Source organism: Pseudomonas sp. DWP2-2 (assembly GCF_049897065.1).
Classification (GTDB): Bacteria; Pseudomonadota; Gammaproteobacteria; order Pseudomonadales; family Pseudomonadaceae; genus Aquipseudomonas; species Aquipseudomonas paracarnis.
This window is the reverse complement of the sequence record NZ_JAFCVN010000006.1, coordinates 57,672-285,653: the sequence shown is the minus strand read 5'-3', so window position 1 is coordinate 285,653 and position 227,982 is coordinate 57,672. Positions and strand designations below refer to the sequence as shown.

Here is a 227,982-nt window from a genome sequence, read left to right as displayed (position 1 = left end):
GCGCAGGTCTAGCCCCTGGGTTTGCATCCGTTGCCTGGACAGGTAAGCCAGGCATGCTGCATGCTCGACCGGGTTGAATGATCAAGGAAGACACCCGTGCGACCTAATGGCCAACCCGATAAGAAATCGCCCATGCTGCCCGAGGATATGCACCGCTTGCTCGATACCGAGCTGAGCCGCCGTGGCCTGGGACACTTCGAGGTCTACCAGTGTGGGCCGACGCTGGACCAGGCGCAGATTGTGTCCAATTACCCCGAGGCCATGGAGCCTTCCGACACGGCCGACGATTTCTACCGGCGTGGCGAGCTGGTTTCATTGACCCGTACGCGGATCAAACCATTTTTCTGGAGTGATGAACACCTGCTGGCCGTGGCCGATGAGGCGGTGCCGGTGCCGGGCCCCTACAAACCCGTTGGCGAGGGCGCCAGTTTTATCGTGCATGGCAATCGCGGCTTCTACTCGGTGCTCAATCTGTGCAGCTTCGGCGAACATCGGCAATTTCGCGAGACCGTGCTGGCCCATCAAAGTGAACTGCAGATGCTGTTGGTCTCGATCTACGACGAGGCCCTGGAAGATCACGCGGCGCCTGTCGAACAACAGACGGTGCTGACCCCAAGGGAAACCGAAGTATTGTCCTGGGTCAGCCTGGGCAAGACCTACAACGAAGTGGCACTCCTGACGTCGATGACCTCCCATACGGTCAAGTTTCATATGAAGAATATCTTCGGCAAATTGCAGGTCAGCAACGGCAAATCAGCAATCGGCAAGGCCCTGCAATTGGGCTATATCCGCCACCCGGCCTGAGGCCGCAATCACCGCCTACCTGTCCAAATGGGTAGCTTGTTCGCCGCACAGTGCTGCATTAGTTTGCCCAGCTATGGAGTTTGGCGCCGGACACACCGGCGCCGCCATTGCGAAAGGACATCCGGATGAGCCGCTCTGCAGCTTTGCTCCACACCTGTGCCAGCGTGCTGCGCTGATGGGTACTTTTCACGCCTTGCGCGGCCTTAATGCGCGGTTGCAAGCATTGTTCATGATCACGCTGATGTTCCGCACGGGCACCCTGGCGTTTCCTTTTTACGCGGCGTACCTGATTCATCAACACGCGATATCGGCAGGTACGGCAGGCCTGTTGGTCGGTGTATATGGCGCGGGCGCCCTGTGTACCGACCTGATCATCGGCGCCGTGATCAAGCGGTTTTCGGCCAACCGGGTCATTCTCGGTTCGTTGTTGTTCAACGCGGTGTTGCTGCTGGTCATTCCCTCGGTGGATAACCTGCTCGCGCTGTTCCTGTTGTCGTTTCTCTGGGGGGCCTGTTACGAAGCCTTCACACCGGCCGCGTTCTCCGAGACAGTGGCTCACAGTAATCTTGAGTCACGCAAAGTGGCGTTTTCCTGCAACCGATTGGCGATCAACATCGGCATGGCCATCGGGCCGCTACTGGGCAGCTTGATCTTCCTCAGCAATGCCGACGCGGTCTTCTACATCAATGCCGTGCTGTCCCTGCTGGCCTTCGCCGCCTGCCTGCGGTTTGGTCGGTCTCGGCAGGCCACCCAAGGCGTACCTGTCGCCGTCAAAGGCGAGGGCTTGCCCGAGGTGGCGGCTCATGAGCGTTCGCGACTGCTGGTGATCCTGTTGGCAGCGCTGCCGGTGCACGTGGCTTACGCATTACCGCCGACTTTTCTGTCGGCGTACATCATCAACTACACCCAATTGCCGGCCTATTACGTGGGCATCATCTTTTTTATCAATGCGTTGCTAGTGATTGTGTTTGAAGTGCCGATCAACCTGCGCATGGCGCACTTGTCGAGCAGTCGCTCGCTGATCATTGGCCTGTTGCTGGCAGGCTGCGGTTTCTTCTTGATGGGCTTTGGTCAGGTCGGCGCGCTGTTGGTGCTTGCTACGGTGTTGTGGAGCCTGGGCGAGATGATTGTGTTCCCCGCGATCACCCACTACGTCAGCAGCATTTCCAGCCGCGACAGCGTGGGCCGCAACCTTGGCTACTACTCGGCGGGCGTCAACATCGGCGTGATGATCGCGCCCTCGTTGGCGTTCATGTTGCTGGCCCGGCCAACCTTGCCGTCACCGTGGCTGCTGGCAGGCTGTGTGTTGTTGCTGTTCGCAATCGCCGTGGGGATGATGAAAAGCTCGGCGGTGTTGTGGAATAAAGAGGCGTAGACGGCAACCGGCGCTGCGCCTTGCGCGCGCGCCTGGTTGCGTCAGCTACTTACTGGGCGGCGATGGCGTAGCCGTCAAAGGCGCTTTGCTGTTGCAGCGCGGTCACGATGCTCTTGCGCGTGACCGGTTGCTCGGCGCCGCTGTTGTCGATGAAGGTTTCGCTCGCAAGTTCCGCCTCGCTGCCTTCGCCCACAAAGGTGAAACCCAGGAACTCCAGCGCTTCGCGGTCCACATTGAGCTTGGAGCGCGGCGTGCGCAGCGGCAAGGTGACGCTGATGCCATCCTTGCTGATCACAAACACTTCGGTGTCTTTCTTGGCGCGTGCAGCCTTGCCCTTGCCGGCGCTCGGGTTGCTGATGGCCTGGTGCGACTGGTTAAGCACTTTGAGGGCCAGGCCATAGACCAATTCCTGGAACTCGGGATCGTCCTTGAAGCTGGACAGGATGCGGCTGATCGAGAACTGGCTGCTCAGGTGTTCCAGGGCGGCGTTGTCTGCGGCTTCGGCGTCTTTCAATTGTTTGAGCTGGCCCATCAGGTCATAGGCTTTGTCATCGTCGAAGGCATCGTGGGCCTGGCGGATGGCAACGCGTAGCTCGCGGATCTGGTCGCTTTCCTTGGAGGTATGAAACGCGTCCAGCACCATCTCGCTGATGATCTTGGCGGCTGGCACATGCTGTGAAAGATTGATGGCGTTTTCGTATTCGGCTTTGGCGTACAGGGCGACTACGGATTCTTCGGCGGATTTTTCGGTGTAGGAATCAGACATTAAAATTTCACTGCGTAGTATGCGGAGAGACAAAAAAACGTCGGGCATTTTCAGCGGGTGAGGGGATCAGGTCAAGGCAGCCCGCTATTCGTCCAGCTGTGTGAGGCACGCCTGGAAGATATCCAGGCCTTCCTCCAACACCGCAGGTTCAATGGTCAGCGGGGCCAGCAAGCGCACGATGTGCCGCGACTTGCCGCTGGGCATCAGCAGCAAGCCAGCCTCTCGCGCCAGCTCCAGCAGTTGCGCCAGTTGCTTGGGAGCGGGTGTGCCGTCGGCGTGGGCCAGTTCAATGCCCCGCATGGCGCCGACACCGGTGAGGCGGCCCAGGTAGGGCGACAGTTGCTGCGCGCGCCAGGCTTCATAGCGACCCACAATCGCGGCCTCCTGCGCGACGCCCCAGGCGTGCAGGTTTTTGTCGCTCATCACCTCAAGGGTCGCCAGCGCCGCCGCGCAGGCGACGGGGTTACCGGAGTAGGTGCCGCCCAGGCCGCCTTTGGGCAGGTTGTCCATCAGCGCCTTGCGCCCGACCACTGCCCCCAGCGGCATGCCGCCGGCGATGCTTTTGCCGAGCAGCAGCAGGTCCGGCTCGATGCCCAGGCGCGAGAAGGCGAAACGCTGGCCGGTGCGACCAAAACCCGACTGGATTTCATCAATGATCAGCAGGATGTTGTGCTGGTCGCAGAAGCGTCGCAAGACTTGGGCAAACTCAGTGTCCAAGGCTAGAAAACCGCCTTCGCCCTGCACCGGCTCGATGATGAAGCAGGCCACATCGTTTATGTCGATTTCCACGCTGAACAGACGCTCCATCGCCTTCAGCGCGTCGGCGCAGGTCATGCCGTTATCGGTACTGGGGTAGGGCAGGTGATATACAGGGCCGGGCAGTACGCCGACCTTCTGCTTGTAGGGCGCGACCTTGCCATTGAGGTTGAGGGTCGCCAGGGTGCGCCCATGGAAGGCACCGTCGAAGGCGATCACCGCCGTGCGACCAGTGGCACCACGGGCGATCTTCAAAGCGTTCTCTGCCGCTTCTGCACCGCTGTTGGTGAGCATGCCGCTGACGGGGTAACCCACCGGGATAAAGGCGCTGAGGCGTTGCATCAACTCGATGTAGGGCGTATGCGGTGCGGCGTTGAACGCGTAATGGGTGAGCCGGGCCGCTTGCTCGCAAATGGCCGCCACCACGGCCGGGTGGCAATGGCCCAGGTTGAGCACGCCGATACCCCCGACAAAGTCGATGTAACGCTTGCCTGCAGCGTCCCAGACCTCGGCGTTTTTACCGTGACTGAGGCTGATGGGGTGAACGATGGAAATCGACTGGCTGATGCTAGCGTGACTCATGGCTCTGGGACTCGGCAGTGGTGGGCGCAGCGCTATCTAAGCCGCGCGCCCGGCCTTGCCGCAAACGAAATAAAGTCGCCGTGTCATTCCACCTTGGAAGGAGCTGCGACTATTCCGACACCCCATCCTTGCCCGCCGCCTTGGATCGGTACAAGGCTTGATCGGCCCGCGCCATCAGCGCAGCCGGGGACTCGCCCATGCGCCGCTCCACCACGCCCAGGCTCAGGGTAACGTTCAAGGCGCCCACGGGGGCCGCCTCCTTGATTTTATGGCGAATCCTTTCGGCCAACTCTTTGGCCTCGTCCAGGCTGCTTTTGGGCAGCACCACCATAAACTCATCGCCGCCCCAGCGCGCCAGCAAGTCGCTTTTGCGTACGCAGGCTTCCAGATGTTCCACTACCCGTATCAGGGTCTGGTCGCCGACGCCATGGCCGTATTGGTCATTGATCGGCTTGAAGTCATCGACATCCATGGCCACCAGTGCCAGGGGCAGGCGGAAGCGTTCGGCGCGGTCGCATTCCTCCAGCAGCACTTTTTCCAGGCGGTACCGGTTGGCGATGCGCGTCAGGGCGTCCCGCTCGGCCAAAGAGCGGTTTTCGTCCAGTTGCAATTGCAGTTGCTGGTTGACGCGCGACAACTCAAGCGTGCGCTCCGCGACCAGCGCTTCCAGAGACTGGTTGCGCTTTTGCAACTGTTCGATGGAGCATTTGCGCGTATGGATATCGCGGTGTGCGCCGACCATGCGCGCCACTGAACCGTCGGGGTTGCGGGCAATGACGTAGCCGCGGTCCTCGATCCAGAGGTACGTACCGTCTTTTTTGCGACAACGGTATTCGGCCCGGTAATGAGCGGCGCGTAGGCTGATGTAGTCATCGAACACCGTCATCACGCGAGGGTAATCCTCGGGGTGGATCACGTTCTCCCAGGTGAAGACGCTGTTTTCCAGGGAGTGGTGGGAGTAGCCAAGCATTTCGTACCAGCCGGGATTGCGGTAGACGAAGCCGGTATTGGCATTCCAGTCCCAGATGCCATCACTGACCAACTCCATGATGGCGTGCAACAGGTCGACGTTAAGGTCGGAAACCTCATGGCGTAGCGGTTCTTTGCCGGATGTATCGTCCATCTGCACGCTTCCTGCGGGGGCTGGCGCCCAAGGCCAGTCATGGTTGACGCCGATACTCCGTGGCTGGCGCTACTGTACATCGGCGCTTGCGCGCTTTGAATAGGGCAGGTGTGCTGCTTTTGACGAGTGGCGAAACGCTATTTTTCTGGCGCCATCATCTTTGTTCGAGGCTTCCCATCCGCGTTGTGCTGGTAAATGGCTTGCGGTTGGCCCTGCTCATTGAAAAACAACTGGCCAATGCCCGCCGAGTTCCACAGCCGCTCACCCGCTTCGGCGTGCTCTGGAATATAGGGCACCACCTGCATGGTGCGGCGGCGGGTAAACCAGTTAAGCGGCGAACGCGGGGAGTAGAGCCAGCGGTTGAGGCGGTCGAACCATTCCAGCAGGCGCGGCGGGAACTCGTTCTTGATGCCGCTGCTGGTGATTTGCCAGATATTGGGGCCGCCGTTGCGGTGGCGGATCAGCACTTGGTAGACAAACGAGTAATGCACATCACCGGAAAGGATCACGTAGTTACCCGGCGTGCGCGAGTGGCGGAAGATATTCAAAATCACTTGGGCAGCGCCGCGGTGGGCCATCCAGTTCTCGGCGTCCACCAGCAGTGGGAAGCCACACCAGCTGAAAACCTTCTGCACCGTCTCGATCAGCTTGACGCCAAAGACCGGCGCGGGCGAGACAATGATGGCTGACGGGTGGTCCAGTAGCGCTTGTTGCAGTTCGCTCAAGGCTTCCCAGTCCAGCAGGCCGGAAGGTTGCTTGAGGGTGAACTCGCTGCGCCAGCGTCGGGTGCGGGTGTCGAGTACCACCAGCGCCGGTGTGGTGGGCAATACGTAGTGCCACTGCTGGAATTTCAGCAGCGTGGTGACTAGCTCATCCTGCTGTGTGGCGTCCAGGTGGTTGTCTTGCGCCTGGTTGGCAAGTGCCTGGGTTTGGCTCACCAGTTCGCCAAACACCGTGGGCTGGTTGCCCCAGCCCTGGCATAAAAGATAGGCCATCAACGCATTACCGATGATGCGTTTGGAGAAGGGATGGCCGTAGGCAGTTTCTTCCCATTGGGCGCTGAGGTTCCAGTCGTCGGTGATGTCGTGATCATCAAAGATCATCAGGGTCGAGAGGTGGGCGAATACCCGGGCGACCCCTGGAAGGCCACTGCGAAATTGATCGATCTGTGTCTGTTCGCGGGCATAGCGCTGCTGTTCTTGCGCGCTCAGCTGCGGCGGTTGGGGGGAGATCAGTGTCCACGGTGTGGGCGACCAGGCCAGCAGGTACATGGCGATCACTTCGGCAAAGGTCACCAGGTGATTATCGGCGGTGCTGCTGGTGAAAATCGGTTTCTTCACGCCGCCGAAAAAGCGCTCACGCAAGGTCTCGTTACTGTCCAGCGCGGGGAGCAGGTCGGCGCGATGGTAATAGCTGGCGCGATGCCCGTAGAGGGCGGCACTGTCGTCAACCACGGCCCCTTCCAGGTATTCGTCGAACAGGCCCAGGCGCGCGATTAATTCATGAATTGCCCGCAGCATGGGCCCCGCGACGTCGTCGGCGTAGACCTGGTCGCCGCTCATCATCAGCAAGGCGGGGCGTTGTGCCACGGTGGGAGCTTGCGCCAGCAGACGATCAATGCACAGCAACCCGTCATCAGCGCGATGGTGAGGCTTGCGGCAGGAGCCGTGGACCAGTTGGTGGATGCGCCCATGCACGACGAAATCGGGCAGCGTGGCGCCTGCGTACAGCAGATGGGGTGCCCACTGGGCTATTCCGCAGCCGTCAATAAACAGGTCATAGTGGATGTTTACATCCAGAGGCAGGGCGTCAGTCAGGGGCACATCGATCAAGTGGATAAACGAATGGCGCCCGACGGGAACGATTTGACAATGTGCATGAAGGTGAATATCCAGTGTTGATCCCTGAGCGTGCTGCAGCCTCATAACCAGCTTCAGTTCCCGGCTCGCCACCAGCCATAGCACCACACGCTTTGGTTCCAGGCGGCGCAGCAACGGGCCGGCAAGTACGGGGGGAAGTGACTGCAGTTCAGGCATGACGCGATCGGCTCACTAATAAGACAAGCACTCAGTATAACGCTGAAAATGTCGGCATTTCGTCAACGAACGTCAGACAGTAATATGTTGTGGCTATTAATGAATAAGCAGCGCCCTGGGCGCTACTTATTTAGTAGTTGCGCTTAAGTAAGTTTACTCAAAGAACATGGCCTTTGCCGAGACTGTCCAAGCCACCACCATTACGTCTGCCGCCTCTGTCTGCGGTGACCCCATTGTCATTAATCGAATTATCGGGAGCGATTTGATCGAGGCTTCGTTTCGAGCGTGAGTTGACCTTCTCGCTGGCTTGGGTGTCTTGGTCGGGGGCGGATTGGGAAATGTAAGTATTGACGGGATTAAAGCCGGTAGAATTGAACACGGTAACGCCTCACTATTAATGGCATGGTTTACATGGCATGTTCTTCCCTGTAACAGTGCTCGGCGTAAGTTAGTGGAGTTCGGTGTTTTTTGCGAGGTGTTCTATGTTTCTGTTTGTGATGGCTGAGTTGGTTTTATTGTTGAATTTTGGTTGTTTTATTTTGAAACTTTTTTAAAGAAATGCAATGTTGTATGAGTATATGTTTGGTTTTCCGTCCTCGGTTATGGGGCAGCAGGGGCAATATGGTTGCCCCTGCCGGCAAATGGCTCAGTTGTTTGCCTCAATCGTCACCTTCGGTACGGTAAATCGAAACTCGCTGCCCTGACCCTGCTTGCTCTCGGCTTCGATCCTGCCGCCATGCGCCTTAACGATGCCTTGGGTGATATACAGCCCCAGCCCGCTGCCGGTGGGGTTGTTTTCAGTCTGGGTCCAATAGCGATCGAACACATGGGGCAAATCGTCCGGCGCAATGCCCTCACCGGAGTCGCGCACCGAAAATACAATCTCCTCGCCGGCGCTCATGGCGCTGATGCCGATGTTGCCCTGGCGCGGAGTGAACTTGATCGCATTGCCGATCAGGTTCGACAGCACCTGGAACAAGCGCTCCGGGTCGGCCTTGATTTGCAGGCCAGGCTCGACATTGAACGACAGGTCGATGCCCTTTTCCGAGGCCAAGGGCGCCAGCAGCGAATACGCCTCTTCAAAAATCTGGCTGACGTCCAGCGCCACCGGCTTGACCACATAGCGCCCGGCTTCGATTTTCGAGGTGTCGAGCAAGTCTTCCAGCAACACGTTCATGCGCCCGGCAGCCTGTTGCATGGTGTCAATGGCGGAAGATATGCGCCGTGAAGTGTGGGGACCATCGGAGCTGAAGGCTTTTTGCATCATGCCGCAGAGCATGGAGATGACGGTCATGGGGTTGCGCAGGTCGTGGGAAACCACCGCGACCAGCTCGTCCCGCGCACGCACCGCTTGTTGCTCGCGCAGCACTTGGCGGGACAGGTCGTTCTCCAGGGCCGAGCGGCGCAAATCGTTGGCGGCAAACAGGTCGCCATGGCTCCACTTGGTGGAGATACCAGCCATTTCCACTTTCCAGATTTCAAACGAGGTGCGTGGGCGAAGGCGCATGCCCGCGTCGCAGGTTTCCAGATTCAGCGGCTTCTGCGGGTCGCCACTCCAGTGGATGTTCTCTTTGACTTCCGGGCGAAACCACAGCACCCCGTTATCCACAGGCTTGGGCAAGCTCATGGCGAGCACGCCGCTGGCCACGCTCTGGTATTCGGCGGCCGGCGGATAAACCGAGGCCAGGTTATGGCTGGAAAATACCGGTGCGCCGTCGCCCTGCAACCACTTGTGCAGCGCGCGTATCTGCGCCGGTTCCGGGCAGTTGCCGTAGCGGTGTAATTGCTTGTCTTCGATGATCGCCACGCCGCCGGAGAGGGTCAGGTCCATCAGCAGTCGGCCTTGCTGGGCCAAGCCGTCGAATACGTTATTGGCAGAGGCTTTCATCGCCCGATCCAGCAGCGCCAGCGCTTCGACTTTCTCGTCGCGCTGGCGGCTCAGCTCCAGGGCCTCCATGGCACTGATCTGCAATGACAGCACCTGGCCGATGGTCTGGCAGGCCATGCGCAGGTCGTTGGGCACCAGCAGCGGCTCACGGTTGCCGCAACTGATCAGGCCCCAGAGTTTGTCGCCCTTCATCAGTGAAATACTCATGGACGACAACACGCCCATGTTCTGCATGTACTGGCAGTGAATCGGCGACACGCTGCGCAGGGTGGCGAAGCTCAGGTCCAGAGGCTGCCCGGTGTCCGGGCGCAATTTGGGCACCAGCGGTACCGGTTCGTAGGATGCATTCGGGATGATCCGTAGCCAGTTGGTGCGATACAGTTCGCGAGCCTGCTCGGGGATGTCGGACGCGGGGAAGAACAGCCCGTTGAACAATTCCATGGACGGCGCCGAGGCCTCGGCGATCACCTGACCATGGCCTTCCTCTTCGAAGCGATAGATGAGCACCCGGTCATAACCGGTCATGGCCTGGATTTCGTTGACGGTGATGGCGTAGAGCGCCTCCAAGGTCTTTGCCGATTGCAGGCGGTGCAGCATCTTGCCCAGGTCGCTGGTGCGGCCACTGTGCGCTCGGGGTTTGAAATCCTTGAGCCGTGGTTCGAATTCCAGCACTAACACGCCCTGATGGCGATGCAACAGGCCTTCGAACTGCTCACCCTTGAAGGTTATCAGCAGGGGCGGCGAGTCCAGGAATGCGCTGTCCTCGGCCATGGTTTGCACGGCCTGGGCGTACTCCTCGCCAATCAATCTGTGCAACGGTTGATCCAACAGCGCCTCGGGGGCGTGGCCGAACAACGTACCGACGTTGGCACTTACCTGAATGATGTTCAGGCCAGGTTCCGACAAGGTCAGCAGCACGCCGTGGGGCTGGATGGCCCCCGGAAAACGAATGGGTTCGTCGGCGCAGTTGGCAAGCAGCTCTTCAAAATCTTCGGGTTTCATAGCAATACCTCCTGGCTGTCGAGCCATTGCTCAAAGCCGCTGAATGTCGAGCGGGCCGCCATCACCGCGCGCACGGCGGCATCTGTATCCAGTGGCTGACGGCCCAGATAATCGAGGAAATCTTTCCAGCGCCGTCCGGTCTCGGCGCCGTATACATTGAGAAAGGCACCGCCGTTGTCGGCGTTCACATCCAGGCGCAGGGCTATTTCCCGGCGCAGCACTTGGCCGCCCAGGGTGGCGCCTTCCAGCACATACAGGGCGCCGAGGCACGCAGCTGGTGTGTCTAATACGGGGAGCTGGGTACAGCGAGGCAGGGCATGGATGGCGTGCTCAGTCAGGCCGAGCGCGTGCAGGTCATGGACCAGGGTTGGCGTTTTCACACGCAACGCAGACTCATATCCGTCGGGAATCAAACCGCTGTCATACAGCGCCGCTTCCATTGGCTGATAAAAGCCGTGGTACGCCTGCAGCAAGCGCCGATACCACTGGGCATCCAGGCGCTCGGAAAAAAACGGCAGGCGCTGTTCCAACGCCACATGCAGCAGGCCCGTGCCCGTGCGCAACGTTTCCAACAAGGAGGGCGCACTAACGTCATGGGCCTGTGAATGCATTCAATGAGCTCGAACTGTGGGCCTGTCGGCCATGAATGACGCGTGAAAATGGGCGACGATTCTACACGACTCATTGTCGTCAGCTGAACGCAGAAGCGAAAAGGCTGACCATCGGATCAGAAAAGTCGCTCCCTGCACCTTACATGACCGCAGAACTAGCCCTCAAGTTCGGTTGAAATGATATCGCGCTGCTATCAATCCCGGGACTGGCCCTAGTGCGTCAATGCTGTCTGCACGCACTCAAGCAAGTGGTCGGTACTCCAGGGCTTGGGCAGAAACCGCACGGAACTGCCCAGCTCGGCGGCGATTTTCGTATTACCTGAGGTCAGCACTACCTGTACTTCAGGCCACCGGTGGGCGACGACACGGCTCAAGTCATAACCATTGAGCAAGCCGGGCATTTGAATATCACTGACAATCAAATCCACCGGGTCATCGCCGCGCTCCAGGTAAATCATCCCTTCGTCTGCCGATGCAAACGATGTCACCACCGCACCAAAGTCTTCCAGCACATCCACCATCAACGCCCGAATGATCTCGTCGTCTTCCAATACCAAAATCGATGGCTGAGCCATGATCCTTACTCCACCATCAGGGGTTCAGTAAGGTGGAGTAGGGGTTGGGTATATAGGTTCGATTGGATGTTTTTTAAACGATGGGTGGTCATTTGGCTGCTTGTGAGCCATGGGCACGACAATCCGTTAAGGTGAACGCCACCCTGCCATCCAAGGAATGCCATGTTCGACCGTAACCCACTCGTGCCTGAACTGATCGTCACCCGCCTTGGCGCGAGCCTGGCGTTCTGGATCGAACAGTTAGGTTTCGCTATTGCCTATCAGCGCGCAGAAGAAGGCTTTGCCTACCTCGACCTTAACGGCGCGCAAATCATGCTCGAACAATACGGCCCCGAGGCCGGCCAGTGGCTTACCGCACCGTTGCAGCCCCCATTCGGGCGCGGCATCAACCTGCAAATCGATGTGCCCGCCGTAGCACCCATCCTGCAACGCTTGGCGCAGATCGGCTGGCCCTTGTTCCGCGATGTAGAGGACGCCTGGTACCGAGCCGGTGACGTGGAGGCCGGGCAGCGCCAGTTCATCGTGCAAGACCCGGACGGGTATCTGGTGCGTCTGGTGCAGCGGCTGGGAGAAAGGCCGGTCGAACAGGCATAATCCAAGGCAACAGCCGATAGGGAGACGTGAATGAAGTATGTGTTATTGACTCTCGCCCTGACCGTTATCGCCGCACCCGCGTTCGCTGCGGGCGACGCCGAGGCGGGCGGCAAATTGTTCACCAAGACCTGCGGCGGCTGCCACAGCATTGGTGAAGGCGCGCGGGGTGGTTTTGGCCCGGAACTGAACGGCATCATTGGCCGGCCTGCCGGTACCACTCAGGACTATCAGTATTCGGATGCGATGAAGAACTCGGGCGTGGTGTGGACGCGGGAAAAACTGGCGGCCTACATTGAAGACCCGAAATCGGTGGTCAGTGGCACGCGGATGATCTTCTGGGGGATCAGTGACCAGGAGAAGATTGAAAATATCCTGGCGTATTTGGAGACATTCCAGCCCAAGTGAGATGCCCAGGCTGGCACGCATCACCGTCCTCTGTCCTCTGTAGGAGCGAGCTTGCTCGCGAAAAGCTCACAGGCGTCGCATTCATTCAGGAAGCACGCGTGATCGTTGACGTTTTCGCGAGCAAGCTCGCTCCTACAAAAAAGCCTTGCTGAACCCGCGACGCAAGGTCCGGGTAAAAGGGTCGCGAGTTCAGCCAAGCACTCCCATAGCATCTTGGCATCGTGGGGTAGGTGCTCTGAAAAAATATCCCAATCAGAAAACTCAAGCGTATCAGGCATTTCTACCAAGCCGGTGATGGCGTCCCAAAAAGCATCCCAGTTTTGGCGATACCAGTTGGGAAAGTTGAGTGAAGTGCACAGCGTGGCGTGAAGTTCTTTGTGGTTCTGGATGCGGCTAAGGTCAATTTTGATGAGGGATGAACGGGTCACTTGTGCACCATTTGCTTTTTCATCTGCTATAGCTCAGGCTGAATTCTTTGAGTCATTACTCGTTTGAAACTTCGTAATCAAATGCGATGAAGTAGTCACTTTCTGAAAGAGCAATTTCATGAGAAAAGCGCGGCTGTATCACTGATAGCCATTCCCTGCGCAATTCAAACATGCCGTTATTGACTTCCGCTGCGCTCAACAACCCGAGCGTGGAAATCACCGAATAGTCATCTCCGCAGTCCGCTGAACTTTCCGTTCCTCTTAGCCTCTCTGTGGTTCTGTCGAACCATTCCAACCTTATTTTTAGTCCCATGTAGTCCTCACAAATATTTTTTGATGTTTCGTTTTTTGATCGGCCCTTTTAGCTGCTCGCCGCTTATGTGGTTGAACGCACCTATATGGCTCCCATCACTTGCTAGATAAACCTCCAGCTTCCCGTGCTGAGAGTCCCATTCATAGATCTTCCGACCTTTTTCCTCAATCCAGCGTTCTCTCAGCCCGGCGCCTCCTTGTCTGGGAGTCTTGGGTTTTGCTTTTATCAGTTTTTCAAAGCCAGTTATTTGTTCAGTGTTAGGCGCTTTGTGGTACTTGTGATCCCCAGCCTTGGCACCTACCACCACATACAGCGGCCGAACCCCCGACTCCGCCGGAAACACCAGAATAAAATCCCGATAGTCCGGTGGGTAAATAGGGTTAACCAGAATCTGCGCCGCCGTTCCCGTCGGTGGGTAGATCCAGATCACCGGTGCTTGCGGCGCAGCCTCCAATGCCGGAATACCTAAGGTGTCATTTGGATCAACGGAGGGCGTCCAGATCAGCTCTACGCCATTATTCAAATCTGCTACTAACTGGCCACTGCGGTTTTGAAATTGCACCACATCAATCATCTGCCAATCGGCATTGTTACCTGTGTAAAACCCATACCCCTTGAGCGTGCCGTCGTCGCGTTGCTCGATATGCAGCCGCATCTGCGAACGCGCTCGTTGCAGCGAACGCAATTGTTCCTCGTTGTAGAGCGCGCTATCACTTAGATCCGACGGCCAAGCCAGCGCTACCAACCCTGTCAACAGGCTACCAGCGACGGATGCGCTGACTGTGGTCGCCGATTCCAAAAACGCTGAACGCAATGCCAACTGCCCTAAGCCGGCTGGCAGTGCACTGCCGCTGATCTTGCGCAAGGCAACCGCGCCTCGGGCGTCCACTTCGAGCCCGCCCAACAGACTTAAATGGCTGTACTCCTTGATCAGTTCCAGTGGAACAAAACCGGTGGGGCTCGAGTAATGGGCGATACCGTCAGGCAGTTGGCATGGCTTGATGAAGACGCAGCTGGGAGGTTTGGCTGGTGTAGGTGGCGGGGCAGGGGATGGCTCGAAAAAATCGACAGTAGGCGAATACGGCATACGCGACGGTTGCCGGGTGAGGATTCGTCGCTTGAGTAACGCTTGTTCGGTGGGTGGATAAAAGCGTTCTGACATGACCGATTCACTTCCTTGCGCGAGGGAGTGAGCCTATGAGGGGGAGTCAGGAACCGATATCAGCTCAATTTTCAGTTGATGTGGGAAAAGTTGACTGGTACGTGAGTCGCCGGCATTGTTTCGAATATTGCGATTTTCGTTTGTTTCGTTTAGCGTTGGCCTCAACTGAATTGCGCAAGACCGGAGTTGCATCATGACCATCAACAACCTTCCAAAAACGATCCTTCCGCTGGAAAAAGAAGTCGAGGCGGCAGTGCAAGGCCAGCGTGAATTAGCGTCCCTATTGTCGACCAAATTTGAAACCCAGCGCATCGACATCTTCGACAAAGAAGATAAGCCACACAGGCTTGTACTCCCAACCTCCGCACTGCGCCTGCTGGTCGATATTCTGGGCGAATTGGCGCTCGGCAATGCCGTCAAGGTAGTGCCGGTTCATGCCGAGTTGACCTCGCAGGAGGCGGCCGACCTGCTTAATGTGTCACGCCCGCATTTGGTCAAAATGCTCGAGGACGGCGCTATCCCTTTTACAAAAACGGGTCGACATCGGCGAGTCCGCTTTTCGGATTTGATGGCGTTCAAGCAACGGCGTGACGAGCAAAGCCAAGAGGCAATGGAAGCGCTGGTTCAACAGGCCCAGGAGTTGGGAATGGGGTATGACGGATGAGGTGTTCGCCCTTTACTGCGGTATACGACGCTTGTGTTCTCTATCCTGCGGCACTTAGGGACTTACTCATGTGGCTTGGTTTGTCTGGTTTGTATCGAGCGCGATGGACTGCCCAGATTCAGGATGAGTGGAAGCGCAACGTACTCAAGAACCGACCCGATCTTACGGCGGCTCAGGTGGACTGCACGTCGGCGCTTATGGACATTGCGATACCTGACGCTCTGGTGACCGGATATGAGGACCTGTGTTCGAGTTTGGATTTACCAGATCCGGATGACCGGCATGTGTTGGCAGCGGCCATTCGCAGTAAAGCTGAGGTTATCGTGACCTTCAATTTGAAAGACTTTCCACCGCATGTATTGGCTGCCTATGACATTGAACCGATGCATCCGGATGACTTTATTTCGGATCTCTGGGATTTGGATCAGGCGGCAGTGTTGGGAGCAGCGCAGAAGCAGAGGAGGGCGTTGAAGAAGCCCGCGATGGAGGCGGGAAGCTATCTCGAAATGTTGATGCGGCAGGGCTTGGTGCAGACTAGCAAGGCAATGGGACCTTATGAAATGATGCTGTGAGCAGGATGAGCCCGGTGTACGTCAGTTGAACCACAATAAAAAAGACCTTGAAACGCCAATGTCTTTTTTATGCCTGTGGATCAACTCAGCAGGTGCTTGGAAATCAGCCGCGAGATTTCCACGATCGAGGTCTTGCCAGTGAATTCGAACTTCACCTTCCCCAACGACGAAAAGTAAATCTCCAACTCCGAATCAAGATCAAACGTCCCGGACGTTTCCACCGAGTACGCCACGATGTTCTTGTACGGCAATGAGGTGAAGTCCTTCTTGCTGCCGGTAATTCCCTGCACGTTAACCGCGATGATGCGTTTGGTGGTGAACACGACGCCGTCGCGCATGGCCTTGTACGCGTCGACCACTTCTTCGCCGTCCAGCAGCAGGGCCGCTACGCGTTCGGCGTATTCGTTGTTTTGCTTGAGCTTGAAGAAGCCTTTGTTGTTGAAGTCGATCATGTGCCTGTCCTGGGTAAGTGGTGCCGTCGGTGTATGACGTTTTGCTTGCGGATCTGTATCTAACGCCTGGGCCTGCAAGCCCCTAGCATGACGCTCAACACGACCGCGTCGGCGAAGGATTTCACGCTGGCAGCTTAAAAAACCAGGAGCCAATCCATGCCTGATATGTCCAGCTTGCTCGCCTACGGCCTGATTTCACTCGGCATGGTACTGACACCGGGGCCGAACATGATCTACCTCATTTCCCGCTCCATCTGCCAGGGGCGCACGGCCGGGTTGATTTCCCTGGGCGGGGTGGCGCTGGGGTTTGTGGTGTATATGGTGTGCGCGGCGCTGGGTATCACGGCGTTGGTGATGGCGGTGCCGTTTGCCTACGACGCGCTGCGGCTCGGCGGGGCGCTGTATCTGATGTACCTGGCCTGGCAGGCGGTCAAGCCGGGTGGGCGTTCGCCATTCCAGGTGCGCGACTTGCCCAAGGACAGCCCGCGCAAGTTGGTTACCATGGGGCTGGTCACCAACCTGCTCAATCCCAAAGTGGCGGTGATGTATTTGTCGTTGCTGCCCCAGTTCATCGACCCGAACGGTCATGGCAGTGTGCTGGTGCAATCCCTGGCGCTGGGCTCCCTGCAGATTCTTATCAGCGTGAGCGTCAACGCGGTGATTGCCTGCATGGCGGGTTCCATCGCGGTGTTCTTCGTAACCCGGCCTGGTTGGCAGGTGCTGCAGCGCTGGCTGATGGGGTCGGTATTGATGGGCTTGGCGGTGCGGATGGCGGTGGAAGGGCGCAAGTAAGTCCACGTCACAGGATGGCTTTCAGGTAATCCTTGAGTGCGTGGAGCGGGGCGTCGAGTATTTCCAGGGTCGGTGCTTCGCGCACGTTCGTTGCGAGCCGCTGCAACTCGCGACCCATGACGGTATCGGCGCCACCCAGGGTGTCGAGTGCCAGAGACAGGCATTCATCGAGCTTCACTTGGATCTCGGCCAGGTTTCCCTGGCGCACCAACAACCCAAACACCTCGCGATCATAGCCCTCCATCACGGGATCATCGCGCAGCAACGGGCTGCCGTCGTCAGTCTCATGCACCAGCTTCAACGCAAACAACGCAACCGCTTCAAGCGTCAACTCCATGGTCCCGCTCCCTCCACTGCCACGCCTGGCACTTTTTTGCAGGCGAAAAAAAAGACCTTGAATTTCAAGGTCTTTCTTTAAGATGGTGCCCCGAGGGAGACTCGAACTCCCACTCCTTTCGAAAACGGATTTTGAATCCGCCGCGTCTACCAATTCCGCCATCAGGGCTCAATGGCGGCGAAGTATAGAGATGAGATTACCGTTGGTCAATCACGTTTCATGGTCTATTTTCACTATTTCCGCTAGACTTCCCGGCCCTGCTAGACGAACCCCATCATGCGCGTTGCTGACTTTACTTTTGAGCTCCCTGATTCGCTGATCGCTCGCCACCCTTTGGCCGAGCGTCGCGCCAGTCGACTGCTGACCCTGGACGGGGTCAGCGGTGCCCTCGCACACCGTCAATTCACTGATTTGCTTGAGCATTTGCGCCCAGGCGATCTGATGGTTTTCAACAATACCCGGGTGATTCCGGCGCGGCTGTTTGGCCAGAAAGCATCCGGCGGCAAGCTGGAAATCCTGGTGGAGCGGGTGCTGGACAGCCACCGCGTGCTCGCCCATGTGCGCTCCAGCAAATCGCCCAAACCGGGGTCGAGCATCTTGATTGAGGGCGGTGGCGAAGCCGAGATGGTCGCGCGCCACGATGCCTTGTTCGAGCTCAAGTTTGCCGAAGAAGTGTTGCCGTTGTTGGAGCGCGTCGGCCATATGCCGTTGCCTCCTTATATAGACCGCCCCGATGAAGACGCGGACCGCGAGCGCTATCAGACCGTGTACTCACAGCGCCTCGGCGCCGTCGCCGCCCCGACTGCCGGGCTGCATTTCGACCAGCCATTGCTGGATGCGATTGCCGCCAAGGGCGTCGACACGGCCTATGTGACCCTGCACGTGGGGGCCGGTACGTTTCAGCCGGTGCGTGTGGATAACATCGAAGACCACCATATGCACAGCGAGTGGCTGGAAGTCAGCCAGGACGTGGTGGATGCGGTGGCGGCGTGCAAGGCGCGTGGCGGTCGAGTGGTTGCCGTGGGCACCACCAGTGTGCGTTCGCTGGAGAGTGCAGCGCGTGATGGCGTGCTCAAGCCGTTCAGTGGCGACACCGATATCTTCATTTTTCCAGGGCGACCTTTTCATGTGGTCGATTGCCTGGTCACCAACTTCCATTTGCCGGAATCCACGCTGTTGATGCTGGTGTCGGCATTTGCCGGTTACCCGGAAACCATGGCTGCCTACCAGGCCGCCATTGCTAACGAGTACCGTTTTTTCAGCTACGGTGATGCGATGTTTATCACCCGTAACCCGGCGCCGCGCGGCCCTGAGGACAACTTATGAGTCGTATGTCGTTTGAATTGCTCGCTACGGACGGCAAAGCCCGTCGCGGCCGCCTGACCTTCCCGCGCGGCACTGTGGAGACCCCGGCCTTCATGCCGGTCGGCACCTACGGCACCGTCAAAGGCATGTTGCCCCGCGACATCGTCGCCACCGGTGCCGAGATTATCCTCGGCAATACCTTCCACCTGTGGCTGCGCCCGGGCACGGAAGTGATCAAGAAGCATGGCGACCTGCATGACTTCATGAAGTGGCAAGGCCCGATCCTCACCGACTCCGGTGGTTTCCAGGTGTTCAGCCTGGGCGCCATGCGCAAGATCAAGGAAGAGGGCGTGACCTTCGCCTCGCCGGTCGACGGCGCCAAGGTGTTCATGGGCCCGGAAGAGTCGATGCAGGTGCAGCGTGACCTGGGCTCGGACATCGTGATGATTTTCGACGAGTGCACACCGTACCCGGCCGATGAAGACGTGGCGCGTATCTCCATGGAGCTGTCGCTGCGTTGGGCCCAGCGTTCGAAGAACGCCCATGGCGATAACACGGCGGCGCTGTTCGGTATTGTCCAGGGCGGCATGCATGAAAGCCTGCGCAAACGCTCGCTGGAAGGCCTCGACAAGATCGGCTTCGACGGCCTGGCCATCGGCGGTTTGTCGGTGGGCGAGCCCAAGCACGAAATGATCAAGGTGCTCGATTACCTGCCAGGCCTGATGCCCGCAGACAAACCTCGTTACCTTATGGGCGTTGGCAAACCGGAAGATCTCGTAGAGGGTGTGCGCCGCGGTGTGGACATGTTCGATTGCGTGATGCCAACCCGTAATGCCCGCAATGGGCATCTGTTCATCGATACAGGCGTGCTGAAGATCCGTAACGCGTTCCATCGCCATGATGATTCGCCGCTGGATCCTACCTGTGACTGCTACACCTGCCAGAACTTCTCCCGTGCTTATCTGCACCATCTGGACAAGTGTGGGGAAATGCTGGGTAGCATGTTGAATACCATCCACAATTTGCGTCATTACCAAGTCCTGATGGCTGGTTTGCGCGAGGCTATTCAACAGGGTACATTGGCCGCCTTCGTCGATGCCTTCTATGCCAAGCGTGGCCTCCCTGTGCCGCCCTTGGACTGAGTTTTCCGACCCTAAGATTCACTATTTGCAACTGGAGTGCTAAATGAGCTTTTTTATCTCTAACGCCATGGCTGACGCCGCTGCGCCTGCTGCTGCCGGCCCTATGGGCGGTGGTTTCGAGTGGATTTTCCTGGTCGGCTTCCTGGTCATTTTCTACCTGATGATCTGGCGTCCACAGGCCAAGCGCGCCAAAGAGCAGAAAAACCTGCTGGGCAGCCTGCAAAAAGGCGACGAAGTCGTGACCACTGGCGGTATCGCCGGCAAGATCACCAAGGTTTCCGATGCTTTCGTGGTACTGGAAGTCTCCGACACCGTGGAAATGAAGTTCCAGAAGGGCGCCATCGCCGCCACGCTGCCTAAAGGCACGCTCAAAGCGATCTGAGTAACAACCTTTACCAATCGACGGGGCGCGCAAGGCGCCCCGCGTTATAAGCGGGCGGCGTGATGCTGAACAAATACCCTCTGTGGAAATACGTACTGATCCTGGCGGTGCTGGCGATCGGTTTTATTTATTCCGCTCCCAATCTCTATCCTGATGACCCGGCGATCCAGATCTCTGGCGCCAGCACTTCGCTGCAGGTCAATCAGGCTGATCTGGACCGTGCGAGCAAAGCGCTCAACGACGCGGGCATCCAGGTTAAAGCGGCAACCTTGGCGGCTGGTTCCAAAGGCGGCTTGTTGCGCCTGACCAAGCAAGAAGACCAATTGCCGGCCAAGGATGTCGTACGCAAGGCCATGGGTGACGACTACGTTGTCGCGCTCAACCTGGCCCAGACCACGCCACAATGGCTGCGCAGCATTGGCGCGCACCCGATGAAGCTGGGTCTGGACTTGTCCGGTGGTGTGCACTTCCTGCTGGAAGTCGACATGGACAAGGCCCTGGACGCACGTCTGAAGGTCTACGAAGGCGACGTGAAGAGCCTGCTGCGCAAAGAGAAGCTGCGTTATCGCAGCCTGCCGCAGCTCAACGGCGCTATCCAGCTGGGCTTTGCTGACGAAGCATCCCGCGAACAGGCCCGTGCGCTGATCCGCAAGAACTTCAATGACTTCGACATCGTACCGGCCGACCTCAATGGTCAAGCGGTGCTGCGTCTGGCGATGAGCCCGGCCAAGATCGCTGAAATCCGCGAATACTCCATCAAGCAGAACCTGACCACGGTCCGTAACCGCGTCAACGAGCTGGGTGTAGCCGAGCCGATCGTGCAGCGCCAGGGCGCCAACCGCATCGTGGTTGAGCTGCCAGGCGTACAGGACACCGCTGAAGCCAAGCGTATCCTCGGCAAGACCGCCAACCTGGAGTTCCGTCTCGCGGCAGACCCAGGCGCTACGCGTGCCACTTCCGAAGAATTCGAATTCCGCGAAGGCAACCGCCCTCCAGCGCTGATCGAGCGTGGCTTGATCATCACCGGTGACCAGGTGACCGACGCCAAGGCCGGTTTCGGCGAGCACGGCACGCCTGAAGTGAACATCCGTCTGGATGGCCACGGTGGCGAACTGATGAGTCGCGCCACGCGCAGCAACGTCGGTCGCAGCATGGCGGTGATCTTCATCGAGCAACGCCCGGTGACCACCTACACCAAGCAGATGGTCAATGGCGTCGAGAAAGACGTGCCAGTGCAGACCTTCAAGGAAGAGAAGAAGATCATCAGCCTGGCGACCATTCAGTCGCCGCTGGGTGCTCAGTTCCGTATCACTGGCCTGAACGGCCAGGGCGAGTCTTCCGAGCTGGCGTTGCTGCTGCGTGCCGGTGGCCTGGCGGCACCGATGTACTTCGCTGAAGAACGTACCATCGGCCCGAGCCTGGGTGCCGACAACATCACCAAGGGTGTCGATGCGGCGCTGTGGGGTATGTTGTTCGTGTCGCTGTTCATCATCGCCATCTACCGCTTCTTTGGTGTGATCGCCACTGTCGCCCTCGCGGGCAACATGGTGATGCTGCTGGCCTTGATGTCGTTGCTGGGCGCCACACTGACCCTGCCAGGTATCGCCGGTATCGTACTCACCATGGGTATGGCGGTGGACGCCAACGTGCTGATCTTCTCGCGGATTCGTGAAGAGATCGCCGCCGGCATGACCGTACAGCGTGCAATCAACGAAGGCTTCGGCCGGGCATTTACCGCGATCCTCGACTCCAACCTGACCACCTTGTTGGTCGGCGGGATTCTCTTCGCCATGGGCACGGGCCCGGTGAAAGGCTTTGCGGTGACCATGTCCCTCGGGATCTTTACCTCGATGTTCACGGCCATCATGGTGACCCGCGCAATGGTCAACCTGATCTTTGGCGGGCGTGACTTCAAGAAGTTGTGGATTTAAGGGGCTGCCATGTTACGTACAATCAACTTCATGGGCGTTCGCAACGTTGCGTTCGGCGTCACCGTGCTCCTTACCGTTCTGGCGTTGTTCAGCTGGTTCCATAAGGGCCTGAACTACGGCCTGGACTTCACCGGCGGTACGCTCATCGAGCTGACCTACGAGAAGCCGGCCGACGTTACCCTGGTGCGCAGCGAGCTGGTCAAGGCCGGCTATCACGAAGCCGTTGTGCAGAGCTTCGGCGCCACCACAGACCTGTTGGTGCGCATGCCTGGCGAAGACCCGCAACTGGGTCACCAGGTAGCCGAGGCCTTGCAAAAGGTGGGTGGCGACAACCCGGCATCGGTCAAGCGCGTCGAGTTCGTCGGCCCGCAAGTGGGTGAAGAGCTGCGCGACCAGGGCGGCCTCGGCATGCTGATGGCGCTGGTCGGCATCATGATCTACCTGGCTTTCCGCTTTCAGTGGAAGTTCGGTGTCGGCGCCATTGTGTCGCTGATCCACGACGTGGTCGTGACCGTGGGTATCCTGGCCTACTTCCAGATCACCTTCGACCTGACCGTACTGGCGGCTGTGCTGGCGATCATTGGTTACTCGCTCAACGACACCATTGTGGTCTTCGACCGGGTTCGTGAGAACTTCCGCGTGCTGCGCAAGGCGACGTTGATCGAGAACATCAACATCTCCACCACGCAGACCCTGCTGCGGACCATGGCGACGTCGATCTCCACCTTGCTGGCGATTGCTGCGTTGATGATCTTCGGTGGCGACAACCTGTGGGGCTTCTCCCTGGCGCTGTTTATCGGCGTTCTGGCGGGTACCTACTCGTCGATCTACATCGCCAACGTGGTGCTGATCTGGCTGAACCTCAACAGCGAAGACTTGATCCCTCCTGCCGCTACCGACAAGGAGGTCGACGACCGTCCTTGATGGGCGTTTGTTGATCCGCTGTTACAAGAAAGGCGCGAGTATTGAACTCGCGCCTTTTTTTTTGCTCCAAGGCTGGGTATAGCGCGGATCTTTCGGTCCGCTTGTGATGGTCAGGAGGTTCATGTGAACAAGTCGTTGCTGGTTGGTGCGGTATTGGGTGCTGTCGGTGTGACTGCCGGAGGCGCTGTTGCCACCTACAGCCTGGTAAAAAGCGGCCCTGAGTATGCGCAAGTACTGGCGGTGCAGCCGGTTAAAACCCAGATCAAAACCCCGCGTGAGGTCTGCAAGGACGTCACTGTGACCCGGCAACGTCCGGTGCAGGACCAACATCAGATCGCCGGTACCGTGGTGGGTGCCCTTGCGGGTGGCCTGCTGGGCAACCAGATTGGTGGCGGTAACGGTAAGAAGCTGGCCACCGTGGCCGGTGCGGTCGGTGGTGGCTACGCCGGTAACAAGGTTCAGGAAGGTATGCAGAACCGCGATACCTACACCACTACGCAAACTCGCTGTAACACCGTTAACGACATCAGTGACAAGGTGGTCGGATATGACGTGCGTTACAACCTGGACGGCAAGGAAGGTACCGTGCGTATGGAGCGCGACCCTGGCAGCCAGATCCCGGTGGATAAGGAAGGTCGTCTGATCCTCGGTCAGAACCAGCAGTAATCCCCAGGTCTGGTTTCGATCCAAGTGTGGGAGCTGGCTTGTCTGCGATAGCGGTGGGTCAGTAACTAATCAGTTGGCTGGCAGCCCGCCATCGTAGGCAAGCCAGCTCCCACATTGGATTGTATTGAGTCAGTTGGAATTGGTTTTTGGTAAATCCCACGCATAAAAAAAGCACCCCGCGGGGTGCTTTTTTGTGCTCGCTCGCTTAGCGCTTCAGCGAAGCCGGCAGGTGCGGCTGGATCGCCGTCAGTACTGCCTTGAAGCATTTGGTGTTGCCAGCCACGACGTGGCCTTTCTCCAGGAAGTCATGACCACCGGTGAAGTCGCTCACCAGGCCGCCTGCTTCCTGAATCAGCAGGGCGCCTGCTGCCATGTCCCACTCGGACAGGCCCGACTCCCAGAACGCATCAAAGCGACCGGCGGCTACATACGCCAGGTCCAGGCTGGCTGCACCGGCACGGCGGATGCCGGCGGTCTGGCCAACCAGGGCGCGGAACATGCCCAGGTAGTTCTCCAAGTTGTCCATCTGGTCGTCACGGAACGGGAAGCCGGTACCCAGCAGGGCGCCTTCCAGGCTGGTGCGGCCGCTGACACGCAGGCGGCGGCCGTTCAGTTGGGCGCCACGGCCACGGCTGGCGGTGAATTCTTCCTGGCGAACCGGGTCCAGCACAACGGCGTGTTCCAGGCGGCCACGGTATTTGCAGGCGATGCTCACGGCAAAGTGCGGGATGCCGCGCAGGAAGTTGGTGGTGCCATCCAGTGGGTCGATGATCCACAGGTAGTCTTCGCCTTCGCCACTGCCTTTGTGCAGGCCGGTTTCTTCACCGAGGATGCCGTGGGTAGGGTAGGCCTTGCGCAGGGCGTCGATGATTTTCTGTTCGGCGGCGCGATCCACCTCGGATACATAATCCTTGGCGTCTTTTTCGTCGACCTTGATGGTATCCAGGCGCTCGATGGAGCGGAAGATCAATTCACTGGCGCTGCGGGCGGCGCGCAGCGCGATATTCAGCATGGGCTGCATGGATAGGTCACCTAAGGTTGTTAAAGAAAGCCGAGCATTCTAGCAGAAACTTTCCTCAGGTGAAGGACGACGTTCGCTTTCATGGCATAACCTTAGGCGGTTCTGTAAGATTTGCTCCCCTTTCCTGTGTCCGCGAGCGCCTCCCTTGCTGCAAAACATTCGTGTCGTCTTGGTCAATACCAGTCATCCCGGCAACATCGGCGGGGTGGCGCGAGCCATGAAAAACATGGGGCTGACGCGCCTGGTGCTGGTCGAACCGCGGGTATTCCCGCACCACGAGGCTGATGCCCGTGCGTCCGGCGCCAATGACTTGCTTGAAAATGCCCAAGTGGTCGCCACCTTGGAGGATGCCTTGGTCGGCTGCAATCTGGTGCTCGGCACTAGCGCCCGTGATCGTCGTATCCCTTGGCCGCTGCTGGATCCGCGTGAATGCGGCACCAAAGTGGTGGAAGAGGCTGCTGGCGGTGCTGAAATCGCCTTGGTATTCGGCCGTGAAGACTCCGGCCTGACCAACGAAGAGCTGCAGCGATGTCATTACCACGTGCATATTCCCTCAGACCCTGAGTTCAGCTCGCTGAACCTCGGGGCTGCGGTGCAGGTGCTGACTTATGAAGTGCGCATGGCCTGGCTGGCCGCTGCTGGCCAACCGAGCAAAATGGAAAAGGAAGAGGTTGCATCGACCAAAAGTGGCGAGTTGGCCACCATGGACGAGCTGGAGCGGTTCTATGAGCACCTGGAGCAAACCCTGGTCGCCATCGAATTCCTCGACCCTGAAAAGCCACGGCACTTGATGGCGCGCCTGCGTCGTTTGTACGGCCGCAGCTCGGTGAGCCGGGCTGAAATGAACATATTGCGTGGCATCCTCACGGAAACCCAGAAAGCGGCCCGTGGTGAGCTTCTTGAGCGGAAGGATTAAAAATGTTCGAGCGTTTGCGAGAAGATATCCAAAGCGTTTTCCATCGTGACCCGGCGGCGCGCAACGCCTTTGAAGTGCTGACCTGCTACCCGGGCATGCACGCGATCTGGATCCACCGCTTGTCCGGCGCCCTGTGGGGCATGGGCTGGAAGTGGCTGGCGCGGCTGGTATCGAACTTTGGGCGTTGGTTGACCGGTATCGAGATCCATCCGGGTGCCAAGGTAGGTCGTCGGTTCTTTATCGACCACGGCATGGGTATCGTGATTGGCGAGACGGCCGAGATCGGCGATGACGTCACCCTCTATCAAGGCGTCACCCTGGGCGGCACCACCTGGAACAAGGGTAAGCGCCACCCAACGCTGGGCGATGGCGTGGTAGTAGGGGCGGGCGCCAAGGTGCTCGGGCCGTTTACGGTGGGTGCCGGCGCCAAGGTTGGCTCCAACGCGGTAGTGACCAAGGCTGTGCCGCCGGGTGCTACGGTTGTGGGCATTCCAGGCCGCATCATCGTCAAGCCGCAAGTCGGTGATGAGCAAGAGGCCAAGCGCAAGGCGATGGCCGAGAAGATTGGTTTCGATGCCTATGGCGTCAGTGAAGATATGCCCGACCCGGTGGCTCGTGCGATTGGTCAATTGCTTGATCATTTGCAGGCGGTGGACGGCAAGCTGGAGGGTATGTGCGGGGCGCTGAAGGAGTTGGGTAGCCCGTACTGTGCCAAAGACTTGCCTGAACTGCGTGAGGAAGATTTTGCTGAAATCAAGGACGAAGCCGCTACCACCAAGGCAGGCTGAACGCGATCTCTTGTGGGAGCTGGCTTGCCTGCGATTGCGGTGGGCCAGCAACCTATAAGCAAGCTGATAGACAGCTATCGCAAGCCAGCCAGCTCCCACATTTGATCTCCATTGGTTCGGTGGTCTTGCAGCAGGCCTGGTTGCGCTGTTCGATCCCACCCCAACCCTGCTATGATTCGCGCGCCCTTTTTACGGGTAATCCTGACTAAAGTACTAGGTCTTATAGTTGACTTAAATACTCGGGAATCGCATACTTGCTCCCATTCTGAAACACCTTGGTACTTGTCCATGAGACTGACTACAAAAGGCCGATACGCGGTGACCGCCATGCTCGACTTGGCCTTGCACGCGCAAACTGGGCCGGTGTCCCTGGCCGATATCTCCGAGCGCCAAGGCATTTCCCTGTCCTATCTCGAGCAGTTGTTCGCCAAATTGCGCCGTAGCAATCTGGTTTCCAGCGTTCGCGGTCCGGGTGGCGGCTATCAGCTGTCCCGCGACATGCAGGGTATTCAGGTGGCCCAGGTGATCGACGCGGTCAACGAATCCGTCGATGCCACCAAATGCCAGGGTTTGGGTGACTGCCATGCCGGCGACACCTGCCTGACACACCACTTGTGGTGTGACTTGAGCCTGCAGATCCATGAGTTTTTGAGTGGTATCAGCTTGGCTGATCTTGTGACTCGCCGTGAGGTGCAAGAAGTAGCCCAGCGTCAGGACCAGCGCCGTTGCAACACCAAGGCGCCGCGTCTGGACAAGATCGAAGCGTCCGCCGTCGAGTGACAGCCGAAGAGCTAACGGCACGCCAGCCAGCCTGATTTAGGAGAAAGTCCATGAAATTGCCGATTTACCTTGATTACTCAGCGACCACCCCGGTTGATCCGCGTGTCGCGCAAAAAATGAGCGAATGCCTGCTGGTCGACGGAAACTTCGGCAACCCGGCCTCCCGTTCCCACGTATTCGGCTGGAAAGCCGAGGAAGCGGTCGAGAACGCTCGTCGCCAGGTCGCTGACCTGGTCAATGCCGACCCGCGCGAAATCGTCTGGACCTCCGGTGCCACCGAGTCCGACAACCTGGCTATCAAGGGCGCGGCGCATTTCTACGCGACCAAAGGCAAACACCTGATCACCACCAAGATTGAGCATAAGGCTGTCCTGGACACCATGCGCCAACTGGAGCGTGAAGGTTTCGAGGTCACCTACCTTGAGCCAACCACCGACGGTATCGTCACCCCGGCCATGATCGAAGCTGCGATGCGTGAAGACACCATCCTGGTTTCGGTGATCCACGTGAACAACGAAATCGGCACGATCAACGACATCGCCGCCATCGGCGAGCTGACCCGCTCCAAGGGTGTGTTGCTGCACGTCGACGCTGCTCAGTCCACCGGCAAGGTCGATATCGACCTGTCCAAGCTGAAAGTCGACCTGATGTCGTTCTCGGCCCACAAGACTTACGGCCCTAAAGGCATCGGCGCGCTGTACGTGAGCCGCAAGCCTCGCGTGCGCATCGAAGCCACCATGCACGGCGGCGGTCACGAGCGCGGCATGCGTTCGGGCACCCTGGCGACCCACCAGATCGTCGGCATGGGCGAAGCTTTCCGTGTAGCCAAGGAAGACATGGCTGCCGAAAACGTGCGCATCAAGGCCCTGAGCGATCGCTTCTACAAGCAGGTCGAAAATCTTGAAGAGTTGTACATCAACGGCAGCATGACCGCCCGTGTACCGCACAACCTGAATTTGAGCTTCAACTACGTTGAAGGCGAGTCGCTGATCATGGCGCTCAAGGACCTGGCGGTATCGTCCGGTTCGGCCTGCACCTCGGCGTCCCTTGAGCCTTCGTACGTACTGCGCGCCCTGGGCCGCAACGACGAACTGGCCCACAGCTCTATCCGCTTTACGTTCGGCCGCTTCACCACTGAAGAGCAAGTCGACTACGCCGCGCAGAAGGTCTGCGAAGCCGTCAACAAGCTACGCGTTCTGTCGCCACTGTGGGACATGTACAAAGACGGTGTCGATATTTCCAAGATCGAGTGGGCGGCACACTAACTATAGAAGCCGCCACCCAAGCTCTGTAGGAACGTGGCGGAAAACGCAGGCGTTTCTACAGGGTTCCAGAGCGGCCCTGATGAGTGAGGATTCAGTACCATGGCTTACAGCGAAAAGGTCATCGACCACTACGAAAACCCGCGCAACGTCGGCAAGATGAACGCGGAAGATCCAGATGTCGGCACCGGCATGGTCGGCGCCCCGGCGTGCGGCGATGTGATGCGCCTGCAGATCAAGGTCAACGATGCTGGCGTTATTGAAGACGCCAAATTCAAGACTTACGGCTGCGGTTCGGCCATCGCATCCAGCTCCCTGGCGACCGAATGGATGAAAGGCAAGACCCTGGATGAGGCTGTCACTATCAGCAACACCCAGCTGGCCGAAGAACTGGCGTTGCCGCCGGTGAAAATCCACTGCTCCGTACTCGCTGAAGATGCCATCAAGGCAGCCGTTCGCGACTACAAGCAGAAGAAAGGCTTGATCTAAGCATTTGGCGACGAGTAAGGAGTCAACGATGGCTATCAGCATGACAGAAGCGGCTGCGCAGCACATTCGCCGCTCCCTGAATGGGCGCGGTAAAGGTGAGGGGATTCGTCTGGGTGTACGCACCACGGGCTGTTCCGGCCTTGCCTACGTGCTGGAGTTTGTCGACGAGGTGGTTGAAGAGGATCAGGTGTTCGAAAGTCACGGCGAGAAAGTGATCATCGACCCCAAGAGCCTGACCTACCTGGACGGCACCGAACTCGATTTCGTCAAGGAGGGGTTGAACGAAGGCTTCAAGTTCAACAACCCTAACGTGCGCGGTGAATGTGGCTGCGGCGAAAGCTTCAACATCTGAGGCTACTCGTGGGTACTCCTTGTCATTTCGCTTTATTCGAGCTGCAGCCGAGCTTTCGGCTGGACCTTGAGCAGCTCGCCACGCGCTACCGTGAATTGGCGCGTGGGGTGCATCCGGACCGCTTCGCTGACGCTTCCGAGCGTGAGCAGCGCTTGGCCCTTGAGCAATCGGCCAGCCTCAACGAAGCCTATCAGACGCTCAAAAGCCCCGCGAAACGCGCGCGTTACCTGCTCGCCCTGAACGGTGGCGAGTTGCCGTTGGAAGTTACGGTGCACGATCCGGACTTCCTCATGCAGCAGATGCAGTGGCGCGAAGAGCTCGAAGACTTGCAGGACGAAGCCGATATAGCCGGTGTTGCGGTCTTCAAGCGTCGTCTGAAAACCGCCCAGGATGAGCTCAACGAAAGCTTCGCAGCCTGTTGGGATGATGCGGCGCAACGCGAACAGGCCGAACGCCTGATGCGGCGCATGCAGTTTCTCGACAAGCTCACCTACGAAGTGCGCCAGCTAGAAGAGCGCCTCGACGATTAACCCAGTGCTGCCCGTGATGCACGCCTGATAGACAGATAAGACCTGATTACCATGGCTCTACTGCAAATCGCCGAACCCGGCCAAAGCCCTCAACCGCACCAGCGTCGCCTGGCGGTCGGGATTGACCTGGGCACCACCAATTCCCTGGTTGCTGCCTTGCGCAGCGGCCTGTCCGAACCGCTGCCCGACGCCGATGGGCAGGTGATCCTGCCGTCTGCCGTGCGTTATCACGCCGACCGCACTGAAGTGGGCGAATCGGCCAAGCTCGCCGCGTCCGCAGACCCCTTGAACACGGTGTTGTCGGTCAAGCGCTTGATGGGTCGTGGGTTGTCCGACGTCAAGCAATTGGGTGACCAACTGCCGTACCGCTTTGTCGGCGGCGAGTCCCATATGCCGTTCATTGACACTGTCCAGGGGCCCAAGAGCCCGGTGGAAGTGTCGGCCGATATCCTCAAGGTGCTGCGCCAGCGTGCGGAAAACACCCTGGGTGGTGAGCTGGTAGGGGCGGTTATCACCGTTCCGGCGTATTTCGATGATGCCCAGCGTCAAGCCACCAAGGATGCGGCGAAACTTGCCGGCCTGAACGTGCTGCGCTTGCTCAACGAGCCGACTGCGGCGGCTGTGGCCTACGGCCTCGATCAGCACGCTGAAGGCCTGGTCGCTATTTATGATCTGGGCGGCGGCACCTTCGATATTTCGATCTTGCGCCTGACCGGCGGTGTGTTTGAAGTGCTCGCGACCGGCGGCGACAGCGCTCTGGGTGGCGATGATTTCGATCACGCCATTGCTGGCTGGATCATCAGCAGTGCCGGCTTGTCGGCCGACCTGGACCCAGGCGCGCAGCGCAACCTGCTGCAAACTGCCTGTGCGGCCAAAGAGGCGCTGACTGACGCTGCTTCTGTTGACGTTTGCTACGGTAACTGGTCGGCGCCACTGACTCGCGAAGCCTTTGATACGCTGATCGAGCCGATGGTTGCCCGCAGCCTCAAAGCCTGCCGTCGTGCTGTGCGTGATTCCGGTATCGAGTTGGAAGACGTTGGCGCAGTGGTCATGGTAGGCGGTTCCACCCGCGTGCCGCGCGTGCGTGAAGCGGTAGCCGAAGCCTTTGGGCGCCAACCACTGACCGAAATCGACCCGGATCAAGTCGTCGCCATCGGCGCTGCCATCCAGGCCGATACCCTGGCTGGTAACAAACGTGATGGCGGCGAATTGCTTTTGCTCGACGTGATCCCGTTGTCCCTGGGCCTGGAAACCATGGGCGGCCTGATGGAGAAGGTGATTCCGCGCAACACCACCATCCCCGTCGCACGTGCCCAAGATTTCACCACCTACAAAGACGGCCAGACAGCCATGATGATTCATGTGCTGCAAGGCGAGCGCGAGCTGATCAGCGACTGCCGTTCCCTGGCGCGTTTTGAGTTGCGTGGCATTCCGGCGATGGTGGCGGGCGCAGCGAAAATTCGCGTGACCTTCCAGGTCGATGCCGATGGCCTGCTCAGTGTCGCTGCGCGCGAACTGGCGTCTGGCGTTGAAGCCAGCATCCAGGTCAAGCCGTCCTACGGCCTCACCGATGGCGAAATCGCCAAGATGCTCAAGGACTCGTTCCAGTATGCCGGTGACGACAAGGTCGCCCGCGTATTGCGCGAGCAACAAGTGGATGCCCAGCGCCTGCTCGAAGCGGTGCAGGGCGCCCTTGAAGCCGACGGCGAGCGCCTGCTGGATGCCGAAGAACGCATGGTCATTGACCTGCAGATGCAGGAACTGGCCGAACTGATGAAAGGCAACGATGGTTACGCCATCGAGCAACAGACCAAGCGCCTGTCGCAAGTGACTGATGCCTTTGCCGCCCGCCGTATGGATCAGACGGTTAAAGCCGCGCTGGCGGGCCGCAACCTGAATGAAATTGAGGAATAACTGATGCCGCAGGTCACTTTTCTACCGCACGCCGAACATTGCCCTGAGGGCATGGTCGTGGAGGCTGAGACCGGCAAGTCCCTGCTCGACGTCGCCCATGACAACCACATCGAGATCGAAAGTGCCTGTGGCGGCGTCAATGCCTGCACCACCTGTCACTGCATCATTCGTAAAGGTTTCGACAGCCTAAATGAGGCTGACGACCTGGAAGAAGACTATCTTGATCGGGCGTGGGGCCTGGAGCCGACGTCGCGCCTGAGTTGTCAGGCGAAAGTGGGGACTGAAGACCTCACCGTCGAAATCCCGAAATATTCGCTCAACCATGCAGCCGAAGCGCCGCATTGATTCAAGGAAATGTCATGAGCCTGAAATGGGTTGATGTACAAGAAATCGCTATACAACTTGCTGAAGCTCATCCTGAGGTCAATCCTCTTACCGTGAACTTCGTCAAGCTGCGCGACCTCGTAATGGCACTGCCGGATTTCGACGACATCCCTGACCGGGGTGGCGAAAAGGTCCTTGAGGCGATTCAAGGCCTGTGGATCGAAGAAGCAGACTGAGCCGCCTTTTTACGCAGTTAGGCAATACCCAATAACCCGCGTATAATTCGCGGGTTTAATTTTTCGTAAATTACCGTTTCTGGAGTTACACCATGGCTGTTCAACGTACTTTCTCCATCATCAAGCCTGACGCTGTTGCAAAAAACGTCATCGGCGAGATCACCACTCGTTTCGAAAAAGCCGGCCTGAAGGTTGTAGCTTCGAAACTCAAGCAACTGTCCAAGGCTGAAGCTGAAGGCTTCTACGCTGAGCACAGCGCTCGTGGCTTCTTCGGCGACCTGGTTGCCTTCATGATCTCCGGTCCTGTTGTTGTCCAGGTTCTGGAAGGCGAAAACGCTATCGCTCTGAACCGTGAGCTAATGGGCGCTACCAACCCTAAAGAAGCTGCTGCTGGCACCATCCGTGCTGACTTCGCTGAATCCATCGACGCCAACGCTGTTCACGGCTCGGACTCCGAAGCTGCTGCTGCTCGCGAAATCTCGTACTTTTTCGCTGCTACTGAAGTAACCGCTCGCTAAGCATCGGCTTAAAGAGTGAGGGTGAATCCATGACTACATCGACTGTTAAAACCAACCTGCTGGGTCTGACTCAGCCGGAAATGGAGAAATTCTTCGACTCAATCGGGGAGAAGCGTTTCCGTGCCGGTCAGGTAATGAAGTGGATTCACCACTTTGGCGTCGACGATTTCGACGCCATGACGAACGTCAGCAAGGCCCTGCGCGACAAGCTCAAGGCCATTGCCGAGGTGCGTGGTCCCGAAGTGGTCAGCGAGGACATTTCCAGCGACGGTACCCGCAAGTGGGTAGTGCGCGTGGCGTCCGGTAGCTGTGTCGAGACCGTGTACATTCCCCAGGGCAAACGTGGCACTTTGTGCGTTTCGTCCCAGGCAGGCTGTGCCCTGGACTGCAGTTTCTGCTCCACCGGCAAGCAAGGCTTCAATAGCAACCTCACCGCCGCCGAAGTCATCGGCCAGGTGTGGATTGCCAACAAATCCTTTGGCAGCGTCCCGGCGACCGTCGACCGTGCCATCACCAACGTGGTGATGATGGGCATGGGTGAGCCGCTGCTGAACTTCGACAACGTGATTGCGGCCATGCACCTTATGATGGACGACCTGGGCTACGGCATCTCCAAGCGCCGTGTGACCCTGTCGACCTCCGGCGTGGTACCGATGATCGATGAGCTGGCCAAGCACATCGACGTCTCCCTCGCGTTGTCGCTGCACGCACCTAATGACGCATTGCGTAACCAATTGGTGCCGATCAACAAGAAATATCCGCTTAAGATGCTGCTCGAATCGTGCCAGCGTTATATGGCGACCCTGGGTGAGAAGCGTGTGCTGACCATTGAGTACACCATGCTCAAGGACGTCAACGACAAGCTGGAGCACGCGGTCGAGATGATCGAATTGCTCAAGGACACCCCGTGCAAGATCAACTTGATCCCGTTCAACCCGTTTCCTCATTCTGGCTACGAGCGGCCGAGCAACAACGCCATCCGTCGTTTTCAGGATCAACTGCACCAGGCCGGCTATAACGTCACTGTGCGAACCACTCGTGGTGAAGACATCGATGCCGCGTGCGGCCAATTGGTAGGGCAGGTGATGGACCGCACCCGCCGCAGTGAACGTTATATCGCCGTGCGCGAACTTAACGCCGCTGAAGATTTGCCGCAAATCGCTGTGAATCGAATCTGAGAGAGGATCTCTATGCCCTTGCGCCTTGCGCTGCTTTTACTGTTTACCGGCCTCGTGGCCGGTTGCGTTTCATCGGGTCATGACAGCCCGTTGCGCACTGATAAAGGCCGTGATGAGGCGCGAGTTGCCTATGTGCAACTGGGTGTGGGGTATCTGCGCCAAGGCATGAGCGAGCAGGCCAAGGTGCCGTTGAAAAAGGCCCTTGAGCTGGACGCCGATGATGCCGATGCCAACGCCGCGCTGGCTTTGGTGTTTCAGGCTCAGGCCGAGCCCGAGCTGGCCGACCGCTATTTCCACAAGGCCCTGGCCTCCCGCCCTGCCGATCCGCGGCTGCTGAACAACTACGGCAGTTTCCTGTTCGAGCAGCAACGGTACGACCTGGCGTCACGTTATTTTCAGCAAGCCGCCGCCGATACCCTCTACCCGCAGCGTTCGCGGGTGTTCGAGAACCTCGGTGTGACCTCGATGCGCCTCGGTCAGCGCGACAGCGCTCGCCAGCAGTTGGAAAAAGCCCTGCACCTGAACAGTCGCCAGCCACGGGCATTGCTCGAAATGGCTGAGTTGTCTTACGAAGACAGGCATTATGTGCCAGCACGTGACTATTACGAGCGTTTTAGCCTGCTCAGCGGGCAAAATGCACGTAGTCTATTGCTCGGTGTGCGCCTGGCGACGGTTCATGAAGAACACGACACGGCCGCACGTTTTGGCCAGCAACTCGAACGACTCTATCCCGGTACGCCGGAATATCAGCAATACCTGTCGGAGCAATGATGAAAGCCGCGCACCCGGAAGATGTAGCAGCTAATCGCGTCAACCCAGGCGAAACCTTGCGCCAGGCCCGCGAAAGCAATGGTTGGTCGCTGGCTGAAGTGGCCCTCAAGCTCAATTTGACCAGTACCTCGTTGGCCAATCTGGAAGCCGGCGCGTTCGACAAGCTGCCTGGGCACACTTTTGCCCGCGGCTATATCCGCGCTTATGCAAAATTGCTGGGTATCGACCAGGCCGTGCTGGTCCAGGAGTTCGACCAGTTCACCGGCACCGATGCCCAGGGCAGTAATGTCCATGGGTTGGGGCGCATCGAAGAGCCTACGCGCGTTTCCCATACCATTTTGCGGATTGTCAGCCTGTTGTTGCTGATTGCCGTGGTCGGCGGCGGTTTTGTCTGGTGGCAAGACCAGACCTCCCAGCGCAACAAAGACCTGACCAGCAACGCCATGGAACATGTCGAAGTCGAAAGCGCCGACGGCACCACCCAGATTCACCCCCTGGACGAGCCGGAAGACCAGGCCGTGGTAGAGGGGCAAGCTGCGCCGCAAGCGCCGGCCACTGCCGAACAACCCGCGCCAGACGCCGGCACGACCCCTGCTGCGGTACCGGCTCCGGCTGTTCCGACCGCTCCGGCCGCACCCGTGGCCCAGGCTCCGGCGGTTCCGACGCCTGCACCTGCGACCCCTGCGCCAGCCGCACCCGCAGCGCCGGCGATGTCGCCTCCCACCACCCCGGCATTGATCGCCGGTGATGGGCGCGTACAAATTACCTTCATCGCTGACTGCTGGACGCAGGTCACCGATGGCAACGGCAAAGTGCTGTTTAGCGGTTTGAAGCGTAAGGGAGATACGCTTGACCAGGGCGGCAAGCCTCCTTTGACGCTGCGTCTGGGCTTTGCCCGTGGCGCGCAAGTGGCCTACAACGGCCAGCCTGTAGACGTGGCGCCGTTCACCAGTGGCGAGACTGCTCGCCTCAAGTTGGGACAATAGTCATGCACGGCGAATCTCCAATCAAACGTCGCGTATCGCGCAAGATCTGGGTCGGCTCGGTGCCGGTGGGTGGCGACGCCCCCATTGCAGTGCAGAGCATGACCAACAGTGACACCAACGATGTGGCTGCCACCGTTGCCCAGATCAATCGTCTGGAAGCGGCTGGCGTGGACATCGTACGGGTGTCCGTTCCGGACATGGACGCAGCCGAGGCCTTTGGTCGTATCAAGCAGTTGGTCAAGGTCCCACTGGTTGCCGATATTCACTTCGACTACAAGATCGCGTTGCGCGTGGCCGAACTGGGTGTGGACTGCCTGCGTATCAACCCCGGCAACATCGGGCGTGAAGACCGCGTGCGTGCCGTGGTGGACGCTGCCCGTGATCGCGGTATTCCGATCCGCATCGGCGTCAACGCCGGCTCCCTGGAAAAAGACCTGCAAAAGAAATACGGCGAGCCCACTCCGGCGGCGCTGGTTGAGTCGGCACTGCGCCACGTTGAACACCTTGAACGCCTGAACTTCCAGGACTTCAAGGTCAGCGTAAAGGCCTCGGACGTGTTCATGGCCGTAGAAGCCTATCGCCTGCTGGCCAAGGAAATCGTGCAACCGCTGCACCTGGGTATCACTGAAGCGGGCGGTTTGCGCTCAGGCACAGTGAAATCTGCTGTGGGTCTCGGTATGCTGCTCGCCGAAGGGATTGGCGATACTATCCGCATCTCCCTGGCGGCAGACCCCGTAGAGGAAGTGAAGGTCGGCTACGACATTCTCAAGTCCCTACGTTTGCGTTCCCGTGGTATCAACTTCATCGCCTGCCCGAGCTGCTCGCGGCAGAACTTCGACGTGGTGAAAACCATGAACGACCTGGAGTTGCGCCTGGAAGACCTGCTGGTGCCGCTGGATGTCGCAGTGATCGGTTGTGTGGTCAACGGGCCGGGTGAGGCCAAAGAGGCCCACGTGGGCCTGACGGGTGGCACACCGAACCTGATTTACATCGACGGCAAACCGTCGCAGAAGCTAACGAATGACAATCTGGTGGATGAGCTGGAAAAGCTGATCCGCGAGAAAGCGGCCGAGAAGGTCGCCGCTGACGCAGCGCTGATCGCTCGCGGCTGATTGAACGAATTTAAGGATCTGATGTGAGCAAGTCTCTGCAAGCCATTCGTGGCATGAACGACATCCTGCCGGAGCAGACGCCACTGTGGCGCTACTTCGAAAGCACTGTCGCGCGCCTGCTGGATAACTACGGTTACAAGCAGATCCGCATGCCGATCGTCGAGTTCACCGAGCTGTTCAAGCGCTCCATCGGTGAAGTGACCGACATCGTCGAAAAAGAGATGTACACCTTTGAAGACCGTAACGGCGACTCCCTGACCCTGCGCCCGGAAGGCACTGCCGCGTGCGTTCGCGCCGTACTGGAACATGGCATCACTGGTGGTGGCCAGACCCAGAAGCTGTGGTACATCGGCCCGATGTTCCGCCACGAGCGCCCGCAGAAAGGCCGTTACCGCCAGTTCCACCAGATCGGCTGCGAAGTGTTCAACCTGGACGGGCCGGACATCGACGCCGAGCTGATCGTGCTGACCTGGCGCCTGTGGGGCCAACTGGGCATCCGCGATGCGGTCAAGCTTGAACTCAACAGCCTGGGCACCAGCGAGTCCCGGGGTCGCTATCGCGAAGCCCTGGTCGAGTACCTGTCGGCCCACCTGGACAAGCTGGACGAAGACAGCCAACGCCGTCTGAAAACCAACCCGTTGCGCGTCCTGGATACCAAGAACGCCGACACCCAGGCCGTGCTGGTCGATGCGCCGAAAATGGCTGATTACCTGGACGACGAGTCCCGGGTGCATTTCGAGGGCCTCAAGGCGCGTCTGGATGCAGCCGGTATTCCCTACGTGATCAACCCCAAGCTGGTGCGTGGCCTCGACTACTACAGCAAGACCGTGTTCGAGTGGGTCACCGACAAGCTCGGCGCCCAGGGCACCGTGTGCGCCGGTGGTCGCTACGACGGCCTGGTCGAGCAAATGGGCGGCAAGCCGACCACGGGCGTAGGCTTTGCCATGGGCATCGAGCGGCTGATCCTGCTACTGGAAACCCTGGAGCAGGTCCCGGAAGAAATTTCCCGTCAGGTGGACGTGTACCTGTGCGCCTTCGGCGAGGCTGCCGAACTGGCGGCCCTGGCCTTGAGCGAAAAAGTACGTGACCAGTTGCCCAACCTGCGCCTGCAGATCAATGCCGGCGCTGGTAGCTTCAAGAGCCAGTTCAAGAAGGCCGACAAGAGCGGTGCGCTTTACGCACTGATCCTCGGCGATGACGAGCTGGCCCAGCAAGTGGTAGGTTTCAAACCCCTGCGTGGCCAGGGTGAACAACAGAACATTGCCTTTGATGCGCTCGCTGCGCACTTGGCCACCTGCGTCGTGCAGGGTTGAAGCTGTCGAACAGCCGAATTTAGCGATTAAGGAGTATTGGGGTGTCGAGTACTGATGATGAGCAACTGGCCGAGTTCAAGGACTGGTGGCAGCGTAACGGCAAGCCCCTGGTCACTGGCGGCCTGCTGGCTTTAGTGGTGGTGTTCGGCTGGCAAGCCTGGACCAAGTATCAGGCCAACCAATCCCAGGGCGCTTCGATCGTTTATCAGCAATTGCTGGAAACTACCCTGACGCCGGACGGCAAGCCTGACCCTGCGCAGGTGGCAGACCTGGCCGGCAAGCTGAAAAACGAATTCGGCGGTAGCACCTACGCCCAATACGGCAGCCTGTTCGTCGCTAAAGTCGCGGTCGATACCGGCAAGCTGGATGACGCCGCCACCGAGCTGAAGGCCATTGCCGACAAGCCGACCAACCCGACCCTGGGTGAAATCGCACGTCAGCGCCTGGCACAGGTATTGGCGGCGCAGAACAAGGCTGACGAAGCACTCAAACTGCTCGACGGCGATGCTGACAAGGCATTCGTGGCCACTCGCGAAGAGCTCAAGGGCGACCTGTTGGTCCAATTGGGTCGTACCGACGAAGCCCATGCTGCGTACCAAAAAGCCAAGGCGGCGCTGTCTGATGAAGCGGCGGTCGGTGGCTTACAAATCAAGCTCGACGACTTGGCCAAAGGGGATGCGTGACGTGATCCGTTGGAAACATGCAGCATTGCTGGCTCTGGCCGTTTTGGCCGCGGGTTGCAGCAGCAACAGCAAAAAAGAACTGCCTCCTGCCGAGCTGACCAGCTTCAAGGAAGAAGTGGTCCTGCAAAAACAATGGAGCCAATCCATTGGTGATGGGCAGGGCGACCTCTACAACCTGTTGCAGCCCGCGATTGACGGCGACAACATCGTGGCTACTGATTCCACTGGCGTCGTGGTTGCCATGGATCGCATGAACGGCGACGTCAAGTGGAAGAAAGACCTCGAACTGCCGGTTTCCGGCGGTGTGGGCGTCGGCTACGGCATGGTGCTGATCGGTACTCTCAAGGGTGACGTGGTCGCGCTGGACTCCAGCACCGGTGAAGAGAAGTGGCGCGCTCGCGTGACCAGTGAAGTGCTCTCGGCGCCGGCGACCAACGGCGATATCGTCGTGGTGCAAACCCAGGACGACCGCGTGATCGGCCTGGAAGCCTCCACCGGGGACCAACGCTGGTTGTACGACAGCACCCCTGCGGTGTTGACCCTGCGCGGTACCAGTGGTCCGATTGTGACCAACAACCTGGCCGTTGCTGGCCTGTCGACCGGTAAAGTGGTTGCCCTGAATACCCAGAACGGCGTGCCGGCCTGGGAAACTCGTGTGGCCATCCCGCAAGGTCGTTCCGAACTGGATCGCGTTGTAGACATCGACGGCGGCTTGCTGCTGTCGGGTGAAACCCTCTACGTCGCCACCTACCAGGGGCGTGTTGCCGCGCTGGACCTGCAAAGCGGTCGCATCAACTGGCAGCGTGATGCCTCCAGCTATGCGGGTGTCGCCCAAGGGTTTGGCAGCGTCTATGTGAGCCTAGCATCCGGCACCGTTGAAAGTGTGGATGAGCGTTCCACCACTGCACTGTGGAGCAATGACTCCCTGGCTCGCCGTCAACTGTCGGCACCGGAAGTCTTTTCCAGCTACGTAGCGGTGGGTGACTTCGAAGGTTACCTGCACCTGCTGAGCCAAGTGGATGGTCGCTTTGTTGGTCGCCAGCGTATCGACAGCGACGGCCTGCGTGCGCGTCCGCTGGTGGTGGGTAACATGCTTTATGTGTATGGCAACGGCGGCAAGCTGGAAGCCCTGACCATCAAGTAAAGGTTTGACTATGCTTGGGGTAACCCCCAGGCGGCCCTGTTTCAATGCCTGTTGCTGTAGGAGCGAGCTTGCTCGCGAAGGACGTCAACGATAACGCGGGTTTTCTGCATAAACGCGTCGTTCTCGGTTTTTTCGCGAGCAAGCTCGCTCCTACAGTGGCGGGGGCAGAAGCAGGGCATGTGGCATGTTAAATGCCGCCCCGAGCACCAGCCGCTGCCCTGCAGCGGCTTTTGTATTTTCTGAAATAACGAAGTGGAGAGCCGCATGGTTCCCGTAATCGCCCTGGTGGGCCGACCTAACGTCGGCAAGTCCACCTTGTTCAACCGCCTGACCAGGACTCGCGACGCCATTGTCGGCGACTTGTCCGGTCTGACCCGTGATCGCCAATACGGTGAGGCAAAGTGGCAAGGGCGCTCCTACATTATTGTCGACACCGGTGGTATCTCCGGTGACGAGCATGGCATGGACGAAAAGATGGCCGAGCAGTCGTTGCTCGCTATCGAAGAAGCCGATGTGGTGCTGTTCCTGGTGGACGCCCGCGCGGGCTATACCGCCGCTGACCAGATGATTGGCGAGCACCTGCGCAAGCGCAACAAGCGTTCCTATCTGGTCGCCAACAAGATCGACAACATCGATCCTGAGGCCGCCCGTGCCGAATTCAGCCCGATGGGCCTGGGCGATGCGATTCCGGTCGCCGGTGCTCACGGCCGCGGCATCACCCAGATGCTGGAAATCGCCCTGCGCGACTTCCCAAAGGATGATGTCGAGGAAGAAGAGGGCGAGGAAGAGATCGTCGCTGAAGGCGAGGAAGCCAAGCGCATTCCTGGCCCGAGCGAAAAAGACGGTATCAAGATCGCTATCATCGGCCGCCCGAACGTCGGCAAGTCGACCCTGGTCAACCGTATGCTCGGTGAAGACCGCGTTATCGTCTACGACCAACCCGGTACCACTCGCGACAGCATCTACATCCCGTTCGAACGCAACGAGGAAAAGTACACGCTGATCGACACCGCCGGTGTGCGCAAGCGCGGCAAGATCCACGAAGAAGTTGAAAAGTTCTCGGTGGTCAAAACCCTGCAGGCGATCAAAGACGCCAACGTGGTGATCTTCGTGATGGACGCCCGCGAAGGCGTGGTGGACCACGACCTCAACTTGCTGGGCTTTGCCCTGGAAGCCGGTCGTGCCCTGGTCATCGCGATCAACAAGTGGGACGGCATGACGCCGAGCGAGCGCGATTTCGTCAAGATCGAGCTGCAGCGTCGGTTGTTCTTCGTCGAGTTCGCCGATATCCACTTTATCTCGGCACTGCACGGCACCGGCGTGGGCAACCTCTACGCGTCCGTACAGAACTCGTTCAAGTCTGCGGTCACCCGCTGGCCGACCAACCGTCTCACCCAGATCCTTGAAGACGCGGTGGGCGAGCACGCACCACCGATGGTCAACAACCGCCGGATCAAACTGCGTTACGCCCACTTGGGTGGTGCCAACCCGCCGATTATCGTGATCCACGGTAACCAGATCGAGAAGGTGCCCAAGTCCTATGTGCGTTACCTGGAAAACACCTACCGCCGTGTCTTGAAACTGGTCGGTACGCCGATCCGTATCGAGTTCAAGGGTGGCGAGAACCCATACGAAGGCAACAAGAACACGCTGACTGACCGTCAGGTGAACAAGAAGCGTCGTTTGATGACTCACCACAAGAAGGCCGACAAGAAGCGCCGTGATAAAAAATAACGGCAGTTTCGAGTTGTAAGCTACAAGCTGCAAGAGAGGGCTCCTTTGGAGCCTTTTTTGTGCCTGACGGTTTGCCCCTTGACCTGCTTGCAGCTTGCAGCTTAAAACTTGCAGCTCACCCGAAGGGGGCTCCCATGATCACCAGTAAGCTGCCAAACGTCGGCACGACCATTTTCACCACCATGTCGCAACTCGCCGCCGAAACCGGCGCGCTCAATCTGTCCCAGGGTTTTCCCGATTTCAATGGTCCGCAGGGTTTGCTCGATGCAGTGGGTAAGCACATCGCCCTCGGTCATAACCAGTACGCCCCCATGACAGGCCTGCCGGTGCTGCGTCAGCAAGTGGCGGCCAAGATCGCCCGCAGCTATGGCGTCACGGTGAATGCCGACACTGAAGTGACCATCACGCCAGGCGCCACCGAGGCGATTTTTTGCGCCATTCAGGCGGTGATTCGCAGCGGTGATGAAGTCATCGTGTTCGACCCCAGCTATGACAGCTACGAGCCTTCGGTTGAACTGGCCGGTGGCCGCTGCGTGCATGTGCAACTGAGCCTGCAAGGCTTCGCCCTGGACTTCGAGAAACTCAAGGCTGCGCTTTCACCGCGTACGCGCATGATCATCCTCAATAGCCCGCACAACCCCACCGGTGCATTGATCAGCCGTGTCGAGCTGGACCAGTTGGCCGAACTGATCCGCGACCGCGATATCTACCTGGTCAGCGATGAGGTCTACGAGCACCTGGTATTCGACGGTGTGCCCCACGTCAGCGTATTGGCCCATCAGGAACTGTATCAGCGCGCATTCGTGGTCAGCTCATTCGGCAAGACCTATCACGTCACAGGCTGGAAGACCGGCTACGTGGTCGCGCCACCGGCCCTCAGCGCCGAACTGCGCAAGGTGCATCAATATGTCAACTTCTGCGGCGTCACCCCTTTGCAGTACGCTTTGGCGGACTTCATGGCCGAACACCCGGAACATGTCGAAGAACTGCCGGCCTTCTATCAGGCCAAGCGGGACCTTTTCTGCGACCTGTTGGCGCCATCGCGCTTGAGCTTTACCCGGGTGACCGGCACTTACTTCCAACTGGTGGATTACTCGCAGATACGCCCAGACCTGGATGACGTCGCCATGTCCCTGTGGATGACCCGCGAACATGGCGTGGCGACCATTCCGGTTTCGGTGTTCTACCAGCACCCACCCCAAGGCCAGCGCCTGGTGCGCCTGTGCTTTGCCAAACGCGAGGAGACGTTGCGACAAGCGGCGGAAAAACTATGCGTGATCTGAGTGTACTGCCCAATCTGAACATTGCCTTGGTGCAGACGAGCCTGGCCTGGCATGACCGGCATGCCAATTTCGAACACTTCGAGTTGCTGCTGGAGCAGGCCAAAGGCGCCGACTTGATCGTGCTGCCAGAGATGTTCACCACCGGTTTTTCGATGGAATCAGAAGCTCTCGCCGAGCCGGAAAACGGCCCCACCCATCATTGGCTCCAGGCCCAGGCGGCAAAGTATCAGGCCGTGATTACCGGCAGTGTGATCATCCAGGCCGCCGATGGCAGCCACCGCAACCGTCTGCTGTGGGCGCGGCCGGATGGTGAGGTGTTGCATTACGACAAGCGCCACCTGTTCCGCATGGCCGGTGAACATGACCATTACACCCCAGGTGAACGTCAGGTGCAGTTCGAGTTGAAGGGTTGGCGCATTCGCCCGCTGATCTGCTATGACCTGCGCTTCCCGGTGTGGAGCCGCGACGCCCAGGATACGGACCTGCTGCTGTACACCGCCAACTGGCCGGGCGCTCGGCGTCAGCATTGGAATCGGCTGTTGCCGGCGCGGGCCATTGAGAACCTGTGTTACGTGGCGGCGGTGAACCGGGTGGGCACCGACGGCAAGGGGTTTGCCTACACCGGCGATAGCCAGGTGTTGGATTTCCAGGGTGAAACCTTGCTGAGTGCAGGGGAAGCGGACGGGGTGTTCCAGGTGATCCTGGATGCGGCGGAGCTGGCGGCTTACCGTACACGATTCCCGGCGAATCTGGATGCCGATAGCTTTCAGTTAGTCTAAGGCTCTTAGATTGTTCCCACGCTCTGCGTGGGAACGCCTCTTGGGACGCTCTGCGTACCGCTTCTAAGGGCGGACGCAGAGCGTCCAGGGCTGCATTCCCACGCAGAGCGTGGGAACGATCAGGCCCCTGGATTCTCACCCAGGGGCCTTTTGCATTACGGCAATGCTTACGCCGCTTTGGCTTCCAACTGGCTCAACGAACGGTTCAGCGCACTGAACAGCGCTTTGAAGCTGGCGGTAGTGATGTTTTCATCGATCCCCACACCATGCACCGGGCGTTCGCCGTTCACGCGCAGTTCAATATAGGCCGCCGCCTTGGCATTGGTACCCGCACCAATCGCGTGCTCGTTGTAGTCCATGATCTCCACGCCAATCGGCAGGCCGGCCACCAAGGCTTCCAGCGCACCGTTGCCTTTGCCTTTCCAGTGCAGGTTGGTTTCGCCCTGACCCTTGCCGGAAACTTCGACCTCGACAAAGCTGTTGCCGTTTTCTTCCTGCAAGCGATGGCTGACCAACGCATACGGCGTGTTGGCTTGCAGGTATTCACGCTGCAGCAAGGCGTAGATCTGTGGCGCGGTCATCTCCAGGCCCACGCGGTCGGTTTCGGCCTGCACCACCTGGCTGAACTCGATCTGCATGCGACGCGGCAAGCTGATGTCGTATTCCTGCTCCAGCAGGTAGGCGATACCGCCTTTGCCCGACTGGCTGTTCACGCGGATCACCGCCTCGTAGCTGCGGCCAATATCGGCTGGGTCGATCGGCAAGTACGGCACTTCCCACAGCGCATCGTCTTTCTGCTGGGAGAAACCTTTGCGGATCGCGTCCTGGTGGGAACCGGAGAATGCGGTATGCACCAGGTCGCCGACATACGGGTGACGTGGGTGCACCTGGATCTGGTTGCATTCCTCGACCACTTTGCGCACGCCGTCAATGTCCGAGAAGTCCAACTGCGGGTCCAGGCCCTGGGTGTACATGTTCAGTGCCACGGTGACCAAGTCGACGTTACCGGTGCGCTCGCCGTTGCCAAACAGGCAGCCTTCCACACGGTCGGCGCCGGCCATCAGGCCCAACTCGGTGGCCGCCACGCCAGTGCCACGGTCGTTGTGGGTGTGCAGGCTGATAATCACGCTGTCGCGACGGTTGATATGGCGACCGAACCACTCGATCTGGTCGGCATAGATATTCGGCGTGGCGCACTCGACGGTGGCTGGCAGGTTGAGGATCATCTTGTGCTCAGGCGTCGGGTTCCACACCTCGATCACCGCGTCGCAGACTTCCTTGGCGAACTCCAGCTCAGTGGCGCTGAAGGTCTCTGGGGAATATTCGAAGGTCCACTGGGTTTCCGGCTGCTGGGCGGCGTATTTGACGAACAGCTTGGCGGCGTTGACCGCGATGGCCTTGATGCCGTCCTTGTCCTGGTTGAATACGATGCGGCGGAACGACGGCGAGGTGGCATTGTACAAGTGCACAATGGCTTTCTTGGCGCCGCGCAGGGATTCGAAGGTGCGTGCGATCAAGTCTTCACGGCCCTGGGTCAGCACCTGGATGGTGGTGTCCTCGGGGATGTGGTTGTCTTCGATCAGGGTGCGCACGAAGTCGAAGTCGGTTTGCGACGCGGCCGGGAACGAGGCTTCGATTTCCTTCACGCCAACGGCCACCAGGGTCTTCCAGAAGCGCAGCTTTTTCACCGCGTCCATCGGCTCGATCAGCGACTGGTTGCCATCACGCAGGTCGGAGCTGCACCAGATAGGCGCTTGGGTGATGGTTTTCGACGGCCAGGTACGGTCCGGAATGTCGATGGTGGGGAACGCGCGGTACTTCGAAGACGGGTCTTTGAGCATGCTCATCGGGAAATCCTTGGTTGTAGGGGCCGAGAAAAGGCGGCCTGCCGTGGAACTGTTATTGGGGATAAAACTGAGGGCGAGGCAGATCGATTCAGCCTGGCAGTCGTGCGCTGACAAGGCACAGGCTGCGGTGCTGGCGGAGCTGAATGAGGGTGTGAGAGGTTTTCATAAGCCCAACCCTAACCGTGGCCAAGTGAGATGGCAAGGTGGTCAGGAAAAATTGATAGATTTTCTGTATAAAACAAGCTTTATGAATATTTATTGCTAATAGTGTCTTGTTTTCTTCACATTGTTGCGCTGCTGTAGGTGGTGGCGCAATTTTGGTGATGAGGTTTTCCCGTGGCGCCGCATGCGGCAGTGAAGGGCTCACCATCGCGCAAACAACGCACGACGGTGATTACTCAAATCACTTTATGGAAGATCTGATAATCCCCTGCCGTAAAGCTATCCGTGACGTTGGCCCCGGGATCCCTTGGTATTGACGGGCCGCTGATGGCAACACTCTTGTTGAATGCTTTGTCCGGGTAAACGCCTATGCCCACCCCTCCAGTGAGTTCCGCCAGACCTGGAACGTTTCGGGCTGTGTTCATATGGGCCCGGCCTACCAAGGCGAGTACTTTTTCGCCCGGCTTGCGTGTTTCCAAGATACGGGTCGCGAAGTAATTGAATTCTTGCAGGCGCGTAATGCCGTTGTCGTTGTCCCCAACGTACTTGTAGAAATCGGGCATATCCGATCGGCGGGTCAAGTAGTGGTGCTCGAGGGATTTGACGGTGATTCCATTGTCACTGGCAAGTTGAACCAGTTCCGAGAGCGTGGGAGACGCGCCTTGAGGACGGTGGCCACCCATGCCCACATCCATGAGCTGGCCCGCGGCATTGGTTTCGACACCTTCAATATAAAACGTGGTAACTCCCGACTCTTTGAGGGCCTGCATATTCTCTTTGAGCATCTGGAAACTGGCGATTTCGTTATGGCGCTCGCCCAGTACCACCACATCAGTGATTTCGTAGGCCTTACGCAACAGGTCGGCCGGCGAGGTGCCGGGTGCGAGCTCCAGCCGGGACGGGCGCGGCGGCATCTGGCCTTGAGTGAGCATGTTCTTGTAGAAGTTATACAAATCCCGCCTGAACCAATACCTGGCCAGTGGCAGGGTTTTCGGGGTGAAGTCTGCTTCGACCAGCCGCCCTCTGTTGAGGCTGAAATACTCGGCGTCTGGTAACGCTGGTCGGGCAGGGGCCTCGGCGCCTGTCGTCGAAGCTCCCGGTGTCGGCGTGGGGGCTCCACCGGGCAGTTGATTCAGGCGCCATTCACCGTTGCCCGCATGTTGTACAGAGGCGACGATTCTGCTGCTTTTGGGCGCAGTTGCTGGGACGTTCGGGTCGATGATATTGACCCAGCCACTGCGAGCGTGAAAGGCTGAATCGATCTGATAAACCCTGCTCACGCGGGTACTGTCGGTAAATCGGATGAACCACTCGTCGCCAACGTTATAGGTACCGTCACTCCTTAGCGTCCGGCCGTTGATCATATCGCCAGGCCTGGCGTACGCACTCAAGTCGCGCTCGGGAATGACGGCGTCGTTGGGCGTGCGTGAGCCGGCGATAGTGTTGCCGGTGCTGGCTAAAGGTCGTGCCGGCACTGGGCTGACGGGCGCAGGCAGTGCTCTTGGCCCTGGGCGCGGGGTAATCGCGCCTGTCGCCGTCGACGACTTGAATACCGGGCGTAGGGGGGCCGCGCGAACATTGGAGATACCCGTGGCAGACAGGGTGAAATCACTGTAGATCGCCCGTCCCAGGCCGGGTCTTTTGATCAGGTGCGGCAACACTCTGCTGTTGGCGCGCAGTGCGCTGATGCCGGCTTTGCCCAGACGAAAACCCGCAGACACGCCTTTGCCAGCCACCGGTATCAGGTCGGTAAAGATCAATGCCACTTCAATGCCGAACTCGATTTTGTTCTTGAGCGATTGCCGTGCGACCTCCGCACTGCTTACGGACTGGTGGTCCGCTCGGTCGATCGCCATCTGTACGTGTTGCTTGTACAGATGGTCTTGGAAATCACCTTTTATGGGCTCAAGGCGAGTGGCGCCTCCCAGCAGCTTGATCGACGAGACCGCCAGCTCGGGTGACATCAATTTCGTTGGGCTGTACGCAGCTTCTTTAAGCGCTCCCTTGAACTGATCGACCTCATCTTTACTGACGGGTGATTTTCTTTGCGCGATATAGGTTGCCCACTCTTTTTTCTCCAGGAGGGTGTCGAGGGCCTTGTGGTCCGCGACTTCGCGATAAGTAATGCCGTCGGGAGCCTTGGGGGTGTACAGCACCAGCGATGGATCTGTCTGGTTGCCGATCACCATCACGCCCTGCACCGCTAGCCCCCTGTGGAGCAGGCTGTTGGCGACGATGGTTTTCCCATCGACTTGAGGGCGGGTGGCCGGGTCGGGGTGAGTCAGTACCGCATCCGCCCACTGCGCCGCGCGTTTATGGATGTTGTCGCTGGCCAGTTCCGTATAGGCGTCGGGGCTGAGTTCTGCCAGAAACGCCTCTTTGTCCATCGCGTCTGCCAGATGAGCTTTCCACGCTGTGCGCAAGTGCACAGCGCTCCCCGATTGGGCATCTGGGGCCATTTCCTGTTTGAGCAGTTTGGTGTATTCGCCACCGACATCGGCGGTATTGACCAGTGCCTTGAGATCGTCGGTATCCAGGGTAACCGGCTTGCCGCTCAGGTCTCGTACGGGCTTGCCGTGCTTGTCGCGCAGAGGCAAGGTCATTTTCTCATCGGTGTATACACCTCTTTCGACGGCAGGGAAGCCACTGGGATTCTTCAGCGCCAAGTCGGTCAGGGACACCGCGTCTTGTTTCGAATAGAGGGGTTGGCCAGTCCCTCTGCCGCCGTGGATGGCGGTGCGGGTGTGGACCTGCACCATGAGTTGATCCGCATCGATTTCTGCTGCCGGGTATCGCTGTTTGATGGCTGCATTCAGGCGGTCACGGGCGAAGGTGTTCAGCGCCGGGATTTTTTCAAGCAGGGGCGTCAGCGCATCCAGGCTCCGTTCCTGCGCCTTGTCCAAGTGCAAAAACAAGGCTTCTTGAAAGGGGCTTAGATTCTTCAACCATTCGGGTTGGAGTTTGTCGGTCAGTTTGGCGTCCCGGGCCAGCATGGCGTTGGTGCCATCGGTGAGGTACGACCAGTCGGCCGCATTATCGATACCTTCCAATGTGGCACTGTCGAGAAGGGGGTTGACGGTTTTGCCTGGCGCCAATGCTGTGCTCAGGTGGGTATTAATGTCTGCCCGCTGGCGTTTGAGCATCCAGGGGATGGATTGCGCCAACACATCCCCGGCCGATGGCTCGACACTGGACATCAGATCTTTTCCGGTAATAGGGTCGGGCCTGTTTTGCAGAGCCGGGGGCAGGCCTTGCAGGAGCAACTTGGCCTCGACACCGCTCTGGTCCAGGCGGCTGGCCAAAGCCTGGCGTGCCTGGGCCGGGGTTGCGAATTCCTCGAAACCTTCGCTGGGCGTGTACATCACGACGGGGCCATTGTCATCGTTGAGCGCAAGTGCGCGCCCATTCGGCCAGGTGGGCGGCGTAGCATAGGAGCCGTCTTTTCGGGTGATGAGAAAGGCCCCTGGCAGCATCGCGCCATGTTCCGTTTGGTCATCCACAGTAACGGGGTACACCCCTAAGCGATCACCGTCGGTGAAGCGTTTTTCCCGGTCTTGCAGGGTGGGGTAGCGCAACGCGGAGTCGATCAGGTCTTTGCCGGTCGCGCTCAGGGTGCCATCGCTCAGGCGCAGTGAGGCGAGGATCGACAGCTGTTTTTTGTGCAGGAACAACAGTTGCTCTTGCGGCGGCATCTGGAGCGTCGGCTGATTTTCCACCGGCCGCGGTGTGCTCCAGTATTCTTCAAGCGCCTGCGGGTATTGCGTGGCAATGCTGCGAGCAATGGATTGCAGCGTGCCTTCGGTAAAGGCCGGTACCGCCATGTCGGCAATGGTTCGTCGATAAGTGAATTCAGTGCTTATGCCTCGCTCCGGGCGCATCAACGCATTCGGGTTGGTCTGGATGTCGCGGATCATCCTGGCCAGTGCAGCCATCAGGGGCTCTGAAGAGGCCAGTGATTCGCGTCCATCGCCCACTCTGTAGCGATTGAAACTGAGCATGTCCGGATTCAGCGGCCTGATCGCGGGGAAGGCTTCCTCAAGTTGCGACTGTACAAAGGCCTTGAAGCCGGGTTGCTGGCTATGCAGGCGTTGCTTGTCTTCGGTCAGCAACGCGTGTTCAGCGGTGAACTGTGTTTCATTGCTGGGTTTGAAATGCTTCACCAACTGCGGGTATCGCATTTTCGCCGGGGTTATACCTGACGAGGCGGGAGTAGGTGGGTCATCGGGGGCGTAATTGGCGGCGGCGGTCAAGGGGACTGATGCAGGTTGTTGCAGAGTTGCGGGTGGTGTAGGCGGGCTGGTCGGGGGGGTACCGGGTGAGGCGTGAGATGAGGGCAAGAGGTTTTGCGAATGTCGCTCTGACAGTGCTGGGGTAAGTGACATGGAAAGAGTCTCATGGGAATTGGATCTCCAATGCTCAGGTCCTGCTCATTACGTCCGTGTAAATCGCTGGTTGAGTGAGTCTCGGGTGTCGGATGGTTCATCGCAAAAGTGTAAGAAGATCACAATGCATTGCAGCGAACCTCCGGCAGATCAGGCGCCAGCGCAGGAAATCACTGACGCCCCTCACGGCCACGGTATTCAGGGTTGAAACGCGCCGATAAAAATCGCCGGATCTACCCGTGCATCATTCAGGCTGACGTTCCAGTGCATATGCGGCCCGGTGGCCCGGCCTGTCGAGCCGACTTTGCCGACTACCGCACCGCGCACCAGTGGCTGACCCACCTTCACATCGATCTTCGACATATGGCAGAACATGCTGATAAAGCCCTGGCCATGGTCGACAAACACGGTATTGCCGTTGAAGAAGTAATTGCCGACCAGAATCACCTTGCCATTGGCGGGTGTCTTGATCGGTGTGCCGGCCGGTACGGCGAAATCCAGGCCCGAATGCGGGTTGCGTTCCTCACCGTTGAAGAAGCGGCGCACCCCGAATTTGCTCGAAAGCGGCCCGTTCACCGGTTTATCCAGCACCAGGTTGCTAGGCAGGTTCGGGCTGAAGCTGCGGTAAGCCTTGAGCTGCACTGCCAGTTCGCCTTCGATGCGCTTGAGCTGAGCCGGGTCAGGGTTGACCTGGCTCTTGTTCTTCAAAGTAATGCGCTGTTCCGGATACTTCTTGTAACCGACGATAAACGGCAGGTTGCGCCCCCCGCTGCTGATGCGCTCGTTGCCAGGCTTGACCGTTAACGGGATACCGACAATCGCCAGCCAGTTGTCCTGCTCCTTGACCACCAGCACCGGCTTGCCCTGGTAGGTGGCTTTCGGCGCCGTGGCCGAAGGGCCCAGTTCGACGACGGCCACGCCGCCTGGCACCGGTTTGTTCAGGGTTCGCGTGATGTAACTGTCGGCGTGGGCGTTAAATGTGAGGCACAACAGCATCAACAGGCTCAGTAGGCGTGGCATCGATCAATCCAATAATGAAAGGGTGACGGGTGTCAGGTGGTTGTCTTCCACCCGCACTTGCAATTGGCCTTCACCCAGGCGCGCGGTGAGGCGCTGGCCGGTGTGGGTTTGTGCGGCATTGCGAATCGCCTGGCCGCGCTCGTCCAACAGGATGCTGTAGCCGCGGCCCAGGGTCGCCAGCGGGCTGACCACCTGCAATGTCTGCACTTGGCTCTGCAGTTGCAGACGCCGAGCCTTGAGACCTTCACGCATGGCGCGGGGCAGGCGTTCGGCGAAGCTGTCCAGGCGCTGGCGCAAGAGTGCCAGTTGACGGCCGGGGTGCTGGCCGGCGAGGCGGGTTTCCAGGCGGATCAAGCGCTCGCGACGGGTATTGAGGCTACGCTCAAAGGCGCGGCGCAAGCGCATGTCCAGGTCATCCAGGCGCTGGGCCTGCTGGCGCAAGCGCTCGCCCGGGTGACGCAGGCGCCGGGCCATGCCTTCCAGGCGCAGGCGGCTGTGGCTCAGGCGGTTGCGCATCAGCATCACCAGGCGGCGCTGCAGGTTTTCCACTTGACGCACCAGATGGCTGGCGTCGGGAGCCAGCAACTCGGCGGCGGCGGAGGGAGTAGGGGCGCGGACGTCCGCCACGAAGTCGCTGATGGACACATCGGTTTCATGACCAACGGCACTGACGATAGGGGTAACGCAAGCATCAATTGCGCGGGCCACCACCTCTTCGTTGAAGCACCACAAGTCTTCAAGGGAGCCACCGCCACGGGCCAGGATCAGCGCGTCGAAACCCCGGGCGTCGGCGAGTTTCAGCGCCCGCACGATCTGCGGGATTGCTTCGCGGCCTTGCACGGCGGTAGGGATCAGGGTCAGTTCAACATTCGGCGCGCGGCGGCGGAACACGCTGATGATGTCGCGAATCACCGCGCCGGTGGGCGAGCTGATAATGCCGATGCGCCGAGGATGCACCGGCAGCGCCACTTTGCGTTCGGCACTGAACAGGCCTTCGGCGCTCAGCTTTTCCTTCAGTGCATCGAAGGCAAGGCGTAGCGCACCATCACCGGCCGGCTCCACGGTATCGAGGATCAGTTGGTAATCGCCGCGGCCCTCGAACAACGAGACCTTACCGCGCACCTTCACCGCCAGGCCATCCTTCAACGCCTGACGTACCCGCGCCGCGTTATTGCGAAACAGCGCGCAACGCACCTGGGCGCCACTGTCCTTGAGCGTGAAATACACATGGCCGGAGGCCGGGCGGGCGAGGTTGGAGATCTCGCCTTCCACCCAGATATTGGTGAACACGTCTTCCAGCAACACCCGCGCGCGGCCGTTGAGCTGGCTGACAGTCAGGACTTCGCGGTCCAGGCCCAAGCGGGCAAAAGGATCTTTAATCATGGGCGGCAGTTTATAGGCATTCGTGCAGGGTTTGACAGAATTGCTCCACCAGCGCGTTCGGCGCTTGCGCGCAGGCCAGGGCTACCGTGCTGTGGCAGTCCGGATCGGCCAGGGGCAAAAATTGCAGGTTGGGCGGGGCGATGTCCTGCATGGATTTTGGTAACAGGGCAATCCCGAAACCGGCCTGGATCAATTGCAACTGCGTGGTCTTGCGCGACATTACCCGCGCCGCCTTGGGGAAAAAACCTGCACGCATGCACAATTCAGCCGACAGATAGCTCAGCCCGCCGCGCTGAGGGTGGGGGATTGAAATAAACGCCTCATCCTTGAGTTGCATTAACTCGACCGCTGCGTTGCCGCGTGCCAAGGGATGACCCGCAGGCACTGCCAGCGCCAACGGCTCGGTGTACCAAGGCACCACGCGCACGCCTTCGCGCTGGCGCAACACCGGCAACCGCAGCAGGCCGACGTCCAGGCGGCCCTCGACGATTTCCTCCAGTTGGGCTTCGGAGGAGAGTTTGACGATATCCATCGACACACCCGGGCAGCGCTCCAGCCACGTGCTGATGCCTTGCAGTAACGCGCCGCTCATCGGCACGGTGCTCGAATGGCTCAGGCGCAAGGTGCCGAGTTGGCCCTGGCCCACTTGTGTCGCCAGGTCGCTGGCCTTGAGCAACTCACTCAGCAGGTTGCGCGCCCGTGGGTAGAAGGCTTCGCCGGCGGCCGTCAGCCTTGGCTGGCGTGCAGTGCGTTCGAACAGTGGGGTTTGCAGTTGAGATTCAAGCTCCTTGATCTGCCGGCTCAAGGCTGATTGCGCCACGAACAGGCGCTCGGCGGCAGCACTGAAGCTACCGCTGTCGGCGATTTCGACGAAATAACGCAGTTGCCGGGTGGAGATCAAGAGTCATGCCTTTTTGAGATGAGTAGCGAGCCTGGAAGATATTAGTCGCAACCCTTGCCGATGGCTAAAGTGAACGGCATCTCAATAGAAGGAATAAGTCATGAGCCCGGTTGAGCTGATGAGCCAGTGGACTTTCGGCGGTATTGATTGGCTGGTGATCGGCCTGGGCGTGACGGTGGCTTATATCGTGTTCGGCATTGCCGGGTTCGGCACGGCGCTGGTGGCGGGGCCGATCCTGATTTTATTCATGCCGCTGTCGAAGATCATCCCGTTGCTGGTGCTTCTGGACTTTGTCGCGGCGTTTGGCGGCCTGCTGCAAACGCGGCGCGATGTGAACAAGCCGGAACTGTTGCGGTTGCTGCCCTGCATGGCCATCGGCTGCACCCTGGGCGTGGTGTTTTTGCTCAACCTGCATTCGGACCTGTTGCTGTTATTGATGGGGCTGTTTATCAGCGCCTACGCGATTTACAGCCTGGCGGTGAAAGCAAGGCCGACTCAGCTGGCGGCGGGCTGGTCGATTCCCATGGGCACCGTTGGCGGCCTGTTTGGGGCGCTATTCGGCAGTGGCGGCTTCTTATATGCGATTTACCTGAACAGCCGTTTGCCCAAGGACGCTGCGCGGGCTACGCAAAGCGCGCTGATCAGTTGCAGCACGGTCGTGCGTTTGAGTCTGTTCCTGATTGCCGGGGTGTATGCAGATTTGCCGTTATTGATGTTGGCGGTTTGCCTGTTGCCGGCGATGGCGCCAATAGCCACACCGCAGGACTCCCATGAACTCCCAAAGCATCCTTGTCCCGAAAATCTCCACCTTGCCGGTCCACGAACCCCGCGCACGGGCGATTGTGCGCTGGCTGGTGCGCAAGAACATCATCAAGGAAGAGCTCACCACTTGCGGGCGTACCGGCAACCGCATGGGCTACGCCCTGGCCGATGGTGCCCGCGCGGTGGTGCTGCACCCCGAAGCGCTGCCGTTCAACGAGCCGGTCAATGGCCTGGAGATCATCTACAAGCGTTGCATCTATACCCCGGCCAAGGGGTTCCTCGAAGAAGCGGGCTGCCCGGAGTGCCTCAAGGAAGTCGGCGAGGCGCTGTTTGAAAGCCTGGAAGACTGGATGCCTGGCCACACCGATAACTTCACCTGCCCGCTATGTGGGCATGAAGACGACATCAATGGCTTTCTGTTCCTGCAGGAATGCGGGTTTTCCAACCTGGGATTCATTTTCAACAACTGGGCGGAGGCGGGCTTCAAACAGAGCTTTATCGACGAGTTTGCCGATTGGCTCGATCAAAAAATGAGCTGGGTCAAAGTCGAACTGTAACTTTTTGCCGAACACGATCGTTCCCACGCTCCCGCGTGGGCAACGCCGCATGGGACGCTCCGCGTCCCGTTGTTGTCGGAGATTTTGAATCCTGCCCCAAGGCGACGCGGAGCGTCACCAGAGGCATTCCCACGCGGAGCATGGGAATGATCGGGGCGATGAAATTACCCATCTATCAGTATTACCAAGTTTGTCAGAGTTTTACATTGAGCCCGGCAGGGTGCATGTATATAATGGCGCGCTTCCATTTTCCCGCTCGGGAGCCCCCGCGATGCTGCGTATCAGCCAAGAAGCTCTGACATTCGACGACATTCTCCTAGTGCCCGGTTATTCCGAGGTGCTTCCTAACGAAGTCAGTCTCAAGACCCGCCTAACCCGTGGCATCGAGCTGAATATTCCCCTGGTTTCCGCTGCCATGGACACCGTCACCGAAGCCCGTCTGGCCATTGCCATGGCTCAGGAAGGCGGCATCGGCATCATCCACAAGAACATGACCATCGAGCAGCAAGCTGCCGAAGTGCGCAAGGTCAAGCGTTACGAAGCCGGTGTGGTGAAAGATCCGATCACCATCGAAGCTGACGCCACCGTGCGTGACCTGTTCGAACTCACGCGTATGCACAACATCTCCGGCGTCCCGGTGCTGCACGATGGCGACCTGGTCGGCATCGTCACTTCCCGTGACGTGCGTTTCGAGAACCGCCTTGAAGTCACCGTCCGCGAAGTGATGACGCCTAAAGAGCGCCTCGTCACCGTCAAGGAAGGCGCCGACAAGAACGATGTGCGCGAACTGCTGCACAAGCACCGCATCGAGCGCGTGCTGATCGTCGACGACAAATTCGCCCTCAAAGGCATGATGACCGTCAACGACATCGAAAAAGCCAAGGCTTACCCACTGGCCAGCAAGGATGACCAAGGTCGTCTGCGCGTTGGCGCTGCTGTCGGTACCGGTAAAGACACCGGTGATCGCGTCTCGGCGCTGGTCGCTGCCGGTGTTGACGTGGTAGTGGTCGACACCGCCCACGGCCACTCCAAAGGCGTGATCGACCGCGTGCGTTGGGTCAAGCAGAACTTCCCTGAAGTGCAGGTGATCGGCGGCAACATCGCCACCGGCGCTGCCGCCAAGGCCCTGGCCGAAGCTGGCGCCGACGCAGTCAAGGTCGGTATCGGCCCAGGCTCCATCTGCACCACGCGTATCGTCGCCGGTGTGGGCGTGCCGCAGATCAGCGCCATCGCCAACGTCGCCGCTGCCCTTGAAGGCACTGGCGTACCCTTGATCGCCGACGGTGGCATCCGTTTCTCCGGTGACCTGTCCAAGGCCATCGTAGCCGGTGCCTCCTGCGTGATGATGGGCTCGATGTTCGCCGGTACCGAAGAAGCGCCGGGCGAGATCGAACTGTTCCAGGGCCGTTCGTACAAGGCTTACCGTGGCATGGGTTCGCTGGGCGCCATGTCCCAGGCGCAAGGCTCTTCCGACCGTTATTTCCAGGACTCTTCGGCAGGCGCCGAGAAGCTCGTACCGGAAGGCATCGAAGGCCGTGTGCCGTACAAAGGCACCCTGAGCGCGATCATCCATCAACTGATGGGCGGCCTGCGTTCCTCGATGGGCTACACCGGCAGCGCCAACATCGAAGAAATGCGCACCAAGCCAGAGTTCGTACGGATCACCGGCGCCGGCATGGCTGAATCCCATGTCCACGACGTGCAGATCACCAAGGAAGCGCCAAACTACCGTGTAGGTTGAGGCTTCCAGCAAAATGTTAAGTAACCGGGGCTGTTCTTCAGCCCCGAGTTGTTTCTGATTCATTAGACGAGACTGACTTCATGGCCCTCGACATTCACGCCCACCGCATCCTGATCCTCGACTTCGGTTCCCAGTACACCCAACTGATCGCCCGCCGCGTGCGTGAAATCGGCGTGTACTGCGAACTGCATCCGTTCGACATGGACGATGAAGCGATTCGCGAATTCGCACCCAAAGGCGTCATTCTCGCCGGTGGCCCCGAGTCCGTTCACGAAGCCAACAGCCCGCGCTGCCCGCAAGCGGTATTCGACCTGGGTGTGCCGGTATTCGGCATCTGCTACGGCATGCAGACCATGGCCGAGCAACTGGGTGGCAAGGTTGAAGGTTCCGAACTGCGTGAATTCGGTTATGCCCGTGTGGACGTGGTTGGCAAGAGCCGCCTGCTGGACGGCATCGAAGACCACATCGACGCTGACGGCCTGTTCGGCCTCGACGTGTGGATGAGTCACGGTGACAAGGTCACCAAAATGCCGGAAGACTTCCACATCCTGGCCAGCACCCCGAGCTGCCCGATTGCCGGCATGTTCAGCGATGAGCGTCGCTACTACGGGGTGCAGTTCCACCCGGAAGTGACCCACACCAAGCAAGGCGGGCGCATCCTGTCGCGTTTCATCCTCGACATCTGCGAGTGTGAAGCCCTGTGGACCCCGTCGAAAATTGCTGAAGACGCCATCGCCCAAGTGCGCGCCCAGGTCGGCACTGACAACGTATTGCTTGGCCTGTCCGGCGGCGTTGACTCCTCGGTTGTGGCCGCCTTGCTGCACAAGGCCATTGGCGACCAGCTGACCTGCGTATTCGTCGACAACGGCCTGCTGCGCCTGCACGAAGGTGAGCAAGTGATGGCCATGTTCGCCGAGAACATGGGCGTCAAGGTGATCCGCGCCAACGCTGAGGACCAGTTCCTCAACAACCTGGCCGGCGAGTCCGACCCGGAGAAGAAGCGCAAGATCATCGGCCGCACCTTCATCGACGTGTTCGATGCCGAGTCCAACAAACTGGACAACATCAAGTACCTCGCCCAGGGCACCATCTACCCCGACGTGATCGAGTCGGCCGGCGCCAAGAGCGGCAAGGCCCACGTGATCAAGTCCCACCACAACGTGGGTGGCCTGCCTGAGGAGATGAACCTCAAGCTGGTAGAACCGCTGCGCGAACTGTTCAAGGACGAAGTCCGCCGTCTGGGCCTGGAACTGGGCCTGCCGTACGACATGGTCTACCGCCACCCATTCCCAGGCCCGGGCCTGGGCGTGCGTATCCTGGGTGAAGTGAAGAAGGAATACGCCGACCTGCTGCGTCGCGCCGACCACATCTTCATCGAAGAACTGCGCAAGGCCGACTGGTACCACAAGGTCAGCCAGGCGTTCGTGGTATTCCAGCCGGTGAAATCGGTTGGCGTTGTAGGCGATGGTCGTCGTTACGCATGGGTTGTTGCGTTGCGTGCCGTAGAGACGATCGACTTCATGACAGCGCGTTGGGCACACCTGCCTTACGAACTGCTGGAGACGGTCAGCGGCCGGATTATCAACGAGATCGAAGGTATCTCGCGCGTGACGTATGACGTGTCGAGCAAGCCGCCGGCGACGATTGAGTGGGAATGATGGGACGTCCGGCATTGTCCGGCACGATCTAAGAAATGCCCTAGAGCCCGCGTAATTGCGGGCTTTTGGCTTTTTGGCGTTGGCAAATTCTGGCGTAGATATTAGAGAAACTGTGATCGAATCAAATCCGTATCGAACGGTGTTATCCCTTGATCAGGCGCAAACACCGTCTGTGCCAACTGCGATGAGGCTACGCCTTCTCCCCGCGCTCGAGCATGTAAGTCGAATAGCGTCTCCAAATCCGGCCTTGGTGTATGTATTAAAGCTCGCAGCATCAAGGACACCCCGCTGAGGTTGTTCTCGACGTTGTTCCACCTCGGAGATGATGTGAGCCCCAGATCGGCCCAAATTATGCGTCGCTCTTGCAAGTCCATTACGAATGGCAGGCAGATCCCTGTGTTGGATGCGATATCGATACGGTCGAACACGGAGCTTGGCTCGAATACTTCACCTGACGCCGTATCGACGCGAGCCATCCAGCCAGCGAAGCATTCTGGAAGGTCGCAGTAAGGCTGCTCGGTGTATGAGTTGATAGAGGTAACAACGTAGCGAATACCCTTCTCTACGAGAACATCAAGGTCGAGGTCGATGAACTCTGAAGCTCCATCGGGCGCGTCGACGATGTCGCCGCTGTGGTAGCCGCCGAAACTCTTCAGGTTGTAGTAAGCGACTGTTTCTATGAACACGAAGTTGGCGTCGAAAAATGCAGCGGACAAGTCGATATCTGTACGCCCATGGCCGTTCTTCCACCAGAGGAACAGGCGAATGAAGTGGGTGTCAGGTATAGGCAGCCGACTGCCCCGCACCAATGTGCGCAGGGCTTTCGATGAGGCACGCTGCGCCAGCGGTACCCTGTACTCGCGTAGTACTGGATCGATAAAGCAGCGACCTAGCGGCGGTAGTGACGCAAAACGCGTTACGAGAGCGTTCTCACAGATTGTGGCTGCACGAGCCAACACGTTGGGGCCTAGAGGTTCGCGTCGATCCTTGATTGCGTAGACTTTGGCGAGTGCGCCTTTGGGTGTGAATGCTCGCAGGGGGAGTGGGCGAGGAGCGCGTACCTGAGCCAGCAACTGCAGCAGAACAGGTGAGGACACTTGTGCCGCAACCGCCTCGAACGCGTCGAGGACCGATTCTGGTGCCGTTGCACGCCGAAGGGTCACGTCCAGCCGTCTTGCGAACTCGCCTGGGCGGTTTTGTAGTATGGGTGTAAGCGCGGCGATGTCATGCTGGGCAAGCAATGTTTCGACTCGTGATCCAAATGAGTCTGGCGTTTCGTTGCGACGTGCTGCCGTGATGGCGGCCAGCGCTCGTGGGTACTTATCGGCATAGTCGCCCGGATGCAGTACTTCAGCCAGGCGTTTCCATCGCTCTGCATGCCGCATCACGTCTTCTGCAACGTTGAGTGTTTTGTCGAGCAGGCGCAACAGCAGGCGACGCATTGAGCGCTTCATCGCTTTAAAACGTGTCGAAGCTGTCGTCAGTGACACGTCTCCTCCACTTAGCGCAACAGCGAGCCGTAGCACGTCTGTCGCCGTTTCGGCGTTTCGTTCCAGGAATGTATCTACCCGCGCATCGCCGGCTACGTGCAGGATAAGTGCACCGCCAACTAGTGCACGGATCTCCCGAAACGGCACGGACTCAGGCAGCAGTCGAAACACATCGCTTTGATACTTTCGAATAAACCAGATGACGTCGGCAGTTTCCTGTTCGGAGAGCGAGGTGCGTGATGAAATCAGCGGTTCGAGGAGTGACTCGAACTCGGAGACGCTTCCCGGTTCGATAACGCGGGATATGAAGTTGCCTTCAAGCATCGCAGGTCGAGCGTGTTCGGTGGGTGGTAAACGTAATAGCGTTAAGCAGTGAATGACGGCATTAAGGTACAACTCCGCCTCTGAGGCCGTCAGGACCTGCTCTGGAAAGTCTGGGTAGAAGGGTTTGTAATGTACATGAGCGCCAGTTTCCCGCCGAAGAACGCCGATAATTTCGCGCAGCCAATACTTGAGTTCTGTTGCTGACAACTTGGCGATTTGCTCAATCAGGGATTCTGACAGTACACATCGGAACGCCGCGACTTCCCGGACCGCCGATGCGACCTGCGCACGCGTGGCACCGCCAGTGCCGATGGGGACGTGAACTTTGCTACGGCGACGCAGGAACAACCCCTGATTCATACTAGATTTTCTCCCTTGGCCACCGTCGTGCTCGCGTTGCAGTTGAAGTAAAAACGCCTGCTAGAAGCAGGCGCGGTGTGGAGAGCGAAACCCCTAGGTCATAGGAGGTTAGAAGGAAGGTGTTCCATAGCCACGGCGGCATTCTACGAAAGGTTGAATCTGTTTGTCAGGTCGCTGCGTAATTCAACGGTAACAAGCTGCTTCGCCAGCAGAGAGGGGCCGCTTTGCGCCCCAGCGGGAGCAAGCTCCCTCGCCACAGGGTTACATTGTGTCCTTAGGTGGTGGCATTACAGGCTTGAACAGGGGGGACGGCGGTACGTTCAGCGTCAGAAAAACTCATCCAGCAGACAATAGAACTTCATACGCTGCTCATCGGGCTCAACGCCATAAGCCTCAAAAAATGGCCTCACCCATGCCAGCCCCAGATTGCTTTCAATACTTCGTGCTGCCAAGGCAAGGTCTTGGAACCGATCGCTGACCCCCAGCCGTCCACAGTCGATGAAGCCGCTGAAACAACCCTCTGCCGCCATGAAATTCGGCAGGCAAGCGTCGCCATGGGTCACTACCAGATCATGAGTCTTTGGCTGAGTTGCCACCAGTTCAGCAAACACATCCTCAGCGCTTTGCCCCAGTCGCTCGTCGTCGAAGTCTGTCTCGTCCACGAGGCCGGCACTGACGTGCTGCTGTGCGCGTGCGATGCGCAGCTGGAGGGAGTGATCGAAGGGGCACAGTGCCACGGGTAACTGGTGCAAAGTACGCAGCGCGGTCGCCAGGATGTTGATAATTTGCTCGGCTGAAAGCTCGCTGGCGCTGGCCAGGTCCTGTCCCGGTACGGTGGTCATCAGCAACCAATGGCGGTGGGCCGCTGTAACTTCATCCAGGACCACAGGCGCAGGCAGACCCATTTGCTGCAGCCATCTGAGTCGATCAATTTCGTCTGCCAACTCACTGTGTTCCTCCAGGAGCTCGGATTTCAGGAACAGATCCGTGCCGCCGTCATGGCGCAGGCGAAAGACGTCAGCGCGCGATTCACCAATGGCCTGTTGTTCAATCAGTGCATGGGGAAATTGTTCCCGCCATTTGTGGGGAATATTCATCGTTGTCTCCGGCGTCAGCGCCGCGCCACATCAGAAAAATAAAACTTATCCAACGTATGCCGCGACTCGGTGTACTCGAACTGCCTTCCATCCTGCAAAAACGTCTGGTTACTCACCACAATCACATGGCTTTGCCCCTCCAGATCCAGATGCGCCTGGTCGTCCTTGCTGCGTGGCAGGGCTTCGATGGTGCGTTGCGCGTAGCTGATCTGCAGCTGCAGCGTTTGCTCGATAAACGCGTAGATCGACTGCTCGGCGATGTCGCGGTCCAGGCCGGGAATCAGGTCGCTGATGAAGTGGTTGATGTCCAGAATCACGCGTTTGCCGCCGATGCGGCGCACCCGTTTGATGCGCGTGATCAGGGTGCCGGGTTCGGCCTCGATGTGTTGCAGCAGTGAGCCTTCCAACGGGATCTGGGCGAACTCGACCACGTCGGTACGTACATCATCGCCCAGGTCAGCGTGGGTTTCGTGGAAGCTGACGATGCCGCCCAGTTGGAACTCGATCGGGTTGGGCGACAACACAAAAGTGCCCTTGCCGTGGATTTTTTGCGCAAAGCCACGTTCCTGCAACTGCTCGATGGCGCGCCGTACGGTGCCACGGCTGGCCTGGTAGGCGTCCATCAGTTCGGTTTCGGAGGGAAGGCGCGTACCGCGTTGCAGGCGCTCGGTGGTGATGCTGGCAAGCAGATCCGTATAGATCTGGTTGTATTTGCTCATGGATGGCTCTTGCCCGGCGTTATGAAGGTGGACTGCGCGTTCAAGGCAGGAACCTTAGTGGCAGAGGTTGGGTTTGTCCATTGGACACCCGTGCCCGTAGGTGAAAAACCTGACGGAAAGATCGTATGAATAAACAAAAGTGTAACTCGTACAGACGAGTTGTTGATTTAACTCGTACAGACGAGTACTTTTCCCTCCTCGGCGTGCTGCCAACGACTGCCACCCATAAAAACAATCACAGTGGAAAACGAGCATGAGCCACGACTATTCAACGATTGCCCGCGAGATCCTCGACAACCTCGGAGGCCGCGAAAACCTCGAGCAGGCTGCCCATTGCGTGACCCGCCTGCGCCTTGCGCTCAAGGACCCCAGCCTGGTCAACAGCAGTGCCCTGAACCAGGTCGATCTGGTCAAGGGTTCGTTCTTTACCGGCGGCCTGTTCCAGGTGGTGATCGGCCCCGGCGAAGTGGAGAAGGTCTACGCCGCCCTGCGCGAACTGACCGGCCTTGCCGCTTCGACCATTGCCGACGTCAAGAAAGCCGGCGGCGACAAGGCCAACCCCATGCAGCGCCTGGTGCGGGTGTTCTCCGATGTGTTCATGCCGATCCTGCCCGCGCTGATCATTGCCGGCCTGTTGATGGGCGTGAACAACCTGATGGGCGCCAAGGGCATGTTCATCGAAGGCCAGACGCTGCTGGAGGCCTACCCGAATCTGGATGGCCTGTGGAGCCTGATCAACCTGATGGCCAACACCTCCTTCGTGTTCCTGCCGGCACTGGTGGGCTGGTCGGCGGCCAAGCGGTTCGGCGGTAGTGAAATCCTCGGCATCGTGCTGGGCCTGATGCTGGTGCACCCGGACCTGCTCAACGCCTGGAACTACGGCAAGGCGGTAGCCGGCCTCGACGGCCAGAGCCTGCCGTACTTCGATATCTTCGGCTGGTTCCAGATCGAGAAGGTGGGTTACCAGGGGCAGATCCTGCCAATCCTGATGGCGGCCTTTGTCATGAGCGTGATCGAGAAGTGGCTGAGGGCGCGGGTGCCGAATGCCATTCAACTGCTGGTGGTGCCGATCACCACCATCGTGGTCACTGGTGTGCTGGCCCTGGCAATCATCGGCCCGGTGACGCGTCACCTCGGCATCCTGATTACCGAAGGCCTGGTCACCCTGTTTGAAATCGCACCTATGATCGGCGGCGCGATTTTCGGCCTGCTCTATGCGCCGCTGGTGATCACCGGTATGCACCACATGTTCCTGGCCGTCGACCTGCAGCTTATTTCCACCCAGGGCGGCACCTTTATCTGGCCGATGATCGTCATGTCCAACCTGGCCCAGGGCAGCGCCGCGCTCGGGGTGTTCTACATGACTCGCAATGCGCGGGACAAAAGCATGGCCTCGACCTCGGCCATTTCAGCTTACTTCGGCATCACTGAGCCGGCGATGTTCGGGGTGAACCTGCGTTTCAAATTCCCGTTCTATGCCGCTCTGCTGGGCTCGGCGCTGGGCAGCATTTTCCTGTCGTTGAACAAGGTGCAGGCCTCGGCCATCGGCGTCGGTGGGCTACCCGGGTTTATCTCGATCGTACCGAGCGCCATTCCGATGTTCGTGATTGGCATGGTCGTGGCGATGGTCGTGCCGTTTGCGCTGACGTGCATGTTGAGCATGAAGATCGTTCGGCCTGGTTACCGGGTCGCCTGAAGATCGCTATCGCAGGCAAGCCAGCTCCCACAGTGATGTGTGAACACATTCAAATGTGGGAGCTGGCTTGCCTGCGATGAGGCCGGAAGGGCCAACACCCAACTCTACTGAAGGAATCCACCATGCAAACCTGGCAACACTCGGTGATCTACCAGATCTACCCCAAAAGCTTCCACAGCCACGCGGGTAACGCCACCGGTGACCTGCTGGGCATCGTGGACAAACTCGACTACCTCAAGTGGCTGGGCGTGGATTGCCTGTGGGTTACTCCGTTCCTGCGCTCGCCCCAGCGCGACAACGGCTACGACATCAGCGACTACTACGCCATCGACCCCAGCTACGGCACTATGGCCGACTGCGACCTGCTGATCAGCGAAGCCGCCAAGCGTGGTATCAAGCTGATGCTCGACATCGTGGTCAACCACACCTCCATCGAACACGAATGGTTCCAGCAGGCGCGCAGCAGCCTCGACAATCCCTATCGTGACTTCTACATCTGGCGTGACCAGCCGAACAACTGGGAATCCAAGTTCGGCGGCTCGGCCTGGGAATACGAAGCGCAGACTGGCCAGTACTACCTGCATCTGTTCGACCATACCCAGGCCGACCTCAATTGGGATAACCCCAAGGTACGCGCCGAAGTGTTCAAGATGATGCGCTTCTGGCGCGACAAAGGCGTGGGCGGCTTCCGCCTGGATGTGATCAACCTGATCTCCAAGCCCGCCGATTTCCCCGAAGACAACAGCGACGGTCGCCGTTTCTACACCGACGGCCCGAACGTGCACCAATACCTGCAGCAAATGCACCGCGAGGTCTTTGAAGGCCATGACCTGATCAACGTGGGCGAGATGTCATCCACCCGCCTGGAACACTGCATTCGCTACTCGAATCCAGCGTCGAAAGAGCTGTCGATGACCTTCAATTTCCATCACCTGAAAGTCGATTATCCGAACCTGCAGAAGTGGGTGAAGGCCGATTTCGATTTCCTGCAACTCAAGCAGATTTTCTCCGACTGGCAGGTGGGCATGCAGGCCGGTGGCGGCTGGAACGCGTTGTTCTGGTGTAACCACGACCAGCCACGGGTGGTCTCGCGCTTTGGTGACGACGGCGAATACCGCGTGGTCTCGGCCAAGATGCTCGCCACGGCGCTGCACTTTCTGCAGGGCACGCCATATGTGTATCAGGGCGAAGAGCTGGGCATGACCAACCCCGGCTTCGACAGCATTTCGCAATACCGCGATGTGGAAACCCTGAACATCTTCCGCCTCAAGCGCGACGCGGGAGAGTCCGAAGCTTCGAGCATGGCGGCGATCATGCAGAAGTCCCGCGATAACGGGCGTACGCCCATGCAGTGGAGCACCGAAGCGAACGCCGGGTTCAGCCGCGGTGAACCCTGGATCGGCATTCCCGCGAATGCTGCGCAGATCAATGTCAACAGCCAGATGGATGACCCGGATTCGGTGCTGCATCACTACCGCAGGCTGATCGACCTGCGCCGTCGCGAGCCGCTGATACAGCAAGGCGTTTACCGTGCGTTGCTGCAAGACCATCTCCAGGTCTGGGCGTACCTGCGTGAAGGTCATGGCGAGCGCCTGTTGGTACTCAACAACTTCTATGGATCGTCGTGCGAGATCCAACTGCCCGAAGGCGTGATCAACGCCGCAAACGAGCAACGCCTTCTGATCAGCAACTACCCCGATTGCCCGCTGCGCACGAGCACGATGGTGCTACGCCCTTATGAATCCTTCGTGCTGCACCTGACTGGTTGAAATGCCCCCTGTAGGAGCGAGCTTGCTCGCGAAGATCGCCAACGCTAACGCGCCCCTCCAGGTGTTGCGTGGAGGTTGCAAATTCTTCGCGAGCAAGCTCGCTCCTACAGGTGATCGCGTCACGCAAGACAGCAAGAAAAAACAATAAAAATAAAAGGAGCACTTCATGAAAACAACAATAAAACTGGGCCTTATTGCTTCCTGCCTCACGGTGCCTTTCGGCGCCCAAGCCCTGGAATTTGCCGGGTATTTGCGCAGCGGCGCGGGCACGTCAACGGGCAGCGGCAAGCAGCAATGTTTCCAACTGCCGGGTGCGCAAACCAAGTACCGCTTGGGCAACGAATGCGAGCAGTACGCCGAGCTGGAACTGCGTCAGGATTTGCTGACCCTCGATGACGGTTCGGTGTTCAGCGTCGATGCCATGGCTTCCCTCTATAACAAGTACGACCGTGCCCTGAAGTTCCAGGGTGAAAACAATGGCTCGGCGCGCATGCCGCAGATGTATGCGCAATGGTCCAACCTGCCCAGTCTCAATGGCGGTTCGCTGTGGGCCGGGCGGCGTTACTACAAACGTAACGACATCCATATTTCCGACTTCTACTACTGGAACCAGAGCGCCACCGGTGGCGGGATCGAGGACGTGTTGATCGGCGGCTTGAAATACAGCTACGCCCTGTCGCGCAAGGACAACCTGTACCAGAAGGAGTACGCCACCCGTCACGACTTCAACGTCGCAGGTTTCAAGACCAACCCCGGTGGCGAACTGGAACTTGGCTTGAGCTACATCGCCAAGGCCGGTGGGCGTGACACCAACAGTGGCTGGGCGCTGACGGCGCAGCATGTACAAGCGGCCTTCCTGGGTGGCAAGAACAAGTTTGCCCTGCAGTACGGCGAAGGCCCCGGCACCGGTCTGGGTTACACCGGCAATACCACGTTGGACAAAAGCAGCAAAAGTTACCGCGCCGTGGAGTTCTTTGATTGGCAAGTGACCCCGCGTTTCGGCGGGCAAGTCGAGGCGGTGTACCAGAAAGATGTGCGCCCAGGGCGTCAGGACCAGAACTGGATGTCGCTCGGTGTGCGTCCTGCGTATGCGCTCAGCGAGCAATTCAAACTGGTCACTGAGCTGGGGCACGATCAGGTCGAGGCCACCGGCGGTACGCGCAAATTGAGCAAATTTACCTTCGCCCCGACCTGGTCGCCCAAAGGTCCTGAGTTCTGGGCGCGGCCGGAAGTGCGGTTGTATTACACCTATGCGTCCTGGAACAAAGCGGCCAAGCGTGCGGCCAATGAGCTGGCGGCGGGCTCGGCGTTGTCCGACACCGGCGCCTATGGCACGGCGCGGCATGGGTCGAACGTCGGTGTGCAGGTCGAATATTGGTGGAAGTAAGCCGGGCTCGTGTGGGAGCGGGCTTGCTGTGGCGAGGGAGCTTGCTCCCGCTCGACTGCGCAGCAGTCGCAGGCTTTTGGGGGCGCTTCGCACCCCAGCGCAAGCAAGCTTGCTCGCCACAGCAAGCCCGCTCCCACCTTTGATCTTCGTCATCCTCATCCTTGCATCGACTCAATGATTTTTAAAGAACAACACAAACAGGTGAAGTCATGACCACATCTCAACCCCTGGAACTGCTGGCACCCTTGTCCGGGGGTTTGCTGGCGCTGGATCAGGTCCCCGACCCGGTATTTTCCGGCCGCGTGATTGGCGATGGCCTGTGCATCGACCCCACCTCGCAGACCCTCTGCGCGCCGTTGGCCGGGGTGATCAGCAATATTCAGGACAGCGGACACGCCGTCAGTGTCACCGCCGATAACGGAGTGCAGGTGCTGCTGCATATTGGCCTGGACACCGTGAACCTGGCAGGCCAGGGCTTCACCCGGCTGGTCGAGGAGGGCCAGCGGGTGGAGGCCGGGCAGCCGCTGATCGAGTTCGATGCCGATTATGTGGCGCTCAATGCACGTAGCCTGCTGACCTTGATGCTCATTGTGAGCGGCGAGCCGTTTGTGCCATTGGTGGCCGGTCAGGCGCTGGTGGAGTCCGGCCAGCCTCTGGTGCAGGTCTCACCGGGGCCGATGCCCGCTGAGGTGGACGAGGAAGAGGGCAATGCGCTGTTTTCCAAGCCAGTGACATTGCCCAATGCCAGCGGCCTGCACGCCCGCCCTGCGGCGGTGTTTGCCCAGGCGGCGAAGGGGTTCAGTTCCAGCATTTTCCTGCACAAGCAAACCCTGAGCGCCAATGCCAAGTCGCTTGTGGCGATCATGGCGCTGCAGACCTCCCAGGGCGACAGCGTGCAAGTGAGCGCGGCGGGGGAAGATGCCGAGGCGGCAATCCAGGCGCTGGTGGCGTTGCTGCTCGACGGCTGTGGCGAGACGCTGCCGGTAGCGGTCGAGGCGATCAACGAGCCCGCCACGCCTGCGTCTTCTGCGTCCGTGTTGCGAGGCGTCTGCGCGTCGCCGGGCTCGGCGTTCGGCCAGGTTGTCCAAGTGGCTGAACCGGCGCTTGAGATTCCCGAAGCCGGTGCCGGAGAAACCTTCGAACGTACCGCATTGGCCCGTGGCCTGCGGGCGGCAAACGAGGCGCTGCAAGCGTTGCAGGCCAAGGCGGCCGGCAGTGCCCAGGCCGAGATCTTCCGCGCCCACCAGGAACTGCTCGAAGACCCGACCCTGCTTGAACAAGCCCATAGCCTGCTGGCCGAAGGCAAGAGCGCGGCCTTTGCCTGGAATACGGCCACGGTGGCGACCGCCAGGCTCTTCGAAGGCTTGGGTAAAACGCTGCTGGCTGAGCGTGCGGCGGATTTGGCCGACGTCGGCCAGCGCGTGCTCAAGTTGATCCTGGGGGTGCCGGAGCGTTCCATGGAGCTGCCGGAGTGCGCCATTCTGGTCGCCGAACAATTGACCCCCTCACAAACCGCCGGCCTGGATACCAGCAAAGTGCTGGGCTTCGTCACGGTCGCCGGTGGCGCTACCAGCCACGTGGCCATCCTCGCCCGGGCCCTCGGCCTGCCATCCCTTTGCGGCGTACCCAGTCAAGTATTGGCCTTGGCCAACGGCAAGCGGGTACTGCTCAACGCCGACAAAGGCGAGCTGCAGCTGGAGCCGAACCTGGCTGAAATCGAGCAACTGCAGGCGGTTCGTCAACAGCAAAAGCTACGGCTGCAGCGTGAAGTGGCACAGGCCTCACAGGCGGCGGTCACCCGCGACGGTCACCACGTCGAGGTCACAGCCAACGTCGCCTCATTGCAGGAAGTGGAACAGTCACTGACCCTGGGCGCTGAAGGCGTGGGTCTGCTGCGTTCGGAGTTCCTCTACCTGGAACGCAACCGTGCCCCGAGCGCAGAGGAGCAGGCCGACACCTACAGCGCCATCGCCCGCGCCCTCGGCCCCGAGCGTAATCTGGTGGTACGTACCCTGGATGTGGGCGGCGATAAACCCTTGGCCTATGTGCCGATGGAAAGCGAGACCAACCCATTCCTTGGCCTGCGCGGTATCCGCCTGTGCCTGGAACGCCCCGAACTGCTGCGTGAACAGTTGCGTGCGATTCTTGCCAGTGCAGGCTTGGCGCGGCTGCATATCATGTTGCCGATGGTCAGCCTGCTGTCGGAGCTGCATCTGGCGCGCAAGATGCTCGAAGAAGAGGCGCTGGCCCTCGGGCTGGCCGAGTTACCAAAGCTGGGCATCATGATCGAAGTCCCCAGCGCAGCGCTGATGGCGGATGTGTTTGCGCCCCATGTGGATTTCTTCTCCATCGGCACCAACGACCTGACCCAGTACACCCTGGCCATGGACCGCGACCATCCGCGCCTGGCCAGCCAGGCCGACAGTTTTCACCCGGCCGTCCTGCGCCTGATCGACATCACCGTCAAGGCGGCCCATGCCCATGGCAAGTGGGTGGGCGTATGTGGTGCGCTGGCGTCCGAAACCCTTGCTGTGCCGGCGTTGATCGGCCTGGGTGTGGATGAGCTGTCGGTCAGCGTGCCGCTGATCCCCACCATCAAGGCCACCGTGCGCGAACTGGACCTGCACGACTGCCAGATCATTGCCCGCCAAGTGCTGGGCCTGGAAGAAGCCGACCAAGTGCGCGAGGCCCTGCGCCTGTACCACGCGGCCACCGTTGAAACCTCACCTGTCGTGGAGCACTGAGCATGTTCGAGAAATTGCAGCGGGCGTTCTGGAAAGCCCTGACGCCTGATTTGGTGGCCGAGACGGTCGCACCGACGACGCCGAGCCTGTTGTCGGCCGATGTGGTGAGTGCATTGGGCGGGGAGGGGAACGTCACGTCACAGCAGCGCGTGGCACTCACGCGGGTGCGGGTGCAGTTGCGGGAGGCGGGGCGTTTGGATGAGTCGGCGTTAAAGGCAGCGGGTATACCGGCAGTGATGGTGTTGACGGGTGGGGTAGTCCATCTGCTCACCGGCCTATAAGGCGACGATGATCACATGTGGGAGCCGGGCTTGCCCGCGATAGCGGTGTGTCAGGCGCCGACTACCTTGACTGTCAGGCCGCTATCGCGGGCAAGCCCGGCTCCCACAGGGATTTGCAGTGTGCGGGCTGCCGTGATCAGAGTTGTGGGGTGTCTTGTGGCGGCTTGGTCTTGTCCACGCCCGGCACATGCAGGTTGCCTTCCACCACCTGGTTGCCCTCCAGCTGCGGCTGGGTCACCCAGGTAAGAATGTCGTAGTAACGTCGAATGTTCGCCACAAAATGCACCGGCTCGCCGCCGCGGGCGTAGCCGTAGCGGGTCTTGCTGTACCACTGCTTCTGCGACAGGCGTGGCAGCATCTTCTTCACGTCCAGCCACTTGTTCGGGTTCAGGCCTTCTTTCTTCGCCAGGAGGCGCGCGTCGTCCAGGTGGCCGGTGCCTACGTTGTAGGCGGCGAGGGCGAACCAGGTGCGGTCGGGTTCGGCGATCTTGTCGTCCAGCTCATCCTTGATCCGGGCCAGGTACTTGGCGCCGCCCATGATGCTCTGCTTGGGGTCAAGGCGGTTGGACACGCCCATGGCTTGCGCGGTGTTCTGGGTCAGCATCATCAGGCCGCGCACGCCGGTCTTGGACGTGACCGTGGGTTGCCACAGCGATTCCTGATAACCAATGGCTGCCAGTAAACGCCAATCGACTTTCTCGGCCTTGGCATAGGCGCGAAAGTGTTTCTCGTACTTGGGCAGGCGTTGTTGCAAGTGCTGGGCAAAGGTGTAGGCGCCGACATAGCCGAGGACATCGACGTGCCCGTAGTAGCGGTCCTTCAGGCGTTGCAAGGTGCCATTCTTCTCGACCTTGTCCAGGTAACTGTTGATCTCGTTTAGCAGGCTGTTGTCGTCGCCTGCTGCCACGGCCCAGCTTTGATTGCTGGCATTGCCGAGGTCGAAGGCCACGCGCACGTTGGGGAAGTACACCTGGTTCATGGCCACTTCGTTGGAGTCCACCAGGGTCAGGTCGATTTGCCCTTCGTCGACCATGCGCAGCAAATCCACCACTTCAACGGCGTCGGATTCTTCGTACTCGATGGCCGGGTTCTGTTTTTTCAGCGCCGCCAGTTGCTCGGCGTGGGTGCTGCCCTTGAGCACCATGATCTTCTTGCCCACCAGGTCGGCGGCGTTGGTGGGGCGCGATTGGCCGTTGCGGTAGATAATCTGTGGGGTGACTTCAAGGTACGGGTGGGAGAAGCGCACCTGCTGCTGGCGCTGGTCGCTGCTCACCAGGCCGGCGGCGGCGAGTACCGGGCCGTTGGGTTTGCCCAGCCGGCTGAACAGGTCGTCGAGGTTGTCGGCCGTCTCGATTTCCAGCTTCACCCCCAGGTCGTCGGCAAAGCGCTTGACCAGTTCGTATTCGAAGCCGGTTTCACCGTTGCGATCCTGGAAATACGTAGCGGGACTGTTGCGAGTGACCACCCGCAATACGCCATCCTCCTTGATTCGCTCCAGTGTGCTGGGTTTATCAACACAGGCACTGAGCATCAGGAAGAGCAAGGTGGCGATGAGCCATTTGGCGCATCGCAGGCGCGAAACAGTTGGGAAGAACATCTGCGCAGTATACGCAAACGGCTCACGGCGCCATATCTCGACAGCGGCGCACTTGTCTGCTAGCCAGCGTAAAACTGTGCTGCAGCCCGCAGAAACGGGGCTTGGCGAGCGATTGTGACGGTTAAAATAACTGCGCCCAATACCCTGGATAACGCCGTAACTGCAGGCAAAGCGTGCCAACTGACGTTCGGCGGCGGCCACCGGTAGCGTTTCGGGTGCCGTTGGCGAAGGTTTACGCTAGAATGCACGGCCTCAAAGCACACCCCTTCCCGAGGCTGTCCCGAAGATGTTGATCCTGCGCGGCGCTCCTGCCCTTTCTGCCTTTCGCCACAGCAAACTCCTTGAGCAACTGAGCCAGAAGGTTCCAGCTGTTACAGGCCTGTACGCTGAATTTGCTCACTTCGCCGACGTAACCGGCGTCTTGACCGCCGACGAACAGCAAGTGCTGGCACGCCTTCTGAAGTACGGCCCAAGCGTTCCCGTTCAAGAGCCGACTGGCCGCTTGTTCCTGGTTCTGCCACGGTTCGGCACCATCTCGCCCTGGTCGAGCAAGGCCAGCGACATCGCCCGCAACTGCGGCCTGGATAAAATCCAGCGCCTGGAGCGTGGGATCGCCTTCTACGTCGCCGGGCAGTTCAGCGACGCCGAGGCCGAGCTGATCGCCAGCAGCCTGCACGACCGCATGACCCAAATCATCGTCAGCCAGCTGGAACAGGCTGCCGGCCTGTTCAGCCATGCCGAACCCAAGCCGCTCACCGCGATTGACGTGCTGGGCGGTGGCCGCGCCGCCCTCGAGAAGGCCAACACCGAGCTGGGCCTGGCCCTGGCCGAAGACGAGATCGACTATCTGGTCAACGCCTTCACCGGCTTGAAGCGCAACCCCCACGACATCGAACTGATGATGTTCGCCCAGGCCAACTCCGAGCACTGCCGTCACAAGATCTTCAACGCCAGTTGGGACATCGATGGCCAAAGCCAGGAAAAAAGCCTGTTCGGCATGATCAAGAACACCTACGTGATGCACAGCGAAGGCGTTTTGTCGGCTTATAAGGACAACGCCTCGGTCATCGTCGGCTCCGTCGCCGGTCGCTTCTTCCCGGATCCGGAAACCCGCCAGTACGGCGCGGTGCAGGAGCCGGTGCACATCCTGATGAAGGTTGAAACCCACAACCACCCGACCGCGATTGCCCCGTTCCCGGGCGCAGCCACCGGTTCGGGCGGCGAAATCCGTGACGAAGGCGCCACCGGCCGTGGTGCCAAGCCCAAGGCGGGCCTCACCGGTTTCACCGTGTCCAACCTGCAGATCCCGGGCTTCGAACAGCCGTGGGAAGTGCCGTACGGCAAGCCTGAGCGCATCGTCACCGCGCTGGACATCATGATCGAAGGCCCGCTGGGCGGCGCCGCGTTCAACAACGAATTCGGGCGCCCGGCGCTCACCGGTTACTTCCGGACCTTCGAGCAGTCCATCACCACCCCGCGTGGCGATGAAGTGCGCGGCTACCACAAGCCGATCATGTTGGCTGGCGGTATGGGCAACATCCGTGAAGAACACGTCAAGAAAGGCGAGATTCTGGTCGGCTCCAAGCTGATCGTGCTCGGCGGCCCGGCGATGCTGATCGGCCTGGGCGGCGGTGCGGCCTCTTCCATGGCCACCGGCACCAGCTCGGCCGACCTGGACTTCGCTTCCGTACAGCGCGAAAACCCTGAGATGGAGCGCCGCTGCCAGGAAGTCATCGACCGTTGCTGGCAGTTGGGTGACAAGAACCCGATCAGCTTCATCCACGACGTCGGCGCCGGTGGTTTGTCCAACGCCTTCCCGGAACTGGTCAACGATGGCGACCGTGGTGGCCGTTTCGAACTGCGCAACATTCCAAACGACGAGCCGGGCATGGCCCCGCACGAAATCTGGAGCAACGAATCCCAGGAACGCTACGTACTGGCCGTTGGCCCTGAAGACTTCGCACGCTTCCAGGCCATCTGCGAACGCGAGCGTTGCCCGTTTGCCGTGGTCGGCGAAGCCACTGCCGAGCCGCAGCTGACGGTTACAGATAGCCACTTCGGTAACAGCCCGGTGGACATGCCGTTGGAAGTGCTGCTGGGCAAAGCCCCGCGTATGCACCGTTCGGCCAACCGTGAAGCTGAACTGGGCGATGATTTCGACCCAAGCACGCTGGACTTGGCCAACAGCATCGAACGCGTGCTGCACCACCCGGCCGTGGCGAGCAAAAGCTTTTTGATCACCATCGGCGACCGCACCATCACCGGCCTGGTGGCTCGTGACCAAATGGTCGGCCCTTGGCAAGTACCGGTGGCTGACGTTGCCGTCACCGCCACCAGCTTTGACGTGTACACCGGTGAAGCCATGGCCATGGGCGAGCGCACACCGCTGGCCCTGCTGGACGCTCCGGCGTCGGGCCGCATGGCCATTGGTGAAACCCTCACCAACATCGCGGCCTCGCGTATCGGCAAGCTGTCCGACATCAAACTGTCGGCCAACTGGATGTCCGCTGCCGGCCACCCGGGTGAAGATGCGCGCCTGTACGACACGGTCAAAGCCGTCGGCATGGAGCTGTGCCCGGAACTGGGTATCACCATTCCGGTGGGCAAGGACTCCATGTCCATGGCTACCCGCTGGAACGAAGACGGCACCGACAAGAGCGTGACTTCGCCGCTGTCGCTGATCGTTACCGGTTTCGCGCCGGTCACTGACATCCGCCAGACCCTGACCCCGCAACTGCGCATGGACAAGGGCACCACCGACCTGATCCTGATCGACCTGGGCCGTGGCCAGAACCGCATGGGCGCCTCGATCCTGGCGCAAACCCACGGCAAGCTGGGCAAGCAGGCCCCGGACGTCGATGACGCCGAAGACCTCAAAGCCTTCTTCGCCGTGATCCAGGGCCTGAACGCCGACGGCCACCTGTTGGCTTACCACGACCGTTCCGACGGTGGTTTGCTGACCAGCGTTGTCGAAATGGCCTTCGCCGGTCACTGCGGCCTGAACATCGTGCTCGACAGCGTTGCCGAGGATGCTGCCGAAATCAACGGCATCCTGTTCAACGAAGAGTTGGGTGCAGTGATTCAGGTGCGTCAGGACGCTACCCCAGACGTGCTCGCGCAGTTCAGCGCCGCTGGCCTGGCCGAGTGCGTGGCGGTGATTGGCCAGCCGATCAACAACGGCGAAGTCAATATCTCCTTCAACGGCGACACGGTCTTTACCGGTCAGCGCCGCTTGCTGCAACGCCAGTGGGCCGAGACCAGCTACCAGATCCAGCGTCTGCGCGACAACGCCGACTGCGCCGAGCAGGAGTTCGACGTGATCCTGGAAGAAGACAACCCGGGCCTGAGCACCATGCTCAGCTTCGACGTCAACCAGGACATCGCCGCGCCTTACATCAAGAAGGGCATTCGCCCACAGGTTGCCGTACTGCGTGAGCAGGGCGTCAACGGCCAGGTGGAAATGGCAGCAGCGTTCGACCGCGCCGGCTTCAATGCGATCGACGTGCACATGAGCGACATCCTCGCCGGTCGCGTTGACCTCAACGAGTTCAAAGGCCTGGTTGCCTGCGGTGGTTTCTCCTACGGCGACGTGCTGGGTGCCGGTGAAGGCTGGGCCAAGTCGGCCCTGTTCAACAGCCGTGCCCGCGACGCGTTCCAGGGCTTCTTCGAACGCAACGACAGCTTCACCCTGGGTGTGTGCAACGGTTGCCAGATGATGTCCAACCTCAGCGAACTGATCCCGGGCAGCGAGTTCTGGCCGCACTTTGTGCGTAACCGTTCCGAGCAGTTCGAAGCCCGTGTCGCCATGGTGCAGGTGCAGGAGTCCAACTCGATCTTCCTGCAGGGCATGGCCGGTTCGCGCATGCCAATCGCCATCGCCCACGGTGAGGGCCACGCCGAATTCAGCAGCGAAGAAGCGCTGCTCGAAGCCGACCTGTCCGGCACCGTAGCCCTGCGTTTCGTCGACAACCACGGCAAGGTCACCGAAAGCTACCCGGCCAACCCGAACGGCTCGCCACGCGGGATCACCGGCCTTACCAGCCGCGACGGTCGCGTTACCATCATGATGCCGCACCCGGAACGCGTATTCCGCGCCGTGCAAAACTCGTGGCGCCCGGAAGAGTGGAGCGAAGACGGCGCCTGGATGCGCATGTTCCGCAACGCTCGCGTGTGGGTGAACTAAGGCCGTGTACAAGCTCGCCTTCTTCGTGCCCGACAGCCATGTGGAGACGGTAAAAACCGCCGTCTTCACCGCTGGCGGCGGGCGCATCGGCGACTACGACAGCTGCGCCTGGCAAGTGCTGGGCCAGGGCCAATTCCGCGCGTTGGACGGTAGTCAGCCGTTTATCGGGCAGGTGGGCCAGGTTGAAGTGGTTGAAGAGTGGAAGGTTGAGTTGGTGGTGGCAGATGAATTGATCGTGGCCGCTGTGGCTGCTTTGAAACTCAGTCACCCGTATGAGACTCCGGCGTATGAGGTGTGGCAGTTGGCGGATTTTTGATTCGTGGGCTGTATAAACAAGAAACCCGCTGGGCCCGTTTGGTCAGCGGGTTTTTTGTTGGTTTTAAGTGCCAATCGCAGGCAAGCCAGCTCCCACATTTGACCCCGTTGTCAGACCGTACATCAATCCCATGTGGGAGCTGGCTTGCCTGCGATGGCGTCGGCGCAAGCGCCTCAGAACTTTCCGACAAGCCTTTCAGGTTGTCCGTCGGAACTCGCACAACTAACCTTCTCGAGTCGCTGCCAATTCAGTGACCGGGACTGCAAGCCTGAAAAGTCACTAGGAGCCTATTCCATATGGAGTTTAATGATGATCAGCGACAACTTGCTAACTGGTTCAATCTCATCTCAAGCCGAGTCCCGCCAAGCTGGTGATTCACCGTCCGACCAGATCTTCACCGTACTACCCAGTCTGAACACCGAAACCCTGCTCGCCAATGCCTCCCAAGACCTGGCATCCGTACAGGCACTGGCGGGTAATCTGGCTTTTGAAATCGACGGCCCGCACCGTGATGCGGTGCTGGGGATTCATCGGATGGTAGAGGGTATTCAGTTGATGGTGGATCGAGTACTGGATCTACACGAAGTACCCACCAGTAACTGAATACACCACACTCTGTGGCGAGGGAGCTTGCTCCCGCTGGAGTGCGAAGCGCTCCCAGGATTTTTGGGGCCGCTGCGCAGCCCAGCGGGAGCAAGCTCCCTCGCCACAGGGGAAATCAGGCGTTGATCCGGCGAGTCACCAACCGCTCCAACGCTTCACCCAACCCCGACGCCTTGTCACCCATCAACAGGTGCCAAACACCGCTCTCAAGCTGACTCACACCCTGGCAACCGAGCGCAGTGAGCTGAGCCTCAGACAACCGCGAATCATCCCCCAATTCCACCCGCAGCCGGGTCATCGCCACCGCTTCCAGATGCCGTACATTCCCCCGGCCACCCAGCGCATTCAGCCATTTCGCGGCCTCCTGCACATTCACCGTCACCGGCTTATCCACAGGTGCAACCGCTACAGGCGCTGCTGCAACAAACCCTGGCATCGCCAAGCGAATTTCATCAGCGATGCTATCGGCCATCGGCCCAACCACCACCTGCAAACTCCCGCCGTTACCCGGCCGCACCACAGCCATGGCACCCAGCGCTTTCAACTCTGCATCCACCGCCTTGTTGCGATCCACCATGTCCAGGCGCAGCCGCGTGGTACAAGCACCGACACTCAGCAGATTCTCAGCACCACCCAACGCCTGGATATAAGCCGTCGCACACTGGTTATCGCTCATCGCTTCAGCCTGCACCACCTGGATGTCTTCACGGCCCGGCGTCTTCAGGTTGAAGCGGCGGATGCAGTAGCTGAACACCGTGTAGTAGATCACCGAGTAGGCCAGGCCTACCGGTACCACCAACCAGCCATTGGTGGACTTGCCCCAGCCCAGCACCATGTCGATAAACCCACCGGAGAAGGTAAAGCCCAGGTGGATATTCAGCAGGTCGGTGACCGCCATCGACAGGCCGGTGAGCAGCGCGTGAATCAGGTACAGGAAGGGCGCCAGGAACATGAAGGCAAATTCAATCGGCTCGGTCACCCCGGTGAGGAACGAGGTCAGCGCCATCGACAGGAAGATCCCGCCCATCACTTTGCGCCGCTCAGGCAAAGCATTGCGGTACATCGCCAGACACGCCGCGGGCAAGCCGAACAGCATCACCGGGAACATGCCGGTCATGAACTGGCCGCCTTTGGGGTCGCCGGCAAAGTAGCGGGTCAGGTCGCCCGTGACCACCGCGCCGGTTACCGGGTCGGTGAAGCTGCCGAACACGAACCACGCCATATTGTTGAGGATGTGATGCAAGCCAGTGACGATCAGCAGGCGGTTGAACACGCCAAACACGAACGCACCGAGGCTGCCGCTTTCCATCAACAGCACGCCGAAGCTGTTGATGCCGTGCTGGATCGGGGGCCAGATCAGGCCGAAAATCACGCCCAGGCCCACCGCGCTGAACCCGGTGACAATCGGCACAAACCGCCGCCCACCGAAGAACGCCAGGTATTCCGGCAACTTGATGTCCTTGAAGCGGTTGTACAGCCCACCGGCCATCAAGCCGCTGGCGATACCGGCGAGCATGCCCATGTTGATGGTGGTGTCCATCACCTTGAGCGTGGAGATCATCACCAGGTAACCAATCGCCCCGGCCAGGCCCGCAGTGCCGTTGTTGTCACGGGCAAAACCCACGGCGATGCCGATGGCGAAGATCAGCGCCAGGTTGGCGAAGATCGCCTGGCCGGCGTCGTGCATCACCGCGATGTTGAGCAAGTCGGTGTCGCCCAGGCGCAGCAGCAGGCCGGCGATCGGCAGGATCGCGATCGGCAGCATCAAGGCGCGGCCCAGGCGTTGCAGGCCTTCGATAAAGTGTTGGTACATGGCGTGTCTCCCTATTCTTGTTGTTTTCAGCTCAGCGGCCAGTGGTGTTGACAGGCTTGGCGAACGGCCTTGGCGCTGCTCAGGTTGAGCAGTTCCTGGCTCAGCTGCCGGCATTGCGCCGCGTCCAGATGGCGAACGCGGTCTTTGATCTCTCCGATCTGCGGCGGGCTTACCGACAGCTCGGTGACGCCCAGGCCGACCAGTACCGGCGTGGCCAGCGGGTCCGACGCCAGGGCACCGCACACGCCGACCCAACGCCCGTGCTTCGCCGCACCGGCGCAGGTGTGCGCGATCAGTCGCAGCAAGGCCGGGTGCAGCGCATCGACGCGCGCGGCCAAGCCTGCGTGGTCGCGGTCCATGGCCAGGGTGTACTGGGACAGGTCATTGGTGCCGATGGACAAAAAGTCCGCATGTTCGGCCAGCTGTTCAGCCATCAGCGCAGCGGCGGGCACTTCGATCATCACCCCCAGTTCGGGGCGCTGGCTCAAACCCAACTCGGCGCACAGTTCATCCAGGCGCTGGCGAATCTGCAGCAGTTCATCCACCTCGCTGACCATCGGCAACAGGATGCGACAACGCGCCAGCGGCGAGACTTGCAGCAGGGCACGCAGTTGCTGGTCGAGCAATTCCGGACGCACTTGGGCCATGCGAATGCCGCGCAGGCCCAACACCGGGTTGGCCTCGATCGGTAGCGGCAAATAGTCGAGCTGCTTGTCGCCGCCCACGTCGATGGTGCGGATGATCACCGACTTGTCGCCCATGGCATCCAATACGGCTTGATAAGCCTGACGCTGTTCCTGCTCATCCGGCGCGGTACGGCGGTCGACGAAGAGGAATTCGGTGCGTAGAAGGCCGACGCCATCGGCACCGTTTTCAAACGCCACTTGGGCCTCGCTGCTGGAGGCAACATTGGCGGCGATTTCAATGTTCACACCGTCGCGGGTGCGTGCCGGTTGTTGCGCCTGGGCCTGTTGCTGCTGGCGACGCAGTTTTTGCGCGTCGCGTATCTGGTGCACTTCAGCATGGCGCGCATCGGTAGGGGCCAGTTCCAGGCGGCCATTGATGGCGTCCAGCACCACGCGCTGGCCCTGAGGCACATCCAATACCTCGGCACCGAGGGCGACCACGCAGGGTAAGCCTTTCCCCCGAGCAAGTATCGCGACGTGGGAGGTGGCGCCGCCTTCGGCCATGCAGATACCGGCGGCCTGCTGTTCACTCAGTTGCAGCAAGTCTGACGGGGTCAGTTCATGGGCGCTGACAATCGATCCGGCGGGTAACTCAAAGTGCCAGGCCTCACCCAGCAAGGCCCGCAATACGCGTTGTTGCAGGTCGCGAAGATCGTTGGCGCGCTCGGCAAACAACGGCTTGCCCAACGCCAACAGCACGGCGCACTGGGCCTGGATCGCATCACGCCAGGCGTGGGTGGCAGCGCTGCCGTGGGCGATGGCGTCGGTGGCCGCTTCCAGCAGCGCCGGGTCTTCGAGCAGTGCAAGGTGAGCGGCGAAGATGTCTTCTTCCTCGACATTCTTGCGTTGGCGGGCATGCTCGAGGGTGCTGCGGATTTCGTCACGCACCTGCTCCAGTGCCGTGTCGAGGCGCTGCTGTTGTTCGTCGGCGCTATGGTTACCGGTGTCTTCGGGCAGCTCGATGCCGGACAGGCGGAACAGTGGCCCGCACACCAGGCCGGGTGCTGCACACACGCCTTGCAGCACATCGGCTTCCACACTGGCGCGACGTGGCGCAGCAGTGGCTACCGGGGCGTGATGGGCTTCGCTGACCGCCACGGATAGCGCCGCGACCAGCCCTTGCAACGCCGCCTCTGCGTCTTGGCCACGGCAACTCACCCGCACTTCGTCGCCTTCGCCGATGCCCAGTCCCATCAAGCCAATCAGGCTGTCGCACGACGCCGATTTATCAGCGAAGTGCAGGTGCGACTGGCTGCTGAAACCCTGGGCGGTCTTGCGGATCAGGGCGGCAGGGCGTGCATGCAAACCGCCTCGATGGGTAATGCGTACGCTGGCGCTGGCCTCGAAGCTGGAGTTATCCACAGCTGCTTGGGCGGTGGCGGTGGTGCGCGCAGCAATCTGCAACAACGGCTCACCGATCTTGACCGTCTTCAGCGCCACGGGCGTCAGCTCAAAGCGCTCACTGTTGGTCAGGATGATCAAGCTCACCAGGCTCTTGCACTGGCGCGCAATGCGGTCCAGATCAAACTGCACCAACGGCTGACCCTCGCTCACCCGTGCGCCTTCCTTCACCAGCAAGGCAAAGCCTTCGCCATTGAGCTCCACGGTGTCGATGCCCACATGCATCAGCATCTCAGCACCGTTATCGGCGCGGATGGTCAGGGCGTGCCCGGTGCGGGCGACGTGGATGATCACGCCGTCACAGGGCGCGTGCAGGCAGTCGTTCAACGGGTCGATAGCGAGACCGTCGCCCATGGCGCCGCTGGCGAACACTTCGTCGGGGACGCGGTTCAGGGCCAGCACCGGCCCACTCAAGGGGGCGCTAAGGGTCAATGGATTATTGTTGTTGGGCATGGGCACGGTACTCATCAGGAAAACGCCGCTTTAGTGCGTGCGGGTGACTTTGCTCAGGTGGCGCGGCTGGTCCGGGTCCATGCCCCGTGCCTCAGCAAGGCCTGCGGCCATCACGTAGAAGCTCTGGATAGCCAGGATCGGGTCCAGGCTCGGGTGTTCGGCGCGGCTCAGCGTCAGGTCGCGTTCGGCGATATCGTCCGGCGCAGCCAGCAACACGCGAGCACCGCGTTGGCGCATATCGGCGGCCAGGCTCAGCAGGCCGGCCTGCTCGGCGCCGCGGGGGGCGAACACCAGTAGGGGGTAGTTCTCGTCGATCAAGGCCATCGGCCCGTGGCGCACTTCGGCGCTGCTGAAGGCTTCGGCCTGGATCGCCGAGGTTTCCTTGAGCTTGAGCGCGGCTTCCTGGGCGATGGCAAACCCGGCGCCACGGCCGATCACCATCAAGCGCTGGCTGCCTTTGAGGGCGTCGACGGCCAGGCGCCAATCCTGTCTGGCGGCGTCACGCAGGCCCTCGGGCAAGGCCTGACAGGCTTGCAGCAAGTCGGCTTCTTGATTCCAGTGGCCGATCAACTGTGCACTGGCGCTGAGGGTGGCGATAAAGCTCTTGGTGGCGGCCACGCTGAGTTCCGGCCCGGCGCACAGCGGCACGTGGAACTCGCAGGCGGCTTCCAGCGGTGAGTCTTCGGCATTGACCAGGGAGATGCTCAAGGCACCACGCTTGCGCAACAAGCGCAGACTGTTGACCAGGTCCGGGCTCTGCCCCGATTGGGAGAAACCAAACGCTACCTGGCCGCTGACTTTCATCGGCGCCTGCAACAGGGTCACCACCGACATCGGCAGCGACGCCACCGGAATGCCCACGTGTTGCATGGCCAGGTAGGCGAAGTAACTGGCGGCGTGGTCGGAGCTGCCGCGGGCGATGGTCATCGCCACTTGCGGCGGCTGGCGGCGCAGGCGGCCGGCGACTTCTTCCAGCATCGGGTCCAGGCGCTGCAGTTGGGCCGCGACGGCGTCGCAGGAGGCCAGGGCCTCTTCAAGCATTTTTGAAGTCAATGGTTTCTCCTTCGACCATTACGTCGGTGAGTGTCAGGGAGCGGTCCAGACGCACGCAGTCGGCAAAGCTGCCCGGTTGCAGGCGGCCGCGTTCTTCCAGGCCCAGGTAGTCCGCAGGAAATTGCGACAGGCGTTGTGAGGCTTCACTGATTGGCAGGCCGATTTTCACCAGGTTGCGCAGCGCCTGATCCATGGTCAGCGTGCTGCCGGCCAGGGTGCCGTCGGCCAGGCGCACTCCGCCCAGGCATTTGGTCACGGTGTGGCTGCCCAGCTTGTACTCTCCGTCGGGCATGCCGGCGGCGGCGGTGGAGTCGGTGACGCAATACAGGCACGGGATCGAGCGCAGGGCCACGCGCATGGCGCCGGGGTGCACGTGCAGCAAGTCCGGGATCAGCTCGGCGTACTGGGCGTGGGCCAGCGCGGCGCCGACGATGCCGGGTTCGCGGTGATGCAGCGGGCTCATGGCGTTGTACAAATGGGTGAAACTGGTGGCGCCAGCGGCCAGGGCGGCAACGCCTTCTTCATAGCTGCCCAGGGTGTGGCCGATCTGCATGCGCACGCCGCGTTGGCTGAGGGCGCGAATCAGGCCGTCGTGGCCGGCGATTTCCGGGGCGATGGTGATCACCCGGATTGGCGCCAGGCGCAGGTAGGCTTCCACTTCTTGCATCAACGCGGTGTGGGCGAAGTTGGGTTGGGCGCCGAGTTTTCCCGGATTGATGTAGGGGCCTTCCAGGTGCACGCCGAGTACGCGGGCGCTGCCGGCTGGCCGCTGTTCGCAGAACGTGCCGAGCTCACCGAGCACGCGGGAAATTTCTTCCACCGGCGCCGTCATGGTGGTGGCCAGCAGCGAGGTGGTGCCAAAACGCACGTGGGTACGGGTAATGGTCTCGAAGGCGCTCGCACCTTCCATGATGTCGGCGCCGCCACCGCCATGCACATGCAGGTCGATAAAGCCCGGCAACAGGTAGGGCAGGTCGTTGTCGGCCGGGTCGCACGGCGTGCCGTCAATGGCGACAACCTTGCCGTGCTCATGCACCAAGCGACCACGCATCCAGCCGCTGGGCGTGAGGATATTGTCTTCAGTCATGGGCAGTTCTCTAAGTTCGCATTCAGGCGGAGTAGTCATGGCGGCGCAGCTCTGCGACAAAGTCGTAGTAGTCGTTGCGGCAGTAGGTGTCGGTGATCTCAATCGGCGTGTTGTCGGCGGTGTAGCCCACGCGGGTCATCAGCAGCATGGCGGTGCCGGGGGCGATGCCGACCAGCGCGGCGAACTCATCCGAGGCATTGATCGCCTGGATATGCTGCAAGGCGCGCACGATGGGCTTGCCGATGCTTTCCAAGTATTCGTACAACGAATTGCCGATGGCCTGGGGATGGGGCAGCACCGAGGCCGGCATGGCGGTCATTTCAATCGCCATCACCGTGTCGTCGGCTTTGCGCAGGCGCTTGAGGCGCGCCACTTTGTCGGTGGGCGACAGGCCCAGGCGGATCAGTTCTTCATGGGTCGGCGGGGTGATGTCGCGCTCCAGCCACTGAGACGTCGGCACAAACCCCTTGAGCCGCAGCATCTCGCTGAACCCCGACAGGCGCGACAAGGGTTGTTCCAGGCGCGGCGTGATGAAAGTGCCGGAGCCTTGGCTGCGACGGATCAGCCCTTGAGCCAGCAACACTTCCAGCGCTTTACGGGCGGTGACCCGCGAGATGCTCAATTGCTCGCTGAGGGCGCGTTCCGAAGGCAGGGCCTGTTCGGATTTCCACTGGCCGGCATGGATCGCTGCTTCAAGGCTGCGGGCCAGTTGCAGGTACAGCGGCGTGGATTGCTTGTCGTCGGGGCGCAGGGCCAGGATGGGATTCATCTGTCAGGTTTCCGATGCGTTATTGGAATGTTGTCGCCCGGTAATGGCCGAAAACTAATACCACTTAAATACCATGTCAATGCTGCCAAAACGGTGAAAATCCCGGTTTCAGGGCACTTTAATGGGGCTTGGTATCAAGTGGTATTGGAGAGGTCTTTGTGGCGCGCACAAGTGCAGGGTCCCGCGCGGTGAACTGGTATTCACCGGCAGGCGCTGCCTGGGGCAGGAATTATTTTCGAATTATTTTACGAACGGCACGCGATTACGGCCGAATCTCGATGAGGGTGCCGTCTTTGACCAGGTTCCACACTTCGCGCATATCCACATTGCGCATGCCGATGCAGCCGTCGGTCCAGTCCAGGGTGTGGAACCACTGTTCCGGGTAGTCTTCGGTGTCGGGGGTGCCGTGGATCATGATCATGCTGCCCGGCTTTACGCCTTCGCGGCGGGCGCGGGCGGCGTCGCTGATGTTCGGGTAGGAAATGTGCATGGCCAGGTTGAAGCGGTCGCTGGTCTTGCGCCAGTCGATCCAGTAGAGGCCTTCGGGCGTGCGGCGGTCACCTTCGATCAGCTTGTGGCCCTTGGGGTTCTTGCCCAGGGAGATGCGATAGGTCTTGAACGGCTTGCCGTCGTTGATCAGCTGCAGCTGGTGGGCGGACTTGAGCACCAGGACTTTCTCGACCGTTTTACCGCCAAGGGTTTGCACCGTGGAGGCCGGGGACAGCGTGGCGAACGACAGGCAGATCAGAGCAAGCAACCAACGCATTGAAACGGTATCCCTTTGGCGACATTGGCCGGCTTGTTATTGGGCGGGCTTGGACAGCGGTGGCACAGATTCGCTACGTACCGGGTATGCCTGTTGGCGACGGTCAGCGAAGAAGCATTCTAAGGTACGCCCGACCGTGCGGAAAGCCAGCTCGGACCAAGGGATATCGGCTTCGTCGAACAGCCTCACTTCCAGGCTTTCCTGGCCAGCGGCAAAGTCCAGGTCGATCAGTTCGGCGCGGTAGAAGATATGCACCTGGCTGATGTGCGGCACATTGATCAGGGTATAGAGGCTCAGGTTGCGCACCCGGGCGCAGGCTTCTTCCAGGGTTTCACGCATGGCCGCCTGCTCGACGGTTTCGCCGTTTTCCATAAAGCCTGCGGGCAGGGTCCAGTAACCCAGGCGTGGCTCGATGGCGCGGCGGCACAACAGCACTTGGTCGCCCCATACCGGCAGGGTACCGGCGACAATATTGGGGTTCTGGTAATGAATGGTCGAGCAGTGGTCGCATACATAGCGCAGGCGTGCGTCGCCTTCGGGAATGCGTTGGGTCACCGGTTTGCCGCACTGGCTGCAGAAATTCATGCTGGGGTTCCTGGACAATGGGCACATCTTGGCTTGGTGCCGGGCGTTCCTGCAAGTTGTCGTTTAGCGACAGCCCTGCGGTTTTGGGGTTGGGCGCGTGCACGCTTTGGTGCATGATGCAAGGTAGCCAACAGACCGAGATGACTCATGCTGGACGAGCTACTTCGCCGGGTAAGCAACCACACCCCCCATACCCTGGAAACCGACGGGCGTTTCCCCGAGGCTGCGGTGCTGGTGCCGATTACCCGCAGTGACGAACCCGAGCTGATCCTGACCCTGCGCGCCAGCGGCCTGTCGACCCACGGTGGCGAAGTGGCCTTTCCCGGCGGGCGCCGCGACCCTGAAGACCCGGACCTGATCTTTACCGCCTTGCGCGAAGCCGAAGAAGAAATAGGCCTGCCGCCGGGACTGGTTGAAGTCATCGGCCCGTTGAGCCCGCTGATTTCCCTGCACGGCATCCGCGTAACGCCGTATGTGGGCGTGATCCCCGATTACGTTGAATACCTGGCCAACGACGCTGAAATCGCCGCTGTCTTCAGTGTGCCCCTGGAGTTTTTCCGCCAGGACCCGCGCGAACATACCCACCGCATCGATTACCAGGGCCGCAGTTGGTATGTGCCAAGCTACAGGTTCGGCGAATACAAGATCTGGGGGCTGACGGCGATCATGATTGTCGAGCTGATCAACCTGCTCTATGACGATGCCAAGATCAGCCTGCACCAGCCGCCCAAAAGTTTTATCAATATCTAAGCCATCGCATGAATGGCAAGCCGTGAGGGAAAACCATGAAATACCGCCTGGGCGACGCCCGCGTCGAGACGCATCCCAACAGTTGGGTCGCACCCAATGCCACGCTGGTAGGCAAGGTCAAGCTGGAGGAGGGCGCCAACGTCTGGTTCAACGCGGTGTTGCGCGGCGATAACGAGCTGATCCTGATCGGCAAGAACAGCAACGTGCAGGACGGCAGCGTGATGCACACCGACATGGGTTACCCGCTGACCCTCGGCACCGGCGTGACCATCGGCCATAACGCCATGCTGCACGGCTGCACCGTTGACGACTACAGCCTGATCGGTATTAACGCAGTGGTGCTCAACGGCGCCAAGATTGGCAAGCATTGCATCATCGGCGCCAACTCGCTGATCGGTGAAGGCAAGGAAATCCCCGATGGCTCGCTGGTCATGGGCTCGCCAGGCAAAGTGGTGCGTGAGCTGACCGAGGCGCAGAAGCGGATGCTCGAAGCCAGCGCTGCGCACTATGTGCATAACTCGCAGCGTTACGCGCGGGATCTGGTTGAGCAGGAAGAATGAGTACGGTTGAACGGCCTGTTGCCTCGCCGTGCGTGAGTATTTGCGCACTGGACGACGACGATATCTGCACCGGCTGTCAGCGCAATGTGGATGAGATTACGCGCTGGAGCCGCATGGACAACGCCGAGCGCCGGCTGGTGCTGGGGTTGTGCCATGAGCGGGCGGTGGCGAGTGGGATAGTGTGGATGACCCCTGGGAAATCTGGCGCCTGACAGGCCGCCATCGCAGGCAAGCCAGCTCCCACCCTTGATGTGTGAGTACCTTCAAATGTGGGAGCTGGCTTGCCTGCGATGAGGCCCTGCCAGACGACATCCTTGTAATTGTGTACCCTGTGCGGCATTGCCCACAGGTCCATCCTCCATGTTTTTCCTGATCGCCTATATCAGCAGCGTCGTACTGATCAACTTCGCCTTCTCCACCGCCCCACACCTGGACGTCATCTGGTCCGCCTGGGGTGGCCTGGTATTTATCCTGCGCGACATGGTGCAAACCCGCTTCGGCCATGGCGCAATCATCGCCATGCTCGCGGCGCTGGTGCTCTCCTATATCACCTCCGACCCGTCCATTGCCCTGGCCAGTGCCACGGCGTTTGCGGTGTCCGAGTGCATCGACTGGCTGGTTTTCAGCATCACCAAGCGCCCGCTGCATGACCGCCTGTGGATAAGTTCGGCGCTGAGCATTCCCCTCGATACCTTTATCTTTTTCGGCCTGATCGGCGCACTGACCCCAGCGGTGGCGGGCACGGCGTTGGTGTCCAAGTTCGCCGGTGTCACCGTGGTCTGGCTGATCATGGCCTGGCGCATCCGCCGGCGGGCAGTCGCCAACTGAGGCCAATTTTTACAGTTCATGTAAAATGCCCGCCTTTCTCCCCCATGATCCGCTCCCCTGAGGACCTGAGATGACCCGAATCGGAACTCCATTGTCGCCAACCGCGACCCGCGTTTTGCTGTGTGGCTGCGGTGAGCTGGGCAAGGAAGTGGTAATCGAACTGCAACGCCTGGGCGTTGAAGTGATTGCCGTGGATCGCTACGCCAACGCGCCGGCCATGCAGGTGGCGCACCGTAGCCATGTGATCAACATGCTCGACGGCGCCGCATTGCGTGCGGTGATCGAGGCGGAGAAGCCGCATTTCATCGTGCCGGAAATCGAAGCCATCGCCACCGCGACCCTGGTTGAGCTGGAGGCCGAAGGTTTCACCGTGATCCCCACCGCCCGCGCCACGTCGCTGACCATGAACCGTGAAGGCATCCGTCGCCTGGCCGCCGAAGAGCTGGACCTGCCGACCTCGCCGTACCACTTCGCCGATACCTTCGAAGATTACAGCAAGGCCGTCCAGGACCTGGGCTTTCCGTGCGTGGTCAAGCCGGTGATGAGTTCGTCGGGCAAGGGCCAGAGCCTGTTGCGCAGCGCCGACGACGTGCAGAAAGCCTGGGACTACGCCCAAGAGGGCGGGCGTGCCGGCAAGGGTCGGGTGATCATCGAAGGCTTTATCGACTTCGACTACGAAATCACCCTGCTGACCGTGCGCCACATCGGCGGCACCACGTTCTGCGCGCCGGTGGGCCATCGTCAGGAGAAGGGCGACTATCAGGAATCCTGGCAGCCACAGGCCATGAGCCCGATTGCCTTGGCAGAGTCCCAGCGCGTTGCCAAAGCCGTGACCGAAGCCTTGGGTGGCCGTGGCTTGTTTGGCGTGGAATTGTTCATCAAGGGCGATCAGGTGTGGTTCAGCGAAGTGTCGCCGCGCCCCCATGACACTGGCCTGGTGACCCTGATTTCCCAAGACCTGTCGCAGTTTGCCTTGCACGCACGCGCCATTCTCGGCCTGCCGATCCCATTGATCCGTCAGTTCGGGCCTTCGGCGTCGGCGGTGATCCTGGTGGAAGGGCAGTCGACCCAGACGGCGTTTGCCAACCTCGGCGCTGCGTTGAGCGAGCCGGATACGGCGTTGCGTCTGTTTGGCAAGCCTGAAGTGAATGGCCAGCGCCGTATGGGCGTGGCGCTGGCGCGGGACGAGTCGATTGAAGCGGCTCGTGCCAAGGCGACACGTGCTTCCCAAGCAGTTGTTGTAGAGCTCTAAGCCGCCACGCTCGTTCCCACGCTTTGCGTGGGAATGCCTCTTGTGACGCGCTGCGTCGCGCTTGGGGACGCAGAGCGTCCCTAACTGCATTCCCACGCAGAGCGTGGGAACGAGCATGGGGTCAGGCGACCTTGTTCAAGTCGTTATCCCGCGTCTCTTTCAGGCACAGCACCGCAATCAAACTCAGCAACGCTGCTGCCGATACATATCCCCCGACATAACTCAAACCACCCATCGCCACCAGCTTGGTCGCGAAGAACGGCGCCGCCGAGGCCCCCACGATCCCACCCAGGTTATACGCTGCCGATGCACCGGTATAACGCACGCGGGTCGGGAACAGTTCTGGCAGCAGCGCGCCCATCGGTGCGAAGGTCACGCCCATCAAAAACAGCTCCAACGCCAGAAACAGCGCCACGGCCCAGGTCGAGCCATGGGTCAGCAGAGGCTCCATGGTAAAGCCCGACAGAATCGCCAGGACCGCGCCTACAATCAGCACCGGCTTGCGCCCGTAGCGATCACTGGCCAAGGCGGCCAATGGCGTTGCCAGTCCCATGAACAGCACCGCAAAGCACAGCAGGCCGAGGAAGGTTTCACGGCTGTAGCCCAAGGTGGAAACGCCGTAGCTCAACGAAAACGCGGTGGTGATATAGAACAGCGCATAGCACACCACCATCGACGCGGCGCCCAGCAGTACCGGCAGCCAATGCTGGCTGAACAGTTCTACCAGCGGCACTTTCACTGGTTTTTCCTTGGCCACTGCATTGGCGAACACCGGCGTCTCATGCAACTTGAGGCGTGCGTACAGGCCCACCATCACCAGTGCGGCGCTGAGGATGAACGGAATGCGCCAGCCCCAGCTGCGAAATTGCTCGTCATTCAGGCTCATGGCCAAAATCAGGAACAAACCGTTGGCCGCCAGGAAGCCTATCGACGGGCCCAGTTGCGGGAACATGCCGAACCAGGCGCGCTTGCCCTTGGGAGCATTCTCGGTCGCCAGCAAGGCCGCGCCGCCCCATTCTCCGCCAAGGCCCAGGCCCTGGCCGAAGCGCAATACGCACAAGAGGATCGGTGCCCAGGCACCGATGCTGTCGTAGCCCGGCAGCAAGCCGATCAAGGTAGTACATACACCCATCAGTAGCAGTGAAGCCACCAGGGTTGATTTACGGCCGATACGGTCACCGAAGTGACCGAACAACGCCGACCCCAGAGGGCGGGCGATAAAAGCGATACCGAAGGTCAGGAACGATGCCAGCATCTGCGCGGTGCCGGAGGTCTGTGGGAAGAACACCGGGCCGATCACCAGGGCGGCAGCCGTGGCGTAGATGTAGAAATCGTAGAACTCAATGGCGGTGCCGACGATGCTCGCGGTGGCGACGCGGGCGGTCGAGTTGGCAGGTGCGGCGCTCGCAGCCTCTTGGTAGGTGGTGCTCATGACGTTATCCCTGACGGTTATTGCGCGTTTGGACGCGGATTATTATTGGTCGAACACCCATGGATCAGGGTTGTGCGCGGGGCGGCTCGGGATGGGAGCAAACACCGGTCGGACATGGTAAGGCGGTGCCAGGACACGCTGGGTGCGGATAGCACGCGGTCTGGCGGGGCTTGGGTAAGCCGCAGGGATTATAGGAAGGGGGCTAAGGATCCAACAAGGGGCTGGTGAGGATCTATGGCCTGGAACTGGATCAATGTGGGAGCTGGCTTGCCTGCGATAGCATCACCTCGGTTCAAATGAAGGACCGAGTCGCCTGCATCGCAGGCAAGCCAGCTCCCACATTGACCGGGTTGAGCCTGCTGAGGTCAGGCGGCCACTGGCACGTGGCTGGTATGCCAGATCAATACTTTGCTCACCCGGTTGTCCTCGGTCTCGAGGATTTCCAGGCGATAGCGGCCGACTTTCAGGCATACCGCGCAATCGGGAATGGTTTCCAGCGCCTCGGTCACCAGGCCGTTGAGGGTCTTGGGGCCGTCGCTGGGCAGGTGCCAGCCCAGGCTCTTGTTCAGTTCACGGATCGAGGCAGCACCGTCGATGATGTAGCGGCCATCGGGCTGGGCTTCGATATGCGGGTTATCCACCGCCTGATCGCTTTCGAATTCGCCGACGATCTCTTCCAGAATATCTTCCAAAGTGACAATGCCCAGCACTTCACCGTACTCGTCCACCACCATGCCCAGGCGCCGCTGCTGTTTGTGGAAATTCAGCAGTTGCAGCTGCAACGGCGTGCTTTCCGGCACGAAGTAAGGCTCGTGGCAGGCGGCGAGCAGGGCCTCTTTGGTCAGGCTGGCGTCGGGCAGCAGGTGTTGGACCTGCCGGGTATTGAGCACGGCCTGCACCTGGTTGATGTCGCTGTGGAACACGGGCAGGCGGGTGCGCGGCGAGGTGCTCAACTGTTCGATGATGTCTTCTATCGACTCATCAAGGTTGATGCCGTCCACTTCGCTGCGCGGCACCAGGATGTCGTTGACCGTGATGTTGTCCAGGGCATGGATACCGGGCAGGCCGGGAGTGCGGTCGGCGTCGGTGTCGGGCTCTGGGTCGTCATCATGGTCGGGCAGGGGCTCGTCGCTGTTTTTCACCACGCCGGATTTGCGCGCAAACGGGCGCAATAACAGCTGGCTGATGCCATTGAGCAGCCAGGCCAGCGGGTAAAGGATTTTCAGCGGCACGCCCAGCAATGTATTGCCAAAGCCCAGCACTGCTTGGGGGTGACGGGTAGCCAGGGTACGGGGCAGGTAGTCGGCCAGCACCAGCAGCCCTGCGCAGGAAATCAGCCAGCCTAGCCAGGGCCCGTTCTCTGCCCAAGCATAGATCGCCAACAGGGTGCAGAGAATCACCACGGCGGCGCGGCACAGGCTGTTGCACAGGATCAGGCTATGGCGCGGGAAGCTCAGGCGTGCGGCCGCCTTGTCGCCCTGGCGTGTGCCAGGGCGTAGGGCCAGCAGGTGTTGTTGCGCGGCTTCAATGGCGGTAAACAGTGCTGCCCATAGAATCAGCAGGGCAATTACGGCGAGCATCGGCCCTAAGGGCAAGTTGTCCATGATCACTGCCCGTCAGATATGCAGGATGTATTCGCGAACCAGCTTGCTGCCGAAATAGGCCAGCATCAACAGGCAGAAACCGGCCAGGGTCCAGCGGATGGCCTTGTGCCCACGCCAGCCGAGGCGGTTGCGCCCCCACAGCAGCACGCTGAACACGACCCAGGCCAGGCACGCCAGCAAGGTTTTATGGACCAGGTGCTGGGCAAACAGGTTTTCGACGAACAGCCAGCCGGAGATCAGCGACAGCGACAGCAGGGTCCAGCCGGCCCACAGGAACCCGAACAGCAGGCTTTCCATGGTTTGCAGCGGCGGGAAGTTCTTGATCAACCCGGACGGGTGCTTGTGCTTGAGCTGGTGATCCTGCAGCAGCAGGAGCAGGGCCTGGAACACCGCGATGGTGAACATGCCGTAGGCGAGGATCGACAACAGGATGTGGGCAAGGATGCCCGGCTCCTCGTCGATCACCTGTACGGTGCCAGTAGGGGTGAACTGCGCCAGCAGCACCGTCAGCATTCCCAGGGGGAATAGCAGCACCAGCAGGTTCTCCACCGGAATCCGGTAGCAGGCCAGCAGCGTCAGCGCGATGACGGCCGCGGCGATCAGGCTGGCGGCGCTGAAAAAGTCCAGGCCCAGGCCGACCGGGGTCATCAGGTGGGTGAACAGGCTGGCGGCATGGGCCAGCAGGGCCAGCACGCCAAGGCCGACGAGCAGACGTTTGTCCGCTTTGGTGCCTTGGGCCAGACGAGTGCCCTGATAGAGGGTCGCAGCGGCATACAAAATGGCGGCGGCGAGGCTGGGTAGCAAACTGGGTGACAAGGGGAGCATAAATCCTGGTAGGCAAGCCCGAAAGGCGTTGAGTTTGGCACACACCTGCGTTGCACGAAAGACTCCCGGGCCAGACAGCGGGTGTGCATGGGCGCAGTCTTCGCTATAATCCGCGACCTGCCCACGCCGCAGGCTCGGCGAACGCTGTTTTTAATAGCGATTTCCCCCAGCCTGGGCCGCCATTACCTCGGTCTACCTGCATTTCGATGAATAGGGCCTGAAAGGATCGCGCATGTTTGAAAACTTGACTGACCGTCTCTCGCAGACGCTGCGCCACGTTACCGGCAAGGCCAAGCTGACCGAGGACAATATTAAAGACACCCTGCGTGAAGTGCGCATGGCGTTGCTGGAAGCCGACGTGGCTTTGCCGGTGGTGAAGGACTTCGTCAACTCGGTCAAGGAGCGTGCGGTCGGCACCGAAGTGTCCCGCAGCCTGACCCCGGGCCAGGCCTTTGTGAAGATCGTCCAGGCCGAACTCGAAAGCCTGATGGGCGCGGCCAACGAAGACCTGAACCTCAGTGCCGTGCCGCCAGCCGTCGTGCTGATGGCGGGCCTGCAAGGTGCGGGTAAAACCACCACCGCCGGCAAACTGGCGCGCTTCCTCAAAGAGCGCAAGAAGAAATCCGTGATGGTGGTATCGGCCGACGTGTACCGTCCGGCGGCCATCAAGCAGTTGGAAATGCTCGCGGGCGAAGTGGGCGTGACCTTCTTCCCGTCCGACCTGAGCCAGAAGCCGGTCGACATCGCCAACGCGGCTATTAAAGAAGCCAAGCTCAAGTTCATCGACGTGGTTATCGTCGATACCGCCGGTCGCCTGCACATCGACGAAGAGATGATGGGCGAGATCAAGGCGCTGCATGCCGCGATCAACCCGGTCGAGACCCTGTTCGTGGTCGACGCCATGACCGGCCAGGATGCGGCCAACACCGCCAAGGCTTTTGGTGACGCACTGCCGCTGACCGGCGTGATCCTCACCAAGGTCGACGGCGACGCCCGTGGCGGTGCCGCGCTGTCGGTACGTGCCATTACTGGCAAGCCGATCAAGTTCATCGGCATGGGCGAGAAGAGCGAAGCGCTCGAGCCGTTCCACCCTGAGCGTATCGCCTCGCGCATCCTCGGCATGGGTGACGTGCTCAGCCTGATCGAGCAGGCCGAAGCCACGCTCGACAAGGAGAAGGCCGACAAACTGGCCAAGAAGCTGAAGAAGGGCAAGGGCTTCGATCTCGAAGACTTCCGCGACCAGCTGCAACAGATGAAGAACATGGGCGGCCTCGGCGGCCTGATGGACAAGCTGCCCAACATCGGCGGTGTGAACCTGGCGCAAATGGGCAACGCCCAGGGCGCGGCAGAGAAACAGTTCAAGCAGATGGAAGCCATCATCAATTCCATGACCCCGGCCGAGCGCCGCGACCCTGAGCTGATCAGCGGTTCGCGCAAGCGCCGGATCGCCATGGGTTCCGGCACCCAGGTGCAGGACATCGGTCGCTTGATCAAGCAGCACAAGCAGATGCAGAAGATGATGAAGAAATTCTCCGCCAAGGGCGGTATGGCCAAGATGATGCGCGGCATGGGCGGTATGTTGCCCGGCGGCGGCATGCCTAAAATGTAAAGTATTCGAGCGCAAGCCTTGCTTGCGCTCCGCCCCACAAGGATGTGGGATCTCCAGCAAACCCGCCGTTGGCGGGCGCTGACTCGCCGTTTTAACCGACGGCTCTATAGCAGATCTGAATGGTACGCTGATAGGCGCCAGAAAAAGACATTTGCAAAAGTCCGGATATTCCTTAGAATATGCGGCCTTTCGGGCACCTATGCCCGCTGTGCATTTAGATTTGCAGCACCGACTACAGGAACGATGTTCACATGCTAACAATCCGTCTTGCCCTTGGCGGCTCCAAAAAGCGCCCGTTTTACCACTTGACCGTAACCGACAGCCGCAACCCGCGTGACGGTTCGCACAAGGAACAGGTTGGTTTCTTCAACCCTGTTGCTCGTGGTCAAGAAGTTCGTCTGTCCGTGAACCAAGAGCGCGTAGCCTACTGGCTGAGCGTTGGCGCACAGCCATCCGAGCGCGTTGCAAAACTGTTGAAGGACTCGGCTAAGGCCGCAGCCTGAGCAATATGAACGCGACGCCAGCTGTTGCTGATGATTTGATCGTTATCGGCAAGATTTACTCTGTTCATGGCGTTCGCGGCGAAGTGAAGGTGTATTCCTTTACTGATCCGACTGAAAACCTGTTGCAGTACAAGACCTGGACGCTCAAGCGCGAAGGGAGTGTGAAACAGGTCGAGCTGGTCAGTGGACGCGGGAGCGATAAGTTCCTGGTCGCAAAGCTCAAGGGTCTTGATGACCGTGAAGAAGCTCGCCTTCTGGCCGGTTATGAGATCTGCGTGCCGCGCAACCTGTTCCCTGAATTGACCGACGGCGAGTACTACTGGTACCAGCTGGAAGGTCTGAAGGTTATTGATCAACTCGGGCAATTGCTGGGGAAAATCGATCATCTTCTGGAAACCGGCGCCAATGATGTAATGGTGGTCAAGCCTTGCGCTGGCAGCCTGGATGACCGTGAACGCCTGTTGCCCTATACCGAGCAATGCGTGTTGGCCGTCGACCTGGCCGCGGGCGAGATGAAGGTGGAATGGGACGCGGACTTCTAAGCGTGGCTAATTTGCGCATTGAAGTGATCAGTTTGTTTCCCGAGATGTTTTCCGCCATCAGCGAGTACGGCATCACCAGTCGGGCGGTGAAACAGGGGCTGTTGCAGCTCACCTGTTGGAACCCGCGAGACTACACGACGGATCGACATCACACTGTGGACGATCGCCCATTTGGCGGTGGCCCGGGCATGGTGATGAAGATCAAACCCCTGGAAGATGCGTTGGTTCAGGCCAAGGCAGCCGCCGGGGAGAAGGCGAAGGTAATTTACCTGTCCCCTCAAGGCCGTCAGCTGAAACAGGCGGCGGTACGCGAACTGGCGAATGAGGAAAGTTTGATCCTGATTGCCGGTCGCTATGAAGGCATTGACGAGCGTTTTATTGAAGCTCATGTCGATGAAGAGTGGTCGATTGGGGACTATGTCCTGTCTGGCGGCGAGCTGCCGGCGATGGTCCTGATAGATGCGGTTACACGACTGCTGCCCGGAGCTTTAGGGCATGCGGACTCCGCGGAGGAAGATTCCTTCACGGATGGTTTGCTGGATTGCCCGCACTACACCCGTCCGGAGGTGTATGTGGATCAGCGTGTTCCCGACGTATTGCTAAGTGGCAATCACGCACACATCCGGCGTTGGCGTTTACAGCAGTCCCTTGGTCGGACCTATGAACGACGCGCCGATCTTCTGGAAAGCCGCTCGCTTTCTGGAGAAGAGAAGAAGCTGCTCGAGGAATACATCCTCGCGCGGGACGATAGTTAACAACGTATCGATGGTAGGTCCATTGACTTACCTTAGGAGCACAGCATGACTAACAAAATCATCCTTGCACTCGAAGCAGAGCAGATGACCAAAGAGATCCCTACCTTTGCCCCGGGCGACACCATTGTCGTTCAGGTGAAAGTGAAGGAAGGCGACCGTTCGCGTCTGCAAGCGTTCGAAGGCGTGGTAATCGCCAAGCGTAACCGTGGTGTGAACAGTGCTTTCACTGTTCGTAAAATCTCCAACGGTGTTGGCGTAGAGCGTACTTTCCAGACCTACAGCCCGCAAATCGACAGCATGGCCGTCAAGCGTCGCGGTGACGTACGTAAAGCCAAGCTGTACTACCTGCGTGACCTGTCCGGTAAAGCAGCTCGCATCAAGGAAAAACTGGCTTAAGTCCAGCTTCCCGATGCAGAAAAAAGCAGCCTACGGGCTGCTTTTTTGTGCCTGAAATTTGCCTATCTGTTGGTATTGACCCATGACCACCCGCCTCGAAGAAATCCAGCGTCGCACCGACCTGTCCGTTACCCACGTGACCAAGGCCGTGTTCCCGCCCACCACCAACCACCACAACACCCTGTTCGGCGGCACCGCCCTGGCATGGATGGACGAAGTGTCGTTCATCACCGCCACGCGTTTCTGTCGCTTGCCTTTGGTGACGGTCTCCACCGACCGTATCGACTTCAATCACGCGATCCCGGCCGGCTCTATCGTTGAGCTGATCGGTCGGGTGATCAAAGTCGGCAACACCAGCCTCAAGGTCGAGGTGGAGGTGTTCGTTGAGAGCATGAGCGCTGATGGCCGTGAAAAGGCGATCCAGGGCGTGTTCAGTTTCGTCGCGATTGACGCAGATAAACGCCCTGTCCCGGTACTGCCTGGCTTTGTTGACTGATTACTCGGCGGTGCTGGCCTGCGGTTGAATCACTGCCAGCAAGGTCCAGCCCGCTACAGGCTTCAAGTTACTCTCGGGCGAGACCACATGCACCCAGCCGCTGGTGTCCCGGGCAAACAGCAAGGTGGCGCGCTCCCCGTGCAACGCCTGGTACTGCTCCCAGCCAAAGCCGTCGGTGAGGCTAGTGCTGTACAACTCGGCGCCTTGGCCCAGTAGGCTGGCCAATTTGGTGTAGCTCAAGGGTTGGCTGCCCAGCAAGTGGCCACGGTGTTCATGGCTGGCCTTGTGCTTGTCGGTGCGACGGTTTTCCTGGCTGCTGGCCAGGGCGAACAGGCGATGGCCGAAGTCATGGCGAAAACGCATGGTGGCCAAGGCATTCAGTTCGCCAGAAGGCGAGAGCGCAAGCAGATGCCCCAGGCCGACCAGGTCCAGATGGGACTCGGCATGCTGGGAGGCCGGGTTACCGAAGTAGGTGGGCAAGCCTTCCATACGACTGGCGCGGATGTTTTCCCAGCTTGAGTCGGTCAGCAGTACGCGGCTGCCCAACTGCTGCAACGCCTTGCCGAGCGCCCGCGCCGGGCCGTTCGCACCCACGATCAGGAAGCCGCTGGGCGCCGGCTCGGCGACTTTCAGCAGGCGGGCCAAGGGGCGTGCCGTGGCGCTTTGCAGCACCACGGTGCCGATGATCACCGCGAAGGTCAGCGGCACCAGCAACAACGCACCTTCGTGGCCGGCCTCATCCAGGCGGATCGCAAAGATCGCTGACACCGCCGCCGCCACGATTCCCCTTGGGGCGATCCAGGCCAGCAGCGCGCGCTCGCGCCAGTTCAGCCCGGAGCCAAAGGTCGAAAGCGCCACGTTCAGCGGGCGTGCAATGAATTGGATGATCAACAGCAGGATCAACACGAACGGGCCCAGGGCGATCATGGCGTTCAGGTCCAGGCGTGCCGCCAGCAGGATGAACAGCCCGGAAATCAGCAACACACTGAGGTTTTCCTTGAAGTGCAGGATGTGCCGTACATCCACGCCTTTCATGTTCGCCATCCACATACCCATCAGCGTGACCGCCAGCAGGCCGGACTCATGCATCACCTGGTTGGAGGCGATGAAGATGCCCAGCACGCCCGCCAGTGTCGCCAGGTTATGCAGGTATTCCGGTAGCCACTGGCGGCGCATGATCTGCCCCAGTACCCAGCCACCGGCGATGCCGAACAGGCTGCCGCAGAGGATGACGCCGCCGAAGGTCAGCAGGCTGTGGCTCAAACCATCGCCCGACGCACTGGCGATGATGAAGCTATACACCACTACCGCCAGCAGTGCGCCAATCGGGTCGATGACGATGCCTTCCCAGCGCAGGATATTGGCGATGGAGGCTTTGGGGCGCACCACACGCAACATGGGCACGATCACCGTCGGGCCGGTGACCAGTGTCAGGGTGCCGAACAGCAGCGCCAGCATCCAGTCGAAGCCCAGCAGCCAGTGGGTGGCCAGGGTGATCACCGCCCAGGTCGAGAGTGCGCCGACGGTGACCAGCCGGTGGACAACGCTGCCGATTTCCTTCCATTCCGACAGGTGCAGGGTCAGGCTGCCTTCAAACAGGATCAGCGCCACTGCCAATGACACCAATGGCATCAACAGAGGGCCGAACATTTCCTGCGGGTCGAGCCATCCGAGTATCGGCCCTGCCAGAATCCCGCTCAGCAGAAGAAACAGAATCGCTGGCAGTTTCAGGCGCCAGGCCAGCCACTGGCAGCCGAGTGCGGCCACGCCAATGCCGCCAAAAGCCAACAAAATCTGTTGTTCGTTCATTAAAGCTTCCTGTTCCTTGAAATAGCGGGCTATGAAAGACTAATGGCTCTTGTCACAGTTCCTTAAATAATACGCGTATTGCCTTGTGCTAAGTCGCTTGAGTGCCCATGCCTGCCATTGACCATCCCCTGATCGACCGCTTCCTCGACGCCCTCTGGTTGGAAAAAGGCCTGTCGGACAACACACGCCAGGCGTACCGCAGCGACCTGGCGCTGTTCAACGGCTGGCTGCAGGAGAAAAACCTCGAACTGATCAATGCCGGGCGCGAGTTGATCCTCGATCACCTGGCCTGGCGCCTGGAGCAGAACTACAAACCGCGCTCCACTGCGCGATTCCTCTCCGGCGTGCGTGGCTTTTATCGCTACCTGCTGCGGGAAAAACTCATTGCCGTCGACCCGACCCTGCAAATCGACATGCCGCAACTCGGCAGGCCGTTGCCCAAATCCTTGTCGGAAGCCGACGTCGATGCCCTGCTCGCGGCCCCGGACCTGAGCGAGGCCATCGGCCAGCGCGACCGTGCCATGCTGGAGGTGCTGTATGCCTGCGGCCTGCGCGTCACCGAACTGATCAGCCTGACCCTGGAGCAGGTCAACCTGCGCCAGGGCGTGTTGCGCGTGATGGGCAAGGGCAGCAAGGAGCGGCTGGTGCCGATGGGCGAGGAGGCGATTGTGTGGGTCGAGCGCTACATGCGCGATGCGCGCCACGAACTGCTGGGTGGGCGCCCCAGCGACGTGCTGTTTCCCAGCCAGCGCGGCGAGCAGATGACCCGCCAGACCTTCTGGCACCGCATCAAGCACCAGGCCAAAGTGGCCGGGATCGGCAAGGCGTTGTCGCCCCACACCTTGCGCCATGCGTTCGCCACCCACTTGCTCAACCACGGCGCGGATTTGCGCGTGGTGCAAATGCTGCTTGGGCACAGCGACTTATCCACAACCCAGATCTACACCCATGTGGCACGCGCACGTTTGCAGGACATGCACGCCAAGCACCACCCGCGCGGATAAAACCGTCAGAAATGGCCCATTTTAGCTGTGGCGGTCTGCCCTCCCGCCCAACTGTGGTAGGCTTTGCCGGTTCGCAAAGGGGACGGCACCCGTTGTGTTCCAGATCAGTATTCTGCTCCCGTCCCTGCCTCTGCCTTCAGGAGTTCCCATGCGCTTGACCCAGATTATTGCCGCCGCAGCCATTGCGTTGGTTTCCACCTTTGCGGTCGCCGATGATGCGGCCGAGCAAACCATTCGCAAGAGCCTGGCCAACCTGGCGCTCGACACGCCTATCGAAAGCATCAGCGCCAGCCCCATGGCCGGCCTGTATGAAGTCAAGCTCAAGGGCAGCCGTGTGCTGTACGCCAGCGCCGATGGCCAGTACATCGTGCAGGGCTACCTGTTCCAGCTCAAGGACGGCAAGCCGGTCAACCTGACCGAGAAGGCCGAGCGCCTGGGCGTGTCGAAGCTGATCAACGGTATCCCGGTGGCGGAAACCGTGGTGTACCCCGCCATTGGCGAGACCAAGACCCACATCACCGTGTTCACCGACACCACGTGCCCGTACTGCCACAAGCTGCACGCTGAAATCCCGGCACTGAACAAGTTGGGCGTGGAAGTGCGCTACGTCGCCTTCCCGCGCCAGGGCCTGGGTTCGCCGGGTGACGAGCAGTTGCAGGCGGTGTGGTGCTCGGCCGACAAGAAAGCGGCCATGGACAAGATGGTCGACGGCAAGGAAATCAAATCGGCCAAATGCGCCAACCCGGTTTCCAAGCAGTTCGCCCTGGGCCAGTCCATTGGTGTGAACGGTACACCGGCCATCGTTTTGGCCGACGGCCAGGTGATTCCGGGCTACCAGCCGGCGCCGCAAGTTGCCAAACTGGCACTGGGTGCCAAGTAAGCATTTATCGTTGAGCCTTTGACGATCATGGCCCGCCGAACCGTCGGCGAGTCATTAATTGAGAGCCGCAGTTGTGCGGCTGTTTTCACGGCCGACCTAGCGTCGGCCGTTTCATGGGGAGTTCTTCAGTGAAACCGGTCAAAGTAGGCATCTGTGGGTTAGGGACCGTCGGTGGCGGTACCTTCAACGTACTTCAGCGTAACGCTGAAGAAATTTCCCGCCGCGCAGGTCGCGGGATTGAAGTGGCGCAGATTGCCACGCGTTCGCCAAAGCCTCAGTTCGAAACGACCGGTATTGCGATTACCAACGATGTGTTCGCCGTAGCCACCAACCCTGAGATCGATATCGTTATCGAGCTGGTAGGCGGCTACACCGTGGCCCGCGAGCTGGTGCTCAAGGCCATCGAGAACGGCAAGCACGTGGTCACCGCCAACAAGGCGCTGATCGCCGTGCACGGCAACGAGATCTTCGCCAAGGCCCGCGAGAAGGGCGTGATCGTAGCGTTCGAAGCCGCGGTGGCCGGTGGTATCCCGGTGATCAAGGCGATCCGTGAAGGCCTGTCCGCCAACCGCATCAACTGGGTAGCCGGCATCATCAACGGCACCGGTAACTTCATCCTCACCGAAATGCGCGAGAAGGGCCGTACCTTCGAAGACGTGCTGGCCGAAGCCCAAGCCCTGGGTTACGCCGAAGCCGACCCGACGTTCGACGTGGAAGGCATCGACGCCGCCCACAAGCTGACCATCCTGGCCTCCATCGCCTTTGGTATCCCGCTGCAGTTCGACAAGGCCTACACCGAAGGCATCACCAAGCTGACCACCGCCGACGTCAACTACGCCGAAGCCCTGGGCTACCGTATCAAGCACCTGGGCGTGGCGCGCAGCACCCCGGCGGGCATCGAGTTGCGGGTTCACCCGACGCTGATCCCGGCCGACCGCCTGATCGCCAACGTCAATGGTGTGATGAACGCGGTGATGGTCAACGGCGACGCCGCCGGTTCTACCTTGTTCTACGGCGCCGGTGCCGGCATGGAGCCGACCGCGTCGTCGGTGATCGCCGACTTGGTGGACGTGGTTCGCGCCATGACCAGCGACCCGGAAAATCGCGTGCCGCACCTGGCCTTTCAGCCGGACTCGCTGTCGGCCCACCCGATCCTGCCGATCGAAGCCTGCGAAAGTGCCTACTACCTGCGCATCCAGGCCCAGGACCATCCAGGCGTGTTGGCCCAGGTAGCCAGCATCCTGTCGGAGCGCGGTATCAACATCGAGTCGATCATGCAGAAGGAAGTCGAGGAGCAAAACGGCCAGGTGCCGATGATCCTGCTGACCCACCGCGTGCTCGAACAGCACATCAACGATGCCATCCATGCCCTCGAAGCCCTGCAAGGCGTGGTCGGCCCGGTGGTGCGCATTCGCGTCGAGCACTTGAACTAACCGATTTGTTCCAGGGGCCCCGTCCATTCGGCGGCCCCTGTTCGAGAATGTTTTAGAGGAGCCAGTCATGCGTTACATCAGCACCCGCGGCCAGGCACCGGCCCTGAATTTCGAAGACGTTCTGCTGGCAGGCCTTGCCACCGACGGCGGCCTGTATGTGCCGGAAAACCTGCCACGCTTCACCCAGGAAGAAATCGCCTCCTGGGCCGGCCTGCCGTATCACGAGCTGGCTTTCCGAGTGATGCGCCCGTTCGTGACCGGCAGCATTCCGGATGCGGACTTCAAGAAGATTCTGGAAGAAACCTATGGCGTGTTTTCCCACAACGCCATCGCGCCCCTGCGCCAACTGAACGGCAATGAGTGGGTACTGGAGCTGTTCCACGGCCCGACCCTGGCGTTCAAGGACTTCGCCCTGCAACTGCTCGGTCGCCTGCTCGACTACGTGCTGGAAAAACGTGGCGAGCGCGTGGTGATCATCGGTGCTACCTCCGGCGATACCGGCTCGGCGGCCATCGAAGGGTGCAAGCACTGCGAAAACGTCGACATCTTCATCCTGCACCCGCACAAGCGCGTGTCGGAAGTGCAACGTCGGCAGATGACCACCATCTTCGGTGAGAACATCCACAACATCGCCATCGAAGGCAACTTCGATGACTGCCAGGAAATGGTCAAGAACAGCTTCGCTGACCAGAGCTTCCTCAAGGGCACACGCCTGGTGGCGGTGAACTCGATCAACTGGGCGCGGATCATGGCCCAGATCGTCTACTACTTCCACGCTTCGCTGCAGTTGGGCGGCCCGGCGCGTTCGGTGTCGTTCTCGGTGCCGACCGGCAACTTCGGCGACATTTTTGCCGGTTACCTGGCGCGCAACATGGGCCTGCCGATCAACCAGTTGATCGTCGCCACCAACCGCAACGACATCCTGCATCGCTTCATGAGCGGCAACCAGTATGTGAAGGAAACCCTGCACGCCACGCTGTCGCCGTCCATGGACATCATGGTGTCGTCGAACTTCGAGCGCCTGCTGTTCGACATGCACGGTCGTAACGGCGCAGCCCTGGCCGAGTTGATGAACAGCTTCAAGCAAGGTGGCGGTTTCAGCGTCGAGCAAGAGCGCTGGACCGAAACCCGCAAGCTGTTCGATTCCCTGGCCGTGGACGATGCGCAGACCTGCGAAACCATCGCGCAGGTCTATGCCGAGACCGGCGAAGTGCTCGACCCGCACACGGCTATCGGCGTGAAAGCCGCCCGCGAATGCCGCCGCAGCCTGGATATTCCAATGGTGATCCTCGGTACCGCACACCCGGTCAAGTTCCCGGAAGCGGTCGAGAAAGCCGGCATTGGCAAGGCGCTGGATCTGCCGGAACATTTGACCGACCTGTTCGAGCGCGAAGAGCGCTGCACCGTGTTGGCCAATGACCTGAAGGCGGTGCAGGCGTTCGTCAGCCAGCATGGCAATCGGGGCAAGCCGCTCTAATCAAGAATGGGGTAGCGGGTTTGTGTGGGAGCTGGCTTGCCTGCGATGCAGGCGCCTCGGTACGACTGAATACCGAGGCGTCTGCATCGCGGGCAAGCCCGGCTCCCACATTCAGCTAACTCACCCGCTGACCATGAGGCGGATATCAGGCTGCTACAGGTATGCATTCAGCTTTTTTGCAGTCGGCCAAGCCCGTCCTCGTGACGGGCTTTTTCATTCTGGCGAGCCATACTTGCCCAGTCGCCCAATCAAGGAAACCCAACCGGTGCAGGTTTTGATCCAATGGACGTTGAAGCTGGTGTGCCTGTTGTGGCTCATCCAGGTGCCCATGAGCCTGGCCGCCGTCAGCCTGCCGTTCAAACTGGTGCCGGCGTTTATCCCGCTTGAACCTATGCCGCTGGCGCCGACGGAGCAGCAGTGGTTGGCGGCGCATCGGACACTCAAAGTGGGCATCTCGATAGATGACTACCAGCCGATCGATATCACCCGTGACCGCAATCGCTACCAGGGCATCAGCGCCGATTATTTGAGCCTGGTTGGCGCACGGCTGGGTGTGCCCATGCAAGTGCTGGGCTTTTCCGAGCGCGCCCAGGCGGTCGAAGCGCTGCGCAACGGCACCATCGACATACTCACCAGTGCCAATGGTTACGAGCGTGACGTACCCGGCCTGCAATTCACCCCGGACTACATGCCCGACCGCTCGGTGGTGGTGCTGCGTCGCGACGATACCCAAGGCGACGATCTGGCCGGCAAGAAGCTGGTGTTGCTCGACGGCTACGCCAACGTGCAGAAGGTGCACGCGGCGTATCCCGACAGCCACATCATGCTCGCCCCTAACCTCTACAGCGGCCTCGAAGCCTTGAAGCAAGGTGACGTCGATGCGTTTATCGGCAACGAAGTGATTGTGCGCGCCTATAAATCGCTGCGGCCTTACCTGGGGTTGCAGATCAAGGAGCAGAGCCGGCTGGCGCCCATCGGTTTTGCCTTCGCCACCCGCCAGGCAGATCCGTTGTTGGGGGCCATGATGAATCGCGCGCTGGCAAGCCTCGACGAGTCGGTGCAGCGTGAAATCCTCGCGCGCTGGACCACCGGGCTCGGCGTCGGTATCAGTGGTGAGCGCATTGCGTTGTCGGCGTCGCAACAGGCCTGGGTGCGCGAGCATCCCCATGTCGTGGTGGTGGCCCAGCAGATGTCTCCGTACATATTCAAGGATAAGGATGGCCACTGGGTTGGCTTGAATGTGGATTTGTTGCATCGCATCACGCGCATGACCGGTTTGCAATTTATCTTTGAAGAGGTGCACTCCACCGCGCAAACCCTGGAATGGCTGGAAACAGGCAGGGCGCAGATGAACACGACCCTGGCCGTTAACCGCGAGCGCAGCACAGTGCTCAACTTCAGCCATGGGTATGGTGGGTCCGGCTGGGTGTTTGTCGAGCGTGCCGATGCCGCGCCGCTCACCGGCTTGAAGCAGTTGGACGGCAAGGTGCTGGCGCTGCCGGCACGTCATGTATTGGAAAATGATATTCGCCATGCGCATCCGAACATCACGTTGCGCCTGGTGGACAATTACAACCAGGCCCGTGAGCTGGTACGACGGGGCGAGGCGGCCGCTACCATTCAAACTGAAGTGGAAGTGCAGAGTTACCCGGAAGATGGCCTGCGTATCGGCCGCAGTGTCGATGGCAAGTGGTCGTCCAACTGCCTGTCGGTGCGCAAGGACCAGCCTGAGCTGCTGAGCATTCTGAACAAGGCCCTGGAGGCGCTGCCGGTGGCTGAGTTGAGTGCCTTGCGCTTGCGTTGGATCGGTGCCGTGGCGATTCCGCTGCCGGCCTGGCAACGGGTACCGCCATGGGCCTATTGGACGGTGGCCACGGCGCTGCTGTTTGTGTTGGTGTCGCTGGTGTGGAACAGCCGGCTCAAGCGCCAGATTCACCAACGGCTGGAGGCCGAGCAACGGCTCAATGACCAGTTGGCGTTCAAGCGCGCACTGCTCGACGGCATGCCCAACCCGCTGTTCGTCCGCGACCTGGACGGGCGCCTGGTGACCTGCAATAAAAGTTATGAACAGCAATTGGCGACCCGGCTGGAGCTGATCCAGGGCCTGACGCTGATGGAGAGCAAGGTCGTGCCCGACGCCACAGCGGCGCGGCTGCACGAAGGCCACATGGAGCAATTGGCCACGCAGCAGCCGTTGTTTGTCGACCGGCAATTGGAGCTCAACGGCGGCAGTTATCACGTCTACCAGTGGACCGTGCCTTTTTTTGATGCCCAGGGCCGTCTGCAGGGATTGTTGGGCGGTTGGATCGATATCAACGAACGCAAAGACCTGGAGCGCCAGTTGATGGACGCTCGCCAGGCCGCCGACGAAGCGAACTACGCCAAAAGTGCATTTCTCTCGGCCTTGAGCCACGAGATTCGCACCCCCATGACTGCCATCATTGGCTTGCTCGAACTGGAGCAAGAGCGTTGTCTGGCAAGCGGCCAGCCGGTTTCCGAGGCGCTGCAGGTGGCCCATCGTTCGGCGCGCGAGCTGATTGCGCTGATGGGCGACAGCCTGGACTTGGCCAAGATCGAAGCCGGCCACCTGCAACTGGCGCCACAGACCACTGAGTTGAAGCGCTTTTTCGAGGGTATCCAGAGCCTGTTCGAAGCCACGGCGCAAAAGAAAGGCCTGCATCTGACCCTGGCGTTTGATCCGGCTGCTCAGGGTTATTACTGGTTCGACCCGCTGCGGTTACGCCAGGTGATGCACAACCTGTTGGGCAATGCGCTCAAGTTTACCGAGCGGGGCGGGGTTCACCTCAGCGTGACCTGCCAACGGGATGAGACCGATAGCGAATACCTGCACCTGTGCGTCAAGGACAGCGGCCCAGGCATCAGCGCCGAGCAACAGCCGCGGGTGTTCAAGCCGTTTACCCAAGTGAGCGCCCTGACCGCTGCGCAACACGGCGGCACCGGTCTGGGCCTGAGTATCTGCAAGCAACTGGTGGAATTGATGGGCGGCAGCATTCACCTCGACAGCGTGGTGGGCGAGGGGACGGTGGTGTGCATTGACCTGCGCCTGGACCGGGTCAGCACCGATGATGTGCCGGCAACGCCCACCGCGACGTTGTCACCGACGGGGCGTAGCCTGTCGGTACTGGTGGTGGATGATTTGGCGGCCAACCGCCTGGTGCTGGCGCAGCAGTTGCAGTTCCTCGGTCATCAAGTGGTCGCTCTGGAGTCGGCCGAGGCCGCGTTGCAATGCTGGCGTGAGCAGCGTTTTGACGTGTTGGTCACCGATTGCCAGATGCCCGGCATGTCCGGTTATGCCTTGAGTGCGGCGATACGGCGCCTCGAAGCCGAGGAGCAACGGCCTCGTAGCGCGCTGGTGGGTTGCACCGCGAACGCCATGAAAGATGAACAACGCCGCTGCGAGGACGCCGGTATGGATGAGCTGCTGGTCAAGCCGGTGACCCTGGAACACTGGACCCAAGTGCTGGCCCGCGTGGCGCCCCAGCGTTCGTTCGATATCCAGGCCCTGCGCACCATGACCCAGGCCGATGGCCCGGTGCTGCAAAGCATGTTGCAGGAACTGGCCAAGAGCCTGGACCACGAACACGAGGTATTGGCGGGAGCCCTGGCCGAGCGCGACGTGGCACGCTTGAATGCATCGCTGCACCGGCTCAAGGGCATTTGCTCGCTGGTGGACGCACTGCCACTGGCCAAGGCCTGTGTCGCCCTTGAGCAATGCGCCCGAGAGCAGCGCGGCGCCGAGCTTGAAGAACCCTGGTTGCGCTTGTCCGAGGTGCTCAAGGCGTTTCGTCGCGACCTGCAACCCTATCTGGATGCCTGACACCTTAATGCCGATCAGCTAAGCGAACGCAATGCTCAAGGCAACGACGATCAAATGTGGGAGCTGGCTTGCCTGCGATAGCGGTAGTGCAGTAACAGATGTAGCGACTGACACACCGCCTTCGCAGGCAAGCCAGCTCCCACAGGAGATCTGCGCTTGACCGACAAGACTTGCCCCTCCCACATTTAAGCAAGCTTTTAGGACACGTCCTATGGGGTACACCACAGCATGTGGCTACTGTGCAGGACTTTCCCTGTACCGACATCCTTACCCATGCGATCCCTGAACGTCCTGATCCTCGAAGACAACCCGTTTCAACTGATGGCTCTGCACCAGATGCTCAATGCCAACGGCGTGTTCAATGTACGGGCCGCGGAAACGGTCGAAACCGCCCGCCAGTCTCTGGACAGCAAAGGCCCGGTGGATATCGCCATCTGCGATTTGTACCTGGAGCAGGGCGATGGCCTGGAATTGATCCGCGAGTTGGCGGAACGCCGCCTGGCCCAAGTATTGATCCTGCTCAGCAACGCCGAGCCCGACGTGCTGGAAGGTGTGGCGAACATGGCCTGCCAATTGGGGCTCAAGGTCTTGGCGTGTTTGCCCAAGCCGGCTTCGGCCAAGTTGATCGGGCAACTCCTGAGCGATTGCCAGGTTCATTTTCGCCCGGGGCCACCGGTGCTGTCCTGGGAGCGCGTGCGCCAACTGTTGGGCTTGAGCGAGCGGGAACAACTGCCGCCCTCGGCGGATGTCAGCCAGGCGACTATCGCTGCCTGTGGCCGGGTCTGGTACCAGCCCATCGTCAGTCAGGCCGGTGTGTTGCAAGGGGTGGAGGCGCTGGCGCGTTGGCAGTTGCCGGACGGTGAGCTGTTGCTGCCTGACGAGTTCCTGCCGGTACTGGAGTTTGCCGGCATGGAAGAGGCGTTTACCTGGCACGTGCTGGAGCAGGCGCTTGGCCTGGCGAACCAGGTGATGGGCGAAAGCGGCCAGGTGCTGCCAGTGGCCGTGAACATCCCCGGGCGCATGCTGGAGCGCGAGCACTTTCCCCAGGTGCTGCAAGGTCTGCTGCAGTTGCACGGTGTACCCGCCCATAGCCTGACGCTGGAGCTGGTGGAAACCTCGACCTTGAAAACCGACAGCGCCCATGTCACCGGCTTGCTGCGCTTGCGCATGTTGGGTTGCCAGTTGTCCATCGGCGACTTCGGCATGGGCGGCACCAGCCTGCAGCATTTGCTGGAACTGCCTTTTACCGAGCTGAAAATTCCCCCGGCGTTTGCCTGTGGGATGGCCAATGATGACCGCAAGGCCGCTGTGGTAGCGGGCGCCATGAGCATGGCGGCGCGCCTGGACGTTGCCGTGGTGGTCACCGGCGTGGAAACCGCCGCCGACTATCACGCTGTGGGCGAACTGGGCGCGGCGTGGCTGCAAGGCTGCTTTATCGCCCGGCCGATGGACGCCGCGGCGCTCAAGCAATGGATCGCGTTCCAGGCTAGGCCAGCCCGTGTTCCTGCACGTAAATAAACAGGGCGGCATCGTTGGCCAGCCCCAGCTTGCGCATGGCGCTGACTTTTTGCGCGCTGACGGTCTGCTTGCTGCGATGCAGGTGCGCGGCGATCTCGCCCACCGTCATGCCACTGGCCAACAGGCGAATCACCTCCAGTTCCCGGGGTGACAGGTGCTCCTGGGAGTGCAGGCGATCAGCGCCGACTTCCCCGGCCAGGCTCAGCGCCTGGCGGATGGTCTGGGCCACATAGGTGCGTTGCTGGCGCACCTGGCGGATCGCCTGGGGCAGCTCATCGGCCAGGCTGGCCTTGCTCAGCAGGCCCATCACACCCAATGCCAGGATGGAATGAAACAACCCGGCATTGTTGAGCATGGTCACCACCACAATGGGCAGGTGCGGATAGTGCCGGCGCAGTTGCTCGATCAAGCGCAGCCCGTCGGCTTGGGGCTCGACGGGCATCATGAAGTCGGTCACCACCACATCGCAGGCACAGTGTTGCAACAACGCACTGAGGGCCTGGGGGGAATTGGCCTCGCCGACGATGCTGATATGCGGGTCACGTTCGAGCACGGCGCGCAGGCCAATCAGGAAAATCGGGTGATCGTCGGCAATCACGATACGCAAGGGCGGTTCAGACGCAGCTCTCAAGGCAGGCTCCCGGGACAATCCAGGGATTCTAGCCTGTGCGCCGTTGTTTTTTCTCTGTCATCTTTTCCGTGCATGCTCGTTTTCCTCAAGCAGTGGATTACACAAAAGGTAGAACTTTCTGCTTTGAGCACGGGTCACTTGAATGTCAGCCTCTTCGTGACATTTTTGTTTTTCGAACCTTTTTCGAATGATTGAGTGGTGATCGAGATGGAAAGTATCAACCTATTGCTCAGCCAAGCACTGAGCCCTTATCAGGTTACGCTGACCTCTGCCGGTATGCGCGACGACTGCCTGGTAACCGTGAAGAACCCCGGTGGCGCCATCGTGGTTGAACGTGAAGTCGATCGTGCGCAATTGAGCGACAAGCGCGCGCTGGTGGATGTGGTGGATTGCCTGCTCCGCGACCTGAAAATCGCCGAAGGGCGCCTGGAACCTTCAGTCATCGCTGCCTTGCGCAACGCCTCCCAAACCCGTGGCGGCGCACTGGCATGAAACATTATTTTTCTTCGGAACCTTCCTACAAGGTGGTTAGTCAGAGTTTGTAACAGCAAGAGCAGGCATTGTGCTCCGGTGCTTGTCGCTTGCTGTGCGGGTCTTTTTGTAGACCACGTTTAACCCCGAGTTGTCTCCCCACTGCTCGGGGTTTCTTTTTGCCTGGGATTTGTCAGATCGCGCCATCCTCGCGCAGGCGAGTGATAGCCGCTGCGTCGTAGCCCAGGGCATTGAGCACCTGGCTGTTGTGTTCACCCAGTTGCGGGCCGACCCATTCGCAACTGCCCGGTGTGTCCGAGAGCTTGGGCACGATGCCGGGCATCTTGAAATCCTTGCCGCCCGGCAACTGCGCCTTGAGGAACATTTCCCGGGCCAGGAATTGCGGGTCGCCCAGCATGTCTTCGGCGCTGTAGATGCGACTGGCGGGTACCTCGGCTTTATTCAGATGTTCAATCACCTGGTCGAGCGACAGCGAATTGACCCAGCGATCAATCACGCCGTACAGCTCGTCGCGGCGAGCGTCACGCCCGTCATTGCTGGCCAGTGCAGGGTCGTTCGCCAGGTCGTCACGGCCGATCACCCGCATGAAGCGCTTGAAGATCGCATCGCCATTGGCGCCGATCTGCACATGCTTGCCGTCTGCGGTGGTGTGGATCGAGGACGGGGTGATGCCAGGCATGATGTTGCCGGTGCGCTCACGGATAAACCCGAACACATCGAACTCGGGGATCATGCTTTCCATCATGGCGAAGATGGCTTCATACAGCGCCACATCCACCACTTGGCCCAGGCCGCCGTTGACTTCGCGGTGACGCAGCGCCATCAGCGCGCCGATCACTGCCCACAACGCGGCAATCGAGTCGCCGATGGAGATACCGGTGCGCACGGGCGGGCGGTCCTCGAAGCCGGTGATATAGCGCAAGCCGCCCATGGACTCGCCCACCGCGCCAAACCCCGGCTGGTCCTTCATCGGCCCCGTCTGGCCGAAGCCCGAGAGGCGCACCATCACCAACTTGGGGTTGAGGGCGTGCAGGGTTTCCCAGCTCAGGCCGAGTTTCTCCAGCACGCCTGGGCGGAAGTTTTCGATCAGGATGTCGGCGTCGGCCAACAGTTGCTTGAGGATCGCCAGCCCCTCAGGGTGCTTGAGGTTGAGGGTCAGCGACTGCTTGTTGCGCGCCTGCACAAACCACCACAGCGAAGTGCCTTCATACAGCTTGCGCCATTTGCGCAGCGGGTCGCCGCCGTCCGGGGATTCGACCTTGATCACCTCGGCGCCGAATTCGGCGCAGATGCGTGAGGCAAACGGGCCGGCGATCAAAGTGCCCAGCTCGATGACTTTCAGGCCGGCAAGTGGTTTGGCAGTGAGCGACATGGGGATCCTTACAAGCGCGGGATGTTGATGTACTGCTTTTTAACATAGGCGAGCCGCGCGGATGCAGCGCAGTATTCGTTCAATGCCCTCGCCATCGGTTAGACTGGCCGCCTTTCCTTGTCTTTAGAAGCCCGTTCATGGCCCAGCCGTCCACGACCTACAAATTCGAACTCAACCTCACCGACCTCGACCGCTCGGTGTACGAGAGCGTCAAACAGACCATCGCCCGCCACCCTTCGGAAACCGAAGAGCGCATGACCGTGCGCCTGCTGGCCTACGCCCTTTGGTACAACGAGCAATTGGCGTTCGGGCGTGGCCTGTCGGATGTGGACGAACCGGCCCTTTGGGAAAAGAGCCTGGATGATCGGGTTTTGCACTGGATCGAAGTCGGCCAGCCGGATGCCGACCGCCTGACCTGGTGCTCGCGCCGCACCGAACGCACCAGCCTGCTGGCCTATGGCAGCCTGCGCGTGTGGGAAGGCAAGGTGGTGCCGGTGGCCAACAACCTGAAAAACGTGCACATCGCTGCCGTGCCCCAGGAAGTCTTGGAGACCCTGGCCAAGGACATGCCGCGGGTGATCAAGTGGGACGTGATGATCAGCGAAGGCACGATCTTTGTGACCGATGACCGTGGCCAGCATGAAGTGCAACTGCAATGGCTGGTCGGCGAGCGCGGTTGAAAAGGTGGGAGCTGGCTTGCCTGCGAGGGCATCCACTCGGTGTGTCTGATGTACCGAGTCGTATGCATCGCAGGCAAGCCAGCTCCCACATTTGATCTTGTTGCGTTCACTATCTGTGTTTAACCGATGTATTAGAAGAGAAGCTCCCGTCACCCCATGCGTATCGATCCCCGCCCATTGCCCGCCGTCCTGCCTTTTCTCGGTGAACTGCCGCCGCTGTTGACCCGCCTTTACGCCGCACGCGGGGTGCAGTCGGAGGCCGAGCTGGACAAGAGCCTGGCGCGGTTGATTCCCTATCAGCAGCTCAAGGGCATCGACGCCGCGGTGGACTTGCTGGTGACGGCCCTGGAGCAGCGTCAGCGCATCCTGATCGTCGGTGACTTCGACGCCGATGGCGCCACGGCGAGTACCGTGGGCACCCTGGGCCTGCGTTTGCTTGGCGCGGCCCATGTCGATTACCTAGTGCCCAACCGCTTCGAATACGGCTACGGCCTGACCCCGGAAATCGTCGCGGTGGCGCTGGAGCGCGAGCCGCAGTTGCTGATCACCGTGGACAACGGTATCTCCAGCGTCGAAGGCGTGGCGGCGGCGAAAGCGGCGGGGTTGCAGGTGCTGGTGACCGACCACCACTTGCCCGGCGATGAACTGCCGGCCGCTGACGCCATCGTCAATCCTAACCAGCCGGGCTGCACATTTCCCAGCAAGGCCCTGGCCGGCGTCGGCGTGATCTTCTATGTATTGATGGCCCTGCGTGCACGGTTGCGCAGCCTGGGTTGGTATGACAACAAGCCCCAGCCGAACATCGGTGAACTGCTTGATCTGGTGGCCCTGGGCAGCGTCGCTGACGTGGTGCCGCTGGACGCCAACAACCGCATCCTCGTGCACCAGGGGCTGGAGCGTATTCGGGCCGGTCGGGCGCGGCCGGGGATCAAGGCGATCCTGGAAGTGGCCAAGCGTGATCATGCGCGTATCACCTCCACCGACCTGGGTTTTATCCTCGGCCCGCGCCTGAATGCCGCCGGGCGCCTGGACGATATGAGCCTGGGCATTGAATGCCTGCTTACCACGGACTTCGCCGCCGCACGGGAAATGGCCGCGCAACTGGACGGCATGAACCAGGACCGTAAATCCATCGAGCAAGGCATGCAACGCGAGGCCCTGGCCCAGCTCAAGGACCTGCCGGTGGAGTCGATGCCGTACGGTCTGTGCCTGTTTGACCCGGAGTGGCACCAAGGGGTGATCGGGATCCTCGCGTCACGTATGAAGGAGCGTTATTTCCGCCCGACCATCGCCTTCGCCGATGCCGGTGATGGCCTGCTCAAGGGCTCTGGACGCTCGGTGCAAGGCTTTCATATCCGCGATGCGCTGGCGGTCGTCGCCAGCCAGCACCCCAACCTGATCACCAAGTACGGCGGCCACGCCATGGCGGCGGGGCTGACTTTGCCCGAGGCCAACTTCCCATTGTTTGCGCAAGCCTTCGATGCCGAAGTGCGCCGGCAACTGCGCGAAGAAGACCTCACCGGTCGCCTGCTTTCAGACGGCACCCTGGCGGTGGAAGAGTTTCACCTGGAACTGGCCCGCGCCCTGCGCCATGCCGGCCCGTGGGGGCAGCACTTTCCCGAGCCATTGTTTCACGGGGTATTCCAGTTGGTGGAGCAGCGGGTGGTGGGTGAGCGGCATTTGAAAGTGGTGCTCAAGAGCGAATGCGGGTCGGTGAAGCTCGATGGCATCGCCTTTGGTGTGGACCGCGAAGTGTGGCCAAACCCGACGGTGCGTTGGGTGGAATTGGCCTACAAGCTGGATGTGAATGAATTTCGTGGCAATGAGACAGTGCAACTGATGATTGCGCACATCGAACCGCGCTAGTTTTCATCAACACCACGTACCACTGTGGGAGCGGGCTTGCCCGCGATGACGGAGTGTCAGTCAACGCTACTGTGACTGAGCCACCGCTATCGCGGGCAAGCCCGCTCCCACATTGGGTCTTGGATTAAGCTGGAATTATTCGGCTTTGGCCTGATGCTTGACGATAATATCCACCAACCGCTTGGCCAGCGCCGGGTAGTTCTCATCGAAGTGATGCCCGCCCGGCAGCTTCATGGCTTCGCCCACGGCGGTCTTGTCGGTGCAGCCACTCTCGTCGACTTCTTCGGCGCCGTAGATGCACACGACTTTCTCAGGCGGCAGCTTGGCCATTTCCGGGCCGGTGGCGGCTTCTTTGCCGGCGTTGCCCAGCCAGCCTTCCACTTCGATTTCAAAGCTGCCGGTGCGGGCGAAGGCCAGCAGGATGATCGCGTCCACCCGTTGCTGTTCGTTCTCTGGCATACGGTTGTAGATCGCCGGCAATACGTCGGCGCCGAACGAGTAACCGGTCAGCACGAAGCGCTTGGTGCCCCACTTTTGCCGGTAGTGTTGCATCAGCTCGGTGAGGTCCTTGGCACTTTGCTCTGGCGTCTTGTGCTGCCAGTAGTAGCGCAGGGTGTCGATGCCCACCACCGGGTAGCCGATCTTGGCCATCTCGCCCGCCACGTCGCGGTCCAGGTCGCGCCAGCCGCCGTCACCGGAGAGGAACAGGGTCACGGTGTCCTTGGCTTGGCCGGCGGGTACTTCCACTACCGGAATCGCCAGGCCGCCGTTGTCCGAACCGACCAGTTGCTTGCGCAGTTCGTTATTCAGCACCTGTGGGTAATGAATGTCGTAGTCGCTGATGCTGGTGGTGGCGCGCGGTGTGTCGCGTACGAAACTGGCGCTTTCATCGTCGGGGTTATCGTTCCACGCCACCAGCCAGCTGCCATGGGCGGCGGTTTTCGGCAGCGGGTCGTTGCAGCCTTCCTGTTTCAGGGCGAAGCCCACGGAGATGGCGTTGGCCTTGTCGTCGTTCTGGGTGGCCAGCCAGCGCCAGGCGAGTGCGGCGCCAGGGCCGATGCCGCTGACCAGGGTTGCCGGGCCTTTCAGCTGGGCCAGGGCGCCTTGCAGGGCTTTTTCCTGCAGTGCGCAGTCATCTTTTGGCAGCACCACCTGAACCAGTTGCGCTGAACCGCCCTGGCTCAGGGCAATCAGTTGGCTGTCGGTCAGGGTTTCGTCGGCCATCACCGCCACGGCCACGCGGGCTTTCGCGTTGCTGGCCGGGGTTACGCGGGTCATTACCGAACCGTCGGCCTGGGGCAAGTGCTCCAGGGTCGGTTGCGGAGCAGGGCGGTTCCAGTACCAGAAGCCACCCGCCGCGATCAGCGCAAGCAGCACCACTAAAGCCAATACATACCGCCAGGAGCGTCGAATCATCAGCGTTTCACCAATCCAGTCAAGCCGCCCGCGATCAGGGCGGCGGTATCGGCCAATGCCACCAGCGGATCCAGTCCTGCGGGCACGGCCATGTAACGGGGTTCCCAGTCGGGCTGGAACTTGTCTTTGAAGCGGCGCAAACCTTGGAAGTTATACAGTTGCTCGCCACGGCGGAACACCATCGAGCCCAGGCGCTGGGTCAGCGGTGCGCCACGGCGCGGTTGCAAGCCCGACAACGGCACCATGCCGAGGCTGAAGCGCGCGTAGTCGTGGCTCTTATAATGTTGAATCAGGCCCACCATCATGAACTCCATGGTCAACTTGGGCGCGTCCGGGTGGGCACGCATCAGGTCGAGGCTGGCCAGATCATGATTGTAGGTTTCGAGCAAATTGGCGAAGGCCACCGGGCGCCCTTCGAAGCGAATGATCGCGATACGAAAGTGCTTGAGGTAGTCATCGCTGAAACGGCCCAGGGAGAAGCCCTTTTCCCGCACATTCTTACCTGTAAGCCAGGCATCGGAGATGACTTTTAATTCATCCATCGGCGCCTTGCCCGGTTCGCAGATTTCCAGGGACAGGCCGTCCCGGGTGCCACGGTTCCAGGTGTAGCGCAAATCCTTCATTTCTTTGCCCTTGGCTTCCAGGTCAAAGCGTTTCAGGTCGACGCGGGCTTCTTCACCCAGTTTGATCGCGGTGAGGCCGATGTCCATGTAATACGGCAGGTTCTCGGCGCGTACCTGGTAAAACACCGGACGGGCGTGGTGGATGTCGCACAGGTCGCGGAACTGCCAGATCATCTCGGCGCGGGGTTGGGTCGGGCCGATCGGGTCGTACAAAGCCACCAGGCTACGCCCGCGACGGGCATACATCAGGAAGGCTTCATCGTTGGGGTGAAACAGCAGCGCCTTGTCGCCGGTGAGCGCGAGGCCGCCGTCAGGTTGGGACGAGGCCATCAGGATCTTGCTGGCGCGCTCCAGTTCTTCCGGGGTCGGCAGGTGGATGACCGGGCGTGCCGTGCGCAGCAGCCAGGTCAGCGACACGATCACCAGCAACACGGCGGCGCCGAGCAGCGAACGCAAACCACGCGGGGCGTTGGCGTCGAGGGTGAACTGCCACCAGAGTTGGTGACTGTAGGGCACGTCCTGATAGGCAAACAGCAGCAGCCAGATCGAGGCGCCGAGCACACAGACACTGGCCACCAGGTACAGCGGCGAAAACGGTAACTCGGTCAGGCGACTGGCGCGGTAGAACGAGCGCCGGAAGATGGCCAGCAGCACTGCAGTCATGGTCATCAGGCTGGCTTCTTCCCAGTCGAAGCCTTTAAGCAGCGAGAGCAGGGCGCCAACCAGCAGCAACACCATAGTCAGCATCCAGGCGGCCGACAACCGCCGGCGCAGGCCCTGGGCGAGCAACAGGCACAACACACCGATCAGGCTGGCACCGAAGTGCGACGCGTCAATCAGACGATGGGGAATCAGGAAGCCGATGTTTTCCAGGCGTGAGTCGATCTCTGGCGTGGCGCCGGAAAACAGCAGGACCACGCCGGACAAAAAAACCAGGACGGCCAATACTGGCGCTGCCAGCCCCGACGCTACCCGCAGGCTTTGCTGGGTCTGGAACAGGCGCTGGGCCTCGTTGACCAGCAGGAATACACAAGCGATCAACAGTGGCAGCACCACGTAGATCATGCGGTACAGCAGCAAGGCAGCAGCCAGGGGCGCGGCACCGAGTTTGTCGGCAAAGGCCGCCAGCAGGATCGCTTCGAATACGCCCACGCCGCCCGGCACATGGCTGAGCACACCGGCGGCCAGGGCCAGCAGGTACACCAACAGGAACGGGCCGAAGGGCGGCGCTTCGGGCAACAGCAGATACAGCACGGTAGCGGCTGCGGCGACGTCCAGTGCGGTGATGATCAGTTGCAGGAAAGTCAGGCGTCGGCCAGGCAGGCGCAGGGTGCGGCGCCCGGCCTTGACCAGCAGGTTGTCGGGGTAGGGCTGTTCCGGCAGGCGGCGGCGATAGATGCCGATGCACAGCAGGGCCGACAACAGCAGCACGGCGCCGGCAATGCCGCCGAGCAGGCTTTGCGATAAATGCAGGTAAGTGGAGGCGGCTGGCAAGTTGCTCAACGTGGCCAGCGCGGCCAGCGGCGGCAGCGCACAGCCCAGGGCCAGGCTGGCGAACACGGTCATGTGCGCCACTTCCGAGGCGCCGATGCCATGGCGTGCATATAAACGGTAACGCACCGAACCGCCCGAGAGCATCGACAAACCAATGGCGTTGCCGATAGCAAAGGCGGTGAAGCCACCCAGGGCCAGGGTCTTGGCGGGCAATTGCACGCCGGCATAACGCGCGCCGGAGAATTCATAGCCGAGCAGGATCACAAAACCGGCGACTGCCGCCGCAAAGGCCCCCAATAGGGCAGGCTTGGGCACTTCCAGGATCGAATCGTGCAGGGCGTAGAGGTCCAGCTCTAGCAGCAGGTGCCGGCAGGCGATCAGGGCGATTGCAAACAGCAGGAGCGTCACGGCCAGGCCGATGGGCTGGCGGTACTTGCTCAACAGGTCCAGCCACCGCAAACGGGTGGGAGTGATCGGTTGTTCTGCTGTGACGGTGTCTTGTGGTTCAGACGAGTTGGCGCGCATCAATCACCTCGTGGATTGTGCGCGACAGGATGGAGGTATCCAGCCAAGTTACCAATCCCTATGGACAAAATAATTACAAATATTAACGCGGATCACCGGGCGCGGCGACTGCGGCCATTGGTCGTAGAGGGGTAGCGCTTGAGCATTGAGCATAGCGTGCAATGAGATGGACTCTGCAAACCGTCTACGGTTTCATGAAAGATGCCATGCCATTGTTTCAGAAGAACTTTTTCGCCAGATACAAAAAAGGCCACTCTTTCGAGTAGCCTTTTTTGATGTTTGGTTGCGGGAGCCGGATTTGAACCGACGACCTTCGGGTTATGAGCCCGACGAGCTACCAGACTGCTCCATCCCGCGTCTGTGGGCGGCATTCTACAGCCCAATGGCGGGGTGTCAACCGTTAATGAGCCGATCGCTGGAATAAGCGCTAATTATTCTGAAATCAAGGTGTTGGCTGCATTGTGCAGGTGTACAGGCGCAAAACGAACACGCACAAAAAAGGCCACTCTTTCGAGTAGCCTTTTTTGATGTTTGGTTGCGGGAGCCGGATTTGAACCGACGACCTTCGGGTTATGAGCCCGACGAGCTACCAGACTGCTCCATCCCGCGTCTGTGTGTCGGCATTCTACAGAGGAACGCGAGTGTGTCAACCTGTGAATCGAAGAAAAGCGCTTTTGCTTCAATTGGTTAGCGCTTGATGAGAGGCTTCTTGAGGGCTTGAAGCCAGGCAGGGCAAGGCTTTCAGCTCTATTGGGATGCTGGATTCGATTGAGAAAATATATTCATCTACAAAACTTCCTACCGCTCAGACAGAAGATTCAAACTACTGGTGCTATATACAGGGGTGAGTGCGATACTGGCCACCCGTTGGTTAACACCCCGTTTATATGACGCAGCGCAAAATCATCCACGTCGACTGTGATTGCTTCTACGCCGCCATCGAGATGCGCGACGACCCGAGCCTGGCGCAAAAGCCCTTGGCTGTCGGTGGCTCGGCAGATCGGCGCGGCGTGATCGCCACCTGCAATTATGAGGCACGGGCGTATGGGGTGCGTTCGGCGATGTCGTCACGTCACGCCCTGAAGCTGTGCCCGGACTTGACCATCGTTAAGCCGCGCATGGATGCCTATAAAGAGGCATCGAAAGAAATCCAGCTTATCTTTCGCGACTACACCGACTTGATCGAGCCGTTGTCGCTGGATGAGGCTTACCTCGACGTGTCTGACAGCCCGCATTTTGGCGGCAGCGCCACGCGTATTGCCCAGGACATTCGGCGCCGGGTCTCCAACCAGTTACATATCACTGTGTCTGCCGGCGTGGCGCCCAACAAGTTTTTGGCCAAGATCGCCAGCGACTGGAAAAAGCCCAACGGCCTGTTTGTGATCACGCCGGATCAGGTTGAAGACTTTGTCTCGCAGTTGCGTGTCAGCAAGCTGCATGGCGTGGGCAAGGTCACCGCTGACAAGCTGGCGCGCCTGGGCATCGAAGACTGCCTGCAATTGCGCGACTGGAACAAACTGGCGCTGGTGCGCGAATTCGGCAGTTTTGGCGAGCGCCTCTGGAGCCTGGCCCGTGGGATTGATGATCGTGTGGTGCAAAACGACAGCCGGCGGCAATCCATCAGTGTAGAAAATACCTTCGACGTGGACTTGCCCGATCTTTCAAGTTGCCTGGCGAAGCTGCCGGAACTGATGGAGACCCTGGCCGGGCGCATGGCACGTATCGACAGCAGCTACCGGGCGGGCAAGCCGTTCGTCAAAGTGAAGTTTCATGACTTTACCCAGACGACGCTGGAGCAGGCGGGGGCAGGGCGGGATCTGGAGAGTTATGAACAGTTGATGACCCAGGCGTTCAATCGCGGGGGCAAGCCGGTGCGGTTGTTGGGGATAGGCGTACGGTTGCTGGACCTGAGCGGCGGCAACGAACAGCTCGAGTTTTCCTGGTAAAAACCCGAAACAAATGTGGGAGCTGGCTTGCCTGCGATAGCAGTGTGTCAGTCACGAATGCTTTAACTGATACACCGCTATCGCAGGCAAGCCAGCACCCACAGTTTGATCTTCACAGGTATTGAGCGATCAGCGTGCGCCGGGATCCGCCACCAAACGCCCCCCGTCCTTGGTCAACGCCTGCACAAACTCCTGCTGCAACTCCGGATCATTGCGCGTCAGTTCGATCAGGCTTTGTTCCAGCTCGCTGGCTTCTTCTTCCAGGCCCAGCTCCGACAGGCGTTTGACCCGGTGTACCCACTGGTTCACTTCGTCATCTTCCAGGTCGTCATAGATCAGGGCATGGGCTTCGAGCAGCTTGCTGCGCAGCGTGTTGCTGACCGCCAGGGTCGAGTCGGTATGCACGTCGTCCTGGCCATCCGCCACAGTGATTTTCAGCGTGGTGACGCGGTTCAGGTCCTGCTCGGCAAAGGGGCTGTCCAACAGGTTAAGGCGCAGGATGCCGTTACGGTCGGTGGTCAGCTCATGGGTCTGCTTGCCGGCAGTGACTTGCACCGGGCGCTCGCTCCAGGGCAGGCTCGAATACTCCAGGCGCTTGTCACGCTGGACTTCATCGATAGCCGCCAGGTTCTGTTGTGCACGGCCGTGGGATTGCACGTTCATGAACGGGTTGATGCCGTCCACGCCGTAGCTCAACCAGTCATGGGTCACACTCGTGGGCAGGTTGCCGAGGGCGAAGATATTCGCCACGTTGGCACCCACGCCCGCCACCAGCGCCACGGCACCCAAGGGCATCTCGTAGAGTTTGCGCCAGGGCTGGTAGGGCGTGTAGCGGTCATAACGACGGGTGACTTCGAATTCGGTGACCTCGAAGGTCTTCTGCTCATGAATGCGAACCCGGCGTTGCGGCAGTTCCAGCACTGTGGGTTCGCCTACATCGATCTGCAGGCTGTGGTCGAGCAACTTACGCTCGACCCGCTCCTCGTGCTCACTGCGTTGCGACATCTGATTGGCGCAGCCGCTGACCAGCAGGGCGCCGCACAAGGCGGCGCCCCCCAGGGCTCTGGTGTTTCGCTTGAACATGACTTCTCTTGATCTGGTTTTCAGCGACGAATACGCGCCTGGAGGAAAGACAGCACGTCCGCCACCGGCAACGGTTGGGCTTCGGCTTCGGTCCGGCTCTTGTATTCCAGATTGCCATCCGCCAGGCCGCGGTCACTGACCACGATCCGGTGCGGGATGCCAATCAGTTCCATGTCGGCGAACTTGATGCCCGGGCTGGTTTTCTTGTCCCGATCATCGAGCAGCACTTCAAAACCGGCAGCGGTGAGTTCCGCATACAGTTTGTCGGTGGCTTCGCGTACTTGCTCGGTTTCATAGCGCAATGGCACCAGGGCTACCTGGAACGGCGCCAGCGCGTCACTCCAGATGATGCCTTTCTCGTCGTTGTTCTGCTCGATGGCAGCGGCAACCACGCGGGATACGCCAATGCCGTAGCAGCCCATGTCCAGGGTGATCGGCTTGCCGTTCTCACCCAGTACTTCGCACTTCATCGCCTTGCTGTACTTGTTGCCCAGCTGGAAGATGTGCCCGACTTCGATGCCGCGCTTGATCTCCAGGGTGCCCTTGCCATCCGGGCTCGGGTCGCCGGCCACGACGTTGCGCAGGTCGGCCACGGTCGGAACCGGCAGGTCACGCTCCCAGTTCACGCCGAAGTAGTGCTTGTCGTCGATGTTCGCGCCGATACCGAAGTCGCTCATCAGCTCGACCGAACGGTCGATGATGATCGGCAGCGGCAGGTTCAGCGGGCCCAGGGAGCCGGCACCAGCGCCAATGGCGTCGCGCAGTTCGGCATCGGTGGCCATGACCAGCGGGCTGGCCACGCCAGGTTGCTGGGCAGCCTTGATTTCGTTGAGCTCGTGGTCGCCACGGATCACCAGGGCGATCAGCTTGCCTTCTTCTTCGGCGCGCACGATCAGGGTCTTGATAGTCTTTTCAATCGGCAGATTGAATTTCTCCACCAGGGCCGCGATGGTCTTGGTGTCTGGCGTGTCGACCAGGCGCAGTTCCTCGGTGGGAGCAGGGCGCGAGGTTTCACGTGGTATGGCTTCGGCCTTCTCGATGTTCGCCGCGTAGTCGGAACCGTTGCTGAACACGATATCGTCTTCGCCGGACTCGGCCAGCACGTGGAATTCGTGGGAGCCGGCACCGCCGATGGAGCCGTTGTCCGCTTCAACCGGGCGGAACTTCAGGCCCAGGCGCGTGAACACGTTGCAGTAGGCCTGGTGCATGCGGTCGTAGGTCGCTTGCAGGGAAGCCTGGTCGGCGTGGAACGAATAGGCGTCCTTCATGATGAACTCGCGGCCACGCATCAGGCCGAAGCGTGGGCGGATCTCGTCACGAAACTTGGTCTGGATCTGATACAGGTTGAGCGGCAACTGCTTATAGCTGCTCAGCTCGTTGCGCATCAGGTCGGTGATGACTTCTTCGTGGGTCGGGCCGGCGCAGAAATCGCGGCCATGACGGTCTTTAAAGCGCAGCAACTCAGGGCCGTACTCTTCCCAGCGCCCGGATTCCTGCCACAACTCAGCCGGTTGGGTGCTCGGCATCAACACTTCCAGAGAGCCGGCCGCGTTCATTTCTTCACGAACGATGGCTTCGACCTTGCGCATCACCTTCAAGCCCATGGGCAACCAGGTGTACAGGCCCGAGGCCAGTTTGCGGATCATACCGGCGCGCAGCATCAGCTGATGGCTGATCACAACCGCGTCGGAAGGCGTTTCTTTCTGTGTGGCGAGCAAATATTGACTGGTACGCATGGTAGGCCGTTGTCGGTTGCTTGGACTTGAAATGACTTGGGATTGTACGGGCGCTTGTCGCCGGAGTACAGGCGTGAGGTAGCTGGGTGTATCTGTCGTAACCGTCGCTTGTGTGGGAGCTGGCTTGCCTGCGATAGCGGCGTTGGGTTCACCATCGCTATCGCAGGCAAGCCAGCTCCCACATTGACCGAGTCGTATCAGTCTTCCGGCGGGGGATTCAGTCGGGCGCGGCGGTTCTCCTGGAACCAGTGCAGCGCAATCAGGAGCAGCGTCGGCACACCCAGCAGGCAGGTGATCATAAAGAAGTTGTGATAACCGAACTTCTCCACCATCACCCCTGAATAGCCGCCGATCAAACGCGGCAGCAACAGCATGATCGAACTGAGCAGCGCATATTGGGTGGCGGAGAACTTGAGGTTGGTGAGGCTCGACAGGTACGCCACGAACGCCGAAGTGGCCATGCCCGAACTGAAGTTGTCCAGGGAGATGGTGACGATCAACATCTGCAGGTCGGGGCCCATGTCGGCGAGCATCACGAACAGCAGGTTGGTACCGGCCGAGGCCACGCCGCCGATGAACAGGATCGGCAGTATCCCGAACCGCACGATCAACAGGCCGCCCATGCCGGCGCCGAGCAGGGTCATGATCAGGCCGAAGATCTTGCTCACCCCGGCGATCTGGTCCTTGGTGAATCCCTGGTCGATATAGAACACGTTGGCCATGACGCCCATCACCGTGTCGGACATGCGATAGGTGGCAATCAGCCCGAGCAGCAGCAGCGCCTGCCAACGGTAACGCAGGATAAAGTCGTTGACCGGCGTGAGCACGGGGGCCAGGCCCCGGCGGCCCATGGCTGAAAGGCACAGGGTAGTGAGGATGATATAGAGGATGGCGCGCAGGAACGCGCGGTCTTCCATCAGCAGTTCCCACAAACTCACGCCCTGGAACAGCACGCTGGCGAAGTCGGTGTTGTACAACTGGGTGAACATCGCCGGCACCGAGACCAACAGCACGATCAGTACAAACACCGACACCAACTGGTGCATGAAACTGTAGCGTCCGGCCTGCAACTGGGTGCGCAGTGGCACATCAGGTTCACGCATGAGGAAGGTGGTGAGCAGCGCCGGCACCATCAACACGCCGAACAACACATAGGTGCCGGTCCAGGCCGAGTGTTTATAGTTGAAGCCAGTGGAGCCAAAGCCTTCGGCAAAGAACAGCGCACCGGCCGTGGCCAGCAGGGCAGCGATGCGATAACCGGACATGTAGCTTGCCGCCAGGGCGGCCTGACGGCTGTCGTCGGCGATTTCCAGGCGGTAGGCATCCACGGCAATGTCTTGCGTGGCCGACGCGAAGGCGACGACCACCGCAATGGCGATCAACCAGGACAGGTGTTTTTGCGGGTCACAAAAGCCCATGCCGATCAATCCGAGGATCACCAGCGATTGGGCCAGCACCAGCCAGGAGCGACGACGCCCCAGTTTGCCAAGCAACGGCAGGCGCCATTGGTCGAGCAGCGGCGACCAGACCCATTTGAAGGCGTAGGCCAGGCCGATCAGGCTCGCATAGCCAATGGTCTCGCGAGCCACACCGGCTTCACGCAGCCACACCGAAAGCGTCGAGAACACCAACATGTAAGGCATGCCGGCGGCGAAACCGAGCAACAACAGCACTAACGTCGAAGGGCTGGCATAGGCGGCGAGCGCGGCGCGCCAGGTTTTACGGGGCATGGGCTGGAGTCTGCCTCAGATTTGCGGAAACAAAGCGCGCACTCTAACCGCTGTGCTCTACCGGGCGCCAGCCATGACGCTGAATATCAACACGATTGTTCAGGATGGTGACGCCTTCGCTACGTAAACGCGCACGTTGTTCGTCACCCGAGGCACTGCCCACCGGCAAACTTATCCGACCACCGGCAGCCAGCACCCGATGCCAGGGCAACCGCGTGTCTTGCGGCAACTGGCTCAGGGTGCGCCCGACCCAGCGGGCAGCCCGCCCCAAACCGGCCAGGTGGGCCAGCTCGCCGTAACTCACCACGCAGCCTTCGGGCACCTGCGACAACGTCAGGTAGAGTGCGGTGCGGCGCATCTCGGCGGGGCTTTGTGGCGTATCGGCGGGTAGGATCACTGTGGGGATATCCGTTGAGATCGTCGTTGTTTTGTCAGAAACGTCTGTAAACATGACGATGAGTATTGAACTCAATATAAATCCTTGAGTCAGTTCTAGCCATGTAACACTATAACGCCCCTTATTTTCGCCAACCCCGAGTCCCGTACTTGCTTATGTTGTCCAGAACCCTGTTGTGCCTTGCTGTTTTCAGTGCTTCCACGCCCTTGCTCGCCGATACCGTCTGGTTGAAAAACGGTGACCGGCTCACCGGCAAGATCAAAGTCTTCGACGGTGGCAAGTTGCTGATCCAAACCGACTACGCAGGCTCCATTCCGGTGGACTGGAAGCAGGTCAAAACCCTGGAAAGTGACCAGGAGCTGCTGGTCAAGCAGGACGCCTACAGCGGTGAAAAGGCCAAGTCCTTGCAGGCATCGGATGACGGCAAGGTGGTGCTGGCCAATGGCGAGGCGCCCAAGACGGTGGAACTGGCAAGTATCCAACAGATCATGAAGCCCAAGCCCGTGATCGAAGACCTGGTTTGGAAGGGTAATGTCGACCTAGCGCTGGACTACAAACGCGCGGACAAAGACACCAACGACTACGACATCGACTTCAAGACCTCGGCCCGTCACGGCCAGTGGCGTCATACGGGCAAGGGCGAATATAACCGGGAGTTCCAGGACGACGTCACCACCACCGACAACTGGGCCCTGGAATACGACCTGGACCGTTTTATCACCGAGCACTGGTTCTGGCAGGGGCGCCTGACTTATAAGCGCGACAAGGTCGAAGACCTGGCGCGCCAGCGCACCGTGGGTACCGGCCCGGGCTACCAGTTCTGGGACGATGAGTTGGGCGCGTTCTCCCTCGGATCGCTGGTCAACCGTACCGATTACGAATATGCCGACGGCGGCAAGGACAACTTCTACTCTCTGGCCATGAAGTGGAACTACAACCGCTACTTGGTGGGCAAGACCGTGGAGTTCTTCACCAACGGCGAATTGGGCAAGCCTCTGGACGGTCCGGCCGATTACTCCCTGGATGCCGAGATGGGCCTGCGCTACAAAGTCACCGAATGGGCGTCCCTCAATCTCAAGGCCGAGCGTGACGTCATCAGCGGCGACTCCGATAGCAGCTTGAGCAAGACCCGTTACACCGCAGGCTTCGGCGTGGCCTGGTAAACCGGCGTCGGCCACTCTGGCAACCTGCGCAGATATTGATTACCTTGTGTTGAGATCCATTCCCATATGCCATGGGCGGCGGAACACCCGAGGAGTCATCTATTGAGCACGCAGGTTGCCAAGAACGCCCGAGAGCTGTTGCTCAAGGAATACCGTGGGGCGCTCGCCACACAGTCCAAAGCCATGCCCGGCTTTCCCTTTGGCTCGGTGGTGCCCTACTGCCTGGACGAGCAGGGCCGCCCGCTGATCCTGATCAGCCGCATTGCCCAGCACACCCACAACCTGCAAAGAGATCCCAAGTGTTCGCTGTTGGTGGGTGAGCGCGAGGCCGATGATGTGCAAGCCGTGGGGCGCCTGACCTACCTGGCCGAAGCCGAGAAGCTGGAAGACCCGGCCGTCATCGAAGCTGCGGCCGAGCGCTACTACCGCTACTTCCCTGATTCGGCCAACTACCACAAGGCCCACGATTTCGATTTCTGGGTGCTCAACCCCGTCCGTCACCGTTACATCGGTGGGTTTGGCGCGATCCATTGGGTCGACCAGTTAACCTTGGCCAACCCGTTTGCGGGCAAGGCCGAGCGCAGCATGATCGAGCACATGAACAGCGATCACACCAAGGCCATCGCCCATTACGTCGACCTCGGCGGTTTGCCGACCAGCGAGCCGGCACAGCTGGCCGGCATCGACAGCGAAGGCATGCACTTGCGTATCGGCCAATCCTTGCACTGGTTGCCTTTCGAGACGCCTTGCAACACACCGACACAAGTACGCGAAGCCCTGGTTTCATTGGCTCACGCCGAGGTGTGGCCGAAAAAAACCACGGTTGACGCTTGAATTTACACAACGGCGACGTCATCTAAGGTGGACTGGCAAGGCATTCTTGCGTTGAGGAACCATTTGATGCGCCCTTTTTTATTGCTCTTTCTGCTGTTCCCGGTGCTGGAGCTGTTCGTATTCGTTAAAGTCAGCGGTGCGATCGGGTTTTTCCCGGCGCTGTTGCTGATCATCGTAGGCTCCATGCTCGGCGTCCTGGTGCTGCGTGTCGCCGGCCTGGCGACCGCGTTGCGTGCCCGTGAAAGCCTGAGCCGCGGCGAACTGCCGGCCCAGACCATGCTTGAGGGCCTGATGATGGCCCTGGCCGGTGGCTTGCTGATCCTGCCGGGCTTTATCAGCGACGTGCTTGGCCTGGTGCTGTTGCTGCCATTCACCCGCAAGCTGCTGGCCGGCAAAATGCGCCAGCGTGCTGAAGAGGCGGCGATGCGCCAGCGTGCGTTCGCCGACGACCTGCAACCCCGTGGTGGCCCGGCTCCACGCCAACCCCTGGGGCGTGAAGGTGATGTGATCGAAGGCGAGTTCGAACACCGCGACCCTAAGTAACCGCTTCACTGGCACGGCACCTTCGGGTGCCGTGTTGCATTTACCCTTGAGCCGACACAAAAAATTTCATCCTCGGCCCCTTGTAATAAGCCTGGGCGCCCTTATGTAACGGTCACCGCAAGGTTTCTGGTGGTGACACTAGACAGACTTCCGCGTCTCGCCCAGCGAGCCGCGACCGGCACCGCCGGAATTTAACCCGCCGGATTGAACCGGCCGATGAAAAACACAATTAGGAGAGATCGACAATGAGCAAGCTTCGTCCTCTGCACGACCGCGTCGTCATCCGTCGCAGCGAAGAAGAAAAGAAAACCGCTGGCGGGATCGTTCTGCCAGGTTCGGCTGCTGAAAAAGCCAACCACGGTGTGATCGTCGCTGCTGGCCCAGGCAAGACCCTGGAAAACGGTGAAGTACGTGCGCTGGCCGTGAAAGTGGGTGACAAGGTTGTTTTCGGCCCTTACTCCGGCAGCAACACTGTGAAAGTCGACGGCGAAGACCTGCTGGTAATGGCTGAGAACGAAATTCTCGCTGTACTGGAAGGCTGATTTCCCCGCTCATTTTCCCGTTACTACAAAGTATTTAAGGAATATCGATCATGGCTGCTAAAGAAGTTAAATTCGGCGACTCCGCCCGCAAGAAAATGCTCACTGGCGTCAACGTGCTGGCTGACGCAGTAAAAGCGACCCTGGGCCCGAAAGGCCGTAACGTGATCATCGAGAAGAGCTTCGGCGCTCCGACCATCACCAAGGACGGCGTTTCCGTAGCCAAAGAGATCGAACTGGAAGACCGTTTCGAAAACATGGGCGCGCAGCTGGTCAAAGACGTTGCCTCCCGTGCCAACGATGACGCAGGTGACGGTACTACCACCGCAACCGTACTGGCTCAGTCGATCGTCAACGAAGGCCTGAAGGCCGTTGCTGCCGGCATGAACCCGATGGACCTCAAGCGCGGCATCGACAAGGCGACCATCGCCATCGTCAAAGAGCTGAAGAACCTGTCCAAGCCATGCGCCGACACCAAGGCCATCGCTCAGGTAGGCACCATCTCTGCCAACTCCGACAGCTCCATCGGCGACATCATTGCCGAAGCCATGGAAAAAGTCGGTAAAGAAGGCGTGATCACCGTTGAAGAAGGCTCGGGCCTGGAAAACGAACTGTCGGTTGTAGAAGGCATGCAGTTCGACCGTGGCTACCTGTCCCCGTACTTCGTCAACAAGCCGGACACCATGGTTGCCGAACTGGACAGCCCGCTGATCCTGCTGGTCGACAAAAAGATCTCCAACATCCGCGAAATGCTGCCAGTGCTGGAAGCCGTTGCCAAAGCCGGCCGCCCACTGCTGATCGTGGCTGAAGACGTTGAAGGCGAAGCCCTGGCGACTCTGGTTGTGAACAACATGCGTGGCATCGTCAAGGTTGCAGCCGTCAAGGCTCCAGGCTTCGGCGACCGTCGCAAGGCCATGCTGCAGGACATCGCCGTTCTGACCGGCGGTACCGTTATCTCCGAAGAGATCGGCCTGAGCCTGGAAAGCGCCACCCTGGAAAACCTGGGTAGTGCCAAGCGCGTGACCCTCTCCAAGGAAAACACCATCATCGTTGACGGTGCTGGCGTTGAAGGCGACATCGAGTCCCGTATCGCTCAGATCCGTGCCCAGGTTGCCGAGACTTCCTCGGACTACGACCGTGAAAAACTGCAAGAGCGCCTGGCCAAGCTGTCTGGCGGTGTTGCAGTGATCAAGGTTGGCGCTGGCTCCGAAGTTGAAATGAAAGAGAAGAAGGCCCGCGTTGAAGACGCCCTGCACGCAACCCGTGCAGCCGTTGAAGAAGGCGTGGTACCTGGCGGTGGCGTTGCGCTGATCCGTGCTCTGGAAGCCCTGACTGACCTGACCGGCGACAACGCTGACCAGAACGTTGGTATCGCTGTACTGCGCCGTGCCGTTGAAGCACCGCTGCGCCAGATCGCTGCCAACTCTGGCGATGAGCCAAGCGTTGTGGTCAACGAAGTCAAGAACGGCAAAGGTAACTACGGTTACAACGCTGCGACTGGCGTGTACGGCGACATGATCGAAATGGGCATCCTGGATCCAACCAAGGTGACTCGTTCCGCGCTGCAAGCAGCATCCTCCATCGGCGGTCTGATCCTGACCACCGAAGCTGCGATCGCTGAAGCACCGAAGAAAGAAGGCTCGGCTGGCGGCGGTATGCCAGACATGGGCGGCATGGGTGGCATGGGCGGCATGATGTAAGCCAGCCTACCCGGCGCTTTAAAAAGCCCCGCCTGCAGTGATGCAGGCGGGGCTTTTTTATGCACGGCTTGCCTTCCTCTGTAGGAGCGAGCTTGCTCGCGAAAAACGTCAACGGTAAAGCGTGCTTGCTGAGTAAACGCGGCGCCTGTGCGTTTTTCGCGAGCAAGCTCGCTCCTACAGGAGAATGCGATTAGGCCGGTACAGCAACAAGCAATACAGCCCGAGGCAGATCAGCCAGCAAAAGATCGCTGTCCACACATTGTGGGAAAAGAAATGCGCCCCTTGCAGCATACGGCTGACTGAAAACACGCTGCCCAGGCTGACGGCAAAGATGAACGCATATCGGGCCAGCCGCGGCCGTCGATCCCGCAAGGCAAAGAACCAGGCGAACAAGGCGAACCCGGTGGCGGCATGTCCGCCGGGCCAGCAACGGCCGGGTTTATCGGTAGGTGGGCGCGGGCTGAGCAGTTCACTGTAGGTTTCCTGGCCGCCGAACTCCTTGAGGCTCCAGGGGCATTGCACGGCGGTGATGGTTTTCAATGGCGACACGAACGCCGTCGCCATTCCCAGCGACAGCACCAGGCACACCAGTTCACGGCGGTACGGCTTGAGTCGCTGCAGCATGAAGCTGCCGACCAGGCCCAGAATCGCCAGCACCGAAAACAGGATCACCAGTTGCTTGGCACGGTCATGCAGGATGTCTTCAAGGAAGAAGCTATAGCGGCCAATGAAGCCGCCAGCCTCTGCACTGTAGAAAAGCCTGGCCAGGTCCATGTCCAGTGACGTCAGCTCCAGCAACAGCAAGGCCACTGCAGCGCTGGCAGGCAGGCCCAGGCACAGCCAAAAATCAAGCGGTTTGGAAACCGGTAAAGAGGAGGGGGATTTCATCTCGAACCTTGGTAAAAAAGCCCCGCGCTCACCTGCGCGGGGCTTTTTGATTAGCGTTTGCTTAAGACTGGTGCCTCTTCCTTGGGCGCTTTCCAGCTCAGCAGTTGCTGTTTGTAGTCGTAACTGGCGGCCTGGTAGTAGGTGATCGCCCGTTGAATCAAGGGGTCATCGCTACCGACGCGCAGCTCCTGGCTCTCGCCCAGGGCCTGGTCGTGGCGACGCAAGCCTTGGCGCGGGCTGAGGATTGCCAGGTCCTTGCCATCAAACAGACCCAGGTGCTGGTAATTGCCCACCACCACCCGTGGAGGTAATGGGTTGTCTTGCAGCAGGTTGCGGCCAAAGAATGTCGATTCGTAGCTCAGGTTGAGCAGGCCCAACAAGGTTGGCGCCAGGTCGATCTGGCTGGACAGTTGGGCGGATTCCCGTGCGTCGATCAGCTTGGGCGCGTAGATAAACAGCGGGATCTGGTAGTTGGTGATAGGCAAGTCTTCCTTGCCCGCGCTGCCGGCGGTGTGGTCGGCGACGAACACGAAGATCGTGTTATCGAACCACGGCTTCTGGCGCGCTGCCTCAAGGAACTGGCCGATGGCGTAGTCGGTGTATTTCACCGCGCCGTCGCGGCCCTTGCCGGATTTGATGTCGATGCGCCCGTCCGGGTAGGTATAAGGACGGTGGTTGGAGGTGGTCATCAGTTGCAGCAAGAACGGCTGTTGCTTGGCGTAGTCGGCGTCGGCCAGTTTCAAGGTTTGTTTGAACAGGTCTTCGTCGGCCATGCCCCAGGCGTTTTTGAACGAGATCTCCGACTCTGGCACGCTGCTCTGGTCCACCACCCGATAGCCGTTGCCGCTGAAGAACGCGTTCATATTGTCGAAGTAACCGCGCCCGCCATAGACAAACACGCTGTCATAGCCAATGGCCGAGAGCTGTTGCCCCAGGCTGGCGAACCCGCTTTCGCGGCCGATGCGCTTGACGATCGAACGGCCCGGCGTCGGCGGGATTGCCAGGGTAATGGCTTCCAGGCCGCGGTCGGTGCGCGTACCGGTGGCGTAGAAGTTATTGAAGTACAGGCTCTGTTGGCGCAACGCATCCAGATTGGGCGTGAGGTTGCGCGCATCGCCATTACTGCCCATGTACTTGGCGCTGAAGCTCTCGATGGTCACCAGTACGATGTTGGGCTTGCGCAGTGTGCCGGGGTTGGTGATGGCTCGGCGAATATCCAGCGGGTCCTGGTCGATAAAGCGGGCGTTGGGTTCACTCAGTTCGGCGCGCAACTGCTTGGCGACGACGTCGGTCGGCAGGCTTTTGTAAAACTGGGTGTAGTCCAGTTCGTTGTTACGGAACGCGGCGAAGAACTGATAGGGGCCATTGCTGGCCAATTCGTTGTTGTACGCGTTGCCGCCTTGGGTGCGCGGGCTGTCCTGGCTGACCAGTTGCAGGCTGAGGCCGGCGAGCACCAGCAGGCCCAGGGCGTTGATCACACGGCCACGCAGTGCAGGCAATGGCGCTGCCATCGCGGCATTGAAGGGTTTGCGCAGAGCCACGCTCAGAATCAACGCCAGCATTGCCAGCAGGCTCAGCAGCTTGCCGATCGGATAAGACTCCAGCAGGTTGTTCAGTACCTCATCGGAGTACACCAGGTAATCGACGGCGATAAAATTGAAGCGCACGCCAAACTCATCCCAGAACAACCATTCGGCTACCGAGGTGAACAGCATGGCGAACAGGCTGACGGTCAGCACCGCTTGCAGGAACCAGCGATGGCCACGGCGGCGCCACAGGGCGGGTGGGCATAGCAGCAAATACAGGCCAAGCGGCAAGGCTGCATAGGCGAGGAAGGCCAGGTCGTAGAGCACACCTACGCCAAACACCGGCAGCAGGTTGCCGCCGACTTCATCCAGGTGAGTGATGAGCAGCACACTGCGGGTGAGCAGGAAAACCACTAACCAGGCCCCGGTGATCAACAGCAAATAACGCATTGGCGCGGTTTTGAAAAAACCCATGTCTATGTTCCTTAGATCAATGGGGGGCGATCTTCTTCCTGAGGCTGTAGTCAGTTTGTGAAGCTATAGTGAAAAACTTGTTTGGCTCTAAAAACAGTTGAAAAGCTTTATCGGCGGGGCTCTGCGCTCTATCCCTGAGCCCCGCTTGGCCTTAAGCTGCGCGAGCCAACACGGCCGTTACCGCGTACGGAGACACTGCCCATGCGAATTCTATTGGTTGAAGACAACCGCGATATCCTCGCCAACCTGGCCGATTACCTGGGGCTCAAAGGCTACACAGTGGACTGTGCGCAGGACGGTTTGTCGGGCCTGCACCTGGCAGCCACCGAGCATTACGACCTGATCGTGCTCGACATCATGTTGCCCGGCATCGATGGCTACACCCTGTGCAAACGCCTGCGCGAAGACGCGCGCCGCGACACGCCGGTGATCATGCTTACCGCTCGCGATCAACTGGACGACCGGCTGCAGGGCTTCAAGTCTGGCGCCGATGACTACCTGCTCAAACCCTTCGCCTTGTCGGAACTGGCTGCGCGTATCGAAGCGGTGTTGCGCCGTGCCCAGGGTGGCGGGCGTCGTGCCCTGCAAGTGGGTGACCTGAACTACGACCTCGATACGCTGGAAGTCACCCGCGAAGGGCGCTTGCTCAAGCTCAACCCCGTGGGCCTGAAACTGCTCGCCGTGCTGATGCAAAAAAGCCCGCACGTTCTGCGCCGGGAAATTCTCGAAGAAGCCCTGTGGGGCGACGACTGCCCGGACAGCGACAGCCTGCGCAGCCACGTTCATCAATTGCGTCAAGTGATCGACAAGCCCTTCGCCAAACCGCTACTGCAAACGGTGCACGGTGTGGGTTATCGCCTGGCCGAGGGTCGTGATGGAGTTTAAGCAAAGCCTTGCCCAGCGCATCATCATCGCCTTCGCCTTGATGAGTGCGTTGGTGGCGGGGGCCTTCGCCATCGGCATCATCGCGACGGTGCACCTGGTGGAGGAGAAGTTGATCTCGGCTGGCCTGGGGGGTGACCTGCAGCGCCTGTTGCTGATGGACAGCGTTGAAGACTGGAGCCACCGGCCAGAACCGGACCAGCTGTTCTATTTCAGCGGCGGGCGTGGCGATTTTGAACTGCCCAAGGATCTGCGCCATCTGGACCCGGGGTTCCATGAGGTGTTTCGCGAGGCGCTGTCGTACCACGCCATGGTCGAAGTGGTCGACGGCCGGCGTTATGTATTGCTGCAAGACCAGAGCGATTTCGAAGAGCGTGAGCGCGTGCTGTTTGCGGTAGTGCTGGTGGGGTTCGTACTCAGCCTGGCGCTGGCGGCGTTCCTCGGCTGGGTGCTGGCCCGCAAGGTGATGGCGCCGGTGGTACGCCTGGCCCGCCAGGTCCGTCATCGTGACCAACTGTTGGGCCTGGCACCGCCCCTGGCGCCGGATTACGCCGCCGATGAAGTGGGCGAACTGGCGGTGGCGTTCGACGCCACCCTGGGGCGTTTACGCCAGGCGCTGTCACGTGAGCAATTGTTTACCAGCGATGTGAGCCATGAGCTGCGCACGCCCTTGATGGTCCTGGCCAGCTCCTGCGAACTGTTGCGCGAAAACCCGGCCATCGATCAACGTGGTCGCAACCAGGTAGAGCGCATAGCCCGTGCCTGTGAAGAAATGCGCGAGCTGGTGCAAACCTTCCTGATGCTGGCCCGCGCCAAACACGACGACGCCGCCAGTTCACCCCAAGGCAACCTCACCCAGGTGGCCGAAGACCTGCTCGGTATCTGGCGCGAGCCCATCGAGAAAAAAGGCCTGACGTTGATCTACCTGCCAGGCAACCCCCTGGACACCTGCTACAACACCACCTTCTTGCATGCGGTGATGGGCAACCTGCTGCGCAACGCACTGCATTACACCGAGCAAGGGTTTATCCGCCTGACCCTGGAGCCCAGTGGTTTCACGGTGGAGGACTCCGGTGTGGGGATCCCCGAAGAGAAGCGCGAAGCGATGTTCGAGCCGTTCGTGCGCGGTAGCGAGAAGCGTGGCGAGGGCCTTGGCCTCGGCCTGTCACTGGTGCAGCGGATCTGCGAAAGCCAGGGTTGGAGCGTGAGCCTGAGCACCATGGAGCCTAATGGCTGCCGTTTTCATGTGGAACTCAACCCAGTCAAAACCTGACCCTTCAGTCTGTCGTTTTGCTGATGCAGACTGCGTGCTTTTCGGCGAAGATGGCCCGGTGCTACTGAATGTTTCTGTAAAGTCTTGAAATGTATGCAATTGGACAGGACAAGATTTTCACAACGAGTTGACCTGTTGATCACAGTTCGCTGCTTAAGGTCGTAGGCATCAGTTACTGGAGACGTAAGATGCCTTCCCCGATCAAGCTGGAATTTTCTGATAAGTACGACGATCAACACGCCCAGAAATATTTGCTCAAGCATCAGGACAATCTGGCTCGCCGGTTGTCCCACAAGCGCGACGAGCAGTTGGCGCGCGGTGCGCTGGCCATGGCCGGCGAGCCGGGGCTGGTGTTGGACCTGCCGTGTGGTGCTGGACGTTTCTGGCCGTTGCTGGCCGAAAAACCCAACCGTGTGATTATCGGAGCTGACAATTCGGCGTCGATGTTGAAGATCGCCACAGCTGCCCAACCGGCAGAGGTGGTGAAACGGGTACGCCCTTTGCAGACCTCTGCCTTTGATATCGATTTGCCAGATAACTCCGTCGACAGTATTTTTTGCATGCGCTTGATGCACCACATCGGTGAGCCAGAGCACAGGCTGACAATACTTCGCGAGTTTCAACGTGTTACCCGCGACAGCGTGATTATTTCGCTGTGGGTAGACGGCAATTTCAAGGCCTGGAAGCGCAAGCGCAGCGAAGTGCGTCGTCGCAAAAAAGGTGAGCAAGAAGGTTACCAAAACCGGTTTGTGTTACCGGCTGCTACTGTCGAGGCAGAATTCGAGCAGGCCGGTTTCCGTGTTCAGGAATCCCTGGACTTCATACCGCTCTACGCCATGTGGCGAGTGTATGTATTGCGCAAGAGGTAACAGGATGGCAGTTGAGTGCGTAGTAGGCAGTCATGTAGCTCCCGAAGAACGATTTGATTTTTTCTGGCGTCAACAGGGTGAGTGGGTTGAAGAACCCAACCGCCGACGTGGTGGTGAAAGTGGCGTGCAACGGGTCATAAGCCCTAATGGCCGTTTGCTCTATTGCAAGCGCCAGACCGGCCACATTTACCGTAGCTGGCTGCACCCCTTTGGGCGTCCGACCGTGCTGCGTGAACGCGATGCCCTCAAAGGCCTGCGTTTGCTGGATGTGCGTGTGCCGGAACTGGTGTTTTGCGAAGCACGTCGCGACCCGGAGCACCAATGGAAAGCCCTGTTGGTCACCGCGTCCCTGGACGGTTTCGACGAGATTGAAAACTGGTACGCCGCCGGTGGCCGCGAACAGTATGGCGAGGCGGTCCACGAGCGCCTGCTGCAAGAGTTGGCCGGCACCTTGGCCCGTATGCACAAAGGCCGCTGGCAACACGGTTGCCTGTATATCAAGCACATTTTCGTGCGGGTGACCGGTGAGCCTGATGCGGCGACTGTGGAAGTGGCCCTGCTGGACTTTGAGAAATGCCGCCAGCGCCTGACCGCTTATCGGGCCGCGTCCCACGACATGCTGCAATTGCGTCGCCATTCGTCGTGGAATGATACCGACTGGAAAAAACTCAGCTACTTTTACGAGACGGCGTTTGGCAGCGCTATCAAGGGTTTAACCAGATGAAGCTAGAAATAGCACGAGGTTTGTTTCTGGTCGGGGCATTGGGTGTTGCAGCCCTGGCCCTGGCGGTATGGGAACAACCTCGTACACAAGTGTTGAGTGCGGTAGACGGTGGCGGGCAATGCCTGCTGCCACGCATTGCCAAGACGAGTGTGGCGGCCAAGCCCGACCATGAACTGTTGTTATTCATGTTCGGCATGTCTCAAGCGATGAGGCCGCAAAGTTGAAACGATTGACCCCGAAAAGGGCCTTGCCATGCGAGGCCCTTTTTTTATGGTGCGCCAGGCATGATCATTCCCACGCTCTGCGTGGGAATGCCTCTTGAGACGCTCTGCGTCTCGTCCGTTAGCGCCAGTGACGCAGAGCGTCACGGGTCGCATTCCCACGCAGAGCGTGGGAACGATCAGCCATTTTGATGTCGTCGGTCTTTAGACCAGGTGCAGGTGGTTATCCCAGAACCCCGCCGGTAACTCCAGTGGTGTTGCCAGTAACTTTTCCTGGCGGCAGTCATAGAAGCGGCAACGCCCCTGACCGGATGTCACCACAAACCCATCCGCCACCGCACCCACCCCCGCACAGTCCGGCAAGGGCCCATCCAGGCGTAGTTCGGTGGTGTCCATGTCCCAGATAAAAAAGCGATTGCCCCGCGGTGCTGTCAACGCCACCAGGCGCAGTTCGCTATGCACCGCCACGCTGGCGGTGTAATGCCCCATCGCCTGCAACTGTTCGTCAGCCACCGGGAACGCCACGAACGGCTGCCCCGGTCGCTTGATCGCCAGCAACTCGGAACGCTCCTGGGACGGGCCCATGAACTGTTGCCCGGTGAGGATGGTGCCATCGCTGGCAATACCCATGTGCCGCACGCTGTTCATCTGCTGGGCCAGGGTTTCCTTGCTGATCAGGCTGCCGTCGCGCCGCATCAGCACCAGGCTCGGCTCCATGGCATTGAGGTTCATCTCTACCCGGCTTTCGGCTTCGGTACGAATGCCACCGTTGGCCACGATCAGCGTCTCGCCGTCGGGCATCCACGAGACTTGATGCGGGCCGATGCCGTGGGTAGATATCTCGCCGCTGTGCACCAGCCGCTCACCTTCAAACTTATACACACCCAACAGGCCGCGGCCAGGGTCGGAGGTGTCGTTCTCGGTGGCGTACAGCCAGTCACCGCTCCTGTGGATCACCGCATGGCCATAGAAATGGCGGTTGGCGTTCGAGGTGATGGTTTGCAGCAGCCTGCCATCGCGTAGGTCGATCAGGTAGCTCTCGGTGCCTGGGCGACGGGCGACGAACAACGCAATCGGCAACGTCGGGTGGTTAATGATGTCATGGCAGCGCTGGCTGACCTGAGTGGCAAATACCGGCTTGCCGTCCAGGCGATAGCCGACAGCGTAGTGCTTGCCGTCGGCGTCATCGCGCGCCGACAGCAGCAGCGGGCCTTTGTCTTTGTGCTTGAACAGCGTCCAGCCACCCAAGGTGATAGCGCTGAGCAGCACGCTGCCCACCGCCAAAGCCTGTCGCCTGAGCATCATCAGTCACCGTCGTTGGCGTTAAAGCCCAGTTGTACGCCCAGCGCCTTGGCCAGTTCACCTTCATGCAGGCGGTGGACTACGTTGAGGCTGTCGTAGATGTCGTTGAGTTGCTGGCGCCCGACGTCGTCGTTCAACAGTTCGTTGAGGGTGCGCTGGTTGCTGGCGAACAGTTTCAGCGACGCTGCGTAGGCGGCGTCGATTTTCTCGGCCAGTGGCTTTTGGTCCGCCGGCAGCAGGCCACGCAGGCCTTTGTTATCGACGCCTACCCACACGGTCTGAGCCGCGGCGAGGCTGGCTTCCAGGCTCTGCAGGGACGACTGGCTGCGCCAGGCATCGGCCTGGAACGGTTGCGGGATGCCCTTGGTCTGGCGGCCCATTGGGGTGCCGAGTTTTTTCTTCAGGGTGTCCAGGGCGGTCACTTGCACGCGCAGCAGATCGGCGATGGCTTCGTGGGAATCAGCGTAGCGCTGGTTCGGAAACTTGGTCATTTGCGCGAGCATACCGTCGGTGCTGTTCCAACTGGCCAGGATCTCTTCGGCCAGGACTTTCTGGCGCTCGCCGATAGCCATCAGCAACGGGCAATAACGTGCTTTCTGGGCTTCGTCGGCGACGTCGGGCTTGGCGTCGTAGAGGATGTATTCGTAGGCCGACAGGCCCTGCACCACCACGCTGGATTTCGCCAGGGCCGCGGCGTCGATCTGCGGTTGGGCGCTGACCAATTGCTCGACCTGACGGCCGACCAGGTTCTTCTTGTCTGGCCAGAACTGCACCTGCCACGCCCGGTTGCCTTCGGCCAGCGGGCCGATCAGCAGCGGTTGCAGCTCGGCCCAGGCTTTTTGCGCGTGTAGGAAGTCGGCGCGGGCGGTGTCCAGGCTTTCCTTGCCTTGGCAGTAGGCCAGGGCGCTGACGGCCAGTTGACGGTCGGCCTCAACCCAGCGGCTATAGGTTGGCAGGATCACTTGTTTGGCGATGGCTGCCGAGGTCACTGCTTGCGGGTCTTGGGGCGAGCAAGCGCCCAAGGCCAGGGCGGCGAGGCTGGTGAACAACAACTTGGGACGAAACATGTCGAGCTCCCTTCTGTAAGTGGGGCAAAGCTTATAAAGAATTCAGGAACGCCAGCAACGCGGCACGCTGCTCGGCATTGAACGACAACACATGTTGCTGCGCCGCTTGAGCTTCACCGCCATGCCACAGCACGGCTTCAAGCAGGTTGCGGGCGCGGCCGTCATGCAGGAACTGGGTGTGACCACTCACGGTTTGCGTCAGGCCGATACCCCACAGCGGCGGGGTGCGCCAGTCGCGGCCGGTGGCTTTGAATTCGCTACGGTTGTCGGCCAGGCCTTCGCCCATATCGTGCAGCAGCAGGTCGCTGTAAGGGCGGATCAACTGGTTGGCCAGTTCAGGTTCGGCGGCATTGGCGGCGGTGGTGAAGCTGGGCTTGTGACAGCCCTGGCAACCGGCCTGGTAGAACAGGTTCTTGCCGGCCAGCACTTGCGGCGTATCAACGTCCCGACGTGCGGGCACCGCGAGGTTGCGGGTGTAGAACAGCACCAAGCGCAGGATGTTATCGCTGACTTCCGGTTCACCCTGCGGGCCATTGCCGTTGGGCGCCTGCTTGCAGGCCACTTGGGCGTCGGTGCAGTCATCAAAGGGTCTCAGGGACGTGGTGAGGCCCATATCACCAGAAAACGCGTGAACGTTTTGTTGATTGAGGTTGGGCTGCCCGGCTTTCCAGCCAAAACGCCCGAGGACAGTTTTGGCCTGAGCGTCATCCCAGACCCAATTGGCGCGGCCCAGGATGGCCTCTTTGTCGGCGGTCTTGGGGTCGGTGTTGCGCAGGATATCGGCATCGCTGATCGCTTCGAGCAGGCCCAGGCCGATCATCGGCGGGGCGATACGCGCCGAGAAGCGTGTGTCGGGGTGCATCGGGCCGTAGCCGAGTTGGGTGATCTGCAGGTCGGGCTTGCGTAATTCAACGAGCGTGCCGTCTTTGAACCTGACGTTGACCGGTGTGTAGTCGACCCGCACCTTGCCTTCCGGCGCAACGCCAGGCACCGCCATGTCCTGGAGTTGCCCGCCGTAGACCGGCTCGGGTACCACGCCGATCTGTTCGATGAGCTTGGCGTAGGCGGGCTGCTCTGTAATAGAGGGATGGATGGACAGGCGCACCAGCATCGATACGGCATTGGGCGCGTCGGGCAGTGGCGGGTGGCCACGGCCATCCTTGATATGGCAGTTCTGGCAGGCGTTGGTATTGAACAGCGGGCCCAGGCCATCGCGCGCCGTGGTGGTGGACGGCGCAATCACCCACGGGTTGCGAAAGAAACTGTTGCCGACGCTGAAGTCCAGGCGCCGCGTCGGCGCCAGGTTGGCCGAGGGCAAGGAAAAGGCGTTCTGGTCGCGCTTGTTTACCGTCGCCGCGCCACCGGCCCGCGATTCACCCGGCTCTGCTTTCGTGAAGCGAGGGGCGTCATCGCAAGCAGTCAGGCTTAAAGCCATCAACGCTGCAGGCAGGTACAAAAGCGCACGGAACATCGAGATTCCTGGACGAGGGCAGAAAATTAAGGCGCAAAGTCTAACAGGGCAGGGCAGATTGAATAAGAGCAATTATCGTTTGGTGGCATCCCGATTCTTTCCCGCTAGAATGGCTGCACATTTTTTTATGGAGGTGGCCAATGCAGGCTCTCGACGCTTTGCTCAACCGTGTTTCCGTGCCCCGTTTGCTCGACCCGGCACCGACCCAGGAGCAGCGCGACCTGCTGTTCGCCGCCGCCATGCGCGCGCCCGATCACGGTCAACTGCGCCCGTGGCGTTTCCTCACCGTGGAAGGCGCAGCCCGTGAACAGATGGGCATGCTGTTGGCCGAAGCCGCTCGTCTGCAAGACGCCGACGCACCGCAAGCCGCCATCGACAAGGCCCAGAACGGCCCGCTGCGTGCGCCGCTGGTGGTGGTGGTGATTGCACGTGTGCAAGAGCATTTCAAAGTGCCCAAGTCCGAGCAGTTGCTGGCCGCCGCCTGTGCGGCCCACGGCATTCTGCTGGCGGCGTATGCCCAGGGTATTGGTGCGGTGTGGCGTACCGGCGAATTGTCCTACTCAGCCCATGTCGCTAAAGGCCTGGGGTTGGCGGCGAATGAAGAAGTGATTGGCTTTCTCTACCTGGGCACGCCGCAGAACCCACCGCGTACGGCGCCGAAGGAAGACCTGACGCCGTTCGTCCAGGCCTGGCCCGGCCGGTAATTCACCACTGCCCTGCTCTATATGTAGGAGCGAGCTTGCTCGCGAAGAACTCAAAGGCGCCGCGTTTATTCAGGAAGCACGCGTTATCGTTGACGTTTTTCGCGAGCAAGCTCGCTCCTACAGGGGGCAATGTTTCAGAACCGAGTCAGACCCTGAACTGATCCATCAACTTCATCTGCTGGCTGGCCAGCGCATTGAGCTGGCTACTGATCGCCGCCGACTCGGTAGCCTGGCCGGTCAGGGTTTCAGTCACGGTGCGAATCGCCGAGACGTTGCGGTTGACCTCTTCGGCCACCGCGCTCTGCTGTTCGGCCGCGCTGGCGATTTGCAGGTTCATGTCGCTGATCACGGTGACCGCGTCGCTGATCTTGCCCAGGGCTTGCACGGCTTGATGGATCTGCCCGGCATTGCTCTGCGCCTGGTGCTGGCTGGAGTGCATGGTCGCCACTACGCCACGGGTGCCGCTCTGGATACGCTCGATCACCAGGCGGATTTCTTCCACCGAGTCCTGGGTGCGTTTGGCCAGGTTGCGCACCTCGTCGGCCACCACCGCAAAACCACGTCCGCTTTCCCCGGCGCGTGCCGCTTCAATCGCCGCATTCAACGCCAGCAGGTTGGTCTGTTCGGCAATGCTGCGGATCACCTCCAGCACTGAACCGATTTGCTCGCTGTTGACCGCCAGGGCTTCGACTTCGCCCACGGCTTTGCTGACTTCGTCGGCCAGGGTGGTGATATCGCGGGTGCTCTGCTCGATGATCGACATGCCTTCGCGGGCCGACTGGTCGGCACCGCGTGCCGCGCTGGCGGCATTGGAGGCGCTGTTGGCCACGTCGTGGGCGGTGGCGCTCATTTCGTTCGACGCGGTGGCGACCTGGTCGATTTCACGGAACTGCACCTGCATGCCTTCGCTGGTCTGGCGCGCAATGGCGGACGACTGATCGGCCGTCCCACGAGCTTCGGTGATGCTTTGCTTGATCTGTGCAATGGTCGGCTGCAGCTTGTCGAGGAAACGGTTGAACCAGTTCACCAGCTCGCCCAGTTCGTCTTTCTTGGCATAGGCCAGGCGCTGGGTGAGGTCGCCGTCACCGCTGGCGATGTCCTTGAGCATGGCGGCCACGCTATTGATAGGGCGGGTCACGCCGGTGGCAGTCAGCCAGATCAGCAGCAAGCCCAGCAGGCCAGCGGCGGCGGCCACCAGCAGGGCTTTGAGCGTGCCCGTTGCCTGGGCCTCGTCGAGCACGGCTTGCAGTTTTTCGTTGTCGGCCAGCATCACCGCTTTGGGCAGCTTGATCACCACGCCCCAGGATTTGGCACCGGCAATCGGCTTGAGCGGGTACACGGCACGAATGGTGTCGTCCTGTTCACGGATAACCGGCCGGTCATTGGCCAGCAGTTGCACGATCTCCTTGCCTTCGGCGCCGATGCTGTCGATCAGGTTCTTGCCAACTTTGCCCGGCTCACCACTGTAGGCGGCGATCAGGCCGGTGCTGGACAGAATCTCCAGGTGGGCGGCGCCGTTGAACAGGTCTTTCTGCGCAGCATCGGTGCTCGCTTGCAGGGCGGTGAGGGCGATGTCCACGCCGACGACACCGATGACTTTGCCGTCGACGATCAGCGGCAGGGAAATGGTGGTCATCAGTACCGGTTTGCCGGCCACCGTGTCTTCGTACGGGTCCAGCAGGCACGTACTGCGCGTGTCTCGTGGGCAGGTGTACCAGATGTTGTAGGGCGTGCCGCTGAGGTTGAGGGTGGTCTTGGTCAGGTCATCTTCGACCATGATGGTGTTCTGGCCTTCGCCGCCAGCACGACTCCAGTAGCTGGAAAACCGGCCTTTTTCATTGGAGACGCGTGCCTTGTCGTCGATGAATTCGCTGTCCTTGCCATCCAGTCCGTTGGGTTCGAACGACAACCAGATGCCCAGCACTTTGGTGTTGCGCTCGAACGCGGTTTTGACGCTGCGGTTGAGCTCTTCACGCAGGGCTCCGGCTTCAAGGGAACGCTGAGTGCCCAACTGACGCAGGTCTTTGATCTGGTCGGCCAGGGCTGTGACCACCAGCAGGTTTTCGCCGAAGGTCTGCTGCAAGTGGCCGGCCTGTTCGGCCGCTTTGGATTGCAGCAACTGCTCCACGCTGGCGGTGAGCATTCGTGAGCTTGAATCACTGACCAGCCGATCGTTCTGGTTGGTGTTGTAGATATTGATGCCGACCACCAGTGCAATCACACCCAACAGACACAGGCCGGACAGCAACACGATTTTCAAGCGGATGGAGAGGGTGTCGAACATAGGTTCACTCACGAATGGACTTGTTGGAATGCACGCAGAAGAGCCAAGTCCATTCGGCGCCGTACCTGAAACATCGGCGTCACAAATCAATTCATGAGCAATAGGCGATGAGCGGTAGGAAAATGCCTACACCGGCCGTTATACGGGGCGTGCGAGCTGCTCGGGGCGGGACCAGATCCACAGGTTGCCCAGGCTCATCCCGGCAATCGCCAGGTACACCGGCCAGCCGTGATCGAGCATCACCAGCATCAGCACGGCGCACAGCAACATGCTCACGGTGGCGCTGACCTTGGCGCGGCGGGCGATGATCTTGCCATTGCGCCAGTTGGACAGGATCGGCCCGAACAGGCGGTGGTTTTCCAGCCAGGCGCTGAGGCGCGGCGAGCTTTTGGTGGCGGCCCAGGCGGCGAGCAAGATGAATTCGGTGGTGGGCAACCCCGGTATCACAATCGCCACCAAGCCGATCCCCAGGCTGACGTAGGCCAGCAGGCCAAAGAGGACTTGGGCGATTTTGGAGGAGGATTGGGGTTTGCCGGTCATGCTGCAGTTTTCTGGTGGGAAGGTTTACACATTATCAGCCATGAAATGCACCCAAGTGTGGGAGCTGGCTTGCCTGCGATTGCGGTGTATCAGGTTAAACATCTGGCGCTGACCCACCGCCATCGCAGGCAAGCCAGCTCCCACATTGAACCGCTGTCTACCAGAACACTTACGCCAGTTCTGGTGCGCTAGCGTACGCCTGTTCCAGCAACACGGTGAAGCGCACAAACGCATCAATCGCACCTTTTTCCACGGCAGCTTCTTCTTCGGCACTGAATGCCAGGCCGTCGAGGGTGCGGGTGAAGCTTTTCCAGCCCTCGGCGCGACCACCGGCCGGCTCGCCCAGGTGGCGGGCACCGAAGGTTTCGCTCAGGCCCAGGCCCACGGCGCGCTTGATCAGGAACGCAGCGCCCAGCTTGGAGCCTTCGGAGACGAACAGCCAGCCCAAAGCTTCGGCTTTGCTGGGGTTGTTCACCGCGCCGGCAACCGGGGCCGGGGTTTCGGTGTCCAGGTCTGCCAGGTCGAGCTTGGCGGCTTCGGCGCGGCAGCGGGCGGCCAGGTCAGGGATGATCTGGTTCAGTTCGGCATCGTTGTACAAGGCCACCAGTTCCGATTGGAACAGGTACTGGGCCACTACGAAGCGGGCGAAGTTGGCTTGGGTTTCGAACGGCGCGTGAGCCTTCACCAATGCGTCGAGCTTGGTGTGCGGCTCGTTGGTGATCTGGTTCAGGCGTTGGGAGCGCAGGCTTGGACGTTCTGCGGTGGAAGAAGCGGTCATGAAAAAAGTCCTTGAGAAGAGAAGCGCCTGGGTGCCCTGAAAAGAGCTGTTATCAACTAGACGAACAAGAAGACGCGGCACAGTAAAAAATCCTCACCTCGCCGCGGATGCAATGGCGGCGAGGTGAGGCGGAAGGGTCAGATGTCCCAGATCACGTTGATCGCAAAGTTGCGACCGGGCTGGGTCAGGCGGTCGAGGTTGGCCGGGCCGGTCACACCGGCTTCGCCGACGCTGTCGTAGCTGCGCACGTCATCCCAGTTCCAGTACTTCTTGTCGGTGAGGTTGTAGAGGCCACCGTTGACGGTCACGTCTTTGCTCACTTTGTAGTATGCGGTCAGGTCGAGGATGCCGAAGCCCGGGGTCTTGAACGGGCCGTCGGTGCCGCCGTCGGGCGCGTGAAAGGTGGTGCTGTCGACGCGGTCCTGTTTTTTCACCAAGGTCCAGCTCACCAGGCCACCGTAGTTGTCCTGGTCGTAGCCCAGGCCAAACACGCCCTTGAGCGGGTTGACGCTGTTCAACGGCTCGCCATTGTCGTCGTTGCGACCGTAGGTGTAGGCAACCGAGCCTTGGGTATACAGGCCCTTCGGCGCGCCGAAGGTATCCAGGTTCAGGCGGCCCTTGGCTTCCACGCCCTTGACGGTGGCGCGCTTGATGTTGACCGCCTTGAATTGCTCCACAGTGCCGCCGACCACGGCGTTGTCTTCGTCGATAAAGTCACGGTACTTGTTGTAGTACACCGCAATATCGAAGGAGCCTTCGTCGAATTTGCCGCGAATCCCGGTTTCGATGCCTTTGCTGGTTTCTGGCTTGAGGTCGGGGTTGGGTTCGACGGTGTAGCCCAGGTTGAGGTTTTCGAAGCGACCGTACAGCGCTTTGGCAGACGGCGTACGGAAGCCCTCGGCGTATTGACCGAACCAGGTGTAGTTGTCGGTCAGGGCATAGGTGAGGCCGAACTTGGGTGTTACGCGGTTCCAGGTCTTGTCTTTGCCATCGACGGCATAGGCGCCGGTCGGGTTGACGGTGTTGAGGAATTCCTGGGTCAGCTTGGGCTTGAGCCGGGTGTAGTCATAACGCACGGCGGGCAGGAAGGTCCATTTGTCCCAGGTGATCTGGTCCTGGGCGAACAGCGAGTAGGTGTTGATGGTCGGGTCGGGGAAGTCGCTGGCCTTCTTCACGCTGTCGCTCGCTTGCGGGCTTGGCGCGCCGATGGCGGTGCAGCCGGCACCAATGGCCAGGCACGAGGCCGAGCCTTCGCGTGAACCGGTGACTTTCTGCTGCTTGAGGGTGGTGCCGTAGGTAACCTGGTGGTCGGTTTCGCCGAGGCTGAAGGCCTTGTCCAGTTGCGCGTCGAAGACCCACTGCTTCTCTTCGTAAAGGGTGTCGCGGGTACGCAGGACGCGACGGCCGGCCTGGTAGATTTCGGCGGTGGTCTGGTCGGTCTTGGCGATCTGGTAGTTGAGGCTGGTCTTGATGCGGTCGGCAATCGGCGACTCCAGGGCGAAGGTGTTTTCCAGGCCGAAGCGCTCGCGGGTAATGGTGTCGTTACCCCGACGGTCGCGGTACAGGTTCATGCCCCGGCCACCGATGAACGGGCCGCCCACTGCGTTTTTCAGATTGACGTCGCGGTCATCCTTGAACTTCTCGTAGGTCAGGCCCAGGCGGTTGTCATCGCCATAGTTCCAGCCCAGCTTGGCCAGCACGTTGGTGGTGCGCGCATCTTCCGGGTTGGCGCCGGTACGGGCCAGGCCGGTGGCGTTGTTGCCATCGTAGGATTCGGTTTCATGGCCATTGCGCTGGCTCAGGTGCAGCAAACCGTCGAAGTCTTGCACACGCCCGGCGAAGGTGCCGGAGGTCAGCCAGCTCTCGTCGGCGGAGCTGTAGCCGGTCTTCAGGCGGGCACCGACGTCCTGGCCTGGCTTGATGATGTCATCCGGGTCGAGGGTGAAATAACTCACCGCGCCGCCGATGGCGCTGCTGCCGTACAGGGCCGAGGCCGGGCCGCGCAAGATCTCCACGCGCTTGACGATTTCCGGGTCGACGTAATTGCGGCGCGTCTTGGCGTAAGGGCCGTTGAAGAAATTGTCCGGCACTTCAACGCCATCCACCTGGGTGAGGACGCGGTCGCCGTCGATGCCACGAATGTTGTAGCCCGCGTTACCCGAGCGCGTACCGGCGCCGCCGACGGAGACGCCGGGTTCGTAGCGCACCAGTTCACGGATGTTGTTGACGTGATGGCGGTCCAGTTCTGCGCGGTCGTGCACGCTGACGGTGCTCGGTACACTGTTCACATCCTGTTCATTGCGGGTGGCGCTGATGGTCACCTGTTGCAGGGCGAGGGCGCTGCCGGCGCTACGTTTTTCCAGCACGATGTTGTTGGTGCCCAGTTTGCGATAGCTCAGGTTGGTCCCCACCAACAGCCGCTCCAGGGCTTTTTCCGCTGGCAGCGGGCCGCGCACGCCAGGGGACGATACGCCCTGGCCCAGTTCGGCCGGCAGGCCCACTTGCCAGCCGGTCACTGCAGTGAAAGCGTTGAGTGCGGACACCAATGGCTGCTGTTCGATGCTGAACGTGTAATTGGCGTGGCTGCGAGCGGCAGGTTCCGCGGCGGTGGCGCTCATGACGGGCGCACCAGCCAGCAGGATCGCGGCGGTCAGCAAGGACAAAACGGGCGAAGCAGACCGGCGGTTGAAACGAGAGGACATCGAGAGCGCTCCGGGATACGAATCTTATAGTTGCGAACCGAACCAAATAGGAATCAGTTGCATTGGCTATAACGAGACGTATCGCCGGTTAACATCGAGTAAAAATAATTCTCATTTAGTTCAGGATCACCAGCGCCGGGTACTCCGACAGCTTGGCCGAGGTGATGTGGGCCAGGGAGCGCACCACGTCCAGGGGCTGGTCGAGGCGGTAGTTGCCGGTGACGGCGACGCTGGCCAACTGCTCGTTGTTGTTGACGATCCAGCCTGGGTAATAGCGGCGCAGCTCAGCCAGCACTTCGCTCATCGGGCAGTTTTCGAACACTAGCCGGCCCTGCACCCAGGCCAGGTCCTTGCTGGGATCGAGCTTGGCCGGTTGGCCGAAACCCTTGGGGCCGATGCGAATGCTTTCACCGGCGCTCAGGCGCACGCGGGCATCGTCGAAAGTGTTGCTCAGGTCGACATCGCCGCGCTGCACTTGAACCTGGGCTTCGCCATTGAGGTAGCGCACGGCAAAGGCGGTGTCACGCACGCTGGCGCGCACCGGGCCGGCGTCTATTTCCAGGGGCAGGCCACGGGTGGGCGCTATTTCAAAGAACGCTTCGCCCTGGTACAGGCGGGCAATGCGCTGGTGGTGGTTGATGGTGCTGGAAAATGCCGAGTTGGTGTTCAACAGTACCTTGGAGCCATCGTCCAGTTGCAGGCGCTGGCGCTCGCCGACCACCGTCAGATGGTCGGCCTGCAAACGCACCGGCAGGTTGCTGAAACTGAACAGGCCGACCAGTAACACGGCGGCGGTGGCCAGGGGTTTCCAGTGCGGTCTGATCCGGCGCCAGCCGCTGGGCTTGCGCGGTGCGGCGAGGGCCACGGCGGCGCTGTGTACCGGCGCGTCACCCCAGGCGGCCTGGGCCTTGCTGAAGGCGTGGACATGCGCCGGGTCCTGGGCCAGCCAAGCGTCGAACGCGGCCTGCTGCCCAGGTTGCGGGCACTGCAAGGCGATCAGCCAATCGAGGGCTTGGTCCATGGCCGCGTCTTGCAACACCTCATGAGCCAACGCATGGGGGCGCAGTTTATTCGGGTCCGTCACGGTGTTCCTCGGGTCTTCGCCACGTTCTATTCATTTTTCCTACAGCTTGGATCGACACCTCTGTCGGGTGAAGCTTAAGGCTGATCCAGCCGTTCGGCCACACCCACACAGATAGCCATGATCAATTTGAGTTCCTTTTGCACCGTGCTCAAGGACACACCCAACTGATCGGCAATTTCCTGATAGCTGCAACCGTGCAGACGGCTGAGGATGAAAATCCGCTGCTGGCGGGCGCTCAACTGGCCGAGGCTGACACTCAGGTGCTCCAGTAGCTGCTCGGCCTGGGTAGCTTCCTCCGGCGTGCTGGCCGGCGCGGCGACGCTTTGCAGGACATCCAGCGGGACATCCTCCTGCAGGGTACGCGCCTGAATCCTGCGCGAACGCAAGTGATCCAGCGCCAGGTTGCGCGCCGTCTGGTAGACAAAGGGTTCAAGGTGGTCGATTGGCCGCTCGCTGAGGGCCCGAGTCACGCGCAGGTAGGTTTCCTGCAACAGGTCCTCGGCGGTGCTGTGGTTATGCACCATGCGTTGCAGAGTTCGTAGCAGGATCACCCGTTGGGTGAGGAAGACGTGGTTGAAGCGAGATTGGCTCACAGTGATACCAGACCGATTTGCAGTTAATGATAATGCTTATCATCAACTGAAATGGCAAGTGGCACTTTGAGATGCCTTGGAGATTGTGCCGCTCGTTCCCATGCTCTGCGTGGGAACACATCCTGTGACGCTCCGCGTCACAACTTTAAGAGCAGGACGCGGAGCGTCCAGGGTGGCATTCCCACGCAGAGCGTGGGAACGATCTGGTCGATCTTGTGGAGTTACTCGGCGTTGCACAACGCCAGGCAGTTATCCAGCATACGGTTGGAGAAGCCCCACTCGTTGTCATACCACGCCAATACTTTGAGCAATTTGCCACTGACCTTGGTGTGATTGGCATCGAAGATCGACGACAGCGGGTTATGGTTGAAGTCGCTGGAAACCAGCGGCAGGGTGTTGTAGCCGAGGATCTTCGAATGCTGGCTGGCGTGTTTGAGCAGGGCGTTGACTTCATCGGCCGTGGCTTCTTTCTTCAACTGCACGGTGAGGTCTACCAGCGACACGTTGATCACGGGCACACGCACCGCCATGCCGGTCAGCTTGCCTGCCAGTTCCGGCAGCACCAGGCCCACCGCTTCAGCGGCGCCGGTCTTGCTCGGGATCATGTTCTGGGTGGCCGAGCGCGCGCGGTACGGGTCGGTGTGGTACACGTCGGTAAGGTTCTGGTCGTTGGTGTAGGCGTGAATGGTGGTCATCAGCCCGCTTTCGATGCCCAGCTCGCGGTGCAGCACCTGGGCCACCGGCGCCAGGCAGTTAGTGGTGCACGATGCATTGGAAATGATCTGGTGGGATTGACGCAAGATGTCATGGTTTACGCCATAAACCACAGTGGCATCCGCGCCTTTGGCCGGGGCCGAAATGATCACCTTGCGCGCGCCGGCGCTAATATGGGCGGCAGCCTTGTCACGGTCGGTGAACAGACCGGTGCATTCGAACACCACGTCAATCTTGTGCGCAGCCCACGGCAGGTCGGCGGGGTTGCGAATGGCACTCACGGCAATCCGGTCACCATTGACGGTCAGGCTTTCCTGATCGTGGGCAACCTCTGCGTCGAAAGTGCCGTGTACGGTGTCGTACTTGAGCAGGTGAGCATTGATCGAGCTGTCGCCCAAATCGTTGATGGCGACGATCTGCAGATCCTGGCGATAGCCTTGGGTATACAGTGCGCGCAGGACATTACGGCCGATACGGCCAAAACCATTGATTGCGATACGAAGAGTCATTGGAAGGTGCCTGTCGTCGATTTGTTGTAAGAATTACAAGATTATTCGCATAAAAATAGAAAACAAGCCTTTTTAGTGGCAATATTTTGTTCAATCTACAACGAGTGACCTGAATCAACTGGTCCGATGATCCAAACGACCCCCTGCCATCCCATGAGCCGTGGGCGTTTGATCAGCATAGACACTCAGGTCGCCACATCCGTTAGCCTGGAGTTCTATACATGCATCCCCGCGTTCTTGAGGTCACCGAACGGCTTATCGCCCGCAGCCGCGCCACCCGCGAGGCTTACCTTGCGCTCATTCGCGGCGCAGCCAGCGACGGTCCGATGCGCGGCAAGCTGCAATGCGCCAACTTCGCCCACGGCGTGGCCGGTTGCGGCACCGAAGACAAAAACAGCCTGCGCATGATGAATGCCGCCAACGTGGCAATTGTTTCTTCTTATAACGACATGCTCTCGGCGCATCAGCCCTACGAGCATTTCCCCGAACAAATCAAAAAGGCTCTGCGCGAAGTCGGCTCGGTCGGTCAGTTCGCCGGCGGGACCCCCGCCATGTGCGACGGCGTGACCCAGGGCGAGCCAGGCATGGAGCTGAGCCTGCTCAGCCGTGAAGTCATTGCCATGTCCACGGCGGTAGCGCTGTCCCACAACATGTTCGACGCCGCGCTGATGCTGGGCATCTGCGACAAGATCGTCCCTGGCCTGATGATGGGCGCACTGCGCTACGGCCACCTGCCGATGATCTTCGTGCCGGGCGGGCCGATGCCGTCGGGTATCTCCAACAAGCAGAAGGCCGATGTGCGCCAGCGCTATGCCGAAGGCAAGGCCAGCCGCGAAGAACTGCTGGAATCGGAGATGAAGTCCTACCACAGCCCTGGTACCTGCACCTTCTACGGCACCGCCAACACCAACCAGTTGCTGATGGAAGTCATGGGCCTGCACTTGCCCGGCGCTTCGTTCGTCAACCCGTACACGCCGCTGCGGGATGCGTTGACCCGTGAAGCTGCGCACCAGGTCACGCGTTTGACCAAGGCCAATGGCAACTTCACGCCGATTGGCGAGATTGTCGACGAGAAGTCCATCGTCAACTCCATCGTTGCGCTCAACGCCACTGGCGGCTCCACCAACCACACCCTGCACATGCCGGCCATTGCCATGTCGGCAGGCATCATCCTGACCTGGCAGGACATGGCCGACCTCTCCGAGGTGGTGCCGACCCTGTCCCACGTGTATCCAAATGGCAAGGCTGACATCAACCACTTCCAGGCGGCGGGCGGTATGTCGTTCCTGATCCGCGAACTGCTGGAAGCCGGCCTGCTCCACGAAGACGTCAATACCGTGGCCGGCAAGGGCCTGAGCCGCTATATCCAGGAACCTTTCCTGGTGGATGGCGAACTGGTCTGGCGCGACGGCCCGATCGAAAGCCTCGACGAAACCATCCTGCGCCCGGTGGCCCGTGCGTTCTCGCCGGAAGGCGGCTTGCGCGTGATGGAAGGCAACCTTGGCCGTGGCGTGATGAAGGTTTCGGCGGTAGCGCCGGAGCATCAGGTTGTCGAAGCGCCCGCGGTGGTGTTCCAGGACCAGCAGGACCTGGCCGATGCCTTCAAGGCCGGCCTGTTGGAAAAAGACTTTGTCGCGGTGATGCGCTTCCAGGGGCCGCGCTCCAACGGCATGCCGGAACTGCACAAGATGACCCCGTTCCTGGGCGTGTTGCAGGACCGTGGTTTCAAAGTGGCGCTGGTGACAGATGGGCGAATGTCCGGCGCGTCGGGTAAGATCCCAGCCGCGATCCACGTCAACCCCGAAGCCCAGAGCGGCGGGCCGCTGGCGCGGGTCCAGGATGGCGATATCATCCGTGTGGATGGCGTTACCGGCACCCTGGAGCTTAAGGTGGACGCCGAAGTATTTGCAGCGCGCACGCCTGCCACGGGCCTGTTGGGCAATAACGTGGGGGCCGGTCGCGAGTTGTTTGCATTCATGCGCTTGGCCGCAAGCTCCGCAGAGCAGGGCGCCAGCGCCTTTACCTCTGCCTTGGAGACGCTTAAGTGAAGCTTGCGCTGGTCGGTGACATCGGGGGGACTAACGCCCGTTTTGCGTTATGGCGGGATCAGGAACTGCATTCGATCCGCGTGCATGCCACGGCGGATCACGGCAGCCCTGAAGAGGCGATCAAGGTCTATCTCAAAGAAGAAGGCCTGCAAATCGGGGACATCGGTGCGGTGTGCCTGTCGGTGGCCGGGCCGGTGAGCGGCGATGAATTCAAGTTCACCAACAACCACTGGCGCCTGAGCAAAACCGCGTTTTGCCAGGCCCTGCAGGTGGATGAACTGTTGCTGGTCAACGACTTCTCGGCCATGGCCCTGGGCATGACCCGGCTCAAGCCCGACGAGTTCCGCGTGGTCTGCGAAGGCACGCCGGAGCCCTTGCGTCCGGCCGTGGTGATCGGCCCGGGTACGGGTCTCGGCGTCGGCACCTTGCTGGACCTCGGCGCAGGCCGTTGGGCAGCATTGCCGGGGGAGGGTGGGCATGTCGACCTGCCCCTGAGCAGCCCACGGGAAACCCAGCTGTGGCAACACATCTACAGCGAGATCGGGCATGTCAGCGCCGAAACCGCGTTGAGCGGTGGCGGCCTGCCACGGCTGTACCGGGCGATTTGTGCGGTGGATGGGCACGAGCCGGTGCTCGACACCCCCGAAGCCATCACGGCGGCGGGCCTGGCCGGCGATCCGGTGGCCATGGAAGTATTGGACCAGTTCAGCATCTGGCTGGGCCGAGTGGCGGGCAATAACGTCTTGACCACCGGTGGGCGCGGTGGCGTGTACATCGTGGGTGGGGTGATACCGAGGTTTGCCGACTTCTTTATCAACAGTGGCTTTGCCCAGAGTTTTCGCGACAAAGGCTGCATGAGCGACTACTTCAAAGGTATTCCGGTGTGGCTGGTGACGGCGCCGTATTCCGGGTTGACTGGGGCTGGTGTGGCGCTTGAGCAAGCTTTTGCATAGGTCATAATGGCGCCATCGCAGGCAAGCCAGCTCCCACAGTCTGGAATGCATTCCAAGTGTGGGAGCTGGCTTGCCTGCGATGACGGCCTAAAGGGCACCCGATGATTTAAGCCAGGCCATAACAACAAGGAGGCCCCGTGAGCGTAATCAGTAAATCCATTCTCCTCGTCGACGACGACCAGGAAATCCGCGAATTGCTGCAAACCTACCTCAGTCGTGCCGGCTTCCAGGTCCGTGGCGTGTCCGACGGCGCGGGGTTCCGTCAGGCGATGAACGAGGCGCCGTGCGACCTGGTCATCCTCGATGTCATGTTGCCAGACGAAGACGGCTTCAGCCTGTGCCGCTGGATCCGCCAGCACCCGCGCCAGGCGCAGGTGCCGATCATCATGCTCACCGCCAGTTCCGACGAAGCCGACCGCGTGATCGGCCTGGAGCTGGGCGCCGATGACTATATCGGCAAGCCATTCAGCCCCCGCGAGTTGCAGGCGCGCATCAAGGCACTGCTGCGCCGCTGCCAATTCGGCCAGGAGCGCAGCAGCGGCGGTGATGTGTGGGTGTTCGATGAATGGCGCCTGGATATGATCAGCCACCGCTTGTTTCATGTGGATGGTGAAGAGGTGATCCTCTCCGGTGCCGACTTCGCCTTGCTCAAGTTGTTTCTCGACCACCCGCAACAGATCCTCGACCGCGACACCATCGGCAACGCCACCCGTGGCCGCGACCTGATGCCCCTGGACCGTATCGTCGACATGGCCGTCAGCCGCTTGCGCCAGCGCCTGCGCGACACCGAGAAACCTCCGCGGCTGATCCGCACCGTGCGTGGCAGCGGCTATCAACTGGCAGCCAGCGTGGTTGCCGGCAATGCCCATTGAACCGCTGAACGAACGCCGTCGCCGCTTCCCGGTACCCCGCTCGCTGCTGGGGCGCATGTTACTGCTGACCTTGCTGGCGGTGCTGTTTGCCCAAGCGCTGTCCAGCGTGATCTGGGTGTCGCAACTGCGCGCCACCCAGCTTGAGGGCCTGGTGACCAGCGCCCGTAGTCTGGCGCACTCAATGACCGCCAGCGTGAGTTACTTCCGGTCGCTGCCGGTGGCCTATCGCCCGTTAGTGCTGGACCAATTGCGCAGCATGGGCGGCACGCGTTTTGTGGTGACCCTCAATGATCGCCCGCTGGACATGCAAATACTGCCCGAAACCCCGCGCAAGCAAGCGGTGCTGGTGGCGGTGGATGAAGTGCTGCGCCAGACCCTGGGTGCCGACGTGCATATCTCGGTGGAGTTTGTCAGCGCCGAAGACCTGCGCATCTTCAATGCCGGCCTGAAGCTCGACGAACTGCCGCGCTCCTGGGCCCATTACGCGCTGACCCTGGAACCGGTGAACCCGCCGGTGCTGGTCACCCAGATCCAACTGGCACCCGGTGAATGGCTGTACATCGCCTCGCTATTGCCCGAGCCCTACACCAGCCTGGAAGAGCAAGGCCTGCCGTCCCAGCAGGTGTGGTTCATCGTGCTCACCAGCGGTTTTCTGCTGCTGTTCATCGGCCTGCTGGTGCACTGGCAAAGCCGACCGCTCAAGCGCCTGGCGCGAGCGGCGCGGGACATGTCCCTGGGCGCCGATGTGGAGCCGGTGGCTGAAGGCGGCGGCAGTGAAGTGGTGGAAGTGGGCCGTGCATTCAATGCCATGCGTGAACGCATCAGCCGTTACCTGACCGAGCGCAGCCAGTTGTTCAGCGCGATTTCCCATGACCTGCGCACGCCCATCACCCGCCTGCGCCTGCGTGTGGAATTGCTGGAAGACGAGAACCTGCAAAACAAATTCGGCCGTGACCTGGATGAGCTGGAATTGCTGGTCAAGGGCGCGCTGCAATGCGTGAAAGACACCGACATCCACGAAAACATCCAGCCGGTGGATCTCAACCACGTCCTCGAATGCCTGGTGGAGCCGTACCTGGCACCCCATGGCAATGGCCGAGTGACCCTTGATGGCGCGGCCCTGTCAGCCTACCCAGGCAAGCCGCTGGCGCTGAAGCGCTGCATCGGCAACCTGATCGACAACGCGCTCAAGTACGGGCAGAACGCGCATTTGCATATCGAGGACGATGGCGTGCAGTTCATCCTGCATGTGGATGACGAGGGCCCCGGTGTGCCGCAGCAGCGACTGGAGCAGGTGTTTGAGCCGCACTTCCGCCTGGCCGGCCAGCAGCAGGGTTACGGATTGGGGTTGGGGATTGCGCGCAATATTGCCCACAGCCATGGGGGCGAAGTGAGTTTGCAGAACCTGCGTGAAGGCGGCCTGCGCGTTACCCTGCAACTACCAAGAACCTTGGACTAACAAACACCTGAGATCAAATGTGGGAGCTGGCTTGCCTGCGATAGCGGTGGTTCAGTTGACTCATTAGTGACTGACACACCGCCATCGCAGGCAAGCCAGCTCCCACATGTTGCTCTGCGTACATCAGATGCTTTGGCGCAACCGGGCCAGGTCGCGCAGCGGCGGCGCACCAAACAACCGGCTGTACTCCCGGCTGAACTGGGACGGGCTTTCATACCCCACCCGATAGCCCGCCGCCGAGGCCTCCAGCCCTTCGGCAATCATCAGCCGCCGGGCTTCCTGCAAGCGCAGTTGCTTCTGGTATTGTAGCGGGCTCATGGCCGTGATCGCTTTGAAGCGATGGTGCAGGGTCGAGACGCTCAGGTTCACTTCTTTGGCCAGGTCGTCAATACGCAGCGGCTGTTCGTAGTTACCGTTCAACCAGGTGATCGCCTGGCTCACCCGATGGCTCTGGCTGTTAGCCACAGCGATTTCATACAGGCGATAACCCTGCGGGCCACGCAGCAAGCGGTAGAGAATTTCACGGTTGATCAAGGGCGCGAGCATCGCGATGTCTTTAGGGGTGTCCAGCAAGCGGGTCAGGCGCAGCACCGCGTCGAGCAGTGCGTGATCGATGCGGTCGACGTACATGCCTCGCGAGGTCGGGCGCGAGGGCACGCCCATCGGCCCGGCCTCTGCGATCAGCGCTGTGAGCTGCGCCGGGTCGATATTGATACGCACCGAGAGGTTCGGGTCCTCGGCGGTGGCGTCGATAATGCGGCCGGCTACCGGCATCGCCACCGAGAACACCAAGTAGTTGAGCGGGTCGTAGGCAAAGATCTCGTCGGCCAGGCGCACTTCCTTACTGCCACTGGCGAGGATGCACAGCGCGGGTTCCACCAGCACCGGCATGAAATCCCGCGGCGCGTTGTGGCGGTTCAGGTACAGCGAGGTGATCGCCGTGCCGTAGGAGCCGTCTTCCCAGGTGTGGCGGTGCACGATACTGGCCAGCTCGGCGCGTTGTTTCTCCATCTCGGCATCGAGGGGAATGGACTTGGATTCGGGCGACGGCATGGGGCGTCCTCTACACGCTGCTTTGATGGGCTCAGCTTAGCGGCGGCTTTTCAAAAAGTGTTACGTCGATTCTGCAGCATCCTTGCCTGATCCTGCGAGATAGCGTGAATCAGGCAAGTGCGCAGCCTGTCATCACCCTGAAACATGAGGCCTGGGCCTGGAATAAATCCTGGGGCCGAACGTCCTCCCTACGCTTCTCGCAGGATTGTGCAATAAGCCTGCAGGAATTGACTAACCGCGCCCACCCCCGCGCCGTTATCTTTGATCCTGTGGCAACACGCCCTCATTGTGCTTGCCGAGCATCACTTCTCAACGGGAGAGTCGAACATGTCCACCCCCATTCCCGCGAGCCATATGGCCTTTATCCGCGCCCGTAGCGGGTGCAGCACCGAACTCGGTGCACGCTTGAGCAGTTTGATCGAACCAGGTCGCCAGGCCCAGGGTTGCCTGCAATTCTCGTTGCAGCACTCCCAGGTCGATCCCGATGTCTGGCTGGTGTCCGGGTTCTGGAGCAGCGAGCAGGCCATGAGCGCCTACTTCAACTCTCCGGCCCTGATGATCTTCACCGAGCTTCTGAACGACATGGTCGTGCGCAGCATGGACTTCCAGACCTTCACCGACGCATCGGCGGCACAGGCCTACGGCGAGTACCTGCAACTGGCCGGTTAACGGTTAGAATGGCCGACTTTCCATTGGCCAGGACCTGCAACATGGCACGTAAACAATTTGCCCACCACGAAGCCGTTTCCGCCGTAGTACCGGGCGAAGGTGGCTACAGCGCCGCCGTCGCCGTCAAGGCACTGGATGGCATGGGCGCACCCAGGTTTCACAAGATCCTTGATGGGCAGACGTTCAAGACTGCGTCCGATGCCGATGATGCGGCGACGTTGCAACTCGAGCATCTGGTCGATGTGGATGCAGAAGGCCAACTGACCTGGGCGACTGCTGAACGCTGAGGCAGCACACCTAACCAATGTGGGAGCTGGCTTGCCTGCGATAGCGGTGTATCAGTCACTCTTGGGTTAACTGACCCACCGCTATCGCAGGCAAGCCAGCTCCCACAGTTTTGATTGCATTTCAGTCAGGGTTTGGTGGCGCCTGGTCTGTGCATTTTGAACAGGGCCTCAGGCCCCAGCTGGAAATAATCCGCCGGGCCACCCCCGCGCAAAATCGGCTCGGCGGCAGCAGTGTCGTAGATCCCATCCTTGAGCAACCATTTGGCGATGTGCACCGCCACCACCTCGCCCAGCACCAGCCAGCTCGGCACCAACTGCTGGTCGGCACGTTGCAGCTGGATGATCTGCGTCACCTTGCACTCGAACGACACCGGGCTCTCGCCCACCCGTGGTACGCCAACGATTTTCGAAGCCACCGGCGTCAGCCCGGAGAGTTCGAATTCATTTACCTCGGGCGATACGGCCGCGCAGCTCTGGTTCATCTGCTCGGCCAGCGGGCGGGTGGCCAGGTTCCAGACGAATTCTCCAGTCTGTTCGATATTGTTCAGGCTGTCTTTACGCCCGACACTGGAAAACCCAATGATCGGCGGAATGTAGTTGAACGCATTGAAGAAGCTGTAGGGCGCCAGGTTCAGGCGGCCTTCGCGATCGTGCGAGGAGATCCAGCCAATCGGGCGTGGGCCGACGATCGCATTGAACGGGTCATGGGGCAGGCCGTGGCCGTTGGCGGGTTCGTAATAGTGGATGTCGTCAGGCATGGCCGGGGTTCCTGCTACGCGGTTTGGGAGGCGGTCATAGTGCAATTCATGGCGGTGAATTTCCATCGTGCCCATGGATTTTTCATACATCTGCCACCTATTTTTCACAGTTTCCCCTTCAGTCTGCGCCCAAGGTCAATACCCCCTATAAGACTGAGCCTTGGAGCTATCTACTGCATGAACAAACTTCCTCAGATCACCCTGGCGTTCTGGGTCATGAAAATCTGCGCAACTACCTTGGGCGAAACCGCCGGGGACTTGCTGTCGATGACCTTGAACGTTGGCTACGCCATCAGCTCCATGATCCTCATCAGCGTGTTCCTGGTGACCCTGGTGACGCAACTCTGGTCGAAAACCTACAACCCGGTGCTGTACTGGATCGTGATTTTGTCTACCAGCACGGCGGGTACCACAATGTCCGACTTCATGGACCGCACGCTGGGGCTGGGCTACGCCACCGGGTCGATGATCCTGATCGTGATCCTGATGATCATCTTTGCATTGTGGCACCTCAGTGGTGACTCGCTGAACGTGAACAAGGTGCAGACCTTCCGAGGGGAGCTGTTTTACTGGATGGCGATCCTGTTCTCCAACACCTTGGGCACCGCATTGGGCGATTTCCTCGCGGACGATTCGGGGCTGGGCTTCGCCGGTGGCGCATTGTTGATCGGCTCAACCATCGCCGCGGTGGTGGTACTCAAGTACTTCACCCGCATCTCGTCGGTATTGTTGTTCTGGGTGGCGTTTGTACTGACACGGCCGTTTGGCGCGACCTTGGGGGATTTCCTGACCAAACCCCATGAAAAAGGCGGCTTGGATTTCGGCACCATCGGTTCATCCGCGGTATTGGCTGCGGTGCTGGTGGTGATGATTGCTGGCGCGTCGTATGCGCAGCGGCGCTATGGGCGCAATGAGGCCGCAGAGTTGTCCTAAAGCTAAATAAATGAGGGAGCGGGCTTGCTGTGGCGAGGTAGCTTGCTCCCGTTCGACAGCGTAGCTGGAGCCAGCTTTTTGGGGGCGCTTCGCACCCCAGCGCAAGCAAGCTTGCTCGCCACAGCAAGCCCGCTCCCACATTTTTTAGTCGGTGGTGATGCGTGAGTGTTTACGCGTGTCTTTCATGGTCACGTACACCATCAACGACACGGCGATACACGCGGTCACGTACCAGTAGTAGCCAGTTTCCATACCGATGCTCTTGAACCACAGCGCGATGTATTCAGCGGTACCGCCGAAGATCGACACGGTCAGGGCATACGGCAGGCCCACGCCCAGCGCGCGGATTTCGGTCGGGAACAGCTCGGCCTTCACCACGGCGTTGATCGAGGTGTAGCCGCTGACGATGATCAGCGCCGCCATGATCAGGAAGAACGCGCCCCACCAGCTCTGGATGGTGTGCAGGGTAGTAAGGATCGGCACGGTGAACAGGGTGCCAAGCACGCCGAAGGCGATCAGGATCGGGCGGCGGCCGATTTTATCCGACAGTCCGCCGATGATCGGTTGCAGGCACATGAACAGGAACAGCGTCGCCGCCGAGATGGTGGTGGAGTCGGAGATGCTCATGCCGACCGTGTTCACCAGGTATTTCTGCATGTAGGTGGTGTAGGTGTAGAACGCCAGGGTGCCGCCCATGGTCAGGCCGACCACGGTCATCAGTTCCTTGGGATGGCGCATCAAGGTGCGCATTGCGCTTTCCTTGGCTTTTTCTTTCTTGGTGAACGACTCGGTTTCTTCCATGCCGCGACGCAGGTACAGCGCGACCACTGCACACAAGGCACCGATGGCGAACGGGATACGCCAGCCCCAGGCGTACAGTTGTTCGGTAGTCAGCACCTGTTGCAGCACGATCAGCACCGCCAGCGCGATGAGCTGGCCGGAGATCAGGGTCACGTACTGGAAGCTTGAGTAGAACCCGCGACGTTCCTTGGTGGCCATCTCACTCAGGTAAGTGGCAGAGGTGCCGTATTCGCCGCCGACCGACAGGCCCTGCAGCAGGCGGGCAAACACCAGCAGGATCGGCGCACCGATACCAATGATTTCATAGCCTGGGCTCAGGGCAATCAGCAGCGAGCCGAAGCACATCAGGTACACCGAGGCCATCAAGGCTTTTTTACGCCCGACTTTGTCGGCGTAGAGGCCCATCAGCCAGCCACCGATCGGGCGCATCAGGAAGCCCACGGCGAAGATCGCGGCGGTGTTGAGCAGTTGGGCAGTGGTGTCGCCTTTGGGGAAGAAGGCTTTGGCGAAGTACAGCGAGAAGGCGGCGTAGACGTACCAGTCGTACCATTCGACCATGTTGCCGACCGATCCGCTGAAGATCGACTTGATGCGGCTGGAGGTGGTGCGCTCCTGCGCTTTGACGGCCGTCGATCCCAGAGGCACGGTGTTGGAGTTATCCATTGAAGGATCCTTCATCTAGTTGTTTTTATGGAGCGGCGCGTGCGCAGCCTGTTGGGGCTATAGCAGGAGCTGTGCCAGGTAGAGGAAGGCCCGCAATAGAAGGGTTGCGGGATTTTATTGAGCGGAAATTCGCTGATGGTTTTGGGGTGGTGAGCGGAAATCCGCTTATGGCTGCAGTAATCGTTCCCACGCTCTGCGTGGTAACGCCTGTTGTGACGCTCCGCGTCGCGCCTTTAAAAAGCGACGCAGAGCGGCCTAGGCTGCGTTCCCACGCGGAGCGTGGGAACGATCAGTGTGGGAGCGGGCTTGCCCGCGATGGCGATCCAAAGATCGCTACACAAACATCTCCCTTACCAACCCATGCCGCTGCATCTTCTCATTGAAGGTACGGCGCGGCAGTTGCAACTCGGCCAGCACCGCCTTGATATCGCCCTTGTGACGCGTCAACGCGGCCTTCAGGCAGTGTGCCTCGAACGCCTCCTGCTGCGCCGCTAACGACTGCCCGGCTTCGACCCCTTGCGGTTCCGGCTCGTCCAGCCCCAACACCTGGCGCTCGGCGACGTTGGCCAGTTCGCGCACATTGCCCGGCCAGTCATGGCTGAGCAGGCGCCCCAACTGTGGCCCACTCAAGGGCTCGACCTGGCGGCCCAGACGCTCGGCGGCGCTTTGCGCAAAATGCTCGTACAGCAGGGGAATATCTTCGCGACGTTCACGCAATGGCGGCAGGCGCAGTTGCGCGACGTTGAGCCGATAGGCCAGGTCTTCGCGAAAGCGCCCGGCACGGGCTTCTTCCAGCAGGTCGGGCTTGGTGGCAGCGATGATGCGCAGGTCCACTTGGATACTCTGGTTGGAGCCCAGCCGCTCCAGCTTCTGTTCCTGCAATACGCGCAGCAATTTCACTTGCTGGGCCAGGGGCATGCTTTCGATTTCATCCAGGAACAAGGTGCCGCCGTGGGCATATTCCAGCTTGCCGATACGTTTGCCCTGGGCACCGGTGAAAGCGCCGCTTTCATGTCCGAACAGTTCAGCTTCGAACAACTGCTCGGGGATTGCCGCGCAATTGAGGGCCACGAACGGCTTCTTGGCGCGTGGGCCGAAGTCGTGCAGGCAGCGGGCGACCAACTCCTTGCCGCTGCCGGTCTCACCCCGGATCAGCACATTGACCGGCAAGCCCGCCAGGTCCAGCACTTGGCGGCGCAAGCTTTGAAGGCCCTTGGACACACCCAGCAGGCTGGACTCCAACTGCGCGCGATGATCGGCCTGTTGATGCAGGCGGCGGTTTTCCAGGATCAGGCCACGCTTGTCCAACGCCCGGCGCAGGCTGTTGAGCAAGGCGTCGGGGCTGAAGGGTTTTTCCAGGAAGTCGTAGGCCCCGTCGCGCATGGCTTCGACGGCCATTGGCACGTCGCCATGGCCGGTGAGCAAAATCACCGGCAAATCGGCATCGCGGCGCTGCACCTCGGCCAACAGTTCAAGGCCGCTGAGCCCCGGCATGCGCACGTCGCTCAGAATCACCCCGGCAAAGTCCTTGGGCAGTTGCGCCAGGCACTCTTCGGCGCGGCTGAACAACTGCACGTCAAACCCCGACAGGCTCAGCCATTGCTCGACGGCCGTGCGAATACTGGCTTCGTCATCTACCACAATCACCGCGTTCAACATAGGTCTGGCGTCTCCAGGGCGATAGGCAGGGTCAAGGTGAAAATCGCGCCATCGCCACGGTTGGCGGCACTCAGGCGTCCGCCCAGTTCATGCACGATAGCGTAGGACACCGCGAGTCCCAAACCGAGCCCGTCGCCCACCGGTTTGGTGGTGAAAAACGGGTCGAACACGCTGCTCAAATGTTCTTCGGCAATCCCGCCGCCGCTGTCGCAGACGCTCAACTGCCACAGCTGCTGATCGGCGTGCAGGCGGATTTCCAGGCGCTTGCGCGGTTTATCGGCCATGGCGTCGAGGGCGTTGCGCAACAGGTTGATCAGCACCTGTTCCAGGCGGATCGCGTCGCCACGTACCCAGGCCGGGCGGGTGAGGTCCAGCACCACACCGATGGCTTCGTCACGCAGGCGCGCGTCGAGCAGGTGCAAGGATTGGTCGACCACCGTCGCCAGGTCCAGCTTTTCGCGCAGGCCACTGGGGCTCTTGCGCGCGAATGTCTTGAGGTGGCCGGTGAGCGCGGCCATGCGCGTGAGCATGTCATCCAATGGCGTGAGCGCCTTGTAGGCATCGTCCACGCGACCATGGTCGAGCAGCAGCCGCAGCGTCGCCAGTTGCATGCGCTGGGCGGTCAGCGGCTGGTTGATTTCATGGGCGAGGGCGGCCGACATTTGCCCCAATGCCGCCAGCTTGGCCGACTGCACCAGGCCATCCTGGGCGGTGCGCAGCGCCTGGGTGCGTTCTTCGACCAATTGCTCCAGTTCTTCACGGCTGCGCTGGCGCAAGCGGGCCAGGCGCCAACGCTGGCTGAGGAACAGCCCCAGGAACACCAATGCCAGCCACGAACCCGCAGCGGCAAGGCCCGCGTTACGTTGGTCTTCAAAGGCAAACTGGGGTTTGCGCAACAGGTGCAGGGTCCAGCCTTCGCGCTTGAGCGGCAGCGACTCCCAGATGTAATTGGCGTTGCCGTCGGGGCCGTTGACGCGGATCAAGTGGCTGTTTTCGTCAAAGCGTTGCAGGGGCTGGGTGTCCAGCGGCTGCAGTTGCTTCTTGTCGTATTGGCGGGTGGCCTTGAGTTCAGCCAGGTCATTTTCGGACAACGGCCGCAGGTTGCGATAACGCCAGCCCGGCTGGTTGGCGATAAACACGATGCCCCGCGCATCGCTGACCAACAGCAGGTCATTGCCCTGGGCCCATTCGCGCTCCAGTTCCGGGAACTCCAGCTTGACCACCATGGCACCGAGGAACTGCTCGTGCTCATCCACGACCGCGCTGGAAAGAAAATAACCCGGAATACCCGTGGTCACGCCCACTGCATAAAAGCGCCCGGTGCCCTGGCTCAAGGTCTGGCTGAAATACGGCCTGAACGCGTAATTGTGGCCGACATAACTGCTGGGCAGGTTCCAGTTGCTGGCGGCCACGGCCAGGCCGGTGCGGTCCATCAGTTCCAGGGTCGAAGACTGCGCAGCGCCGTTGATGCGCTCCAGCTTGCGGTTGAGCCGGTCTTGCGTGGCGGCGTCCAGCGGGCCCTTCAAAGCGCTGATCATCTCCGAATCCAGCGCCAGTACGGCGGGCAGGGCACGGTAGCGTTCGATCAGGGTGTGCAGCGAGTTGGCATACAGCGCGAGCTGCTGATTGGCACGGGCGGCGTCGTCCACCAGGGCCTGGCGTTCGGCATGGCGCGTGGCCAAGGCGGCAGCCAGCACCGCACCGGCGATGATCAACAGAGAATAGAAGGTCAGGCGCAGGGGGCGAGGGATCACGATCATACGATGATGAACAGGCACGGTAAGGGGCGAGCACCATAGCATGGGCAGCTCATATCTTGTGACCAAGGAGCTTGTGTGGGAGCTAGCCCCCTTGCTCCCGGCAGAAAAAAAGGCGACTGGGCCATGGGGCCGCAGTCGCCTTTATTCTTTTGGATGAGGTGCTTACTGCACTTCTACCGCCAGGCTGTCACTGATCTTTTTCTGCCAGATGGCAGGACCGGTGATGTGGACGGACTCACCTTTGCTGTCCACTGCAACGGTGACCGGCATGTCTTTCACGTCGAACTCGTAGATGGCTTCCATACCCAGTTCGGCGAAGGCAACCACGCGCGACTTCTTGATGGCCTGGGCCACCAGGTAAGCGGCGCCGCCCACGGCCATCAGGTACACGGCCTTGTGGTCCTTGATCGCTTCGATGGCGGTCGGGCCGCGCTCGGACTTGCCGATCATGCCCAACAGGCCGGTTTGCTCGAGGATCTGACGGGTGAACTTGTCCATCCGCGTCGCGGTGGTCGGGCCCGCCGGGCCAACCACTTCTTCGCGCACCGGATCAACCGGGCCGACGTAGTAGATAAAGCGGCCCTTGAGGTCCACCGGCAAGGTTTCGCCCTTGTTCAGCATCTCGACCATGCGCTTGTGCGCCGCGTCGCGACCGGTAAGCATCTTGCCGTTGAGCAGTACGGTTTCGCCCGGCTTCCAGCTCTGCACTTCTTCCGGAGTCAGGGTGTCGAGGTTGACGCGACGGGCCGATGGGCCGGCTTCCCAGACGATTTCCGGGTAGGCGTCCAACGATGGCGCTTCCAGCGACGCCGGGCCCGAGCCGTCCAGCACGAAGTGCGCGTGACGGGTGGCGGCGCAGTTGGGGATCATGCACACCGGCAGGGACGCGGCGTGGGTCGGGTAGTCCATGATCTTCACGTCGAGCACGGTGGTCAGGCCACCCAGGCCCTGGGCGCCGATGCCCAGTTGGTTGACCTTCTCGAACAACTCCAGGCGCATTTCTTCGATACGGTTCTGCGGGCCGCGCTTTTTCAGCTCGTGGATGTCGATGGACTCCATCAACACTTCCTTGGCCATTACCGCGGCTTTCTCGGCGGTACCGCCGATGCCGATGCCGAGCATGCCCGGTGGGCACCAGCCGGCGCCCATGGTCGGAACAGTCTTGAGCACCCAGTCGACGATCGAGTCGGACGGGTTGAGCATGGCCATTTTCGACTTGTTCTCGGAGCCGCCACCCTTGGCCGCCACGTCCACTTCCACGGTGTTGCCCGGGACGATGGAGTAGTGGATGACCGCGGGGGTGTTGTCCTTGGTGTTCTTGCGGGCGCCTGCCGGGTCGGCGAGGATCGAGGCGCGCAGGACGTTTTCTGGCAGGTTGTAGGCGCGACGCACGCCTTCGTTGATCATGTCGTCCAGGCCCATGGTGGCGCCGTCCCAACGCACGTCCATACCCACGCGCACGAACACGGTGACGATACCGGTGTCCTGGCAGATTGGGCGATGGCCGGTGGCGCACATGCGCGAGTTGATCAGGATCTGGGCGATGGAGTCACGGGCTGCCGGCGATTCTTCGCGCAGGTAGGCTTCGTGCATGGCCTGGATGAAGTCAACGGGGTGGTAATAGGAAATGAATTGCAGGGCGTCGGCAACGCTCTGAATCAGGTCGTCTTGCTTGATCACGGTCATGAGTCGCGCTCCTCTATAAGGGAACATTCAATAAAGATGGCGCCAGTGTTGCATCGGTCGGCTGAAGCCATCTTTCCAAGGCACGCCAGAATGGTGCAGGCGCGACGCTAAAAAGGCGCGGCAGTATAACCCGGCACGGTGGCCGATACACCCGACTATGGTCAAACTGTCGCAGGCATGATTCCCTGTGCGCGCTCCTTATGATTGAGTCTTTATATGCCTGAACTGTACGTCGGCGAACGCCACTGGTCTGTATCCCTCGGCAGCAACCTGCTGGATGCCTTGAATCAGGCCGGCGTGGCCGTGCCCTTCAGTTGCAGGGCCGGCAGTTGCCATGCGTGCCTGGTGCGTTGCGAGGGTGAGGTTGACGACCAGCAGCCCGAAGCCTTGAGCCCGACGCAGCGTCAGCAAGGTTGGCGCCTGGCGTGCCAGTGCCGGGTCAGTGCAGACCTGAAGGTCGAAGCGTTTGACCCTCAGCGCGATGGCCTGCCCGCCCAGGTGGTGGGCGCCGATTGGCTGAGTTCGACGGTACTGCGCCTGCGCCTGCAACCGGAACGTGCCCTGCGGTACAACGCCGGGCAGCATCTGGTGCTGTGGGCGGGGCAGGTGGCGCGCCCCTATTCTCTGGCGGGCTTGCCCCAGGAAGAGCCGTACCTGGAGTTTCATATCGAGTGTCGCCAACCCGGTGCATTCAGCGATGCGGCGCGACAGTTGAAGGTCGGTGATCCTTTGCGCCTGGGTGAACTGCGGGGTGGAGCACTGCACTATGACCCTGACTGGCAATCGCGGCCGTTGTGGCTGCTGGCTTCCGGTACTGGCCTGGGGCCCTTATGGGGGGTGTTGCGCGAGGCGCTGCGCCAGGATCACCAGGGCGACATTCGCGTGATTCACCTGGCCCATGAGGCCGAAGGTCATTATCTGGCTGAACCCCTGGCAGCCCTTGCCGCCCGGCATGGGAACCTGACCGTGGAGCTATGGACCGCGGCGCAGTTGCAGCCGGCGTTGGCGCAACTGCGGCTGGTTTCCCGGCATACCCTGGCCTTGCTTTGCGGGCACCCTGCCAGCGTCGAGGCCTTTTCCAAGCGCTTGTTCCTGGCGGGACTGCCGCGTAATCAATTGCTGGCGGATGTGTTTCTATCCCGCCCTTTCACTTTATGAAAAGTCTGCTCAAGTCGGTATCTGAGTTTATCGCCGGGTGCTGATGACGCCATCGCAGGCAAGCCAGCTCCCACAGTAGACCGAGTTGTCTAACTATTGTGGGAGCTGGCCTGCCTGCACTGAAATGCAAAAAGCCCCGCCATTCACAGGGCGGGGCTTTTGTTTTTCAGCCTGTCACTCAGACCTGCGGGTCGCCCACATGCAGGATCTTCATGCCATTGGTGCCACCGGTGGTGTGGTAGCTGTCGCCCTTGGTCAGGATGACCCAGTCGCCTTTCTCCACGACGCCGCGTTTGACCAGCTCGTCGATCGCCTTCTGGCTGACTTCGTTCGGTGCCAGCGACGCCGGGTCGAACGGGATGGTGTACACGCCACGGAACATGGCCGCGCGGGCCTGGGCTTCGCGGTGTGGGGTGAACGCGTAGATAGGCACCGAGGAGCGGATGCGCGACATGATCAACGGCGTGTAGCCACTTTCGGTCAAGGCGATGATGGCCTTGACACCCGGGAAGTGGTTGGCGGTGTACATGGCAGCCAGGGCGATGCTCTGGTCGCAGCTTTCGAAGACCTTGCCGATGCGATGGCTGGAGGTCTTGCTGGTCGGGTGCTTTTCGGCACCGACGCAGATACGCGCCATGGCCTGTACGGCCTCCAGCGGGTAAGGGCCGGCGGCACTTTCAGCCGAGAGCATCACGGCGTCGGTGTAGTCGAGTACGGCGTTGGCCACGTCGGACACTTCGGCACGCGTCGGCATCGGGTTCTGGATCATCGACTCCATCATCTGGGTCGCAACGATCACCGCTTTGTTGTGACGGCGTGCGTGCAGGATGATCTTCTTCTGGATACCGATCAGCTCGGCGTCACCGATTTCAACGCCCAGGTCGCCACGGGCAACCATCACGGCATCGGAGGCCTTGATCAGGCCGTCGAGGGTTTCATCATCGGCCACGGCTTCAGCACGTTCGATCTTCGCTACCAGCCAGGCGGTACCGCCGGCTTCGTCGCGCAGCTTACGGGCGTATTCCATGTCGGCGGCGTCGCGCGGGAAGGACACGGCGAGGTAGTCCACTTCCATTTCGGCGGCGAGCTTGATGTCGGCCTTGTCTTTTTCAGTCAGGGCCGGCGCCGTCAGGCCACCACCGCGACGGTTGATGCCTTTGTGGTCGGACAGCGGGCCGCCGATGATCACGGTGCAGTTCAGTTCGGTCGGCGTGGCAGTGTCAACGCGCATCACCACACGGCCGTCGTCCAGCAGCAGTTCGTCACCGACGCCGCAGTCCTTGACCAGGTCCGGGTAGTCGATGCCCACCACGTCCTGGGTGCCTTCGGTCAGCGGGTGGCTGGTGGAGAAGGTGAACTTGTCACCGATCTTCAGCTCGATCCGCTTGTTGGTGAATTTGGCGATACGGATTTTCGGGCCTTGCAGGTCGCCCAAGAGTGCAACGAAGCGGCCATGCTTGGCGGCGAGGTCACGCACCAGCTTGGCGCGAGCCTTGTGCTCGTCCGGGGTGCCGTGGGAGAAGTTCAGACGGGCGACGTCCAAACCAGCCAGAATCAGCTGTTCGAGGACTTCCGGCGAGTTACTGGCCGGGCCAAGGGTGGCGACGATTTTGGTACGACGGACGGACATGCACGGACTCCTGAGTTCAAGCGCTGGGGAAGGCTACTATGCTCTTTCGTTGTAGTCATTGTTCGTTTGCACTACTTATCGACGATTGGCTTGTTTTGGCTGCGGTTGAATGGGCAAACGCCTTGAAGATTTTCGACCAGGGGTCGATACACTGCACAAGACAGGAGAACCCCATGCGAATTTTGCTCGTTGCTGCCCTGGCCGTCAGTGTTGTCGGCTGTACCCGCTGGTCGATGGACCACCATTTGAACAACGCTTACCGCGCCTATGGGGTCGGTGATTGCCAGCGTGTCACCCTGGAGTTGTCCCAGGTCGATCGCGAGAGCCGAACTCGCCGCTACGTGCAACCGGAGGTTTCGATGTTGCGCGGGCAGTGCCTGGAACGCCAGAAACTGTTTGTCGATGCCGCACAGACCTATCAGTTCATCATCGGCCACTACCCGTCGAGCGAGTACGCCTATCGAGCCCGTGCGCGGCTCGATACCTTGCAGCAACTGGGGCATCTGCCGGCTGCAGGCCTGGCAAAACCAAGGCCTGCGTCGTTGTAAGGGTATTTGTCGCTTCATGGCTGGCCTGTCGCCAGTCTTGCGCTATTCTTTGAATGTCTGTTTGTGCAGTACCCATTCGAACGGATGCAATGCCCGGATTCGGCAGCTGTTTGGTGACAAGCGGTAGCTGTTGTCACACCGAGATCCAGGGAGAGCGAGCGATTGCTTGTTCCGAATCACTGGCACGGCCAGATTTTTGGCTATTGGATGGCGACTTCACCATGTTTACCGAACGACGGATCGAGCGGCATCAACTGCCGTATTTTCTGCAGGTGTTCAATCGTATTACTGACAAGCCAATCGGCTATCTTGGAAATGTGTCTGAAAACGGTCTGATGCTGATCAGCTCGTTACCCATGATGACCGACGTGGATTTCGAGCTGCGCTTGAAAGTGCCGGTGGCGCAGGGCGAGTTCAAGGCAATTGACCTCACGGCAACCTGCTTGTGGAGCCATGAAGATGTCACCCCGCAGCATTACGACTCGGGGTTCAGCGTGCTTGAGGCGCCCGAAGAGTACCGGCACCTGATCAACGCGCTGTTGCAGTACTTCAGCTTTTATCCTTTGCAGGCCTCTGTCTGAATTATGCGTGGGGTCGTGGCCGTTTCCTGGCCATGCCCCTGCGCAGTCATCCTCAGAATACCCCGGCCTTTTTCCACTCCAGATAGCGCGTGACCAGCCCGGCACCCAGCGCCGATGGCAAGGTATCCAGCACCGACAGGCCATGAGCACTCAAGCGATCATGGCGTTGGTTGCGGGTGTTGAGGTAATCGATCGTGCCGCTGTAAGCCAGCGCTTCGGGCAGTGTCTGCACAGGCGCCTGGCGTAGTTGGTCGAGGACCTCTTCCCTCAGGCTGGCCACCAGTACCCGGTGATGCCTGCCGATACGCTGGACGGCAGCCATCAGCGCTTCATCCTCCTCATCCCGCAGGTTGGTGACGATGATCACCAGCGCCCGGCGTTTTTGACGTGCCAACAACTGGCTGGCGGCCGCCTGGTAGTCGGCGGTTTTTCGCGTGGTCTGCAGGTCATAGACCGCATTGAGCAACAGGTTCAATTGGCCACTGCCCTTGACCGGCTTCAGGTAGCGCGGCTGGTCGCTGGCAAACGTGCACAGCCCTACGGCATCGCCCTGTCTCAAGGCAACGTAGCTCAGCAGCAGGCAGGCATTGAGCGCGTGGTCAAAATGGGACAGTTCATCATCCTGGCTGCGCATGTGCTGGCCGCAATCGAGCATGAACACGATTTGCTGGTCGCGTTCGTCCTGGTATTCCCGGGCAATGGGCGTTCGTTGGCGGGCGGTGGCTTTCCAGTCGATCTGGCGCAGGCTGTCACCTTCACGAAACTCCCGCAGTTGATGAAACTCCAGGCCTAATCCTCGCCGCTGATGTTGGCGCACGCCCAGTTGGCTGAGCCAGTTATCCACACCCCGCAACTGCGCACCGTATAAACGTGCGAAATCCGGGTAAACACGAGTGGCATCGTGAGTCTCGACCCAGCGTCGTCCCGACCACAGAGCCAATGGGCTGGGCAGCAGCAGTTCGCAGCGACTGAAATGGAAGTGCCCGCGCCGCAAGGGGCGCACGCGATAGCCCAGCTCGGCACGCTCACCGGGGCGTAGTTGAATGGATTGAGGCAGGTTCTCCACAGCCAGGCCATCGGGCACGTGATCGAACACCTGCACGGTCAGAGGTTGCGGGTAGTCGTGCTCCAGGCACAGGCGTATTTCTTCCCAGCGCCCCAGCGCCAGGCTACCAGGCAATGTTCTGTACACGCGGGCCGAAGGGCGGCGACGCAAGCGTGCAGCATCCAGCATCGCCAGCAGCAACAGGGCCAGCAGCAGGCCCCAGGCTACCGAATGAAAGGTGGCGGGCACTTTGAACTGCAACGCTGCCGAGGCGCCCAACAAGATGTTCAAACCGAGCAGAACGCCCAGCCAGGTCAGCAGCAGACGAGTCGGTTTCATGGCCGCGTCATTGCCTTGGTGCTGCAATCTGGTCGAGTAACTGCTGGAGCACCTGGTCGACTTCCAAGCCGTCGATGTCCAGTTCTGGTGCGATGCGTACCCGGTGACGCAGTACCGCCAGGGCGCAGCCCTTGATGTCATCGGGGGTGACGAATTCGCCACCGCGCAACAGCGCACGGGCACGTGCCCCGCGTACCAGGGCGATGGAGGCCCTGGGGCCGGCACCGATGGCCAGCCCCGGCCAACTGCGCGTGGCACGGGCCAGGCGCACGGCGTAGTCGAGCACCTGCTCATCGAGTGGCAGGTCACTGGCAATTTGCTGCATCGTTACTACGTCCGCGGCTTGCAGCACCGTACGCAACGGCTGTACCTCCAGCATGTCGGCCTTGGACGAGCGCGTCACTTCGCGGACCATATCCAGCTCTTGTAGAGCATCTGGGTAGTCCATTCGCACCTTGAGCATGAACCGGTCCAGCTCGGCCTCGGGCAGTGGGTAGGTGCCTTCCTGTTCGATGGGGTTCTGGGTCGCCAGCACCATGAAGGGCTGGCCGATGGGCAACGCCTCGCCCTCCAGGGTCACTTGACGTTCCTGCATGGCTTCCAGCAGCGCTGCCTGGGTCTTGGCGGGGGCACGGTTGATCTCATCGGCCAGCAACAGGTGGGTGAATATCGGCCCCTTGCGCAGTTTGAACTGTTCGGTCTGCAGGTCGTAAACGGCGTGGCCGGTGACATCGCTGGGCATCAGGTCCGGGGTGAACTGGATACGGGCGAAATCACCGCCAAAGCAGCGGGCCAGGGCTCGTACCAGCAAGGTCTTGCCCAGGCCTGGCACGCCTTCCAGCAATACGTGGCCGCCTGCGATCAGGGCGGTGAGCACGTCGTCAATCACAAGGTCCTGGCCAATCACGGCCTTGCGCAATTCCACGCGCAGCGCCTGCGCCTGCTGGCTGGCATGCTGAAGGTTTTCGGCGGTCAGGGTGGTGGCCAGTCGAGAGTCGCTCATAAGGCATTCCTGAGGGTTTGCAGGTGCGCCACCTGTCGGCTGAAGTCGGCGCTGGAGAGCCGCTTCAGCGCAACGGGCTCAAGCGCCTGGCTGATGATGTGAGGGGGTTGTCGCGTAAGGTGTTCCAGCACCTGGCGTTGCTCTGACGCATCGAGGTGTTCGAACCCTGGATGGCGTCGCCGGGCTGCGCGCAGAATGTCGTGTCGCAAGGCTTGCAACAACGTGCCCTGGCCGCTGCGGCGCAATAGGAAGTCCGCGCTGGCCTTCAAGTGTTCCTGCAACTGGCGACGTGCCTTGGGAGCCGGTGCCTGGATCGGGCCTTGGCGCATGCCTGCCTGCCACAGCCCCAGAGCAAGCAGCGCAACCAGGGCGACGAGGGCCTGGGGGAAATAACGGAGCAATAGAGTAAACAGATCGTCCGTGTCGCTGTTGAACAGCAGGGTGACGTCAGTGCCCTGGTTCAGATACCACAGCAACCAGGCGTTATCATGTTTGCCGATATCCGCGGTTTTCCACAGGTCGCTGTCGGTGATCACCGTGACGCGGCCTTGCCCCAGGTCAAGTTGCATCAGGTGGCTGGACTTGGCGCTGTTGGCGGAAAACTGCGCCAGGTGCTTGGGGTCGGTGAGGTTGAAGTCGGTGTCAAAACTGAAATAGGCCGGTGCCGTTTCGTTGTCGACATACAGCTTGGTCAGGTCCGGCTTGGTTTTTTTACGCGGTGGCGCGGGTTCGTCGAAGGTGTCGCTCAAGGTTTGGCGGACAGTGAGGCGATCAAGCAGCAAGTCACCGCTGGTGCCGGTTTCTTCATCCCATAATGCCTCGGCGACCAGTAGCAGGTGGCCACCGGCTTTTGCCCAGCCCAGCAGTTGTTCGACCTGGCGTGGGGTCATGTTGCTGCGCTCCCCCAGCAGCAACAGGCTATGGCCTTTGGCGGGCAGTTCGGCGAGTCGTTCAAGGCCATTGGCATGCGCCACCACCACGCCTTGCTGGCGCAGAAAGTGCTCGGCGGCCAGGTAAGGGTTGGCGCGTGCCTCTGGTGACGGGCCGCGATTTACCACTTCCTCGTAGGGAATTGCCTTGTGCCAGCCATATAGGCCGCCCGCACCCAACAGGCACGCCAGTAGCAGCGCTACCCACCATAACGCCCGGTTCATTGGCTCGCTCCGTCACTGAAAAGAGCACGCCAGTCGCTGCACAGTTTTTGTTGGGCTGAAGAGGGCGGTAGGCGGTGACCATAGGCCAGGTTTTGCCAGTGGCGCGTCAGTTCGTCGCTGAACGCCAGTAATTGCGGTTGTTGCAAACGATGAACGCGCTCCAGCACCTGCCCCTCGGTATCGGCGCTTGTCAGTGGCAGGTCGAACTCGTGCAACAGCCGGCTGAGCAACCCGCGATACAGCAGGCCAAGGGCTTCCCGGGGCTGGGTGGGCCATAGTTGTTCGGCGGTACTGGCGATGTCTTCGGGCAATGTCTCGGCGCCCAGCTCCAAGCCGAACAACTGAGCGGGAACGGGCGAGGGGGCGGTAGTGCGAGTGGGTCCGAGGCGGCTGACGAACGTGAGCAACCATTCACGGTAACGCCAGAACACCAGGGCCAGGCCGCCAATCACAAGGCTCCAGAGCAGTATTTCCAAGGTTTTGGCGACGTATTTGAAGGTGTCGCTGTTAAGGTTGTCGAGCAGTGCCTGGAGCCAGCCGGGTAATTTGCCGTCGCCCTTGGCCTTGTTTTCAACCGGCGCTTTTTCTTCGCCAAACCGATAGCGTGTGACGGTTTCCGGGTTCTTGAAAGGTGGCTTTTCCAGCAATGCCTGGATGGATTGGCTGGCGGCCTGGGTACTGAGTGGCTTATGGGCTGTGGTTTCATCTGCCATGGTCGGTGGGCTGATTTGTAGCAGTGCCAGGCCAACGACCAGCAACAGCAGCGGTGCAACGTTGTTCAGGCGCTGGCGCAGGCGACGGAATACCAGTTCCAGGTCCCAGGCCTCCAGCACCGTGCGGCGGTTGAGGTACAGGCTGAAGCCACAGGCGACGTAGATGGGTTCCCAGAACACCAGGACCAGGGCATAGAAGGCATTGCTCAGGTGCTCAAGCCAAAGCACGTCCGAGCCTGATGCCAATACCAGTCGTTGCCAGTCCCAGTCCAGTTCAACCTGTTGCGGGATGAAGAGATAGAACAGGGCCATGCCGCCAAACCACAGGCCGATTTCCAGGTGAACGCCGATCGTCGTCAGCCAGCGTGCGGCGCCAGCGTTACGTTGCAGCAACACCCCAAGGCGTCGTTGACGTGCGTCACCGTCCAGGCCTTCCAGTTGGCTGACGGGCAGGGTGAAGCTGCGACTCATGCTCAGCCGCCGCCAGGTCAGGCTGGCGAACAGTTGCCCTTTGAGCAACTGCGGCCAATGGCGAACGGCCTGTTTGAGGCTGGGGGGCTCAGCAAACAGGGCCTGGGAAAGAATGTACAGCGGCAAGCGGTCGAAGGCCGGCTTGAGCCACCAGAACAGGAACATGACCAGAGACGGGTAACTCCAAAGCAGCACCGTCAACAGGCTGAATATCGGAAGGCTCACCAGCGCCCAACTGCTCATCAGCAAGAAACGGCGTTCCCGGGCCATCAGCACACCCAAGTCCATGGCTTCCCAGGAAGTGCGCGGGCGAATGACTACGCTGGCGTCAGTCAGGCGCATGGCGACTCCGCCCGGCCAGGGTCAGGTAAGCGGCCACCAGCAGCCAGAGGGCGGCGCCTACCGCGTACTTGATCCAGGGCTCAATGCGAGTGGTTGAGGACCAGTAGGCTTCGATAAAGGCGGCGATCAACAGGAACACCATGACACCACAGAGCATCCTTACGCTTTTGCGCGCGGCCAGGCGCAGGGCTTCGCTGCGCGCCAAGCGCCCGGGGGCGACCAGTGACCAGCCCAGTTGCAAGCCTGCGGCACCGGCCAGTGTGATGGCGCTCAACTCGAATGCGCCGTGACCAATGACAAACGACCAGAAGGTCTGGCCATAGCCAATGTCGGTAAGGTGCCCGGAGACCGCACCTATGACCAAACCGTTGAAAATCAGGAAGAACACACTGCCCAGGCCAAACAACAGGCCGGCGGCGAAGGTCTGGAAGGCGATGCCGATGTTGTGCATCACGTAATAGCCAAACATCATCCAGTCTTCGCTGGCGGCACGCTCGGCAGCGCGGCCCAGGCGGCTGGCATCGGGGTTGTACATGCCCTGCATCTCGGCCACCTGCTGGGGGCTGATGATGCTGTAGATCAGGTCGGGGAACAGGTACACCAGCAGGGCTATCCCCACCAGGCTGCCAAAGAACAGCAGGCCGGCGATCAGCACGAAGCGCCATTGTTCGCGTACCAGGCGCGGGAAGTCGGCGAGAAGAAACGCCAGTATGTTTGCCGTCAGTTGGCTGCGATGGCGATACAGTTGTTGATGGCCGCGCAATGCCAGCTGTTGCAACGGATCGACCAGGTAACTGCTGTAGCCGCGCTGCTGAGCCAGGGCCAGATGTTGGCACAGGCGTCGATATTGATGCGGGAAGTCGGCGACATCGGCGGCCTTGGCTTTACCTTGCTCCAGTTGCTTCAACTGCTCGGCGAAGGTTTGCCATTGATGCTGGTGGCGGCTTTCAAAAAGGCTTTGCTTCATGTCGGCCCCAACAAACCACGGGCTACACCGTTGAGTTGCTCCACGGCACGCGGTGCAGGCACTTGCAGGGGCCCTGCGAGGATGGCGGCCAGTTCATGCACCCGTTCGGCCGAGAGTTCCGCCTGGCGTTCGGCGAAACCGAGGATGGCCCGCTGTTCGCTCAGCTCCAGTGCGAAGGGTAGGCGCAGGGCGGGTGCTTGAGGGATGCTCGGGCGTACCAGCGGCAGATCGCGGTAGACCACCAGCGTGCCTGCCGCCAGGTCGCCGAGCCGCTTGAAGTGCGGATGCTGCAGGCAACTGATCGCGCCGAGGAAATAACCGAAGGGCAGCATGTCGACAAAACGCAGCAGGTTGCGTATCAATGATGCCGACCAGCCAATGGGCGTGCCGTCATCCTGTACCACGCGCAGGCCCATGACCTGCTTGCCCGGCGAGCAGCCGTGGTTGAGCACTTCGAACAACACCATGTACCACCAGCTCACCACGAACAGCAGCAGCGAACCCAGCCCGATCCCCACATTGCCGAGCAGCGCCAGCGGCACTAGCAGGATCCCCATGATGATCCCTCGCGCGCCCAGGTCGAATGCAAAGGCCAATGCCCGAGAGGGCAGGCCAGCAGGACGCAGGGGCAGGTCGATGCCCTCCGGCGTTTCTATCTGATAGTGGGTATCCAAAGGCGTTGATGGCATTGCGATCCTTGGCAGTGCGAGGCGACTTGAGAGACACGGATGCTAGCAGTGTCAACGGTGGAAGCAACCATTCGAGGGTTTTCTGGATATTTATACAGTCAGGTATCGCTGGCTCCCAACGCCTTGCAGCGCCTAGACTTTGTCGATCTTCAGCACAGGAATAGCCCGTGACCTCGATTTTCTGGTACGACTATGAAACCACTGGCATCAACCCGCGCAATGATCGCCCGCTCCAGGTAGCCGGGATCCGCACCGACCTTGAGCTCAATGAGATCGGTGCGCCGATCAATCTTTATTGCCAGCCCAGCGACGATATCCTGCCTCACCCGGCAGCGTGCGCGATCACGGGCATCACGCCGGGTGTCCTCGCCGAGAAGGGCCTTGCCGAAGCCGATTTCATGACTCGGGTGCACGCCGAACTGGCCGCGCCAGGTACCTGCGGCGCCGGCTACAACACCCTGCGATTCGACGATGAAATGACGCGCTACAGTCTGTACCGCAATTTTTTCGACCCGTATGCGCGCGAGTGGCAGGGCGGCAACAGCCGGTGGGACTTGATCGATGTGATGCGCACTGCCTACGCCCTGCGGCCGGAGGGGATCAACTGGCCCGAGCAGGACGGGCGTGTGACCCTCAAGCTCGAACGCTTGACCGAGGCCAACGGCATCGACCATGGCCAGGCCCATGATGCGTTGTCGGATGTGCGTGCAACCATCGCCCTGGCGCGGTTGGTCCGGGAGAAACAACCGAAGTTGTATGAATGGTTGTTTCAATTGCGCAGCAAGCAGCGGGTCATGGATCAGGTGCGGTTGCTGCAACCGATGGTGCATATCTCGGGGCGTTTTTCCGCCGAGCGCCATTATCTGGGCGTGGTCTTGCCCCTGGCGTGGCACCCGCGCAATCGCAATGCCTTGATCGTCTGTGACCTGGGGCTCGATCCACAAGGGCTGTTGGACCTGGATGCGACGACGCTGCGTCAGCGTCTTTACACGCGCCGCGATGAGCTAGCCGAAGGTGAACTGCCGGTTCCGCTCAAGTTGCTGCATATCAACCGCTGCCCGGTGGTTGCGCCGTTGAAGGTGCTGCGCCCTCAAGACCTCGAGCGCCTTCAATTGGATAAGGAAGCTTGCCTCGCGCGGGCGCTGCGGCTAACTGACGCACATGAAGTTTGGCGGGACAAGTTAGCGGCCATTTATGCCGAGGAAGACTTTGCGTCAAACTCGGACCCGGAGCAGCAGCTCTACGAGGGTTTTATTGGTGACCGTGACCGCCGTTTATGTGAGCAAGTTCGCATGGCAGAGCCCGCGCAATTAGCCCGTCAGCAGTGGCCGTTCGATGATCATCGTTTGCCGGAATTATTATTTCGCTACCGGGCGCGTAACTTTCCTGAAACCTTGAACAATGAGGAGCAACAACGCTGGAAACTTTTCTGTCAGCAACGTTTGTCGGATGCACAGTGGGGGGCGCCGAATACCCTCTTGGCATTTAAGCAGGCGCGTGAGGAGTTGGCGGTTAGTGCTACATCGTTTCAGTGCCAGGTACTGGCGCAATGGCAGGACTATGTGGATTCCTTAGCGGCGCGCCTGAATCTGTAGGTGCATAACTACAGAATATTCAGACAATAAAAAACGCCAGCAAGCTGGCGTTTTTCATGTGTGACGTATCGGGTGAACGTCCGACCGGGCTTAGCCCAGCAGGGTTGCCCAACCTTCAACTACGTCACCGCCCCACTTGGCTTTCCACTCTTTCAGAGTTTTGTGGTTGCCACCTTTGGTTTCAATCACTTCGCCGTTGTGCGGGTTTTTGTACTGCTTGACCTTGCGAGCACGCTTGGTGCCGGTAGTTTTCACAGCGCCACGCGGTGCTTTAACTTTCGACTCTGGATCCAGCAGCGCGATGATGTCACGCAGGGATTTGGAGTATTCACCCATCAGGGTGCGCAATTTGCCTTCGAATTCCAGCTCGGTTTTCAGCTTGTCGTCTTCGGACAGGTTCTTCAAACGGGCTTGCAGCTCTTTGATAGCTTCTTCGGTGGCGCGGTATTCGTTGATCAGTGACATGTGGACTACCTTATGTAGAACGCTGATTGACAGGGTGAGTGGCCTAATAATAGTCAGGCAATTTCATCAAGTAAACATTTAAGACGGTATTTAGGCGAATGACATTGAATGTGTGGGAGAAAACCTGGCCGATGAGTTAATTAGTAAGCGTTATGCGCAAAAGATAATCACCTTAATTTTTTGCTATCGGCCTGAGCATGCCGTTGTATCGTCATATAGCGCTGGTAAAACCTTACACGATTAAGGGGTGTTACCACGGCCATGCCTCAAGATAAGGTGCAAGGGAATACTGCAGTTTTTCTGCGTAATCGCTAGAATAGCGGCCTTTGTGAAGTTCTGGAGTTTCCCCCTAATGCGCACTTTTCGGCTGGTGATTGCTTGCCCGGACCGGGTTGGCATCGTTGCCAAGGTCAGTAACTTTCTGGCTTCCCATAATGGCTGGATCACCGAGGCGAGCCATCACTCGGACGATCTCAGTGGTTGGTTTTTCATGCGTCACGAAATCCGTGCCGATACGTTGCCCTTTGGCCTGGAAGCCTTCCGCGAGGCGTTTGCGCCGATTGCCGAAGAGTTTTCGATGACCTGGCACATCACCGATACAGAGCAGAAGAAACGCGTGGTGCTGATGGCCAGCCGCGAATCCCACTGCCTGGCAGACCTGCTGCACCGCTGGCACAGCGACGAACTCGATTGCGAGATTGCCTGCGTGATCTCCAACCATGACGACCTGCGCAGCATGGTCGAATGGCATGGCATCCCTTATTACCATGTGCCGGTCAACCCACAGGACAAGGAGCCGGCATTCGCCGAAGTGTCGCGCCTGGTCAAGCAGCATGACGCGGATGTAGTGGTGCTGGCGCGCTACATGCAGATCCTGCCACCGGAGCTGTGCCGCGAATACGCTGGCAAGGTGATCAACATCCACCACAGCTTCTTGCCGTCCTTTGTTGGTGCCAAGCCTTATCACCAGGCTTCCCTGCGTGGCGTGAAGCTGATTGGTGCAACCTGCCACTACGTGACCGAAGAGCTGGACGCCGGCCCGATCATCGAGCAGGACGTGGTGCGCGTCAGCCACAGCGACAGTATTGAAGACATGGTGCGTTTCGGCCGTGATGTCGAGAAGATGGTGTTGGCCCGTGGCTTGCGCTACCACCTGGAAGATCGCGTGTTGGTGCACGGCAACAAGACCGTGGTCTTCTGACCCAGCGGTTTTGATTGAAAGACACCGGGGCCTGGAGGTAAAACTCTCCAGGCCCTTTTTTATTTCTGTTTCAGGAGATTCCCATGAGCGACCCGCTCGATAAAGCCACCTCACGGGCGCCTGCTACCTTGGGCGAGGGCTGTTTGAGTCGTTACGACCCGGACGCGCTGGATGCCGAGGATGGTACTGATTTTCCAGGCGCGGCGCGTTTATGGGAACAGACACAGGCGCAGGATGAGCAGCCTGCCGCCCCTGAAAAAGACGCTTGAGCAGCGGTTTGCCGACCATCAATAGAAACACTGGCGCACCGGCCAGCAAATAGAAGTAGTAGGTCACCGCGCGCCAGATCAGAATCGCCGCAGCCGCTGTGGATGTGCCCACCATGGGCGCCAGCAGTGCCGCTGACGTCAACTCCGCAGCGCCGGCCCCGCCTGGCGCCAGGCTGAACTGCCCGGCAGTCAGGGATAACATCTGGATCAGAAAGCTCCAGGCCCACTGCACCTCGCCCCCCAACCCGCGCAGCGCCAGGTACAGCACGCTGTAACGCAGCAGCCAATGCAGGCTGGTCAGCGCAAAGACCCCAAGCAAGGTGCTGCGGGGTAGTTTCAGGGTGGCGCTGAACGCCGCAAGAAAACGCAGCAACCGGCGTGCCCAGCGTCGGCGGGTGATAGCACTGACCTTCATGGCCTTGAGTACCAAACCCGCCAGGCGAATCAGCCGTCGGTGAAAATGCACCACGGCCCAGCCACTGATTACCCCACCCACCATCGACACGGCGCTGAGCCCCAGCAACCACTCCAGGCGCGGGCTGAGGCTATGGAACAGCGCATATAGCAAGATCCCCACCAGTGCGCAGAGAAAAAACACTAGGTCGCTCAACTGGTCCATGGCAAACACCGCGCTGCCTTGGGCGGGGCGGATGCCATTGCGTGCCAGCAGGGCCATCAGGGTCAACGGCCCGCCGCTGCCGCCGGGTGTTGCACACATGGCGAACTCGGTGGATATCACCACGCCAAGGCTTTTAAGCGGGCCTAACTCGCCGCGATGCTCGCCAAGCAGTAGGCGGATACGCAGACTGTTGATCAGCCAGCAGCCAATGATCATGGCGAACATCCCCAGTAACTGGGGCAAGGGAAACTGGCGCAGGCGCGCAATGCTTTCGCCGCCGCCCAGCCACAATGGGATCACCAGCGCCACCAAGAGCGCCAACACTAACCAGATCAGTCGGCCCATGGCTGCGTCGCCAGCCAGGCGGCCTTGGTTTGGGGGACGCGCCCCGTGTTGAGCAGGCGTTGCAGGGTGTCTAGCCAATAATCGCGGGAAAACCTGTGGCGCATGTCCACCGGGTGCAAACCCAGTCGGATCAGCGGGGCCTCCTGCCACCGCTGTTCACGGCGATCACTGAGGATTTTGGACAATCCCCGGCGCCAGGCACTGCGGGCGCTCCACACCAGGCCGGGGGCGTTGATAGGCGTAAAGTCCGGCAGGCGATAAAGATGTTGTGGGTCGCTGGTGTAGCTCAGCGGCAACTGGCGCAATGCCTGCCGGGTGCCGTCGCTCATCAACCAGGCGGGCGCAACAAAGCCATGCAGCGGCCAGCCATTGCGCTCAAATACCTCAATGCCGGCGGTCAACCGCCGCAACGCCTCGGCTTCGGACAGCTGGTAAAACTCGCCTTCGTGGGTATAGATGCGCCGCATAAACCATTCTTTTGGCGTACGCGGCTGAGGTTGGTCGTCGCAATGGTAGTAACCGTGCAAGGTGAGCTCATCGCCCTTGGCGACACGGCTGTCGAGCAGGCGCCGAAAATCGCGGTGGGCGGCCAGGTCGTCATGGTGATGGAAGTCTGGCACCACCAGCCAAGTGATGGGCACGTTGCCCAGTGCATCGACGGCCTCGACGAAGGGCCGGTAGTCGGCCCAGGTGTGCGGGGCCACGTCGTGCAGTACCAGCATCAGCGCGCGCTCAGCCATGGGCGAGCATCGGTTCATGGCTGCCCAGCACGGCGCAGTAATGCCCCAGCAGGCTGTCGACTACCGTGTTCCACGCATAATGCTGCTCGACATGGCGCCGAGCCTGAGCACCCAGGCGTCGGCTGTCGGTACTGAACAGCTCGCGCACCGCCTCGGCCATGGCTTTGGGGTTGTTTGGCGCGCACAGCAGGCCACAACGCTCGTCGACAATCTCGGTAAAGGCCCCGGCCGCCACGGCGACCACTGGAATACCGCAGGCCATGGCTTCCAGGATCACCAGGCCGAAGGTCTCCTGGTCACCACCATGCAGTAAGGCGTCGGCGCTGGCCATCAGCCGAGCGACATGTTGGGCGGGCCGGAATCCGTCAACCACGGTGACATTGTCTGGCACGCTGGCCGGCATGCCGGAGCCCACCAGCAGCAAGTGGTAGCCTTCCCCCAGGCGTTTCATGCAGTTGAGCAGCACCGGCAGGTTTTTCTCCCTGGAGCCGCGCCCGGCGAAGATCAGTAGCCGAGTGTCTTCGCCAATCCCCAGTTCGGCGCGCAGGCCGGGGTCACGTACCTCAGGGGTGAAGGTTTGCAGGTCTACGCCCAGGGGTTGAACGAAGACATTTCTGACGCCAAGCCCGGTGAGCTTGTCGGCCATTACCTGGCTGGGGGCGAGCACCCGGTCAAAATTCCCATAGAGTTTGCGCACATAGGCTTCAACATTGGGGGTAAACCAAGGCCCCATGCGATTGCTCACCAGCAGTGGCAAGTCGGAGTGGTAAAAGCCGATGACCGGCACATCCAATTGGCGTCGGGCATCCAGCGCGGCCCAGGCGGTCAGGTAAGGGTCGCCAACTTCGATCAGGTCGGGCTGTAAATCGTGCAGGACATTTCGCCAAGGCGCCAAACGAAGGGGGAAGCGATAGCCTTTGCCGAAGGGCAGGGCGGGCGCCGGTACTTTGAAGATACCGTCCTGCTCGCTCAAGTGTGCGCCAGGAATCAACAGGCTGTGGCGAATGCCCGGCTTGAGCGCCAGACGCCGGTGCTTGGCGTCAAGGTAAGTGCGTACGCCACCGCTGGCCGGGGCGTAGAACATGGTTATGTCAGCGATATGCACGATGAACATCCCTCCGATCCATTGCTCTCCCTAGATGGACCTGAGGTAAGGATAGATGTTCGGTTTAGATTCGCAGCATGACGGTGGCGGGAGTGGACAAACGCACGCTGTAGGAGCGAGCTTGCTCGCGAAAAACTCACAGACTCCGCGTTTCTTCAGGCAGCCCGCGTTATCGTTGACGTTTTTCGCGAGCAAGCTCGCTCCTACAGGTGGATTAAGGTGGGGGCACCTCAGATCCGGAAGCTGCCCACCAATTGCTTCAAGCGCGAGGCCTGTTGTTCCAGGTCCGAGCAGGCGCGCAGGGTCGATTGCAGGTTTTCCACCCCTTCCTGGTTGAGGGTGTTGATCTCGGTGATGTCCATATTGATCGACTCCACCACCGAGGTCTGTTCTTCAGTGGCGGTGGCGACCGACTGGTTCATGCCGTCGATCTCGCCAATACGCTGGGTCACGCTGTTCAGGCGCTCGCCGGCCAGGTTGGCGATTTCCACGCTGTCCAGGCTGTGGCGTTGGCTTTCGCTCATGGTAGTCACCGAGTCCCGGGCACCCACCTGTAGCTCTTCGATCATCGTCTGCACCTGTTGCGCCGACTCCTGAGTGCGATGAGCGAGGTTGCGCACTTCATCGGCCACGACCGCAAAGCCACGCCCGGCTTCCCCGGCGCGCGCCGCTTCGATCGCCGCATTGAGCGCCAGCAGATTGGTTTGCTGGGAAATGCTGGTGATCACCTCAAGAATCTGGCCGATATTCACCGTTTTGCTGTTAAGTGCTTCGATATTGGTGCTTGAGGTGCTGATCATGCTGGATAACTGCGTCATCGCCTTGATATTGCGTTCAACCACCTGCTGGCCGTCTTCGGCCAAGTGCCTGGCATCGCTGGCCTGACTGGAGGCTTGGGCGGCGTTGCGTGCGATCTCCTGGGCCGCGGCCCCCAGTTGGTTGATGGCGGCGGCGACGCTGTTAGTGCGGTTGGCCTGTTCGTCGGAGTTGACCATCGACGAGTTGGAGGCGCTGACCACCCGCAGGGCCACTTCATTGACGTGCTCGGTGGCTGAAGACACTTCGCGAATCGAGGTATGAATGCGCTCGACGAAGCGGTTGAAAGCATTGCCCAGGGTGCCGAATTCATCATTGTTCTGGATGGTCAGGCGGCGGGTCAGGTCGCCTTCACCGTCGGCAATGTCCTGCATGGCTCGGGTCATCAGGTGCAAAGGTTGCAGCAAGACGCGGATCAGCATGCCGAGCAGGGCGATGATGATCACCACCGCGATGATCGTGGCGATCACCGCCGAGGTGCGAAACTCACTGAGCATGGCGAAAGACTTGTCTTTATCCACCGAAACGCCCAGGTACCAGTTTACCGAGGGCAGGCCCTTGATCGGTGTGAACGTCACGATATTGGTCTTGCCGTTGGCTTGCACTTCGCTGAAGTCGCCGCTGATCTTCGGCGTGTCTTTTGGATAAACGTCCGCCAGGGTCTTCATCACCAGGGCTTTATCCGGGTGCACCAGCACTTTGCCGTCGGCGCTGACCAGGAACGCATAACCCATGCCGCCAAAATCCAGCGCGCCGATGTTGTCCACCAGGGTCTGCAGGCTCAGGTCGCCGCCGACTACGCCGATGCTCTGGCCACCCTTGGCGCTGGGCGTGGCGACAGAAATGATCAGTTGCCCGGTCGCCGCGTCGATATAGGGTTCGGTCAGGGTTGAACCGTTGCTGGCCTGGGCGCCCTTGTACCAGGGGCGAACACGCGGATCGAAGCCGTCGGGCATCTTGGTGTCAGGACGAATGGTGAAGGTGCCCTGGCTGTCACCGACGTAGGTGGCCATGAATGACGAGGTCAGCGCTTTCTGTTCCAGCAGGCTGGCGACCACGCTTTGTTCAGGGTTGATGGCGATGTTCTGTGCGGCGTTTTCCACCAGGGCGATACGTCCGGTGAGCCAGGTCTGGATGTTGCTGGCGGTAACGTCGCCCATCTCGTGCAGGTAGTTGTTGAGGTCGTCGCGAATCGCGTTGCGCTGCAGATAGTCGTTGTAGAGGGTAAACAACGCAAAGGCGGCGATGACGATAAGGGAGGCTGCAAGCAGGATCTTGTGGCTGAAGCGCAGATTTTTGTTCATGGCTTGAAGGGTCCGCTAAGGTCTTAATATCCGAGGCGCATCCAATGCGGGAGGCGCGAAATGGCAGCGTTAAAAAAGGTGTGGTATTTCTGGTGATAGCTCCGTTGGTCCGTATCGGAATTATCTGACCGTTTTTTAGTCTTTGTCGGGCTTACATCCGTCTATATCGACCTCGCGGCACTAAAGATTAACCATAGGTGACGAAATGCCTGACTCCACACAACTGCTTATCGGTGCAGGCCTTGACGGCCAGCCCATCGCCCAGTCCATGCGCCTGGCCAACCGTCATGGGTTGATCGCCGGCGCCACCGGCACCGGCAAGACCGTCACCTTGCAGCGCCTGGCGGAAGCCTTCAGTGATGCGGGTGTGGCGGTGTTCGCTGCCGACATCAAAGGCGACCTCTGCGGCCTGGGCGCCGCCGCCAACCCCCAGGGCAAAGTGGCCGAGCGCATCGCCGGTATGCCCTTCCTTGATTACACGGCCCAGGCGTACCCGGTCACCCTGTGGGATATCCACGGCCAATCCGGTCATCCGTTGCGCACCACCATCAGTGAAATGGGCCCGCTCTTGCTCGGCAGCCTGTTGGAACTCACCGACAGCCAGCAATCGGCGCTCTATGCGGCGTTCAAAGTAGCCGACCGCGAAGGCCTGTTGCTGCTGGACCTCAAGGACCTCAAGGCACTGCTCAATCACCTGCGCTATCACCCGGAACTGCTGGGCGAAGACGCCGCCTTGATGACCACCGGTTCCAGCCAGGCCTTGTTGCGGCGTTTGGCAGTGCTGGAGCAGCAGGGCGCCGAAGCCCTGTTTGGCGAGCCGGCCCTGCAACTGGAGGATATTTTGCAGCCCGCCAGTGATGGGCGTGGGCGCATCCACCTGCTGGACGCCAGCCGCTTGGTGCATGAAGCGCCGAAGGTCTACGCGACCTTCCTATTGTGGCTGCTGGCAGAGTTGTTTGAACAATTGCCGGAACGCGGCGATGCCGACAAACCGTTGCTGGCGTTGTTTTTCGATGAAGCGCACTTGTTGTTCGCCGATACGCCAAAAGCCTTGCAGGAGCGTCTGGAGCAAGTGGTGCGCCTGATCCGTTCCAAAGGGGTTGGCGTGTACTTCGTCACCCAGTCGCCGGGCGACCTGCCGGATACGGTACTGGCGCAACTGGGCCTGCGCATCCAGCACGGTTTGCGCGCATTCACCGCCAAAGAGCAGAAATCCCTGCGAGCGGTGGCGGACGGTTTTCGGCCCAACCCGACGTTCGATACTTTGTCGGTGCTTACAGAATTGGGCACCGGTGAGGCATTGGTGGGAACCTTGCAGGAAAAGGGCACGCCGGAAGTCGTCCAGCGCGTACTGGTTGCTCCCCCGCAATCGCGGATCGGGCCGCTCACCGAAGCCGAACGTAAAGCGTTGGTTGCCAGTTCGCCGCTGTTGGGGCGCTATGACAAACCAGTGGATCGTGAGTCTGCCTATGAGGTGCTGATGGCCCGCAAGGAGCTTGGGCCTGCCGAGCAGGCTGCTCCGGCCGCCGAAGAGCCGAGCTTCACCGACAAGGCGGGTGCATTCCTGGGGACCACGGCGGGCAAGGCGTTGAAATCAGCCATGCAGCAGGCCGCCAATCAGATGGGGCGCCAGTTGGTGCGGGGGTTGCTGGGTTCGTTGCTGGGCGGCAGCAAACGCAAATAGCGCTTCAGGCTTTGGGCCGGGCATGGGCGGCCAGCCGTTCCAGGGCAGCGCGCAACCCCGGGTCGTTGATCCCTTCAGCAGTGGCCTGAAGGGTTTCGGCGGCCGTTTCCGACAGGTCCATGGTATGCCCCACTGCGCCTTGCGGCACGGTGGGTGGCTGTACCTTGAACTGAATGCGCGTCAAATTGGCAAATTCGTCGAACGCCATCAACTGGCGCTGCAAGCGCTTCTGTTGGTAGCGCAAGCGGGTGGCCCAATGCCCATCGGTGACAATTAATAGCAGGTTGCCTTCACGCCAGGAGGCGACGTGACAATGTTCCCGGGCGGCCGGCTGCAGTTGGCTTTCCAGCAGGCGTTGCAGATGGCCCAAGCGTTGCGCCTGGCCGAAGATAGCTTTCAGCGGTTTGGCTTCGCGGAGCAACGCGCCGGGGGCGCGGGCTGTGAGAGGGCGAAATGCCATGTTTAGACACCTTAGGTAACAGAGCGGCTATCTTAGCAGAAAGCACCTGTATGCCCCGAGGCTCTGCGTCGGCAGGGCTTTCTCCGTCAAATCAATAAGTAACTTCTGCGCCTAGTGGGTTGAAGTTCCAGCAAAAGCCCTTATTTTAAACATGCCCTCTCACTATGCCGTGCCTGTCTCAGGGAACAACGCCACTTTCCTCACCCACGATTCCGGGTAGAATGCGCGTTCGCAATGCGGCCGTGAGGGCTGCTCGGGCCACTCACGGTGCGCCCTCCATCCCTATGTGTGGAAGAACCTGCCGATATGTTTGCGCCTTTGTTAAAGAAACTTTTTGGAAGCAAGAATGAGCGCGAAGTCAAACGCATGCTCAAGACGGTGCAGCTGGTCAATGCCTTCGAAGAGCAGATGGTTGCTCTGTCGGACGAGCAATTGCGCGCCAAGACCCAAGAGTTCAAGGCCCGCATAGCCAAAGGTGAAACCCTCGACAAGCTGCTGCCCGAAGCCTTCGCGGTTGCCCGTGAAGCCGGTAAGCGCGTCATGGGCATGCGCCACTTCGACGTCCAGTTGATCGGCGGCATGACCTTGCATGAAGGCATGATTGCCGAAATGCGCACCGGTGAAGGCAAGACCCTGGTGGCAACCCTGGGCGTTTACCTCAACGCACTGTCCGGCAAGGGCGTGCACGTTGTGACGGTGAACGACTACCTGGCTCGCCGGGACGCCAACTGGATGCGCCCGCTGTATGAATTCCTCGGCCTGACCGTCGGCGTGGTAACGCCGTTCCAGCCGCCGGAAGAGAAGCGCGCCGCGTACGCCTGCGACATCACCTATGGCACCAACAACGAATTCGGTTTCGACTACCTGCGCGACAACATGGCGTTCAGCATGGATGAAAAATTCCAGCGTGAACTCAACTTTGCCGTGATCGACGAAGTCGACTCCATCCTCATCGACGAAGCCCGTACCCCGCTGATCATCTCCGGCCAGGCCGAAGACAGCTCGCGCCTGTACACCGAGATCAACAAGTTGATCCCGCGTCTTGAGCAGCACATCGAGGAAGTGGAAGGCGTGGTGACCAAAGAAGGTCACTTCACCATCGACGAGAAGACCCGCCAGGTCGAACTCAACGAAGCCGGTCACCAGTTTGTCGAAGAAATGCTGACCCAGATCGGCGAACTGGCCGAAGGCGAAAGCCTGTACTCGGCGCACAACCTGGGCCTGTTGACCCACGTGTACGCTGGCCTGCGCGCCCACAAGCTGTTCCATCGCAACGTCGAATACATCGTGCAGGACGGCCAGGTGGTACTGGTTGACGAGCACACCGGTCGTACCATGCCCGGTCGTCGTCTGTCCGAAGGGCTGCACCAGGCCATCGAAGCCAAGGAACACCTCAACATCCAGGCCGAAAGCCAGACGTTGGCGTCCACCACCTTCCAGAACTACTTCCGTCTGTACAACAAGCTGTCCGGCATGACCGGTACGGCCGACACCGAAGCGTTCGAATTCCACCAGATCTACAACCTGGCCGTGATGGTCATTCCGCCGAACAAACCGTTGGCGCGTAAAGACTACAACGACCTGGTGTTCCTGACCGCCGAAGAGAAATACGCGGCGATCATCAACGACATCAAGGACGGCATGGCCAAGGGCCGTCCGATCCTGGTGGGTACCGCCACCATCGAGACCTCCGAGCACGTGTCCAACCTGCTCAACAAGGAAGGCATCGAGCACAAGGTACTGAACGCCAAGTTCCACGAAAAAGAAGCCGAGATCATTGCCCAGGCCGGTCGCCCAGGCGCATTGACCATCGCCACCAACATGGCCGGTCGTGGTACCGACATCCTGTTGGGCGGCAACTGGGAAGTGGAAGTGGCCTCGCTCGACAACCCAACGCCTGAGCAGATCGCCCAGATCAAGGCCGACTGGCAGAAGCGTCACCAGGCTGTGCTGGAATCCGGTGGCTTGCAGGTGATCGCGTCCGAGCGTCACGAATCGCGTCGTATCGACAACCAGCTGCGTGGCCGTGCCGGCCGCCAGGGTGATGCCGGTTCCAGCCGTTTCTACCTGTCGTTGGAAGACAGCCTGATGCGTATCTTCGCATCGGACCGGGTGAAGAACTTCATGAAAGCCCTGGGCATGCAGTCCGGTGAAGCGATCGAGCACCGCATGGTGACCAACGCCATCGAGAAGGCCCAGCGCAAAGTAGAAGGCCGCAACTTCGATATTCGCAAGCAACTGCTCGAGTTCGACGACGTCAACAACGAACAGCGTAAAGTGATCTATCACATGCGTAACACGTTGCTGGCCGCCGACAACATTGGCGAGACCATCGCTGATTTCCGTCAGGACGTGCTCAACGCCACTGTCAGCGCCCATATTCCGCCACAGTCGCTGCCTGAGCAGTGGGATGTTGCCGGCCTGGAAGCGGCATTGAAGAGCGACTTCGGTGTGGACTTGCCGGTTCAGCAATGGCTGGACGAAGACGACCACCTGTATGAAGAAACCCTGCGCGAAAAACTGATGGCCGAGTTGCTGGCGGCGTACAACGAGAAAGAAGAGCAGGCGAGTGCCGAAGCTCTGCGCACCTTCGAGAAACAGATCGTATTGCGCGTGCTGGATGACCTGTGGAAAGACCACCTGTCGACCATGGACCACCTGCGTCACGGTATCCACCTGCGTGGCTACGCCCAGAAGAACCCGAAGCAGGAGTACAAGCGCGAGTCGTTCACGCTGTTCTCCGAATTGCTGGATTCGATCAAGCGCGATTCGATCCGCGTGCTGTCCCACGTTCAGGTGCGTCGCGAAGACCCGATCGAGGAAGAAGCACGCCTGCGTCAGGAAGCCGAAGCACTGGCGGCGCGCATGCAGTTCCAGCATGACGAAGCGCCGGGCCTGGATGAGCCTGAGGCATTGGGTGAAGAGGTCGATGTGGCCCTGGCCCAGACCCCGGTTCGCAATGACCAGAAGCTGGGCCGCAACGAGCTGTGCTACTGCGGTTCGGGCAAGAAATTCAAACACTGCCACGGCCAGATCGAATAAGATTTTCGCCTGACGCTGCAACACCCCGCGCCGCGACCGGCCTTTGCCGTCGCGGCGTTTTGCCATTAATTCCCACCGTCGATAGCGACGGCACAGACATCACCTATTTTTAAGGAGCGCATTCATGGCTGTTGGTCTTGGTCCTTTGCCCACGTTGCACCCGGTTGCCGGTTTTGAACTCGGTATCGCTTCGGCGGGCATCAAGCGCCCGGGGCGCAAGGATGTGGTGGTGATGCGTTGTGCGGAAGGCTCGACCGTGGCGGGCGTGTTCACCCTCAATGCCTTCTGCGCTGCGCCGGTGATTCTGGCCAAGCAACGGGTGGCCGGGTCGATTCGCTACCTGCTGACCAATACCGGCAATGCCAACGCCGGCACCGGCGAGCCAGGCCTTGTCGCGGCGGCGCGCACCTGCGCCAAGCTGGCCCAGTTGACCGGCGTCGATGCCAGCCAGGTGCTGCCGTACTCCACCGGTGTGATCGGTGAGCCGCTGCCGGTGGAAAAAATCGAAGGTGCCCTGCAAGCCGCGCTCGATGACCTGTCTGTGGATAACTGGGCGGCTGCCGCTACCGGCATCATGACCACCGATACCTTGCCAAAAGGCGCGAGCCGTCAGTTCGTGCATGACGGCGTGACCATCACCGTCACCGGTATCAGCAAGGGCGCAGGCATGATTCGACCAAACATGGCCACCATGCTCGGTTATATCGCCACCGACGCCAAAGTCTCCCGCGATGTGCTGCAACGCCTGATGCTGGATGGCGCCAACAAGTCGTTCAACCGCATCACCATCGACGGTGACACCTCCACCAACGACTGCTGCATGCTGATCGCCACCGGCCAGGCCAACCTGCCGGAAATCACATCCACCGAAGGTCCATTGTTCGCGGCGTTGAAACAGGCGGTGTTTGAAGTGTGCATGGACGTGGCCCAGGCCATCGTGCGTGACGGCGAGGGCGCGACCAAGTTCGTCACTGTTGAAGTCAACGGTGGCGGCAACCATCAGGAATGCCTGGATGTGGGCTATACCGTGGCGCACTCGCCGCTGATCAAAACCGCGCTGTTTGCTTCGGACCCGAACTGGGGCCGTATCCTCGCGGCTGTCGGCCGTGCTGGCGTGCCGGACCTGGACGTGAGCAAGATCGACGTGTTCCTGGGTGACGTGTGCATCGCCAGCCGTGGCGCCCGCGCCGAAACTTACACCGAAGCCCAGGGCTCGGCGGTGATGCAGCAGGAAGAAATCACCATCCGTATCGAACTGGGTCGTGGTGACTGCAGCGAAACCATCTGGACCACCGACCTGTCCCACGAGTACGTGAAGATCAACGCGGAATACCGTACCTGAAAATGACCCTCCCCCTGTAGGAGCGAGCTTGCTCGCGAAAAACTCAATGCCATCGCGGTTATCCTGGATGCACGCGTTATCGTTGACGTTCTTCGCGAGCAAGCTCGCTCCTACAAAGGGCTACGACGAGAGGAAGCAGTGGCGTGAAACGAGTGCATGTAGCAGCAGCGGTGATCCGCGGTGTCGATGGCAGGATCCTGCTGGCGCGCCGTGCCGATACTCAGCATCAAGGCGGGCTCTGGGAGTTTCCCGGCGGCAAGGTGGAGGCTGATGAGTCGGTTGCCACGGCTTTGTCCCGTGAATTGCAGGAAGAGCTGGGCATCCAGGTCACCACGGCGCGGCCGCTGATCAAGGTGCAACATGACTATCCGGACAAGCAGGTATTGCTGGATGTCTGGGAAGTCTCGGCCTTTACCGGCGAGCCCCATGGCGCTGAAGGGCAGCCGTTGGCGTGGGTGGCACCGCGGGACCTGGTCAACTATGAATTTCCGGCGGCGAATGCGCCGATTGTCGCCGCGGCACGCTTGCCCGCCGAGTACCTGATCACCCCTGGCGAGCTGGAGACCCCGACGCTGTTGCGCGGTATCCAAAAGGCTATTGCTGGTGGCATCAAGCTGGTTCAACTGCGTGCGCCCAACGGCTATGACCCCAAATACCGTGACCTGGCGGTAGATGCGGTGGGCCTGTGTGCCGGCAAGGCGCAATTGATGCTCAAGGGGCCGTTCGAGTGGCTGGGGGATTTCCCAGCTGCCGGCTGGCACATGACCTCGGCGCAGTTGCGCAAATACGCCAGTAAGGGCCGCCCACTGCCCAAAGACCGTTGGCTGGCGGCTTCGTGCCATAACGCGGAAGAGCTGGCCCTGGCAGAAATGATGGACGTGGATTTCGTCACCCTGTCGCCCGTCCAGCCGACTCAGACCCATCCGGATGCCCTGCCGTTGGGGTGGGAGCAGGCGCAGCAGTTGATCGCCGGGTTCAGCAAGCCGGTGTTTCTGTTGGGCGGGGTTGGGCCGGCGCAGCGGGAGCAGGCCTGGGAGGCTGGTGCGCAAGGTGTGGCAGGTATTCGAGCGTTCTGGCCGCAGGTGTGATGATCATTCCCACGCTCTGCGTGGGAATGCCTCCTGTGACGCTCTGCGTCATGTTTTGGACGCGGAGCGTCCCTTGATACATTCCCACGCAGAGCGTGGGAGCGATCAGGTCAGTGTGGCTTGGCCGCCGCCTGCCACAACACTTCCGCAACGCCTTGGCGCTTGGCAATCACCCTGGCCGCCACAAACAGCAAATCCGACAACCGATTGATGTACGCCAACCCCACACCCTCCAGTGGCTCCACCGCATTCAAGTGCTGACAGCGGCGCTCGGCGCTGCGCGCCAGGCTGCGGCACACATGGGCCTGGGCAATCAGGGCTGAGCCGCCGGGCAGGATGAAATTCTCAAGCGGCCCGACTTCCTCGTTCCAGCGATCAATCGCTGCTTCCAGCCGATCCACTTCCGCCGCATTCAGCGCCTTGTATACCGGCATTGCCAGTTCACCGCCCAAGTCAAACAGACGGTGCTGGCAAGGCGTGAGCACTTCAATCACGTCCTTCAACGCCGGGTGCTTGCCGCTTTGTTCTTCAAGGTTGGCCAGCAGCAGGCCCAGTTGGCTGTTCAGGGTATCCACCTCGCCAATCGCTTCCACGCGTGGATGGTCCTTGGGCACGCGGCGGCCGTCGCCGAGGCCGGTCTCGCCTTTGTCGCCGGTACGGGTGTAGATCTTCGACAGGCGAAAGCCCATGGTCAGTGCTCCAGTTGGGTAAGTTCAGTGGGGGGCAATTGGCTGCCGGCCAAAGGCAGGCGCAAGGTAAAGCAGGTGCCCTGGCCCAGGGTGGAATGCACCTCCATCTGGCCCTTGTGGTTGTTGGTGATGATGAAGTACGACACCGACAGGCCTAGCCCGGTGCCCTGGCCGATTTCCTTGGTGGTAAAGAAGGGTTCGAACGTGCGCTTGCGCACGTTTTCGCTCATGCCGATGCCGTTGTCTTCTACCTGGATTTCTGCCCACGGCGGGTTCAGACGGGTGCGCAGGATAATGCGCCCAGGTTCGCTGTCGTCTTCACGCAGGTGAATGGCCTGGGCGGCGTTCTTCAACAGGTTGAGCAGCACTTGTTCCAGCTCGTTGGCGGTGCCGGGTACCGGGCCCAGTTGCGGATCGAACTGGCGGATGATCGCCTGACCCTTGAAGTCGAAACCAATGGTCAGATCAAAGTCGTTGCCAGCGATTTCCACGGCCTGGTCGATCAGCGCCGGCAAATCGCAGGGCGCCATCTGGCGATTGCTGCGGCGGCTGAAACTGAGCATGTGGGTAACGATTTTCGCGGCACGCGCCCCGGCCTGCTGAATGCCGTCGAGCAATTGCGGGACTTCGCGGCCTTGCAGGTATCGGTTGACCGTCTCCAGCTCGATGCCCACCTGTTCGGCAAGTTCCAGGTTCTTGGGCAGCTCGGGGGACAGGCGCCGGCGAATGTTCTGCACGTTATGCAGGATTGCGCCCAGCGGATTGTTGATCTCATGGGCCATACCTGCAGCCAGGCCGCCCACGGAGAGCATTTTTTCCGATTGCACCATCATTTCTTCCAGGGACAGGCGCTGGGTGATGTCGTCGATTCGGATAACCACACCGCGCCCGGCGCCGCCCATCAACGGGTAGAACGTCAGCGCATAATGCTTGGGCTCGTCGTCCTTGATCCAGGTGACCCGTTCTATCCGCTCCACTGTGTGTTGCTCCACGGTGGCCTTGATCTGTGGCAGGTACGGCTTGAGCGGCTGGAATGCCAGGAAAACCGGCTGGTTCAGGGCTTCGTCCAGGCGAGTGCCGGATAGGGCGGTGGCTTCCTGGTTCCACTGGGTAACGTAGAGTTGTTCATCCAGGGCGATCAGCGCCGAGGGCATCGAGTCGATAATGCTGTTCAGGTAGTTCTGGAAGCCCGTGAGCTTTTTCTCGATCTTGCTGCGTACCTGGACTTCCAGTTCCAGCTTGCGGTTGGTATGCCGGGTTTCTTCGGCCAGGCCCTGAGCCTGGTCATACGCAGCCTGGGAGTCGTCGCGTGCGCGTTTGAGTTGCTGCTCGCGGGCTTCAATGCGCGACAACATGGTGTTGAACGCTTCGGCCAGGCTGCCGATTTCATCACGGTTGCCACGCCCGGCGCGTAAAGCGTAGTTCTCCTCGCGGGTCACCTGGCGGGACAGTTCTTCAAGTTCATGAATTGGCCGTGTGATCAGGCGTTTGATCTGCCGGGCGATGACCAGCCACAACAACACACTGAAAATCAGGATGCCCAGGCTGGCGGTCAGCGTGCCGGTATAGAACGCCACCGGCAGCTCACTGCTGGCCACCAGCAACAAATGCCCCGAAGGCTGAGTACCACGGGGCAGGGTGATGACCTGGTTACTTCGAAATTCAGTGAGGCGCCACGCTTCGATATGCCGGTAGTGGTCCGGCAGGTGCAGGCGGTCGCCGTGCTGCATCTGCGCCAGGCGGTTGCCTTCGCCATCGTACAAAGCGGCGGCGCGCAACGGTGAATAGCTGGTCAGCTCATTGAGCAGCGCCTCGGCCTTGGTCGGAGACTCAAGGGCCTCGGCGGCAAGCGCGGGGTTGGACACCAGTCGACCAATGGACTGCAAGGCCTGGGGGGCCATGCTTTCCTGGGAGATCCAGTAGGCGGCGCTGATAAACGTCAGGTTGGCCACCAGCAATACGGTGGTCAACAACACCAGCAGGGCCGCCAGCAGTTTCTGCCCTACCGGTAGATTTTCAAGACGCTGGCGCAATGGCATCAGGGGTTTCCCAGGTGATAGACAGGTAGGCAGGGTAGCGCGTGCCTCAGTCGCTGGCCAATCCGCGTGCGCGCAGATATTCGACCAGGCGCGCTTGCAACTGTTGCAGGTGCGGCAACACCAATTGATGGCGGGCCGCCGCCTGGCAGGCATAGCCCAGCAGGTAGCTGATCTCGGTACGTCGGTGGTTGGCCACGTCCTGGTGCATGGACGAGTAATTGGCCGCCGTGGCCTGGATCACCCGCTGCACTTCGCTGTGCAGGTCCTGTGCGGCAGCAGGTTGGCCGCAGCATTCCAGCAGCTCGGCCAATTCAGCGCACAAGGTTGCCACTTCACACGCGTGGGCTTGCAAACCGCCGTTGCGGCACTGGTAAAGCACGGTCAGCGGGTTGATGGCGCAATTGAGCGCCAGCTTGCGCCACAGGCGTGTGAGGATATCACTGGCCCAATCGTGGGGAATGCCGGCCGCTTGCAGGTCGTTCAGCCACAGCGGTGGCGTGGGGTGGCTCGCATCCCCCAGCCAGGTGTAACCATGGCCGGCAAATACCACCCGCCAGTCGCCTTCGCGAAACGCGCCTTCGGTACTTGAGGCATAGATGCAACGGGCCAACGGCACTTGTGCAGCCACTGCGTCCTGGCTGCCAAGGCCGTTTTGCAGCAGGATCAGTTCGGCGTCGGGCGCAAGTCTAGGGTGCAACTGGGCGATAGCGCTTTGAGCATCGTAGGCTTTGCACGCGACCAGCAGGCGATGAATCGGCTCCGGGCTGTCAGGCGTTTCACCGACTACCGGGTAAGTCTGTTCCACACCCTGCTCGACCAGGGTCAGCCCTTGGCCGGCTCGATAGTCGGCCAGGCGCGCCTCATTGCGCAGAATCAGCCTGACGGGCACCCCCGCACGTGCCAGCCGCGTGGCCCAGAGGGTGCCCAGGCTGCCGGCGCCAAGAATATGCCACGGGGTCGACATCAGTGTGTACTCCATAAGGTCGCCAGCGGTGAACGGCGCGAAAGAACCGCTATAATGCCCCGGCATTTTAGCTCGGGCGCGCTCCATCTCTACTGAGCCCGCCCCTTATATTGGAGAAATCACATGCCTTCGTTCGACGTGGTATCTGAACTGGACAAACACGAAGTCACCAACGCCGTCGAGAACGCCGTCAAGGAACTGGACCGTCGCTATGACTTGAAAGGCAAGGGCAGCTTCGAATTCAAGGAAAAGGAACTGACCGTCAACCTGACCGCTGAAGCCGATTTCCAGCTGGAAGCGATGATCGAGATCCTCAAGCTGGCCCTGGTCAAGCGCAAGATCGACGTGCAGTGCCTGGAAGTCAAGGACGCCTACGCCTCAGGCAAACTGATGAAGCAGGAAGCCGTGCTCAAGGAAGGCATCGACAAAGAGCTGGCCAAGAAGATCGTGGCGCACATCAAGGACGCCAAGCTCAAGGTCCAGGCCGCCATCCAGGGCGAGCAGGTTCGTGTCACCGGCAAGAAGCGTGACGACCTGCAAGAGGCCATTGCGGCCCTGCGCGCCAAGACATTTGACATGCCGCTGCAGTTCAATAACTTCCGCGACTGATGGCACTTTGGGGAACCTGTGGGCACTTTTGGCGTCCCACGCCCCAGCATCAGTGCCTACAATTGAGCCCTTCGGGGCTCAATTGCGTTTTCAGGCAGTCAATACAGCCTTATCGCCGCACAACAGGAGAAAGTAGATGGATTTGAACGCTGAAATGGATCACCTGATCAAGACCTCCCAGTCTTGGCTCCCCATGATCATGGAATACGGCAGCCGCGTATTGCTGGCGTTGGTCACCCTGGCCATCGGCTGGTGGCTGATCAACGTCTTGACTCACCGCGTGGGCCGTCTGCTGGCCATGCGTAACGCTGACTTGGCACTGCAACACTTCATCACCAGCCTTGCGAACATCGCGCTCAAAGTCATGCTGGTGGTCAACGTGGCCTCGATGATTGGTGTGGCCACCACCTCGTTCGTTGCGGCGATCGGTGCCGCTACCCTGGCAATCGGCCTGGCCTTGCAAGGCAGCCTGGCGAACTTTGCCGGCGGCGTGTTGATTCTGTTGTTCCGCCCGTTCCGTATCGGTGACTGGATCGAAGCCCAGGGTACCTCGGGTACCGTCGACAGCATCCAGATCTTCCACACGGTGCTGCGCACCGGCGACAACAAGACGGTGATCATTCCCAACGGCAGCCTGTCCAACGGCCTTATCACCAACACCAACCGCCAGCCGACCCGCAAGGTTGTGTTTGACGTGGGTGTGGACTATGAGGCGGACCTGCAGAAGGCCCGTGAAGTGCTGCTGGCTTTGGCTGAAGACCCGCGTGTACTGAAGGACCCTGCCGCCGTGGCGGTGGTGTCGACCTTGGGCGACAGTTCCATCACCGTCTCCCTGCGTTGCTGGACCAACACACCGGATTATTGGGACGTGATGTTTATGCTCAATGAACTGGCGCGTGACCGTTTGAAAGCGGCCGGGATTGATATTCCGTTTCCGCAACGGGTTATTCGGGTGATGCAGGAAAGTGCGCCGAAGTAACTTGGCGTGATGCTATCGAAGTTGGCCGAAAGGTCAGCTTTGAAAAACTAGTTACTTAGCTTGCTAGTTGTTTTGTTGGTTGAAATAAAACTGCAATAAAAAAGCCGCTCCCTGTTTAAACAGAGGAGCGGCTTTTTGTTTAAGGCCGAAGCCTCAAGTCATCGTTGTAATTGAACCGGCAATTACAAGATGTTCAGCGGGTAGTTGGCGATCAGACGCAGCTCGTCGATCGACGGCGAACCGTAGTACACGCCATCACCGGAACGGTAAGTTGCTTGACGCAGGCGCAGGCTCAGGTCTTTTGCCGGGCCGCTCTGGATCACGTACTTGGCTTCGATGTCGCGTTCCCACTCTTTGCCATTCGAGGTGGTGCCCGTATTGGCGCCGCTACCGGTTACATAACGGGTCATGAAGCTCAGGCCCGGAATGCCGAAGGTTGCCATGTTGATGTCATAACGCGCCTGGTAGGACTTTTCGCCTTCGGCGTTGAAGTCGGAACGGGCGATGGAGTTGGCCAGGAACACAGTGCCGCCGCCGTCTACGCCGTAACCGTAGTCGCCGTCACCGGTGACTTTCTGGGCTGCCAGGGTGAAGGTGTGAGCACCGATGGTGTACGCGCCCTGCAAGCTGAAGGCGCGGTTGTCGAGCTTGGTCACGCCATCTTTCTCTGCGCGTTGCAGGCCGGCGCCGTCGCTCTTGGTGTCGTAGATGTTGAAGTCCAGGGCGAACGACTGATCATCGCTCAGGGCGTGGGTCCAGTTCAGGTTGCTGTAGTACTTGCGGAAGTAATCTTCGGTTTTCGCGTAGTACAGGCTGCCGGTGACTTCTGGAGTGAAGGCATACACACCGCCGACGAAGTCGGTTTTGGTCAGGCCCAGGCTGTCGTGGTAGGTCTGGTTCTGCGCGACGCTGGAAGTGAAGTGACCGCCTTCAAGCTTCAGGCCCTTGATTTCGTTGCTGGTGATGGAGATACCTTGCGGCAGCTCTGGCAGCAGGCGGCTGTCGTCGGAGGCAAACACTGGGGCTGTGGTGTATTGGTCACCGACTTTCAGCACAGTGTTGGAGATGCGGAACTTCACCGCGCCGCCGCCTTTGGAATAGTCATCTTGCGAGCGACCGTCGGAACCGGTTGGGAACAGGCCGGTGCCGGCGCGACCCTTGCCGCTGTCGAGCTTGACGCCCATCAGGCCGATCACGTCGACACCGACACCAATGGTGCCTTGGGTGAAGCCCGATTCGTACAGGGCATTGAAGCCCAGGCCGGTTTCTTCAGCACGGCTCTTGGAGCCTGGGCCCGACGGGTTGTTACGGAAGTCACGGCTGAAGTACAGCGCGCGAGTATTGATGCTGAACGTACTGTCTTCAACAAAGCCCTTGGAATCGTCCTGGGCGGACGCCATTGCGAACTGCGAGGTGCCTGCTGAAACAGCCAGGGCGATCATGCTCCACTTCATCACGCGCATCGTGATTTGCTCCTTTGGTTTTAGGAAGAGTACTGCCGTCCCACCTGTATTTTTATCTGGGCGGCTCTTTCTTTTTGTGTCGGCGCAAAGTTATCTCACGCAGACCCTATTGACGATACTTACTCAATTATCCTTTCAGCTTCTTTACGAGGCTGTCGTAAATCGCTAGATCCATGTCGCAAATTCACAGCCTGAAATGTATCCAGGCTGACAACTTCAATGCTGTTTTCAGACTTCTTTCAAAGTTTGAACACATCCCTGATACACATTGAAACGCCACTATTTTTATCGCGAAACACCTGTGTCCAAACGGGTGTCGTTGCCGACGATATGGGGGTGAATGCAACAAGCGTGCTCAAACCACTTACCGAATGTCATTTTTTCGTGAAAAGTGTGATGAACCTGTAAAAACCGCATAAGCACGGGGGTTTTACGCCATTTCGGTTGGGCTTGACGCCAGGGTGTTACCCCGGTTCGGTGGTACCTGAATCCTGTACCTGGGTAAAACGTTACCGGTTGACCCTTATCAGTGGGTAATCGGCGGATCCCTTTGAGGCACAGGTGGGTCATTTTGGTGCATCCCGTTGAGGCCCGGCCTAGCGTTGCTCACCTGTGCTATTGCCTCTAAAGGGTGCATTTTTTTGCCTGGTTGCCTCAAGGCTGCCAGCATTGCCCGTGAAGCCTTGGGCATTCGAAGGTATGCTGGGCACCTGTTACCGACCTGCCGAACGGAGTGCCACGTGTTCGCCTTAGATCAACGCCTGCAACAAGATACCTTGGCCATTGGGGACTTCCCGCTCTGTCGCCTGCTGCTGTCCAATGACGCCAATTACCCCTGGTTCATCCTGGTGCCGCGCATCGAAGGTATCAGCGAAGTGTTTCAACTGGATGTCGCAGATCAACAAACCTTGTGGCAAGAAACGACGGCCCTGGCGCAGCTGCTTAACGACGGGCTGGCGGCCGACAAGATGAACATCGGCGCGCTGGGTAACGTGGTCAGCCAGTTGCATGTGCATGTGATTGTGCGCAAGCGCGACGACGCCGCCTGGCCAGCCCCGGTGTGGGGCAAGCACCCGGCCCGGCCCTACACCGAAGAGCAGGTGGCCGCGACTCGCAGCCGATTGCGCGAGCTATTGCCTGCCGACTTCATCTTTACCCAGGACTGAACCATGGACCTGCAAGAACGCGTCACCGACCTGGAAAGCCGCCTGGCCTTCCAGGACGACACCATTGAGACCCTCAACGACATCCTGGTCACCCAGCAGCGGGCCGTCGAACGTCTGCAATTGCAAATGACTGCATTGCTCAAGCGCCAGGAAGAAATGGGCGGGCAGTTCGAGTCATCCGAAGAGGAAGCGCCGCCGCCACACTATTGAGTGCGCAGCAATAAAAAAACCGCGACCCAGCCAAGGCTGGATCGCGGTTTTTTTTGCTGCGAGGGCTGGGATCAGCGACGCGGCAGGGCAGCGATGACATCTTCGGCTTGCAGGCCCTTGTCACGGTTCATCACCGAGAACTCTACGCGCTGGCCTTCGACCAGGACGCGATGGCCTTCGCCACGAATGGCTCGGAAGTGGACGAAGATATCGTCGCCCGAGTCGCGGGAAATGAAGCCGAAGCCCTTGGAGGTGTTGAACCACTTGACGGTCCCGGTATCCCGGTTGGTCATGTCATAGTTTTGCGACGCGGCCGCTGGAGACGAGCGGTAGAAGCTGATGGCCAGGTGAAGAACGATGGCGACCACAGCGATCACCAGGCTGAGCAGGATGGCCGGATGGCCCCCGACTTCAGGCATGGGCGCCAGGAGGGTGAGGGTTTGTACGACAACAGTCAGCACCAGCAGCGCACTGACCAGGTTTTGGAGTTGATGACGCGTGCCTTTGTTCCAGTAAGGGATTACCGGCGCGAGCGTCAGGTTAAGAAGGCCGAACAAGGCCAGGTACAGGGCGTCGTGTTGTTCCAGGTAGGGCAGGCTTTCAGGCTGCAGGCTCGGAATAAAGGACAGCAGCAAGGCTGCGACGCCCGTTAGCAGGTGGACGATTTTCAACATTTTGGTTAACTCACGTTAAGACGGATCACAAGGAAGAGCTGACTGGCACGGTTCGCTTCTGAACAATGGGAGGCGTTGAGCACGTGCGCGGGTATCAGCCTATGTGACGTGCCGCAGGAATAAACGGCAGCCACACCGCGTCTATTTAACAGCAAAGGCTGTGCCTACTCAAATCAAGCATTTCGGGGTGTTGCCACGGCCAAGGCATTTCTGCGTCAAACGCTTGTCCTAGACAGGTGCGGGATTTTTTCAGTGGTGGCCTAGACCCTTCCTACAGGTAAATAGGCTTGCCAAGTCAGATCCCGCAGTCGGTGCGGGGCGATTTGCCGCATGCAGCCCGAGTGTGTCGGGCTGCACGTGGCGCACTCTCTTGCTAGAGTGGAACTGCACCTGATCAATGAATGCTCGTCAATTGAAGGGGAAACACATGGCAATCGATATTGGTATCAGTGAAGAAGACCGTAAATCCATCGTCGACGGACTTTCCCGCCTACTCTCCGATACCTATGTTCTGTATCTGAAGACCCACAATTTCCATTGGAACGTCACAGGCCCCATGTTTCGTACGCTGCATCTGATGTTCGAAGAGCAGTACAACGAGCTTGCGCTGGCAGTGGACTCCATCGCCGAGCGTATCCGTGCCCTGGGCTTCCCGGCGCCGGGTGCCTATTCGATTTACGCCCGCCTGTCTTCCATCAAGGAAGAAGAGGGGGTGCCGAGCGCCGAAGAGATGATCAAGCAGTTGGTGGCCGGTCAGGAAGCAGTCACGCGTACCGCGCGAGGCATCTTCCCATTGCTCGACAAAGTCAGTGATGAGCCGACGGCGGACCTCTTGACCCAGCGTATGCAGGTTCATGAGAAAACCGCGTGGATGCTGCGCTCCCTGCTTGAAAACCAGTAACTGTCGAACCCAGGCGGCGCCTTTTCGGCGCCGCCTGCTGGTTTCCCTGCGCTTCCTGGCGTTGTCCTACAACTAACAACTCCCCGTCTTCTGGCTGCTCTGCGCTGGCTGCTGTTTTATAGGCCATCGTCCAATGGGAGAAGCCCATTGGCTGCTGTTTGGCAATGGAGTGTCAGGTGTATGTCACGTGGAGTGGGTAAGGGAATGATGGAAGCCTGTGGTTTTCACAAGATAAAGGTCGACCCTTTTACCAAGGGTTTTGATATGGGGCTGGCCAAGCCACTGTCCCGTTCGGTCAGGCTCAATGGGTTTTCTACCTGCCTGCGGCTTGAACAGATCTATTGGAATATCCTGACGGAAATCGCCAGGCTCAATACCTGTTCGGTCAGTGCGCTGTTGTCCTATGTCGATCGGGAAGTGCATTTGCGTTACGGAGGCGTGAAGAACTTCAGTGGGCTGGTGAGGGTGGTGTGCGTGGTTCACGTCCTCAAAGGTCGGGGCGCCATCACGTCCGGGGATACGCTCGCGCAGTAGTCCGATGGCCGGGCCTTCAGCCCGACGGGCCGGGTCCTGGGCACAAAGCCGGCTGCGCTGTATTGATTTACCAGATATAATCCCGCGCTTTGCTGCGCATGCCGGGCTTTATGCACAGGGCAGGGCGTGGCGCTGTAACGATCTGATCGCCGAGACATCTCCATGCCCATGTACGACTATCAATGCGCTTCCTGTGGTCATCAGTTGGAAGCCATTCAGAAGATCAGCGCCGCGCCGCTGGTCGATTGCCCTGCCTGCCAGGCACCTGAGTTGAAGAAGATGTTGTCCATGCCGGGCTTCCGCCTGAGCGGCAGCGGCTGGTACGAGACTGATTTCAAGACCGGTGCCAAGAAGAACCTGGCCGGCGGCGACAAAGCAGACTGAGTTGAACTCTACGCGCAGGCTCCTGCATTATCCGTCCCCTGCTTTAATGTGCGGTGACGAGGCGGGCCTGCCACCGAATTTCGAATTACGAGAAGTGAAACCACGACCATGATGCGCAGCCACTATTGCGGCCAACTGAACGAGACCCTGGAAGGTCAGGAAATCACCCTTTGCGGATGGGTTCACCGTCGCCGCGACCACGGCGGGGTAATCTTCCTCGATATCCGTGACCGTGATGGTCTGGCCCAGGTAGTGTTCGACCCGGACCGCGCCGAAAGCTTCGCCGCCGCCGACCGCGTGCGCAGCGAATACGTCGTGAAGATCACCGGCAAGGTACGCCTGCGTCCGGCCGGTGCCGTGAACAAGAACATGGCGTCCGGCGGCATCGAAGTGCTGGGCTATGAGCTGGAAGTGCTGAACGAGTCGGAAACCCCGCCGTTCCCGCTCAACGAATACTCCGACGTGGGCGAAGAAACTCGCCTGCGCTACCGTTTCCTGGACCTGCGTCGTCCGGAAATGGCCGAGAAGCTGCGCCTGCGCTCGCGCATGACCACCAGCATCCGCCGCTTCCTGGATGAAAACGGCTTCCTCGACGTCGAAACCCCGATCCTCACCCGGGCCACCCCGGAAGGCGCGCGCGACTACCTGGTACCGAGCCGTACCCATGCCGGCAGCTTCTTCGCCTTGCCGCAATCGCCGCAGCTGTTCAAGCAACTGCTGATGGTGGCTGGTTTCGACCGCTACTACCAGATCGCCAAGTGCTTCCGTGACGAAGACCTGCGTGCCGATCGCCAGCCGGAATTCACCCAGATCGACATCGAGACCAGCTTCCTCGATGAAAAAGAGATCATGGGCCTGACCGAGCAGATGATCCGCAACCTGTTCAAGGAAGTCCTGGACCTGGAGTTCGGCGAGTTCCCGCACATGACCTTCGAAGAAGCCATGCGCCGCTACGGTTCCGACAAGCCAGACCTGCGTAACCCGCTGGAGCTGGTGGACGTGGCCGACCAGCTCAAGGACGTCGACTTCAAGGTGTTCAGCGGCCCGGCCAACGATCCTAAATGCCGCATCGCCGCCCTGCGTGTGCCTGGCGGCGCGAGCATGCCGCGCAAGCAGATCGACGACTACACCAAGTTCGTCGGCATCTACGGTGCCAAGGGCCTGGCGTACATCAAGGTCAACGAGCGCGCCAACGGTGTCGACGGCCTGCAATCGCCGATCGTGAAAAACATCCCTGAAGCCAACCTGAACACGATCCTCGATCGCGTCGGTGCGGTGGATGGCGACATCGTGTTCTTCGGCGCCGACAAGGCCAAGATCGTCAGCGAGGCCCTGGGCGCGCTGCGTATCAAGCTCGGTCACGACCTGAACCTGCTGACCTGCGAATGGGCGCCGATGTGGGTTGTGGACTTCCCGATGTTCGAAGAGAACGACGACGGCAGCTTCAGCGCCTTGCACCACCCGTTCACCGCACCGAAGTGCTCCCCGCAAGAGCTGGAAGCCAACCCTGCAGGCGCGCTGTCCCGTGCCTACGACATGGTGTTGAACGGTACTGAACTGGGTGGCGGTTCGATCCGTATCCACCGCAAAGAGATGCAACAAGCGGTCTTCCGCCTGCTGGGCATCAACGAAGCGGAACAGGAAGAGAAATTCGGCTTCCTGCTCGACGCCCTGAAATACGGTGCGCCGCCGCACGGTGGCCTGGCGTTCGGCCTGGACCGTCTGGTGATGCTGATGACCGGCGCCCAGTCGATCCGTGAAGTGATCGCCTTCCCGAAAACCCAGAGCGCTGCGGACGTCATGACCCAGGCTCCGGGTGTGGTTGATGCCAAGGCACTGCGCGAGCTGCACATCCGCCTGCGCGAGACGCCGAAGGCTGAGTAAGGCTGCAGCGTGAAAGCGCGATAAGGTTGTACGCAGTCAAAAAGGCGCATCTTCGGATGCGCCTTTGCGTTTAAAAGAGGGAAATCTCGCCTGGGGCGGGATTGATAAGGTTTCTAGAGAATTCGGAGTTGTGTTATGGCTGGCCATTCCAAGTGGGCGAACATCAAGCACCGCAAAGAGCGTCAGGATGCCAAGAAAGGCAAGATCTTCACCAAGTGGATTCGCGAACTGACCGTCGCTGCCCGTCAGGGTGGCGGTGACCCGGGCTCCAACCCGCGTCTGCGCCTGGCGCTGGACAAGGCGCTGGGCGCCAACATGAGCCGCGACATCATCGACCGCGCCGTGGCCCGTGGTGCTGGTGCGGCCGACACCGACGATATGGTCGAGCTGACCTATGAAGGCTACGGCCCGGGCGGTGTGGCGGTGATGGTCGAATGCATGACCGACAACCGCAACCGTACCGCGGCAGCCGTGCGCCATGCGTTCAGCAAGTGTGGCGGCAACCTTGGCACGGACGGCTCGGTGGCCTACCTGTTCGAGCGCAAGGGGCAGATCACCTTCGCACCGGGCACTGATGAAGACGCGCTGATGGAAGCCGCGATGGAAGCGGATGCCGATGACGTGGTCACCAACGAAGACGGCTCCATCGATGTGTTCACCTCGTTCGCCAGCTTCTACGCCGTGCGTAATGCCCTGGAAGCCGCTGGTTTCAGCGGCACCGACGCGGAGATCGTGATGCTGCCGACCACCAGTGCCGAACTGGACCTGGACGGTGCCCAGAAGGTGCTGAAGCTGCTGGACATGCTTGAAGATCTGGATGACGTGCAGAATGTGTATTCGAATGCCGACATCCCTGAGTCTGTGGCCGAACAGCTCGCTTAAGAACGATGAATATCCGCTGTGGGAGCTGGCTTGCCTGCGATAGCATCACCTCGATTTGACAGAAGCACCGAGGTGCCCGCATTGCAGGCAAGCCAGCTCCCACAGGGCTTCTATGCTGTTACACAAATGTGTGCCTGGCACATACCGTTGTAAATCCAACCCGCAGGCGTTATGACTTTAATCCTAGGTATCGACCCCGGTTCGCGCATCACCGGTTTTGGCGTGGTGCAGCAGACCCCACGCGGCTGTGTGTACGTCGCCTCGGGCTGCATCCGCACTGGCGCAGGGGAATTGGCCGAGCGGCTGCAGATCGTCTATCGCGGCGTACGTGAAGTCATCCAGACCTACGGCCCGGTCACCATGGGCATAGAGAAAGTCTTCATGGCCAAGAATGCCGACTCGGCGTTGAAGCTCGGGCAGGCCCGGGGCGCTGCCATCGTGGCAGGTGCCGAGGAGGGCATGGAGATCGCTGAATACACCGCGACCCAGGTCAAGCAGGCCGTGGTCGGCACCGGTGGCGCCAACAAGGAGCAGGTGCAAATGATGGTCATGCACATGCTCAAGCTCACTTCAAAGCCGCAGATCGACGCCTCGGATGCCCTGGCCATCGCCATTTGCCATGCCCATACCCGCTCCAGCCTGTTGCCTCACGGCTTGGGCGCAGCACGTAGTCGTGGCGGGCGGCTGCGTCTCTGATAGCATCAGCGCAATCGTTATTTTTGCGGTCAGGCTCCGATCTGACCCCCAAGCTTTAAGGATCTGAACCGTGATTGGACGCTTGCGCGGCACCCTGGCTGAGAAACAGCCGCCGCACCTGATTCTGGATGTGAATGGGTTGGGTTATGAGCTGGAAGTGCCCATGACCACCCTGTATCGCCTGCCGTCGGTCGGCGAGCCGATAACCTTGCACACTCATTTAGTGGTGCGCGAAGACGCGCAACTACTCTATGGTTTCATCGGCAAGCGTGACCGCGATTTCTTCCGCGAGCTGATTCGTCTCAATGGCGTGGGGCCCAAATTGGCCCTGGCCTTGATGTCGAGCCTGGAAGTGGATGAATTGGTCCGGGCTGTATCGGCCCAGGATACCTCGGCCCTGACCAAGGTGCCGGGGGTGGGCAAGAAGACCGCCGAGCGCTTGTTGGTCGAGCTCAAGGACCGCTTCAAAGCCTGGGAGGTGGTGCCGAGCATGTTCGCCCTGGTACCGAACCAGCCGGATATGCCGGCGGCCCAGGTCGCCAACGCCGAGAGCGATGCCGTCAATGCGCTGATCTCCCTGGGCTACAAGCCTCAGGAAGCCAGCAAGGCCGTATCGGCCATCAAGGACAAGAACCTGAGCGCTGAAGACATGATTCGCCGTGCCCTGAAGGGAATGATTTAAGTGATTGAAGCCGATCGTCTGATCGCGGCCACCGGCCCGCGTGACCGTGAAGAAGTCCAGGACCGGGCCATCCGCCCGTTGAGCCTGGCCGAATACATCGGCCAGCCCACCGTGCGCGAGCAGATGGAGCTGTTTATCCAGGCCGCTCGCGGGCGCAGTGAGTCCCTGGACCACACCCTGATCTTCGGCCCGCCGGGTTTGGGCAAGACCACTCTGGCCAATATCATCGCCCAGGAAATGGGCGTGTCGATCAAGTCCACCTCCGGCCCGGTGCTTGAGCGTCCTGGCGACTTGGCCGCGTTGCTGACCAATCTTGAACCCCATGACGTGCTGTTTATCGACGAAATCCATCGCTTGTCGCCGATTGTCGAAGAAGTGCTGTACCCAGCCATGGAAGACTTCCAGCTCGACATCATGATCGGCGAAGGCCCGGCGGCCCGTTCGATCAAACTCGACCTGCCGCCCTTTACCCTGGTGGGCGCGACCACCCGCGCGGGCATGTTGACCAACCCGCTGCGAGACCGTTTCGGCATTGTTCAACGTCTAGAGTTCTATAGCACCGCCGATCTGGCGACCATTGTCAGCCGGTCGGCGAGTATCCTCGGCTTGCCCCTGGACCCGGAAGGCGCCTTTGAAATCGCTCGACGCGCTCGCGGTACGCCACGAATTGCCAACCGTTTGCTGCGCCGCGTGCGAGACTTTGCCGAGGTGCGTGCCAAGGGCCACATCACCAAGGCCGTGGCGGACCTGGCCTTGAACCTGCTGGATGTGGACGAACATGGTTTTGATCACCAAGATCGACGCCTACTTTTGACCATGATCGAGAAATTCGACGGTGGCCCGGTCGGCGTGGACAGCCTGGCCGCAGCCATCAGTGAGGAGCGCCATACCATTGAGGATGTTCTGGAACCGTACCTGATTCAGCAGGGCTACATCATGCGAACCCCGCGGGGCAGGGTGGTGACGCGTCATGCCTATTTGCACTTCGGGCTAAACATTCCGTCACGATTGGGAGAGATGCCCGTGGTAGACGAATTCCTCGATGCAGTGGACGATTAAAAAATTGCAGGAGCGAGCTTGCTCGCGAAAAACGCCAACGATAACGCGGTATGTCTGGTTATACGCGGCGTGCTCAGGTTCTTCGCGAGCAAGCTCGCTCCTACAGGGTATTTGTCATGTGGGGTGATTTATCTGAGCTTTGTGCTGTCCCAGTGTCTGGCGTCGTCATTTGAAAGCGTTCAGGAATGAAAAAACAGTTGCCCAGCCAATTGGCAACCTGAGGAGTAAGCACTAGAGTATGCGCGCGCAAAACGGGGATCAGTCGTTCGCACATCGCTGTCGCGTTTATTACGAGGACACCGATGCCGGCGGCATCGTTTATTACGTCAATTACCTGAAATTCATGGAACGGGCTCGAACCGAGCGGCTGCGGGAGTTGGGTTTTGCCCAGTCCGAGCTGGTAGGCGAGGACCTGTTATTCGTCGTGCATTCCAGCGAGGCGCGGTATTACGCGCCGGCGCGACTGGACGATGAGTTGCTGGTCAGCGCTGAAGTCATCGAATTGAACCGTGCCAGCCTGCGTTTCAAACAGCAGGTCAGGCGGGCCACGGATGCAACGCTGCTCTGTGAGGGGCAGTTCCTGGTGGCGTGTGTGCGCACCAACAGCTTGAAACCTCGGGCCATTCCCGAAACTCTACGCGCGGCCTTTGCCGCCGTGAGCGGCGCGGGTCAACAATCAAAGCAGGAGATTTAGCGTGGAACCTACCGTCGTCGACCATTCCTCCATGTGGAGCCTGGTCAGCAATGCCAGTGTCGTGGTTCAACTGGTCATGCTGACCCTGGTAGCCGCATCGGTTACCTCTTGGGTCATGATTTTTCAGCGCAGCAACATGTTGCGCGCCGGTCGACGTGCCCTGGAGAGCTTTGAAGAGCGCTTCTGGTCGGGTATCGACCTGTCCAAACTGTACCGCCAGGCAGGCAGCAACCCGGATCCGGATTCGGGCGTCGAGCAGATCTTCCGTGCTGGCTTCAAGGAGTTCTCGCGCCTGCGCCAGCAGCCAGGTGTCGATCCTGAAGCGGTGATGGAAGGTGTGGCCCGTGCCATGCGCGTGGCCATCTCCCGCGAAGAAGAGAAACTCGAGCAGGGCCTGCCGTTCCTTGCCACCGTCGGTTCCGTCAGCCCGTACATCGGCCTGTTCGGTACCGTATGGGGCATCATGAACTCCTTCCGCGGCCTGGCCCAGGCGCAACAAGCCACACTGGCCACCGTGGCCCCGGGTATTGCCGAAGCCCTGATCGCCACCGCGATCGGCCTGTTCGCCGCTATCCCCGCAGTAATCGCCTACAACCGTTTTGCCGCAACCAGCGAAACCTTGATCGGCCGTTACTACACCTTCGCCGATGAATTCCAGGCGATCCTGCACCGTAAAGTGCACACCAGCGAAGAATAAGCAGGTAATTCCCAATGGCTTTAATCGCTCGAGCTCGCAAAAAGCGCAAGCCGGTCGCCGAGATGAACGTAGTGCCCTACATCGACGTGATGCTGGTGCTGCTGGTGATCTTCATGGTGACCGCGCCGATGCTCAACCAGGGCGTGAAAGTTGATCTGCCCAAGGTTTCCAGTGAAGCCTTGCCGCAGGACAACAACACTCAGGTCCTGACCATTTCGATCAAGGCTGACAAGACCTATTACTGGAACCTTGGCAGCGAAGTCGATACGCAAAAGCAGCAGGACAAGGCCCTGACCTTGCCTGCAATGACCGATGCGGTGACCAAGATCATTCGCTCCGGCAACGAAGGCGGCAAGCACACCCAGGTGTTTATCCGGGGTGACAAATCGGTCGACTACGGCTCCGTCATGGGCGCCATGGGCGGGCTGCAGAAGGCCGGCGTCGGTAACGTTGGCTTGATTACCGAGGCGCCCTGATGCAGCAACAGCGAGAGCCGTCCGCCTCGGAAAGCTACTTCTGGCCTGGCGTGTGGGCAATTGCCCTGCACGTCCTGGTGTTCGGCATGCTGTTCGTCAGCTTTGCCATGACCCCGGACCTGCCGCCAGCCAAGCCGATCGTGCAGGCGACCCTGTATCAGCTGAAATCGAAAAGTCAGGCCACCACCCAGACCAATCAGAAGATTGCGGGTGAGGCCCAGAAGTCGGCCGCGCGCCAGACTGAAGTCGAGCAGATGGAACAGAAGAAGGTCGAGCAGGAAGCGGTGAAGGCTGCTGCGGAACAAAAGAAAGAAGAGGCGGCTCAAAAGGCCGAGGAATCGAAAAAGGCTGACGAAGCCAAGAAGGCCGACGAGGCTAAAAAGGCTGATGAAGCCAAGAAAGCCGAGAAAGCTGCCGAAGCGAAAAAGGCCGAAGAGAAACAATTGGCTGATATAGCCAAGAAGAAATCGGAAGAAGAAGCCAAGAAGGCTGCCGAAGAAGAGGCCAAGAAAAAGGCCGCTGAAGAAGCCAAGAAAAAGATAGTCGAAGACGCGAAAAAGAAAGCCGCCGAAGACGCCAAGAAAAAAGCTGAAGCAGACGAGGCGAAGAAGAAAGTCGCCGACGAAGCGAAGAAGAAAGCTGCCGCCGACGCCTCCAAGAAAAAGGCCCAGGAAGCAGCACGCAAATCCGCCGAAGAGAAAAAGGCCCAGGCCCTGGCAGATTTGCTTTCCGACACGCCGCAGCGTCAGCAAGCCTTGGCCGATGAGCGTGGCGATGAAGTCGCGGGCAGTTTCGACGACCTGATTCGGGCGCGGGCAGCGGAAGGTTGGACACGTCCACCTTCGGCACGTAAAGGCATGACAGTAGTGCTGCAGATCGGCATGTTGCCGGACGGTACGGTGACTTCGGTCAGCGTGGCCAAGTCCAGTGGTGACGGTTCGTTCGACAGTTCGGCGGTTGCCGCGGTCAAGAATATTGGCCGGTTGACCGAGATGCAGGGAATGAAACCAAGTGACTTCGCTCCCTATCGTTCATTCAAGATGACATTCACACCTGAGGATCTAGCCTTGTGAGAAACCTTCTTCGAGGAATGCTTGTCGTTATTTGCTGTATGGCAGGGATAGCGGCGGCGGATGAAAAGAACATCCTGGTAACCAGCGGCAGTGATCGGGCCACCCCGATTGCAGTCGTGCCGTTCGGTTGGCAGGGCGGCAGCGTGCTGCCGGACGACATGGCCCAGATCGTCAGCGACGACCTGCGTAACTCCGGTTACTACGCGCCGATTCCAAAAGGCAACATGATCAGCCAGCCAACCCAGGCCAGCGAAGTCATCTTCCGTGACTGGAAGGCGGTGGGTGCCCAGTACCTGATGGTCGGCAGCATCACGCCGGCCGGCGGTCGCCTGCAGATCCAGTACACGTTGTTCAACGTGGCCACCGAGCAGCAGGTCTTGACCGGCAGCGTATCGGGTACCGCCGAACAACTGCGCGACATGGCTCACTACATCTCGGACCAGTCGTTTGAAAAACTCACCGGTATCAAGGGGGCGTTCTCGACGCGCCTACTGTATGTCACGGCTGAGCGTTTCTCTGTAGACAATACCCGCTACACCCTGCAGCGTTCGGACTACGACGGTGCTCGTGCAGTGACCTTGCTGCAGTCCCGTGAGCCAATCCTGTCGCCGCGCTTCGCGCCGGACGGCAAGCGTATTGCCTACGTATCGTTCGAACAGCGTCGCCCGCGTATCTTTGTGCAGCACATCGATACTGGCCGTCGTGAGCAGATCACCAACTTCGAAGGCCTCAACGGTGCGCCAGCCTGGTCGCCGGACGGTTCGCGCCTGGCTTTCGTGCTGTCCAAGGACGGCAACCCGGATATCTACGTGATGAACATGGCCTCGCGTCAACTCTCGCGTGTGACCAGCGGCCCGGGCATCAACACCGAACCGTTCTGGGGCAAGGATGGCTCGACCATCTACTTCACCTCCGACCGTGGCGGCAAGCCTCAGGTCTACAAGGCAAATGTGAACGGCGGCGGTGCGGAACGTGTGACCTTTATTGGTAACTACAACGCCAACCCCAAGCTTTCGGCCGATGAAAAGACGTTGGTGATGATTCACCGTCAGGATGGTTTCACTAATTTCCGGGTTGCGGCCCAGGATTTGCAGCGCGGAACCGTAAAAATCCTTACAGATACCAACCTTGATGAGTCAGCCACTGTTGCGCCCAACGGCACCATGGTAATCTACGCCACCCGCCAGCAGGGCCGGGGAGTCTTGATGCTCGTGTCCATCAACGGACGCGTAAGGCTCCCACTTCCTACCGCACAAGGCGAAGTCAGAGAACCATCCTGGTCCCCTTACCTGAACTGACGCGGCGCTACAAAAAGAAGTACTTAACACACTGGGGTTCATTAGGAGTTTCACGATGGAAATGCTGAAGTTTGGTAAGTTTGCTGCTCTGGCTCTGGCTCTGTCCGTAGCCGTTGGTTGCTCCTCTAAAGGCGGCGACAATGCCGGTGAAGGCGCAGCTGTTGATCCAAACGCTGGTTACGGCGCCAACACTGGTGCGGTCGACGGCTCCCTGAGCGAAGAAGCTGCTCTGCGCGCTATCACCACTTTCTACTTCGAATACGACAGTTCGGACCTGAAGCCAGAAGCCATGCGCGCTCTGGACGTTCACGCCAAGGACCTGAAAGCTAACGGCGCTCGCGTTGTTCTGGAAGGTAACACTGACGCCCGTGGTACTCGTGAGTACAACATGGCTCTGGGCGAGCGTCGTGCGAAAGCCGTTCAGCGCTACCTGGTACTGCAAGGTGTTGCTCCAGGCCAACTGGAACTGGTTTCCTACGGTAAAGAGCGTCCAGTTGCAACTGGCAACGACGAACAGTCGTGGGCTCAGAACCGTCGCGTCGAACTGCGTAAGTAATTCGTCATGCGAACGTGCCGTCGTGCTCTAACTGTATTGGCTCTCAGCTTCGCACCGCTTGCGGTGTGGGCTGCGGTTCCTGTAACGGATAGCAACTCAGGCTATAACAATAGCGGGAGCAGTTATCCGCCAGCGGGTTATGGCACGAACGGCGCCTATGCGGGGGGAGCGGCTACGTCCGCTCCCTCGGCACAGGGCGAACTGTTCAACCAGCTGCAACGCATGCAGGATCAGTTGGCCCAGCAACAAGGCGCCATTGAAGTTCTGCAGAACCAAGTGAACCAGCTGAAGCAAGAAGGCCTGGAGCGTTACCAGGATCTTGACCGTCGTATTGGAGCCGGTGTTGCACCTGCCGCTACTCCTGATAATTCTTCTACCGGTGGCGCACCCAGTGCCGCTGCCGGTGGCGCAGCAGCGGGGGCCGCCGCGGCTGCCCCTGCCGCCAGCAGTGAACCGGGTGATCCGGCGAAGGAAAAACTGTATTACGATGCAGCCTTCGACCTGATCAAGGCCAAGGATTTCGATAAGGCCAGTCAGGCCTTCACCGCTTTCCTGCGCAAGTACCCCAACAGCCAGTACGCGGGCAATGCCCAGTACTGGTTGGGTGAGGTCAACCTGGCAAAGGGTGATTTGCAGGCGGCGGGCCAGGCTTTTGCCAAGGTCAGCCAGCTGTATCCCAAGCACGCCAAGGTGCCGGATTCGCTGTACAAACTCGCTGACGTAGAACGCCGCCTGGGTCATACAGACAAGGTCAAAGGCATTCTGCAGCAGGTGGTTGCCCAGTATCCGGGTACCTCCGCGGCGCAGTTGGCCCAGCGGGACCTGCAACGCTTGTAAGCAGTGCAGCCCGTTTAGAAGAAACCCGCGCTTGTCGCGGGTTTTTTCGTTAGAATCCACGCCCTTTTATGAAACACGCTTTCTGGGGTTGACGCGTTGGCGCAATCCCTTGAAGTGCCTGACGGAGGCGGACAGCCTGTTTAGCTGTTACGCCCGTGGCGACTATGCAAGACACATTACGTATTACCGAAGTCTTTTACTCGTTGCAGGGTGAAACGCGCACTGCTGGCCTGCCCACCGTATTTGTACGACTCACCGGCTGCCCGTTGCGTTGCCAATACTGTGACAGCGCCTACGCCTTCAGCGGCGGCACCGTGCGCACCCTCGACGACATCCTGGAACAGGTTGCCGGTTACCGGCCGCGCTACGTCTGCGTGACGGGCGGTGAGCCTCTGGCGCAACCCAACGCCATTCCGTTGCTCAAACAGCTGTGTGATGCCGGTTACGAGGTCTCGCTGGAAACCAGTGGCGCCCTGGACATCTCTGCGGTCGACCCGCGCGTCAGCCGAGTGGTTGACCTCAAGACCCCGGACTCCAAGGAAGCCCACCGCAACCGCTACGAGAACATGGACTTACTGACGGCCAACGATCAGGTCAAGTTCGTCATCTGTTCCCGTGACGATTATGACTGGGCCACCTCCAAGCTGATCCAGTATGGCCTGGAGCGTCGAGCGGGCGAGGTGCTGTTCTCGCCAAGCCATCACGACCTGAATGCCCGTGACCTGGCGGATTGGGTCGTGGCGGACAACCTGCCGGTACGCCTGCAATTGCAGCTGCATAAGTACCTGTGGAACGACGAGCCGGGGCGCTGATCCGGCGGCTGCGAGAGGCGCTCTACCCACCGAATTACCGTTCAAATGCGTTTTTTCTGATTTATTTAAAATAAGGTGTTGAATAATCCTTAGAAATCAGTATTATACGCGCCACCACACAGCGGGTCGTTAGCTCAGTTGGTAGAGCAGTTGGCTTTTAACCAATTGGTCGTAGGTTCGAATCCCACACGACCCACCATTTTTGGCGGTTTAGAAAATCCGGAAGGCCCACGCAAGTGAGGATTTCCGGGTTTTTTTTTTGCCTGTGATTTGGCCTGCCCGAGTCGACGTTGGGTCAACGTCTGCGCAAATTTCCGTTGTCGTTCAAAAATTCCTTAAATTCAAATATTCATATGCGGACCGGTGCTGACCCAATAGTCCGGGCGTTCGTGTGGGTGCTCAATGTGTATCAAATCTGATACCGCTGGTCGGAAAACAACCAATAACTTCAAGCAATATCCATTCTTATTCGATTATTTTCTTTATTAGTCAGCTAGTTACTGTTTTTTTAGGGCGTTACCCAAAGGTGGGTCAGATTATTGGCGAGAAAGGCGGTCGATGTTAGTTTGCCACCCTTCGTAAATTCGATGGATCGAACATGAATTCCCAACCGCCACGGACTCGGTATTCACTGAGCATTGCCCTGCTTGTCTGCCTCGCCTCCCCCAGCGTGATGGCGGCAACCCTTCCGGGTGATCAGGACCTGATCCGCGACCGGCAAAACCGCCTGTTGGAAGATCAGCAACGCCGCCTTGAACAACTCAAGGAACTGCCCGGCAAAGAGGCCAGGCCCGAAGCGCCAGCAGCCCCGGTGGACAGCCGTTGCTTCCCGATCCAAACCATTGAACTCCAGGGGGCCGACCACCTGCCTGCCCCTGAACGCGAGCGTCTGCTCAAACCGTACACCGGTCAATGCCTGGGCGTCTCACAACTCAACGCCCTGCTCAAAGACCTCACCGACTTCTACATCGACAAAGGCCTGATGACGAGTCGCGCCTACTTGCCGCAACAGGACATGTCCAAGGGGCATCTGCAAGTGCTGGTGGTGGAGGGCAAACTCGAAGGCTTGAAGGGCGCCGACAACAGCAAGTTGACGGACCGCGAGCTGGCCATGGCCTTTCCCGGCAAAAGCGGCGAGATATTGAACCTGCGAGAAATCGAGCAGGCCGTCGACCAACTCAATCGCTTGCCGTCCAATCAGCCCAAATGGAGCTGACCCCGGGCGAGGCCGTGGGCGGCAGCTCGGTATTGGTCAAAAACAACCCGCAAAAGCCATGGCGCGCCAGCCTTTCACGTAACAACGATGGCCAGAAAAGCACCGGCGAACAGCAGTGGGGCACCGGCTTTGAGTGGGACAGCCCACTGGGCCTGGCCGATCAGCTGATTCTGCGTGGCGGCCATGACGCGGTCAGCGACCATCAGAAAACCTCCAAGAATGCGATGCTCTACTACAACGTGCCCTGGGGCTGGTGGAACTTCAGCTACAGCTACAACCAGAGCGACTACCGTTCGGTCGTCCAGGGCGACGGTTTCGACTTCAAGCAAACCGGTGACAGTGAAAACCATCAGTTACGCGCTGAGCGGGTGATCCACCGTGATGCCGTGAGCAAGACGTCGCTCAACGTCGGCCTGTCCCACCTGCGCACCAACAACTACATCGATAGCAGCCGCCTCAAAGAGAGCAGCAACCGCCTCAGTGAACTGCAGTTGGGCATCAACCATGGTCGTCGTATCGGCAGTGCGTTCGTCAACGTCGATGTGGGCATGCAAAACGGCACCGGCGCCTTCGACGCCCAAGGCAATCACAACCCCCTGCCTGGCGTGCCGGATGCGCGCTACCGCAAGTACACCGCCACCGTCAGCTACCTGCAACCCTTCACGCTGTGGGGCGAGTCGTTCAGTTTTACCAGCCTGGCCACCGGCCAACGCAGCGAAGACGTGCTGTTCAGCCCCCAGCGCATGAGCCTCGGCGGCTCGGCGTCGGTACGCGGCTACAAGGATCAGCAACTGACCGGCGACAGCGGCGGTTACTGGCGCAATGACCTGCGCTGGAGCCGCCCGGTGACCCTCGGTTGGCTGCGCCCGGTGTTCGGCGAGTACGGTGCCAGCGTGGGCTACGACCAGGGCGTGATCCGCAATGGTCGCTACAACGGCGAAGTGCACGGCCGCGTCTCGAGCAACTCCCTTGAGCTGTTCGCCCGCGGCCAACACGTGAGCACCAGCGTGACCTTTGCCCACTCCCTGGAACGACCGGCCGCGCTGCTTGAGCGCGAAGCACCGATCTACATCCGCATGGATTTCTTCCTGTAATTCAACGCCCAGTTGCAACGAGAATTTGAAATGGATGTTCGCCAATTTGCCTTCCTGGTTCGCCAGCCTTCTGCTGCCCTGAAAAGCCGTGACGCGTTCCTGGGCCTGCCCAAACGTGGCGTGGCGCTGATCCTGGCCAACGCGCTGTTCTGGCAACCGCTGCTGGCCCAGGCCGAAGGCATCGTGGTCAGCGCGCCGGGCACCACGGTCGGCCAGGCGGGCAATGGCGTGCCGGTGGTAAACATCGCCGCCCCCAATGGCAGTGGCCTGTCCCACAACCAGTTCAAGGACTACAACGTCGGCGCCAACGGCGTGATACTCAACAACGCCACCGACCGTACCCAATCGACGCAACTGGGCGGCATCATCCTCGGCAACCCGAACCTGCAAGGCCGCGCCGCCAACATCATTCTCAACGAAGTCAACGGCGGCAGTCCCAGCCAACTGCGCGGCTACACCGAAGTGGCGGGCCAGTCGGCCAAGGTCATCGTCGCCAACCCCTATGGCATTACTTGCAGCGGCTGCGGCTTCATCAACACCCCCAACGTCACCCTGACCACCGGCAAACCGATACTCGACGCAAGCGGCCAACTGCAACGTTACCAGGTTGATGGCGGCGCCGTGACCATCGACGGCCAGGGCTTGAACGCCGATAACGTCGACCGCTTTGAAATCATCACCCGCTCGGCCAGGATTAACGCACAGATCAATGCGCGCAACTTGAGTGTGGTTGCCGGGCGCAATGACGTCGATGCTAAAAGCCTGCAAGCCACTGCCCGCGCCGACGACGGCAGCGCTAAGCCCGAGCTCGCGATTGATTCGACGGCGTTGGGTGGGATGTATGCCGGGGCGATCAAACTGGTGGGCACCGAGGCCGGGGTGGGCGTGAAGCTCGACGGTACGTTAATGGCCAGTGGCGGTGATATTCAGCTCGATGCCACTGGACGACTGAGTTTGGCTAATGCCAAAGCCAGCGAAGCGGTGGTGATCAAGGCCGGTCAATTGGACGCTGCGGGTGCGGTGTATGCCGGCACGCGAGTCGATGTACAAACCACGACAGGCCTGAGCAACCAGAAAAGCCTGGCGGCCCGCGACAGCATCACCGTGACCAGCGGTGGGGCGCTGGTCAACAGCGGCATCATCGAAGCCGGTGTCAACGCCGATGAAAGCCGCAATGCCGGTGGCGATGTCAGTCTGCGCGCGGCAAACCTGAGCAATAGCGGCAGCGTGGTTGCCAGCCGAACCCTTACCGCCACGGCCAACCAAACCTTGAACAATCAAGGCGGCACTCTGAGCGGTACCACCGCCGTGATTAACGCCGGTCAACTCGACAACCGTGGCGGTCGTGTACTGGGTAAGGACTCGCTCAAGGTCACGGCCACCGGTCTGGATAACCGCACCAACGGTCTGCTGCACAGTGAAAACAGCACCGACGTTACGGTGACCGCTGCGCTGGATAACCAGAACGGTCGCGTGATCGGCCTCAAGAACCTGACGCTCAACGCTGGCCAACTGACTAACGATAACGGCCTGGTCGCCAGCCAGGCGCAGGCCCGTGTAACCGCAGGGCAACTGAGTAACCAGGCGGGTGAAATTTCTGCCAGCCACACAACCGTGATTGCCACGAACCTGGATAACCGTTCAGGCAAATTGCTGGGCAGCAACCTCAACGTAACCGCCAGCGGTGCCATCGATAACCGCCTGGGGATTTTCTCTGCGTCCAGCCTGACAGTACAGGCGGCCAGCCTCGATAACCGCGACAAAGGTTCCATCGCCGCCCAAGGCGTGATGAACCTGACCGTCGCCGGGCTGCTGGACAATCGCAATGAAGGCAACCTCGTCAGCCAGGGGGCTCAACAAATAACCGCAGGGCAGTTGAACAACAGCCAGGGCGGCCTGGTGTCCAGCAAAACCACCCTGGCGTTGCACGGCGACAGCCTGATCAACCAGGGTGGCCTGGTCATTGCCGACGGCGCGCTGACCCTCACCGGCGGCGATCTGGATAACAGCCAAGCGGGCGTGATCAGCACCAAGGCCGCCGCGCACGTGCAACTGAACCAGTTGAACAACAGCAATGGCGGCAAGTTGGGCAGCGACGGCGCGCTGACCCTCAACGCCAACCAGCTCGAAAACGGCGCCGGTCGCATCAGCGCCAAGGGCGACCTGCAGGCAACCGTCGGTGTGCTCAATCAACAAGCGGGCGAACTCGTCAGCGACGGTGCGCTGAACCTGACCGGCGCGTCCCTGGATAACCGCAACGGCGGCCTTATCGCTGCCACCAACGGCGTGGACCTGCGCAGCCACACCATCCTCAACCAGCAAGGCGAGATCTCCAGCCAGGCCAAGGTGCTGGTGGTCGCCGATCAACTGAACAACACCACCGGCAAGGTCATCGGCGACAGCGGCCTGACGCTCACGGTGCAGCGCCTGCTCAACCAGAGCAACGGCTTGCTGGCGGGGCGTGAGAGCCTGGCATTGAATGGCGACCAACTGGATAACAGCCTGGGTGGCCGCGTTACCAGCCAAAAAGACCTGACCATTAGCCTGACCGGAGGCTTGCTCAACCAAGGGCAGGGCACGCTGCTGAGCGAGGGCGGACTGACCGTCAGGGCTGGCACCCTGGATAACAGCCGGGGCGGTATTCTTTCTGCGGCCAATGCGCTGTCGATCACCACCCAGGGCCAACTGAACAATCAGGCTGGCAAGCTGCTGGCCGATGGCACCGCCACGCTGGTCAGCACTGCGCTGAACAACAGCCAGGGCGGCGTGATCAGCGCCAAGCAACAGGTGGACGTGCGCAGCGCCGGCCTGGACAACAGCCAGCGCGGCAGCATCAGCAGTGACGCTGGCATCACCCTCAACGCAGGGCGACTGGATAACAGCCAACAAGGTTCGATCTTCGCCAAGTCCACGGTCAAGGCAACCCTGACCGGGCTGGACCAACATGATCGTGGCGAGCTGATCAGCAATACCAGCATCGACCTGGACTTGAGCCATGGGCAACTGATCAACCGTGACCACGGCCTGATCGCGACACCGGGCCAACTGCTGCTGAACAACCTGGGCACCGTCGACAACAGTCAGGGCGGTGAAATCTCCAGCACCCAATCATTCCTGTTGATGGCCGATGCGCTGAATAACCGCGGCGGTAAAGTCATCAGTGGCGACAGCCTGCAGGTACGTATCGCCAAGGCGCTGGATAACAGTGTGGAAGGTGTAGTGTCCGCCAAGAGCGTTCTGCAGGTGGCAGCCGACAGCCTGGACAACCAGGCCGGTGGCGCGCTCGCCAGCCGTGGTGCGCTGGACCTGAAGGTCACCGGCGTGCTGGATAACCATAACCAGGGGCAGATCTTTGCCGCTACGGTTTTGACGACCACCTCAGGCTCCTTGAACAACAGCGACAAGGGCAGCCTTTCGGCCGGCACGCTCCAGACGCTCAACACCGGCGCGCTGGACAATCACCAGGGCGGGCGAATCGTCAGCGATGGTAGCCAGACGGTCACCGCCGCCAATGTGGATAACCGCGCGGGTGTGATCGGCAGTCAACAGGCGTTGAACCTGACCACTGCCAACCTCGATAACACTGCCGGGTTGATCAACAGCCAGGCTGATTTGACCCTGACCGGGCAAACGGTCGACTCAAGCCTGGAAGGGGAAATCTCGGCCAAGGGCGACTTGAAACTCATCGTCCAACAGCTGATCCAGCGCCAGGGCCGCTTGATCGGCGAACGCGCCGTAACCCTCGATCTGCAAGGCGGCAATCTCGATAACAGCGCAGGCTTGATCAGCGCCAAAGGCCCGCTGACCTTCGCGCGCCTGGCTAACCTGACCAACCGAGAACAAGGCGAAATCTCCAGCCAGACGGCGTTCACCATCGCCGCCAAACGCATCGATAACGGTGATCGCGGGGTCATCCTCAGTGCCGATCAATTGCGCCTTGAAGCGGATACCGTGGTCAACACCAACAAGGGCTTGATCTCCGGCTGGAACGGTCTGACGGTGGTCGGCAATGGCCTCGACAACAGCGCCGAGGGCACGTTGTCGAGCAAGAGTGGCACCCTGCACACTGACCTCACCGGTGTATTGGATAACCACGCGGCCGGTGCCCTGGTTAGCATGGGCAAACAAACGCTCATCGCGGGCAGCCTGAACAATGATCAGGGGATCATCTCCGGCCAGGCCGATGTCGACCTCAACGTTGCCGGTCGCCTGGATAACAGCAACAACGGCCTGATTTCCGCAGCTCAACACCTGGGCTTCAATAATGCCCAGAGTCAAATTCTCAACCGTGGTGGGCGTATCAACGCCGCCAACATCACCTTTATCGGCGAGAGTCTCGACAACAGTGCTGGCCAACTGATCAGCCAGGGCACCTTGGACGGCACCCTCAGTGGCGCGCTGATCAATGCCAACAATGCGCGCCTGGCCAGTGGCGCAGCCCTGTTGCTGAACGCCGCCAGCCTGGGCAACCGAGGCGGCCAACTGGTCAGCCAGGATCGCCTTGACCTGACCCTCGCCAATGGCGACCTGGATAACAGCGCCAAAGGCACGCTTGCCAGCCAGAAAGACCTGGTGATCAAGCTGTTGGCCGGTGACGTTCAAAACCAGCAAGACGGCCTGATGTTCAGCCAGATGGGCAAGCTCGACCTTACCGCCCGCACCCTCACCAACGATCAAGGCACGCTGCAAAGCCAGACCGATAACCGCCTGCGCCTCAGCGGCGCCCTGAGTAACCAGGGCGGCCGCGTCGACAGCCTCAGTGGCAACCTGGACCTGGAAACCGCCAGTGTAGCCAACACGGCCGGTGGCGTACTCAACAGCAGCAAGGGCTGGGTCAAACTGGTCACTGGGTTGTTCACTAACAGCAACGGCATCACTCAGGCGCAGTCGCTGGATATCCAAGCCAAGGGCGGGCTGCTCAACCAAATGGGGCATTTATCCGCACTCGGCGGTGAAAGCCGCATCGTCACCACGACCTTCAATAACCAGGGCGGCGGTGTCTACGCCGATACCTTGCTCAAGGTCACTGCCCAGGCTTTCGATAACCAGGGCACGGCGGCCGTTAAGGGCGGCAAGGTCGGTGCACGCAATATCGACTTCGGCCTCACTGACGCCCTGAGCAATGGCTATGGCCTGATTGAAAGCGACGACGTCCTGCGCCTTGCTGCGCAAACCATCAACAACGTCGGCGGTAACCTGCGGGCCATGGGCCGTACGGGCACGACCGACATCGATGTTTCCGGCCTGTTCGATAACCGCTTCGGCGTGCTTGAAAGCGCCAACGAACACCTGAACCTGCAAGCCGCCGGCCTGGACAATAACGGCGGGCGCATCGTACACACCGGCACCGGTACGTTCGACCTGACCTCCGACCAAGTCACCCGGGCCGGCGGCAGCTTCGTCACCAACGGCCAGTTGGACATCAAGGCTGCCAGTTGGACCAACAGCAGCGTGATCCAGGCCGGGCGCCTGAACCTCGACATCGGCCAGTTCACCCAGACCGCCAGCGGCCAGTTGCTCGGTGCACAAAGCCTGATCGGCATTGGCAACACCTGGACCAACGACGGCCTTCTGGCCAGTGATGGCACCCTCAGTGTGACGCTCACCGGTGGCTACAGCGGCAACGGCCGCGTCAGCAGCCTGGGCAACATGAGCCTCACCAGCGCCAGCATGGACCTGGGCGAGAACGCCCGCATTGCCGGCGGCGCACTCAACCAGGTCACTAGCACGAGCCTGAATAACCACGGGCGCCTGACTGCCATCGGCGACCTGACAGTCAATGCCTCCACCCTGAACAACTACGGCACCCTGGGCGGCGCCGGAAAAGTCCGGCTGAACGCCACGCACCTGGTCAATGACAAGGGCTTGCTCTTCAGCGGCAACGACATGGCGTTGCGCGTCAATGATTTCAGCAACCGCTATGGCGACGTCTACAGCCTCGGCGCCCTGGACATCGCCCGGGATGATGCGAGCGCGCGCAGCAGCCTGATCGAGAACGTCTCCGGCAGCCTGGAAAGTGGCACCGGCATGCGCTTGCTGGCAGACACCCTGAGCAACCGTCGTGACCAGTTCACCACTGAAATGAAGCTGGTGTCGGGCAACCTCAATATCTATTGGAACGACTACTGCAAAGGCAAAGGCTGCGAGCTGTACTTCAACTCGGTGGAGAAATACGAAGATGTCATCACCGGCAGCTCGGCCTCTGCGTTCATCAACGCCGGTGGCGACCTGACTGTGGGCAGCCAGACCTTCGATAACCTTTACAGCTCGGTATCCGCCGCCGGGAATATCCTGATCAACACCGATGTGCTGACCAACCGCGGCGCGGCAGGCGGCGAAGAGCGTCACTTCAATTCCGGGCTCTATACCCGCGACCGTGGCATCTACAACACCTTCATGGAGCGCCAGAACCAGTTCAACATCTACAACAATCCCAACTCAGGCGACTACCGCCCGGGCCAGATGACGATGGACCAGGTCAGGGCAGGCGTTGGCAATTTCTATGAAAGCAGTAGCTATGTAGTGCCCACCACCGGCAGCGTGATTGCACAGGCGGTGATTCAGGCCGCAGGTGCGGTGACGGTCAATGCGACCTCCAGGATCGACAACAGCGTCATCCGCCCCAACGCTACCCACATCGACACCCCGGCGGCCAACCGCAACACCAACTCCGAGGTATTTGCCTCCACCGTCAAGCCGGCGATCACCGCACAGCTACCGCCAGATCTGGCCCAACGCCAGGTCAACCCGGTGACCTTGCCCGGCTTCAGTTTGCCGACCAGCCAGAACGGCCTGTTCCGTCTCAGCGGCCAGGCCGCGAAGGGTGGTGCAGCGGGTAACGCGGCTACCGGTAGCGGTGACTTCAGCGTGAGTGGACGTGTAATCAGCGCCGCCGAGCGCGAGAAAACCCTCGACTACACCGCCGTGCAAGAACGCGGTTTCAGCCTCGATGGCCAGCCCGTCAGCGGTGCAGTCAACGGCCAGGGCCCGCTGGCTCTGGACAGCCGTGCCCCATCAGTCACCCGCGTACAAGGCCTGCCGGAAATCACCCCGGTAGATAACAGCCACAAATACCTGATCGAAACCAACCCGGCGCTCACCGACCTCAAGCAGTTCATGAGCTCCGACTACCTGCTCGGCAAACTGGGCTACAACCCCGACGCCAGCTGGAAGCGCTTGGGCGACGGCCTGTACGAGCAACGCCTGATCCGCGAAGCCGTTGTGGCCCGTACCGGCCAACGCTACATCAACGGCCTTGCCAGTGATGACGCGCTGTTCCGCTACCTGATGGACAACGCCATCTCTTACAAGGACTCACTCAACCTGCAACTGGGCGTGTCCCTCACCGCCGAACAAGTCGCGGCACTGACCCACGACATCGTGTGGATGGAAGAAGCCGAGGTCAACGGCCAGAAAGTCCTCACCCCCGTGCTCTACCTGGCCCAGGCCAACAACCGCCTGGCCCCCAACGGCGCGCTGATCCAAGGCCAGGACGTGAGCCTGGTCACCGGCGGCGACCTGCACAACAGCGGCACCCTGCGTGCCACCAACAACCTGAACATGGTGGCCGGCAATATCGACAACAGCGGCCTGATGCAAGCCGGCAACCGCCTGGAAATGCTCGCCACCGACTCGATCCGCAACAGCCGTGGCGGCATCATCAATGGCCGCGACATCAGCGCCACCGCGGTGACCGGCGACATCATCAACGAGCGCACGGTCACCACCTTCAAGCAGGAAGGCCAGGGCTATCAACTGCGCAACGACGTGGCCAGCGAAGCCTCCCGCTTCGAAGCCACCGACACGTTCAAACTGAACGCCGGCCGCGACGTGCTCAACCTCGGCAGCAACCTCAAGGCCGGTGGCAACGCCAGCGTAACCGCAGGGCGCGACGTACTGATCGCCAGCCAGACCGAACAGGACGACTACGCCTACCAACGCCGCCGTATCAGCGGCACCGAGCAAACCATCCTGCAACACACCTCTGCCGTGGACGTGGGTGGCAACCTCGCCATCGACGCCCGCCGCGACATCGCCGTGGTCGCCAGCACCGTCAGCGCCGCCAAAGACCTCAGCGTCAAAGCCGGCGAAAACCTGACCCTGGCTGCTGCCGCCAACGAACAACACGACTACTCCAAAGGCAAAAAAGGCGGCACCAAAACCACCACCCAACTGGACGACGTCACCCAACAAAGCGCCGAACTCAAAGCCGGCGGCGACCTGATCGCCATCGCCGGCACCGACCTGACTTTGGTTGCCAGCAAGATCAGCGCAGGCAATGAAGCCTATGTGCATGCGGATAACGAACTGCAAATGCTGGCGGCGCAGGACAGTCATTACTCGCTGTATGACATGAGCAAGAAGGGCAATTGGGGCAGCAAGAAGACTCAGCGTGATGAAGTGACCGATGTGAAGAGTGTCGGGAGCGAGATCAAGACTGGGGGGGATCTGACACTGGAGAGTGGTGGGGATCAGAAGTATCAGGCGGCGAAGCTTGAGAGTGGTGGGGATATTGCGATTGTCAGTGGAGGGGCGGTGACGTTTGAGGCGGTGAAGGATCTGCATCAGGAGAGTCATGAGAAGAGCAATAACAATGCCTTCTGGGTGTCCTCCAAAGGCAAAGGCAACACCGACGAAACACTGCGCCAGACCCAGATGGTTGCCGAGGGCAACATCGCGATCAAGGCGGTGGAAGGCCTGAAGATCGACGTCAATCAGGTCAATCAACAGACCGTCAGCCAATCGATTGAGGCGATGGTCAAGGCCGATCCGCAACTGGCCTGGATTAAGGATGCAGAGGCTCGTGGGGATGTGGACTGGAGGCAGGTCAAGGAGATTCATGACAGCTTCAAGTACAGCAACTCAGGGTTGGGGCCTGCGTCGCAGATCATTATTGCGATTGTGATGGCGGCGGTGGTTGGGCCGTTGGCTGCGGGTGCGGCTGCCAGCGCAGGGGCGGGCGTTGGCGTGGCAGCTGGAGCTGGAGCAGTGGCTGCAGGAGCAGCGACCAACGCTACGGTCAGTGTCGTTAACAACCGTGGCAACTTGGGCGCGGTACTCAAGGACGTGACTTCTTCGGATGCGATGAAGGGGTATGTGATTGCTGGCGTCACGGCTGGCATGACCGCTGCATATTTTGGTGATTGGACGGGGACTCAAACAAACACAATCACTGGGAAAGTCACGACGCCAGGTCTACTGAATACATGGAGCGGTGTCGGTAAATTTGCCGCCAACCAGACGTTGCAAAGCGGCACATCCATGCTGCTGAGCAAGGCACTCGGGCAGGGCGGTAGCGCCAGCGATGCATTAAAAAGTGCGCTGTTCAATACGTTGGCGGCAGCTAGTTTCAATCTGGTGGGAAATTACACCCAAGGTGTAGTTGCCGATGGGTCGGCACCCAAGATTGCGATTCACGCGATGGTAGGTGGTTTGCTGGCTGAGGCTACGGGCGGCGATTTTAAAACCGGTGCGTTGGCAGCGGGGGCGAATGAGGCGCTGGTTACTCATCTGAATACGCTGGTTAACGGCAACGAAGAGTTGCTGACGATGAGTTCGCAGATCGTGGGTGTGTTGGCGGCTGCGGGGCAGAAAGATGCGGACGCTGCCAAGATCGAGAAAGGGGCTTGGGTTGCGCAAAACCTGACGCAATACAATTTTCTGGAGCATCTGCCACCAGGCTTAAGTGAATACGGATCAGCGGCGACTACTCTGGCAAAGGACATGCTGGAAAAAGGTGCCACTAACGACCAAATTGCCCAAGCACAGCTGGAGCTGGCCCAAGGACAAGGTTTTGAAGGGGTTCAACCGGCTAACGAGTTCGTCAAGGCTTGGGGCTATTTTATGGCCGGTGAACTCACAGGTGCTGGGCTGGCGGCAGTATTAGGTCGGCTTGTGATGGGAGGTGCAAAAGGATTGCCTTCCGCCCTGCAAAATTTCGGCGGCCGCACTTTCGATGATCTATCTGCCGCAGCTTCAAATCCTATCAATAAGGAAGGTCTGACAGAGGCTGCTAGGGCGCTCACAAAGCATGCTTCTGGCCAGCGAGCTACTGGAACGTTCCCAAAACTCACAGGTGGAATTGAAAAGCAAAATGCAACTGCACTCGGTATTATTGATGACGTTCTCAAGAATCCAAATTCAACATTCTCAAATTTGAGTCGCGGTGGGCTAGAGGTCCGGGCTCCCGATGGAAGAGGTCTGCGCTACAATAATGATGGCTCATTTTCTGGGTTTTTGGACCCTAAGGCGAAACCATGAAACTTGAAAGTAATTCGGATTTTGAAGTTCTGGGCTTTAGTGATAATCGCTATAAAAGGCTGACTGCGGAGATTCAATATAAAGGCGAACCAATTGCTCAAGTTAATCAGGATAAAGGGGTGGACGCTTTAGAGGTGGAGATCTTTGCTGACTTAAGTAGCGCGACTTTGAGAGTTCCATTCTCTGGTTTTTTTGAGGCGATGATTCTAGCGAAAGATTTCATTGTTGAGTCGGGGTGAGGCTAGAAGAAAAAATGGGGCAAATTTGAGCGTCACTTACTTGACAAGAAAAGGGGGCAGGTTTTTTGAGGTTTGGGCTTTGTGAAGATCTTGAGACGTAGCGGATGAGTCTCTGAAAAAATAAATCTGTCCATTTTTTTTCGTTCAATTACCTTACAAAGGTTCCACCGTTATCGGTCATGCACTATCGAAGCACGCGGGTAGAAATCCTGATATTTGGGGTAAGACTACAGGGTCTATGGCTACTTGGAACGAGCAGGCTATGAAGCAGTTACGTGAAATAATACGTGCTCCCGGCGAGTTTAAGTCGGTGACAACAGAAAAAGGAATTCCATTTATAGAGAAACGTCTTGGCGACGGGCGTGGCATACGGTTGAATTTAGATGGGGCATTTAAAGGGTTTGTCGACTAATTTATGAAA

At 60.1% G+C, this 227,982-nt stretch carries 197 protein-coding genes, 4 tRNA genes and 4 pseudogenes (2 of these 205 running past the window's edge); 122 read left to right on the top strand and 83 right to left on the bottom strand.

Features of this window, described 5'->3' with window-relative positions; all coding sequences use genetic code 11:
* The 3 genes from ACP7CZ_RS16260 to ACP7CZ_RS16250 form a co-directional block, all read left to right on the top strand.
* Window positions 1-12 carry the 3' end of a pyridoxal phosphate-dependent aminotransferase gene (locus ACP7CZ_RS16260; protein ID WP_294152587.1) on the top strand. The gene continues 1,071 nt to the left of window position 1, outside the view, so only the last 12 of its 1,083 coding nucleotides appear in the window; its start codon lies beyond the left edge, outside the window; the stop codon is at window positions 10-12.
* Between the two features lie 120 nt (window positions 13-132).
* Complete coding sequence (locus ACP7CZ_RS16255) at window positions 133-804, top strand: helix-turn-helix transcriptional regulator (RefSeq protein ID WP_294152588.1); 672 nt, start codon at window positions 133-135, stop codon at window positions 802-804.
* 175 nt (window positions 805-979) lie between these two features.
* Complete coding sequence (locus tag ACP7CZ_RS16250; RefSeq protein WP_294152589.1) at window positions 980-2,179, top strand: MFS transporter; 1,200 nt, start codon at window positions 980-982, stop codon at window positions 2,177-2,179.
* A gap of 49 nt (window positions 2,180-2,228) precedes the next feature.
* On the opposite strand, the gene ACP7CZ_RS16245 is transcribed toward ACP7CZ_RS16250, so the two are convergent.
* The 8 genes from ACP7CZ_RS16245 to ACP7CZ_RS16210 all read right to left on the bottom strand — a co-directional run bounded on the left by ACP7CZ_RS16245 (window position 2,229) and on the right by ACP7CZ_RS16210 (window position 11,518).
* Window positions 2,229-2,945, bottom strand: a complete 717-nt coding sequence (locus tag ACP7CZ_RS16245; RefSeq protein ID WP_034128720.1) for a hypothetical protein — start codon at window positions 2,943-2,945, stop codon at window positions 2,229-2,231.
* An 84-nt stretch (window positions 2,946-3,029) separates the two neighbouring features.
* Window positions 3,030-4,283, bottom strand: a complete 1,254-nt coding sequence (locus ACP7CZ_RS16240; protein WP_054921996.1) for a 2-aminoadipate transaminase — start codon at window positions 4,281-4,283, stop codon at window positions 3,030-3,032.
* A 109-nt stretch (window positions 4,284-4,392) separates the two neighbouring features.
* Window positions 4,393-5,406, bottom strand: coding sequence for a sensor domain-containing diguanylate cyclase (locus tag ACP7CZ_RS16235; RefSeq protein WP_034128718.1), 1,014 nt, complete (start codon window positions 5,404-5,406; stop codon window positions 4,393-4,395).
* A 137-nt stretch (window positions 5,407-5,543) separates the two neighbouring features.
* On the bottom strand, window positions 5,544-7,442 hold the full coding sequence (locus ACP7CZ_RS16230; RefSeq protein ID WP_294152590.1) for an alkaline phosphatase D family protein: 1,899 nt from the start codon (window positions 7,440-7,442) through the stop codon (window positions 5,544-5,546).
* Window positions 7,443-7,599: 157 nt separating this feature from the next.
* Window positions 7,600-7,821, bottom strand: a complete 222-nt coding sequence (locus tag ACP7CZ_RS16225) for a hypothetical protein (RefSeq protein ID WP_125919832.1) — start codon at window positions 7,819-7,821, stop codon at window positions 7,600-7,602.
* Between the two features lie 267 nt (window positions 7,822-8,088).
* Window positions 8,089-10,332, bottom strand: a complete 2,244-nt coding sequence (locus ACP7CZ_RS16220) for an ATP-binding protein (protein WP_057975057.1) — start codon at window positions 10,330-10,332, stop codon at window positions 8,089-8,091.
* The gene (locus ACP7CZ_RS16215) at window positions 10,329-10,943 is read right to left on the bottom strand and encodes a biliverdin-producing heme oxygenase (RefSeq protein WP_054922006.1); all 615 of its coding nucleotides are present in this window, start codon (window positions 10,941-10,943) and stop codon (window positions 10,329-10,331) included. The genes ACP7CZ_RS16220 and ACP7CZ_RS16215 overlap by 4 nt, the downstream gene beginning before the upstream one ends.
* A gap of 212 nt (window positions 10,944-11,155) precedes the next feature.
* Complete coding sequence (locus ACP7CZ_RS16210; protein WP_003194033.1) at window positions 11,156-11,518, bottom strand: response regulator; 363 nt, start codon at window positions 11,516-11,518, stop codon at window positions 11,156-11,158.
* 162 nt (window positions 11,519-11,680) lie between these two features.
* Between ACP7CZ_RS16210 and ACP7CZ_RS16205 the strand changes: the two genes are divergently transcribed.
* Window positions 11,681-12,112, top strand: a complete 432-nt coding sequence (locus ACP7CZ_RS16205; RefSeq protein ID WP_054897818.1) for a bleomycin resistance protein — start codon at window positions 11,681-11,683, stop codon at window positions 12,110-12,112.
* Window positions 12,113-12,142: 30 nt separating this feature from the next.
* Complete coding sequence (locus ACP7CZ_RS16200) at window positions 12,143-12,517, top strand: c-type cytochrome (RefSeq protein WP_034128041.1); 375 nt, start codon at window positions 12,143-12,145, stop codon at window positions 12,515-12,517.
* Between the two features lie 20 nt (window positions 12,518-12,537).
* Here the strand turns inward: ACP7CZ_RS16200 and ACP7CZ_RS16195 are convergent, their stop codons facing one another.
* From ACP7CZ_RS16195 to ACP7CZ_RS16185, 3 genes are read right to left on the bottom strand one after another with little or no spacing between them, the layout of a single operon-like run.
* Window positions 12,538-12,945, bottom strand: a complete 408-nt coding sequence (locus ACP7CZ_RS16195) for a barstar family protein (protein WP_306109888.1) — start codon at window positions 12,943-12,945, stop codon at window positions 12,538-12,540.
* 55 nt (window positions 12,946-13,000) lie between these two features.
* Entirely contained in the window at window positions 13,001-13,258 is a 258-nt protein-coding gene (locus ACP7CZ_RS16190) for a colicin E3-like toxin immunity protein (protein ID WP_082430498.1), read from the bottom strand.
* A 7-nt stretch (window positions 13,259-13,265) separates the two neighbouring features.
* On the bottom strand, window positions 13,266-14,420 hold the full coding sequence (locus ACP7CZ_RS16185) for an S-type pyocin domain-containing protein (RefSeq protein WP_057975058.1): 1,155 nt from the start codon (window positions 14,418-14,420) through the stop codon (window positions 13,266-13,268).
* 193 nt (window positions 14,421-14,613) lie between these two features.
* Between ACP7CZ_RS16185 and ACP7CZ_RS16180 the strand changes: the two genes are divergently transcribed.
* Together ACP7CZ_RS16180 and ACP7CZ_RS16175 are read left to right on the top strand one after the other, a co-directional pair.
* Entirely contained in the window at window positions 14,614-15,084 is a 471-nt protein-coding gene (locus ACP7CZ_RS16180; RefSeq protein ID WP_054922011.1) for a helix-turn-helix domain-containing protein, read from the top strand.
* Entirely contained in the window at window positions 15,081-15,656 is a 576-nt protein-coding gene (locus tag ACP7CZ_RS16175; protein WP_054922014.1) for a PIN domain-containing protein, read from the top strand. The genes ACP7CZ_RS16180 and ACP7CZ_RS16175 overlap by 4 nt, the downstream gene beginning before the upstream one ends.
* Window positions 15,657-15,736: 80 nt before the next feature.
* On the opposite strand, the gene ACP7CZ_RS16170 is transcribed toward ACP7CZ_RS16175, so the two are convergent.
* Window positions 15,737-16,108 carry a PH domain-containing protein gene (locus ACP7CZ_RS16170; RefSeq protein ID WP_014719840.1) on the bottom strand — a complete coding sequence of 124 codons (372 nt, stop codon included), beginning with the start codon at window positions 16,106-16,108 and terminating at the stop codon, window positions 15,737-15,739.
* 156 nt (window positions 16,109-16,264) lie between these two features.
* Here ACP7CZ_RS16170 and ACP7CZ_RS16165 point away from each other — a divergent pair, with 156 nt between their 5' ends.
* Window positions 16,265-16,900 (top strand): LysE family translocator, encoded by a 636-nt coding sequence (locus tag ACP7CZ_RS16165; protein WP_054897816.1) that lies wholly within the window; start codon window positions 16,265-16,267, stop codon window positions 16,898-16,900.
* 7 nt (window positions 16,901-16,907) lie between these two features.
* Here the strand turns inward: ACP7CZ_RS16165 and ACP7CZ_RS16160 are convergent, their stop codons facing one another.
* Window positions 16,908-17,237 (bottom strand): hypothetical protein, encoded by a 330-nt coding sequence (locus ACP7CZ_RS16160; RefSeq protein WP_054897815.1) that lies wholly within the window; start codon window positions 17,235-17,237, stop codon window positions 16,908-16,910.
* An 83-nt stretch (window positions 17,238-17,320) separates the two neighbouring features.
* Window positions 17,321-17,405: transfer RNA gene (locus ACP7CZ_RS16155), tRNA-Leu, on the bottom strand.
* 108 nt (window positions 17,406-17,513) lie between these two features.
* On the opposite strand from ACP7CZ_RS16155, the gene queA reads away from it, so the two are divergent.
* From queA to ACP7CZ_RS16125, 6 genes are all read left to right on the top strand, one after another.
* A complete protein-coding gene (gene queA / locus ACP7CZ_RS16150) occupies window positions 17,514-18,563 on the top strand; it encodes a tRNA preQ1(34) S-adenosylmethionine ribosyltransferase-isomerase QueA (RefSeq protein ID WP_034128030.1) in 1,050 nt (349 codons plus the stop codon).
* 5 nt (window positions 18,564-18,568) lie between these two features.
* Window positions 18,569-19,684 carry a tRNA guanosine(34) transglycosylase Tgt gene (gene tgt / locus ACP7CZ_RS16145; protein WP_032803964.1) on the top strand — a complete coding sequence of 372 codons (1,116 nt, stop codon included), beginning with the start codon at window positions 18,569-18,571 and terminating at the stop codon, window positions 19,682-19,684.
* Between the two features lie 43 nt (window positions 19,685-19,727).
* Entirely contained in the window at window positions 19,728-20,066 is a 339-nt protein-coding gene (gene yajC / locus ACP7CZ_RS16140; protein ID WP_003175975.1) for a preprotein translocase subunit YajC, read from the top strand.
* Window positions 20,067-20,128: 62 nt separating this feature from the next.
* Complete coding sequence (gene secD / locus ACP7CZ_RS16135; protein ID WP_003194025.1) at window positions 20,129-21,997, top strand: protein translocase subunit SecD; 1,869 nt, start codon at window positions 20,129-20,131, stop codon at window positions 21,995-21,997.
* A gap of 9 nt (window positions 21,998-22,006) precedes the next feature.
* Entirely contained in the window at window positions 22,007-22,921 is a 915-nt protein-coding gene (secF, locus tag ACP7CZ_RS16130; RefSeq protein ID WP_003194024.1) for a protein translocase subunit SecF, read from the top strand.
* A gap of 123 nt (window positions 22,922-23,044) precedes the next feature.
* Window positions 23,045-23,587 carry a glycine zipper 2TM domain-containing protein gene (locus ACP7CZ_RS16125; RefSeq protein ID WP_003194023.1) on the top strand — a complete coding sequence of 181 codons (543 nt, stop codon included), beginning with the start codon at window positions 23,045-23,047 and terminating at the stop codon, window positions 23,585-23,587.
* Window positions 23,588-23,792: 205 nt separating this feature from the next.
* On the opposite strand, the gene suhB is transcribed toward ACP7CZ_RS16125, so the two are convergent.
* Window positions 23,793-24,608: an inositol-phosphate phosphatase gene (gene suhB / locus ACP7CZ_RS16120; RefSeq protein WP_005791195.1), complete on the bottom strand. Its 816-nt coding sequence runs from the start codon at window positions 24,606-24,608 to the stop codon at window positions 23,793-23,795.
* A 145-nt stretch (window positions 24,609-24,753) separates the two neighbouring features.
* Between suhB and trmJ the strand changes: the two genes are divergently transcribed.
* From trmJ to ACP7CZ_RS16015, 21 genes are all read left to right on the top strand, one after another.
* Complete coding sequence (trmJ, locus tag ACP7CZ_RS16115; protein WP_034128029.1) at window positions 24,754-25,524, top strand: tRNA (cytosine(32)/uridine(32)-2'-O)-methyltransferase TrmJ; 771 nt, start codon at window positions 24,754-24,756, stop codon at window positions 25,522-25,524.
* A 2-nt stretch (window positions 25,525-25,526) separates the two neighbouring features.
* Window positions 25,527-26,312 carry a serine O-acetyltransferase gene (cysE, locus tag ACP7CZ_RS16110; RefSeq protein WP_034128028.1) on the top strand — a complete coding sequence of 262 codons (786 nt, stop codon included), beginning with the start codon at window positions 25,527-25,529 and terminating at the stop codon, window positions 26,310-26,312.
* A gap of 288 nt (window positions 26,313-26,600) precedes the next feature.
* Window positions 26,601-27,092 carry a Fe-S cluster assembly transcriptional regulator IscR gene (iscR, locus tag ACP7CZ_RS16105; protein ID WP_003194020.1) on the top strand — a complete coding sequence of 164 codons (492 nt, stop codon included), beginning with the start codon at window positions 26,601-26,603 and terminating at the stop codon, window positions 27,090-27,092.
* Window positions 27,093-27,142: 50 nt separating this feature from the next.
* Window positions 27,143-28,357 (top strand): IscS subfamily cysteine desulfurase, encoded by a 1,215-nt coding sequence (locus ACP7CZ_RS16100; RefSeq protein WP_003194019.1) that lies wholly within the window; start codon window positions 27,143-27,145, stop codon window positions 28,355-28,357.
* A gap of 99 nt (window positions 28,358-28,456) precedes the next feature.
* Window positions 28,457-28,843, top strand: coding sequence for a Fe-S cluster assembly scaffold IscU (iscU, locus tag ACP7CZ_RS16095; protein ID WP_003175965.1), 387 nt, complete (start codon window positions 28,457-28,459; stop codon window positions 28,841-28,843).
* 28 nt (window positions 28,844-28,871) lie between these two features.
* Window positions 28,872-29,195, top strand: a complete 324-nt coding sequence (gene iscA / locus ACP7CZ_RS16090; protein ID WP_003209680.1) for an iron-sulfur cluster assembly protein IscA — start codon at window positions 28,872-28,874, stop codon at window positions 29,193-29,195.
* An 8-nt stretch (window positions 29,196-29,203) separates the two neighbouring features.
* Window positions 29,204-29,725, top strand: coding sequence for a co-chaperone HscB (gene hscB, locus ACP7CZ_RS16085; RefSeq protein WP_034128027.1), 522 nt, complete (start codon window positions 29,204-29,206; stop codon window positions 29,723-29,725).
* 51 nt (window positions 29,726-29,776) lie between these two features.
* Window positions 29,777-31,639 (top strand): Fe-S protein assembly chaperone HscA, encoded by a 1,863-nt coding sequence (gene hscA, locus ACP7CZ_RS16080; RefSeq protein ID WP_034128026.1) that lies wholly within the window; start codon window positions 29,777-29,779, stop codon window positions 31,637-31,639.
* Between the two features lie 3 nt (window positions 31,640-31,642).
* Entirely contained in the window at window positions 31,643-31,984 is a 342-nt protein-coding gene (gene fdx / locus ACP7CZ_RS16075) for an ISC system 2Fe-2S type ferredoxin (RefSeq protein ID WP_032895388.1), read from the top strand.
* 14 nt (window positions 31,985-31,998) lie between these two features.
* Window positions 31,999-32,199, top strand: coding sequence for a Fe-S cluster assembly protein IscX (gene iscX, locus ACP7CZ_RS16070; RefSeq protein ID WP_034128025.1), 201 nt, complete (start codon window positions 31,999-32,001; stop codon window positions 32,197-32,199).
* Between the two features lie 92 nt (window positions 32,200-32,291).
* Window positions 32,292-32,717, top strand: a complete 426-nt coding sequence (ndk, locus tag ACP7CZ_RS16065) for a nucleoside-diphosphate kinase (RefSeq protein ID WP_003175956.1) — start codon at window positions 32,292-32,294, stop codon at window positions 32,715-32,717.
* Between the two features lie 29 nt (window positions 32,718-32,746).
* Entirely contained in the window at window positions 32,747-33,895 is a 1,149-nt protein-coding gene (gene rlmN, locus ACP7CZ_RS16060; protein ID WP_003194014.1) for a 23S rRNA (adenine(2503)-C(2))-methyltransferase RlmN, read from the top strand.
* A 12-nt stretch (window positions 33,896-33,907) separates the two neighbouring features.
* Window positions 33,908-34,666 carry a type IV pilus biogenesis/stability protein PilW gene (gene pilW / locus ACP7CZ_RS16055; protein ID WP_054922025.1) on the top strand — a complete coding sequence of 253 codons (759 nt, stop codon included), beginning with the start codon at window positions 33,908-33,910 and terminating at the stop codon, window positions 34,664-34,666.
* Window positions 34,666-35,652 (top strand): RodZ domain-containing protein, encoded by a 987-nt coding sequence (locus ACP7CZ_RS16050; RefSeq protein WP_198791541.1) that lies wholly within the window; start codon window positions 34,666-34,668, stop codon window positions 35,650-35,652. Before pilW ends, ACP7CZ_RS16050 begins: the two co-directional genes overlap by 1 nt.
* Before the next feature lie 2 nt (window positions 35,653-35,654).
* Window positions 35,655-36,764, top strand: coding sequence for a flavodoxin-dependent (E)-4-hydroxy-3-methylbut-2-enyl-diphosphate synthase (ispG, locus tag ACP7CZ_RS16045; RefSeq protein WP_003175952.1), 1,110 nt, complete (start codon window positions 35,655-35,657; stop codon window positions 36,762-36,764).
* A gap of 23 nt (window positions 36,765-36,787) precedes the next feature.
* Window positions 36,788-38,077 (top strand): histidine--tRNA ligase, encoded by a 1,290-nt coding sequence (gene hisS, locus ACP7CZ_RS16040; protein ID WP_034128022.1) that lies wholly within the window; start codon window positions 36,788-36,790, stop codon window positions 38,075-38,077.
* A 41-nt stretch (window positions 38,078-38,118) separates the two neighbouring features.
* Complete coding sequence (locus ACP7CZ_RS16035) at window positions 38,119-38,760, top strand: YfgM family protein (protein ID WP_003194010.1); 642 nt, start codon at window positions 38,119-38,121, stop codon at window positions 38,758-38,760.
* Window positions 38,753-39,904 (top strand): outer membrane protein assembly factor BamB, encoded by a 1,152-nt coding sequence (gene bamB, locus ACP7CZ_RS16030; protein WP_198791540.1) that lies wholly within the window; start codon window positions 38,753-38,755, stop codon window positions 39,902-39,904. Before ACP7CZ_RS16035 ends, bamB begins: the two co-directional genes overlap by 8 nt.
* Before the next feature lie 264 nt (window positions 39,905-40,168).
* A complete protein-coding gene (gene der / locus ACP7CZ_RS16025; RefSeq protein ID WP_016977675.1) occupies window positions 40,169-41,638 on the top strand; it encodes a ribosome biogenesis GTPase Der in 1,470 nt (489 codons plus the stop codon).
* Between the two features lie 134 nt (window positions 41,639-41,772).
* A complete protein-coding gene (locus tag ACP7CZ_RS16020) occupies window positions 41,773-42,921 on the top strand; it encodes a pyridoxal phosphate-dependent aminotransferase (RefSeq protein WP_054897811.1) in 1,149 nt (382 codons plus the stop codon).
* On the top strand, window positions 42,909-43,700 hold the full coding sequence (locus ACP7CZ_RS16015; protein WP_054897810.1) for an amidohydrolase: 792 nt from the start codon (window positions 42,909-42,911) through the stop codon (window positions 43,698-43,700). Before ACP7CZ_RS16020 ends, ACP7CZ_RS16015 begins: the two co-directional genes overlap by 13 nt.
* A 167-nt stretch (window positions 43,701-43,867) precedes the next feature.
* Here ACP7CZ_RS16015 and leuA read toward each other — a convergent pair whose 3' ends face one another.
* Window positions 43,868-45,547, bottom strand: coding sequence for a 2-isopropylmalate synthase (leuA, locus tag ACP7CZ_RS16010; RefSeq protein ID WP_014719812.1), 1,680 nt, complete (start codon window positions 45,545-45,547; stop codon window positions 43,868-43,870).
* A gap of 43 nt (window positions 45,548-45,590) precedes the next feature.
* Between leuA and ACP7CZ_RS16005 the strand changes: the two genes are divergently transcribed.
* Window positions 45,591-45,812 (top strand): hypothetical protein, encoded by a 222-nt coding sequence (locus tag ACP7CZ_RS16005; RefSeq protein ID WP_229999534.1) that lies wholly within the window; start codon window positions 45,591-45,593, stop codon window positions 45,810-45,812.
* A 133-nt stretch (window positions 45,813-45,945) separates the two neighbouring features.
* Here ACP7CZ_RS16005 and ACP7CZ_RS16000 read toward each other — a convergent pair whose 3' ends face one another.
* The 4 genes from ACP7CZ_RS16000 to ACP7CZ_RS15985 all read right to left on the bottom strand — a co-directional run bounded on the left by ACP7CZ_RS16000 (window position 45,946) and on the right by ACP7CZ_RS15985 (window position 53,395).
* The gene (locus ACP7CZ_RS16000; RefSeq protein ID WP_426174676.1) at window positions 45,946-49,959 is read right to left on the bottom strand and encodes a dermonecrotic toxin domain-containing protein; all 4,014 of its coding nucleotides are present in this window, start codon (window positions 49,957-49,959) and stop codon (window positions 45,946-45,948) included.
* 330 nt (window positions 49,960-50,289) lie between these two features.
* Window positions 50,290-51,111 (bottom strand): M23 family metallopeptidase, encoded by an 822-nt coding sequence (locus ACP7CZ_RS15995; protein WP_057975063.1) that lies wholly within the window; start codon window positions 51,109-51,111, stop codon window positions 50,290-50,292.
* A 3-nt stretch (window positions 51,112-51,114) separates the two neighbouring features.
* Entirely contained in the window at window positions 51,115-52,494 is a 1,380-nt protein-coding gene (gene xseA, locus ACP7CZ_RS15990; protein WP_236280323.1) for an exodeoxyribonuclease VII large subunit, read from the bottom strand.
* A 10-nt stretch (window positions 52,495-52,504) separates the two neighbouring features.
* Entirely contained in the window at window positions 52,505-53,395 is an 891-nt protein-coding gene (locus ACP7CZ_RS15985) for a LysR family transcriptional regulator (RefSeq protein ID WP_200584141.1), read from the bottom strand.
* Window positions 53,396-53,495: 100 nt separating this feature from the next.
* On the opposite strand from ACP7CZ_RS15985, the pseudogene ACP7CZ_RS15980 reads away from it, so the two are divergent.
* From ACP7CZ_RS15980 to guaA, 4 genes and pseudogenes are all read left to right on the top strand, one after another.
* Window positions 53,496-54,140 (top strand): annotated as a pseudogene (locus ACP7CZ_RS15980) (TSUP family transporter); the annotation flags it as partial.
* A 25-nt stretch (window positions 54,141-54,165) separates the two neighbouring features.
* Window positions 54,166-54,714, top strand: coding sequence for a hypothetical protein (locus ACP7CZ_RS15975; protein WP_005791157.1), 549 nt, complete (start codon window positions 54,166-54,168; stop codon window positions 54,712-54,714).
* 271 nt (window positions 54,715-54,985) lie between these two features.
* Window positions 54,986-56,455 (top strand): IMP dehydrogenase, encoded by a 1,470-nt coding sequence (gene guaB / locus ACP7CZ_RS15970; protein ID WP_034128014.1) that lies wholly within the window; start codon window positions 54,986-54,988, stop codon window positions 56,453-56,455.
* 80 nt (window positions 56,456-56,535) lie between these two features.
* Window positions 56,536-58,113 carry a glutamine-hydrolyzing GMP synthase gene (guaA, locus tag ACP7CZ_RS15965; protein WP_014719806.1) on the top strand — a complete coding sequence of 526 codons (1,578 nt, stop codon included), beginning with the start codon at window positions 56,536-56,538 and terminating at the stop codon, window positions 58,111-58,113.
* 101 nt (window positions 58,114-58,214) lie between these two features.
* Here the strand turns inward: guaA and ACP7CZ_RS15960 are convergent, their stop codons facing one another.
* The 3 genes from ACP7CZ_RS15960 to treR form a co-directional block, all read right to left on the bottom strand.
* Window positions 58,215-60,287, bottom strand: a complete 2,073-nt coding sequence (locus ACP7CZ_RS15960) for a TerD family protein (RefSeq protein WP_294152626.1) — start codon at window positions 60,285-60,287, stop codon at window positions 58,215-58,217.
* A 326-nt stretch (window positions 60,288-60,613) separates the two neighbouring features.
* On the bottom strand, window positions 60,614-61,384 hold the full coding sequence (locus ACP7CZ_RS15955) for an APH(3')-II family aminoglycoside O-phosphotransferase (protein ID WP_089042367.1): 771 nt from the start codon (window positions 61,382-61,384) through the stop codon (window positions 60,614-60,616).
* Window positions 61,385-61,398: 14 nt separating this feature from the next.
* Window positions 61,399-62,103, bottom strand: a complete 705-nt coding sequence (treR, locus tag ACP7CZ_RS15950) for a trehalose operon repressor (protein ID WP_186527711.1) — start codon at window positions 62,101-62,103, stop codon at window positions 61,399-61,401.
* A 253-nt stretch (window positions 62,104-62,356) separates the two neighbouring features.
* On the opposite strand from treR, the gene treP reads away from it, so the two are divergent.
* From treP to ACP7CZ_RS15925, 5 genes are all read left to right on the top strand, one after another.
* Window positions 62,357-63,799: a PTS system trehalose-specific EIIBC component gene (gene treP, locus ACP7CZ_RS15945; protein WP_034128010.1), complete on the top strand. Its 1,443-nt coding sequence runs from the start codon at window positions 62,357-62,359 to the stop codon at window positions 63,797-63,799.
* Between the two features lie 122 nt (window positions 63,800-63,921).
* A complete protein-coding gene (gene treC, locus ACP7CZ_RS15940; RefSeq protein ID WP_054897801.1) occupies window positions 63,922-65,568 on the top strand; it encodes an alpha,alpha-phosphotrehalase in 1,647 nt (548 codons plus the stop codon).
* 166 nt (window positions 65,569-65,734) lie between these two features.
* Entirely contained in the window at window positions 65,735-66,955 is a 1,221-nt protein-coding gene (locus tag ACP7CZ_RS15935) for a maltoporin (RefSeq protein WP_054897800.1), read from the top strand.
* Between the two features lie 209 nt (window positions 66,956-67,164).
* The gene (gene ptsP / locus ACP7CZ_RS15930; RefSeq protein ID WP_089042369.1) at window positions 67,165-69,699 is read left to right on the top strand and encodes a phosphoenolpyruvate--protein phosphotransferase; all 2,535 of its coding nucleotides are present in this window, start codon (window positions 67,165-67,167) and stop codon (window positions 69,697-69,699) included.
* 2 nt (window positions 69,700-69,701) lie between these two features.
* Complete coding sequence (locus tag ACP7CZ_RS15925) at window positions 69,702-69,980, top strand: PTS transporter subunit EIIB (protein ID WP_089042370.1); 279 nt, start codon at window positions 69,702-69,704, stop codon at window positions 69,978-69,980.
* 136 nt (window positions 69,981-70,116) lie between these two features.
* Here the strand turns inward: ACP7CZ_RS15925 and mltF are convergent, their stop codons facing one another.
* Window positions 70,117-71,577: a membrane-bound lytic murein transglycosylase MltF gene (gene mltF / locus ACP7CZ_RS15920; RefSeq protein WP_054897797.1), complete on the bottom strand. Its 1,461-nt coding sequence runs from the start codon at window positions 71,575-71,577 to the stop codon at window positions 70,117-70,119.
* Between the two features lie 286 nt (window positions 71,578-71,863).
* Here mltF and purL point away from each other — a divergent pair, with 286 nt between their 5' ends.
* The 3 genes from purL (at window position 71,864) to ACP7CZ_RS15905 (ending at window position 76,679) form a co-directional block, all read left to right on the top strand.
* Complete coding sequence (gene purL / locus ACP7CZ_RS15915; protein WP_034128004.1) at window positions 71,864-75,760, top strand: phosphoribosylformylglycinamidine synthase; 3,897 nt, start codon at window positions 71,864-71,866, stop codon at window positions 75,758-75,760.
* Between the two features lie 4 nt (window positions 75,761-75,764).
* Entirely contained in the window at window positions 75,765-76,076 is a 312-nt protein-coding gene (locus ACP7CZ_RS15910) for an NGG1p interacting factor 3 protein, NIF3 (protein WP_047711711.1), read from the top strand.
* Window positions 76,077-76,385: 309 nt separating this feature from the next.
* Window positions 76,386-76,679 (top strand): DUF6124 family protein, encoded by a 294-nt coding sequence (locus tag ACP7CZ_RS15905; RefSeq protein WP_229999976.1) that lies wholly within the window; start codon window positions 76,386-76,388, stop codon window positions 76,677-76,679.
* A gap of 115 nt (window positions 76,680-76,794) precedes the next feature.
* Here ACP7CZ_RS15905 and nagE read toward each other — a convergent pair whose 3' ends face one another.
* From nagE to ACP7CZ_RS15870, 7 genes are all read right to left on the bottom strand, one after another.
* Complete coding sequence (gene nagE, locus ACP7CZ_RS15900; RefSeq protein ID WP_294152649.1) at window positions 76,795-78,492, bottom strand: N-acetylglucosamine-specific PTS transporter subunit IIBC; 1,698 nt, start codon at window positions 78,490-78,492, stop codon at window positions 76,795-76,797.
* Window positions 78,493-78,518: 26 nt separating this feature from the next.
* Window positions 78,519-81,032: a phosphoenolpyruvate--protein phosphotransferase gene (ptsP, locus tag ACP7CZ_RS15895; protein ID WP_181123975.1), complete on the bottom strand. Its 2,514-nt coding sequence runs from the start codon at window positions 81,030-81,032 to the stop codon at window positions 78,519-78,521.
* Window positions 81,033-81,062: 30 nt separating this feature from the next.
* The gene (locus ACP7CZ_RS15890; protein WP_087149524.1) at window positions 81,063-82,085 is read right to left on the bottom strand and encodes an SIS domain-containing protein; all 1,023 of its coding nucleotides are present in this window, start codon (window positions 82,083-82,085) and stop codon (window positions 81,063-81,065) included.
* Window positions 82,066-83,172 carry an N-acetylglucosamine-6-phosphate deacetylase gene (gene nagA, locus ACP7CZ_RS15885; RefSeq protein WP_181123962.1) on the bottom strand — a complete coding sequence of 369 codons (1,107 nt, stop codon included), beginning with the start codon at window positions 83,170-83,172 and terminating at the stop codon, window positions 82,066-82,068. The genes ACP7CZ_RS15890 and nagA overlap by 20 nt, the downstream gene beginning before the upstream one ends.
* A 22-nt stretch (window positions 83,173-83,194) precedes the next feature.
* Entirely contained in the window at window positions 83,195-83,941 is a 747-nt protein-coding gene (locus tag ACP7CZ_RS15880) for a GntR family transcriptional regulator (RefSeq protein ID WP_032895423.1), read from the bottom strand.
* Between the two features lie 262 nt (window positions 83,942-84,203).
* Entirely contained in the window at window positions 84,204-84,707 is a 504-nt protein-coding gene (locus tag ACP7CZ_RS15875) for a L,D-transpeptidase family protein (RefSeq protein WP_014719790.1), read from the bottom strand.
* Between the two features lie 36 nt (window positions 84,708-84,743).
* Window positions 84,744-85,292, bottom strand: a complete 549-nt coding sequence (locus ACP7CZ_RS15870; RefSeq protein ID WP_034128643.1) for an NUDIX hydrolase — start codon at window positions 85,290-85,292, stop codon at window positions 84,744-84,746.
* A gap of 147 nt (window positions 85,293-85,439) precedes the next feature.
* Between ACP7CZ_RS15870 and ACP7CZ_RS15865 the strand changes: the two genes are divergently transcribed.
* The 5 genes from ACP7CZ_RS15865 (at window position 85,440) to purT (ending at window position 88,682) form a co-directional block, all read left to right on the top strand.
* The gene (locus ACP7CZ_RS15865) at window positions 85,440-86,042 is read left to right on the top strand and encodes a CoA pyrophosphatase (protein WP_017736785.1); all 603 of its coding nucleotides are present in this window, start codon (window positions 85,440-85,442) and stop codon (window positions 86,040-86,042) included.
* A gap of 35 nt (window positions 86,043-86,077) precedes the next feature.
* On the top strand, window positions 86,078-86,602 hold the full coding sequence (locus ACP7CZ_RS15860) for a gamma carbonic anhydrase family protein (protein ID WP_054898908.1): 525 nt from the start codon (window positions 86,078-86,080) through the stop codon (window positions 86,600-86,602).
* A complete protein-coding gene (locus ACP7CZ_RS15855) occupies window positions 86,599-86,814 on the top strand; it encodes a DUF1289 domain-containing protein (protein WP_054898907.1) in 216 nt (71 codons plus the stop codon). The genes ACP7CZ_RS15860 and ACP7CZ_RS15855 overlap by 4 nt, the downstream gene beginning before the upstream one ends.
* Before the next feature lie 148 nt (window positions 86,815-86,962).
* A complete protein-coding gene (locus ACP7CZ_RS15850) occupies window positions 86,963-87,430 on the top strand; it encodes a preQ0 transporter (protein ID WP_003193971.1) in 468 nt (155 codons plus the stop codon).
* A gap of 70 nt (window positions 87,431-87,500) precedes the next feature.
* Window positions 87,501-88,682, top strand: a complete 1,182-nt coding sequence (purT, locus tag ACP7CZ_RS15845) for a formate-dependent phosphoribosylglycinamide formyltransferase (RefSeq protein ID WP_054898906.1) — start codon at window positions 87,501-87,503, stop codon at window positions 88,680-88,682.
* A gap of 121 nt (window positions 88,683-88,803) precedes the next feature.
* Here purT and ACP7CZ_RS15840 read toward each other — a convergent pair whose 3' ends face one another.
* From ACP7CZ_RS15840 to ACP7CZ_RS15830, 3 genes are all read right to left on the bottom strand, one after another.
* The gene (locus ACP7CZ_RS15840) at window positions 88,804-90,114 is read right to left on the bottom strand and encodes an MFS transporter (protein WP_003193968.1); all 1,311 of its coding nucleotides are present in this window, start codon (window positions 90,112-90,114) and stop codon (window positions 88,804-88,806) included.
* Window positions 90,115-90,479: 365 nt separating this feature from the next.
* Window positions 90,480-91,718 (bottom strand): transporter associated domain-containing protein, encoded by a 1,239-nt coding sequence (locus ACP7CZ_RS15835; RefSeq protein WP_294152675.1) that lies wholly within the window; start codon window positions 91,716-91,718, stop codon window positions 90,480-90,482.
* 12 nt (window positions 91,719-91,730) lie between these two features.
* Window positions 91,731-92,543: a cytochrome C assembly family protein gene (locus ACP7CZ_RS15830; RefSeq protein ID WP_034115853.1), complete on the bottom strand. Its 813-nt coding sequence runs from the start codon at window positions 92,541-92,543 to the stop codon at window positions 91,731-91,733.
* A gap of 232 nt (window positions 92,544-92,775) precedes the next feature.
* Here ACP7CZ_RS15830 and ffh point away from each other — a divergent pair, with 232 nt between their 5' ends.
* The 6 genes from ffh to ACP7CZ_RS15800 all read left to right on the top strand — a co-directional run bounded on the left by ffh (window position 92,776) and on the right by ACP7CZ_RS15800 (window position 96,844).
* A complete protein-coding gene (gene ffh / locus ACP7CZ_RS15825; RefSeq protein ID WP_294152676.1) occupies window positions 92,776-94,152 on the top strand; it encodes a signal recognition particle protein in 1,377 nt (458 codons plus the stop codon).
* Between the two features lie 251 nt (window positions 94,153-94,403).
* Window positions 94,404-94,655: a 30S ribosomal protein S16 gene (rpsP, locus tag ACP7CZ_RS15820; protein ID WP_003175899.1), complete on the top strand. Its 252-nt coding sequence runs from the start codon at window positions 94,404-94,406 to the stop codon at window positions 94,653-94,655.
* Window positions 94,656-94,660: 5 nt separating this feature from the next.
* Entirely contained in the window at window positions 94,661-95,197 is a 537-nt protein-coding gene (gene rimM / locus ACP7CZ_RS15815) for a ribosome maturation factor RimM (protein WP_003175898.1), read from the top strand.
* Window positions 95,179-95,952: a tRNA (guanosine(37)-N1)-methyltransferase TrmD gene (trmD, locus tag ACP7CZ_RS15810; protein WP_153475158.1), complete on the top strand. Its 774-nt coding sequence runs from the start codon at window positions 95,179-95,181 to the stop codon at window positions 95,950-95,952. The genes rimM and trmD overlap by 19 nt, the downstream gene beginning before the upstream one ends.
* 45 nt (window positions 95,953-95,997) lie before the next feature.
* Complete coding sequence (gene rplS, locus ACP7CZ_RS15805) at window positions 95,998-96,348, top strand: 50S ribosomal protein L19 (protein ID WP_003175895.1); 351 nt, start codon at window positions 95,998-96,000, stop codon at window positions 96,346-96,348.
* Window positions 96,349-96,430: 82 nt separating this feature from the next.
* Window positions 96,431-96,844 (top strand): acyl-CoA thioesterase, encoded by a 414-nt coding sequence (locus ACP7CZ_RS15800; RefSeq protein ID WP_003193963.1) that lies wholly within the window; start codon window positions 96,431-96,433, stop codon window positions 96,842-96,844.
* Here ACP7CZ_RS15800 and ACP7CZ_RS15795 read toward each other — a convergent pair whose 3' ends face one another.
* Window positions 96,845-98,653, bottom strand: coding sequence for a cation:proton antiporter (locus ACP7CZ_RS15795; protein ID WP_014719784.1), 1,809 nt, complete (start codon window positions 98,651-98,653; stop codon window positions 96,845-96,847).
* Between the two features lie 107 nt (window positions 98,654-98,760).
* On the opposite strand from ACP7CZ_RS15795, the gene xerD reads away from it, so the two are divergent.
* From xerD to ACP7CZ_RS15765, 6 genes are all read left to right on the top strand, one after another.
* Window positions 98,761-99,657, top strand: a complete 897-nt coding sequence (gene xerD, locus ACP7CZ_RS15790) for a site-specific tyrosine recombinase XerD (RefSeq protein WP_020301360.1) — start codon at window positions 98,761-98,763, stop codon at window positions 99,655-99,657.
* Between the two features lie 148 nt (window positions 99,658-99,805).
* Window positions 99,806-100,537 carry a thioredoxin fold domain-containing protein gene (locus ACP7CZ_RS15785; RefSeq protein ID WP_005791088.1) on the top strand — a complete coding sequence of 244 codons (732 nt, stop codon included), beginning with the start codon at window positions 99,806-99,808 and terminating at the stop codon, window positions 100,535-100,537.
* A 128-nt stretch (window positions 100,538-100,665) separates the two neighbouring features.
* Entirely contained in the window at window positions 100,666-101,970 is a 1,305-nt protein-coding gene (locus tag ACP7CZ_RS15780; RefSeq protein WP_003193959.1) for a homoserine dehydrogenase, read from the top strand.
* A gap of 67 nt (window positions 101,971-102,037) precedes the next feature.
* Window positions 102,038-103,447 (top strand): threonine synthase, encoded by a 1,410-nt coding sequence (gene thrC, locus ACP7CZ_RS15775; protein ID WP_072447188.1) that lies wholly within the window; start codon window positions 102,038-102,040, stop codon window positions 103,445-103,447.
* Between the two features lie 265 nt (window positions 103,448-103,712).
* A complete protein-coding gene (locus tag ACP7CZ_RS15770) occupies window positions 103,713-107,285 on the top strand; it encodes a transporter substrate-binding domain-containing protein (protein WP_262020389.1) in 3,573 nt (1,190 codons plus the stop codon).
* A 273-nt stretch (window positions 107,286-107,558) separates the two neighbouring features.
* A complete protein-coding gene (locus ACP7CZ_RS15765; RefSeq protein WP_054918325.1) occupies window positions 107,559-108,803 on the top strand; it encodes an EAL domain-containing response regulator in 1,245 nt (414 codons plus the stop codon).
* Here the strand turns inward: ACP7CZ_RS15765 and ACP7CZ_RS15760 are convergent.
* On the bottom strand, window positions 108,772-109,434 hold the full coding sequence (locus ACP7CZ_RS15760; protein WP_034128635.1) for a response regulator transcription factor: 663 nt from the start codon (window positions 109,432-109,434) through the stop codon (window positions 108,772-108,774). The genes ACP7CZ_RS15765 and ACP7CZ_RS15760 overlap by 32 nt on opposite strands.
* 207 nt (window positions 109,435-109,641) lie before the next feature.
* Between ACP7CZ_RS15760 and ACP7CZ_RS15755 the strand changes: the two genes are divergently transcribed.
* Window positions 109,642-109,926 (top strand): DUF3509 domain-containing protein, encoded by a 285-nt coding sequence (locus tag ACP7CZ_RS15755; RefSeq protein ID WP_020301357.1) that lies wholly within the window; start codon window positions 109,642-109,644, stop codon window positions 109,924-109,926.
* A 172-nt stretch (window positions 109,927-110,098) separates the two neighbouring features.
* Here the strand turns inward: ACP7CZ_RS15755 and ACP7CZ_RS15750 are convergent, their stop codons facing one another.
* On the bottom strand, window positions 110,099-111,298 hold the full coding sequence (locus ACP7CZ_RS15750; RefSeq protein ID WP_072447184.1) for a CaiB/BaiF CoA transferase family protein: 1,200 nt from the start codon (window positions 111,296-111,298) through the stop codon (window positions 110,099-110,101).
* Between the two features lie 137 nt (window positions 111,299-111,435).
* Between ACP7CZ_RS15750 and ACP7CZ_RS15745 the strand changes: the two genes are divergently transcribed.
* Together ACP7CZ_RS15745 and recJ are read left to right on the top strand one after the other, a co-directional pair.
* On the top strand, window positions 111,436-111,978 hold the full coding sequence (locus ACP7CZ_RS15745; RefSeq protein WP_003193952.1) for a YaeQ family protein: 543 nt from the start codon (window positions 111,436-111,438) through the stop codon (window positions 111,976-111,978).
* A gap of 156 nt (window positions 111,979-112,134) precedes the next feature.
* Window positions 112,135-113,844, top strand: a complete 1,710-nt coding sequence (recJ, locus tag ACP7CZ_RS15740; RefSeq protein ID WP_014719777.1) for a single-stranded-DNA-specific exonuclease RecJ — start codon at window positions 112,135-112,137, stop codon at window positions 113,842-113,844.
* A 135-nt stretch (window positions 113,845-113,979) separates the two neighbouring features.
* Here recJ and ACP7CZ_RS15735 read toward each other — a convergent pair whose 3' ends face one another.
* From ACP7CZ_RS15735 to ACP7CZ_RS15720, 4 genes are all read right to left on the bottom strand, one after another.
* Complete coding sequence (locus tag ACP7CZ_RS15735; RefSeq protein WP_034128631.1) at window positions 113,980-115,260, bottom strand: virulence factor family protein; 1,281 nt, start codon at window positions 115,258-115,260, stop codon at window positions 113,980-113,982.
* A complete protein-coding gene (mprF, locus tag ACP7CZ_RS15730) occupies window positions 115,260-117,902 on the bottom strand; it encodes a bifunctional lysylphosphatidylglycerol flippase/synthetase MprF (protein ID WP_014719775.1) in 2,643 nt (880 codons plus the stop codon). Before mprF ends, ACP7CZ_RS15735 begins: the two co-directional genes overlap by 1 nt.
* Before the next feature lie 280 nt (window positions 117,903-118,182).
* Window positions 118,183-118,259, bottom strand: a tRNA-Met gene (locus ACP7CZ_RS15725).
* Window positions 118,260-118,434: 175 nt separating this feature from the next.
* Window positions 118,435-118,511, bottom strand: a tRNA-Met gene (locus tag ACP7CZ_RS15720).
* Between the two features lie 278 nt (window positions 118,512-118,789).
* Between ACP7CZ_RS15720 and dinB the strand changes: the two genes are divergently transcribed.
* On the top strand, window positions 118,790-119,848 hold the full coding sequence (gene dinB, locus ACP7CZ_RS15715; RefSeq protein WP_003193948.1) for a DNA polymerase IV: 1,059 nt from the start codon (window positions 118,790-118,792) through the stop codon (window positions 119,846-119,848).
* Between the two features lie 129 nt (window positions 119,849-119,977).
* On the opposite strand, the gene ACP7CZ_RS15710 is transcribed toward dinB, so the two are convergent.
* The 4 genes from ACP7CZ_RS15710 to ACP7CZ_RS15695 all read right to left on the bottom strand — a co-directional run bounded on the left by ACP7CZ_RS15710 (window position 119,978) and on the right by ACP7CZ_RS15695 (window position 124,755).
* Entirely contained in the window at window positions 119,978-120,931 is a 954-nt protein-coding gene (locus ACP7CZ_RS15710; protein WP_057975080.1) for a hypothetical protein, read from the bottom strand.
* Between the two features lie 20 nt (window positions 120,932-120,951).
* Complete coding sequence (locus tag ACP7CZ_RS15705; protein ID WP_034128629.1) at window positions 120,952-122,667, bottom strand: proline--tRNA ligase; 1,716 nt, start codon at window positions 122,665-122,667, stop codon at window positions 120,952-120,954.
* Window positions 122,668-122,864: 197 nt separating this feature from the next.
* A complete protein-coding gene (locus ACP7CZ_RS15700; RefSeq protein WP_034128628.1) occupies window positions 122,865-124,397 on the bottom strand; it encodes an AmpG family muropeptide MFS transporter in 1,533 nt (510 codons plus the stop codon).
* 43 nt (window positions 124,398-124,440) lie between these two features.
* A complete protein-coding gene (locus ACP7CZ_RS15695) occupies window positions 124,441-124,755 on the bottom strand; it encodes an MGMT family protein (RefSeq protein ID WP_054897670.1) in 315 nt (104 codons plus the stop codon).
* 194 nt (window positions 124,756-124,949) lie between these two features.
* Between ACP7CZ_RS15695 and ACP7CZ_RS15690 the strand changes: the two genes are divergently transcribed.
* The 5 genes from ACP7CZ_RS15690 (at window position 124,950) to groL (ending at window position 129,573) form a co-directional block, all read left to right on the top strand.
* Window positions 124,950-125,957: a DUF481 domain-containing protein gene (locus tag ACP7CZ_RS15690; protein ID WP_034128627.1), complete on the top strand. Its 1,008-nt coding sequence runs from the start codon at window positions 124,950-124,952 to the stop codon at window positions 125,955-125,957.
* A 102-nt stretch (window positions 125,958-126,059) separates the two neighbouring features.
* Window positions 126,060-126,791 carry a HugZ family protein gene (locus ACP7CZ_RS15685; protein ID WP_057975083.1) on the top strand — a complete coding sequence of 244 codons (732 nt, stop codon included), beginning with the start codon at window positions 126,060-126,062 and terminating at the stop codon, window positions 126,789-126,791.
* A 66-nt stretch (window positions 126,792-126,857) separates the two neighbouring features.
* Complete coding sequence (locus ACP7CZ_RS15680; protein ID WP_294169468.1) at window positions 126,858-127,334, top strand: FxsA family protein; 477 nt, start codon at window positions 126,858-126,860, stop codon at window positions 127,332-127,334.
* Window positions 127,335-127,579: 245 nt separating this feature from the next.
* Window positions 127,580-127,876 (top strand): co-chaperone GroES, encoded by a 297-nt coding sequence (locus ACP7CZ_RS15675; protein WP_017846112.1) that lies wholly within the window; start codon window positions 127,580-127,582, stop codon window positions 127,874-127,876.
* A gap of 50 nt (window positions 127,877-127,926) precedes the next feature.
* A complete protein-coding gene (gene groL / locus ACP7CZ_RS15670) occupies window positions 127,927-129,573 on the top strand; it encodes a chaperonin GroEL (RefSeq protein ID WP_034128624.1) in 1,647 nt (548 codons plus the stop codon).
* Window positions 129,574-129,747: 174 nt separating this feature from the next.
* Here groL and ACP7CZ_RS15665 read toward each other — a convergent pair whose 3' ends face one another.
* The gene (locus tag ACP7CZ_RS15665) at window positions 129,748-130,461 is read right to left on the bottom strand and encodes a phosphatase PAP2 family protein (RefSeq protein ID WP_054897668.1); all 714 of its coding nucleotides are present in this window, start codon (window positions 130,459-130,461) and stop codon (window positions 129,748-129,750) included.
* A 50-nt stretch (window positions 130,462-130,511) separates the two neighbouring features.
* On the bottom strand, window positions 130,512-132,461 hold the full coding sequence (locus tag ACP7CZ_RS15660) for an LTA synthase family protein (protein WP_252949951.1): 1,950 nt from the start codon (window positions 132,459-132,461) through the stop codon (window positions 130,512-130,514).
* Window positions 132,462-132,662: 201 nt separating this feature from the next.
* On the opposite strand from ACP7CZ_RS15660, the gene colR reads away from it, so the two are divergent.
* The 5 genes from colR (at window position 132,663) to ACP7CZ_RS15635 (ending at window position 136,433) form a co-directional block, all read left to right on the top strand.
* The gene (gene colR / locus ACP7CZ_RS15655; protein ID WP_003208587.1) at window positions 132,663-133,346 is read left to right on the top strand and encodes a two-component system response regulator ColR; all 684 of its coding nucleotides are present in this window, start codon (window positions 132,663-132,665) and stop codon (window positions 133,344-133,346) included.
* Window positions 133,336-134,616, top strand: coding sequence for a sensor histidine kinase (locus ACP7CZ_RS15650; RefSeq protein ID WP_034128621.1), 1,281 nt, complete (start codon window positions 133,336-133,338; stop codon window positions 134,614-134,616). The genes colR and ACP7CZ_RS15650 overlap by 11 nt, the downstream gene beginning before the upstream one ends.
* 188 nt (window positions 134,617-134,804) lie before the next feature.
* A complete protein-coding gene (locus ACP7CZ_RS15645; RefSeq protein ID WP_003193934.1) occupies window positions 134,805-135,485 on the top strand; it encodes a class I SAM-dependent methyltransferase in 681 nt (226 codons plus the stop codon).
* Window positions 135,486-135,489: 4 nt separating this feature from the next.
* Window positions 135,490-136,209 (top strand): lipopolysaccharide kinase InaA family protein, encoded by a 720-nt coding sequence (locus ACP7CZ_RS15640; RefSeq protein WP_019817333.1) that lies wholly within the window; start codon window positions 135,490-135,492, stop codon window positions 136,207-136,209.
* Window positions 136,206-136,433 carry a hypothetical protein gene (locus tag ACP7CZ_RS15635; RefSeq protein WP_003193932.1) on the top strand — a complete coding sequence of 76 codons (228 nt, stop codon included), beginning with the start codon at window positions 136,206-136,208 and terminating at the stop codon, window positions 136,431-136,433. Before ACP7CZ_RS15640 ends, ACP7CZ_RS15635 begins: the two co-directional genes overlap by 4 nt.
* A 201-nt stretch (window positions 136,434-136,634) precedes the next feature.
* On the opposite strand, the gene ACP7CZ_RS15630 is transcribed toward ACP7CZ_RS15635, so the two are convergent.
* Genes ACP7CZ_RS15630 through ACP7CZ_RS15620 form a run of 3 tightly spaced genes read right to left on the bottom strand, consistent with a single transcriptional unit; the run spans window position 136,635 to window position 140,270 of the window.
* A complete protein-coding gene (locus ACP7CZ_RS15630; RefSeq protein ID WP_181123970.1) occupies window positions 136,635-137,732 on the bottom strand; it encodes a DUF1513 domain-containing protein in 1,098 nt (365 codons plus the stop codon).
* 2 nt (window positions 137,733-137,734) lie between these two features.
* Window positions 137,735-138,799 carry an imelysin family protein gene (locus ACP7CZ_RS15625; protein WP_054897663.1) on the bottom strand — a complete coding sequence of 355 codons (1,065 nt, stop codon included), beginning with the start codon at window positions 138,797-138,799 and terminating at the stop codon, window positions 137,735-137,737.
* Window positions 138,800-138,830: 31 nt separating this feature from the next.
* The gene (locus ACP7CZ_RS15620; RefSeq protein ID WP_181123948.1) at window positions 138,831-140,270 is read right to left on the bottom strand and encodes a di-heme oxidoredictase family protein; all 1,440 of its coding nucleotides are present in this window, start codon (window positions 140,268-140,270) and stop codon (window positions 138,831-138,833) included.
* 140 nt (window positions 140,271-140,410) lie between these two features.
* On the opposite strand from ACP7CZ_RS15620, the gene ACP7CZ_RS15615 reads away from it, so the two are divergent.
* Entirely contained in the window at window positions 140,411-140,974 is a 564-nt protein-coding gene (locus tag ACP7CZ_RS15615; protein ID WP_294204760.1) for an NAD(P)H nitroreductase, read from the top strand.
* A gap of 145 nt (window positions 140,975-141,119) precedes the next feature.
* On the opposite strand, the gene ACP7CZ_RS15610 is transcribed toward ACP7CZ_RS15615, so the two are convergent.
* The 8 genes and pseudogenes from ACP7CZ_RS15610 to gap form a co-directional block, all read right to left on the bottom strand.
* On the bottom strand, window positions 141,120-141,875 hold the full coding sequence (locus tag ACP7CZ_RS15610; RefSeq protein ID WP_370706227.1) for a methyl-accepting chemotaxis protein: 756 nt from the start codon (window positions 141,873-141,875) through the stop codon (window positions 141,120-141,122).
* Between the two features lie 102 nt (window positions 141,876-141,977).
* Window positions 141,978-143,117, bottom strand: a pseudogene (locus ACP7CZ_RS15605) (HAMP domain-containing protein); the annotation flags it as partial.
* Between the two features lie 279 nt (window positions 143,118-143,396).
* Window positions 143,397-143,798, bottom strand: a complete 402-nt coding sequence (locus tag ACP7CZ_RS15600) for a YbaN family protein (RefSeq protein WP_014719757.1) — start codon at window positions 143,796-143,798, stop codon at window positions 143,397-143,399.
* A gap of 169 nt (window positions 143,799-143,967) precedes the next feature.
* On the bottom strand, window positions 143,968-144,576 hold the full coding sequence (locus tag ACP7CZ_RS15595) for a biliverdin-producing heme oxygenase (RefSeq protein WP_181123943.1): 609 nt from the start codon (window positions 144,574-144,576) through the stop codon (window positions 143,968-143,970).
* A gap of 137 nt (window positions 144,577-144,713) precedes the next feature.
* Window positions 144,714-147,278: a TonB-dependent receptor gene (locus tag ACP7CZ_RS15590; RefSeq protein WP_181123941.1), complete on the bottom strand. Its 2,565-nt coding sequence runs from the start codon at window positions 147,276-147,278 to the stop codon at window positions 144,714-144,716.
* Between the two features lie 115 nt (window positions 147,279-147,393).
* The gene (locus ACP7CZ_RS15585) at window positions 147,394-148,362 is read right to left on the bottom strand and encodes a FecR family protein (RefSeq protein WP_054897660.1); all 969 of its coding nucleotides are present in this window, start codon (window positions 148,360-148,362) and stop codon (window positions 147,394-147,396) included.
* A 74-nt stretch (window positions 148,363-148,436) separates the two neighbouring features.
* Window positions 148,437-148,955 carry an RNA polymerase sigma factor gene (locus tag ACP7CZ_RS15580; protein WP_003193922.1) on the bottom strand — a complete coding sequence of 173 codons (519 nt, stop codon included), beginning with the start codon at window positions 148,953-148,955 and terminating at the stop codon, window positions 148,437-148,439.
* A 221-nt stretch (window positions 148,956-149,176) separates the two neighbouring features.
* Window positions 149,177-150,178 (bottom strand): type I glyceraldehyde-3-phosphate dehydrogenase, encoded by a 1,002-nt coding sequence (gap, locus tag ACP7CZ_RS15575; protein ID WP_003193921.1) that lies wholly within the window; start codon window positions 150,176-150,178, stop codon window positions 149,177-149,179.
* A gap of 221 nt (window positions 150,179-150,399) precedes the next feature.
* Between gap and edd the strand changes: the two genes are divergently transcribed.
* The 4 genes from edd to ACP7CZ_RS15555 all read left to right on the top strand — a co-directional run bounded on the left by edd (window position 150,400) and on the right by ACP7CZ_RS15555 (window position 155,510).
* Window positions 150,400-152,226, top strand: coding sequence for a phosphogluconate dehydratase (gene edd / locus ACP7CZ_RS15570; protein ID WP_014719752.1), 1,827 nt, complete (start codon window positions 150,400-150,402; stop codon window positions 152,224-152,226).
* Window positions 152,223-153,179 carry a glucokinase gene (locus ACP7CZ_RS15565; protein WP_034128613.1) on the top strand — a complete coding sequence of 319 codons (957 nt, stop codon included), beginning with the start codon at window positions 152,223-152,225 and terminating at the stop codon, window positions 153,177-153,179. The genes edd and ACP7CZ_RS15565 overlap by 4 nt, the downstream gene beginning before the upstream one ends.
* A 137-nt stretch (window positions 153,180-153,316) precedes the next feature.
* Window positions 153,317-154,051: a response regulator gene (locus ACP7CZ_RS15560; RefSeq protein ID WP_003193918.1), complete on the top strand. Its 735-nt coding sequence runs from the start codon at window positions 153,317-153,319 to the stop codon at window positions 154,049-154,051.
* On the top strand, window positions 154,041-155,510 hold the full coding sequence (locus ACP7CZ_RS15555; protein ID WP_054918370.1) for an ATP-binding protein: 1,470 nt from the start codon (window positions 154,041-154,043) through the stop codon (window positions 155,508-155,510). The genes ACP7CZ_RS15560 and ACP7CZ_RS15555 overlap by 11 nt, the downstream gene beginning before the upstream one ends.
* A gap of 123 nt (window positions 155,511-155,633) precedes the next feature.
* On the opposite strand, the gene ACP7CZ_RS15550 is transcribed toward ACP7CZ_RS15555, so the two are convergent.
* Window positions 155,634-156,563 carry an AraC family transcriptional regulator gene (locus tag ACP7CZ_RS15550; RefSeq protein WP_034128611.1) on the bottom strand — a complete coding sequence of 310 codons (930 nt, stop codon included), beginning with the start codon at window positions 156,561-156,563 and terminating at the stop codon, window positions 155,634-155,636.
* A 327-nt stretch (window positions 156,564-156,890) separates the two neighbouring features.
* On the opposite strand from ACP7CZ_RS15550, the gene ACP7CZ_RS15545 reads away from it, so the two are divergent.
* Window positions 156,891-157,232: an antibiotic biosynthesis monooxygenase family protein gene (locus ACP7CZ_RS15545; protein ID WP_003193915.1), complete on the top strand. Its 342-nt coding sequence runs from the start codon at window positions 156,891-156,893 to the stop codon at window positions 157,230-157,232.
* Between the two features lie 41 nt (window positions 157,233-157,273).
* The gene (locus tag ACP7CZ_RS15540; RefSeq protein ID WP_019817340.1) at window positions 157,274-157,519 is read left to right on the top strand and encodes a hypothetical protein; all 246 of its coding nucleotides are present in this window, start codon (window positions 157,274-157,276) and stop codon (window positions 157,517-157,519) included.
* Window positions 157,520-157,644: 125 nt separating this feature from the next.
* Here the strand turns inward: ACP7CZ_RS15540 and ACP7CZ_RS15535 are convergent, their stop codons facing one another.
* Window positions 157,645-158,277: a flavin reductase family protein gene (locus ACP7CZ_RS15535; RefSeq protein WP_054897657.1), complete on the bottom strand. Its 633-nt coding sequence runs from the start codon at window positions 158,275-158,277 to the stop codon at window positions 157,645-157,647.
* Between the two features lie 177 nt (window positions 158,278-158,454).
* On the opposite strand from ACP7CZ_RS15535, the gene ACP7CZ_RS15530 reads away from it, so the two are divergent.
* On the top strand, window positions 158,455-159,210 hold the full coding sequence (locus tag ACP7CZ_RS15530; RefSeq protein ID WP_019817341.1) for a COG4705 family protein: 756 nt from the start codon (window positions 158,455-158,457) through the stop codon (window positions 159,208-159,210).
* A gap of 144 nt (window positions 159,211-159,354) precedes the next feature.
* Here ACP7CZ_RS15530 and ACP7CZ_RS15525 read toward each other — a convergent pair whose 3' ends face one another.
* From ACP7CZ_RS15525 to ACP7CZ_RS15510, 4 genes are all read right to left on the bottom strand, one after another.
* The gene (locus ACP7CZ_RS15525) at window positions 159,355-160,674 is read right to left on the bottom strand and encodes an MFS transporter (protein WP_034128609.1); all 1,320 of its coding nucleotides are present in this window, start codon (window positions 160,672-160,674) and stop codon (window positions 159,355-159,357) included.
* Between the two features lie 333 nt (window positions 160,675-161,007).
* Window positions 161,008-162,333, bottom strand: a complete 1,326-nt coding sequence (locus tag ACP7CZ_RS15520; protein ID WP_294204747.1) for a sigma-54-dependent transcriptional regulator — start codon at window positions 162,331-162,333, stop codon at window positions 161,008-161,010.
* Entirely contained in the window at window positions 162,327-164,093 is a 1,767-nt protein-coding gene (locus tag ACP7CZ_RS15515; RefSeq protein WP_034128607.1) for an ATP-binding protein, read from the bottom strand. The genes ACP7CZ_RS15520 and ACP7CZ_RS15515 overlap by 7 nt, the downstream gene beginning before the upstream one ends.
* Window positions 164,094-164,255: 162 nt before the next feature.
* The gene (locus ACP7CZ_RS15510; RefSeq protein WP_034128606.1) at window positions 164,256-165,779 is read right to left on the bottom strand and encodes a fumarate hydratase; all 1,524 of its coding nucleotides are present in this window, start codon (window positions 165,777-165,779) and stop codon (window positions 164,256-164,258) included.
* Between the two features lie 216 nt (window positions 165,780-165,995).
* Between ACP7CZ_RS15510 and ACP7CZ_RS15505 the strand changes: the two genes are divergently transcribed.
* Entirely contained in the window at window positions 165,996-166,937 is a 942-nt protein-coding gene (locus tag ACP7CZ_RS15505; protein WP_054918389.1) for an iron-sulfur-binding ferredoxin reductase, read from the top strand.
* A 178-nt stretch (window positions 166,938-167,115) separates the two neighbouring features.
* Here ACP7CZ_RS15505 and pyk read toward each other — a convergent pair whose 3' ends face one another.
* The gene (gene pyk / locus ACP7CZ_RS15500; RefSeq protein ID WP_003193904.1) at window positions 167,116-168,567 is read right to left on the bottom strand and encodes a pyruvate kinase; all 1,452 of its coding nucleotides are present in this window, start codon (window positions 168,565-168,567) and stop codon (window positions 167,116-167,118) included.
* A gap of 173 nt (window positions 168,568-168,740) precedes the next feature.
* On the opposite strand from pyk, the gene ACP7CZ_RS15495 reads away from it, so the two are divergent.
* Window positions 168,741-169,115: a tetratricopeptide repeat protein gene (locus ACP7CZ_RS15495; protein WP_003193903.1), complete on the top strand. Its 375-nt coding sequence runs from the start codon at window positions 168,741-168,743 to the stop codon at window positions 169,113-169,115.
* 221 nt (window positions 169,116-169,336) lie between these two features.
* Complete coding sequence (locus ACP7CZ_RS15490) at window positions 169,337-169,696, top strand: PilZ domain-containing protein (protein ID WP_034134388.1); 360 nt, start codon at window positions 169,337-169,339, stop codon at window positions 169,694-169,696.
* A gap of 52 nt (window positions 169,697-169,748) precedes the next feature.
* Here ACP7CZ_RS15490 and ACP7CZ_RS15485 read toward each other — a convergent pair whose 3' ends face one another.
* The 6 genes from ACP7CZ_RS15485 to ACP7CZ_RS15460 are packed head-to-tail and all read right to left on the bottom strand — an operon-like array spanning window position 169,749 to window position 176,419.
* Entirely contained in the window at window positions 169,749-171,080 is a 1,332-nt protein-coding gene (locus ACP7CZ_RS15485) for a DUF58 domain-containing protein (protein ID WP_294204734.1), read from the bottom strand.
* Between the two features lie 7 nt (window positions 171,081-171,087).
* Window positions 171,088-172,083: an AAA family ATPase gene (locus tag ACP7CZ_RS15480; RefSeq protein ID WP_197900797.1), complete on the bottom strand. Its 996-nt coding sequence runs from the start codon at window positions 172,081-172,083 to the stop codon at window positions 171,088-171,090.
* Entirely contained in the window at window positions 172,080-173,237 is a 1,158-nt protein-coding gene (locus ACP7CZ_RS15475; protein ID WP_197900796.1) for a DUF4350 domain-containing protein, read from the bottom strand. Before ACP7CZ_RS15475 ends, ACP7CZ_RS15480 begins: the two co-directional genes overlap by 4 nt.
* On the bottom strand, window positions 173,234-174,763 hold the full coding sequence (locus ACP7CZ_RS15470) for a DUF4129 domain-containing protein (RefSeq protein WP_070415506.1): 1,530 nt from the start codon (window positions 174,761-174,763) through the stop codon (window positions 173,234-173,236). The genes ACP7CZ_RS15475 and ACP7CZ_RS15470 overlap by 4 nt, the downstream gene beginning before the upstream one ends.
* Window positions 174,750-175,730 (bottom strand): stage II sporulation protein M, encoded by a 981-nt coding sequence (locus ACP7CZ_RS15465; protein ID WP_294204731.1) that lies wholly within the window; start codon window positions 175,728-175,730, stop codon window positions 174,750-174,752. Before ACP7CZ_RS15465 ends, ACP7CZ_RS15470 begins: the two co-directional genes overlap by 14 nt.
* Window positions 175,727-176,419, bottom strand: a complete 693-nt coding sequence (locus ACP7CZ_RS15460) for an RDD family protein (RefSeq protein ID WP_089042395.1) — start codon at window positions 176,417-176,419, stop codon at window positions 175,727-175,729. Before ACP7CZ_RS15460 ends, ACP7CZ_RS15465 begins: the two co-directional genes overlap by 4 nt.
* 167 nt (window positions 176,420-176,586) lie before the next feature.
* Between ACP7CZ_RS15460 and sbcB the strand changes: the two genes are divergently transcribed.
* A complete protein-coding gene (sbcB, locus tag ACP7CZ_RS15455) occupies window positions 176,587-178,014 on the top strand; it encodes an exodeoxyribonuclease I (RefSeq protein ID WP_072447151.1) in 1,428 nt (475 codons plus the stop codon).
* 90 nt (window positions 178,015-178,104) lie between these two features.
* On the opposite strand, the gene mvaT is transcribed toward sbcB, so the two are convergent.
* A complete protein-coding gene (mvaT, locus tag ACP7CZ_RS15450) occupies window positions 178,105-178,479 on the bottom strand; it encodes a histone-like nucleoid-structuring protein MvaT (protein ID WP_019821235.1) in 375 nt (124 codons plus the stop codon).
* Window positions 178,480-178,831: 352 nt separating this feature from the next.
* On the opposite strand from mvaT, the gene purU reads away from it, so the two are divergent.
* On the top strand, window positions 178,832-179,680 hold the full coding sequence (gene purU, locus ACP7CZ_RS15445; RefSeq protein ID WP_019821236.1) for a formyltetrahydrofolate deformylase: 849 nt from the start codon (window positions 178,832-178,834) through the stop codon (window positions 179,678-179,680).
* A 123-nt stretch (window positions 179,681-179,803) separates the two neighbouring features.
* Here purU and ACP7CZ_RS15440 read toward each other — a convergent pair whose 3' ends face one another.
* The 5 genes and pseudogenes from ACP7CZ_RS15440 to ACP7CZ_RS15420 all read right to left on the bottom strand — a co-directional run.
* Entirely contained in the window at window positions 179,804-180,913 is a 1,110-nt protein-coding gene (locus ACP7CZ_RS15440) for a lysylphosphatidylglycerol synthase transmembrane domain-containing protein (RefSeq protein WP_054898010.1), read from the bottom strand.
* A complete protein-coding gene (locus ACP7CZ_RS15435; RefSeq protein ID WP_294204727.1) occupies window positions 180,901-181,653 on the bottom strand; it encodes a polysaccharide deacetylase family protein in 753 nt (250 codons plus the stop codon). Before ACP7CZ_RS15435 ends, ACP7CZ_RS15440 begins: the two co-directional genes overlap by 13 nt.
* A complete protein-coding gene (locus ACP7CZ_RS15430) occupies window positions 181,646-182,767 on the bottom strand; it encodes a glycosyltransferase family 4 protein (RefSeq protein WP_294204726.1) in 1,122 nt (373 codons plus the stop codon). Before ACP7CZ_RS15430 ends, ACP7CZ_RS15435 begins: the two co-directional genes overlap by 8 nt.
* A gap of 221 nt (window positions 182,768-182,988) precedes the next feature.
* The gene (locus tag ACP7CZ_RS15425) at window positions 182,989-183,753 is read right to left on the bottom strand and encodes a methyl-accepting chemotaxis protein (protein WP_370694806.1); all 765 of its coding nucleotides are present in this window, start codon (window positions 183,751-183,753) and stop codon (window positions 182,989-182,991) included.
* Window positions 183,754-183,846: 93 nt separating this feature from the next.
* A pseudogene (locus tag ACP7CZ_RS15420) lies at window positions 183,847-184,878 on the bottom strand (HAMP domain-containing protein); the annotation flags it as partial.
* Between the two features lie 205 nt (window positions 184,879-185,083).
* Between ACP7CZ_RS15420 and ACP7CZ_RS15415 the strand changes: the two are divergent.
* Window positions 185,084-186,562: a helicase HerA-like domain-containing protein gene (locus ACP7CZ_RS15415; protein ID WP_054898007.1), complete on the top strand. Its 1,479-nt coding sequence runs from the start codon at window positions 185,084-185,086 to the stop codon at window positions 186,560-186,562.
* A gap of 4 nt (window positions 186,563-186,566) precedes the next feature.
* On the opposite strand, the gene ACP7CZ_RS15410 is transcribed toward ACP7CZ_RS15415, so the two are convergent.
* A complete protein-coding gene (locus ACP7CZ_RS15410) occupies window positions 186,567-187,022 on the bottom strand; it encodes a DUF721 domain-containing protein (RefSeq protein ID WP_034128591.1) in 456 nt (151 codons plus the stop codon).
* 306 nt (window positions 187,023-187,328) lie between these two features.
* Between ACP7CZ_RS15410 and secA the strand changes: the two genes are divergently transcribed.
* The 3 genes from secA (at window position 187,329) to ACP7CZ_RS15395 (ending at window position 192,494) form a co-directional block, all read left to right on the top strand.
* Window positions 187,329-190,064, top strand: a complete 2,736-nt coding sequence (secA, locus tag ACP7CZ_RS15405) for a preprotein translocase subunit SecA (RefSeq protein ID WP_014719726.1) — start codon at window positions 187,329-187,331, stop codon at window positions 190,062-190,064.
* 124 nt (window positions 190,065-190,188) lie between these two features.
* Entirely contained in the window at window positions 190,189-191,406 is a 1,218-nt protein-coding gene (gene argJ, locus ACP7CZ_RS15400; protein WP_181123927.1) for a bifunctional glutamate N-acetyltransferase/amino-acid acetyltransferase ArgJ, read from the top strand.
* Between the two features lie 143 nt (window positions 191,407-191,549).
* Entirely contained in the window at window positions 191,550-192,494 is a 945-nt protein-coding gene (locus tag ACP7CZ_RS15395) for a Nudix family hydrolase (protein WP_186527681.1), read from the top strand.
* 110 nt (window positions 192,495-192,604) lie between these two features.
* Here ACP7CZ_RS15395 and ACP7CZ_RS15390 read toward each other — a convergent pair whose 3' ends face one another.
* Genes ACP7CZ_RS15390 through ACP7CZ_RS15380 form a run of 3 tightly spaced genes read right to left on the bottom strand, consistent with a single transcriptional unit; the run spans window position 192,605 to window position 196,186 of the window.
* Complete coding sequence (locus tag ACP7CZ_RS15390; protein WP_032895497.1) at window positions 192,605-193,183, bottom strand: cob(I)yrinic acid a,c-diamide adenosyltransferase; 579 nt, start codon at window positions 193,181-193,183, stop codon at window positions 192,605-192,607.
* Between the two features lie 2 nt (window positions 193,184-193,185).
* On the bottom strand, window positions 193,186-195,222 hold the full coding sequence (locus ACP7CZ_RS15385) for a sensor histidine kinase (RefSeq protein WP_054918432.1): 2,037 nt from the start codon (window positions 195,220-195,222) through the stop codon (window positions 193,186-193,188).
* Window positions 195,223-195,268: 46 nt separating this feature from the next.
* Window positions 195,269-196,186 (bottom strand): putative 2-dehydropantoate 2-reductase, encoded by a 918-nt coding sequence (locus ACP7CZ_RS15380; RefSeq protein WP_072447142.1) that lies wholly within the window; start codon window positions 196,184-196,186, stop codon window positions 195,269-195,271.
* Window positions 196,187-196,309: 123 nt separating this feature from the next.
* Here ACP7CZ_RS15380 and ACP7CZ_RS15375 point away from each other — a divergent pair, with 123 nt between their 5' ends.
* Entirely contained in the window at window positions 196,310-196,795 is a 486-nt protein-coding gene (locus ACP7CZ_RS15375; protein WP_003193880.1) for a YajQ family cyclic di-GMP-binding protein, read from the top strand.
* A gap of 136 nt (window positions 196,796-196,931) precedes the next feature.
* Window positions 196,932-197,774, top strand: a complete 843-nt coding sequence (locus ACP7CZ_RS15370) for a mechanosensitive ion channel family protein (protein ID WP_014719720.1) — start codon at window positions 196,932-196,934, stop codon at window positions 197,772-197,774.
* A gap of 182 nt (window positions 197,775-197,956) precedes the next feature.
* On the opposite strand, the gene ACP7CZ_RS15365 is transcribed toward ACP7CZ_RS15370, so the two are convergent.
* On the bottom strand, window positions 197,957-199,237 hold the full coding sequence (locus tag ACP7CZ_RS15365; protein ID WP_034128586.1) for an OprD family porin: 1,281 nt from the start codon (window positions 199,235-199,237) through the stop codon (window positions 197,957-197,959).
* Window positions 199,238-199,977: 740 nt separating this feature from the next.
* On the opposite strand from ACP7CZ_RS15365, the gene ACP7CZ_RS15360 reads away from it, so the two are divergent.
* Complete coding sequence (locus ACP7CZ_RS15360; protein WP_054898003.1) at window positions 199,978-200,403, top strand: HIT domain-containing protein; 426 nt, start codon at window positions 199,978-199,980, stop codon at window positions 200,401-200,403.
* A 3-nt stretch (window positions 200,404-200,406) separates the two neighbouring features.
* A complete protein-coding gene (locus tag ACP7CZ_RS15355; RefSeq protein ID WP_005790924.1) occupies window positions 200,407-200,613 on the top strand; it encodes a SlyX family protein in 207 nt (68 codons plus the stop codon).
* A gap of 71 nt (window positions 200,614-200,684) precedes the next feature.
* Here the strand turns inward: ACP7CZ_RS15355 and ACP7CZ_RS15350 are convergent, their stop codons facing one another.
* Entirely contained in the window at window positions 200,685-201,287 is a 603-nt protein-coding gene (locus ACP7CZ_RS15350) for a cold-shock protein (RefSeq protein ID WP_003193875.1), read from the bottom strand.
* 427 nt (window positions 201,288-201,714) lie between these two features.
* On the opposite strand from ACP7CZ_RS15350, the gene ACP7CZ_RS15345 reads away from it, so the two are divergent.
* The 22 genes and pseudogenes from ACP7CZ_RS15345 to ACP7CZ_RS15240 form a co-directional block, all read left to right on the top strand.
* Entirely contained in the window at window positions 201,715-202,188 is a 474-nt protein-coding gene (locus ACP7CZ_RS15345) for a Dps family protein (protein ID WP_003193874.1), read from the top strand.
* A 180-nt stretch (window positions 202,189-202,368) separates the two neighbouring features.
* On the top strand, window positions 202,369-202,722 hold the full coding sequence (locus ACP7CZ_RS15340) for a ribbon-helix-helix domain-containing protein (RefSeq protein ID WP_294204706.1): 354 nt from the start codon (window positions 202,369-202,371) through the stop codon (window positions 202,720-202,722).
* A gap of 162 nt (window positions 202,723-202,884) precedes the next feature.
* Window positions 202,885-203,106, top strand: coding sequence for an FmdB family zinc ribbon protein (locus ACP7CZ_RS15335; RefSeq protein WP_003193872.1), 222 nt, complete (start codon window positions 202,885-202,887; stop codon window positions 203,104-203,106).
* Between the two features lie 108 nt (window positions 203,107-203,214).
* Window positions 203,215-204,990 carry an aspartate--tRNA ligase gene (aspS, locus tag ACP7CZ_RS15330; RefSeq protein WP_005790914.1) on the top strand — a complete coding sequence of 592 codons (1,776 nt, stop codon included), beginning with the start codon at window positions 203,215-203,217 and terminating at the stop codon, window positions 204,988-204,990.
* Window positions 204,991-205,125: 135 nt separating this feature from the next.
* Window positions 205,126-205,872, top strand: a complete 747-nt coding sequence (locus ACP7CZ_RS15325; RefSeq protein WP_034128583.1) for a YebC/PmpR family DNA-binding transcriptional regulator — start codon at window positions 205,126-205,128, stop codon at window positions 205,870-205,872.
* Window positions 205,873-206,043: 171 nt separating this feature from the next.
* Complete coding sequence (gene ruvC / locus ACP7CZ_RS15320) at window positions 206,044-206,568, top strand: crossover junction endodeoxyribonuclease RuvC (RefSeq protein ID WP_019821257.1); 525 nt, start codon at window positions 206,044-206,046, stop codon at window positions 206,566-206,568.
* 70 nt (window positions 206,569-206,638) lie between these two features.
* Complete coding sequence (ruvA, locus tag ACP7CZ_RS15315; protein WP_054898002.1) at window positions 206,639-207,250, top strand: Holliday junction branch migration protein RuvA; 612 nt, start codon at window positions 206,639-206,641, stop codon at window positions 207,248-207,250.
* On the top strand, window positions 207,251-208,309 hold the full coding sequence (gene ruvB / locus ACP7CZ_RS15310) for a Holliday junction branch migration DNA helicase RuvB (protein WP_003193867.1): 1,059 nt from the start codon (window positions 207,251-207,253) through the stop codon (window positions 208,307-208,309).
* Between the two features lie 238 nt (window positions 208,310-208,547).
* On the top strand, window positions 208,548-209,003 hold the full coding sequence (gene ybgC / locus ACP7CZ_RS15305; RefSeq protein ID WP_014719714.1) for a tol-pal system-associated acyl-CoA thioesterase: 456 nt from the start codon (window positions 208,548-208,550) through the stop codon (window positions 209,001-209,003).
* 1 nt (window position 209,004) lies between these two features.
* A complete protein-coding gene (gene tolQ / locus ACP7CZ_RS15300; protein ID WP_003193865.1) occupies window positions 209,005-209,700 on the top strand; it encodes a protein TolQ in 696 nt (231 codons plus the stop codon).
* A gap of 23 nt (window positions 209,701-209,723) precedes the next feature.
* The gene (gene tolR, locus ACP7CZ_RS15295) at window positions 209,724-210,176 is read left to right on the top strand and encodes a protein TolR (RefSeq protein ID WP_161793227.1); all 453 of its coding nucleotides are present in this window, start codon (window positions 209,724-209,726) and stop codon (window positions 210,174-210,176) included.
* Window positions 210,176-211,249 carry a cell envelope integrity protein TolA gene (tolA, locus tag ACP7CZ_RS15290; RefSeq protein ID WP_003193863.1) on the top strand — a complete coding sequence of 358 codons (1,074 nt, stop codon included), beginning with the start codon at window positions 210,176-210,178 and terminating at the stop codon, window positions 211,247-211,249. The genes tolR and tolA overlap by 1 nt, the downstream gene beginning before the upstream one ends.
* Window positions 211,250-211,266: 17 nt before the next feature.
* Complete coding sequence (gene tolB, locus ACP7CZ_RS15285) at window positions 211,267-212,547, top strand: Tol-Pal system beta propeller repeat protein TolB (protein WP_032874245.1); 1,281 nt, start codon at window positions 211,267-211,269, stop codon at window positions 212,545-212,547.
* 55 nt (window positions 212,548-212,602) lie between these two features.
* Window positions 212,603-213,103 carry a peptidoglycan-associated lipoprotein Pal gene (gene pal / locus ACP7CZ_RS15280; RefSeq protein ID WP_003193861.1) on the top strand — a complete coding sequence of 167 codons (501 nt, stop codon included), beginning with the start codon at window positions 212,603-212,605 and terminating at the stop codon, window positions 213,101-213,103.
* Between the two features lie 6 nt (window positions 213,104-213,109).
* The gene (ybgF, locus tag ACP7CZ_RS15275) at window positions 213,110-213,940 is read left to right on the top strand and encodes a tol-pal system protein YbgF (RefSeq protein ID WP_034128581.1); all 831 of its coding nucleotides are present in this window, start codon (window positions 213,110-213,112) and stop codon (window positions 213,938-213,940) included.
* A gap of 164 nt (window positions 213,941-214,104) precedes the next feature.
* Window positions 214,105-214,752, top strand: coding sequence for a 7-carboxy-7-deazaguanine synthase QueE (gene queE / locus ACP7CZ_RS15270; RefSeq protein ID WP_034128580.1), 648 nt, complete (start codon window positions 214,105-214,107; stop codon window positions 214,750-214,752).
* A 123-nt stretch (window positions 214,753-214,875) separates the two neighbouring features.
* Window positions 214,876-214,951 (top strand) — tRNA-Lys (locus ACP7CZ_RS15265).
* 399 nt (window positions 214,952-215,350) lie between these two features.
* Window positions 215,351-217,062: pseudogene (locus ACP7CZ_RS15260) on the top strand (ShlB/FhaC/HecB family hemolysin secretion/activation protein).
* Between the two features lie 30 nt (window positions 217,063-217,092).
* The gene (locus ACP7CZ_RS15255) at window positions 217,093-227,322 is read left to right on the top strand and encodes a filamentous hemagglutinin N-terminal domain-containing protein (protein WP_294363351.1); all 10,230 of its coding nucleotides are present in this window, start codon (window positions 217,093-217,095) and stop codon (window positions 227,320-227,322) included.
* Window positions 227,319-227,561, top strand: coding sequence for a hypothetical protein (locus tag ACP7CZ_RS15250; protein ID WP_054897997.1), 243 nt, complete (start codon window positions 227,319-227,321; stop codon window positions 227,559-227,561). Before ACP7CZ_RS15255 ends, ACP7CZ_RS15250 begins: the two co-directional genes overlap by 4 nt.
* Window positions 227,562-227,823: 262 nt before the next feature.
* Window positions 227,824-227,973: a hypothetical protein gene (locus ACP7CZ_RS15245; RefSeq protein ID WP_164919369.1), complete on the top strand. Its 150-nt coding sequence runs from the start codon at window positions 227,824-227,826 to the stop codon at window positions 227,971-227,973.
* 3 nt (window positions 227,974-227,976) lie between these two features.
* On the top strand, window positions 227,977-227,982 hold the 5' end (the start) of the coding sequence (locus ACP7CZ_RS15240; protein WP_054897996.1) for a hypothetical protein. The gene runs 474 nt beyond the window's last position; 6 of the gene's 480 nt are visible here — the first part of the coding sequence; it begins with the start codon at window positions 227,977-227,979; its stop codon lies beyond the right edge, outside the window.

What these genes read in the sequence shown, in the direction of transcription:
- ACP7CZ_RS16255 (WP_294152588.1), top strand. Translation starts at nt 133, where the DNA reads ATGCTGCCCGAGGATATGCACCGCTTGCTCGATACCGAGCTGAGCCGC.
- ACP7CZ_RS16250 (WP_294152589.1), top strand. Translation starts at nt 980, where the DNA reads ATGGGTACTTTTCACGCCTTGCGCGGCCTTAATGCGCGGTTGCAAGCA.
- ACP7CZ_RS16245 (WP_034128720.1), bottom strand. Translation starts at nt 2,945, where the DNA reads ATGTCTGATTCCTACACCGAAAAATCCGCCGAAGAATCCGTAGTCGCC.
- ACP7CZ_RS16240 (WP_054921996.1), bottom strand. Translation starts at nt 4,283, where the DNA reads ATGAGTCACGCTAGCATCAGCCAGTCGATTTCCATCGTTCACCCCATC.
- ACP7CZ_RS16235 (WP_034128718.1), bottom strand. Translation starts at nt 5,406, where the DNA reads ATGGACGATACATCCGGCAAAGAACCGCTACGCCATGAGGTTTCCGAC.
- ACP7CZ_RS16230 (WP_294152590.1), bottom strand. Translation starts at nt 7,442, where the DNA reads ATGCCTGAACTGCAGTCACTTCCCCCCGTACTTGCCGGCCCGTTGCTG.
- ACP7CZ_RS16220 (WP_057975057.1), bottom strand. Translation starts at nt 10,332, where the DNA reads ATGAAACCCGAAGATTTTGAAGAGCTGCTTGCCAACTGCGCCGACGAA.
- ACP7CZ_RS16215 (WP_054922006.1), bottom strand. Translation starts at nt 10,943, where the DNA reads ATGCATTCACAGGCCCATGACGTTAGTGCGCCCTCCTTGTTGGAAACG.
- ACP7CZ_RS16210 (WP_003194033.1), bottom strand. Translation starts at nt 11,518, where the DNA reads ATGGCTCAGCCATCGATTTTGGTATTGGAAGACGACGAGATCATTCGG.
- ACP7CZ_RS16205 (WP_054897818.1), top strand. Translation starts at nt 11,681, where the DNA reads ATGTTCGACCGTAACCCACTCGTGCCTGAACTGATCGTCACCCGCCTT.
- ACP7CZ_RS16200 (WP_034128041.1), top strand. Translation starts at nt 12,143, where the DNA reads ATGAAGTATGTGTTATTGACTCTCGCCCTGACCGTTATCGCCGCACCC.
- ACP7CZ_RS16190 (WP_082430498.1), bottom strand. Translation starts at nt 13,258, where the DNA reads ATGGGACTAAAAATAAGGTTGGAATGGTTCGACAGAACCACAGAGAGG.
- ACP7CZ_RS16185 (WP_057975058.1), bottom strand. Translation starts at nt 14,420, where the DNA reads ATGTCAGAACGCTTTTATCCACCCACCGAACAAGCGTTACTCAAGCGA.
- ACP7CZ_RS16180 (WP_054922011.1), top strand. Translation starts at nt 14,614, where the DNA reads ATGACCATCAACAACCTTCCAAAAACGATCCTTCCGCTGGAAAAAGAA.
- ACP7CZ_RS16175 (WP_054922014.1), top strand. Translation starts at nt 15,081, where the DNA reads ATGAGGTGTTCGCCCTTTACTGCGGTATACGACGCTTGTGTTCTCTAT.
- ACP7CZ_RS16170 (WP_014719840.1), bottom strand. Translation starts at nt 16,108, where the DNA reads ATGATCGACTTCAACAACAAAGGCTTCTTCAAGCTCAAGCAAAACAAC.
- ACP7CZ_RS16165 (WP_054897816.1), top strand. Translation starts at nt 16,265, where the DNA reads ATGCCTGATATGTCCAGCTTGCTCGCCTACGGCCTGATTTCACTCGGC.
- ACP7CZ_RS16160 (WP_054897815.1), bottom strand. Translation starts at nt 17,237, where the DNA reads ATGGAGTTGACGCTTGAAGCGGTTGCGTTGTTTGCGTTGAAGCTGGTG.
- queA (WP_034128030.1), top strand. Translation starts at nt 17,514, where the DNA reads ATGCGCGTTGCTGACTTTACTTTTGAGCTCCCTGATTCGCTGATCGCT.
- tgt (WP_032803964.1), top strand. Translation starts at nt 18,569, where the DNA reads ATGTCGTTTGAATTGCTCGCTACGGACGGCAAAGCCCGTCGCGGCCGC.
- yajC (WP_003175975.1), top strand. Translation starts at nt 19,728, where the DNA reads ATGAGCTTTTTTATCTCTAACGCCATGGCTGACGCCGCTGCGCCTGCT.
- secD (WP_003194025.1), top strand. Translation starts at nt 20,129, where the DNA reads ATGCTGAACAAATACCCTCTGTGGAAATACGTACTGATCCTGGCGGTG.
- secF (WP_003194024.1), top strand. Translation starts at nt 22,007, where the DNA reads ATGTTACGTACAATCAACTTCATGGGCGTTCGCAACGTTGCGTTCGGC.
- suhB (WP_005791195.1), bottom strand. Translation starts at nt 24,608, where the DNA reads ATGCAGCCCATGCTGAATATCGCGCTGCGCGCCGCCCGCAGCGCCAGT.
- cysE (WP_034128028.1), top strand. Translation starts at nt 25,527, where the DNA reads ATGTTCGAGCGTTTGCGAGAAGATATCCAAAGCGTTTTCCATCGTGAC.
- iscR (WP_003194020.1), top strand. Translation starts at nt 26,601, where the DNA reads ATGAGACTGACTACAAAAGGCCGATACGCGGTGACCGCCATGCTCGAC.
- ACP7CZ_RS16100 (WP_003194019.1), top strand. Translation starts at nt 27,143, where the DNA reads ATGAAATTGCCGATTTACCTTGATTACTCAGCGACCACCCCGGTTGAT.
- iscU (WP_003175965.1), top strand. Translation starts at nt 28,457, where the DNA reads ATGGCTTACAGCGAAAAGGTCATCGACCACTACGAAAACCCGCGCAAC.
- iscA (WP_003209680.1), top strand. Translation starts at nt 28,872, where the DNA reads ATGGCTATCAGCATGACAGAAGCGGCTGCGCAGCACATTCGCCGCTCC.
- hscA (WP_034128026.1), top strand. Translation starts at nt 29,777, where the DNA reads ATGGCTCTACTGCAAATCGCCGAACCCGGCCAAAGCCCTCAACCGCAC.
- fdx (WP_032895388.1), top strand. Translation starts at nt 31,643, where the DNA reads ATGCCGCAGGTCACTTTTCTACCGCACGCCGAACATTGCCCTGAGGGC.
- iscX (WP_034128025.1), top strand. Translation starts at nt 31,999, where the DNA reads ATGAGCCTGAAATGGGTTGATGTACAAGAAATCGCTATACAACTTGCT.
- ndk (WP_003175956.1), top strand. Translation starts at nt 32,292, where the DNA reads ATGGCTGTTCAACGTACTTTCTCCATCATCAAGCCTGACGCTGTTGCA.
- rlmN (WP_003194014.1), top strand. Translation starts at nt 32,747, where the DNA reads ATGACTACATCGACTGTTAAAACCAACCTGCTGGGTCTGACTCAGCCG.
- pilW (WP_054922025.1), top strand. Translation starts at nt 33,908, where the DNA reads ATGCCCTTGCGCCTTGCGCTGCTTTTACTGTTTACCGGCCTCGTGGCC.
- ACP7CZ_RS16050 (WP_198791541.1), top strand. Translation starts at nt 34,666, where the DNA reads ATGAAAGCCGCGCACCCGGAAGATGTAGCAGCTAATCGCGTCAACCCA.
- ispG (WP_003175952.1), top strand. Translation starts at nt 35,655, where the DNA reads ATGCACGGCGAATCTCCAATCAAACGTCGCGTATCGCGCAAGATCTGG.
- bamB (WP_198791540.1), top strand. Translation starts at nt 38,753, where the DNA reads ATGCGTGACGTGATCCGTTGGAAACATGCAGCATTGCTGGCTCTGGCC.
- der (WP_016977675.1), top strand. Translation starts at nt 40,169, where the DNA reads ATGGTTCCCGTAATCGCCCTGGTGGGCCGACCTAACGTCGGCAAGTCC.
- ACP7CZ_RS16020 (WP_054897811.1), top strand. Translation starts at nt 41,773, where the DNA reads ATGATCACCAGTAAGCTGCCAAACGTCGGCACGACCATTTTCACCACC.
- ACP7CZ_RS16015 (WP_054897810.1), top strand. Translation starts at nt 42,909, where the DNA reads ATGCGTGATCTGAGTGTACTGCCCAATCTGAACATTGCCTTGGTGCAG.
- leuA (WP_014719812.1), bottom strand. Translation starts at nt 45,547, where the DNA reads ATGAGCATGCTCAAAGACCCGTCTTCGAAGTACCGCGCGTTCCCCACC.
- ACP7CZ_RS15995 (WP_057975063.1), bottom strand. Translation starts at nt 51,111, where the DNA reads ATGCCACGCCTACTGAGCCTGTTGATGCTGTTGTGCCTCACATTTAAC.
- xseA (WP_236280323.1), bottom strand. Translation starts at nt 52,494, where the DNA reads ATGATTAAAGATCCTTTTGCCCGCTTGGGCCTGGACCGCGAAGTCCTG.
- ACP7CZ_RS15975 (WP_005791157.1), top strand. Translation starts at nt 54,166, where the DNA reads ATGAACTCCCAAAGCATCCTTGTCCCGAAAATCTCCACCTTGCCGGTC.
- guaB (WP_034128014.1), top strand. Translation starts at nt 54,986, where the DNA reads ATGCTGCGTATCAGCCAAGAAGCTCTGACATTCGACGACATTCTCCTA.
- guaA (WP_014719806.1), top strand. Translation starts at nt 56,536, where the DNA reads ATGGCCCTCGACATTCACGCCCACCGCATCCTGATCCTCGACTTCGGT.
- ACP7CZ_RS15960 (WP_294152626.1), bottom strand. Translation starts at nt 60,287, where the DNA reads ATGAATCAGGGGTTGTTCCTGCGTCGCCGTAGCAAAGTTCACGTCCCC.
- ACP7CZ_RS15955 (WP_089042367.1), bottom strand. Translation starts at nt 61,384, where the DNA reads ATGAATATTCCCCACAAATGGCGGGAACAATTTCCCCATGCACTGATT.
- treR (WP_186527711.1), bottom strand. Translation starts at nt 62,103, where the DNA reads ATGAGCAAATACAACCAGATCTATACGGATCTGCTTGCCAGCATCACC.
- treP (WP_034128010.1), top strand. Translation starts at nt 62,357, where the DNA reads ATGAGCCACGACTATTCAACGATTGCCCGCGAGATCCTCGACAACCTC.
- treC (WP_054897801.1), top strand. Translation starts at nt 63,922, where the DNA reads ATGCAAACCTGGCAACACTCGGTGATCTACCAGATCTACCCCAAAAGC.
- ACP7CZ_RS15935 (WP_054897800.1), top strand. Translation starts at nt 65,735, where the DNA reads ATGAAAACAACAATAAAACTGGGCCTTATTGCTTCCTGCCTCACGGTG.
- ptsP (WP_089042369.1), top strand. Translation starts at nt 67,165, where the DNA reads ATGACCACATCTCAACCCCTGGAACTGCTGGCACCCTTGTCCGGGGGT.
- ACP7CZ_RS15925 (WP_089042370.1), top strand. Translation starts at nt 69,702, where the DNA reads ATGTTCGAGAAATTGCAGCGGGCGTTCTGGAAAGCCCTGACGCCTGAT.
- mltF (WP_054897797.1), bottom strand. Translation starts at nt 71,577, where the DNA reads ATGTTCTTCCCAACTGTTTCGCGCCTGCGATGCGCCAAATGGCTCATC.
- purL (WP_034128004.1), top strand. Translation starts at nt 71,864, where the DNA reads ATGTTGATCCTGCGCGGCGCTCCTGCCCTTTCTGCCTTTCGCCACAGC.
- ACP7CZ_RS15905 (WP_229999976.1), top strand. Translation starts at nt 76,386, where the DNA reads ATGATCAGCGACAACTTGCTAACTGGTTCAATCTCATCTCAAGCCGAG.
- nagE (WP_294152649.1), bottom strand. Translation starts at nt 78,492, where the DNA reads ATGTACCAACACTTTATCGAAGGCCTGCAACGCCTGGGCCGCGCCTTG.
- ptsP (WP_181123975.1), bottom strand. Translation starts at nt 81,032, where the DNA reads ATGCCCAACAACAATAATCCATTGACCCTTAGCGCCCCCTTGAGTGGG.
- nagA (WP_181123962.1), bottom strand. Translation starts at nt 83,172, where the DNA reads ATGACTGAAGACAATATCCTCACGCCCAGCGGCTGGATGCGTGGTCGC.
- ACP7CZ_RS15880 (WP_032895423.1), bottom strand. Translation starts at nt 83,941, where the DNA reads ATGAATCCCATCCTGGCCCTGCGCCCCGACGACAAGCAATCCACGCCG.
- ACP7CZ_RS15875 (WP_014719790.1), bottom strand. Translation starts at nt 84,707, where the DNA reads ATGCGTTGGTTGCTTGCTCTGATCTGCCTGTCGTTCGCCACGCTGTCC.
- ACP7CZ_RS15870 (WP_034128643.1), bottom strand. Translation starts at nt 85,292, where the DNA reads ATGAATTTCTGCAGCCAGTGCGGCAAACCGGTGACCCAACGCATTCCC.
- ACP7CZ_RS15865 (WP_017736785.1), top strand. Translation starts at nt 85,440, where the DNA reads ATGCTGGACGAGCTACTTCGCCGGGTAAGCAACCACACCCCCCATACC.
- ACP7CZ_RS15860 (WP_054898908.1), top strand. Translation starts at nt 86,078, where the DNA reads ATGAAATACCGCCTGGGCGACGCCCGCGTCGAGACGCATCCCAACAGT.
- ACP7CZ_RS15855 (WP_054898907.1), top strand. Translation starts at nt 86,599, where the DNA reads ATGAGTACGGTTGAACGGCCTGTTGCCTCGCCGTGCGTGAGTATTTGC.
- ACP7CZ_RS15850 (WP_003193971.1), top strand. Translation starts at nt 86,963, where the DNA reads ATGTTTTTCCTGATCGCCTATATCAGCAGCGTCGTACTGATCAACTTC.
- purT (WP_054898906.1), top strand. Translation starts at nt 87,501, where the DNA reads ATGACCCGAATCGGAACTCCATTGTCGCCAACCGCGACCCGCGTTTTG.
- ACP7CZ_RS15840 (WP_003193968.1), bottom strand. Translation starts at nt 90,114, where the DNA reads ATGAGCACCACCTACCAAGAGGCTGCGAGCGCCGCACCTGCCAACTCG.
- ACP7CZ_RS15835 (WP_294152675.1), bottom strand. Translation starts at nt 91,718, where the DNA reads ATGGACAACTTGCCCTTAGGGCCGATGCTCGCCGTAATTGCCCTGCTG.
- ACP7CZ_RS15830 (WP_034115853.1), bottom strand. Translation starts at nt 92,543, where the DNA reads ATGCTCCCCTTGTCACCCAGTTTGCTACCCAGCCTCGCCGCCGCCATT.
- ffh (WP_294152676.1), top strand. Translation starts at nt 92,776, where the DNA reads ATGTTTGAAAACTTGACTGACCGTCTCTCGCAGACGCTGCGCCACGTT.
- rpsP (WP_003175899.1), top strand. Translation starts at nt 94,404, where the DNA reads ATGCTAACAATCCGTCTTGCCCTTGGCGGCTCCAAAAAGCGCCCGTTT.
- rimM (WP_003175898.1), top strand. Translation starts at nt 94,661, where the DNA reads ATGAACGCGACGCCAGCTGTTGCTGATGATTTGATCGTTATCGGCAAG.
- trmD (WP_153475158.1), top strand. Translation starts at nt 95,179, where the DNA reads ATGGGACGCGGACTTCTAAGCGTGGCTAATTTGCGCATTGAAGTGATC.
- rplS (WP_003175895.1), top strand. Translation starts at nt 95,998, where the DNA reads ATGACTAACAAAATCATCCTTGCACTCGAAGCAGAGCAGATGACCAAA.
- ACP7CZ_RS15800 (WP_003193963.1), top strand. Translation starts at nt 96,431, where the DNA reads ATGACCACCCGCCTCGAAGAAATCCAGCGTCGCACCGACCTGTCCGTT.
- ACP7CZ_RS15795 (WP_014719784.1), bottom strand. Translation starts at nt 98,653, where the DNA reads ATGAACGAACAACAGATTTTGTTGGCTTTTGGCGGCATTGGCGTGGCC.
- xerD (WP_020301360.1), top strand. Translation starts at nt 98,761, where the DNA reads ATGCCTGCCATTGACCATCCCCTGATCGACCGCTTCCTCGACGCCCTC.
- ACP7CZ_RS15785 (WP_005791088.1), top strand. Translation starts at nt 99,806, where the DNA reads ATGCGCTTGACCCAGATTATTGCCGCCGCAGCCATTGCGTTGGTTTCC.
- thrC (WP_072447188.1), top strand. Translation starts at nt 102,038, where the DNA reads ATGCGTTACATCAGCACCCGCGGCCAGGCACCGGCCCTGAATTTCGAA.
- ACP7CZ_RS15765 (WP_054918325.1), top strand. Translation starts at nt 107,559, where the DNA reads ATGCGATCCCTGAACGTCCTGATCCTCGAAGACAACCCGTTTCAACTG.
- ACP7CZ_RS15755 (WP_020301357.1), top strand. Translation starts at nt 109,642, where the DNA reads ATGGAAAGTATCAACCTATTGCTCAGCCAAGCACTGAGCCCTTATCAG.
- ACP7CZ_RS15750 (WP_072447184.1), bottom strand. Translation starts at nt 111,298, where the DNA reads ATGTCGCTCACTGCCAAACCACTTGCCGGCCTGAAAGTCATCGAGCTG.
- ACP7CZ_RS15745 (WP_003193952.1), top strand. Translation starts at nt 111,436, where the DNA reads ATGGCCCAGCCGTCCACGACCTACAAATTCGAACTCAACCTCACCGAC.
- recJ (WP_014719777.1), top strand. Translation starts at nt 112,135, where the DNA reads ATGCGTATCGATCCCCGCCCATTGCCCGCCGTCCTGCCTTTTCTCGGT.
- ACP7CZ_RS15735 (WP_034128631.1), bottom strand. Translation starts at nt 115,260, where the DNA reads ATGATTCGACGCTCCTGGCGGTATGTATTGGCTTTAGTGGTGCTGCTT.
- mprF (WP_014719775.1), bottom strand. Translation starts at nt 117,902, where the DNA reads ATGCGCGCCAACTCGTCTGAACCACAAGACACCGTCACAGCAGAACAA.
- dinB (WP_003193948.1), top strand. Translation starts at nt 118,790, where the DNA reads ATGACGCAGCGCAAAATCATCCACGTCGACTGTGATTGCTTCTACGCC.
- ACP7CZ_RS15710 (WP_057975080.1), bottom strand. Translation starts at nt 120,931, where the DNA reads ATGTTCAAGCGAAACACCAGAGCCCTGGGGGGCGCCGCCTTGTGCGGC.
- ACP7CZ_RS15705 (WP_034128629.1), bottom strand. Translation starts at nt 122,667, where the DNA reads ATGCGTACCAGTCAATATTTGCTCGCCACACAGAAAGAAACGCCTTCC.
- ACP7CZ_RS15700 (WP_034128628.1), bottom strand. Translation starts at nt 124,397, where the DNA reads ATGCCCCGTAAAACCTGGCGCGCCGCGCTCGCCGCCTATGCCAGCCCT.
- ACP7CZ_RS15695 (WP_054897670.1), bottom strand. Translation starts at nt 124,755, where the DNA reads ATGCGCCGCACCGCACTCTACCTGACGTTGTCGCAGGTGCCCGAAGGC.
- ACP7CZ_RS15690 (WP_034128627.1), top strand. Translation starts at nt 124,950, where the DNA reads ATGTTGTCCAGAACCCTGTTGTGCCTTGCTGTTTTCAGTGCTTCCACG.
- ACP7CZ_RS15680 (WP_294169468.1), top strand. Translation starts at nt 126,858, where the DNA reads ATGCGCCCTTTTTTATTGCTCTTTCTGCTGTTCCCGGTGCTGGAGCTG.
- ACP7CZ_RS15675 (WP_017846112.1), top strand. Translation starts at nt 127,580, where the DNA reads ATGAGCAAGCTTCGTCCTCTGCACGACCGCGTCGTCATCCGTCGCAGC.
- groL (WP_034128624.1), top strand. Translation starts at nt 127,927, where the DNA reads ATGGCTGCTAAAGAAGTTAAATTCGGCGACTCCGCCCGCAAGAAAATG.
- ACP7CZ_RS15665 (WP_054897668.1), bottom strand. Translation starts at nt 130,461, where the DNA reads ATGAAATCCCCCTCCTCTTTACCGGTTTCCAAACCGCTTGATTTTTGG.
- ACP7CZ_RS15660 (WP_252949951.1), bottom strand. Translation starts at nt 132,461, where the DNA reads ATGGGTTTTTTCAAAACCGCGCCAATGCGTTATTTGCTGTTGATCACC.
- colR (WP_003208587.1), top strand. Translation starts at nt 132,663, where the DNA reads ATGCGAATTCTATTGGTTGAAGACAACCGCGATATCCTCGCCAACCTG.
- ACP7CZ_RS15650 (WP_034128621.1), top strand. Translation starts at nt 133,336, where the DNA reads ATGGAGTTTAAGCAAAGCCTTGCCCAGCGCATCATCATCGCCTTCGCC.
- ACP7CZ_RS15645 (WP_003193934.1), top strand. Translation starts at nt 134,805, where the DNA reads ATGCCTTCCCCGATCAAGCTGGAATTTTCTGATAAGTACGACGATCAA.
- ACP7CZ_RS15640 (WP_019817333.1), top strand. Translation starts at nt 135,490, where the DNA reads ATGGCAGTTGAGTGCGTAGTAGGCAGTCATGTAGCTCCCGAAGAACGA.
- ACP7CZ_RS15635 (WP_003193932.1), top strand. Translation starts at nt 136,206, where the DNA reads ATGAAGCTAGAAATAGCACGAGGTTTGTTTCTGGTCGGGGCATTGGGT.
- ACP7CZ_RS15630 (WP_181123970.1), bottom strand. Translation starts at nt 137,732, where the DNA reads ATGCTCAGGCGACAGGCTTTGGCGGTGGGCAGCGTGCTGCTCAGCGCT.
- ACP7CZ_RS15625 (WP_054897663.1), bottom strand. Translation starts at nt 138,799, where the DNA reads ATGTTTCGTCCCAAGTTGTTGTTCACCAGCCTCGCCGCCCTGGCCTTG.
- ACP7CZ_RS15620 (WP_181123948.1), bottom strand. Translation starts at nt 140,270, where the DNA reads ATGTTCCGTGCGCTTTTGTACCTGCCTGCAGCGTTGATGGCTTTAAGC.
- ACP7CZ_RS15615 (WP_294204760.1), top strand. Translation starts at nt 140,411, where the DNA reads ATGCAGGCTCTCGACGCTTTGCTCAACCGTGTTTCCGTGCCCCGTTTG.
- ACP7CZ_RS15610 (WP_370706227.1), bottom strand. Translation starts at nt 141,875, where the DNA reads ATGCAGGTGCAGTTCCGTGAAATCGACCAGGTCGCCACCGCGTCGAAC.
- ACP7CZ_RS15600 (WP_014719757.1), bottom strand. Translation starts at nt 143,798, where the DNA reads ATGACCGGCAAACCCCAATCCTCCTCCAAAATCGCCCAAGTCCTCTTT.
- ACP7CZ_RS15595 (WP_181123943.1), bottom strand. Translation starts at nt 144,576, where the DNA reads ATGACCGCTTCTTCCACCGCAGAACGTCCAAGCCTGCGCTCCCAACGC.
- ACP7CZ_RS15590 (WP_181123941.1), bottom strand. Translation starts at nt 147,278, where the DNA reads ATGTCCTCTCGTTTCAACCGCCGGTCTGCTTCGCCCGTTTTGTCCTTG.
- gap (WP_003193921.1), bottom strand. Translation starts at nt 150,178, where the DNA reads ATGACTCTTCGTATCGCAATCAATGGTTTTGGCCGTATCGGCCGTAAT.
- edd (WP_014719752.1), top strand. Translation starts at nt 150,400, where the DNA reads ATGCATCCCCGCGTTCTTGAGGTCACCGAACGGCTTATCGCCCGCAGC.
- ACP7CZ_RS15555 (WP_054918370.1), top strand. Translation starts at nt 154,041, where the DNA reads ATGCCCATTGAACCGCTGAACGAACGCCGTCGCCGCTTCCCGGTACCC.
- ACP7CZ_RS15550 (WP_034128611.1), bottom strand. Translation starts at nt 156,563, where the DNA reads ATGCCGTCGCCCGAATCCAAGTCCATTCCCCTCGATGCCGAGATGGAG.
- ACP7CZ_RS15545 (WP_003193915.1), top strand. Translation starts at nt 156,891, where the DNA reads ATGTCCACCCCCATTCCCGCGAGCCATATGGCCTTTATCCGCGCCCGT.
- ACP7CZ_RS15540 (WP_019817340.1), top strand. Translation starts at nt 157,274, where the DNA reads ATGGCACGTAAACAATTTGCCCACCACGAAGCCGTTTCCGCCGTAGTA.
- ACP7CZ_RS15535 (WP_054897657.1), bottom strand. Translation starts at nt 158,277, where the DNA reads ATGCCTGACGACATCCACTATTACGAACCCGCCAACGGCCACGGCCTG.
- ACP7CZ_RS15530 (WP_019817341.1), top strand. Translation starts at nt 158,455, where the DNA reads ATGAACAAACTTCCTCAGATCACCCTGGCGTTCTGGGTCATGAAAATC.
- ACP7CZ_RS15525 (WP_034128609.1), bottom strand. Translation starts at nt 160,674, where the DNA reads ATGGATAACTCCAACACCGTGCCTCTGGGATCGACGGCCGTCAAAGCG.
- ACP7CZ_RS15520 (WP_294204747.1), bottom strand. Translation starts at nt 162,333, where the DNA reads ATGTTGAACGCGGTGATTGTGGTAGATGACGAAGCCAGTATTCGCACG.
- ACP7CZ_RS15515 (WP_034128607.1), bottom strand. Translation starts at nt 164,093, where the DNA reads ATGATCGTGATCCCTCGCCCCCTGCGCCTGACCTTCTATTCTCTGTTG.
- ACP7CZ_RS15510 (WP_034128606.1), bottom strand. Translation starts at nt 165,779, where the DNA reads ATGACCGTGATCAAGCAAGACGACCTGATTCAGAGCGTTGCCGACGCC.
- ACP7CZ_RS15505 (WP_054918389.1), top strand. Translation starts at nt 165,996, where the DNA reads ATGCCTGAACTGTACGTCGGCGAACGCCACTGGTCTGTATCCCTCGGC.
- pyk (WP_003193904.1), bottom strand. Translation starts at nt 168,567, where the DNA reads ATGTCCGTCCGTCGTACCAAAATCGTCGCCACCCTTGGCCCGGCCAGT.
- ACP7CZ_RS15495 (WP_003193903.1), top strand. Translation starts at nt 168,741, where the DNA reads ATGCGAATTTTGCTCGTTGCTGCCCTGGCCGTCAGTGTTGTCGGCTGT.
- ACP7CZ_RS15490 (WP_034134388.1), top strand. Translation starts at nt 169,337, where the DNA reads ATGTTTACCGAACGACGGATCGAGCGGCATCAACTGCCGTATTTTCTG.
- ACP7CZ_RS15485 (WP_294204734.1), bottom strand. Translation starts at nt 171,080, where the DNA reads ATGAAACCGACTCGTCTGCTGCTGACCTGGCTGGGCGTTCTGCTCGGT.
- ACP7CZ_RS15480 (WP_197900797.1), bottom strand. Translation starts at nt 172,083, where the DNA reads ATGAGCGACTCTCGACTGGCCACCACCCTGACCGCCGAAAACCTTCAG.
- ACP7CZ_RS15475 (WP_197900796.1), bottom strand. Translation starts at nt 173,237, where the DNA reads ATGAACCGGGCGTTATGGTGGGTAGCGCTGCTACTGGCGTGCCTGTTG.
- ACP7CZ_RS15470 (WP_070415506.1), bottom strand. Translation starts at nt 174,763, where the DNA reads ATGCGCCTGACTGACGCCAGCGTAGTCATTCGCCCGCGCACTTCCTGG.
- ACP7CZ_RS15465 (WP_294204731.1), bottom strand. Translation starts at nt 175,730, where the DNA reads ATGAAGCAAAGCCTTTTTGAAAGCCGCCACCAGCATCAATGGCAAACC.
- ACP7CZ_RS15460 (WP_089042395.1), bottom strand. Translation starts at nt 176,419, where the DNA reads ATGCCATCAACGCCTTTGGATACCCACTATCAGATAGAAACGCCGGAG.
- mvaT (WP_019821235.1), bottom strand. Translation starts at nt 178,479, where the DNA reads ATGTCACTGATCAACGAATACCGCGCCACCGAAGAAGCTATCAAAGAG.
- purU (WP_019821236.1), top strand. Translation starts at nt 178,832, where the DNA reads ATGCGCACTTTTCGGCTGGTGATTGCTTGCCCGGACCGGGTTGGCATC.
- ACP7CZ_RS15440 (WP_054898010.1), bottom strand. Translation starts at nt 180,913, where the DNA reads ATGGGCCGACTGATCTGGTTAGTGTTGGCGCTCTTGGTGGCGCTGGTG.
- ACP7CZ_RS15435 (WP_294204727.1), bottom strand. Translation starts at nt 181,653, where the DNA reads ATGGCTGAGCGCGCGCTGATGCTGGTACTGCACGACGTGGCCCCGCAC.
- ACP7CZ_RS15430 (WP_294204726.1), bottom strand. Translation starts at nt 182,767, where the DNA reads ATGTTCATCGTGCATATCGCTGACATAACCATGTTCTACGCCCCGGCC.
- ACP7CZ_RS15425 (WP_370694806.1), bottom strand. Translation starts at nt 183,753, where the DNA reads ATGGTCAACTCCGACGAACAGGCCAACCGCACTAACAGCGTCGCCGCC.
- ACP7CZ_RS15415 (WP_054898007.1), top strand. Translation starts at nt 185,084, where the DNA reads ATGCCTGACTCCACACAACTGCTTATCGGTGCAGGCCTTGACGGCCAG.
- ACP7CZ_RS15410 (WP_034128591.1), bottom strand. Translation starts at nt 187,022, where the DNA reads ATGGCATTTCGCCCTCTCACAGCCCGCGCCCCCGGCGCGTTGCTCCGC.
- secA (WP_014719726.1), top strand. Translation starts at nt 187,329, where the DNA reads ATGTTTGCGCCTTTGTTAAAGAAACTTTTTGGAAGCAAGAATGAGCGC.
- argJ (WP_181123927.1), top strand. Translation starts at nt 190,189, where the DNA reads ATGGCTGTTGGTCTTGGTCCTTTGCCCACGTTGCACCCGGTTGCCGGT.
- ACP7CZ_RS15390 (WP_032895497.1), bottom strand. Translation starts at nt 193,183, where the DNA reads ATGGGCTTTCGCCTGTCGAAGATCTACACCCGTACCGGCGACAAAGGC.
- ACP7CZ_RS15385 (WP_054918432.1), bottom strand. Translation starts at nt 195,222, where the DNA reads ATGCCATTGCGCCAGCGTCTTGAAAATCTACCGGTAGGGCAGAAACTG.
- ACP7CZ_RS15380 (WP_072447142.1), bottom strand. Translation starts at nt 196,186, where the DNA reads ATGTCGACCCCGTGGCATATTCTTGGCGCCGGCAGCCTGGGCACCCTC.
- ACP7CZ_RS15375 (WP_003193880.1), top strand. Translation starts at nt 196,310, where the DNA reads ATGCCTTCGTTCGACGTGGTATCTGAACTGGACAAACACGAAGTCACC.
- ACP7CZ_RS15370 (WP_014719720.1), top strand. Translation starts at nt 196,932, where the DNA reads ATGGATTTGAACGCTGAAATGGATCACCTGATCAAGACCTCCCAGTCT.
- ACP7CZ_RS15365 (WP_034128586.1), bottom strand. Translation starts at nt 199,237, where the DNA reads ATGCGCGTGATGAAGTGGAGCATGATCGCCCTGGCTGTTTCAGCAGGC.
- ACP7CZ_RS15355 (WP_005790924.1), top strand. Translation starts at nt 200,407, where the DNA reads ATGGACCTGCAAGAACGCGTCACCGACCTGGAAAGCCGCCTGGCCTTC.
- ACP7CZ_RS15350 (WP_003193875.1), bottom strand. Translation starts at nt 201,287, where the DNA reads ATGTTGAAAATCGTCCACCTGCTAACGGGCGTCGCAGCCTTGCTGCTG.
- ACP7CZ_RS15345 (WP_003193874.1), top strand. Translation starts at nt 201,715, where the DNA reads ATGGCAATCGATATTGGTATCAGTGAAGAAGACCGTAAATCCATCGTC.
- ACP7CZ_RS15340 (WP_294204706.1), top strand. Translation starts at nt 202,369, where the DNA reads ATGTCACGTGGAGTGGGTAAGGGAATGATGGAAGCCTGTGGTTTTCAC.
- ACP7CZ_RS15335 (WP_003193872.1), top strand. Translation starts at nt 202,885, where the DNA reads ATGCCCATGTACGACTATCAATGCGCTTCCTGTGGTCATCAGTTGGAA.
- aspS (WP_005790914.1), top strand. Translation starts at nt 203,215, where the DNA reads ATGATGCGCAGCCACTATTGCGGCCAACTGAACGAGACCCTGGAAGGT.
- ACP7CZ_RS15325 (WP_034128583.1), top strand. Translation starts at nt 205,126, where the DNA reads ATGGCTGGCCATTCCAAGTGGGCGAACATCAAGCACCGCAAAGAGCGT.
- ruvC (WP_019821257.1), top strand. Translation starts at nt 206,044, where the DNA reads ATGACTTTAATCCTAGGTATCGACCCCGGTTCGCGCATCACCGGTTTT.
- ybgC (WP_014719714.1), top strand. Translation starts at nt 208,548, where the DNA reads ATGCGCGCGCAAAACGGGGATCAGTCGTTCGCACATCGCTGTCGCGTT.
- tolA (WP_003193863.1), top strand. Translation starts at nt 210,176, where the DNA reads ATGCAGCAACAGCGAGAGCCGTCCGCCTCGGAAAGCTACTTCTGGCCT.
- tolB (WP_032874245.1), top strand. Translation starts at nt 211,267, where the DNA reads ATGCTTGTCGTTATTTGCTGTATGGCAGGGATAGCGGCGGCGGATGAA.
- pal (WP_003193861.1), top strand. Translation starts at nt 212,603, where the DNA reads ATGGAAATGCTGAAGTTTGGTAAGTTTGCTGCTCTGGCTCTGGCTCTG.
- ybgF (WP_034128581.1), top strand. Translation starts at nt 213,110, where the DNA reads ATGCGAACGTGCCGTCGTGCTCTAACTGTATTGGCTCTCAGCTTCGCA.
- queE (WP_034128580.1), top strand. Translation starts at nt 214,105, where the DNA reads ATGCAAGACACATTACGTATTACCGAAGTCTTTTACTCGTTGCAGGGT.
- ACP7CZ_RS15255 (WP_294363351.1), top strand. Translation starts at nt 217,093, where the DNA reads ATGGATGTTCGCCAATTTGCCTTCCTGGTTCGCCAGCCTTCTGCTGCC.
- ACP7CZ_RS15250 (WP_054897997.1), top strand. Translation starts at nt 227,319, where the DNA reads ATGAAACTTGAAAGTAATTCGGATTTTGAAGTTCTGGGCTTTAGTGAT.
- ACP7CZ_RS15245 (WP_164919369.1), top strand. Translation starts at nt 227,824, where the DNA reads ATGAAGCAGTTACGTGAAATAATACGTGCTCCCGGCGAGTTTAAGTCG.